Source organism: Telluria sp. LT1R51-2 (assembly GCF_059685775.1).
The window spans coordinates 285549-514394 of the sequence record NZ_JCASIM010000002.1; the positions used below are offsets into that span (position 1 = coordinate 285549).

General features: G+C 63.5%; 205 protein-coding genes, 5 tRNA genes, 2 pseudogenes and 1 riboswitch (2 of these 213 running past the window's edge). Of the genes and pseudogenes, 80 read left to right on the forward strand and 132 right to left on the reverse strand.

Going from position 1 to position 228846, the window contains the following annotated elements; translation table 11 throughout:
- A protein-coding gene (locus AC56LH_RS19445; protein ID WP_499648939.1) for a response regulator crosses the window boundary here: on the reverse strand, window positions 1–505 show its 5' portion. The gene continues 224 nt to the left of window position 1, outside the view; the window shows 505 of its 729 coding nt (coding positions 1–505); its start codon is at window positions 503–505; its stop codon lies beyond the left edge, outside the window.
- Between the two features lie 196 nt (window positions 506–701).
- Between AC56LH_RS19445 and AC56LH_RS19450 the strand changes: the two genes are divergently transcribed.
- Entirely contained in the window at window positions 702–1235 is a 534-nt protein-coding gene (locus tag AC56LH_RS19450) for a Spy/CpxP family protein refolding chaperone (protein WP_499648941.1), read from the forward strand.
- A 42-nt stretch (window positions 1236–1277) separates the two neighbouring features.
- Here the strand turns inward: AC56LH_RS19450 and dsbD are convergent, their stop codons facing one another.
- The 30 genes and pseudogenes from dsbD to AC56LH_RS19600 all read right to left on the reverse strand — a co-directional run bounded on the left by dsbD (window position 1278) and on the right by AC56LH_RS19600 (window position 17967).
- A complete protein-coding gene (dsbD, locus tag AC56LH_RS19455) occupies window positions 1278–3158 on the reverse strand; it encodes a protein-disulfide reductase DsbD (protein WP_499648943.1) in 1881 nt (626 codons plus the stop codon).
- A gap of 125 nt (window positions 3159–3283) precedes the next feature.
- Window positions 3284–3679, reverse strand: a complete 396-nt coding sequence (rplQ, locus tag AC56LH_RS19460; protein ID WP_183554222.1) for a 50S ribosomal protein L17 — start codon at window positions 3677–3679, stop codon at window positions 3284–3286.
- Window positions 3680–3815: 136 nt separating this feature from the next.
- Window positions 3816–4793, reverse strand: a complete 978-nt coding sequence (locus AC56LH_RS19465; protein WP_332530665.1) for a DNA-directed RNA polymerase subunit alpha — start codon at window positions 4791–4793, stop codon at window positions 3816–3818.
- 326 nt (window positions 4794–5119) lie between these two features.
- Window positions 5120–5743 carry a 30S ribosomal protein S4 gene (gene rpsD, locus AC56LH_RS19470; protein WP_183554224.1) on the reverse strand — a complete coding sequence of 208 codons (624 nt, stop codon included), beginning with the start codon at window positions 5741–5743 and terminating at the stop codon, window positions 5120–5122.
- 249 nt (window positions 5744–5992) lie between these two features.
- Entirely contained in the window at window positions 5993–6397 is a 405-nt protein-coding gene (gene rpsK / locus AC56LH_RS19475; protein ID WP_005663404.1) for a 30S ribosomal protein S11, read from the reverse strand.
- A gap of 14 nt (window positions 6398–6411) precedes the next feature.
- Window positions 6412–6777: a 30S ribosomal protein S13 gene (rpsM, locus tag AC56LH_RS19480; protein WP_183554226.1), complete on the reverse strand. Its 366-nt coding sequence runs from the start codon at window positions 6775–6777 to the stop codon at window positions 6412–6414.
- 16 nt (window positions 6778–6793) lie between these two features.
- Window positions 6794–6907: a 50S ribosomal protein L36 gene (gene rpmJ / locus AC56LH_RS19485; RefSeq protein WP_005663407.1), complete on the reverse strand. Its 114-nt coding sequence runs from the start codon at window positions 6905–6907 to the stop codon at window positions 6794–6796.
- A 39-nt stretch (window positions 6908–6946) separates the two neighbouring features.
- Window positions 6947–7155, reverse strand: a pseudogene (locus tag AC56LH_RS19490) (S1 domain-containing protein).
- 21 nt (window positions 7156–7176) lie between these two features.
- Window positions 7177–8511, reverse strand: coding sequence for a preprotein translocase subunit SecY (gene secY, locus AC56LH_RS19495; protein WP_183554228.1), 1335 nt, complete (start codon window positions 8509–8511; stop codon window positions 7177–7179).
- Between the two features lie 28 nt (window positions 8512–8539).
- Entirely contained in the window at window positions 8540–8971 is a 432-nt protein-coding gene (gene rplO / locus AC56LH_RS19500) for a 50S ribosomal protein L15 (protein WP_183554230.1), read from the reverse strand.
- 28 nt (window positions 8972–8999) lie between these two features.
- Window positions 9000–9179 carry a 50S ribosomal protein L30 gene (gene rpmD, locus AC56LH_RS19505; protein WP_123069947.1) on the reverse strand — a complete coding sequence of 60 codons (180 nt, stop codon included), beginning with the start codon at window positions 9177–9179 and terminating at the stop codon, window positions 9000–9002.
- 11 nt (window positions 9180–9190) lie between these two features.
- Complete coding sequence (gene rpsE / locus AC56LH_RS19510) at window positions 9191–9709, reverse strand: 30S ribosomal protein S5 (protein ID WP_183554232.1); 519 nt, start codon at window positions 9707–9709, stop codon at window positions 9191–9193.
- A gap of 12 nt (window positions 9710–9721) precedes the next feature.
- Window positions 9722–10084 (reverse strand): 50S ribosomal protein L18, encoded by a 363-nt coding sequence (gene rplR / locus AC56LH_RS19515; protein WP_183554234.1) that lies wholly within the window; start codon window positions 10082–10084, stop codon window positions 9722–9724.
- Between the two features lie 11 nt (window positions 10085–10095).
- Entirely contained in the window at window positions 10096–10629 is a 534-nt protein-coding gene (gene rplF, locus AC56LH_RS19520) for a 50S ribosomal protein L6 (protein WP_183554236.1), read from the reverse strand.
- A gap of 10 nt (window positions 10630–10639) precedes the next feature.
- Window positions 10640–11035, reverse strand: a complete 396-nt coding sequence (gene rpsH, locus AC56LH_RS19525) for a 30S ribosomal protein S8 (protein WP_183554237.1) — start codon at window positions 11033–11035, stop codon at window positions 10640–10642.
- 14 nt (window positions 11036–11049) lie between these two features.
- Window positions 11050–11355: a 30S ribosomal protein S14 gene (gene rpsN, locus AC56LH_RS19530; protein ID WP_183554238.1), complete on the reverse strand. Its 306-nt coding sequence runs from the start codon at window positions 11353–11355 to the stop codon at window positions 11050–11052.
- Between the two features lie 5 nt (window positions 11356–11360).
- Window positions 11361–11900, reverse strand: a complete 540-nt coding sequence (gene rplE / locus AC56LH_RS19535; RefSeq protein WP_123069942.1) for a 50S ribosomal protein L5 — start codon at window positions 11898–11900, stop codon at window positions 11361–11363.
- Window positions 11901–11906: 6 nt separating this feature from the next.
- On the reverse strand, window positions 11907–12221 hold the full coding sequence (gene rplX, locus AC56LH_RS19540) for a 50S ribosomal protein L24 (protein WP_171085179.1): 315 nt from the start codon (window positions 12219–12221) through the stop codon (window positions 11907–11909).
- 9 nt (window positions 12222–12230) lie between these two features.
- Entirely contained in the window at window positions 12231–12599 is a 369-nt protein-coding gene (rplN, locus tag AC56LH_RS19545; protein WP_183554239.1) for a 50S ribosomal protein L14, read from the reverse strand.
- Between the two features lie 233 nt (window positions 12600–12832).
- Window positions 12833–13105, reverse strand: a complete 273-nt coding sequence (rpsQ, locus tag AC56LH_RS19550) for a 30S ribosomal protein S17 (RefSeq protein WP_183554240.1) — start codon at window positions 13103–13105, stop codon at window positions 12833–12835.
- Window positions 13102–13293 (reverse strand): 50S ribosomal protein L29, encoded by a 192-nt coding sequence (gene rpmC / locus AC56LH_RS19555; RefSeq protein ID WP_183554257.1) that lies wholly within the window; start codon window positions 13291–13293, stop codon window positions 13102–13104. The genes rpsQ and rpmC overlap by 4 nt, the downstream gene beginning before the upstream one ends.
- 12 nt (window positions 13294–13305) lie before the next feature.
- A complete protein-coding gene (gene rplP, locus AC56LH_RS19560) occupies window positions 13306–13725 on the reverse strand; it encodes a 50S ribosomal protein L16 (protein WP_145653055.1) in 420 nt (139 codons plus the stop codon).
- A 2-nt stretch (window positions 13726–13727) separates the two neighbouring features.
- Window positions 13728–14567 carry a 30S ribosomal protein S3 gene (gene rpsC / locus AC56LH_RS19565; RefSeq protein ID WP_332530667.1) on the reverse strand — a complete coding sequence of 280 codons (840 nt, stop codon included), beginning with the start codon at window positions 14565–14567 and terminating at the stop codon, window positions 13728–13730.
- A gap of 11 nt (window positions 14568–14578) precedes the next feature.
- Window positions 14579–14911 carry a 50S ribosomal protein L22 gene (gene rplV / locus AC56LH_RS19570; protein WP_183555278.1) on the reverse strand — a complete coding sequence of 111 codons (333 nt, stop codon included), beginning with the start codon at window positions 14909–14911 and terminating at the stop codon, window positions 14579–14581.
- Entirely contained in the window at window positions 14908–15183 is a 276-nt protein-coding gene (gene rpsS, locus AC56LH_RS19575) for a 30S ribosomal protein S19 (RefSeq protein WP_119811777.1), read from the reverse strand. The genes rplV and rpsS overlap by 4 nt, the downstream gene beginning before the upstream one ends.
- Before the next feature lie 9 nt (window positions 15184–15192).
- Window positions 15193–16020, reverse strand: coding sequence for a 50S ribosomal protein L2 (rplB, locus tag AC56LH_RS19580; protein ID WP_183554262.1), 828 nt, complete (start codon window positions 16018–16020; stop codon window positions 15193–15195).
- On the reverse strand, window positions 16020–16337 hold the full coding sequence (rplW, locus tag AC56LH_RS19585) for a 50S ribosomal protein L23 (RefSeq protein ID WP_183554264.1): 318 nt from the start codon (window positions 16335–16337) through the stop codon (window positions 16020–16022). Before rplW ends, rplB begins: the two co-directional genes overlap by 1 nt.
- Window positions 16334–16954, reverse strand: a complete 621-nt coding sequence (rplD, locus tag AC56LH_RS19590) for a 50S ribosomal protein L4 (RefSeq protein WP_183554266.1) — start codon at window positions 16952–16954, stop codon at window positions 16334–16336. The genes rplW and rplD overlap by 4 nt, the downstream gene beginning before the upstream one ends.
- 3 nt (window positions 16955–16957) lie before the next feature.
- Window positions 16958–17614: a 50S ribosomal protein L3 gene (rplC, locus tag AC56LH_RS19595; RefSeq protein WP_183554268.1), complete on the reverse strand. Its 657-nt coding sequence runs from the start codon at window positions 17612–17614 to the stop codon at window positions 16958–16960.
- Between the two features lie 276 nt (window positions 17615–17890).
- Window positions 17891–17967, reverse strand: a tRNA-Val gene (locus AC56LH_RS19600).
- A gap of 302 nt (window positions 17968–18269) precedes the next feature.
- Here AC56LH_RS19600 and AC56LH_RS19605 point away from each other — a divergent pair.
- From AC56LH_RS19605 to AC56LH_RS19615, 3 genes are read left to right on the forward strand one after another with little or no spacing between them, the layout of a single operon-like run.
- Window positions 18270–18593 carry a hypothetical protein gene (locus tag AC56LH_RS19605; protein WP_499648945.1) on the forward strand — a complete coding sequence of 108 codons (324 nt, stop codon included), beginning with the start codon at window positions 18270–18272 and terminating at the stop codon, window positions 18591–18593.
- Window positions 18590–19705 (forward strand): mechanosensitive ion channel family protein, encoded by a 1116-nt coding sequence (locus AC56LH_RS19610; protein ID WP_499648947.1) that lies wholly within the window; start codon window positions 18590–18592, stop codon window positions 19703–19705. The genes AC56LH_RS19605 and AC56LH_RS19610 overlap by 4 nt, the downstream gene beginning before the upstream one ends.
- Before the next feature lie 28 nt (window positions 19706–19733).
- Window positions 19734–20624, forward strand: coding sequence for an AraC family transcriptional regulator (locus AC56LH_RS19615; protein WP_499648949.1), 891 nt, complete (start codon window positions 19734–19736; stop codon window positions 20622–20624).
- 10 nt (window positions 20625–20634) lie between these two features.
- On the opposite strand, the gene AC56LH_RS19620 is transcribed toward AC56LH_RS19615, so the two are convergent.
- Window positions 20635–21390: an SDR family NAD(P)-dependent oxidoreductase gene (locus AC56LH_RS19620; protein ID WP_499648950.1), complete on the reverse strand. Its 756-nt coding sequence runs from the start codon at window positions 21388–21390 to the stop codon at window positions 20635–20637.
- A gap of 159 nt (window positions 21391–21549) precedes the next feature.
- Here AC56LH_RS19620 and AC56LH_RS19625 point away from each other — a divergent pair, with 159 nt between their 5' ends.
- From AC56LH_RS19625 to AC56LH_RS19660, 8 genes are all read left to right on the forward strand, one after another.
- The gene (locus AC56LH_RS19625; RefSeq protein WP_499648952.1) at window positions 21550–22683 is read left to right on the forward strand and encodes an epoxide hydrolase family protein; all 1134 of its coding nucleotides are present in this window, start codon (window positions 21550–21552) and stop codon (window positions 22681–22683) included.
- A 166-nt stretch (window positions 22684–22849) separates the two neighbouring features.
- The gene (locus AC56LH_RS19630; RefSeq protein ID WP_183554281.1) at window positions 22850–23425 is read left to right on the forward strand and encodes a TerD family protein; all 576 of its coding nucleotides are present in this window, start codon (window positions 22850–22852) and stop codon (window positions 23423–23425) included.
- An 85-nt stretch (window positions 23426–23510) separates the two neighbouring features.
- The gene (locus AC56LH_RS19635) at window positions 23511–24530 is read left to right on the forward strand and encodes an ATP-grasp domain-containing protein (protein ID WP_183554283.1); all 1020 of its coding nucleotides are present in this window, start codon (window positions 23511–23513) and stop codon (window positions 24528–24530) included.
- On the forward strand, window positions 24527–25705 hold the full coding sequence (locus AC56LH_RS19640; RefSeq protein ID WP_499648954.1) for a phosphoribosyltransferase domain-containing protein: 1179 nt from the start codon (window positions 24527–24529) through the stop codon (window positions 25703–25705). The genes AC56LH_RS19635 and AC56LH_RS19640 overlap by 4 nt, the downstream gene beginning before the upstream one ends.
- Window positions 25683–26447, forward strand: a complete 765-nt coding sequence (locus tag AC56LH_RS19645; protein ID WP_499648956.1) for an HAD family hydrolase — start codon at window positions 25683–25685, stop codon at window positions 26445–26447. The genes AC56LH_RS19640 and AC56LH_RS19645 overlap by 23 nt, the downstream gene beginning before the upstream one ends.
- Window positions 26444–27535 carry a cysteine protease StiP family protein gene (locus AC56LH_RS19650; RefSeq protein ID WP_499648957.1) on the forward strand — a complete coding sequence of 364 codons (1092 nt, stop codon included), beginning with the start codon at window positions 26444–26446 and terminating at the stop codon, window positions 27533–27535. Before AC56LH_RS19645 ends, AC56LH_RS19650 begins: the two co-directional genes overlap by 4 nt.
- The gene (locus AC56LH_RS19655) at window positions 27528–28445 is read left to right on the forward strand and encodes an HpcH/HpaI aldolase/citrate lyase family protein (RefSeq protein ID WP_499648959.1); all 918 of its coding nucleotides are present in this window, start codon (window positions 27528–27530) and stop codon (window positions 28443–28445) included. The genes AC56LH_RS19650 and AC56LH_RS19655 overlap by 8 nt, the downstream gene beginning before the upstream one ends.
- Window positions 28442–29782, forward strand: coding sequence for a TerD family protein (locus tag AC56LH_RS19660; protein WP_499648961.1), 1341 nt, complete (start codon window positions 28442–28444; stop codon window positions 29780–29782). Before AC56LH_RS19655 ends, AC56LH_RS19660 begins: the two co-directional genes overlap by 4 nt.
- A 249-nt stretch (window positions 29783–30031) precedes the next feature.
- Here the strand turns inward: AC56LH_RS19660 and AC56LH_RS19665 are convergent, their stop codons facing one another.
- The 11 genes from AC56LH_RS19665 to AC56LH_RS19715 form a co-directional block, all read right to left on the reverse strand.
- Entirely contained in the window at window positions 30032–30646 is a 615-nt protein-coding gene (locus AC56LH_RS19665; RefSeq protein WP_499648963.1) for a hypothetical protein, read from the reverse strand.
- A 362-nt stretch (window positions 30647–31008) separates the two neighbouring features.
- The gene (rpsJ, locus tag AC56LH_RS19670) at window positions 31009–31323 is read right to left on the reverse strand and encodes a 30S ribosomal protein S10 (protein ID WP_183554295.1); all 315 of its coding nucleotides are present in this window, start codon (window positions 31321–31323) and stop codon (window positions 31009–31011) included.
- 189 nt (window positions 31324–31512) lie between these two features.
- Window positions 31513–32706, reverse strand: a complete 1194-nt coding sequence (tuf, locus tag AC56LH_RS19675) for an elongation factor Tu (protein WP_183554297.1) — start codon at window positions 32704–32706, stop codon at window positions 31513–31515.
- Between the two features lie 84 nt (window positions 32707–32790).
- A complete protein-coding gene (fusA, locus tag AC56LH_RS19680) occupies window positions 32791–34896 on the reverse strand; it encodes an elongation factor G (RefSeq protein ID WP_499648965.1) in 2106 nt (701 codons plus the stop codon).
- A 130-nt stretch (window positions 34897–35026) separates the two neighbouring features.
- Window positions 35027–35497, reverse strand: a complete 471-nt coding sequence (gene rpsG, locus AC56LH_RS19685) for a 30S ribosomal protein S7 (RefSeq protein WP_183554302.1) — start codon at window positions 35495–35497, stop codon at window positions 35027–35029.
- Between the two features lie 135 nt (window positions 35498–35632).
- On the reverse strand, window positions 35633–36016 hold the full coding sequence (gene rpsL, locus AC56LH_RS19690) for a 30S ribosomal protein S12 (protein WP_005663517.1): 384 nt from the start codon (window positions 36014–36016) through the stop codon (window positions 35633–35635).
- A gap of 271 nt (window positions 36017–36287) precedes the next feature.
- Window positions 36288–37175, reverse strand: coding sequence for a LysR family transcriptional regulator (locus AC56LH_RS19695; protein ID WP_499648967.1), 888 nt, complete (start codon window positions 37173–37175; stop codon window positions 36288–36290).
- Between the two features lie 51 nt (window positions 37176–37226).
- Window positions 37227–38201, reverse strand: coding sequence for an alpha/beta hydrolase (locus AC56LH_RS19700; protein WP_499648969.1), 975 nt, complete (start codon window positions 38199–38201; stop codon window positions 37227–37229).
- Between the two features lie 32 nt (window positions 38202–38233).
- A complete protein-coding gene (locus AC56LH_RS19705) occupies window positions 38234–38728 on the reverse strand; it encodes a hypothetical protein (RefSeq protein ID WP_499648971.1) in 495 nt (164 codons plus the stop codon).
- A gap of 62 nt (window positions 38729–38790) precedes the next feature.
- Window positions 38791–39825, reverse strand: coding sequence for an AraC family transcriptional regulator (locus tag AC56LH_RS19710; RefSeq protein WP_499648972.1), 1035 nt, complete (start codon window positions 39823–39825; stop codon window positions 38791–38793).
- Complete coding sequence (locus AC56LH_RS19715) at window positions 39822–40703, reverse strand: GGDEF domain-containing protein (protein WP_499648974.1); 882 nt, start codon at window positions 40701–40703, stop codon at window positions 39822–39824. Before AC56LH_RS19715 ends, AC56LH_RS19710 begins: the two co-directional genes overlap by 4 nt.
- A 292-nt stretch (window positions 40704–40995) precedes the next feature.
- Here AC56LH_RS19715 and AC56LH_RS19720 point away from each other — a divergent pair, with 292 nt between their 5' ends.
- Both AC56LH_RS19720 and AC56LH_RS19725 read left to right on the forward strand, forming a co-directional pair.
- Complete coding sequence (locus tag AC56LH_RS19720; protein WP_499648976.1) at window positions 40996–43494, forward strand: TonB-dependent receptor; 2499 nt, start codon at window positions 40996–40998, stop codon at window positions 43492–43494.
- A complete protein-coding gene (locus tag AC56LH_RS19725) occupies window positions 43494–45362 on the forward strand; it encodes a phytase (protein ID WP_499648978.1) in 1869 nt (622 codons plus the stop codon). Before AC56LH_RS19720 ends, AC56LH_RS19725 begins: the two co-directional genes overlap by 1 nt.
- Window positions 45363–45392: 30 nt before the next feature.
- On the opposite strand, the pseudogene AC56LH_RS19730 reads toward AC56LH_RS19725, so the two are convergent.
- Together AC56LH_RS19730 and AC56LH_RS19735 are read right to left on the reverse strand one after the other, a co-directional pair.
- A pseudogene (locus tag AC56LH_RS19730) lies at window positions 45393–45518 on the reverse strand (IS5/IS1182 family transposase); the annotation flags it as partial.
- 1021 nt (window positions 45519–46539) lie between these two features.
- Window positions 46540–46914 (reverse strand): hypothetical protein, encoded by a 375-nt coding sequence (locus AC56LH_RS19735; protein WP_499648980.1) that lies wholly within the window; start codon window positions 46912–46914, stop codon window positions 46540–46542.
- Window positions 46915–47024: 110 nt separating this feature from the next.
- Here AC56LH_RS19735 and AC56LH_RS19740 point away from each other — a divergent pair, with 110 nt between their 5' ends.
- Complete coding sequence (locus AC56LH_RS19740; RefSeq protein WP_499648982.1) at window positions 47025–49202, forward strand: phosphocholine-specific phospholipase C; 2178 nt, start codon at window positions 47025–47027, stop codon at window positions 49200–49202.
- An 18-nt stretch (window positions 49203–49220) separates the two neighbouring features.
- Complete coding sequence (locus tag AC56LH_RS19745; RefSeq protein ID WP_499648984.1) at window positions 49221–49901, forward strand: PEP-CTERM sorting domain-containing protein; 681 nt, start codon at window positions 49221–49223, stop codon at window positions 49899–49901.
- Between the two features lie 153 nt (window positions 49902–50054).
- On the opposite strand, the gene AC56LH_RS19750 is transcribed toward AC56LH_RS19745, so the two are convergent.
- Together AC56LH_RS19750 and AC56LH_RS19755 are read right to left on the reverse strand one after the other, a co-directional pair.
- The gene (locus AC56LH_RS19750; RefSeq protein ID WP_499648986.1) at window positions 50055–50447 is read right to left on the reverse strand and encodes a VOC family protein; all 393 of its coding nucleotides are present in this window, start codon (window positions 50445–50447) and stop codon (window positions 50055–50057) included.
- Between the two features lie 290 nt (window positions 50448–50737).
- Complete coding sequence (locus AC56LH_RS19755; protein WP_499648988.1) at window positions 50738–52321, reverse strand: MutS-related protein; 1584 nt, start codon at window positions 52319–52321, stop codon at window positions 50738–50740.
- 221 nt (window positions 52322–52542) lie between these two features.
- On the opposite strand from AC56LH_RS19755, the gene AC56LH_RS19760 reads away from it, so the two are divergent.
- The 8 genes from AC56LH_RS19760 (at window position 52543) to AC56LH_RS19795 (ending at window position 62603) form a co-directional block, all read left to right on the forward strand.
- Window positions 52543–54321, forward strand: a complete 1779-nt coding sequence (locus AC56LH_RS19760; protein ID WP_499648990.1) for a YbhB/YbcL family Raf kinase inhibitor-like protein — start codon at window positions 52543–52545, stop codon at window positions 54319–54321.
- A 145-nt stretch (window positions 54322–54466) separates the two neighbouring features.
- Window positions 54467–55735 (forward strand): efflux RND transporter periplasmic adaptor subunit, encoded by a 1269-nt coding sequence (locus tag AC56LH_RS19765; RefSeq protein ID WP_499648992.1) that lies wholly within the window; start codon window positions 54467–54469, stop codon window positions 55733–55735.
- 16 nt (window positions 55736–55751) lie between these two features.
- Window positions 55752–56465: an ABC transporter ATP-binding protein gene (locus AC56LH_RS19770; RefSeq protein ID WP_499648994.1), complete on the forward strand. Its 714-nt coding sequence runs from the start codon at window positions 55752–55754 to the stop codon at window positions 56463–56465.
- Window positions 56466–56474: 9 nt separating this feature from the next.
- The gene (locus tag AC56LH_RS19775) at window positions 56475–57782 is read left to right on the forward strand and encodes an ABC transporter permease (RefSeq protein ID WP_499648996.1); all 1308 of its coding nucleotides are present in this window, start codon (window positions 56475–56477) and stop codon (window positions 57780–57782) included.
- Window positions 57783–57813: 31 nt separating this feature from the next.
- Window positions 57814–59046 carry an ABC transporter permease gene (locus AC56LH_RS19780; protein WP_499648998.1) on the forward strand — a complete coding sequence of 411 codons (1233 nt, stop codon included), beginning with the start codon at window positions 57814–57816 and terminating at the stop codon, window positions 59044–59046.
- Between the two features lie 29 nt (window positions 59047–59075).
- Window positions 59076–60419 (forward strand): sigma-54-dependent transcriptional regulator, encoded by a 1344-nt coding sequence (locus AC56LH_RS19785; RefSeq protein ID WP_499649000.1) that lies wholly within the window; start codon window positions 59076–59078, stop codon window positions 60417–60419.
- Window positions 60416–61765 carry a sensor histidine kinase gene (locus tag AC56LH_RS19790; protein ID WP_499649002.1) on the forward strand — a complete coding sequence of 450 codons (1350 nt, stop codon included), beginning with the start codon at window positions 60416–60418 and terminating at the stop codon, window positions 61763–61765. The genes AC56LH_RS19785 and AC56LH_RS19790 overlap by 4 nt, the downstream gene beginning before the upstream one ends.
- A gap of 55 nt (window positions 61766–61820) precedes the next feature.
- Entirely contained in the window at window positions 61821–62603 is a 783-nt protein-coding gene (locus AC56LH_RS19795) for a spermine/spermidine synthase domain-containing protein (RefSeq protein ID WP_499649004.1), read from the forward strand.
- Here AC56LH_RS19795 and AC56LH_RS19800 read toward each other — a convergent pair.
- On the reverse strand, window positions 62572–63075 hold the full coding sequence (locus AC56LH_RS19800; protein WP_499583025.1) for a hypothetical protein: 504 nt from the start codon (window positions 63073–63075) through the stop codon (window positions 62572–62574). The two genes, AC56LH_RS19795 and AC56LH_RS19800, sit on opposite strands and share 32 nt — an antisense overlap.
- A 1-nt stretch (window position 63076) precedes the next feature.
- Complete coding sequence (locus tag AC56LH_RS19805) at window positions 63077–63274, reverse strand: hypothetical protein (RefSeq protein ID WP_482896984.1); 198 nt, start codon at window positions 63272–63274, stop codon at window positions 63077–63079.
- A 422-nt stretch (window positions 63275–63696) separates the two neighbouring features.
- On the opposite strand from AC56LH_RS19805, the gene AC56LH_RS19810 reads away from it, so the two are divergent.
- Window positions 63697–66120 carry a TonB-dependent receptor plug domain-containing protein gene (locus tag AC56LH_RS19810; RefSeq protein WP_499649006.1) on the forward strand — a complete coding sequence of 808 codons (2424 nt, stop codon included), beginning with the start codon at window positions 63697–63699 and terminating at the stop codon, window positions 66118–66120.
- 263 nt (window positions 66121–66383) lie between these two features.
- Here the strand turns inward: AC56LH_RS19810 and AC56LH_RS19815 are convergent, their stop codons facing one another.
- The 10 genes from AC56LH_RS19815 to AC56LH_RS19860 all read right to left on the reverse strand — a co-directional run bounded on the left by AC56LH_RS19815 (window position 66384) and on the right by AC56LH_RS19860 (window position 79560).
- Window positions 66384–67919 carry a hypothetical protein gene (locus AC56LH_RS19815; protein WP_499649008.1) on the reverse strand — a complete coding sequence of 512 codons (1536 nt, stop codon included), beginning with the start codon at window positions 67917–67919 and terminating at the stop codon, window positions 66384–66386.
- A complete protein-coding gene (locus tag AC56LH_RS19820) occupies window positions 67916–70003 on the reverse strand; it encodes a hypothetical protein (protein ID WP_499649009.1) in 2088 nt (695 codons plus the stop codon). Before AC56LH_RS19820 ends, AC56LH_RS19815 begins: the two co-directional genes overlap by 4 nt.
- Window positions 69987–70970 carry a BatA domain-containing protein gene (locus AC56LH_RS19825; RefSeq protein WP_499649011.1) on the reverse strand — a complete coding sequence of 328 codons (984 nt, stop codon included), beginning with the start codon at window positions 70968–70970 and terminating at the stop codon, window positions 69987–69989. Before AC56LH_RS19825 ends, AC56LH_RS19820 begins: the two co-directional genes overlap by 17 nt.
- 6 nt (window positions 70971–70976) lie before the next feature.
- Window positions 70977–71861 (reverse strand): DUF58 domain-containing protein, encoded by an 885-nt coding sequence (locus tag AC56LH_RS19830; protein WP_499571538.1) that lies wholly within the window; start codon window positions 71859–71861, stop codon window positions 70977–70979.
- Window positions 71862–71875: 14 nt separating this feature from the next.
- Complete coding sequence (locus tag AC56LH_RS19835; RefSeq protein ID WP_499649013.1) at window positions 71876–72880, reverse strand: AAA family ATPase; 1005 nt, start codon at window positions 72878–72880, stop codon at window positions 71876–71878.
- A 3-nt stretch (window positions 72881–72883) separates the two neighbouring features.
- Window positions 72884–73507: a DUF4159 domain-containing protein gene (locus AC56LH_RS19840; protein ID WP_183554362.1), complete on the reverse strand. Its 624-nt coding sequence runs from the start codon at window positions 73505–73507 to the stop codon at window positions 72884–72886.
- 15 nt (window positions 73508–73522) lie between these two features.
- Window positions 73523–74860 carry a TldD/PmbA family protein gene (locus AC56LH_RS19845; protein ID WP_499649015.1) on the reverse strand — a complete coding sequence of 446 codons (1338 nt, stop codon included), beginning with the start codon at window positions 74858–74860 and terminating at the stop codon, window positions 73523–73525.
- A 10-nt stretch (window positions 74861–74870) separates the two neighbouring features.
- A complete protein-coding gene (locus AC56LH_RS19850) occupies window positions 74871–76508 on the reverse strand; it encodes a TldD/PmbA family protein (protein ID WP_499649017.1) in 1638 nt (545 codons plus the stop codon).
- A gap of 70 nt (window positions 76509–76578) precedes the next feature.
- A complete protein-coding gene (locus tag AC56LH_RS19855; protein WP_499649019.1) occupies window positions 76579–77913 on the reverse strand; it encodes a TldD/PmbA family protein in 1335 nt (444 codons plus the stop codon).
- Window positions 77914–77925: 12 nt separating this feature from the next.
- Window positions 77926–79560: a TldD/PmbA family protein gene (locus AC56LH_RS19860; protein ID WP_183554370.1), complete on the reverse strand. Its 1635-nt coding sequence runs from the start codon at window positions 79558–79560 to the stop codon at window positions 77926–77928.
- A 351-nt stretch (window positions 79561–79911) separates the two neighbouring features.
- On the opposite strand from AC56LH_RS19860, the gene AC56LH_RS19865 reads away from it, so the two are divergent.
- Together AC56LH_RS19865 and AC56LH_RS19870 are read left to right on the forward strand one after the other, a co-directional pair.
- On the forward strand, window positions 79912–80697 hold the full coding sequence (locus AC56LH_RS19865; protein WP_499649021.1) for a class I SAM-dependent methyltransferase: 786 nt from the start codon (window positions 79912–79914) through the stop codon (window positions 80695–80697).
- A gap of 106 nt (window positions 80698–80803) precedes the next feature.
- Complete coding sequence (locus AC56LH_RS19870; protein WP_499649023.1) at window positions 80804–82384, forward strand: S1C family serine protease; 1581 nt, start codon at window positions 80804–80806, stop codon at window positions 82382–82384.
- 54 nt (window positions 82385–82438) lie between these two features.
- Here the strand turns inward: AC56LH_RS19870 and AC56LH_RS19875 are convergent, their stop codons facing one another.
- From AC56LH_RS19875 to AC56LH_RS19885, 3 genes are all read right to left on the reverse strand, one after another.
- Window positions 82439–84070, reverse strand: a complete 1632-nt coding sequence (locus AC56LH_RS19875) for a serine hydrolase (RefSeq protein WP_499649025.1) — start codon at window positions 84068–84070, stop codon at window positions 82439–82441.
- Entirely contained in the window at window positions 84067–85923 is a 1857-nt protein-coding gene (locus AC56LH_RS19880; RefSeq protein ID WP_499649027.1) for a M1 family metallopeptidase, read from the reverse strand. Before AC56LH_RS19880 ends, AC56LH_RS19875 begins: the two co-directional genes overlap by 4 nt.
- Before the next feature lie 103 nt (window positions 85924–86026).
- Entirely contained in the window at window positions 86027–87637 is a 1611-nt protein-coding gene (locus tag AC56LH_RS19885) for a CehA/McbA family metallohydrolase (protein ID WP_499649029.1), read from the reverse strand.
- A 261-nt stretch (window positions 87638–87898) separates the two neighbouring features.
- On the opposite strand from AC56LH_RS19885, the gene AC56LH_RS19890 reads away from it, so the two are divergent.
- The 5 genes from AC56LH_RS19890 (at window position 87899) to AC56LH_RS19910 (ending at window position 93585) form a co-directional block, all read left to right on the forward strand.
- Window positions 87899–88804 (forward strand): LysR family transcriptional regulator, encoded by a 906-nt coding sequence (locus tag AC56LH_RS19890; protein WP_499649031.1) that lies wholly within the window; start codon window positions 87899–87901, stop codon window positions 88802–88804.
- A 94-nt stretch (window positions 88805–88898) separates the two neighbouring features.
- Window positions 88899–89303, forward strand: coding sequence for a RidA family protein (locus tag AC56LH_RS19895; protein WP_499649033.1), 405 nt, complete (start codon window positions 88899–88901; stop codon window positions 89301–89303).
- A gap of 200 nt (window positions 89304–89503) precedes the next feature.
- The gene (locus AC56LH_RS19900; protein WP_499649035.1) at window positions 89504–91849 is read left to right on the forward strand and encodes a GH92 family glycosyl hydrolase; all 2346 of its coding nucleotides are present in this window, start codon (window positions 89504–89506) and stop codon (window positions 91847–91849) included.
- Window positions 91850–91861: 12 nt separating this feature from the next.
- On the forward strand, window positions 91862–92701 hold the full coding sequence (locus AC56LH_RS19905; RefSeq protein ID WP_499649036.1) for a LacI family DNA-binding transcriptional regulator: 840 nt from the start codon (window positions 91862–91864) through the stop codon (window positions 92699–92701).
- Window positions 92698–93585 carry a PfkB family carbohydrate kinase gene (locus AC56LH_RS19910; protein ID WP_499649038.1) on the forward strand — a complete coding sequence of 296 codons (888 nt, stop codon included), beginning with the start codon at window positions 92698–92700 and terminating at the stop codon, window positions 93583–93585. Before AC56LH_RS19905 ends, AC56LH_RS19910 begins: the two co-directional genes overlap by 4 nt.
- A gap of 18 nt (window positions 93586–93603) precedes the next feature.
- Here AC56LH_RS19910 and AC56LH_RS19915 read toward each other — a convergent pair whose 3' ends face one another.
- The 3 genes from AC56LH_RS19915 to AC56LH_RS19925 all read right to left on the reverse strand — a co-directional run bounded on the left by AC56LH_RS19915 (window position 93604) and on the right by AC56LH_RS19925 (window position 104978).
- On the reverse strand, window positions 93604–94758 hold the full coding sequence (locus AC56LH_RS19915) for a sensor histidine kinase (RefSeq protein ID WP_499649040.1): 1155 nt from the start codon (window positions 94756–94758) through the stop codon (window positions 93604–93606).
- A 230-nt stretch (window positions 94759–94988) separates the two neighbouring features.
- Window positions 94989–103241, reverse strand: a complete 8253-nt coding sequence (locus AC56LH_RS19920; protein WP_499649042.1) for a GH36-type glycosyl hydrolase domain-containing protein — start codon at window positions 103239–103241, stop codon at window positions 94989–94991.
- 180 nt (window positions 103242–103421) lie between these two features.
- Window positions 103422–104978, reverse strand: a complete 1557-nt coding sequence (locus tag AC56LH_RS19925) for an aminotransferase class V-fold PLP-dependent enzyme (RefSeq protein WP_499649044.1) — start codon at window positions 104976–104978, stop codon at window positions 103422–103424.
- 149 nt (window positions 104979–105127) lie between these two features.
- Here AC56LH_RS19925 and AC56LH_RS19930 point away from each other — a divergent pair, with 149 nt between their 5' ends.
- From AC56LH_RS19930 to AC56LH_RS19940, 3 genes are all read left to right on the forward strand, one after another.
- Complete coding sequence (locus AC56LH_RS19930; RefSeq protein WP_343028404.1) at window positions 105128–105613, forward strand: Lrp/AsnC family transcriptional regulator; 486 nt, start codon at window positions 105128–105130, stop codon at window positions 105611–105613.
- Between the two features lie 84 nt (window positions 105614–105697).
- Window positions 105698–106834, forward strand: coding sequence for a branched-chain amino acid ABC transporter substrate-binding protein (locus AC56LH_RS19935; protein ID WP_499649046.1), 1137 nt, complete (start codon window positions 105698–105700; stop codon window positions 106832–106834).
- A 24-nt stretch (window positions 106835–106858) separates the two neighbouring features.
- A complete protein-coding gene (locus AC56LH_RS19940) occupies window positions 106859–108670 on the forward strand; it encodes a DUF885 domain-containing protein (protein ID WP_499649048.1) in 1812 nt (603 codons plus the stop codon).
- Between the two features lie 51 nt (window positions 108671–108721).
- Here AC56LH_RS19940 and AC56LH_RS19945 read toward each other — a convergent pair whose 3' ends face one another.
- The 4 genes from AC56LH_RS19945 to AC56LH_RS19960 are packed head-to-tail and all read right to left on the reverse strand — an operon-like array spanning window position 108722 to window position 113601.
- Window positions 108722–110413 (reverse strand): M14 family zinc carboxypeptidase, encoded by a 1692-nt coding sequence (locus AC56LH_RS19945; protein ID WP_499649050.1) that lies wholly within the window; start codon window positions 110411–110413, stop codon window positions 108722–108724.
- A gap of 27 nt (window positions 110414–110440) precedes the next feature.
- Complete coding sequence (locus AC56LH_RS19950) at window positions 110441–111997, reverse strand: HAMP domain-containing sensor histidine kinase (RefSeq protein WP_482896958.1); 1557 nt, start codon at window positions 111995–111997, stop codon at window positions 110441–110443.
- Window positions 111994–112947 carry a hypothetical protein gene (locus tag AC56LH_RS19955; protein ID WP_499649052.1) on the reverse strand — a complete coding sequence of 318 codons (954 nt, stop codon included), beginning with the start codon at window positions 112945–112947 and terminating at the stop codon, window positions 111994–111996. Before AC56LH_RS19955 ends, AC56LH_RS19950 begins: the two co-directional genes overlap by 4 nt.
- 3 nt (window positions 112948–112950) lie before the next feature.
- A complete protein-coding gene (locus AC56LH_RS19960; RefSeq protein ID WP_367612158.1) occupies window positions 112951–113601 on the reverse strand; it encodes a response regulator in 651 nt (216 codons plus the stop codon).
- Between the two features lie 333 nt (window positions 113602–113934).
- Between AC56LH_RS19960 and AC56LH_RS19965 the strand changes: the two genes are divergently transcribed.
- From AC56LH_RS19965 to AC56LH_RS19980, 4 genes are all read left to right on the forward strand, one after another.
- Window positions 113935–114597, forward strand: coding sequence for an energy transducer TonB (locus AC56LH_RS19965; protein WP_499649054.1), 663 nt, complete (start codon window positions 113935–113937; stop codon window positions 114595–114597).
- Between the two features lie 83 nt (window positions 114598–114680).
- On the forward strand, window positions 114681–116933 hold the full coding sequence (locus tag AC56LH_RS19970) for a M28 family peptidase (protein WP_499649056.1): 2253 nt from the start codon (window positions 114681–114683) through the stop codon (window positions 116931–116933).
- 109 nt (window positions 116934–117042) lie between these two features.
- On the forward strand, window positions 117043–118674 hold the full coding sequence (locus AC56LH_RS19975) for a M28 family peptidase (RefSeq protein WP_499649058.1): 1632 nt from the start codon (window positions 117043–117045) through the stop codon (window positions 118672–118674).
- 103 nt (window positions 118675–118777) lie between these two features.
- A complete protein-coding gene (locus AC56LH_RS19980) occupies window positions 118778–119629 on the forward strand; it encodes an alpha/beta fold hydrolase (RefSeq protein ID WP_499649060.1) in 852 nt (283 codons plus the stop codon).
- A 145-nt stretch (window positions 119630–119774) separates the two neighbouring features.
- Here the strand turns inward: AC56LH_RS19980 and AC56LH_RS19985 are convergent, their stop codons facing one another.
- Window positions 119775–120380, reverse strand: a complete 606-nt coding sequence (locus AC56LH_RS19985) for a PEP-CTERM sorting domain-containing protein (RefSeq protein WP_499649062.1) — start codon at window positions 120378–120380, stop codon at window positions 119775–119777.
- A 331-nt stretch (window positions 120381–120711) separates the two neighbouring features.
- On the opposite strand from AC56LH_RS19985, the gene AC56LH_RS19990 reads away from it, so the two are divergent.
- The 3 genes from AC56LH_RS19990 to AC56LH_RS20000 all read left to right on the forward strand — a co-directional run bounded on the left by AC56LH_RS19990 (window position 120712) and on the right by AC56LH_RS20000 (window position 126167).
- A complete protein-coding gene (locus AC56LH_RS19990; RefSeq protein ID WP_499649064.1) occupies window positions 120712–121737 on the forward strand; it encodes an AI-2E family transporter in 1026 nt (341 codons plus the stop codon).
- Between the two features lie 208 nt (window positions 121738–121945).
- Window positions 121946–122530, forward strand: coding sequence for a hypothetical protein (locus AC56LH_RS19995; protein ID WP_499649066.1), 585 nt, complete (start codon window positions 121946–121948; stop codon window positions 122528–122530).
- 91 nt (window positions 122531–122621) lie between these two features.
- Complete coding sequence (locus AC56LH_RS20000; RefSeq protein WP_499649068.1) at window positions 122622–126167, forward strand: pectinesterase family protein; 3546 nt, start codon at window positions 122622–122624, stop codon at window positions 126165–126167.
- Window positions 126168–126250: 83 nt separating this feature from the next.
- On the opposite strand, the gene sodC is transcribed toward AC56LH_RS20000, so the two are convergent.
- From sodC to AC56LH_RS20110, 22 genes are all read right to left on the reverse strand, one after another.
- On the reverse strand, window positions 126251–126772 hold the full coding sequence (sodC, locus tag AC56LH_RS20005; RefSeq protein WP_499571485.1) for a superoxide dismutase [Cu-Zn] SodC: 522 nt from the start codon (window positions 126770–126772) through the stop codon (window positions 126251–126253).
- Window positions 126773–127202: 430 nt separating this feature from the next.
- Window positions 127203–127826 carry a Cap15 family cyclic dinucleotide receptor domain-containing protein gene (locus AC56LH_RS20010; RefSeq protein WP_499649070.1) on the reverse strand — a complete coding sequence of 208 codons (624 nt, stop codon included), beginning with the start codon at window positions 127824–127826 and terminating at the stop codon, window positions 127203–127205.
- A gap of 39 nt (window positions 127827–127865) precedes the next feature.
- Complete coding sequence (locus tag AC56LH_RS20015; protein WP_499649072.1) at window positions 127866–128765, reverse strand: hypothetical protein; 900 nt, start codon at window positions 128763–128765, stop codon at window positions 127866–127868.
- A gap of 2 nt (window positions 128766–128767) precedes the next feature.
- Window positions 128768–130444, reverse strand: a complete 1677-nt coding sequence (locus AC56LH_RS20020) for a hypothetical protein (protein WP_499649074.1) — start codon at window positions 130442–130444, stop codon at window positions 128768–128770.
- Between the two features lie 21 nt (window positions 130445–130465).
- Window positions 130466–131710, reverse strand: a complete 1245-nt coding sequence (locus AC56LH_RS20025) for an N-6 DNA methylase (RefSeq protein WP_499649076.1) — start codon at window positions 131708–131710, stop codon at window positions 130466–130468.
- Window positions 131711–131888: 178 nt separating this feature from the next.
- Entirely contained in the window at window positions 131889–136136 is a 4248-nt protein-coding gene (gene rpoC / locus AC56LH_RS20030; protein ID WP_183554430.1) for a DNA-directed RNA polymerase subunit beta', read from the reverse strand.
- Between the two features lie 226 nt (window positions 136137–136362).
- On the reverse strand, window positions 136363–140472 hold the full coding sequence (gene rpoB, locus AC56LH_RS20035) for a DNA-directed RNA polymerase subunit beta (RefSeq protein ID WP_183554432.1): 4110 nt from the start codon (window positions 140470–140472) through the stop codon (window positions 136363–136365).
- A 294-nt stretch (window positions 140473–140766) separates the two neighbouring features.
- Entirely contained in the window at window positions 140767–141141 is a 375-nt protein-coding gene (gene rplL / locus AC56LH_RS20040; protein ID WP_183554434.1) for a 50S ribosomal protein L7/L12, read from the reverse strand.
- Between the two features lie 60 nt (window positions 141142–141201).
- Window positions 141202–141738, reverse strand: coding sequence for a 50S ribosomal protein L10 (gene rplJ / locus AC56LH_RS20045; RefSeq protein WP_183554436.1), 537 nt, complete (start codon window positions 141736–141738; stop codon window positions 141202–141204).
- A 273-nt stretch (window positions 141739–142011) separates the two neighbouring features.
- Complete coding sequence (gene rplA / locus AC56LH_RS20050; RefSeq protein WP_183554438.1) at window positions 142012–142710, reverse strand: 50S ribosomal protein L1; 699 nt, start codon at window positions 142708–142710, stop codon at window positions 142012–142014.
- Entirely contained in the window at window positions 142710–143141 is a 432-nt protein-coding gene (rplK, locus tag AC56LH_RS20055; protein ID WP_258837103.1) for a 50S ribosomal protein L11, read from the reverse strand. The genes rplA and rplK overlap by 1 nt, the downstream gene beginning before the upstream one ends.
- A gap of 113 nt (window positions 143142–143254) precedes the next feature.
- Entirely contained in the window at window positions 143255–143941 is a 687-nt protein-coding gene (gene nusG, locus AC56LH_RS20060; protein ID WP_499456371.1) for a transcription termination/antitermination protein NusG, read from the reverse strand.
- Between the two features lie 2 nt (window positions 143942–143943).
- Window positions 143944–144330 carry a preprotein translocase subunit SecE gene (gene secE, locus AC56LH_RS20065; RefSeq protein ID WP_183554440.1) on the reverse strand — a complete coding sequence of 129 codons (387 nt, stop codon included), beginning with the start codon at window positions 144328–144330 and terminating at the stop codon, window positions 143944–143946.
- 36 nt (window positions 144331–144366) lie between these two features.
- Window positions 144367–144442 (reverse strand) — tRNA-Trp (locus AC56LH_RS20070).
- Between the two features lie 102 nt (window positions 144443–144544).
- Window positions 144545–145738, reverse strand: coding sequence for an elongation factor Tu (gene tuf / locus AC56LH_RS20075; protein ID WP_183554297.1), 1194 nt, complete (start codon window positions 145736–145738; stop codon window positions 144545–144547).
- Window positions 145739–145824: 86 nt separating this feature from the next.
- Window positions 145825–145899, reverse strand: a tRNA-Thr gene (locus tag AC56LH_RS20080).
- Window positions 145900–145938: 39 nt separating this feature from the next.
- Window positions 145939–146012: transfer RNA gene (locus AC56LH_RS20085), tRNA-Gly, on the reverse strand.
- Window positions 146013–146048: 36 nt separating this feature from the next.
- Window positions 146049–146133, reverse strand: a tRNA-Tyr gene (locus AC56LH_RS20090).
- A gap of 168 nt (window positions 146134–146301) precedes the next feature.
- On the reverse strand, window positions 146302–147843 hold the full coding sequence (locus tag AC56LH_RS20095; protein WP_499649079.1) for an HDOD domain-containing protein: 1542 nt from the start codon (window positions 147841–147843) through the stop codon (window positions 146302–146304).
- 2 nt (window positions 147844–147845) lie between these two features.
- On the reverse strand, window positions 147846–149498 hold the full coding sequence (locus AC56LH_RS20100; RefSeq protein ID WP_499649081.1) for a response regulator: 1653 nt from the start codon (window positions 149496–149498) through the stop codon (window positions 147846–147848).
- A gap of 146 nt (window positions 149499–149644) precedes the next feature.
- Window positions 149645–150592 carry a J domain-containing protein gene (locus tag AC56LH_RS20105; protein ID WP_499649083.1) on the reverse strand — a complete coding sequence of 316 codons (948 nt, stop codon included), beginning with the start codon at window positions 150590–150592 and terminating at the stop codon, window positions 149645–149647.
- Between the two features lie 133 nt (window positions 150593–150725).
- The gene (locus AC56LH_RS20110) at window positions 150726–151874 is read right to left on the reverse strand and encodes a class I SAM-dependent methyltransferase (RefSeq protein ID WP_499649085.1); all 1149 of its coding nucleotides are present in this window, start codon (window positions 151872–151874) and stop codon (window positions 150726–150728) included.
- Window positions 151875–151940: 66 nt separating this feature from the next.
- Here AC56LH_RS20110 and AC56LH_RS20115 point away from each other — a divergent pair, with 66 nt between their 5' ends.
- Genes AC56LH_RS20115 through ttcA form a run of 3 tightly spaced genes read left to right on the forward strand, consistent with a single transcriptional unit; the run spans window position 151941 to window position 154128 of the window.
- On the forward strand, window positions 151941–152777 hold the full coding sequence (locus tag AC56LH_RS20115; RefSeq protein ID WP_499649087.1) for an SDR family oxidoreductase: 837 nt from the start codon (window positions 151941–151943) through the stop codon (window positions 152775–152777).
- A gap of 2 nt (window positions 152778–152779) precedes the next feature.
- On the forward strand, window positions 152780–153178 hold the full coding sequence (locus AC56LH_RS20120) for a dihydroneopterin aldolase (RefSeq protein ID WP_258837096.1): 399 nt from the start codon (window positions 152780–152782) through the stop codon (window positions 153176–153178).
- The gene (gene ttcA, locus AC56LH_RS20125; protein WP_499649089.1) at window positions 153175–154128 is read left to right on the forward strand and encodes a tRNA 2-thiocytidine(32) synthetase TtcA; all 954 of its coding nucleotides are present in this window, start codon (window positions 153175–153177) and stop codon (window positions 154126–154128) included. The genes AC56LH_RS20120 and ttcA overlap by 4 nt, the downstream gene beginning before the upstream one ends.
- Window positions 154129–154218: 90 nt before the next feature.
- On the opposite strand, the gene AC56LH_RS20130 is transcribed toward ttcA, so the two are convergent.
- The 3 genes from AC56LH_RS20130 to AC56LH_RS20140 all read right to left on the reverse strand — a co-directional run bounded on the left by AC56LH_RS20130 (window position 154219) and on the right by AC56LH_RS20140 (window position 156508).
- The gene (locus tag AC56LH_RS20130; protein ID WP_499649091.1) at window positions 154219–155070 is read right to left on the reverse strand and encodes a transposase; all 852 of its coding nucleotides are present in this window, start codon (window positions 155068–155070) and stop codon (window positions 154219–154221) included.
- A 187-nt stretch (window positions 155071–155257) separates the two neighbouring features.
- On the reverse strand, window positions 155258–155689 hold the full coding sequence (locus tag AC56LH_RS20135; RefSeq protein ID WP_499649093.1) for a DoxX family protein: 432 nt from the start codon (window positions 155687–155689) through the stop codon (window positions 155258–155260).
- Window positions 155690–155725: 36 nt separating this feature from the next.
- The gene (locus tag AC56LH_RS20140; RefSeq protein WP_499649095.1) at window positions 155726–156508 is read right to left on the reverse strand and encodes a DODA-type extradiol aromatic ring-opening family dioxygenase; all 783 of its coding nucleotides are present in this window, start codon (window positions 156506–156508) and stop codon (window positions 155726–155728) included.
- A gap of 122 nt (window positions 156509–156630) precedes the next feature.
- Here AC56LH_RS20140 and AC56LH_RS20145 point away from each other — a divergent pair, with 122 nt between their 5' ends.
- Window positions 156631–157494 carry a LysR family transcriptional regulator gene (locus tag AC56LH_RS20145; RefSeq protein WP_499649097.1) on the forward strand — a complete coding sequence of 288 codons (864 nt, stop codon included), beginning with the start codon at window positions 156631–156633 and terminating at the stop codon, window positions 157492–157494.
- 19 nt (window positions 157495–157513) lie between these two features.
- On the opposite strand, the gene AC56LH_RS20150 is transcribed toward AC56LH_RS20145, so the two are convergent.
- On the reverse strand, window positions 157514–158620 hold the full coding sequence (locus AC56LH_RS20150; RefSeq protein WP_499649099.1) for an S-(hydroxymethyl)glutathione dehydrogenase/class III alcohol dehydrogenase: 1107 nt from the start codon (window positions 158618–158620) through the stop codon (window positions 157514–157516).
- Window positions 158621–158723: 103 nt separating this feature from the next.
- On the opposite strand from AC56LH_RS20150, the gene AC56LH_RS20155 reads away from it, so the two are divergent.
- The 7 genes from AC56LH_RS20155 (at window position 158724) to pqqE (ending at window position 164081) form a co-directional block, all read left to right on the forward strand.
- Complete coding sequence (locus AC56LH_RS20155; protein WP_499649101.1) at window positions 158724–159788, forward strand: GlxA family transcriptional regulator; 1065 nt, start codon at window positions 158724–158726, stop codon at window positions 159786–159788.
- Window positions 159789–159836: 48 nt separating this feature from the next.
- A complete protein-coding gene (locus tag AC56LH_RS20160; RefSeq protein ID WP_499649103.1) occupies window positions 159837–160361 on the forward strand; it encodes a SixA phosphatase family protein in 525 nt (174 codons plus the stop codon).
- A 476-nt stretch (window positions 160362–160837) separates the two neighbouring features.
- Complete coding sequence (gene pqqA / locus AC56LH_RS20165; protein WP_183555285.1) at window positions 160838–160912, forward strand: pyrroloquinoline quinone precursor peptide PqqA; 75 nt, start codon at window positions 160838–160840, stop codon at window positions 160910–160912.
- 91 nt (window positions 160913–161003) lie between these two features.
- Complete coding sequence (pqqB, locus tag AC56LH_RS20170; protein WP_499649807.1) at window positions 161004–161921, forward strand: pyrroloquinoline quinone biosynthesis protein PqqB; 918 nt, start codon at window positions 161004–161006, stop codon at window positions 161919–161921.
- On the forward strand, window positions 161918–162646 hold the full coding sequence (gene pqqC, locus AC56LH_RS20175; protein ID WP_499649105.1) for a pyrroloquinoline-quinone synthase PqqC: 729 nt from the start codon (window positions 161918–161920) through the stop codon (window positions 162644–162646). Before pqqB ends, pqqC begins: the two co-directional genes overlap by 4 nt.
- Entirely contained in the window at window positions 162643–162912 is a 270-nt protein-coding gene (pqqD, locus tag AC56LH_RS20180) for a pyrroloquinoline quinone biosynthesis peptide chaperone PqqD (protein WP_499649107.1), read from the forward strand. The genes pqqC and pqqD overlap by 4 nt, the downstream gene beginning before the upstream one ends.
- The gene (gene pqqE, locus AC56LH_RS20185) at window positions 162909–164081 is read left to right on the forward strand and encodes a pyrroloquinoline quinone biosynthesis protein PqqE (RefSeq protein ID WP_499649109.1); all 1173 of its coding nucleotides are present in this window, start codon (window positions 162909–162911) and stop codon (window positions 164079–164081) included. The genes pqqD and pqqE overlap by 4 nt, the downstream gene beginning before the upstream one ends.
- 25 nt (window positions 164082–164106) lie before the next feature.
- Here the strand turns inward: pqqE and AC56LH_RS20190 are convergent, their stop codons facing one another.
- From AC56LH_RS20190 to AC56LH_RS20200, 3 genes are all read right to left on the reverse strand, one after another.
- On the reverse strand, window positions 164107–165870 hold the full coding sequence (locus AC56LH_RS20190) for a M14 family metallopeptidase (RefSeq protein WP_499649111.1): 1764 nt from the start codon (window positions 165868–165870) through the stop codon (window positions 164107–164109).
- A gap of 128 nt (window positions 165871–165998) precedes the next feature.
- Window positions 165999–167606, reverse strand: coding sequence for a S41 family peptidase (locus AC56LH_RS20195; protein ID WP_499649113.1), 1608 nt, complete (start codon window positions 167604–167606; stop codon window positions 165999–166001).
- Window positions 167607–167756: 150 nt separating this feature from the next.
- The gene (locus AC56LH_RS20200) at window positions 167757–171326 is read right to left on the reverse strand and encodes an indolepyruvate ferredoxin oxidoreductase family protein (protein WP_499649115.1); all 3570 of its coding nucleotides are present in this window, start codon (window positions 171324–171326) and stop codon (window positions 167757–167759) included.
- Window positions 171327–171515: 189 nt separating this feature from the next.
- On the opposite strand from AC56LH_RS20200, the gene AC56LH_RS20205 reads away from it, so the two are divergent.
- The gene (locus tag AC56LH_RS20205) at window positions 171516–172025 is read left to right on the forward strand and encodes an Lrp/AsnC family transcriptional regulator (protein ID WP_499649117.1); all 510 of its coding nucleotides are present in this window, start codon (window positions 171516–171518) and stop codon (window positions 172023–172025) included.
- A gap of 1 nt (window position 172026) precedes the next feature.
- Here the strand turns inward: AC56LH_RS20205 and AC56LH_RS20210 are convergent, their stop codons facing one another.
- From AC56LH_RS20210 to AC56LH_RS20230, 5 genes are all read right to left on the reverse strand, one after another.
- Complete coding sequence (locus AC56LH_RS20210) at window positions 172027–172686, reverse strand: GNAT family N-acetyltransferase (protein ID WP_499649119.1); 660 nt, start codon at window positions 172684–172686, stop codon at window positions 172027–172029.
- A gap of 47 nt (window positions 172687–172733) precedes the next feature.
- On the reverse strand, window positions 172734–174299 hold the full coding sequence (locus AC56LH_RS20215; RefSeq protein WP_499649121.1) for a diguanylate cyclase: 1566 nt from the start codon (window positions 174297–174299) through the stop codon (window positions 172734–172736).
- Between the two features lie 191 nt (window positions 174300–174490).
- Window positions 174491–175588, reverse strand: a complete 1098-nt coding sequence (locus AC56LH_RS20220) for a tRNA nucleotidyltransferase/poly(A) polymerase-related protein (protein ID WP_499649122.1) — start codon at window positions 175586–175588, stop codon at window positions 174491–174493.
- Window positions 175589–175591: 3 nt separating this feature from the next.
- The gene (locus tag AC56LH_RS20225; RefSeq protein WP_499649123.1) at window positions 175592–176308 is read right to left on the reverse strand and encodes a glutathione S-transferase family protein; all 717 of its coding nucleotides are present in this window, start codon (window positions 176306–176308) and stop codon (window positions 175592–175594) included.
- 150 nt (window positions 176309–176458) lie between these two features.
- Complete coding sequence (locus tag AC56LH_RS20230; RefSeq protein WP_499649124.1) at window positions 176459–178483, reverse strand: lytic transglycosylase domain-containing protein; 2025 nt, start codon at window positions 178481–178483, stop codon at window positions 176459–176461.
- 32 nt (window positions 178484–178515) lie between these two features.
- On the opposite strand from AC56LH_RS20230, the gene AC56LH_RS20235 reads away from it, so the two are divergent.
- Window positions 178516–179121, forward strand: a complete 606-nt coding sequence (locus AC56LH_RS20235; RefSeq protein WP_499649126.1) for a 5-formyltetrahydrofolate cyclo-ligase — start codon at window positions 178516–178518, stop codon at window positions 179119–179121.
- Window positions 179122–179201: 80 nt separating this feature from the next.
- Here the strand turns inward: AC56LH_RS20235 and metF are convergent, their stop codons facing one another.
- The 6 genes from metF to metK form a co-directional block, all read right to left on the reverse strand.
- Window positions 179202–180032, reverse strand: a complete 831-nt coding sequence (gene metF / locus AC56LH_RS20240; protein ID WP_499649128.1) for a methylenetetrahydrofolate reductase [NAD(P)H] — start codon at window positions 180030–180032, stop codon at window positions 179202–179204.
- Window positions 180019–180375 (reverse strand): phage holin family protein, encoded by a 357-nt coding sequence (locus tag AC56LH_RS20245; protein WP_499649130.1) that lies wholly within the window; start codon window positions 180373–180375, stop codon window positions 180019–180021. The genes metF and AC56LH_RS20245 overlap by 14 nt, the downstream gene beginning before the upstream one ends.
- A 91-nt stretch (window positions 180376–180466) precedes the next feature.
- Complete coding sequence (ahcY, locus tag AC56LH_RS20250) at window positions 180467–181879, reverse strand: adenosylhomocysteinase (RefSeq protein WP_499649132.1); 1413 nt, start codon at window positions 181877–181879, stop codon at window positions 180467–180469.
- Between the two features lie 29 nt (window positions 181880–181908).
- A riboswitch (S-adenosyl-L-homocysteine riboswitch) is annotated at window positions 181909–181981 on the reverse strand.
- Between the two features lie 96 nt (window positions 181982–182077).
- Complete coding sequence (locus AC56LH_RS20255; RefSeq protein WP_499649134.1) at window positions 182078–182701, reverse strand: glutathione S-transferase family protein; 624 nt, start codon at window positions 182699–182701, stop codon at window positions 182078–182080.
- A gap of 30 nt (window positions 182702–182731) precedes the next feature.
- Window positions 182732–183529, reverse strand: a complete 798-nt coding sequence (locus AC56LH_RS20260) for a PhzF family phenazine biosynthesis protein (RefSeq protein ID WP_499649135.1) — start codon at window positions 183527–183529, stop codon at window positions 182732–182734.
- Window positions 183530–183624: 95 nt separating this feature from the next.
- Window positions 183625–184791, reverse strand: coding sequence for a methionine adenosyltransferase (gene metK / locus AC56LH_RS20265; RefSeq protein ID WP_482896914.1), 1167 nt, complete (start codon window positions 184789–184791; stop codon window positions 183625–183627).
- A gap of 184 nt (window positions 184792–184975) precedes the next feature.
- Here metK and AC56LH_RS20270 point away from each other — a divergent pair, with 184 nt between their 5' ends.
- Genes AC56LH_RS20270 through dapF form a run of 3 tightly spaced genes read left to right on the forward strand, consistent with a single transcriptional unit; the run spans window position 184976 to window position 187543 of the window.
- A complete protein-coding gene (locus AC56LH_RS20270; protein WP_499649138.1) occupies window positions 184976–185827 on the forward strand; it encodes a lysophospholipid acyltransferase family protein in 852 nt (283 codons plus the stop codon).
- Complete coding sequence (locus AC56LH_RS20275; RefSeq protein ID WP_343025586.1) at window positions 185824–186687, forward strand: LpxL/LpxP family acyltransferase; 864 nt, start codon at window positions 185824–185826, stop codon at window positions 186685–186687. The genes AC56LH_RS20270 and AC56LH_RS20275 overlap by 4 nt, the downstream gene beginning before the upstream one ends.
- Window positions 186688–186691: 4 nt before the next feature.
- A complete protein-coding gene (dapF, locus tag AC56LH_RS20280) occupies window positions 186692–187543 on the forward strand; it encodes a diaminopimelate epimerase (protein WP_499649140.1) in 852 nt (283 codons plus the stop codon).
- A 143-nt stretch (window positions 187544–187686) separates the two neighbouring features.
- On the opposite strand, the gene AC56LH_RS20285 is transcribed toward dapF, so the two are convergent.
- The gene (locus AC56LH_RS20285) at window positions 187687–189342 is read right to left on the reverse strand and encodes a tetratricopeptide repeat protein (RefSeq protein ID WP_499649143.1); all 1656 of its coding nucleotides are present in this window, start codon (window positions 189340–189342) and stop codon (window positions 187687–187689) included.
- A 469-nt stretch (window positions 189343–189811) separates the two neighbouring features.
- On the opposite strand from AC56LH_RS20285, the gene AC56LH_RS20290 reads away from it, so the two are divergent.
- The 4 genes from AC56LH_RS20290 to xerC all read left to right on the forward strand — a co-directional run bounded on the left by AC56LH_RS20290 (window position 189812) and on the right by xerC (window position 194087).
- Window positions 189812–190861 carry a porin gene (locus AC56LH_RS20290; RefSeq protein WP_499649146.1) on the forward strand — a complete coding sequence of 350 codons (1050 nt, stop codon included), beginning with the start codon at window positions 189812–189814 and terminating at the stop codon, window positions 190859–190861.
- Window positions 190862–191076: 215 nt separating this feature from the next.
- Window positions 191077–192357: a porin gene (locus AC56LH_RS20295; RefSeq protein WP_499649148.1), complete on the forward strand. Its 1281-nt coding sequence runs from the start codon at window positions 191077–191079 to the stop codon at window positions 192355–192357.
- Between the two features lie 108 nt (window positions 192358–192465).
- Window positions 192466–193131 (forward strand): DUF484 family protein, encoded by a 666-nt coding sequence (locus tag AC56LH_RS20300; protein ID WP_499649150.1) that lies wholly within the window; start codon window positions 192466–192468, stop codon window positions 193129–193131.
- Window positions 193132–193136: 5 nt separating this feature from the next.
- Complete coding sequence (gene xerC / locus AC56LH_RS20305) at window positions 193137–194087, forward strand: tyrosine recombinase XerC (RefSeq protein ID WP_499649152.1); 951 nt, start codon at window positions 193137–193139, stop codon at window positions 194085–194087.
- Window positions 194088–194123: 36 nt separating this feature from the next.
- On the opposite strand, the gene AC56LH_RS20310 is transcribed toward xerC, so the two are convergent.
- Window positions 194124–194846, reverse strand: a complete 723-nt coding sequence (locus AC56LH_RS20310) for an autoinducer binding domain-containing protein (RefSeq protein ID WP_499649154.1) — start codon at window positions 194844–194846, stop codon at window positions 194124–194126.
- Window positions 194847–194981: 135 nt separating this feature from the next.
- Here AC56LH_RS20310 and AC56LH_RS20315 point away from each other — a divergent pair, with 135 nt between their 5' ends.
- From AC56LH_RS20315 to AC56LH_RS20350, 8 genes are all read left to right on the forward strand, one after another.
- Window positions 194982–195860, forward strand: coding sequence for an alpha/beta fold hydrolase (locus AC56LH_RS20315; RefSeq protein ID WP_499649156.1), 879 nt, complete (start codon window positions 194982–194984; stop codon window positions 195858–195860).
- 144 nt (window positions 195861–196004) lie between these two features.
- On the forward strand, window positions 196005–197078 hold the full coding sequence (locus AC56LH_RS20320; RefSeq protein ID WP_499649809.1) for a CobW family GTP-binding protein: 1074 nt from the start codon (window positions 196005–196007) through the stop codon (window positions 197076–197078).
- A gap of 255 nt (window positions 197079–197333) precedes the next feature.
- Complete coding sequence (gene dksA / locus AC56LH_RS20325; protein ID WP_183554535.1) at window positions 197334–197783, forward strand: RNA polymerase-binding protein DksA; 450 nt, start codon at window positions 197334–197336, stop codon at window positions 197781–197783.
- Window positions 197784–198048: 265 nt separating this feature from the next.
- Entirely contained in the window at window positions 198049–199308 is a 1260-nt protein-coding gene (locus tag AC56LH_RS20330) for an STAS domain-containing protein (RefSeq protein ID WP_499649158.1), read from the forward strand.
- 389 nt (window positions 199309–199697) lie between these two features.
- The gene (gene hslV, locus AC56LH_RS20335; RefSeq protein WP_183554537.1) at window positions 199698–200234 is read left to right on the forward strand and encodes an ATP-dependent protease subunit HslV; all 537 of its coding nucleotides are present in this window, start codon (window positions 199698–199700) and stop codon (window positions 200232–200234) included.
- 13 nt (window positions 200235–200247) lie between these two features.
- Window positions 200248–201585 carry an ATP-dependent protease ATPase subunit HslU gene (hslU, locus tag AC56LH_RS20340; RefSeq protein WP_499649160.1) on the forward strand — a complete coding sequence of 446 codons (1338 nt, stop codon included), beginning with the start codon at window positions 200248–200250 and terminating at the stop codon, window positions 201583–201585.
- A gap of 20 nt (window positions 201586–201605) precedes the next feature.
- Window positions 201606–201809, forward strand: a complete 204-nt coding sequence (locus AC56LH_RS20345; RefSeq protein WP_499649162.1) for a hypothetical protein — start codon at window positions 201606–201608, stop codon at window positions 201807–201809.
- A gap of 148 nt (window positions 201810–201957) precedes the next feature.
- Window positions 201958–202689, forward strand: a complete 732-nt coding sequence (locus tag AC56LH_RS20350) for a helix-turn-helix domain-containing protein (RefSeq protein ID WP_499649164.1) — start codon at window positions 201958–201960, stop codon at window positions 202687–202689.
- 27 nt (window positions 202690–202716) lie between these two features.
- On the opposite strand, the gene AC56LH_RS20355 is transcribed toward AC56LH_RS20350, so the two are convergent.
- From AC56LH_RS20355 to gpmA, 16 genes are all read right to left on the reverse strand, one after another.
- The gene (locus AC56LH_RS20355; protein ID WP_499649166.1) at window positions 202717–203358 is read right to left on the reverse strand and encodes a hypothetical protein; all 642 of its coding nucleotides are present in this window, start codon (window positions 203356–203358) and stop codon (window positions 202717–202719) included.
- Window positions 203359–203400: 42 nt separating this feature from the next.
- On the reverse strand, window positions 203401–204621 hold the full coding sequence (gspF, locus tag AC56LH_RS20360; protein ID WP_499649168.1) for a type II secretion system inner membrane protein GspF: 1221 nt from the start codon (window positions 204619–204621) through the stop codon (window positions 203401–203403).
- Window positions 204622–204624: 3 nt separating this feature from the next.
- On the reverse strand, window positions 204625–206046 hold the full coding sequence (gene gspE / locus AC56LH_RS20365) for a type II secretion system ATPase GspE (protein WP_499500387.1): 1422 nt from the start codon (window positions 206044–206046) through the stop codon (window positions 204625–204627).
- Between the two features lie 4 nt (window positions 206047–206050).
- A complete protein-coding gene (gene gspD, locus AC56LH_RS20370) occupies window positions 206051–208462 on the reverse strand; it encodes a type II secretion system secretin GspD (RefSeq protein ID WP_499649170.1) in 2412 nt (803 codons plus the stop codon).
- Complete coding sequence (gspN, locus tag AC56LH_RS20375; protein WP_499649172.1) at window positions 208462–209235, reverse strand: type II secretion system protein N; 774 nt, start codon at window positions 209233–209235, stop codon at window positions 208462–208464. The genes gspD and gspN overlap by 1 nt, the downstream gene beginning before the upstream one ends.
- The gene (locus AC56LH_RS20380) at window positions 209232–209750 is read right to left on the reverse strand and encodes a type II secretion system protein M (RefSeq protein ID WP_499649174.1); all 519 of its coding nucleotides are present in this window, start codon (window positions 209748–209750) and stop codon (window positions 209232–209234) included. Before AC56LH_RS20380 ends, gspN begins: the two co-directional genes overlap by 4 nt.
- A complete protein-coding gene (gspL, locus tag AC56LH_RS20385) occupies window positions 209747–210964 on the reverse strand; it encodes a type II secretion system protein GspL (protein WP_499649176.1) in 1218 nt (405 codons plus the stop codon). Before gspL ends, AC56LH_RS20380 begins: the two co-directional genes overlap by 4 nt.
- 17 nt (window positions 210965–210981) lie before the next feature.
- Window positions 210982–211953 (reverse strand): type II secretion system minor pseudopilin GspK, encoded by a 972-nt coding sequence (gene gspK, locus AC56LH_RS20390; protein WP_499649177.1) that lies wholly within the window; start codon window positions 211951–211953, stop codon window positions 210982–210984.
- Window positions 211953–212615: a PulJ/GspJ family protein gene (locus tag AC56LH_RS20395; protein ID WP_499649179.1), complete on the reverse strand. Its 663-nt coding sequence runs from the start codon at window positions 212613–212615 to the stop codon at window positions 211953–211955. Before AC56LH_RS20395 ends, gspK begins: the two co-directional genes overlap by 1 nt.
- Window positions 212612–212998 (reverse strand): type II secretion system minor pseudopilin GspI, encoded by a 387-nt coding sequence (gene gspI / locus AC56LH_RS20400; protein ID WP_183554564.1) that lies wholly within the window; start codon window positions 212996–212998, stop codon window positions 212612–212614. Before gspI ends, AC56LH_RS20395 begins: the two co-directional genes overlap by 4 nt.
- Before the next feature lie 14 nt (window positions 212999–213012).
- Window positions 213013–213489, reverse strand: coding sequence for a type II secretion system minor pseudopilin GspH (gspH, locus tag AC56LH_RS20405; protein ID WP_370660596.1), 477 nt, complete (start codon window positions 213487–213489; stop codon window positions 213013–213015).
- A 9-nt stretch (window positions 213490–213498) separates the two neighbouring features.
- Window positions 213499–213954, reverse strand: coding sequence for a type II secretion system major pseudopilin GspG (gspG, locus tag AC56LH_RS20410; RefSeq protein WP_183554567.1), 456 nt, complete (start codon window positions 213952–213954; stop codon window positions 213499–213501).
- A gap of 140 nt (window positions 213955–214094) precedes the next feature.
- Window positions 214095–214871 carry a HesA/MoeB/ThiF family protein gene (locus AC56LH_RS20415; protein ID WP_499649181.1) on the reverse strand — a complete coding sequence of 259 codons (777 nt, stop codon included), beginning with the start codon at window positions 214869–214871 and terminating at the stop codon, window positions 214095–214097.
- Window positions 214872–214910: 39 nt separating this feature from the next.
- The gene (locus AC56LH_RS20420) at window positions 214911–216389 is read right to left on the reverse strand and encodes a S41 family peptidase (protein WP_499649183.1); all 1479 of its coding nucleotides are present in this window, start codon (window positions 216387–216389) and stop codon (window positions 214911–214913) included.
- Between the two features lie 18 nt (window positions 216390–216407).
- The gene (locus tag AC56LH_RS20425; protein WP_499649811.1) at window positions 216408–217898 is read right to left on the reverse strand and encodes a murein hydrolase activator EnvC family protein; all 1491 of its coding nucleotides are present in this window, start codon (window positions 217896–217898) and stop codon (window positions 216408–216410) included.
- Between the two features lie 19 nt (window positions 217899–217917).
- Window positions 217918–218664, reverse strand: coding sequence for a 2,3-diphosphoglycerate-dependent phosphoglycerate mutase (gpmA, locus tag AC56LH_RS20430; protein WP_499649185.1), 747 nt, complete (start codon window positions 218662–218664; stop codon window positions 217918–217920).
- A gap of 89 nt (window positions 218665–218753) precedes the next feature.
- Here gpmA and AC56LH_RS20435 point away from each other — a divergent pair, with 89 nt between their 5' ends.
- The 5 genes from AC56LH_RS20435 to AC56LH_RS20455 all read left to right on the forward strand — a co-directional run bounded on the left by AC56LH_RS20435 (window position 218754) and on the right by AC56LH_RS20455 (window position 221684).
- Window positions 218754–219155 (forward strand): rhodanese-like domain-containing protein, encoded by a 402-nt coding sequence (locus AC56LH_RS20435; protein WP_183554575.1) that lies wholly within the window; start codon window positions 218754–218756, stop codon window positions 219153–219155.
- A gap of 40 nt (window positions 219156–219195) precedes the next feature.
- Window positions 219196–219459, forward strand: a complete 264-nt coding sequence (gene grxC, locus AC56LH_RS20440; RefSeq protein ID WP_183554577.1) for a glutaredoxin 3 — start codon at window positions 219196–219198, stop codon at window positions 219457–219459.
- A gap of 170 nt (window positions 219460–219629) precedes the next feature.
- The gene (gene secB, locus AC56LH_RS20445) at window positions 219630–220088 is read left to right on the forward strand and encodes a protein-export chaperone SecB (RefSeq protein ID WP_183554579.1); all 459 of its coding nucleotides are present in this window, start codon (window positions 219630–219632) and stop codon (window positions 220086–220088) included.
- 88 nt (window positions 220089–220176) lie between these two features.
- On the forward strand, window positions 220177–220638 hold the full coding sequence (locus AC56LH_RS20450) for an SH3 domain-containing protein (RefSeq protein WP_499649187.1): 462 nt from the start codon (window positions 220177–220179) through the stop codon (window positions 220636–220638).
- A 17-nt stretch (window positions 220639–220655) separates the two neighbouring features.
- Window positions 220656–221684 carry an NAD(P)H-dependent glycerol-3-phosphate dehydrogenase gene (locus tag AC56LH_RS20455; RefSeq protein WP_499649189.1) on the forward strand — a complete coding sequence of 343 codons (1029 nt, stop codon included), beginning with the start codon at window positions 220656–220658 and terminating at the stop codon, window positions 221682–221684.
- Between the two features lie 117 nt (window positions 221685–221801).
- On the opposite strand, the gene AC56LH_RS20460 is transcribed toward AC56LH_RS20455, so the two are convergent.
- Genes AC56LH_RS20460 through mscL form a run of 4 tightly spaced genes read right to left on the reverse strand, consistent with a single transcriptional unit; the run spans window position 221802 to window position 224491 of the window.
- Entirely contained in the window at window positions 221802–222143 is a 342-nt protein-coding gene (locus AC56LH_RS20460; protein WP_499649191.1) for a cupin domain-containing protein, read from the reverse strand.
- A gap of 11 nt (window positions 222144–222154) precedes the next feature.
- The gene (locus tag AC56LH_RS20465) at window positions 222155–222841 is read right to left on the reverse strand and encodes a DUF2461 domain-containing protein (protein WP_183554585.1); all 687 of its coding nucleotides are present in this window, start codon (window positions 222839–222841) and stop codon (window positions 222155–222157) included.
- Window positions 222842–222869: 28 nt separating this feature from the next.
- Window positions 222870–224039, reverse strand: coding sequence for a Do family serine endopeptidase (locus AC56LH_RS20470; protein ID WP_499649193.1), 1170 nt, complete (start codon window positions 224037–224039; stop codon window positions 222870–222872).
- Window positions 224040–224077: 38 nt separating this feature from the next.
- Window positions 224078–224491 (reverse strand): large conductance mechanosensitive channel protein MscL, encoded by a 414-nt coding sequence (gene mscL, locus AC56LH_RS20475; RefSeq protein ID WP_183554587.1) that lies wholly within the window; start codon window positions 224489–224491, stop codon window positions 224078–224080.
- A gap of 224 nt (window positions 224492–224715) precedes the next feature.
- Between mscL and petA the strand changes: the two genes are divergently transcribed.
- The 5 genes from petA to AC56LH_RS20500 all read left to right on the forward strand — a co-directional run.
- Complete coding sequence (petA, locus tag AC56LH_RS20480) at window positions 224716–225330, forward strand: ubiquinol-cytochrome c reductase iron-sulfur subunit (protein ID WP_183554589.1); 615 nt, start codon at window positions 224716–224718, stop codon at window positions 225328–225330.
- Between the two features lie 2 nt (window positions 225331–225332).
- Window positions 225333–226745, forward strand: a complete 1413-nt coding sequence (locus AC56LH_RS20485) for a cytochrome b (RefSeq protein ID WP_499649195.1) — start codon at window positions 225333–225335, stop codon at window positions 226743–226745.
- A gap of 30 nt (window positions 226746–226775) precedes the next feature.
- Entirely contained in the window at window positions 226776–227540 is a 765-nt protein-coding gene (locus tag AC56LH_RS20490; RefSeq protein ID WP_499649197.1) for a cytochrome c1, read from the forward strand.
- 98 nt (window positions 227541–227638) lie between these two features.
- Complete coding sequence (locus AC56LH_RS20495; protein ID WP_183554595.1) at window positions 227639–228250, forward strand: glutathione S-transferase N-terminal domain-containing protein; 612 nt, start codon at window positions 227639–227641, stop codon at window positions 228248–228250.
- A gap of 132 nt (window positions 228251–228382) precedes the next feature.
- A protein-coding gene (locus AC56LH_RS20500; protein ID WP_332531908.1) for a ClpXP protease specificity-enhancing factor crosses the window boundary here: on the forward strand, window positions 228383–228846 show its 5' portion. 43 nt of this gene lie beyond the right edge of the window; the window shows 464 of its 507 coding nt (coding positions 1–464); its start codon is at window positions 228383–228385; the stop codon falls past the right edge of the window.

Consider the following 228846-nt stretch of genomic DNA (forward strand, 5'->3'; position numbering starts at 1 on the left):
GCAGGCGGAATTCGGCGCCCGAGAGCATGATGACGATGCCATCCGGGTTGAGCAGGTGGCGCGCGGTCAGGTCGAGCGTCCAGCCCGAGAAGCGCATCTGCTGCACGTTCTCGGATGGCGTGTTCGACGGCATCGCGTGCGAGCGGCGCAGCACGCTGCGGATGCGCGCCAGCAGCTCGCGCGGCTCGAATGGTTTCGGCAGGTAATCGTCGGCGCCCATTTCCAGGCCCAGGATGCGGTCAAGGGGTTCGTTGCGGGCGGTGAGCATGATGACGGGCAGGCTCGAGGTGGCGCGCAGCTTGCGGCACAGCGTCAGGCCATCGTCGCCGGGCATGTTCAGGTCGAGCACGATGAGGTCGGGACGTGTTTCGTCGAGCGTCTTCCACATCGCGGTGCCATCGGCGGCGCCGAGCGTCCGGTAGCTGTTGGACTCGAGGTAGTCGGCCAGCAGCATGCGGATGTCGCGGTCGTCGTCGACGATCAGAATCGTAGAGGGATTATCCATAACCGCAATTATCCGAATTTATGACAAGACCGGAGCAAGTATTTGTATCGCTGTGTATATGCCGACAGGCGCGAAACATATGGATACAAAGTGCCCGGCAGGGGAAATCCCATGGTTACAGTTTTGACCCAGGATAGGTCCTGTGCAGCGAGCGTTTCGGATGCACTTGACCAGACTCTCACACAAAGGACCTACCATGAACACCCTTCGCAAACACCTCGTGATCGCTATCACCGCTGCCGGCCTGTTCGGCGCCACCGTCGGCGCCCAGGCCCAGAGCGCTGCCCCGGCCGAGGGCCGCCAGGCATCGACGCTGACGGCTGAACAACGCCTGGCCAAGAAGGCCGAGTGGCAAGCCAAGGCGGGCGAGCGTCACGCCAGGATGGCGCAGAAGCGCGCCAAGCATCAGGCCAAACTGCAGGCATCGCTGAACCTGACGGCCCAGCAAAAACCAGCCTGGGATGCGTTCGTGGCCAGCCGCGCACCAGCGAAACACGGTGAGCGCGCCGGGCGTGGCGACCGCGCCGCCTGGGCCAGCCTGAGCGCGCCGCAGCGCATGGAAAAGCAGATCGCGATGCAGAAACAGCGCACCGCGCACATGGAGTCGCGCCTCACCGCCCTGAACAGCTTCTACGCGGTGCTCACGCCAGAGCAGCGCAAGACGTTCGATGCGCAGGCCCAGCAGCGCAAAGGCGGGCGTCATCAGCAGCAGCATCGCGCCAACGCATAATCGCTTGCCTCACCTGAAGCCGGCGGCCCACGCCGCCGGCGTTCATTGTCCCAGACGTTCCAGCGACGTCGAAAACTTTTCCGCGTTCTGGTAGCCGATCACCCGGCTATCCGCAATCTCCTTGCCCTGATCGTCAAACAGGATGATGCCCGGCGGCCCGAACAGGCCGAAGCGCTTGAGCATCGCCTTGTCGGCCGCATCGTTGGCGGTCACGTCAACCTGCAGCAGCGCGGTATTGGCCAGCTTGGCCTGCACCTTCGGATCGACGAACGTGAACTTTTCCATCTCCTTGCACGACACGCACCAGTCCGCATAGAAGTCGAGCATGACGGTCTTGCCGGCATTGGCGGCCAGGGCTGCGTCGAGCTGGCCCACCGTCTTGATGCGGGTGAACACCAGTCCGTGATGCTGCGGCGTGCCGCTCAGGTGCGCCAGGGGTGCGAATGCATCGCGCCCGCCGCTGGCCACGCCCACCAGTTGCATGCCGCCCATCAGCGCGAACGCGGCGCCAAAGGCCATCGACGCCCAGTGGCGCGTGTGGCGCAGCAGATAAAAGCCGTAGCCCAGCAGCAGCGCGGCCCACAGCAGCATCTGCGCGACCGGCGGGATGACGGGCGACACCAGCCAGATGGCCATCGCCAGCATCAGGACGCCAAACAGGCGCTTGACCGACTCCATCCACGCACCCACGCGCGGCAGCAGCGAGCCGGCCGACACGCCCACCAGCAGCAGCGGAATGCTCATGCCTACCGCCATCGAGAACAACGCCGCGCCGCCCAGGAACACATCGCGCGTCTGGCTGATGTAGACCAGTGCGCCGGCCAGCGGCGCCGCCACGCACGGACCGACGATCAGCGCGGAAATGGCGCCCATCGCGAACACGCCGGCCAGCTTGCCGGACTGCTGGCGGTTCGAGACATTGCTCAGACTGGTCTGCAATGCCGATGGCAGTTGTAACTGATAGAAACCGAACATCGACAGCGACATTGCCACGATCAGCAGCGCGAAGGTGCCGAGCACCCACGGGTTCTGCAATGCTGCGGCAAGGCCTTCGCCGGCCAGACCTGCGCCAACGCCCAGCAGCGTGTAGACGATTGCCATCCCCAGCGAGTACGTCACCGACAGCAGGAAGCCGCGCGCACGGCTGACATTCTTGCCTTCGCCCACGATGATCGACGACAGGATCGGCACCATCGGCAACACACATGGCGTGAACGCGAGGCCCAGGCCAAGCAGGATGAAGGCCGGGATGATAGCCAGCAGGTTGCCGCCGCCGAGGATGCCGGCGATGTTGGAAAGGTCGGATTGTGCGGGTGGTGCTGCCGGGGCTGGTGCTGCTGCCTGGGCTGGCGGGGTGGCGGTGGCTGCCGGCGCGGTCGGCGCGCTCTCGGCCAATGGCGTGGCCGACAACGGCGTTGACATGCCGCCCTGCGGCGTTGCGGTGCCGAGTGGCAGCGCCGGTGCCGCAGCGCCGCCCTCCCCTGCGCTCAGGGTGGCGGTGTGATCTTGCGGCGGATAGCACAGGCCGGCGTCAGCGCAGCCCTGGCCGGTGGCCGTCAACGCGAACGCGCCATCACCCTCGACCGGGATGCGGATCGTCAGTGTTCCCTTATAGGTTTCCACATCCTTCTCGAACGTCTGGTCGTACTTCACGGTGCCCGGCGGAATGGCCGGCGCACCCAGCTTGACGGCCGGGTTGCTCGACCTGAAGGCGAAGCGTTCGCGGTACATGTAGTACTTTGGCGCGATCGTGTACGTGACTTCGGCCGTCTGCGGATCGGCCATGCGCGCTTCGAATTTGAAGGCGATGGCGGGATCGAGAAATTCCTCGGCGGCACGTCCAGGCGCGGCGGCGAACAGCGTGAAGAAGGCAAACAGCGTCAGGCAGGCAGCAAGCCAGTGCCGTGCAGGGAATCGGAGCATGGAGGTCGAGTCAGTTGTAATGAGGCACGGGCATGGTACACCGGCTGTCCAGGGCGCGCAGAGGCAGCTCGATCGACAGGCGAAAAAAAACCAGGCCGAAGCCTGGTCTTTTCAACGACAGTCGATTACTCGGCGGTCGGTGCTTCTTCTTCCGAAGTCACTTCTGGACGATCCAGCAGTTCAACGTAAGCCATTGGTGCATTGTCGCCAACGCGGAAACCCATCTTCAGGATACGCAGGTAGCCGCCGTTGCGGTTTGCGTAGCGTGGACCCAGCTCAGCGAACAGCTTCAGGACCATTTCGCGGTCGCGCAGGCGAGCGAAGGCCAGGCGCTTGTTTGCCAGGGTGTCGGTCTTGCCCAGGGTCAGGATCGGTTCGATGACGCGACGCAGTTCCTTGGCTTTTGGGACGGTGGTCTTGATGGCTTCATGACGCAGCAGCGAAACAGTCATGTTGCGCAGCATTGCCAGACGGTGGGACGAGGTACGATTCAGCTTACGAAGGCCGTGACGGTGACGCATGGTAATTCCTTTCGGGTGTTTTCAATGCCAGTTCTTCGATCGTTCGTGCCCTTCTAAAAGAGCACGTCCGCGGACCGGTTCGGGTTAAATCCGCCTGGACAACGCGTCCGGGCGGGGTGCGACAAAAAAACGTGGATTACTTTTCCAGACCGGCAGGTGGCCAGTTCTCGAGCTTCATGCCCAGGGTCAAGCCACGTGAAGCAAGGACTTCCTTGATTTCGTTGAGCGACTTGCGGCCCAGGTTTGGCGTCTTGAGCAGTTCGTTTTCCGAACGCTGGATCAGGTCGCCGATGTAGTAGATGTTTTCTGCTTTCAGGCAGTTGGCCGAGCGGACGGTCAGTTCCAGGTCGTCGACTGGACGCAGCAGGATCGGATCGACCAGCGGTGCGCGCGATGGTGCTTCCGCGGCGGCTTCGGTGCCTTCCAGGGCAGCGAACACGTTCAGCTGATCAACCAGGACGCGGGCCGACTGGCGGATCGCTTCTTCTGGCGTGATGACGCCGTTCGTTTCGATGTTGATGATCAGCTTGTCCAGGTCGGTACGCTGTTCGACACGTGCCGATTCAACAGCGTACGACACGCGGCGCACTGGCGAGAACGAAGCGTCCAGGATGATGCGACCGATGGTCTTGTTGGTGTCTTCCGACAGGCGACGGACGTTACCTGGCACGTAGCCACGGCCTTTTTCGACCTTGATCTGCATGTCCAGCTTGCCGCCGGCAGTCAGGTGAGCGATCACGTGATCCGGGTTGACCAGCTCGACGTCGTGCGGCAGGTCGATGTCCGATGCCAGGACTGGGCCTTCGCCTTCCTTTTTCAGGGTCAGGTTGACCGAGTCACGGTTGTGGACTTTGAAGACCACGCCCTTCAGGTTCAGCAGCAGGTCGACGACGTCTTCCTGAACGCCATCGAGCGACGAGTATTCATGCACGACACCAGCGATCGTCACTTCGGTCGGCGCGTAGCCAACCATCGACGACAGCAGCACGCGACGCAGTGCGTTGCCGAGGGTGTGGCCATAGCCACGCTCGAACGGCTCCATCACGACTTTCGCGTGGCCGGCGCCCAGTGCTTCGACGTCGATGATACGTGGCTTCAACAAACTATTTTGCATGAACGTAGTCCTTTTCAATACCCTCGGCTCGTTACACCGATAAGGCTGATGGCTTGATGGAAAACGCCTGCCGGAGCAGGCGGTAAAACGAATTGGGTTACGACGGTGAGGAGGAAACTTTGATTCCAGAGAATTCGCTGTTCGATGCAAGTGCCGATCCGGGATCGCTGCGCTTGCACAACCACGCCGTCGTCGATCCTGCCACTGGCAGGTCCGACTTGCCTCGCAGGTGGGACTAGGTTTTGCGGCGCTGCATGCTCAACCTGAATCCCACCTGCGCGGGCACGACCGTCAGGCGCCGACATTGCCGGCGCCGTCGCGGTCGATTAACGCGAGTACAGTTCGACGATCAGCGCTTCGTTGACGTCAGCAGCGATTTCGTTACGCTCTGGGAACGAACGGAAGGTGCCTTCCAGCTTCTTGGCATCGACCGACACCCAGCTTGGGAAACCGATTTGCTCAGCCAGCGACAGAGCTTCAGCGATACGTACTTGCTTCTTGGCTTTTTCGCGCACAGCGACGACGTCGCCGGTCTTGACCTGGTACGAAGCAATGTTCACGACCTGGCCGTTGACGGTGAAGGCTTTGTGGCTGACCAGCTGACGTGCTTCAGCGCGGGTCGAACCGAAACCCATGCGGTACGTCACGTTGTCCAGACGCGCTTCCAGCAGCTTCAGCAGCGTTTCGCCGGTGTTACCCTTGCGACGCGACGCTTCAGCGAAGTAGCGGCGGAACTGGCGTTCCAGGATGCCGTACATGCGCTTGACTTTTTGCTTTTCGCGCAGTTGGTTGCCGTAGTCCGAGGTGCGGGCACCCGACTTGACACCGTGCTGGCCTGGCTTGATGTCCAGTTTGCACTTCGAGTCGAGCGAGCGACGTGCGCTCTTGAGGAACAGGTCAGTGCCTTCACGGCGCGACAGTTTTGCTTTTGGTCCGATATAACGTGCCACGTTAGATTCCTTTAATAATTGATCACGCCCCAGAGTGCAGAAGCACCCAGGCGCTAGTCCAGCTCTGGAAAGTCAGGCCGGACGTGGCTTGCATCACCCACCGCTAGAGCAGCAGGCGACAAGAGCCGGGCAGTATATCCCATTTACGGGCAACTGCACCGGCTTTTCTTGAAAACACAACGGGGCTATGCGCCCCGAGCATCGATTACCAAGTACATGGGCTGGCGGCAAGCCGCCCTCCCCTGCAACTTAGATACGGCGACGCTTTGGTGGACGGCAACCGTTGTGTGGAACTGGGGTGACGTCCTGGATCTCGGTGATCTTGATGCCGAGGTTGTTCAGTGCGCGCACAGCCGATTCACGGCCTGGGCCTGGGCCCTTGATACGCACTTCCAGGTTCTTCACGCCCGATTCCTGAGCGACCTTGCCAGCAGCTTCGGCAGCAACCTGCGCTGCGAACGGGGTCGATTTGCGCGAACCCTTGAAGCCGGCGCCGCCGGAAGTTGCCCACGACAGAGCATTGCCCTGACGATCGGTGATCGTGATGATCGTGTTGTTGAAGGACGCGTGCACGTGGGCGATGCCCTCGGCAACGTTCTTCTTGACTTTCTTGCGGACGCGCGCTGCTGCCGCGCTGCTTTGTTGCTTGGCCATAGTCGGTTCCTAGATTATTTCTTGAGCGATTGAGCTGCCTTACGCGGGCCCTTACGGGTACGCGCATTGGTGCGGGTACGCTGACCGCGGACCGGCAGGCCCTTACGGTGACGCATGCCGCGGTAGCAGCCCAAGTCCATCAGACGCTTGATGTTCATGGACAGTTCGCGGCGAAGATCGCCTTCCACGACAAACTTCGCGACTTCGTCACGCAGCTTCTCGAGTTCGTTATCGTCCAGGTCCTTGACTTTTTTGGTGGTCGCGATACCGGTTGCGTCGCAGATTTTCTGCGAACGCGGACGGCCAACACCGTAGATCGCCGTCAGGCCGATAACAGTGTGCTGATGATTTGGGATGTTAACCCCTGCAATACGTGCCATTCGTTATTCCTCGAAATTAACCTTGACGCTGCTTGTGACGCGGCTCGACGCAGATCACACGGACCACGCCCTTGCGCTTGATGATCTTGCAGTTGCGGCAGATCCGCTTGACTGAAGCGTTAACTTTCATTTTGCACTCTCTTCGGTTCGTTTACTTGATGATGTGTTTTTACTTGGTGCCGAATACGATGCGGGCCCGGGACCACGATAACGGGGTCAACTTCACCATTACCGGGTCACGCAGGCAGAAGCGAACACGCATTCTACCCGAGATCGACCCCAGGCTCACATTTCGTTTTCCAGCTTCACGCGGAACGTCGCGTTTGGGAGAGTCTTTCGACCCTCCCCTTGCATTCGGATGACATCGTCTTCTGCCATTCGCGCCATGCACCCGACTACTTATCGCGTCGGGACGCCACCCTTGAAGTTCGCCTTGCGCAGCAGTGAATCATATTGCTGCGACATGACGTAGTTCTGTACTTGTGCCATGAAGTCCATCGTCACCACAACGATGATCAGGAGCGACGTGCCACCGAAGTAGAAGGGAACCTTCCACTGAGCGGTCATGAACTCCGGCACCAGGCACACCAGGGTGATGTAGACAGCACCAGCCAGGGTCAGGCGCATCAGGATCTTGTCGATATAGCGAGCGGTCTGATCACCCGGACGGATGCCCGGTACAAACGCGCCACTTTTCTTCAAGTTGTCCGCCGTTTCCTTGCTGTTAAATACCAGCGCGGTATAGAAGAAGCAGAAGAACACGATCGCCACCGCATACAGCAACGCGTGGATTGGTTCGCCCGGCGCCATCGACGCCGCCAGATCCTTCAGGAACCCGATCACCGGGCCGCTGGAATCCTTGCCACGGGTGAACCAGTCGACAATCGTCGCCGGGAACAGAATGATCGACGACGCGAAGATCGGCGGGATCACGCCTGCCATGTTCAGCTTCAAGGGCAGGTGGCTGGTTTGGCCACCGTAGATCTTGTTGCCGACCTGGCGTTTCGCGTAATTAACCAGAATCTTGCGCTGTCCGCGTTCCACGAACACCACCGCATACGTCACCGCAGCGATCAGCAGAACGATCAGGATGGCCGAGAAGCTGCCGATCGAACCGTTTGACACCAGAGTGAACAAGCCACCCAGCGCCGACGGCAAACCTGCTGCGATACCGGCAAAGATGATGATCGAAATGCCATTGCCAAGACCACGCTCGGTGATCTGCTCGCCCAGCCACATCAGAAACATGGTGCCGGTCAGGAGGGTCACGATGGTGACGAAACGGAAGCCGAGACCAGGGTCAATGACCAGGCCAGGCTGCGCTTCGAGCGCGACTGCGATACCGAACGCCTGGAAGAGTGCCAGCGCAACCGTGAAGTAACGGGTGTACTGGGTAATCTTGCGGCGGCCGGACTCGCCCTCTTTCTTCAACGCCTCGAGTTGCGGCGAAACGATCGATGCAAGCTGCATGATGATCGAAGCCGAAATATAAGGCATGATGCCGAGCGCGAACACGGTAAAGCGGGACAAGGCGCCACCCGAGAACATGTTGAACATGCCCAGGATGCCGCCTTCGTTCTGCTTGAACAGCGCAGCGAGCTGCACCGGGTCAATCCCGGGGACCGGAATATGAGCACCGATGCGGTACACGACCAACGCGCCAAGCAAAAACCACAGCCGGGCCCATGGGAATCCGGAAGCGGCGCTTTTACCAAGTTGTGAATTAGTCGCCAATTTTTGCTCCGATCAGGCAGCGATCGCTTTACGCGACCGAGCCGCCAGCTGCTTCGATTGCCGCTTTAGCGCCGGCGCTCACTTTCAGGCCTTTGAGGTTCACCGCTTTGGTGATCTCGCCGGACAGGATGACGCGCACGTCACGTGCCAGAACCGACAGGACGCCAGCCGCTTTGAGCACCAGGATGTCGACTTCGCCGACGGCCAGGTTGTTCAGATCGGACAGACGCACTTCAGCCTTGAACGTTGCGTTCAGCGATTTGAAACCACGCTTTGGCAGACGACGCTGCAGAGGCATTTGACCGCCTTCGAAGCCAACTTTGTGGAAGCCGCCCGAACGCGACTTTTGACCCTTGTGACCACGGCCGGCAGTTTTGCCGATGCCGGAGCCGATACCGCGGCCGACGCGACGCTTGTAGTGCTTGGCGCCGTCAGCTGGTTGAATGGTATTGAGTTCCATTGATTTCTCCGTTCGCAAGCCCGAGGGCTTACGAAACCACTTTCACGAGGTACGATACTTTGTTGATCATGCCACGCACGGACGGGGTGTCTTGCAACTCGGAGACCGAGTTGACGCGACGCAGACCCAGACCGCGCACGGTGGCACGGTGATCCTGACGGGTACCGATCAGGCCCTTGACGAGCTGAACTTTAACGGTGTTAGCCATGTGATTTCCCCTTAACCCAGGATGTCTTCGACCGACTTGCCACGCTTGGCGGCGATGTCGGAAGCAGTGCTCATTTTCGACAGACCGTCGAGAGTTGCGCGCACCAGGTTGTATGGATTCGACGAGCCGGTCGATTTAGCGACCACGTCCGTCACGCCCATCACTTCGAAGATAGCGCGCATTGCGCCACCAGCGATCACGCCGGTACCAGGCTTAGCTGGCATCATCATGACGCGCGAGGCGCCGTGACGACCGGACACGGTGTGGTGCAGCGTACCGTTCTTGAGTGGCACCTTGATCAGGTTGCGGCGGGCTTCTTCCATCGCTTTTTGCACGCCGACTGGAACTTCCTTCGACTTGCCTTTGCCCATGCCGATGCGGCCATCGCCGTCACCGACAACGGTCAGCGCTGCAAAACCCATGATACGACCACCCTTGACCACTTTGGTCACGCGGTTGATCGCGATCATTTTCTCGCGCATGCCATCATCCGGCTTGTCGCTTGCCATTTTCGCTTGCATTTTTGCCATGACGATTCTTCCTTAGAACTTCAGACCGGCTTCACGCGCGGCTTCCGCCAGCGCCTTCACCCGACCGTGGTAACGGAAACCGGAGCGATCGAACGCGACTTCGGTGATTCCTGCTTTCAGTGCTTTTTCTGCGACGCGCTTGCCGACCAGAGCGGCTGCTGCAGCGTTGCCGCCGGCGCCAGTCTGACCTGCCAGCTCGGCACGCACTTCAGCTTCCAGAGTCGAAGCCGACACCAGTACTTTTGCGTCCGGGCTGATCAGGTTCGCATAGATATGCAGGTTGGTGCGGTGAACCGACAAACGGTTCACGCCCAGCTGCGAGATCTTGATGCGGGTCTGACGTCCACGACGCAGACGTGATTCTTTCTTGTCCATGTCAGCTCCGATTATTTCTTCTTGGTTTCTTTAAGCTTCACCACTTCGTCCGAATAACGGACACCCTTGCCTTTGTAAGGCTCAGGCGAGCGGTAAGCGCGAACTTCAGCGGCAACCTGGCCGACCTTTTGACGATCGATACCCTTGATCAGGATCTCGGTCGGGGTCGGAGTTGCTGCAGTAACGCCTTCCGGCATTGCGTGCAGCACCGGGTGCGAGAAGCCCAGGGACAGGTTCAGGGCGTTGCCCTGCACTGCTGCCTTGTAGCCCACGCCGACCAGGTTCAGCTTCTTCTCGAAGCCCTTGGTCACGCCGGTTACCATGTTGTTGACCAGAGCACGCAGGGTGCCGGACATGGCGTTCGATTCACGCGAATCATCGACTACGTCGAAGGTCAGCGTGCCATTGTTGTTTTCCACTTTGACCAGGCCGTTCAGGGCCTGGGTCAGGGAGCCCAGCGGGCCCTTGACGGTGATCGACGACGCGTTGATCGCGACTTCGGCACCGGCAGGGACGGCGATAGGCATCTTAGCTACTCGAGACATCGTCTACTCCTTAAGCCACGTAGCAAATCACTTCGCCACCGACACCGGTAGCGCGCGCTTTGCGATCAGTCATGACGCCTTGCGGAGTCGACACGATTGCCACGCCCAGGCCGTTCATGACGGTTGGGATCTCGTCTTTACCTTTGTAGATACGCAGGCCTGGACGGGACACGCGCTCAAGGCGCTCGATGACCGGACGGCCAGTGTAATACTTCAAACCGATTTTCAGTTCCGCTTTACCACCTTCGGAGGTGACAGCGAAATCCTCAATGTAACCCTCGTCCTTCAGGACGTTGGCAATGGCAACCTTGACTTTTGACGACGGCATTGCGACCGTGGTTTTCTGAACAACTTGTGCGTTGCGAATGCGGGTCAGCATATCGGCGATAGGATCGCTCATACTCATTGCATATTCTCCTATTACCAGCTTGCTTTGGTCATACCAGGAATTTCGCCCTTCATGGCGAATTCGCGGACTTTGGTACGTGCCAGACCGAATTTACGGAATGTGCCACGTGGACGGCCAGTGATGGCGCAGCGGTTACGCTGACGGGTCGGCGCCGAGTTGCGCGGCAGAGCCTGCAGCTTCAGACGCGCTTCGTAGCGTTCTTCTTCCGTCTTCGACTGGTCGTCGATGATCGCTTTAAGAGCGGCACGCTTCGGGGCGAATTTCTCCACCAGGTCTGCACGCTTCTTTTCGCGGTTAATCAGTGAAAGTTTTGCCATTGCTCTTAGTTCCTGAACGGGAATTTGAAGGCGGCGAGCAGCGCTTTGGCTTCTTCGTCGGTCTTAGCAGTCGTGGTGATCGAGATGTTCATGCCACGCAGTGCATCGATCTTGTCGTAGTCGATCTCTGGGAAGATGATCTGTTCCTTGACACCGATGTTGTAGTTGCCGCGACCATCGAACGATTTACCATTGACACCGCGGAAGTCACGCACGCGCGGCAGAGCCACGGTGATGAAGCGGTCCAGGAATTCGTACATGCGGGCGCCGCGCAGGGTCACCATCGTGCCGATCGGGTAGCCTTCGCGGATCTTGAAACCAGCGATTGCCTTGCGTGCCTTGGTGATCACTGGCTTCTGGCCGGCGATCTTCGTCAGGTCGCCAGTGGCGTGCTCGATGATCTTCTTGTCAGCGACTGCTTCCGACAGACCCATGTTCAGGGTGATCTTGGTCAGACGTGGCACTTCCATCACCGACTTGTAACCGAATTTCTCGGTCAGCTCGGCGACGACTTTTTCTTTGTAAATTGCTTGGAGACGGGCCATTTATTCTTACCCCTTCACTACTTCGCCGCTCGACTTGAAGACGCGGACTTTTTTGCCATCCTGGTCTTTGAAGCCAACGCGATCTGCCTTGCCGGTCGCTGCGTTGAACAGCGCGACATTCGACACGTGAATCGGCATTGTCTTGTCGACGATACCACCAGTAACACCGGTCATCGGGTTAGGCTTGGTCGCTTTTTTAGCGACGTTGACGCCTTCGACGATGACGTGTTCAGCGTCTACACGCTGTTGAACGACACCGCGCTTGCCCTTGTCTTTCCCGGCCAGAACGATGACTTCGTCGTTTTTACGAATCTTATCCATGTCGTATCCTTACAGAACTTCAGGTGCCAGCGACACGATCTTCATGAACTTTTCAGTGCGCAGCTCGCGCGTCACTGGTCCGAAGATACGGGTACCGATTGGCTCCAGCTTGGCGTTCAGCAGGACAGCGGCATTGCCGTCGAACTTGACCAGGGAACCATCCGGGCGACGCACACCTTTTGCGGTGCGCACAACCACGGCATTGTAAATTTCACCTTTTTTGACGCGACCACGTGGGGCTGCGACTTTAACGGTGACCTTGATGATGTCGCCAATGCTCGCGTAACGGCGCTTCGAGCCGCCCAACACCTTGATGCACAGAACTTCCTTTGCACCCGTGTTGTCGGCTACTTCGAGCCGGCTTTCGGTTTGAATCATAGTATTTTCTTTCCCAACTTAAGCCGAAGAAACCCCACAATTTGTGGGCCTGCGGTCAGTCTTGGTCCCGCCGTAACGCCCCTGCTGGAGCACCACGATTGGGTGATTGGACTTTCCAATAACGCTCTTCGTTACAGGCCGCACTTGCCGAGGGGGACAAACTGCGGCAACACATGAACGAAGCCCGCTAGTATCTCAGATACCAGCGGGCCACGCAAGACAATTTTTAAAGCTTAGAGGACTGGTGCTACCAACAGCACCTGGGTGACCGTCCAGGCTTTCGTCTTCGAGATCGGGCGACCTTCTGCGATCTCGACGGTGTCGCCAATTTTCGCTTCGTTCGCTTCGTCGTGCGCGTGATACTTGTTCGAGCGCACGATGATCTTGCCGTACAGCGGATGCTTGACGTGACGTTCGATCAGTACGGTTACCGTCTTGTCCATTTTGTCGGACACGACTTTACCGACCAGCGTACGCTTCAGCGCCGTTTTAGTGGTGTCGTTCATTTGGCTTCCTTCGTGTTCATCACAGTCTTCACACGCGCGATATCGCGACGTACTTTCTTGAGCTGCGAGGTATTCCCGAGCTGCTGGGTGGCGACTTGCATGCGCAGACCGAATTGGGCCTTGAGCAGCTCGTTCAGCTCCTTCTGCAGCGCGTCCTGGTCCTTGCCGCGGAGTTCCGATGCTTTCATATACAACTCCTGTTATTGACCGACCTGGCGAACCACGAACGTGGTTGCCAGTGGCAGTTTGGCAGCGGCCAGGCGGAATGCTTCGCGCGCCAGGGTTTCATCAACGCCGTCCATCTCATACAGGACTTTGCCTGGCTGGATTTCAGCGACGTAGTATTCCGGGTTACCTTTACCGTTACCCATACGAACTTCAGCTGGCTTGTTCGAAATCGGCTTGTCCGGGAAGATACGGATCCAGATACGACCGCCACGTTTGATGTGACGGGTCATGGCACGACGTGCCGCTTCGATCTGACGTGCAGTGATACGGCCGCGGGCAACTGCCTTCAGACCGAATTCACCGAACGAGACCGCGGTGCCGCGGGTGTGCGAAATGCCGGTGTTACGGCCTTTCTGCTCTTTACGATACTTCCTGCGCGATGGTTGCAGCATGCTTATTCTCCTGCTTTCTCAGCTGGGGCAGCAGCAGGTGCAGCGGCAGCCGGGGTCGCCAGCTTGACAGCTGGACGAGCGCGGACAACTGGCGCTGCGGCTGGACGTGCGCCGCCTGCTGGGCGTGGGCCGCGCGATGGCTTGCCATCGTCACGACGTGGGCCGCGTGGCTTCTTGTCGTCCGGCGGGGTGTCGATGACTGGTGCTTCGCCGGTGACCGAACGGTCGCCCTTGTAGACCCAGACCTTGACGCCGATGATGCCGTACGTGGTCGATGCTTCGCTGGTGCCGTAGTCGATATCGGCGCGCAGGGTGTGAAGTGGCACGCGACCTTCGCGGTACCATTCGGTACGTGCGATTTCGATGCCGTTCAGACGACCCGACGACATGATCTTGATGCCGACAGCGCCCAGACGCATTGCATTTTGCATCGCGCGCTTCATTGCACGACGGAACATGATGCGCTTCTCGAGCTGTTGCGAGATCGAATCGGCGATCAGCTGCGAATCGATCTCAGGCTTGCGGATCTCTTCGATATTGACGTGCACTGGCACGCCCATGATCTTCGCCAGCGACGACTTCAGCACTTCGATGTCTTCGCCTTTTTTACCGATCACGACACCAGGACGCGACGAGTAAATGGTGAAACGCGCGTTCTTGGCAGGACGCTCGATGACGATGCGACCGACCGAAGCGTTCTTCAGCTTCTTTTTCAGGAAAGCGCGTGCTTCCAGGTCTTCCAGCAGCATGGCTGCGAAGTTGCCGTTACCAGCATACCAACGCGACGACCAGTTACGGGTGACCGCCAGGCGGAAGCCGGTAGGGTGGATTTTCTGACCCATTCTGTGACTCCTTAGTTACCGACAGTCACGTAAATGTGACAGGATTGTTTAGAAATACGATCGCCGCGGCCTTTTGCACGTGCCGTGAAACGCTTCAGGATCGGGCCCTTTTCGACATAGATCTGAACGATTTTCAGTTCGTCGATGTCCGCGCCATCATTGTGTTCCGCGTTGGCGATCGCCGACTCGAGAACCTTCTTAATGATCGTCGCGCCCTTTTTTGGGCTGAATTGCAGAATGTTGAGTGCTGCATCAACTTTCTTGCCGCGGATCAGATCGGCCACCAGGCGGCCTTTTTGTTCCGACAGGCGCACGCCTTTGAGGATAGCTTTAGTTTCCATTATTTTTTCGCCTTCTTGTCAGCGGCGTGGCCCTTGAACGTACGGGTCAGCGCGAACTCGCCGAGCTTGTGGCCGACCATGTTCTCCGACACATACACAGGAACGTGCAGCTTGCCGTTGTGAACAGCGATCGTCAGACCGATGAAGTCTGGGGAGATCGTCGAGCGGCGCGACCAGGTTTTGACTGGCTTTTTGTCTTTGTTCGCTTGCGCGGCTTCGACTTTTTTCACCAGGTGGGCGTCAATAAACGGCCCTTTTTTCAATGAACGAGTCATTTTTTATCCTTATTTCTTGCCGCGGCGCGAAACGATCATCGACGAAGTACGCTTGTTCGAACGCGTCTTCTTACCCTTGGTCTGCTGGCCCCATGGGGACACTGGGTGACGACCGGCTGCAGTTTTACCTTCACCACCACCGTGCGGGTGATCGACAGGGTTCATGACCACACCGCGAACGGTTGGACGAACACCACGCCAGCGCATCGCGCCAGCTTTACCGATCTTGCGCAGGCTGTGTTCGGCATTGCCGACTTCGCCAATGGTAGCGCGGCACTCGATGTGCACGCGACGGACTTCACCCGAGCGCAGGCGGACCTGAGCGTAGGTGCCTTCACGTGCCATCAGCACGACGCCGGCGCCGGCGGTACGGGCCATCTGGGCACCCTTACCTGGCAGCATTTCGACGCAGTTCATGATGGTACCGACCGGGATGTTGCGGATCGGCAGGCAGTTACCTGCTTTGATCGGCGCTTCCGAGCCATTCATGATGCTATCGCCGACAGCCATGTTCTTGGTGGCGATGACATACTGACGCTCACCGTCCGCGTAGCACAGCAGTGCAATGTGCGCGGTACGGTTCGGGTCGTATTCGATACGCTCGACCTTGGCAGGGATGCCGTCCTTCTGGCGCTTGAAGTCGACCAGACGGTAATGCTGCTTGTGACCGCCGCCCATGTGACGGGTGGTGATGTGACCGTTGTTGTTACGGCCGGCAGTTTTCGATTTCTTTTCAACCAGGGCTGCGAACGGACGACCTTTGTACAGGCCTTCAGTCACAACTTTCACCATGCCGCGACGGCCTGGGGAGGTTGGCTTCATCTTAACGAGTGCCATTATTTAGCCTCCTCGACAAAATTGATTTCCTGGCCTGGCTTCAGGCACACGAAAGCACGCTTGGTGTGGTTGCGACGACCGTTGAAACGGCCCGAACGCTTCTGCTTGCCTTCACGGTTCAACGTCTGGACCGATTCGACCTCGACTTTGAACAGCAGTTCGACAGCAGCCTTGATTTCTGGCTTGGTCGCGTCAGGCATGACCTTGAACACGATCTGCTCGTTCTTTTCCGCGACGAAGGTAGCCTTCTCGGAAATGATCGGAGCCAGCAGCACCTTCATCAGGCGCTCTTCGCTAAATTTGATTGCGGCGCTCATGCGTACATCTCCTCGATCTTGGCCAGAGCAGCTTTCGTGACCAGGATTTTCTTGTAGAACACCAGCGACATCGGGTCAGCGTGCTTAGGCTCAACGACCAGAACGTGCGGCAGATTGCGCGATGCCAGCTCGAGGTTTTCATCGATGGTATCGGTGATCACCAGGACCGAGTCCAGACCCATGCCCAGCAGTTTCTGCGACAGCAGCTTGGTCTTTGGTGCTTCGATCGACAGGTTCTCGACGACACTCAGACGGCCTTCGCGGGCCAGTTGCGAGAAGATCGAGCAGATACCTGCGCGGAACATCTTCTTGTTAACTTTGTGCGTGAAGTTTTCTTCTGGGCTGTTCGGGAAGATACGACCACCGCCGCGCCACAGTGGCGACGACGACATACCAGCACGAGCGCGGCCGGTACCTTTTTGGCGCCATGGCTTCTTGGTCGTGTGGTGGACTTCTTCACGATCTTTCTGCTTGCGGTTACCGCCACGTGCGTTAGCAGCGTAGGCGACGACGACTTGGTGAATCAGGGCTTCGTTGTATTCACGACCGAACACTTCATCGGCGGCTGCAACATTGGCGCCGTCTTGACCTTGCTCATTCAGGAGCTTCAGTTCCATGGCTTACGCTCCTTTCTTGAGTTTGGTTTTAACAGCAGGCTTGACGACCACTTGGCCGTTCTTCGCGCCAGGTACGGCACCCTTGATCAGCAGCAGCTGACGTTCGGTGTCGATGCGAGCCACTTCCAGGTTCTGGGTGGTGACGGTGACGTCGCCCATGTGACCGGTCATGCGCTTGCCTGGGAACACGCGGCCTGGATCCTGGGCCATACCGATCGAGCCAGGAACATTGTGCGAACGCGAGTTACCGTGGGTAGCACGGCCAGATGCGAAGTTGTGACGCTTGATGGTACCGGCGTAGCCCTTACCGATCGAGGTGCCTTGCACGTCGATTTTCTGGCCCACTTCGAACAGCGAAGCATCGATGGTGTCACCGGCTTTGAGTTCGGCGGCTTTGGTGGAATCGATGCGGAATTCTTTCAGCATCGTACCGGCTTCGACGCCAGCTTTGGCGTAGTGACCGGCAGCGGCTTTCGTCACGCGCGAAGCACGACGTTGACCGTAGACGACCTGAACTGCGGTGTAGCCATCAGTTTCAGGGGTTTTGATTTGTGCGACACGGTTGTTCGACACATCCAGCACGGTGACAGGGATTGAATCACCCTCGTCCGTGAAGATACGCATCATGCCAACCTTGCGACCGAGAAGGCCCAAGCTCATTTTTTCTCCATTCCCACCTACGATTGGGCGGGGGTAGTTGAACTACTAAATAATACGGGCAATAAAAGACGCACCCGTACCGAAGCCGGCTAGTATAGCGCGCAAACGGCAACGGCGCAACAGGAAAAATCGGCATCGAAACCGGTCCTGTTGCGCTTTTCGCAGTATCTGGAGAATGAAGAATCCGTTCGAGCTGAACGGCACAGACAGGCACAGCATCGTGCGCCTTGTCTCTACAGGCATCAACCATTGCTGGGAGCCTGCGACTTGAATTTCTGGTGGGCGGTGCAGGATTCGAACCTGCGACCCCTTGGATGTCGACCAAGTATTCTAACCAACTGAACTAACCGCCCGGGGAGCCGAATTATACGAGGCATGCTGGAACTTTTGCAATAGCTTTTTTCGGTGATTCAACTTTTCGGCAGAACATCGACATTGTGCCGTGACAGCGCCGAAACGAATCGCCGGTTGTATCGGCTACCTCACAATGATATTGTGCAAATGTAGTTCGAGGACGGGCTTCGTCGTGCGCACCCCGCGCACATGCTTTCCGGCATCCATGCCGGCGCCGTCCGCCCTCCTCCGCCTTTCCCCTACCTGCGCCGTCAGTCCACCCTGGTCTGCTGGCGGACGCATTGCTGCAAGGATGTACAACATGACTGTCATTGATACACAACGCTGGCCCCGCCTGCTCGACCCTTCCCGCCTTGTCCTCGCTACCGATCTCGACGGCACGCTGCTGCCCGGCACCCATGAGGCGCGGCGCCGCATCCGCGAACTGTTCTCGGCCGGTCAATACCTGGACGTGCTCCACAAGAAGTTCCCGAAAGAGGCGTTCTGGCCGATCGTCTTCTCGTTCCCCGACAAGCTGCACGGCGCGCTGCGGGTCAATCCGTACGACGCCAACGCGATGAGGACCACACTATACGACGCGCTGACGGTGGGCGCCGATGAAGCGGCGTACCAGGGCCTGACATGAACTACATCATCCTTGCCAATCCCGTGGCCGACTGGCTGATCGCCCTGGCGGCCATGGTGGCCGTGACCATCGGCCTGGACGCCCTCAAGTCCATCATCGCGCGGCGCCTGGGCGCGGGGGCCACGCAGACCGAAACGGGCACGCCCGCGCTGCTGCACGACATCGCCGCCGCCACGCTGCGCTCAACGAAGCTGGTGGTGCTGGGCTTTGTCGGCCTGTATGTCGGCGCCAGCCTGCTGACCCTGCCCGCCAAAGCAGACCTGTTCATCGGCCGCTTCGCGATCACGGCGCTCTTGATCCAGGTCGCGCTGTGGGGCGATACGGGCCTGCGCACCTGGCTGCGCGTCACGCGCGCGCAGCGCAGCAGCGAAGACCCGGACCGCGTCACCTCGTCGGCCGCTGTCACTTTTTTGGTACGCGTCGCGCTGTGGGCGATTGTTGCGCTGATGGTGCTCGACAACCTGGGCGTGAACATCACCACGCTCGTGGCCAGCCTGGGTATCGGCGGTATCGCCATCGCGCTGGCCGTGCAGAGCATCCTGGGCGACCTGTTCGCGTCGCTCTCGATCGTGCTCGACAAACCGTTCGTCGTGGGCGACTTCATCATCGTCGACAAGATGCTCGGCACGGTCGAGAAGATCGGCCTGAAGACCACCCGCGTGCGCAGCCTGGGCGGCGAGCAGATCGTGTTTTCGAATAACGACCTGCTCAAGAGCCGCATCCAGAACCTGCGCCGGATGGCGTCGCGCCGTGTCGTGTTCGGGTTCGGCGTGTCGCACCGCACACCTGAACCCATCCTGCGCGCGCTGCCGGCACTGCTGGAAGAGATCGTGCGCGCCCAGCCGCAGGTACGCTTCGACCGCGCCCACCTGAGCGGCCTGGCCGCGCCGAGCTTCAACTACGAAGTCGTGTATTACGTCGACAACACCGACTACACGATCTACATGGATATCCAGCAGGAGATCTATCTGCGCATCGTGGCGCTGCTGCAGGCGCAGGACGTGGCGCTGGCCTTGCCAGTGCAGACCGTGCAGCTCACGCGTGAAGCGCGGCCGCACGACAGCGCCCAGGCAGGCAACGACGCCGATGCATCGCTCGGAAAGGCTGCCTGACGCGGCATCCTCGCGCTACACTTGGCGCATGCACACGCCACTTCTTGCCCGCGTCCTGCGCTACGCCGTCCTCCAGGCCGACCGCGACGGCATCGCGCCCACGCCGATCGCCGGCCTGGTCGCGATCCGCGTGAACGAGCGCAGCGCTTTGACCAGCCAGATCGCCCGCCCGCTGGCCTGCCTGGTCCTGCAAGGCAGCAAAGAGGTCAGCACGGGCGGACAAACGCTGACGTTCCATGCGGGCGACTCTCTCTTGATCATGGCCGACGTGCCCACCCTCAGCCAGATCACGCAGGCCAGCAGCGCGGCGCCCTATTGTTCACTGGTGCTCGACCTGAATCCCGCCGTGATTGCCGATCTGGCCACCGACATGGCGACGATCGAAGACACCACCGGCGCGCCGGTACGCAGCGCGCCGACCGATGCGCACCTGGCGGACACCGCCCTGCGCCTGATGGGACTGATCGAGCGGCCCGCCGCGCTGCCGGTGCTGCAGGCAGCGCTGGTGCGTGAATTCCATTACTGGCTGCTGGCCGGCCGCCATGGCGCGGCGGTGCGGCGCCTTGGCCTGCCCGACAGTCACGTGCGCCGCGTGGCGCGCGCCGTCGCGCTGCTGCGCACCGACTATGCACGCCGGCTCCCGGTAGAGCAGCTGGCCAGCCTGGCCGGCATGAGTCCTTCCTCGTTCCACCAGCATTTTCGCGCGGTGACCTCGCTCACGCCACTGCAGTTCCAGAAGCAGCTGCGCCTGATCGAGGCGCGCCGCCTGATGCTCGCCGACGGCGTCAACGCCAGCACGGCCGCCCATGCGGTCGGCTATGAAAGCGTGCAGCAATTCACGCGCGAGTACGGGCGCATGTTCGGGCTGCCGCCGGTGCGCGACGTGAGCGCCGCGCACGAGCGCCTGCACGCCGCCTGAGCTCAAGCCATCAAATCGCCTGCCCGCCCGAGACTTCGATGCGCTGGCCGTTGATCCAGCGATTGTCCTGCCCCAGCAGGCTCGCAATCATCGGCCCGATATCGTCCGGCACCCCCACCCGGCCCAGCGCCGTCATGCCGGCAAATACCCCGTTCAGGTCCGGCGTGTCGCGCACTGCGCCACCCAGGAAATCCGTTTCGATCGCACCAGGCGCCACGGTATTGACCGCGATGCCGCGCCCGCCCAGTTCCTTGGCAAGATAGAGGCTCAGGATCTCGACCGCGCCCTTGACGGCCGCATACGCACCAAAGCCCGGGAGCGCGAAACGGGTGAGGCCCGACGACAGGTTCACGATGCGCCCACCATCGGCCAACAGCGGCAGCAGCGCCTGCGTGAGGAAGAACACGCCCTTGAAGTGGACGTCGACCAGGTGGTCGAACTGCGCCTCGGTGGTGTCGGCAATGGGCGCCATGGCGCCGTGGCCGGCATTGTTGACGAGGTGGTCGAACTGTTCGCGCCCCCAGGTAGTGCTTAGCGCCGTGCGCAGGCTGGCGGCAAACGCGGGAAAGCTGGCGACGTCGCCCACGTCGAGCTGCAGCGCCAGCGCCTGGCGGCCCAATGCGCGGATTTCTTCGACCACTTTCTGGGCCTCGGCTTCGCGGCTCTGGTAGGTGACGATCACGTCGCCGCCGCGGCGGGCAATGTGCAGTGCGGTGTTGCGTCCGAGGCCGCGGCTGGCGCCGGTAATGAGAGCGATCGTGGTCATGATGGTGATTCCTTGTAGGTTGGAGAGAGCCACCAGTATGTGAGCCGCGCCGCCCGCGCCGTTGCCGGAAGCTGGCCGGTCTTTGCCTGATCCTTCAAATCGTGCGCCGTCTCCAGAGCACCTTACAATCGACACTACCTTCCCAGCATCCCGACCGCCATGCACATCGCACCGTTTCATATCGCCGTTCCCGAGGCAGATCTGGCCGATCTGCACGCGCGCCTGGCGCGTACCCGCCTCGCGCCAGCCATCGCCGGCCAGGGATCGAGCGAAGGCATCGATCCCGCTTTCCTGGCGCAGTTGCCGGCGCGCTGGCGCGACGGCTTCGACTGGCGCGCGGTCGAAGCGCGGCTGAATCGCCTGCCGCAGTACCGTGCACGCGTGCAGGACCACACTATCCACTTTGTCCACCAGCGCGGCGCCGGGCCCGATCCGATGCCGCTGGTGCTCACGCATGGCTGGCCCGGCTCGTTTCTCGAGATGGAAGCGATCATCCCGCTGCTGGCCGACCCGGGCGCGCACGGCGCCGATCCGCGCGACAGCTTTCACGTGGTAACGCCGTCGCTGCCCGGCTTCGGCTATTCGTCGCAACCCACGCACAAGGGCATCGGCGCGTTCGAAACCGCGGGCCTGTGGGCCGAACTGATGACAGGCCTGGGCTACCCGCGCTTCGGCGCGCAGGGCGGCGACATCGGCGCCGGCGTGAGCGCCTGGCTGGGCCAGCGCTTCCCGGAGCAGATCATCGGCATGCACCTGAACTACATCCCCGGTTCGTTCCGGCCACCGCTGGCCGATGGTGAACAGCTGACGGACGACGAACAGGACTTCCTGCGCCGCGCCGCCGACTTTCTGGACCGCGAAGGCGCCTACGCGCGTCTGCAGGGCACCAAGCCGCACACGCTGGCAGTGGGCCTGCACGATTCGCCGGCCGGCCTGGCCGCGTGGATCGCCGAAAAATTCCAGGCCTGGAGCGATGGCCCCATCGACCTCGACACACTGTTGGCCAATATCAGCCTGTACTGGTTCACGGGATCGATCGGGTCATCCTTTCGCATGTATGTCGAAGGCCGCGCCCGGCCCATGACGCTGAGGGCGCGCGTTGCGCCGCCGCTGGGCGTGGCCGTGTTCCCGTTCGAGCTGCCGATGCCGCCGCGCAGCTGGGTCGCGCGCAGCTTTGACGTGCGCCAGTGGAACACGATGCTGGCGGGCGGGCATTTCGCGGCGCTTGAACAGCCTGCGATGCTGGCCGAAGAGATCCGCGCGTTCTTTCGCCCACTGCGTGCGCGCGCATGACTTTTGTGAGCCCCAAGTACGTACATCCCCCTATGAAAAACGGTTGAAATCCGCGCGCCGTAGCCCCATGTACAATTGATCGGTTACCGCCTATATTGGCGGCACCATCCCGAGGTTCGCCAGTCCACCGGCGGCCAGTCAACCCTCAACGGAACAAGGAGTTCGTATGGCAATCAGTCTGCAAAAAGGCGGCAACGTCAACCTGAGCAAGGAAGCACCGGGCCTGACCAAGGTCATCATCGGCCTGGGCTGGGATCCCCGCTCGACCGACGGTTCCGCGTTCGATCTGGACGGCAGCGCCTTCCTGCTCAAGACCGACGCCAAAGTGCGCGGCGATACCGACTTCATTTTCTATAACAACCTGAAGTCGACCGACGGTTCCGTGGTCCACGCAGGCGACAACACCACCGGCCAGGGCGAGGGCGACGACGAAAAGATCGCCGTTGAACTGAACCGCGTGCCGGCCGACATCGACAAGATCTCGTTCTGCGTCACCATCCACGATGCCGAGGCGCGCCGCCAGAGCTTCGGCCAGGTCAGCAAGGCATACATCCGCTGCCTGAACGCTGCCGGCGAAACCGAGATCGCGCGCTATGACCTGTCCGAAGACAGCTCAACCGAAACCGCGATGATCTTTGGTGAACTGTACCGCCATGGCAGCGAATGGAAATTCCGCGCCGTCGGCCAGGGCTTCAAGGGCGGCCTGGGTCCTCTGGCCCGCTCGTTCGGCGTCAACGTCTGAGTCGTTCGTCTCGCCGTTCGCCATGTAATCCCCCGGGCCCGCGCTAGATGCGGGCCCTGTCTGCAACATCTTCAGGAAATAGCGCATGCGCGTTTGGTACAACAGGACTTTTTCGTCCGTCAATGCTGCGATCAAGCTGATTCGCGAGGCCGATACTGACGGCCGTTTCACCATCGTTCACAGCAACGCCAACCGCCATGCGCCCGCTGCGCGCCTGGCCCACGAATTTCATATCGAGCCGGTCGGCCTGAAGGGCGAGGCGTATATCGACTGGTGCCTGGCCTTCTGCCGCGAACAGAAAATCGACATCTTCGTGCCCGGTCGTGAAGCCACGCTGCTGGCGTCCGAACTGGGGCGCTTTGCCGAGATTGGCACGCGCGTGCTGTCGGCGGCGCCGCCGGCCGAACTCAAACGCATCCACGACAAGGCCGACTTCTACGCCGAAACCGTGCTGCCCGACGCGCCGGTGGCCGAGTTTCGCGTCTTTGAAAACATCGCCCAATTCGACGCTGCCTGGGCCGAACTGCGCCCGCGTCACGCCAAGCTGTGCGTCAAGCCGTCGCATTCGATCTACGGCCTGGGCTTTGCCATCGTCGATGAAGCGCGCAGCAGCGCCGCGCTGCTGCTGGCCGGCGCCGAGTACCACGTCGGCTACGACGACCTGCGCCGCGGCCTGGCCGAAATGGGCGAATTTCGCACCATGCTCCTGATGGAGTTCCTCGAAGGCCCCGAATACAGCGTCGACTGCGTCGGCGACAACGGCCGCCTGGTGACCGCCGTCGTGCGCCGCAAGCTGCCGCAGGCAGGCAGCGGTCAGCTGATCGACATGCGCCAGGACATCCTGGACGCCACCACGCGCCTGTGCGCCGACTACCGCCTGAACGGCGTGTTCAACGCCCAGTTCCGCGAAGGCGGCGGCCGTCCCCGCCTTCTGGAGATCAACCCGCGCATGTCGGGCGGCATCGCCATGGCGTGCCTGGCCGGCCCCAACCTGCCGTACATCGCGCTGCGCTGCTTTGCCGACGGCTTCGACAGCGTCACCGTGCCACCGGTAGCCAACGGCATGCGCGTGGCCGAAGTCAGCGTCGCCACGGAACTGGCATGACCATGGCTGCGCCTTCCTCCACCCTGCAGCGCATCGAACTGCCCACCGGCACGCTCGAACTGCGCATCGACAGCGGCGCGGCCGAGGTTGACGAACTGCTCGGCTTTGCCGCGCGCGCCAATGCCAAGCGCGGCTTCCTTTTCTTGAGCAAGGTGCTGGGCAAGCACTGGCCAGCGTCGCCCGGCGCGATGCTGGCCGTGCACGAGCGCCTGGCGGCCACGGTGCCGCGGGTTGATGGCCCGGTGCTCTTCATCGCGATGGCCGAAACCGCGATTGGCCTGGGCCAGGGTGTGTTCGAAGCCTGGCTGCGCGCGCATCCGGCGCAGCAGGCGCTGTTTTTGTACACCACGCGCTACCGCGTGGGCGCCGGGCCGCTGATCGAATTCGCCGAGGCGCACAGCCACGCGCCGCGCCAGTTCCTGCACGAGCCCACCGATCCGGCGCTGCACGCGCTGTTCATGGCGGCGCGCACGGTCGTGATGGTCGACGATGAAGCCAGCACCGGCAATACCTTCGTCAACCTGGCCGCCGCCTGCCAGCGCCTGAACCCCGGCATCGAGCGCGTGCACCTGGCGACGATCACCAATTTCATGGGCCCGGCCGCCCCCGGCGAACTCGATGCGCGCTTCGGCCTGCCGGCCACCATCGGTGCGCTGGTCGACGGCCAGTTCACGTTTGCGCAAGGCCCGCTGCCACCGGACCAGGGTGCCGCCCAGCGCTTCGAGCACGACGCCGACCGCGGCGCCAGCAGCACGTTCGGTCGCCTGGGGATCGACCACGCCGTGCAAGCGCCGACCGCCCTGGCCACGCGCCTGGCCGGCGAGTTCGCCCCCGGCAGCCGCGTGCTGGTGCTGGGCACCGGCGAATTCATGCACGCGTCCACGCTGCTGGGCGCGGCCCTGCAGGCGCGCGGCGTCGACGTGGTGGTGCAGTCGACGACCCGCTCGCCGATCCTGACCTGGGGCGCGGTGGGCCACGCCTTGACCTTCCCCGACAACTACGGCGAAGGCATCGCCAACTACCTGTACAACGTCGCACCCGGCCAGTACGACCATGTCCTGCTGTGCTTTGAAACTGCCCCCGGCCCCGCGCTGTTCGCGCTGGCCGAGACCCTGCGCGCGCGCCTGTTCCACTTCCAGTCCGAGGACCACGTTGAAGAAGTTCCTGTTCGCTGACCTGGACGACACGCTGTTCCAGACCTTTGGCAAGTGCGGCGCGCACCGGGATGCCCCCGATGCGCTGCAGCCTGCTGCGTACTACAAGGATGGCAGCATCTGTTCGTACACGACCCCGGCCCAGCGCTCGTTTCTCGCGCTGCTGCAGGACGGGATGACGATGATCCCGACCACGGCGCGCGACCTCGATGGCCTGCGCCGCGTGCACCTGCCATTCAACAGTTACGCCGTCATCAACTACGGCGGCGTCGTGCTCGAACCGGGCGGCGCGATCGACCGGCCTTTTCTGGAGGGCGTGCGCACGGCAATGCACACTGCCCTACCCGGCCTGCTGGAGCTCGCGGCCCACATCGACGCCCATGGCGAGCGCACCGGTTACGCCGGCCGCGCGCGCATGATCGAAGATATCGGCACGCCGTTCTTCCTGGTCGTGAAAGACCCGGACAAGCTGAGCGAACGCCTCGCGCCGCTCGAAGAACACGTGGTGCGGCCGTGGATCGCGGACGGCAACCGCGACTACGTCGTCCACCGCAACGGCAACAACCTGGCGATCCTGCCCAGGGCGCTGGACAAGGCCCATGCGGTCGCGCACATCACGGCGCGCCTGAAGGCCGAACACGGCGAGATCGTCACCTTCGGCATGGGCGACAGCCGCTCGGATGCACGCTTCATGGCCGCCTGTGACTACGCGATCATCCCGCGCGGCACGCAGCTGGCCGGCGTCACCGTGGGGGCGCTGTGATCTCGCATGTCCGCTTTCCGGGCAGCTATCGCGATGGCGACGTCGACTTTCTTCTGCGCCGCCTGCCGCAGCAGGACTTCGTCAATGTCGCCGAAAAGGAAGCGCTGATCCAGAGCGGCCAGCGCCACTACAGCCAGATGCTGTCGCCGGAATCCGCACCGTCCGGGCGCTACATGCGCCTGTTCGACGCCGCCTGCGCCGCCAACAACCTGCGCATGGCGCAGGATTGCCTGCGTCTGGCGGGCCTGATCGCGGGGCGCCGCGCGCAGCAGGTCACGATCGTTTCGCTGGCGCGTGCCGGCACGCCGGTGGGCGTGGTGGTGGCGCGCCTGCTGCGCGAGCGGTTCGGGCGCGACGCCGTGCATTACTGCGTGTCGATCGTGCGCGACCGTGGCATCGACGCGGCCGCCCTGCGCCACATCCTGGCCCAGGGCCACGCGCCCGAATCGATCGTGTTCGTCGACGGCTGGACCGGCAAGGGCGTCATCGCGCGCGAACTGGCCGGCTCGGTCGACGCACTCAATGCGCGTTACGGCGTGGCGATCGACGCGGGCCTGTACGTGCTGTCGGATCTGGCTGGCGCTGCCGCCTGCGCCGCCTCGTGCGACGATTACCTGATCCCGTCGAGCATCCTGAATGCGACGGTGTCTGGTCTTGTGAGCCGCACCGTCATGCCCGACGATCTGGGTGAAGACGAATTTCACGGCTGTGTGTTCTATGCGGACTTTGCCGACATCGACCGCTCCCAAAAGTTCGCCGATGACCTGACCGCGCTGGCCCTGGCGGCGGATGTCGCCGAGGCGCAGCCGATGGACGCGCAGGCGGCGCGCGCACGCTCGCAAGCCTATCTCGGCGCCGCGATGGGGCGCTATGGCGTGGCCGACGTCAACCTCGTCAAGCCGGGCATCGGCGAAGCCACGCGCGTGCTGCTGCGACGCGTGCCGCGCCTCCTGGTACTGCGCGAGGCGGATGCGCCGGATGTTGCGCACCTGGCCGCGCTGGCCGAAGAAAAACAGGTCCCGGTCGAGATCGACCCGGGCCTGCCCTACCACGCAGTATCCCTGATCAGGAGTGCATCCGATGGCTAAATCACTGGGCGCGTCGTTGTATGTGCCGGCCAATCACAAGGACCTGGCGGAGATCGCCAATGGCGACCTGATCCCGCACGCGCGGTCGCTGATCTTCTGCACCGAGGACGCCATCGCCGACCGGGAGCTGAGCTATTCGCTGTTCAACCTGTCGGTGGTGCTGGCCAATATGCGCGTGGACGTGGCGGCCGACCGCTTCGTCCGGGTACGCAATACCGAAGTGCTCGAGCGCGTGCTGGCCATGCCGGGCGCCGACAAGCTCACAGGTTTCGTGCTGCCCAAGATCACCCGCCACAACTTCGACAACTACTACCGCCTGCTGCGGCACACCGAGCACGTGTTGATGCCGACGCTGGAAACGGCCGAAGCCTTTGACGACCACGAGATGCAGGGCCTGCGCGCGGTGCTCGAAGCGCCCGGCGTACGCCATCGCATCCTGGCGCTGCGCATTGGCGGCAACGATCTGCTGGCGCTGCTGGGCCTGCGCCGACCGCGCGGCATGACGCTGTACCGCACGCCGCTCGGCCCCGTCATCTCGCGCCTGGTCACCACGTTCCGGCCCTACGGTTTCATGCTGACCGCGCCCGTGTTCGAATACCTCGACCTGCCCGAGCTGCTGGACCAGGAAGTCATCGAAGACCTGGCGCATGGCATGATCGGCAAGACCGCCATCCATCCGACCCAGATCGCGCCGATCGAGCAGCACTTCAAGGTGTCGCCGCAAGACCTGGCGGTGGCGCGCGCGATTCTCGACCAGTCGGCACCGGCCGTGTTTCGCATGAACGACGCCATGTGCGAAGTCGCCACCCATCGCGCCTGGGCCGAACGCACGGTCGAGCAATCGCGCCTGTTCGGTTTCCACGGCGCCGAACTGGATCACAAACCATTCCTGGAAGGGGAACCCTCATGAACATGACCACCTATTCGCGCGGCCAGAAAGGCAAGCTGGCCGATCTCGGCAGCGGCCACGTCTTCAACGTCGATGTCGAAATTGCCGCCAACGGCGCCTCGGTCGATGTCTCCTGCTTCGGCCTGGACGCCAACGACAAGCTGTCCGACGACCGCTACATGGTCTTCTACAACCAGCTGGCCAGCCCGGAAGGCGCGGTGCGCCTGAACCAGTCGCCGAGCCGCGCCAGCTTCGCCGTGAACCTCGACCAGCTGCCGGCATCGATCGCCAAGCTGGTATTCGTCGCCGCGATCGACGGCGCGGCCAGCATGCGCACGCTGGGTGCGAGTTCGCTCACGCTGGGCAGCGCGCTGCGCTTCCCGTGGTCCGGCGCCGACTTCGGCGACGAGAAAGCCGTGATCGTGGCCGAGCTGTACCGCCGCGATGGCCAGTGGCGCTTCGGCGCAGTCGGCCAGGGTTTCAGTGGCGGCCTGTCGGCGCTGCTCGCGCACTTTGGCGGTGCCGAGGCGGGGTCGTCATCGAAGTCTGTAACGCCAGCGCCTGCGCCAGTGTCCACGCCAGCGCCTGCCCCCGTTGCGACACCAGCCACGCCGCGCGTCTCGCTATCAAAAATCACGCTCGACAAACGCGGTGACAAGGTCTCGCTCGACAAGCGCGCGGGCGGCGGCTATGGCCGCATCCACGTCAACCTGAACTGGAACCAGGCCGCGATCGCGCCGCCACCGGCACCCTCCACGCCGCCACCGGCCGCAGCAGCGAGGGGCGGTGGCTTCCTCGACCGCCTGACCAGCATGGCGGGCGACCTCGCGCACAAGGCGGGCGAGATGGCCAACAAGGCGCAAGCATCGCGCAAGGGCCGCACCGGCATCGACCTCGATCTGGGCTGCATGTATGAGCTGATGGATGGCCGCCGCGGTCTTGTGCAAGCACTGGGCAACACGTTCGGCGACTACGAGCGCGATCCATTTATCAAGCTCGACGCCGACGACCGCACGGGCGCCGCCGCGAATGGCGAAAACCTGTTCATCAACGGCGAGCGCTTCGACCAGATCAAGCGCGCCGTGATCTTCTCGTTCATCTACGAAGGCGCGGCCAACTGGAGCGTGACCAATGGCGTGGTGACGATCACCGCACCAGGCCAGGCGCCGGTGGAAGTCAAACTCGACGGCGGCGACCGCCAGATCATGTGCGCCATCGCGCTGATCGAAAACCGCAGCGGCCAGCTGGTCATCACCAAACTGGCCGAATACTTCCAGCAGCAAGGCACCACCAGCGCCCACGAACTGATGGACCGCCACTTCGGCTTCGGCATGCGCTGGAAAACCGGCAGCAAATAAGCTGGCCGTAAAAAAGCCGGGGTCACAAAGCCGGGGTCAGGTCTGACATTCGGACACGACCTCAGCTTTAGCAAAGCCGGGGTCAGGTCTGACATTTGGACACGACCTCAGCTTTAGGCAATGTTGCACGAGTCGATGGGGCACGTCGGTCCGAGAACACGCATTTGATTACGTTGCCAATCAACGTGCGGTAGAGCTCGTGTCCGAATGTCAGACCTGACCCCGGCTGTGGCGCGCTGTTTGTGACAGCTACCATTTGCAGCCGGTCCCGGTGATCGTGTCGATGGCCAGCGGGACCAGTAGGATCAGGTTGAGCTTGTCGCCGCTGGAGTACTTTTTCTGACAGTCCGGGCTCTTCGCTTCGTTGATTGCGCGCGACAGTTTGTTGTCGTCGCGAGAGCGCATCTGTTCGGCGGTACGCACGCGTTCCAGTGCGGTTGGCACATGCTCTTTCTCCACCTGCCGGGCCAGGCCGCGCAGCGACTCCATGTCCAGTTTTGCGGTTGGCGCCGATGCCGGTGCCGGCGCCGTTACGCTCTCGGTCGGCGTGGCCGATGCAGCTTGCTCCGACGGTGTGATGATTGTCATCGGCTCAGGCGACGCTGGCATCGCACGCGGCTTGGGGATGCGGGGTGGCCGGACGGCCGGGACGACAATGGGTGGGGGCGCGCTGCGCGCCTGCGGCACCGGCACCGGCACCGGCGCCACGATGAACGCAAACGCGATGTAGTCGACCGGTGTGCTGGCATTGTCGGGGCGGGGACTGGCGTAGTGCAGCAAGGCGAGCACGAACAGCACATGCGCCAGCACGATCAACGCGACGGATCCGGCGCGGCTCCTTGCGCCCTGCTCTTGCATCAGCATGGCATGCTGACGGTTGGCGTCATCACATGATGCCCTTTCCCGCTGCGCCAGTGGTTCCCCTGCACCCATGCCTGCGCGTATGGCACCGAGATCGCCAGGCCGACGAGATCGCGCCAGGTCATGGCGCGTATAACGGGAATAACGTGCATCTGACGCATGGATGGACAATCAAACAAGTAAACCCGTCGATTACATCACGCCCTACCCGGGCCGACAATGCTAGATGGCTGCCAGAACGCAGTTCATGCACCAGGCATGATAGAGAGTCGCATCCAGAAATGACAAAAGCCAGGTTGCCCGCAGTGCGGTCAACCTGGCTTCTTGCAGCATCGGCGGCCAATGCCGCCAACACTTAAATGCGATTACTGCAGTTTGATTTCGACATCGACGCCAGCTGGCAGGTCGAGCTTCATCAGTGCGTCAACGGTCTTGTCGGTTGGGTCCACGATGTCCATCAGACGCTGGTGCGTACGGATTTCGAACTGGTCGCGCGAGGTCTTGTTCACGTGTGGCGAACGCAGCACGTCGAAACGCTGGATACGGGTTGGCAGTGGGACTGGGCCTTTGACGACGGCGCCGGTGCGCTTCGCGGTCTCGACGATTTCCAGGGCCGACTGGTCGATCAGCTTGTAGTCGAATGCTTTCAGGCGAATACGGATTTTCTGGTTAGCGGACATGCGATTTCCTTTAAAAGAACGTTCCGGCTTGGTGCCGGCAATGTGGTCGAGATACTTCGTTACTGCACAAGAGGCGGGAGTATAACATCGTTCCCACCCAAACAGATGGGGACAGACCGAAAAGTCTGTCCCCATCGTTGTGTCAATCAGACTCTCCCGAAAGAGAGCCGATACACCATCTTGCCCTGATTAGTTAGGCAGGATTTTTGCAACAACGCCGGCGCCGACGGTACGGCCGCCTTCGCGGATTGCGAAGCGCAGACCTTCTTCCATCGCGATCGGGTTGATCAGCTTGACGGTGATCGACACGTTGTCGCCTGGCATGACCATTTCTTTGTCTGCTGGCAGCTCGATCGAACCGGTCACGTCAGTCGTACGGAAGTAGAACTGTGGACGATAGTTGTTGAAGAACGGGGTGTGACGGCCGCCTTCGTCTTTCGACAGAACGTAGATCTCGCCGGTGAAGTGGTTGTGCGGCTTGATCGAACCTGGCTTTGCCAGGACCTGACCACGCTGGACATCTTCACGCTTGGTACCGCGCAGCAGCAGGCCGACGTTGTCGCCAGCTTGACCCTGGTCCAGCAGCTTGCGGAACATTTCCACGCCGGTGCAAGTGGTCTTGACGGTGTCGATGATGCCGACGATTTCGATTTCTTCGCCGACTTTGACAACGCCGCGCTCGACACGACCGGTCACAACGGTACCGCGACCCGAGATCGAGAACACGTCTTCCACTGGCATCAGGAACGCGCCATCAACAGCGCGCTCTGGCGTTGGGATGTAGGTGTCCAGTGCTTCGGCCAGACGGGTGATGCATTCTTCACCCATCTCGCCCGGCTTGCCTTCGAGGGCCATACGTGCCGAACCCTTGATGATTGGGACGTCGTCGCCTGGGAACTCGTACTTCGACAGAAGCTCACGCACTTCCATTTCGACCAGTTCCAGCAGTTCTGCGTCGTCGACCAGGTCGCACTTGTTCAGGAACACGATGATGTATGGAACGCCAACTTGACGGGCCAGCAGGATGTGCTCGCGGGTCTGTGGCATTGGGCCGTCAGCAGCCGAGCACACCAGGATCGCGCCGTCCATCTGCGCAGCACCGGTAATCATGTTCTTGATGTAGTCGGCGTGGCCTGGGCAGTCAACGTGTGCGTAGTGACGGTTTTCGGTCTCGTACTCAACGTGCGCGGTGTTGATGGTGATGCCGCGTGCTTTTTCTTCCGGTGCCGCATCGATCTGATCGTAGGCCTTGGCTTCACCGCCGAATTTCTTCGACAGGACGGTTGCGATAGCAGCCGTCAGGGTGGTTTTGCCGTGGTCAACGTGACCGATGGTGCCGACGTTGACGTGCGGCTTGGTCCGTTCGAATTTACCTTTTGCCATTTCCAGATTCCTTTAAAGAAACGATATGTTCTGTTTAAAGGGAGACAGGACGTCCCGTCTCCCTTGAATTGCTTGTATTGCTGATTACTTCGACTTGGCAGTGACGATAGCGTCAATCACGTGCTTAGGCGCTTCCGAATAGTGCTTGAATTCCATCGTGTAGGTCGCACGGCCCTGGGTCGCCGAACGCAGCGAGGTCGAGTAACCAAACATTTCCGACAGTGGCACTTCGGCTTTGATGATCTTGCCGCCGCCGCCTGGAATTTCGTCCATGCCCTGCACCATACCGCGACGCGACGACAGATCGCCCATCACGTTACCGGCGTAGTCTTCCGGCGTTTCGACTTCGACCGACATCATCGGCTCGAGGATGACAGGGTTGGCTTTACGGCAGCCGTCCTTGAATGCCATCGAACCGGCCATGCGGAACGCGTTTTCGTTCGAGTCGACGTCGTGGTACGAACCGAAGGTCAGGGTGACTTTGACGTCAACCACTGGGTAACCGGCCAGCACGCCCGAGGTCAGGGTTTCGCGCACACCTTTTTCGACTGCAGGGATGTATTCGCGTGGAACCACACCGCCCTTGATCGCGTCGATGAACTCGAAGCCTTTGCCCGGCTCTTGCGGCTCGATCGACAGGACTGCGTGACCGTACTGACCACGACCGCCCGACTGCTTGACGAACTTGCCTTCGACGTCGGTGACTGCCTTGCGGATCGTTTCGCGGTACGCAACCTGTGGCTTGCCGACGGTTGCTTCCACGTTGAATTCGCGCTTCATGCGGTCAACGATAATTTCCAGGTGCAGCTCGCCCATACCACCGATGATGGTCTGGCCCGATTCTTCATCGGTACGCACGCGGAACGATGGATCTTCCTGTGCCAGGCGGTTCAGTGCCAGGCCCATTTTTTCCTGGTCGGCCTTGGTTTTTGGCTCGACTGCCTGCTGAATCACCGGCTCAGGGAAGACCATCTTTTCCAGCGTGATGATCGACGATGGATCGCACAGGGTTTCGCCCGTGGTTGCATCTTTCAGGCCGACCGCAGCGGCGATGTCGCCGGCGTGGACTTCCTTGATTTCTTCGCGCTGGTTTGCATGCATCTGCAGAATACGACCAAGACGTTCTTTCTTGTTCTTGATCGGATTGTAGACGGTGTCGCCCGACTTGATCGTGCCCGAGTAGACGCGGAAGAAGATCAGCTGACCAACGAACGGGTCGGTCATGATCTTGAATGCCAGCGCCGAGAATTTCTCGTCGTCCTTGGCTTCACGCACCACTGGCTCGTCGTCTTCGTCCATACCCTTGACTGGCGGGATGTCGATTGGCGATGGCAGGTATTCGATCACGCCGTCGAGCATGGCTTGCACGCCCTTGTTCTTGAACGCGGTACCGCACATCATCGGGACGATTTCCGACGCGATGGTACGCTGGCGCAGAGCGGCCTTGATCTCTTCTTCCGAGAGGTCGCCTTCTTCCAGGTACTTGTTCATCAGCTCTTCGGTCGCTTCAGCAGCGGTCTCGACGAGCTTTTCACGCCATTCGTTGGCTTCGTCCTGCAGTTCTGCAGGGATGTCGCGGTAGTCGAACTTCATGCCCTGCGACGCGTCGTCCCAGTACACGGCCTTCATCTTGACCAGATCGACCACGCCCAGGAAGTTCTCTTCGGCGCCGATCGGGATCTGCAGCGGAATCGGGTTTGCCTTCAGGCGAGCACGCATCTGCTCATAGACCTTGAAGAAGTTCGCGCCGGTACGGTCCATCTTGTTGACGAAGGCCAGACGTGGAACTTTGTACTTGTTAGCCTGACGCCACACGGTTTCCGACTGTGGCTGCACGCCGCCGACTGCGCAGTAAACCATGCAGGCGCCGTCGAGCACGCGCATCGAGCGTTCGACTTCAATCGTGAAGTCAACGTGGCCCGGGGTGTCGATGATGTTGATGTGGTGCGGGGCGAAGTTGTTAGCCATACCGCTCCAGAAGCAGGTCGTCGCTGCCGAAGTAATGGTAATGCCGCGCTCTTGCTCTTGCTCCATCCAGTCCATCGTCGCTGCGCCATCGTGCACTTCGCCGATTTTGTGGTTGACGCCCGTGTAGAACAGGACGCGCTCGGTGGTGGTGGTTTTACCAGCATCGATGTGAGCCGAAATACCGATGTTGCGGTAGCGCTCGATGGGGGTCTTGCGTGCCATAATTTTTCCTAAATCTTTGAATGGACAAAACCGAGCATCATCTTGATGATCAAAATGAGCCCGGCCTGAACAACAGATACTACGGGGACGTTAGCACAAGGAAATAATCCCCCTACCTTCGCCCTTTTGCTTAGAAGCGGAAGTGCGAGAACGCCTTGTTCGCTTCTGCCATACGGTGCACTTCGTCACGACGCTTCATCGCGCCGCCGCGGCCTTCAGCCGCTTCCAGCAGTTCACCACCCAGACGTTGCGGCATGGATTTTTCGCTGCGCTTGTTTGCGGCTTCGCGCAACCAACGCATGGACAGCGCCATACGACGAACCGGACGAACTTCCACTGGCACCTGGTAGTTGGCGCCACCGACACGGCGGGACTTGACTTCCACCAGCGGCTTAGCGTTGTTGATCGCGGTCGTGAACACTTCCAGCGGGTCTTTGCCCGACTTGGATTGAATGTGTTCGAATGCACCGTAGATGATGTTTTCTGCAACCGACTTTTTGCCGGACAGCATCAGAACGTTGACGAATTTGGCGACATCCTGGTTACCGAATTTTGGATCCGGCAGGATTTCGCGCTTGGGTACTTCACGACGACGTGGCATTTCGATTCCTTCATGTCTTCAGTTGAGTGCACGCTGTGCACTCGCGAAAGGCCCTCTTGACCCTTCACTTACTCGGCCTTGCGGCCGGCTCAACTTATCTAATTAATGTGACGTGTCTGTGACACGACCATAGAATTACTTCTTGGCAGCCTTGGCACGCTTCGCGCCGTACTTCGAGCGAGCTTGCTTACGGTCTTTGACGCCCTGGGTATCCAGTGCACCGCGAACCATGTGGTAACGCACACCTGGCAAGTCTTTAACACGACCGCCGCGCAGCAGCACGACACTGTGTTCTTGCAGGTTGTGGCCTTCACCGCCGATGTACGAAATGACTTCGAAACCGTTGGTCAGACGCACTTTGGCGACTTTACGCAGCGCCGAGTTTGGCTTCTTAGGCGTGGTGGTGTACACACGGGTGCACACGCCGCGCTTTTGCGGGCAGTTTTCCAGTGCCGGCGACTTGCTCTTCACAACCGCAGCTTCACGCGGTTTGCGAATCAGTTGATTGATGGTTGGCATCGTTCCTAATCCAACAAAGTACTACTCATTAATGACCCGAACCTGCAACGTGCTGATCCGGGGACTGAAACCTAGTCCCGATGACAATGACAAAGACAGGCGACGAAAGCCACTCGGCAAATGGAGCGGCTGCGAATGCGTATACGATGTGCAGAATAAATCGAGAACCTGCGAGTATAGACGCATTGTGATGATGGGTCAACCAGTTTGCTGATTTTGCAGGCAGTCGTTCGCCGTCTTGACGCAGACCGTGGTCGATGTGGCATCACTGCTACAACTCGGCGTGGCGGGCGATCTCGACAAACGCATCCAGGTAGGTGGTGCCGGCGTCGACTTCGCGCGTACCCAGGAAAATCTGCTTGAACACACCCGCCTCCCCCAGCCGCACGGGCGCCACCGGCATGCGGCCCGCGTACTCCTCGACCAGCCAGCGCGGCAGCGCCGCCACGCCGCGGCCACTGGCCACCATCTGCAGCATGATGTCGGTGGTCTCGATCGCCTTGCGCTCGCGCGGCGCGCAGCCGGCCGGCACGAAGAACTGGTTGTAGATGTCGAGCCGCTCGATATCGACCGGGTACGTGATCAGCACTTCGTCCGACAAGTCGCGCGGCGCCGCATGCGCGCGCCCCGCCAGCGGATGGCCGCTGTGCACCACCAGCACCTGCTCGAAGTCGAACACCGGCACGAAGCGCAGCCCCGGCTTGAACAGCGGATCGGGCGTGACGAGCAAGTCGATCTCATAGCCGAGCAGCGCCTTCAAACCGCCGAACTGAAAACGCTGCCTGACGTCGACATCGACCTCGGGCCAGGCCGCCAGATAGGGCTCAACCACTTTCAGCAGCCACTGGTAGCAGGGATGGCACTCCATCCCGATGCGCAGCGACCCGCGCTCGCCACGCGCGTAGGCCAGCATCTGGCCTTCAGCGTGTTCGAGCTGCGGCAGCACCCGCTCGGCCAGCGCCAGCAGCGCGTGGCCGGCCTGGGTCAGGCGCAGCGAGCGGCCCTCGCGCGTCCACACCGGCGTGCCCAGCCCCACTTCGAGCTTCTTGACCGCGTGGCTCAGCGCCGACTGGGTCAGGCACAACACGTCGGCAGCCGCGGTCAGCGAACCGCGGCGATCGACCTCGCGGATGATGGACAGGTGAATGCGTTCGATCATGGGCAGGCGCAGAATGGATGGATAGGCGTGTTTATATGGTCGGGCAAGCCATCAAGGGGCGGCCGCGCCGCCCTGCTGCAGAAAGTCGACGATCGACTTCACCAGCAACGGCGACACCGGCAAGCTCGGATCGCCATAGCTGGCCACCTGCAGTTCCGGCACGGCGCGCACGTGCTTGAACACGTGGTTCATACCCGGAATGATCGCGAGCTTCGCTCCTTTACTGGCGCCGTGCAGCCGGTTGGCCTGCACCACGTCCACCTGGATATCGGTATTACCCTGCACGACCAGCACCGGCATCGTCAGCTCCGCGATGCGCTGCGCCGGCACATACTTGAACCACGAGATCAGATACGGCTGCACGCTGGGCCGGAACAGCGTCGCCAGCGCCGGCGGGACCGGATCGACGACCACGCCGCTTTCCAGCGACACCAGAATGCGTTCGCTTTCCTTCTCCAGCTCGGGCGGCAGCTTGCCTTCGAGCTGCTTGCGCATCAGCGTCGACGCGCCATCGGCAATGCCGGCAATCGACACGAACGCCGCCGCATTGGCTTGCTGCGCCGCGAGCATGCCGATCAGCGAGCCTTCGCTGTGCCCGATCACGGCCACCGACGCGAAGCGCGGATCGGCCTTGAGCCGGGCGATCCAGGCCGCTGCATCGTCGACGAACATCTCGAAGCGCAGCGCCGATTCGGCAGAACCGGCCGCATGGCTGCCACCGATGCCGCGCTTGTCGTAGCGGACCGTCGCGATGCCGGCATCGGCCAGCCCGGCGGCCAGCAGCTTGAGACTGTCGTTGCGACCCGGGATCAGCGAGCTGTTGCCGTCACGGTCGGTCGGCCCCGAACCGGCGATCAGCAAGGCCACGCGCGGCTTGTCGGCGCCTGCTGGCAGTTCGAGCGTGCCGGCCAGTTGCCCGGTCGGCGTGTCGAGCGTGATCGGTGTCTCGGCCGCATGCGCGTGGGCGGCGATCCCACCAGCAAGCAGCAGCAGGCTGCAAAGTCGAACGGCAAATGTGGCGGACATGGCATCTCTCATGAAAGGTTGACCCGGACGATTCAGGCCGCAACGGCGACAATACCCTGCTCACGGCAAAATTCGATGATGCGCTGCAGCGCGGCCTCGGCCTCGTGCTCTTCCAGGCCGATGCCGAAGTGGTAGCGATGGGTGGCGGTGTCGATCTCGATGCGGCCCTGGCCAAACCCCAGCGCATCCCATTTGCCTTCCGGCGTCCATGCCTCATGTTTGGGCAACAGGCGCACGGCGCGGATCTCATGGACCATGAGCGCCAGCGGCACCGACGATGGCAAGCTGCCTTCGCGCGCGATGTACAACGCATCCTGGAACACGAAATTGCGGTACAGCGCCCACGCCGCCAGCAGCATGATGACCAGCGCGCACACGGTCAGCAGCATGAAGCCGAACGACGGATCGTGGTGCCAGCCGTTGCCAAGGCCGGCCGCCACGACCCAGACGAAGATCACCGACATGAACGCCGGGAAGCCCCGTTTCTGGGTGGGACAAACGATATGCAGGGTGGGACTGGGGCGCATTCCTCTTCTTCGGCAGCGACAATAACCGCGCACGATACCATTTTTGCGGCAGTGCAGCGAATTCAGACGCCCTGCAGGCGTCCCGCGAACCAGCCCAGCTCCCCGGCCAGCGCAGCGCGGATCGGCCCCGGGGTGAGCCCCGTCCAGCGCTTGAACGAGCGCCGGAAGTTGGCCACATCATGAAAGCCCAGGTGCCGCGCTACCGCGTCATTGTCGGCCCCCCCGGCCTGGAACAGCCACAGCGCCACGTGCGTGCGCACCGCGTCGAGCTCCCCCTGAAAATGGGTGTGGTGACGCAGCAGCTGGCGCTTGAAGGTGGCCGGGCTGACGCCGAAGTCGCCCGCCGTGCGCTCGAGCGTGGGCGCCTCGCGCACGTGCGCCAGCAGGTAGTCATAAAGCGCCGCCAGCAAGCCGGGTGCCTCCCGCGGCTCCAGTTCGGCCGCCTGATGCGCCAGGCGCGCCGCCATCTCGCTGGCACGCGGCCATGGCCGGTCGAGCCAGCCGGATGGCAGCAGCATCGCGTCGAGCTGGCAGCCGAAACGCAGTTCGGCGCCAAGATGAACATGATGCTGCTCGATGTGGCGCGGCGCGCCCCGATTGAAGCAGAAACGCCACGGCAGGCGCTCGCCGCCCAGCCAGCGGCACAGCGCCACCACGGCCGTCATGTGCATCTCGACCAGCGCCGGCCGCAGGCTGGGCGCGCCATACGCATCGACCCAGTACAGCAGCGCCACATCGTCCCAGGTCTCGAAGCGCGGGCGCAGCAGCGGCGTCAGGCCCGCATGGAAGCGGCACAGCGTCTGCAGCAGCGTGCGCAGGTTCGGCGCCTGCGCCAGCGCGTGGCTGGCGGCGCCGTCGTGCCCTGGCAGCAGTTGCTGGCCCAGCATGAAGCTCGTGTCCGGGCTGTCCAGCAGGCGCAGGGTGTTCGCCAGCTGCTGCAGGTACTGGCCAGGGGTCGTTGCGCTGTCCGCGCCCGGATCGCATCCGCGCAACAGTTCGGCGTCAAGCGCATCGCGTGAGCGGCCGTATTCCAGCGCCAGCGCGCTGTGCCGGCGCGCCGCGGGCGAGGCTGCCGTGGCGGCCTGCCAGGCGATCACACGGGGTCCATCTGATGATCCATCTGGCGGTCCATCTGCCGACACAGCGCGCCAAGGAGCGCATCGGGCGCGCCGCGCGCCGGCGCGCAGCCATGGCGCAGCGTGATGTGTACCCGGCCACCTGCTGCGTGATGACGCATCGCCGACACCATGCGGCACAGATGGTCGGCCGCAGCGCGCGCCTCAGGCTCGGCCAGGCCCGGCATCAGCACGGCGAAACGGTCGCCCGCATAACGACACAGCAGGTCGTCGTTGCGCAGGTTCAGCAGCAGCATGTGGGCGACAGCCTGCAGCACGCGGTCGCCCTCGGGCTGGCCGTGCTCGCGGTTGATGCGGTGGAAGGCGTCGATATCGAACAGCACCAGCGAGCCAACGCCGTCCGTCCGTTTGCTCTCGATGTGCAGTTGCGCGCGCAGGTAGGCCGCGTCGGCCAGCTGGGTGATGCGGTCGAATGGCCGGTGATTGCGAAACAGCCTTTCGCGCTTGCGCATGTGGTCCGACAGCGTGGCCTGCTCGCGCCGCCAGTACACCATGCCCGCGGTCAGCACCAGCATCCCCAGTGGCAGCAGCGCCTCCAGCATGTTGTCCCATAGCGCAGCCTTCTCGACATCGAACACTTCATCCAGGCAGTCGGCCCACGACCCCAGCATGATGCAGGCCAGGCCACCGGCCAGCAGGCGCGTGACCACGCCGTCCGGCCGGCTGGTCAGGACGAGCCCGCACCACAGCGCTGCCAGCAGGGCCGTGCCGCCCTCGCTGGCGATGTCCACCAGATCCCATGCTGCAAGCGGGATGGCCGGACCGGCGCCGGTAAACAGGAACACGACGGCGCCGAGCAGGCCGGCGATCAACAGAGCTTGGCGGATCAGGGGAGACATGGGCGGCGTGGTCAGGGAAGATCGCGGGAACATAGCGCACCCAGATGACCGCCAGATGACAGGATGGCAAAACTGTGGCGTCACGGCACAGGGTCGAAACAGCTCACCTTGACCTGCCCTGCGCATCCCGGCGCGGCGCCTGTCCCATGGTGTCGCCAGAACCGGCAGGGTCAATTCGGCTCAAACACCCCATGCACCGCGCCAGATACCGGATGGCGACCGATCGTGGTCACCGATCGGTCACATTCAGGCACCAGAATCCGCCGCATCCCAACCGATTGGACTTTCCCCCATGCGCCACTTTGCCCTCCCTGCCCTGACCGCAGGCCTGCTGGCCGCTGCCGGTGTGCACGCCGCCGAACCGGCCAGCGTGATCGTCACCGGTCAGCGCGCCAGCCTGGCGCGCGCCATCGCCGCCCAGGAGCAGGCCGACAACATCGTCAGTGTCGTCAGCAGCGACGACATCGGCCACCTGCCGGACAAGAACGCGGCCGAGGCGCTGGCGCGCATGCCGGGCGTCTCGGTCCAGCGCGACCAGGGCGAAGGCCGCTATGTCGTGGTGCGCGGCCTGGATGCGGACTACAACAGCGTGACCATCAACGGCGCGCTGGTACCGTCCCCGGAAGCGACGCGCCGCGCAGTGGCGCTGGACGTGCTGCCGGCCGGGATGATCCGCTCGCTCGAAGTGACCAAATCGGCCACGCCGGACCAGGATGCCAATTCGCTTGGCGGCAGTGTCGAGGTCAAGACCTTGTCCGCGTTCGACCTGCCAGGCACATTGCTGAATGTCGGCGCGGCGGTCGGCCACAACACCAACACGAGCCAGAACAGCCCGAGCGCCAACCTGCTGTGGGCCCAGCGCTTCATGGACGGCAAACTGGGCGTGGCCGCTGGCATCTCGGGCGAAAAGCGCAAGTTCGGCTCGGACAACGTGGAAACGGGCGGCGACTGGAACGGCAAGCGCCTGGCCGGCTTCGAGCTGCGCGACTACCTGCCCACGCGTGAACGCCGCGCCGGCGCCATCAACCTCGACTACCGCCCGGACGCCGCGACGAGCTACGCGCTGCGCGGCTTCATCAGCCGCTTCTCGGACGAAGAATCGCGCGACCGCATGACGATCGGCGACTTCGAAGGCAATGAAGACGGTGTGCTCGAAGGTGAAACGGACACCGCCACCGTCGAGCGCCGCCTGCGCCAGCGCAAGTACACGCAAGAGATCCGCTCGCTCACCGGTTCGCTCGATCGCCGCATGGGCCAGTACTGGAAGCTGCACGCCGAAGCGGCGGCCAGCAGCGCCACCGACAAGACGCCGGACGCGATTGCCGATGCGCGCTTCACCAATCTCGAGAGCTTCGATGGCATCGGCTTTACCAATCCCCGCACGCCGCACGTGATTGCGCCCGCCGGCGTGGCCGACGCCGCCAACTACGAACTCGATTCATTCGCGCTCGAACGCGCCTCCGCCAAAGACACGACCCGCCAGCTGCGCCTGGACCTGCAGCGCGACTTCGACGCTGGCGACTGGAACGGCGCCGTCAAGTTCGGCGCCAAGGCCACGCGCCGCGACAAGAAGACCGATACCGAGGCCTGGGAATACGGCAGCGACGACCCGACCGACGACGATTACTTTGGTGCCGGCCCGACCTCGATGAGCGCATTCGTGAATGGCACGCGCCTGAACTACCCGTTCGCCAATCTGGGTTACGCCATTGATCCGGCGCTGGTGCGTGCACGCCTGGCTGGCCTGGCGCGCGACCCGGCCCGCGTGGCCGTCGATTCAGCGCTGGACGACTTCAAGCTGCAGGAAGACATCGACGCCGCCTACCTGCAAACGAGCCTGCGCCGCGGCGCCTGGTCGCTGCTGGCTGGCGTACGGGCCGAGCGCACGCGCTTTACGGCCGATGGCTCGCAAGTGGCCGACGACGTCATCACGCCGCGCTCCGCCAGCCGCTCTTACACGAACTGGCTGCCGGGCGTGCACCTGCGTTTCGATGTCGACCAGGCCACCAGCGTGCGCGCCGCGTGGAGCAACTCGGTCGTGCGCGCCAACTTCGCCCAGCTCGCGCCCGGCGTGAGCCTGGATGGCGACGACGAAGCGACGATCGGCAATCCTGACCTGGCGCCGCTGCGCTCGCACAACCTGGACCTGGGCATCGAGCGCGTGATCGGCGATGGCGTGGTCTCGGCCTATGTCTTCACCAAGGCCATTCGCGACTTCACCTACACCACGGATCTCGCCGGCAGTGGAGAATGGGCTGACTACGCGAGCGCGATCTCGTACAAGAATGGCGACAAGGCGCGCGTGCGCGGCATCGAACTGGCCTGGCAGCAGCCGCTGCGCATGCTGCCGGCGCCGTTCAATGGCCTGCTGGTCGGCATCAACGGCAGCATCACCAACTCGCGCGCCACGATCGACAGCGCCGATGGCGACGGTGGCCGCGCCGCGCGCACGATCCGCATGCCGGGCCAGTCGAACCGCGTCGGCAACGTGATGCTCGGCTACGAAGCCGGTCCGTTCAGCGCGCGCCTGGCAATGAACCACAAGTCGCCGTACCTGCTGGAGCTGGGCGAGGATACGCTGGACGCGACGCAAGACCGCTTCGTCGACACCCAGAAGCAGCTGGACCTGTCGATGTCGTGGAAACTCGACAAGCGCTGGCAGGTCACGTTCGACGCCAGCAACCTGAATAACGAACATTACTATGTGTACCTGGGCGACAAGTCGCGCAATGCACAGCACGAACAATACGGCCGCACCTACAAGATCGGCCTGAAAGCGAGCATCTTCTGATGAACAAGACCGTGTCTCCGATCCTGCAAGCCGTCCTGCTGGCCTGCTCGCTGGCCGCGCCGGCATGGGGCGCCGCACCAACGGTGCCTGCCACGCTGAACGACGCCGAAGAACTGGCCGCGCTGCCCGGCGGCGGCTGGCTGGCCCTGGACAAGCGCGCGCTGCGCCTGATCGGCGCGGACGGCCGCGAGCGCGCCAGCCTGCCATTGCGTGGCGAACGACTCGACCTGCGCCCGCTGGACGGCGGCGCGCTGGCCATCGTCATCGATGCCAACGCCGAACGCGCGCTGCCGGTGCAGATCGACGTCAAGGCCGGCACACTGCGCGCACTGCCCGTGCTGCCGGATACAGGCTTCGGCATCGAGGCGGCCTGCCTGTACCGCGATGCGCAGCAGCTCGACTACGTGTTCCTCGTTGCGAAAGATGGCCAGGCGCAGCAATGGCTGCTGGGTAGCGGCGGTAGCGGGGGTAGTGGCGCCAGCAACGAGCACCGCCTGGTGCGCCGTCTGGCGCTGCCGTCCGGTGTCGAGGTGTGCCGCGTTGACGATGCGCATGGGACGCTGTTCGCGGCCGAGGAAGGCATGGGCCTGTGGGCGTATGGCGCCGATGCCGAAGGCCCGCCGGCCCGCACGCCGGTGGCGCTGCAGGCGCCGCACGGTCGCTTGACGGGTGAACTGACGGCGCTGGCGGTGCTGCCGGGCGGCATGGCCGCGATCGACGACAAGGGCGCCCTGCTGACCTGGAAACGCAACGGCAAGCGCTGGCGCACGCTGCCGCCCCGCCAGCTAGGCGCGCAGCAACTGGTGGCGCTTGCACCGGCGTCCGACAAGCTGGCCGTGCGCACGAAGCAAGGCTGGCAAACCCCGGCGCTGAGCTGGAAAGCCGGCAGCGCGCCGCCCAAACGCCTGCCGATCGTACTGCCCCGCATGCAGACCGAACCCGTCGCGCAGCTGGGCGACGCGGCCGACGATCCGGCGATCTGGGTCCATCCGACCGATCCTGCCAAATCGCGCATCCTGGGCACCAACAAGAAACAGGGCATGCTGGTATATGACCTGCAGGGCCGCCAGACGCAACTGCTCGCTGCCGGTCGCCTGAACAACGTCGACCTGCGCCAGGACGTGCACTTCGGCAGCGAGCGCTTCGACCTGGCCGTGGCCACCCAGCGCGACGAGCAGGCGATGGTGCTGTTTGCGATCGATGCGAACGGCGAACTGCGCGAAGCGGCGCGCCTGCCCACCGGCCTGGGCGACATCTACGGCACCTGCCTGCTGCGCACGCCCGAAGGTGGGCTCGACGCGTTCGTCAACGACAAGGACGGCCGCTACGAGCATTACCAGATCACGCGCAGTGGCGGCCAGTTCGGCGCGAAGCTCGCGCGCACGTTCAAGCTCGCGTCGCAGCCGGAAGGTTGCGTGGCGGATGACCGCAGCGGCCTGCTGTTCGTGGGCGAAGAAGACCGCGGCCTGTGGGTGACGTCGGCGCGCGCCGACCAGCCGGCTACGCTGAAGATGATCATGCCGGTCGGCGAATGGCTGCACGACGATGTCGAAGGCATGGGCATCTACCACGGCGCAAAACGCAGCTATCTGATGGTGTCGAGCCAGGGCAACAACAGCTATGTGGTGTTCGATGCGGCAGCGCCGTTTGCCGTGCGCGGCGCGTTCCGGGTGGGGCTCGATGTGGTCAACGGCATCGATGGCGCGTCCGAGACCGATGGACTCGACGTGACATCGGCCAATCTGGGCGGCCCGTTCGCGCGTGGCATGCTGGTGGTGCACGACGGCTACAAGCGCATGCCGGACGGGGCGCAGAACTACAAGGCCGTGGCGTGGGACGATATCGCCAGGGCGTTGCAGCTGGACTAAGAGCACCTGACAAAACCGTTCGACATACCGCTAACAGATGACCGAGCAGGCAGGTGCAAGGAACGCCTGGAGGATGTCTGCTCGTCGCTTATCTCGTATGCGCAGTCTGCGACAGCGGTGTAGTCAACCCACGGTGCGCTCAACGACCCGCCGCCATCAGCCGAGCCGTTCGCACGCCTCTATGTCATAGCGCGATTCGACCTGCAATGCCCCGTTTACGTCAGCTTTGCAGCTTACCGAGCTGGAAAAGTTACACACTGTTTCGACCGGCAGCTTTCGGCCCAAGCTTTGTAAAAACGCGCGATCGGCGTGTTTTCGGGGGGCCCTTTTACCACTCGCGACGTCGAGAAAACGCCGTAGCAAGCGATCTAAGGGGTCGAGTTTCGTCAAGCCGACGCCTAAATTTTCGTTTTTAAACAGCCTGGACCCAACGCTGACCTTTATAAGGGGCAAAAGCGGTCCAACGTGAATCCTCTCTAGCGACCTCGCCCAGAAGCCAGTGGCTCGTTCCAGGCAAAGCGAATCGAATCGGGAGGAACGCTCGCCACTAAGCTGCGCTATTAAGAGATTATGGACGTCCTGGAGGAAGCGCTGGGAATCAGAGTCTTTTATCCGCCGCTTTTCCAGCACCGTTCTAACCTGATTCATTTGGGTCACAGATCCGAAAGCCGCGAAATTCCTTAACGCAGCCCTGAAGGTTGTGCTCGATGCCTAGTCGCTGCCAAGCGTTTGAACACCGTTCTGCGACAACCATTCATCAAGGTCGGCGACGTCCTCATGCATAAGCAGATACGGTTCCGCCAGTGTCCGTGTGTTGAAGACAAGGATCACTCCTTCTCCAGATATTTTCCAGCCTGCTAAGGGCCGTTGCCATGCACGCGTGGCTTCGTCCGGAGTAATACGGGTGCAAGTTACCGTGCCCGCCGCAAAATCGTATTTAACGTCGAAGGGGACAAGTTTGCGTAGCGGTTCAAGAGTCTGCGCCGCTCTTCGCTTTGCACCAAACCTGAGAATCCAGTGCGGGATTGCTGGTCGAACTGCATCTAAATAATTTCACGAATTACAAAGGACCGCTTCTCGCCGAATCCGGCCGGTTGAGGGAGCATAGCAGGTTGCCAGGTTGAAAAATCAGCAGTCGCTGTGACATGCCGGAACTAACCTGAAACGGACCTCGGTTTCAAACTGCTGCCCGTCTTATTGCACGGTCCCGCTGCCCGATCTTCCACTCGTCGTTCAGCTGCTCCAGGCAGTCTTTGAGCGGCGAACCAGGTGTCGCCCTGATCAGATGCATAAACGACGCGGCAAAATCATAGCAGTCATCACGGCCGAACAATTCGATCACTACCCCAACCTCATTGATTGTTATCGTTTTGCAATGGCTCGGTAAGCGCTTCGATCCCGTAGACCTGAGCGACTTCGGCTTCGTCTTCCTCAGTAATGTTGAGCGCTTGAGAGCGGCTCCGCACGCTGTACTGTGCTCTTCCTGCATTACTGCGGAAACAAGCAACGCACGAACTTTATCTTGGCTCGTCATCAACTGTTCATCTTTCATCCCTAAGCTGATCCTCGCAAGGCTGCAGTTTTCGTGTTTCCCTGACAACCGACCTGGATCAATCAAATGCAAATTTTCGATTCCGCGTTCGCATGCACAAAGGTGCACGCATGAGCCGTCGCGACTTCCTCCGCACACTGGGCAAGACCAGTGGCGCTAGCGCCGTCCTTGCGACCTTTCCGCCATCCATACAGAAAGCCCTGGCCCTCCCCGCCAATCAGCGCACCCGTAGCCTGCAGGACGTCGAGCATATCGTCGTGCTGACGCAGGAAAACCGCAGTTTCGATCACTACTTTGGTACTCTGGAAGGGGTGCGCGGATTCGGTGATCCCTTTCCGATCCCGGTAATGGACCGCCAGAACCTTTTCAATCGCAAGTCGGTCTTCGTGCAGCGCTCGGTAGGAGGCGCGCCGGTGCCGGGCCGGCCGAACTGGCCCCAGGGCCGCGCCATTGCGCCGTTCCGGCTCAACACAGTGCAGGACTTCCCGGTGATGCGCGTGGCCGGGACACCGCACGCCTGGCTGGATGCACAACTGGCGTGGGACAACGGACGAATGAACGACTGGTGCACGGTCAAGCAGAACCACGCGATGGGCTACTACGCCGAGGCCGATATCCCCTTCCAGTTCGCGCTCGCACGTGCCTTCACGATTTGCGACCACTACCACTGCGCGACGCAAACCGGCACCAACACGAACCGCCTGTTCCTGTTCAGCGGCCACAACGATCCCCTTGCGGTGGCAGGCGGCCCCTCGACCGACAACAGCCGCGACGACTTCAATCCGGATACGTCCACCGACTACCTGTGGACTACCTATCCGGAGCGCTTGCAAGCGGCTGGCATCAGCTGGCAGGTCTACCAAAACATGGCGGACAACTTCACCGATAACTCGCTGGCAGGATTTCGCTCCTTCCGCAACGCGTGGTATCGCAGGCCCGGCTATTCGCAAGCGCTGCGCGACCGAGGCACCAGCACACGCGACCTCGACCTGCTCAAAGCCGACGTGCTGGCCAACCGACTGCCGCAGGTCAGCTGGGTCGTGGCCACAGCCGAAGGCTCCGAACACCCGGGCCCCTCGAGCCCCGCTTCGGGCGCTGACTACATCGCGCGCGTGCTCGACGCCCTGACGGCCAATCCCGAGAGCTGGAGCAAGACGGTCCTGATTATCAACTTCGACGAGAACGACGGCTTCTTCGACCACATGCCGCCGCCGTCGGTCCCGGCCTACACGGATAACGGCGCCAACTCTGCACAGTCCCAGCTCGCCGGCGCGTCGACAGTCGATACGACCGGCGAATACCATCATGTGCTTAACGGCGCCGACGCACGCACGCACCACCGCCCCTACGGGCTCGGGCCACGCGTGCCGATGTACGTCATCTCGCCCTGGACCAAGGGCGGCTGGGTGAACTCGCAGGTCTTCGACCACACCTCGGTGTTGCGCTTCATCGAGGCGCGTTTCGGCGTGCGCGAACCGCTCATCAGCGCATGGCGTCGCGCGGTGAGCGGCAACCTGCTGTCCTGCTTCGACTTCGCCAACCCGAACGACAACGGCTTCGCGCAGCTGCTGCCAGAAACGGCGTCGCGGCGCGCAATGGCGATGGGCCTGCCGAACACCAAGGTGCCCACGACGCCGGCCACGCTGGCAGCGCCCGTCCAGGCGGCCGGTGTGCGGCCGGCACGCGCCCTGCCCTACGAGCTCCAGGTACAGGCCCAGGTGCCGGCCGGAGGCGGCCAGGTAGTGCTCAACTTCGAAAACCTCGGCGAAGCCGGAGCGGTGTTCCATGTGTACGACCGTCTCGCGCTAGACCAGATCCCGCGTCGCTATACCGTCGAACCCGGGAAACAGCTGCATGGCCGCTGGAACACCGCGGCCGCTTACGACCTGTGGATATTGGGACCGAACGGCTTCCACCGCCACATCGTCGGGGACGTGCGCGGCGCAGTCACCGCCGGATGGCCGGAAATGCGTATGCGCGCCGACCGCAGAGCTGGCGAACTGGTGATCGATCTGGTTAACAACGGCGCGCAGCCCTGCACCTTCCAGCTCACCGCCAACAAGTACTACGCAAACAAGCCAATGGAAATGCGAGTCGTCGCACGCTCGACGAGCACGATCCGGTTGCCGCTGGCATCGAGCTCGAACTGGTACGACTACAGCTTGCGCGTGAACGGCCTGCCAGGCTGGCTGCGCCGCTTTGCCGGCCATCTGGAAAACGGCTCGCCGTCAATCAGCGACCCGGCAATGCGCGGGGCCGCCCAACTCGACCAGTACCGCGTCGTTTGATCTTTACAAGGAGCTTTTATGAAGTCTCGATTTCTCGTTGCCGCGGTCTTGTTCGCCGTGGCTTGCAGCGGCCAGGCCGCAGCCATCTACCGTCAGAACCTCGTTGTCAATGGCGATGCCGAAGCGGGCATGAACGGCTGGACGGGCTACCCGGACTACAACATGGTCCAGTCGGTGAACTATGGCAGCAACTGGGTGCTGCCCAGTCAGCCTGGCCCGGCCGATCGCGGCAGCAACATGTTTGCCGGGCTGGGGCAGTATGCCGTCGGCTTCCAGACACTCGACTTGAGCTTGTCGACGACCACGAACATCTCGTATTCCCTGAGCGGCTGGCTTGGCGGTTGGGCCGACCAGGGCGATAACGCATTGTTCTACGTGCAGTTTCTTGATGACCTCGACAACGAGATAGGCAGCTCCGCGATCGGTCCCGTCACCCCGGCGGATCGCGGCAACCAGACCGGCCTGTACTATCGCGAGGCAGCGGGATTCATGCCTACCGGAACCCGCAAGCTGTCCTTCTGGCTATCAATGGAGCGCCTCGTCTCGGGCGACAACGATGGCTATGCGGATAATCTGTCATTCGTCCTGCTGGAGCCCGTCAACGAGGTGCCGGAACCGGCCATGGCGTCAATGTTCCTGCTTGGCGCCGGCATGCTGGGGTGGTCGCGCCGCCGCAGGAACCCGGCCAGCAAGGCGTAATCGGGGCCATGCAGATTCGTAATGCAGGGGCAGGCTGGAATCGACCCAAAGCGGACGCTGCGCGCTGCTCGACAGCGGGTACTGGTGTTGGAAAACTACCAAGGTAACTGGGCGCCGCACACGAAGCGTTTCAAGATGGGCCTGCTGTAACCGTTACGGCATCCGGTGCAGCGCGCAGAGCTTGTTGCCGTCCGGGTCGCGTACGTATGCAAGGCAGACGCCGCCGGCCGGCGTGTCGCGCACGCCTGGCGGCTGTTCGATCGATTGGCCGCCATGGGCGACTGCCACGTCGTGGAAAGCTTGCACCTGCTCCGGCGAGCTGCACTTGAAGCCGACAGTCGCGCCGTTGGCCACAGTCGCCGGTTCATCGTTGATTGGCTCGCTGACGCAGAAGCTGCTGCCGTCGTGGGTGTAGAACAGGCGCGTATGGCCCGATGCAGCCACGTTGCGGATGGGTTCGCTGGCGCCAAGGAGGCCAAGGACGGCATCGTAAAATTGTTTGGAGCGGTCGATGTCATTGGTGCCGACCATGATGTGATTGAGCATATTGCCTCCTGATTTATAACGGCGGTATGGTAGCGCGGTAGCGGCTTGGTTGCACGAATCGTGCCCGTTTGGCGGTGCAGCATGGTAGCGGGATAAGCTCACGGTATGACTGCCCAACAAAACCAAAGTACTGAACGACCTAAGTGCACCATGTCATCCTCGGTTTGGAATGCATGATTTGAGCGTGTCCCAAGGTCTGCTTTTGGCAAGCGGCCGATCGGTATGGCTCAGTGTACAAGCATGTTGCGGCCAGACGAAGTAGCAGGTCTTTGTCAGGCGTCCCAAGCCGGTCAGGCCTGCTGCGCCGTCGGCGCGCCGGTGGCCGGCTCCAGCAAGTGGCCGCTCAACCAGCGCGCCACTTCCGCCGCCCTGCCCTCGATCTGCGGACCAAAACCCTCCCTGGCCAGCAGCGCAATCCCGTTCGGATTGCGCAGCACGCCCTTCTGCAGCATCGGCCGGCCGCTGGTCGTATCGATGCAGATGGCGTCAAACCCCGCCTGCAGCAGCGGCGCAAGCACCAGATTGTGCGACGACACCAACACCAGGTCGTGCTTAGATAACTGCTCGAGCACCGCAGCGGCAGCTGACACCGACTCGAGATGGTTCGTGCCACGAAACACCTCGTCGATCAGGCACACGCCCGCCGGCTGGCCGGCTGCCTCGAGCAGTTCGCGGGCACGCCGCAACTCCGCCATGTACAGGCTCTCGCCGCCCAGCAGCGAATCCTCGTTCTGCATGCTGGCGCGCACCGGCACCGCCGGCAGGCGCGCCCGCGTGGCGTAGCAAAAGCCGAACGCGCGCGCCGCAAGCAGGTTCAGGCCCACCATGCGCAGGAAGGTACTCTTGCCCGACGCGTTCTGGCCCGAGACGAACGCGCCGCGCTCATGCAGCGACAATGACAGCGGCGCCGGCTGCGCCATCAACGGATGCACGCCATTCTCCAGCAGCAGCTCGCGCGCCCCGCCACGTTCGGCCCAGCACCAGCGGGGCATCGCGCTCAAATGCCACGCCAGTGCTACGTCGGCTTCCAGGTTGGCGCACGCCAGATAGCACTCACGCAGAAACGCGCGCTGCCCGAACACGATGCGCGCCGTCCTGAAGTAATGCGCGATATTCCCGGCAGCGAACCAGTCGGCATACTGCCTGCCGCCCGGGATCATGCGCAGCGCGAACGGCCGGTCGAGGCGCACATGCAGATGCGCGGCGGCCGCGCGCGCCGCCACGAACGGTTCGGTCAACGCCCCGCCGCCCTTGCCGAGCAGGCCCACGGTGGCAAGCAGCGCGCCCAACGAGCGAATGGTCTCGGTCCAGCCCTCGATCTCCTGGTGATAGCGGATCTGCAGCGCCATCAGCGGTGCGAGCGCAGCCAGCGTCAGCACCCAGCCGAACGGCAACGTCACCAGCGCCGCGACCGACACCAGCAGCAGCACCGGTAGCAGCCATAACCAGCGCGCCCACCACGGCGTTACGGGCGGCGTATCGCCGAACAGCAGCACGGCCACGTCGACATCCGCATGGCGCAGCATCCGCAGTTGCGCGTGCAGCGCGGCCAGGCGTGCCGGGTCCGCGATCAGGCCTTGCAGGCGCGTGCGCTGGGCGCTGCAGGTGGCATCGTCCATGCCCGCGCGCAGGCGTCGGTGCAGCACCTGGCGGCCGAAGATGCTGGCATCGGGCACCAGCTTGTCCTCGAACGATGGCAGCAGCAGATCGTCCCAGGTCTGGGCATCGATGCTGGCAGGGTTAGCGCCATCCTGCTCGTGCAGGCGCCCGATATCCTGGGGCGTAAAGAAGTGGTTCGGCGGCGGCGCGGTCGATGGCGCCAGTGTGGCGATGGCGGAACGCCAGAGATGCTGCAGGTGGTCGAACGACGACAAGGTCAGTCCTGAAAAGAGCCGGCGGCGCCGGTTGCCAGGCGCATGTGCAGACGATCTGGCGAACTTGCAAGAAGGAAAACGTTCCAGTAGCGAAATTATCTTTTTTGCATAATGAACGCTGCTACGGACAATGTTCGTTTCCCAACATACCGGGGCGGTAAACACTGGCACGATGCCTTCTTGACCATCTCTATAACAATGTCCAGGAAAGGCAGGCCCTCATGAAACGCGCTTCGCTCGCCGCCGCACTATGTCTCGTGTTCGGCTCCGCCACCGCCCAGCAGGGCGACGGCACCCAGTTCTCCACCAAGATCAACGTCTGGAAGCCCAACAAGGTCGAAGCGACGCCCGAGCGGATCCGTGCACTCAAGGCGCCGCCCGGCTTCACGGTCAGCGCGTTTGCAACCGGCCTGAAAAACGCCCGCATCATCGCCGTCGCGCCCAGCGGCGACATCTATGTGAGCCGCCGTGACCAGGGCGACGTGCTGCTGCTGCGCGACACCAACAACGACGGCCGCGCCGACGGTGAGCCAATCACGGTGGCCAACCGCGCCGGCGCGCATGGCCTCGCGATCCGCGACAACAAGCTGTATCTGGTGACGGTCAAGGAGCTGTTCGTGGCCGACATCCAGAAGGATGGCCGCCTGGGCGAACTCAAGATGCTGATCGGCGACCTGCCCGACTCGGGCCAGCACCCGAACCGCACGATGGCCTTCGGCCCGGACGGCATGCTTTACCTGAGCGTGGGCAGCACCTGCAACACCTGCAACGAGAGCAATCCCGAAAACGCCACGCTGCTGCGCATTTCGCCGGACGGCAAGCAGCGCACCATCTTTGCCAGCGGCCTGCGCAACCTGATCGGCTACGCCTGGCATCCGACGACGGGCGAGCTGTGGGGCTTCGACCATGGTATCGACTTCCTGGGCGACGACGTGCAGGCCGAAGAGATCAACAAGATCGAACTGGGTAAACAATATGGCTGGCCGCACGTGTATGGCGCCAATGAGATCTACCCGCAAAGCACGCCCGTGGGCGAGATCACCAAGGAGCAGTGGAAAGCGCGCAGCACGCCGATGGTGCTCGGCTACACCGCGCACGCAGCGCCGATGCAGTGGGTGTTCGGCGCTGGCAGCGCGTTCCCGGCCGAGTACCAGGGCGACGCCTTCGTGACGATGCGCGGCTCGTGGAACCGGGTGCCGGCATCGGGCTACGAGATCGCGCGCGTGCGCTACCAGAACGGTCAGCCGACCAAAGTCGAGCCGTTCGTCACGGGCTTCCTGACTGACGGCGGCAAGACCCACATCGCGCGCCCGGTCGGACTGGCGATGGCGAAGGACGGTTCGCTGCTGATGGCGGACGATGCCAATGGCGTGATCTACCGCGTCGCCTATACAGGTGGCAAGGCGATGGCGGCCACGCCGCCGAAGGCGCCAGCAGGCCCGCTCGAACAGCAAACCAGCAAGGGCACCAATGTGCCGCTGGCGCTCAAGCGTCCCGAGACCGAGGCCAAGGGGCAGATGACGGTAACGTCGCCGAGCTTTGCGGCCAACGGCATGATGAACGAGCGCTACACCGAGTACGCCGATGGCGTCTCGCCGGCGCTGTCGTGGAAAGGCGTAGCAGGTGCGAAGTCGTACGTGATCATCGCGGAAGACCCGGACGCCAAACCCGCCCTGCCCTTCGTGCACTGGGTGATGTGGAATATCCCGGCCAATGTCACCAGCGTGCCGGAAGGCGTGCAGGAGCAAGCCCGTCTGTCGGATCCGGACGGCGTACTGCAAGGCCTCACGACGCGCGGTTCGCCGGGCTACTACGGGCCGAAGCCGCCACCGGGTGAAGCCGCGCACCGCTACCACTTCCAGGTGATGGCGCTCGACACCATGCTGGACGTGCCGTTCGGCGCCGACCGCGATCAGGTGCTGGCTGCGATGAAGGGCCATGTACTGGCCAAGGGCGAAATCGTCGGCAAGTACGCGCAGAAGCAGAAGCCGCAGAAGTAAACCCTGACCTGCGGCCGTGTCCGCGGCCGCCCGGACGGACACCGCGGACAGCGGTGTCCGCGCCTGTCCGCCATACGAATCAATGACTTAACGCCTGGCACGGATCGTGCAATAACGACCATTACACCGTCGTTACTGGACCACCATGATCCCCGAGCCATCCCGGCAGGACACCACCCTGACGCCACCCCCGGCGCAACGATTCAAGCGCCACGCTTTGATGATCGGCGCGGCCGCTGCGCTGGTTGCCGTCAGCGCCACGCTGTACGCCGCCTGGAACAACAGCGAACATAGCGTCTCGGCCAGCCGCATCCGCATCGCTGAGGTGGCGCGCGGCACGCTGGTGCGCGACGCCGCCGTCAATGGCCGCGTCGTCGCCGCCGTCAGTCCCACGCTGTATGCCACCGCCCCGGCCACCGTCAACCTGAAGGTCGCCGCCGGCGACACGGTCAAGAAGGGCGACGTGCTGGCGCTGCTCGAATCGCCCGACCTGACCGATGCCCTCAAGCGCGAGGTGTCGACCTGGGAGCAGCTCAAGGCCGAAGTGGCGCGCCAGCAGATCCTGTCGCGCAAGCAGAAGCTGCTGGCGCAGCGCGAAGCCGACACCGCCGAGATCGACCGCCTGTCGGCCCAGCGCACGCTGGAGCGCTACGACAGCGTCGGCCAGATCGGCATCATCGCCAAGATCGACTATCAGAAGGCCAAGGATGCGGTCAATTCGGCCGGCATCCGCGCCCGCCACGCCAGGCAGGCCGCCGCGCTCGAAGGTGACGACGTCGAACTGGCGATCAAGACCAAGACCAATGAACTCGAACGCCAGCGCCTGTCGATGGCCAATGCCCAGCGCCGCGTCGACGAACTGACCGTGCGCGCGCCTGTCGATGGCTTCATCGGCACGCTCAATGTGCAGAACCGGATGGTGGTCGCCGCCAACGCGCCGTTGATGACGCTGGTGGACCTGTCGCGGCTGGAAGTCGAACTGGAAGTGCCCGAAACCTATGCCGGCGACATGGGCCTGGGCATGCGCGCCGAGATCACCCTGCCGTCGGGCCGCGCCATCGGCACGCTGTCGGCGCTGTCGCCCGAAGTGGTCAAGAACCAAGTGCTGGCGCGGGTGCGCTTCGATGGCGCGCAGCCGACCGGCCTGCGCCAGAGCCAGCGCGTCAGCGCGCGCCTGCTGATCGAGGAAAAACCGGATGTGCTGATGGTGCAGCGCGGCCCGTTCGTCGAAAACGAAGGCGGGCGCCATGCCTACGTACTGCACGACGGCGTGGCGGTGCGTACGCCAATCCGGATCGGCGCCACCAGTATCTCGGCCGTTGAAATCATCGACGGCCTGAAAGCCGGCGACAAGGTGGTGGTGTCGGGCACGGATGCCTTCGACAATGCCGCACGCGTCTCAATCAATCAATGAACCACGGAGCCAGACTATGCTGCGCATGACCAACCTGAGCAAGGTGTACCGCACCCACATGATCGAGACGCACGCGCTGCGCGGCTTCGCGATCCACGTCAACCAGGGAGAATTCGTCACCGTGACCGGCCCGTCCGGCTCGGGCAAGACGAGCTTCCTGAACATCGCCGGCCTGCTCGAAGAATTCACGTCGGGCGAATTCATTCTCGACGGCGTGAACGTCAAGGGCCTGGACGACGCAGCGCGCTCGCGCCTGCGCAACGAAAAGCTCGGCTTCATCTTCCAAGGCTTCAACCTGATTCCCGACCTGAACCTGTTCGACAACGTCGACGTACCACTGCGCTACCGCGGTTTCAATACGCGCGAGCGCAAGGAACGCATCGAGGATGCGCTGGGCAAGGTGGGCCTGGCCTCGCGCATGAAGCACTATCCGGCCGAACTCTCGGGCGGCCAGCAGCAGCGCGTGGCGATCGCGCGCGCACTGGCCGGCAGTCCGAAACTGCTGCTGGCCGATGAACCGACCGGCAATCTCGATACGCAGATGGCGCGCGGCGTCATGGAACTGCTCGAAGAAATCAATGCCGCCGGCACCACGATCCTGATGGTAACCCACGACCCGGAGCTGGCCGTGCGCACCCACCGCAACGTGCACATCATCGACGGCCAGGTGTCGGACCTCGTGCGGCGCGCCCCATCGCTGCACCAGGCCCATACCGACGTCACGGCATAAGGAGCGGCGATGTTCGGCTATTACCTGATGCTTGGCGTGCGCAGCCTGCGCCGCAATCCGTATCTCACCGTGCTGATGGTGCTGACGCTGGCGATCGGCGTGGCGGCCAGCGTGTCCACGCTGACCATCCTGCACGCGATGTCGGGCGACCCGATTCCATCCAGGAGCGAGCGCCTGTTCGTGCCGTTCATCGACAACGGTGGGCGCAGCGGTTACGTCCCTGGATCGGAGCCGATCGATATGCAGTCAACGTACCAGGACGCGATGAATTTGCTGCGCATCGCGCCAGCCGAACGTGGCGTCGCCATGTTCGCCACCGGCATGCCGGTCGAGCCGCCGCGTGCCGGCAGCGCCCCGTTCCAGGCGTATGGCCTGGCGCCGACACGTACATTCTTCGCGATGTTCGACGTGCCGTTTCGCTACGGCCAGCCGTGGAGTGCCGAGGACGAAGCGCGCGGGGCCAATGTGGTGATCCTGAACCGCACCGTGGCCGAAAAAATGTTCGGCGAGACCAACCCGGTTGGCCAGCGCCTGCGCATGGGCGGCGAACCGTTCACCGTGGTGGGCGTGCTGGGCGACTGGAACCCGATGCCGCGCTACTACAAGCTGATTGGCAGCGGCCCGGCCACCGGTGAAGAGTTCATGATCCCGATGGCCACCGCCGTGCGCAAGGAACTGCAGCCTTACGGCAGCGTCAATTGCAGCCAGGTCCGCGATCCAGGCTACGCCAGCCTGCTGGCCTCGGAGTGCACCTGGATCCAGCTCTGGTTCGAGACCCGCTCGGGTGCCGATCGCGCCGACCTGCAGGGCGCGCTCGAGAATTACGCCAGCGAGCAGCGCAAGCTGGGCCGCCTGCCGCGACCGGCGCCAGTCGAACTGTACGACGTCATGGGATGGATGGAAAAGCAGAAAGTGGTGGGCAACGACACCCGGTTGTCGGCCTGGCTTGCCTTCGGCTTTTTGGCCCTGTGCCTGGTCAACACGGTCGGCCTGCTGCTGGCAAAGTTCTCGGTACGCGCCGCCGAAGTGGGCGTGCGCCGCGCCCTGGGCGCGTCGAAGCGCGACATCTTCCGCCAGTTCCTGATCGAGACGGGCGTGGTAGGCGTGGCCGGCGGCGTACTGGGACTGGGGCTGGCCGTCGGCGCGCTGGCCCTGATCGGCATGCAGAGCAAGGACATGGCGGCCGTGGCGCGCATGGACTGGCAAATGCTGGCGCTGACCTTCGTGCTGTCGATTGCCGCTGCAGTGATCGCGGGCCTGCTGCCAACCTGGCGCGCGTGTCAGGTCACGCCCGCCATCCAGCTCAAATCGCAATGAACCCTTATCCAGTAACCACGAGAGACTGACCATGGAAATCCGCCCCATCCTGTCGGCGCTCATGCGCAACAAGACCGGCCCCATTCTGGTGGCCATGCAGGTCGCCCTGAGCCTGGCGATCCTGGCCAATGCCCTGCACATCGTCAATGACCGGCGCGCCGTGGCGGCGCGGCCATCGGGGTTGCAGGACGAAGCCGCGACCTTCTATTTTTCGCTGCGTCATCTGAACCAGGACACGCCGGAACAGATGCTCGCCTCGATCAAGCGCGAGCTCCAGGTGCTGCGCGCGGTGCCGGGCATGGTGGCGGTAGCGCAGGTATCGCAGATGCCGATGTCCAGCAGCGGCGGCACGTCCAGCATCGCGGCAGATCCGCGCCAGGCGCGCGAAAGCACCTACGCATCGACCTATTTCACGGGCGATTCGCTGGTCAGGGCCCTGGGCCTGCAACTGGTCGAAGGACGCGATTTTGCCAGCCAGGACATCCCCGAGGTAAACGAAACGACCAACGCCGAGGTGCCAACACAGATGATCGTGACGCGCGCCTTGGCCGGCAAGCTGTGGCCCGGCGCATCGGCGGTGGGCAAGACCCTGTACTTCGGCATCGGCGATGGCGCGCCCGGCGCCCGGGTGATCGGCGTGGTCGAGCGCCTGGGAAGCGCCCACGCCGAAGTGGGCGAGCGCGGCGAATTTTCGATGATCATGCCCGCACGTCACTATGGCAGTGGGGGTGCGATGTATGCGATGCGCAGCGAACCGGGGCAGCGCGACCGTGTGATGCAGGCCGCCGAGCAGGCGCTGCGCGCATCGTCGGCCACGCCGATGATCATGCGCATCAAGACAACCGAAGAAGACCGCAAGAACCGCTACCGCGCCGACCTTGCACTGTCGTGGATGCTGGTGACGGTCAGCGTGCTGCTGCTCCTGGTGACCTGCAGCGGCATCGTCGGCATGGCCAGCCTGTGGGTAACCCAGCGCCGCAAGCAGATCGGCGTGCGGCGTGCGCTTGGTGCTCGCCGGATCGACATCCTGCGCTACTTCATCGTCGAGAACGTGATGATCACGAGCGCCGGCGTGATCGGCGGCGTGCTGCTGGGCGTGGGTCTGAACCAGCTTTTGGTGACCAAGCTCGAGATGGCGCGCCTGCCGATGGCGTACCTGATCGGCGGCGCCCTGATGTTCTGGGTGATCGGCATCCTGGCGGCGTATGGCCCGGCCTGGCGCGCGGCCAGTACGTCGCCGGCGCTGGCCACCCGCAGCCTGTGAGCCGGTGCGCGGGTGCTATGCTGGCGACCATGCCCACAGTTCTCATCATTGACGACAACGCCGCCGTCGCCATGGCGCTCGACGTGCTGTTTTCGCTGCACGACATCGCCACGCTGCGCGCGCTTTCGCCCGCAGAAGGCCTGGACCTGCTGGCGCGCGAGCCAATCGACCTGGTGATCCAGGACATGAACTTCACGGCCGACACCACGTCAGGCGAAGAAGGCGTGGCGCTGTTTCGCGCGATCCGCGCGCGCCACCCCGACCTGCCGGTGATCCTGCTGACCGCGTGGACGCACCTGGACGCGGCGGTCGACCTGGTCAAGGCCGGCGCCGCCGACTACCTGCCCAAGCCGTGGAACGACGAGCGCCTGCTGGCCACCGTCAGCAACCTGATCGAGCTGGGGCAAGCCAGCCGAGAGCTGGGCAGCCGCCTGCAGCACGAACGCAAGGCGCGCCTGGCGCTCGAGCAGAACTTCGACCTGCGCGGCCTGGTCTGGCAAGACCCGGCCACCGAACGCGTGCTGCACCTGGCCTGCCAGGTCGCGCGCGCCGACGTGCCGGTGCTGATTACTGGCCCGAACGGCGCCGGCAAGGAACGTATCGCCGACATCATCAAGGCCAACTCGCAGGTGGCAGACGGTCCGTTCGTGGTGCTCAATTGCGGCGCCCTGCCGTCCGAGCTGATCGAGGCCGAGTTGTTCGGCGCCGACGCCGGCGCCTACACGGGCGCATCGAAAGCACGCGAAGGCAAGTTCGAAGCAGCCGATGGCGGCACGCTGTTCCTCGACGAAATCGGCAACCTGCCGCTGGCCGGCCAGATGAAATTGCTGCGGGTGCTGGAGACGGGGCGCTTCGAGCGCCTGGGCTCGAACCGCGAACGCCAGGTACACGTGCGGGTGATTAGCGCCACCAATGCCGACCTGGGCGCGATGATCCGCGCCGGCACCTTTCGCGAAGACCTGTTCTACCGCCTGAACGTGATCGAGCTGCGCCTGCCGTCACTGGGTGCACGCCCGGGTGACATCCTGCCGCTGGCCCGTTCGTTCCTGGCCGCCGGCAAGGCACTGCACCCGGCCAGCGAAGCGGCGCTGATGGCCTATCCGTGGCCCGGCAATGTGCGTGAACTGAAAAACGTGATGGCGCGCGCCAGCCTGCTGTCGCATGGCGATACCGTCATGGTGGCCGACCTGGGACTGCCGGCAGCGAGCACGCCGGCACCGGTATCAAGTCAGGAAGCGGAGCCGGACCGCGCCGCGCTCGTGGCGGCCCTGTCGCGTGCGGGCGGCGTGGTGGCGCAGGCGGCCGCCGAGCTTGGCCTGTCGCGCCAGGCGCTGTACCGCCGCATGGAGCGGCTGGGCATCGCGCGGCCATGACGGGCAGCGAGCACCAGCCCAGGTTTTCCCTGGTCACGCGGCTGTCGGCGCTGGTGGGCACCCTGCTTGCGCTGGCGGTCATCGCCGCGCTGCTGCTGGATCACCTGCTGCCCGCCCGGCCACTGCTGGTGCTGGCCATCTGCCTGCTTGGGCTGGTGCCGCTGGCCGTCATCACGCTGCGCGCGCAGCTGCAGCCCGTGCTGTCGCTGTTCCGGGCACTCGAGGGCACCGTCGACAGCTACCGCGACGGCGACTTTTCGTGCAGCCTGCACTGGCCGCACAACGATGAACTGCGTGACCTGATTGCCGCCCACAACAACCTGGGCAACGTGCTGCGCGAGCAGCGCCTGGGGCTGGTGCAGCGCGAGCTGCTGCTCGACTCGATGGTACAGAACACACCGGTGGCGATGCTGCTGGTGGCCGATTCGACGACGCCCGGCGGCGCCATCGTGTTCGCCAACATCGCCGCGCGCCAGTTGCTGGCGCAGGGGCGCAAGCTCGAAGGCCACAGCCTGCGGGCGGTGCTCGATGGCGCCTCGGCAGCCCTGCGCGACGCGCTGGCGCGCGGTGGCGACGGCCTGTTTACCGCTGGCGAAGGCGAGGCCGAAGAGGTCTATCACCTGGCGCGCAGCACCTTCACACTCAATGGCCGGCGCCACGAGTTGCTGCTGCTGCGCCACCTGACGGTCGAACTGCGGCGTCAGGAAGTCCAGACCTGGAAAAAAGTCATCCGCGTGATCAGCCACGAATTGAACAACTCGCTGGCGCCACTGGCGTCGCTCGCGCACTCCGGGGCCGAGCTGGTTCGGCGCGGCCAGCTTGAACGCTTGCCTCAGATCCTGGAAACGATCGGCGAGCGCACGCGCCACCTGGAGAGCTTCATCTCGGGCTACGCGCGCTTTGCCAAGCTGCCCACGCCCCGCCTGGAAGCCTGCAGCTGGCCTGCCCTGGTCACGCGCCTGGCCGGCCAGGTGCCCTTTACCGTCGCGGGAGAACTGCCGCTGGATGCAGCCTGGATCGACGCCGCGCAGCTCGAGCAGGCGCTGCTCAATCTCTTGAAGAACGCGCACGAGTCGGGTTCCAGGCCAGAGGCCGTGCAGTTGCAGATACGGCGCGTGCAGGACCAGGTGCGCATCGACGTCATGGACCGCGGCAGCGGCATGAGCGACGCGGTGCTGACGCACGCGCTGGTGCCGTTCTATTCGACCAAGCGCGCCGGCACCGGCCTTGGCCTTGCGCTCGCGCGCGAGATCGCCGAGGCGCACGGCGGGCGCATCCTGCTGGCCAATCGCGACGGCGGCGGCCTGGCCGTGACGCTGTTCCTGCCGGCGCTGGCGGCGACCTGAGAGCCTGCAGCGACGGCTCTGGTAACATCGGCTTTGCCCTCCACCGCTTCGTGCCATGTCCGCCAAGTCCCCTACCGTCATCGATCCGCGCTTCGCCCAGCCCGGCCACCCACCCGCCACTATCGACGAATTCGAGGGCGTGCGCTTTCTGCACCTTGGCACCTCGTGGGTACAGGGCGCGATGCGGCTGGCCAAGCCGGACACGATCGAGCTCGAATACGTGCAGATGATGATGATGTGGACGCTGTTCCAGAGCGCGCCGCGCCACGTCGTGCAGCTTGGCCTGGGCAGCGCCGCGCTGACCAAGTTCACGTATGCGCGGTTTCCCGATGCGCGCGTGACGGCCGTCGAACTCAATCCCAACGTAATCGCGATCTGCCGCGCCCTGTTCGGCCTGCCGGAAAACGATGCGCGCCTGGACGTGCGCGAGCAGGACGCGATGGACTTCGTGCTCGATCCGGCCAACCACGGCAAGGCCGACGTGCTGCAGGTGGACCTGTACGACCAGGACGCGCGCGGCCCGGTGCTCGATTCGCAAGCGTTTTACCAGGGCTGCCTGGATTGCCTGGCGCCGGGCGGCGTCATGACCGCCAATGTGTTCGGCGACTTCAGCAACTACGACAAGAATTTCCTGAACATGGAGCAGGTCTTCGACGCGGTTGTCTGGCTGCCCGAGGTGCACGATGCCAATGTGGTCGTGGTGGCGTTCCGGGACGCGCCACAGCTGGACTTTTCAGTGCTCTACGAGCGTGCCGGCGAGATCAAGCGGCGCCTGAACCTGCCGGCCAAGAACTGGGTGAACGGTCTCAAGGAATGGATGCGCGACCATCAAGGCTGATCTGGTGGCGCCCCGTGGCTGCGCGATACGCCGGATCGGCCGACGCGACGCCCAGTTCGGACGCGGGCACTGGCGCGCCGAGCACGGCAAACACGGTGCCGCATGACTCGCGCTCGAGCGCCAGCACGGGGAACACGCGTTCCAGGTTGGCGTACTTGGCCCAGGCGCCGGCCCCGCGCGACTGCGTCGGCGGAATCGACATCGCGGCGTAGCCACGCGCGCCCCCCTCCACCGCTTCGATGCTGCGCCCGCGCGCGGCCCGTGCATCGTCCAGCGGCACCGGGATGTCAGACGCGTCGAGACAGCGCACGCGCAGCTGCGCGCCCGGGAGTGGGTGGTCGTTGATCTTCTGGTTGGGCGCGTGCCAGAGCTGCATCAGCACGATGCCGGTTGCGCTGTGGGCGTCCCAGGCGCTCTCGAGGCTGCCGTAATGCTCGAGGCCATAGCGTTTGCAAAGCTGGGTGATATTCATGCTAATCGTTCCGTTGCCGTTGGCGCCGTTCCCGGACACGCCGGGCGGCGGGATCCTGCATGGCGCGCAGCAGGATCTCTCGTGAGACGTTGCAGCTTTCGAGGTAGACCAGCCCCGCGTTGACGCCGCGCGTCTCGGCCAGGAATAACGCATATTCGGTGGCAAGCGCGGTTCGCTCGTCGGTTCGTCGCTGGATCATGGTGTGCTGCCTGCGGTTGTCGGCGGATCCGGCCCGCGCGGCGCGCAGACAAGGTCGAGATCCAGTCGGCGGAATGCTCCCCGCCTGCCGTCATGCCTATCTGGCATCAGTTCGTGTCTATCCTAGCGTGTCTTATGGTGCGCACATTTGAAAAACTTGTTAAATAACGTAACAAATAAACAATACCTTTCAAACATTGTTTCCACAGAAAAAGTACTTAATACTCAAGGCACTACTCGCTACTCATAAAAGTATCGTCATATAGGCAAAGCTGTCTCTTTTGTACTACGCATTTGCTTTATAGCCACGTTCGTATTTACTTATTTCAAGTGTGTCGTCGTCGTCAACCCACCCCGTTGCTAAGATTAAATGAAGCTCTGATAACAGGGCGACATAAAATCCATACAAAGAGGGGACAGAGGATGAAGAAGAACACACTGCCACGACGCGCCCTGCTGGCGTCGGCCCTGTTGGCGGCGCTCGCACCAGCCGGCGCCCAGGAGGCCGACAGCAATATGTCGCAAGTCGTGGTGCTCGGCTCGCGCACCCAGGCCAAGACGGCGCTCGACACTGCCGTACCGGTGGGCCTGATCAGCACGAAAGACATCCAGTCGGCCGGCACGCTCGAACTGGGCAAGGTGCTGCAAGACCTCGACCCGTCGTTCAACTTCACGTCGACGTTTGTCAGCGACGGCACCGACATCATCCGTCCCGCCACGCTGCGCGGCCTCGGCCCCGACCAGCTGCTCGTGCTGATCAACGGCAAGCGCCGCCACCAGCAGGCGCTGGTCAACGTGCAGCAAACGATCGGCCGCGGCTCGGCCGGCACCGACATCAACGCGATCCCGCTGTCGGCGATCCAGTCGATCGAAGTGCTGCGCGACGGCGCCGCCGCCCAGTACGGGTCGGACGCCATCGCGGGCGTCATCAACATCATCCTCAAGAAGGGCGTGGGCAACGGCACCCTCAGCGCCAGCGCCGGCACGACCGATGAAGGCGATGGCGACACGTATTCCGCAAGCGCCAGCCGCGGCTTCGCGCTGGGCAGCGACGGCGGCTACCTGAACCTGTCGGTCGAAGCACGCAAACGCGACGAAACCAACCGCGCCGGCCTGGACACGGCGCGCGTCAATCCACCGCGCGTGACCCAGCGCCTGGGCGACAGCAACGCCAAGGATTACTACCTGTGGATGAATTCCGCGTTGCCGATGGGCGGGGGCGAGCTGTATGCGTTCGGCGGCGCCTCGAAACGCAAGGGCGATTCGGGCGGCTTCTTCCGCCCGAAAGAAGACGGGCGCAACGTCCCGGCGGTGTACCCGGAAGGCTTCCTGCCGAACATCGTCACCACCGTGCAGGATGCGTCGCTCGCCGTCGGCTATCGCCACGACCTGGGCCGCGACTGGTCGGTGGACGCGAGCGTGAACCACGGCCGCAGCCAGCTCCAGTTCCACGAACGGAACTCGATCAACGTCAGCTACTGGTACGAGAACGGCGAATCGCCGCGCGAAGCCGACACCGGCACGCTCAAGTTCGAGCAGACCACGTTCAACCTCGACTTCAAGGGCCCGGTGAACCTGATGGGCGGCGAGCTGTTCGTCGCTGCCGGCGTCGAATGGCGCCGCGACAATTACGAGATCGAGGCGGGCGACCCGGTCTCATACCAGTACGGCCGCACCAACAATCCTGCGATCATCATCCGCGACCAGACCGGCGGTATCGCTGCCTCCGGCATCCAGGGCTTCCCCGGCTACACGCCGTCGACGGCGGTCGACCAGGGCCGCCACAACACGTCCTTCTACGTCGACCTGGAACGCAAGTTCGGCCCGGATGTCTCGGTCGGCGCAGCAGTGCGGCACGAGCGCTATTCGGACTTCGGCAACACGACGATCGGCAAGCTCAATGCACGCTGGGACCCTAGCCACTCGCTGGGGGTGCGCGGCAGCGTATCGACAGGCTTCCGGGCACCGGGCGTGCAGCAGAAGTTCTACAGCTCGGTCTCGACCAACCTGAATTCGGCCGGCGTGCTGACCGAAACGCTGACGGCGCGCGAAGACAGCGCCGTCACGCGCGCCTTCGGCATCGCACCGCTGAAAGAAGAAACGTCCAAGAGCGCCAGCATCGGCGTAATCCTGCGGCCGACCACCACGTTCTCGCTGACCGCCGACGTGTACCGCACCAGGATCGACGACCGCATCGTGTTCTCGAGCACGATCTCGCCAGAGTCGGGCGCCTGCGCAACCCCTGCCGCCTGCCCGATCCGCGCGATCCTCGATCCGCTGCGCGTGGGCCAGGCGCAGTTCTTCACCAATGCGATCGACACCTCGACCACGGGCCTGGACCTGGTGGCGCAGCAGACCATCCGCGGCCAGGGCTCGACCCTGGTGCTGTCCGGCCAGCTGGGCTTCAACAAGACCGAGGTCAAGGCGCGCAATTCGCAATCGCCCGTGCTGACCGGCGCGCAGCTGTTCGACGATGCACAGGTGACGCTGATCGAACGCGGCCAGCCGCGCAAGCACCACGTGGTATCGGCCGACTACACGGCCGGCGCGTGGAACGTGACAGGCCGTGCGAACTACTTCGGCGAAGTACAGGGCCAGGGCTTCACGGCGCCATTCGTGCAGACGTGGGAAGCCAAATGGATCGTCGACCTGACGGGCCGCTACACGTTCAACAAGAGCCTGAGCCTGTCGGCGGGGATCAACAACCTGTTCAACACCTACCCAACCAAATGGGACCCGGTCCGCGCAGCCCCCTTCCCGCAACTGGGCTTCACCTACTGCTGGGAAACCTGCCCGTTCGGGATGAACGGTCGCACGGCGTATGTGAAAGCGGACTACACGTTCTGATGGGCTGATAGTTCAACAGCGGGGGTCAGGTCTGACATTCGGACACGACCTCTGCAGAACAGCGGGGGTCATGCAGAACAGCGGGGGTCAGGTCTGACATTCGGACACGGGCTCTTCAGTAGTGGCTCGATCCGAGTTCAGAAAAGTAAAGAAGGTGCGTCTTTGCGATCGATTTCAGGACGGTTTTTTGCATAGCCGTTCTGAGGATGCATCGCTACAGCTGGGGCCGTGTCCGAATGTCAGACCTGACCCCGGCTTTTGTTTTAGCGTCGCTCGCGCCACCACAGCAGCAGCATGGCTGCTGCGAAAGCGAGTGCGAATGGCCAGGATGGCGCGGGGCGTGTTGGTCCGTTCGCCAGCTGGATCTGCGAACGGGCGGCGTAGTGCGCCGTTGCGTCGCGCCTTTCGGCTGCCTGCCATTCGGGCCAGTCGTTCGTGGCATATACGTAGATTGCATGCGGGCCGGCGTTCTGGTCCTGCAGTTGCAACCAGCCCGCCTTTTGCGGCCATAGCGCTGCGCATGATGCATCGGCGCGGTCTGCGCGACGCTGCCAGTTGAGCGACTGCTTCAAGTCAGGAAGCGTTAGCTGGCCACTGACGCCGCGCGCGCAGAGTTCCAGGCGTTGACCTGCCAGCGGCATGTCGCTTGGCACCAGCCATTCGGTCTTGTGCCGCTCTTCGACGCCCACGCGGTCCAGCACGCCCTGCCACCACAGCGCCAGCGCGCGCGGCTCGGCGATTGCGTGGCGGTGCCATTCGGTCACGCCCAGCCAGGCGATGCGGCCCTGTTGCCAGTCGCGGGTCCAGACCATATTGTCAGTGCCGCGCCATGGACCGGCGTCGCGCGATGCGGGTAGCAGCGAGGCCACCGGCATCTCCAGTGGCGCATCAATCTTGGCGCCCAGTGGCTGTGCGCGCAGCGGCAGTTGCAGCGTGCGTGACCAGACGCCCGGATCGTTCGCGTTGCCGCCCAGAACCAGCAGCGGCATGCCCTTGGCCACGCGGTCCAGCAGCGCGGCGCGTTCGCCGGCCGCCATCCGCTCGAAGCGCGCGGCATCGATCACCATCAGGTTGGGCGATGCCATCTCGGTGCGCGGCGCTTCGGTGCGCGTGATTGCGCGGCCCAGCGTGACTTGCCAGTCGAGCAGCGCGCCGCCCGTGGTCAGCAGGTCATTCAGCGCGCGCAGGTCGAACGATGGCGCGCCAAAGCGGCCGACGACCTGCAGCGGCGCAGGTTCGTGCACGATGAATGGAATCGGTCCCTCGGCAATCACCTTGTCCTTGGCGTCAAGCAGCCGCGCCTTGAGCACGACGCGCTCGGCCACCGGTGGCATCCAGTCGACACGCAGGTTGCCGGTGCCACGCGCCTCTGCCAGCTGCTGGCCATTCTCGGCCAGCAGTTGCAGCCGTGCGTCTGTCTTGTCCTCGCGCTTGACCGTCAGCGTGAACTGGCGGCCCAGCGCTACCTGACCAGGGAACTCCAGCCGCAGCGCGCCGCCGCGTGGCGCGTCCCAAGCCAACGGTCGCGCCGGTAAATCATTCCATTCGGCGGCGCGCAGGCCGTCGCCCTTCAGCGTCAAGCTGCTGACACCCTCCAGCGACGCCGGTGGCGCGGCCGGATCGATGGCCAGCGTGCGGCCGCCCTCGCCCGGCATGCGCATATCCAGCGCGAACAGGCCCAGGCTCGCGGCGGCGACGATGACCAGCAGCGCATCGAGCCATTGGCGGCGGCGCAGATACAGCCCGGCGCTGACGATGCCTGCCACGAGGATGGCGGCGATGAGCCACTGCTGGTTCATGGCTTGGTCACTCCATCAGCCGACTCGCGCCAGCGGCGCGCGAACGCCGTGTCGACACTGGTCTTCGCCTGCAACAGCACCTGCCCCTGCCCCGCGCCGGAACGCAACCACGCGCGCAGGACCGGGCGGCACGCGATGCAGCCGTCGGCCACGTCCTGGATCGCGCGCTGCGCTGCCAGGCGCTGCTCGTCCTCGACCAGGCGCGTGCGCACCCAGTCGTTCGCGGTGCGCATCCACAGCGCCGGCAGCGCGGCCTCGCCCGACAGCGCCTGCACCAGCGTGCGCAGCTCTTCCGGCAGCGCCGCCGCCTGCTCCGCCTGCGTGCGGCGGTAGCTCGCGGCGCCATCCATCTCGCCCGTCATGCGCTTTTCTTCCTTGATCGGTGGCGGCGTGAAGGCGGTCTTGTGCAGGTAGATGCGCTCGGCCTGCTGCAGTTCCTTGATCGCTTCCAGGGCCTTGTGTTCGGGAGCCAGCGCGCTTTTTGGCGTGACCGCGCGCAGCGATTTTTCGGCGTCCCACATCGCGACCAGCGCGCGCCGCAGCACCTTCTTGGTGCCTTCGTCGTACATCGTCGCGTTCTCGGCTTCGTCGTGCGCGTGGCCATAGGTTGCGAGGATCTGCTGCGTGTCGTTGACGATGCCGCCCTTGCGCACGTTCTGCTCACCATGATCGTGATCATGGCCACCGGGCGCATGGTCGTGGCCCTCGTGACCCTCTTCTTCCACGGGCTTCTCCGCGGCGCGTGGTGCCTTGGCCGCTTCTTCGCCGAACAGCGTCGACTCTTCGCCCAGGAACTGGCCATAGCGGCGGCGCAACTGCGCCTGGTCGTCGCCGATCCGCTCGCTGCGGTCACGCACGTCGGCCGCTGCGAGCTTCGTGCTGCGCATGTCGGCGATCAGCTGTTCGGTGTCGATGATGATCTGGCGCTGGCTGCGCAGCGATGCCGGCTTCACCAGCGACGGCATCGCCGCGCTCTCTTCTTCGGCTTCCTGCTCCGGCGCCGGACGCCGCACCGTGTAGGTGGGCGATTGCACGGTCTGCGCGCGGCCCGCGTTGTCGGTCGCGCGGACGAAAAAATACAGCTCGTCGCCCGGCTCCATCGCCAGTTCGTCCAAAGCCCATGTCTTGGACCAGTTGCGCAGCCTGGGATTGTTTGATGCCGGCAGCGGCATCTCGCGGTCCGTAAAACGCACGTTCTCGCCACTGCCTTGCGCGAGCGTCATGTGCAGCGTCGCGCGGGTGATCCGGTAATCGTCCTTGACCTGGACCGTCATGGTGGTGCCGGTCGCGTTGTCGCGCAGGTCCTGGATCATCTGCGCCGGGGCGCTGATCGTGATCTCGGGCGGCGCATCGGGAATCACGCGCAGCGTGTGGCGCGCGCCGCGCCAGCGCCAGACGACCGATTCGGTGGCCGTCCAGCGCGCGCATTGTTCACCGGGTTCGAGTGTTTCACCGTTACCCAGCTCGATTTTATTGTTGCCGCCCGTGCCACCGGTCAGGCACCAGGTCACGACCGTCTGCTCGGGCACCTGCAGGTCGTGCGGCGCCGAGGTGGATGCCGCCACGCCAGTGTAGGCCGGCGGCGCGAGCTTGAGCGTCAGGCCGGCCAGCGTGGCGGCGGTCGCGCTGCTGACGGGGCTGGGCGGCGTGACCGCGCCTTCTTGCGACGGCCGCGTGGTCGCGTACCACACCATCCCGGCGAGCACCGCACTGACCAGCAGGATCGGCAGACCGCTCGACACATGCTGGCGCGCGATCTGGCGCAGCTGCTGACGCGAGACGGCGGCATCGAGCCGCGCGAACAGGCGCTGCTGCTGCAGGCGCGCGATTGGCGTGTCGGCCGCGTCGAGCAAGGCCGCACTGTCTTCCATCTCGGGCACGGCGCCATCGAGCCACGCCGGCCATTCGTACGCCACGCGGCGACGCAGCTTGACCCAGTCCAGCGCGCACCAGCCGGCCCAGGCCAGCAAACCCGGACCCGACGGAATGACCAGCCAGGGCAAGGCTCCGCCGATCCAGAGCGGCATGCGGCGCAGCTGGGCTGCGCGCCATACGCGTTTGGTGATCTCAACGCCTCCGTGCATGCGCGAGACTCCTTTCAAGGACGAACAAGCCAACCAGGATGGCCAGCAGGATGTCGCGCAGTGCGCCGCTCGGCGCCGGTGCGTTGGCGCCTTTCGAGGCGGCAAACGTTTGCGACGGCAAGGTGTAGGGACGCGGCCCGATGTGCAGCTGCTGCCAGGTGTCGAGCAGCGCACGCGCGGCGTCGACATCCTGCGGCGGCCATGCGGGGTGATGCCACAGGCGGCCACGCGCGCTGTCGGCGTACTGCAAACCGTTCAGCGTGCGCGCCTTGGCCAGCTCGGGGAACGCCGCAGGATGGGTCACCCACCACAGCGCCGCGCGCAGCGTGGCAGTCGGCGCCTCGGCGCGGTCCCAGATGATCAGGTCCGTCCTGGCGCCCGGCGCATCATCCACGACGATCTTCTCGACGCCATCCTGCGCCGCGAACAGGCGGCGCCAGGCCTGCGGGCGCTCGCTGGCGATGACCACATGCCGCTCGACGTTGGCTGGCGCAGTCGGCTGCGTGCGCACGGTCACCTCGCGGCCAAACACCGGCTTCGTGGCCGGCATCGGCACGTCGCCCAGCACCAGCAGGCGTGCGTCGCCCGTCCACTCGCGTTCGTGCGTGTGCAGCCAGCTCAATGCCTGCGCCGCTGGCAGCGTCACGCGCTCGGCCCCAGCCAGGCCGGCTTGCCCCACTTCGCGCTCGACCCAGACCTTATCAGCGCCCGCGGTCACGACCACCGTGTCGCCGCGCCACGGGTAGACGGGATCGGCCAGCCAGGCAATCAGGCAGGCCAGCAATAACATGCGGACCAGCAGCAGCAACGGATCGCTCCAGCGCCACACGCGCGTCTGTTTCGGCTCGGTGCGCGGCAGGAAACGCGCAGTGGCCATGAGCGCGGCCTGATTCTGCACGCGCTTGCGCCGGTGCCACCAGACCGGCAGCAGCAATACGGGAAGCGCAAACCACCAGAGTGCATTCATGGGCGATTACCTCGATGGCCGGCGCAGCCAGCGCCGCAGCACGTCGCCCGGCGCCTGCTCGATGGCGGCCAGCGTCAACGGCATGTCATTCCTGCGGCACTGGGCCGTTACCCGGTCGAAGTGTTCCATGCGGTTGCGGCGGTAGCCTTCCTTCAGGTCGGCGCCAAAGCGGAACACCCCTTCTTCATGCTCGGGATCGCGGTACGCCTGCGTGTCTGGAAAGCTGGCGTCGATTTCGGCCTGCGTCTGCAGGCACAGAACGCGTACGTCGTGGCGCATCTGGCGCAGCCGGGTCAAGGCCAGCGACAGCGGCGATGGCCAGTCGAGCAGGTCGCTCGCCGCATAGATGGCGCTGGGCGAGAGTGCAAAGTGCAGGCTGGCCTTGAGCGTCGCGGCGTCCGGCAACTGGCCGGCAGGCGTGGCGCGCTGTAGCTGCGCCAGCACGCGCTGCAGATGGCGCGGGCCGCGGTTGGCGGGCGTGAACGTCACCTTGCCGTCGCTCAGGATTACCAAACCGAACGCATCGCCCTGGCGCTGCGCAATGGCGGCCACGCAGGCCAGCAGCGTGCGCGCACAGGTCAGTTTGTCGATGCCCTCGACGCTGCGGCTCGGTTCGGCCATGGATGCACTGGCGTCGAGGATCAGCCAGACAGCGACGTGGCTGTCACGTTCTGCCTCACGCACAAAATAACGGTCGGCGCGCGCAGCCAGTTTCCAGTCGACGCGGCGCCACTCGTCACCCGGCACGTACGAGCGGTACTCGGAAAACTCGACGCCAGCGCCGCGCTCGCGGCCCGCGTGGATGCCGTGCCCGAGCCCGGCCAGCACGTGGCGGATCACGAGATCGAGTCTGGTCGTGTGCGCGATCAGCGCCGGGTTCACGGACGACATTCTGCGATCGCCAATTACGCTACCTTGATCTCGCGCTGCAGCGCCTGCAACACATCCGCGATGGCGATGCCGTCGGCTTCGGCCTCGAAGTTGCGCAGCACGCGGTGCGCCAGCACCGGCAGCAGCATCGCGCCGATGTCGTCGCGGGTCACAGCCAGTCTGCCCTGCATCAGTGCACGTGCTTTCGACGCCAGCACCAGCGCCTGGCCAGCGCGCGGCCCGGCGCCCCAACCGATGTGCTTTTTGACCGCATCGACTGTGGTCTCGCTCGGGCGCGTGGCGCGCACCAGACGCGTGGCATAGCGCACCAGATGGTCACCAATCTCGATGTCGCGTACCAGCTGCTGCAGGCGCAGCAGCGTGGCGACATCCATCACCGGCTCGGCGTCCTGCAAGCCGGCGTGCGTCGTGCGCGAGACCATCAGCACTTCTTCGTCTTCGGTCGGGTACACGACATCGATGCGCAACAAAAAGCGGTCCAGTTGCGCTTCCGGCAGCGGATAGGTGCCGGCCTGCTCGATCGGGTTCTGCGTGGCCAGAACAAAGAAGGGCCGTGGCAGCTTGTGCGTCTGGCCGGCGAAGGTGACCGACCGCTCCTGCATCGCCTCGAGCAGCGCCGACTGCGTTTTTGGGGGCGCGCGGTTGATCTCGTCGGCCAGCAGCACTTGCGTGAATACCGGGCCTGGCTGGAAGCGGAACGCGCGCTGGCGCGTGGCCTGGTCTTCTTCGAGGATTTCGGTGCCGACGATATCCGACGGCATCAGGTCGGGCGTGAACTGCACGCGCCGGAACTGCATGTCGGTCGCCTGCGCCAGCGATTTCACGAGCAGCGTCTTGCCCAGCCCCGGCACGCCCTCGACCAGCGCGTGGCCGCCGGCCAGCAGGCACGTGACGAGCAGGTTGACGACGTCTTCCTGGCCGATGATCACGCGCGCCATGCTGGCTTTGAGCTCGCCCACTTTCGCCGTCAGTGCAGCGATTTCCTGTTCGTCCCACGCTATCTGATTACTCTCAGCCACTGGTCATGCTCCCAACGCATATTGAATGATGTTCACTGCAAAGCGGGTGTTGTCGACCGCCAGAAAACGCTTGTTGCGAAAGTCGTAGTCCCATTCGCAGCCATAGTCCTTGTTCGAGTACAGCACGCGCACGCGCCCGCCAATCTCGATCGCCTTCAGGTACTCATGCACCAGATCGTCGCCCCAGCCATTGAGTTCCATGCCGGTCGTGGGTGGGCCGTCCTCGAACTTGAAGAAGCACGAGTACAACGGGTGCTTGTTCGGGATTTTCTTCAGCGCGTTCAGGCCGAAGATCTTGGCCATCTCGGCCTCGAACGACTTGGCAAACAGGCCGTCGATGTCGTGGTTGCAGTCGTCCACAAAGACAAAACCGCCGCCACGCACGTACTGTTCGAAGTTGCGCCGCTCCGCTGGCGTAAACTGCACCAGCTTGTGGCCGGCCAGGTAGCAGAACGGCGCCTGCAGCATCTTCGGGTCGGACAAGGCCACCATGCGTTCCGTCGTATCGACCCGCAACGTGGTGTACTCCACGAGGGAGTTGAGCACGTTGCTCGGCATGCGGACATCCACGTCCCAGTTGCCCGATTCGTACATCAGGCGTGTGAAGTAGAAGTCAAAACTGGCCATGGTTGCGCCCGACCGTCAGACCGCGTCAGACAGCGACGTGAAGTTGAAGTCGCGCACCTTCATCGGCGGCAGCACCATCTGGAACGGCACCTCGTCACCACCAATGATCTGCGGCTTGCCCAGTTCATCGATGTTATTCAGGATCGTGACCGGGCTCTCGTTGAAGCGGAAGTTCTTGAGCGGGTACTTGATCTTGCCATTTTCGACGTAGAACGTGCCGTCGCGGGTCAGGCCCGTGAGCAGCAGCGACTGCGGATCGACCATGCGGATATACCAGGTGCGCGTGACGACGATGCCCTTCTTGGTCCCCTCGATCAGCTCTTCCAGCGACTTGGTGCCGCCCGCCATGATCATGTTGCCGTGTTCCGCAGTGGCGCGCTTGCCGGTCTTTTGCGCCCAGTAGCGCGAATAATCCAGCGAGGCGATGCGGCCATCCTTGATCAACTGGGTGCGCTCGCGCGGCAGCAGCGATTCGTTGTCCCATGGCGCAACCGGTACGTCCTTGTCCCACGGGTCGGCCCAGACATTGACCTGGCTGTCGAACAGCTTGTCGCCCAGGCGGTTGCCCCCACCCTTCTTGGCCAGGAAGCTGCGGCCTTCGTCGGCCGAACGTGCCGAGAACGCGCTGAACATATTGCCCAGAATTTCCGACGTCGCCGCCGGCTCCAGGATCACCGTGTAGCGGCCTGGTTCGAGCGCGCGGACGTCGACCGAACGCAGCGCCTTTTCGATGGCGATTTCGGATGCTTCACGCGCATCGAAGCGCGCTGCATCGACGGCGGCGCGGGTGACCCAGCCCGAACCGCGGCCGTCTTCCGTGCGCGCGGTGAGGCTGAACGACAGATCGGTGAAGTCCTGGTGGCCGAACACGCCGTTCGAGTTGGCGATCGTCGAAAAGCGCGTGCTGTCGGTGAAGAAGCCCGCCGTGACGAGTTTCTTGGCGCGCGCCATCTCGATGCTGGTGGCAGCGACCGACGCCCTGAAATCCGGGTCGATCGCTGCGGTGGCCGGCACGAAGGTGCTGGTGGCGCGGTAGGCCTGCTTGGAAATCGCCGGCATGAACTCCGGATTTTCCGGCGACAGGCGCGCCAGTTCTTCGGCGCGGCGCACGGCTTTTTCCAGCGACTTGTCGTCGAATTCGTTGACGGTCGCGGTGCCGCTGCGTTTGCCGAAGGCCACGCGCACGACGAGCTGCATGTCTTCGGTCAGGCCGGCGGTCGAGACGCTGTTGCGCGCGAAGCGCACGTTGCCCACACGGCTGCCTTCGATCGACACGGTGCACTCGTCGGCTTTCGACATGGCGAGCACGCGGTCGGTGATGCGTTTTGCTTGGTCCTGATTGAGCGCTTTCATCTTGGTTTCCTCAGCCGATCTTGCGTGCGGTGTTGATGACATTGATGCCGTTGAAGCGCGTCGTGCTCGACCCGTGCGACACGGCGCTCACCTGGCTTGGCTGGCCCTTGCCATCGAAGAAGGACCCGCCCATGCGCCAATCGCGCTCGTCGCAGATCGCCGTGCAGGCATTCCAGAATTCCTGCGTGTTGGCCTGGTAGGCCACGTCTTCCAGCGGGTTCGTGATCTTGCCGTTCTTGATCTCGTAATACAGCGTGCCGCCAAACTGGAAGTTGTAGCGCTGCTGGTCGATCGAGTACGAACCGCGGCCCAGGATGTAGATGCCCTTCTTGACATCGGCCACCATCTCATCCGGGGTGAGCCGGCCCTTGCCCGGCTCGAGCGACACGTTCGGCATGCGCTGGAATTGCACCGTGCTCCAGCTGTCGGCATACGAGCAGCCGTGCGATTCCTTCTCGCCGATGATGTGGGCCTGGTCGCGCGTGGCCTGGTAGTTCACCAGCACGCCGTTGCGGATGATGTCCCACTTCTTGGCCGCGACGCCTTCGTCGTCGTAGCCGATCAGGCCCAGCGAGCCTGGCGTGGTGCGGTCTGCCACAAAATTGACCCGCTCTGCACCGTACTTGAATTTCTTGGTTTCCCACTTGTCGAGGCCTGCGAAGCTGGTGCCCGCGTAGTTGGCTTCGTAGCCGAGCACGCGGTCCAGTTCCGTCGGGTGGCCGACGTTTTCGTGGATCGTCAGGAACAGGTGCTCGGGGCTCAGCACCAGGTCGTACTTGCCCGGTTCGACCGACTTGGCCGACAGCTTTTCGCGTGCCTGCTTGCCGGCCATGCGGGCGTCTTCGATGATGTCGTACGCATTCTTGTACAGGCTCGTGACGCCGCCGGCAGCGCGCACCTTGTTCTCGGGGCGCGCGTCGAAGTATTCATAGCCCATCGAGGCCGGGGCGCCCAGGCCGCCGCGCGAGCGGAACTTGCCGCTCTTCTTGTCGACGGCGGTGGCATTGATCGGCGCCCACAGGCGGTGGATGTCCTGGTCGATGTACGAGCCGTCGGTCGAGGCAAAATACTTTTGCTGGTTGATCTGGAAGAGCGACGCGGTCATGAAGTTCGCGCCCGCATCCAGGCCAGCCTTGTTCGCGGCGATCAGCATGTCGGCCTTTTCCTTGACCGGAATCGTGCGCCAGTCCTTCTTGAGCGGCGTGGCCCATGCCACTTCACCGACGCCCTTGACGGGCGCCAGGCGCACCGGCTCGGTCTGCAGCCGGGCGTTGGCCTTGGCAATCGCCACGGCCTGGCGCGCGGCGCCGGCCACGCCGTCGGTCGTCATGTCGTTGGTCGAGGCGAAGCCGTAGGCGCCGCCGGCGATCACGCGCACGCCGACGCCGCTCGATTCGGTGTTGTTGATGCTCTCGACGTTCAGGTCACGCGTGATGACGAACTGGTTCAGGTAGCGCCCGATGCGCACGTCGCAGTACGACGCGCCGGCTTGCGTCGCCGCGTTCATCGCGGTGTCGGCCAGGGCTTTCTTGGCGCTTGCCGCCATTGGATTGAGCAGGTCTTCGGCCGCGATCGCGTTGCCAAAGACCGGAATGAACAGCGCGCCAGCGGTGCCGGCGCCGATATGCAGGAATTGTCGACGTTCCATGTGTGTTATCCGTTTGCGGTTGCGCGTCATTCCCGCGCTGACGGGAATGACGGTCTTGCAGCGATAGGACTTAAACCGCGTCCGACAGCGACGTGAAGTTGAAGTCGCGGATCTTCATCGACGGGATCAGCATCGAGTAGCGTGCTTCGTCGGCGCCAATGACCACCGGCTTGCCGATTTCCTCGATATTGTTCAGCATCGACACCGGGCTTTCGTTGAAGCGGAAGTTCTTGATCGGGTGCTTGATCTTGCCGTTTTCAACGTAGAACGTGCCGTCGCGCGTCAGGCCCGTGAGCAGCACCGATTGCGGATCGACCATGCGGATATACCAGGTGCGCGTGACCAGCACGCCCTTCTTGGTGTTCGCGATCAGTTCTTCGGTGGTCTTGTTGGTGCCGGCCATGATGATGTTGCCGGCCGCACCCACCGCGCGCTGGTTCTTTTGCTGCGCCCAGAAGCGCGAGTAGTCCAGCGCATTGATCTTGCCGTCCTTGACCAGCGCCACGCGCTCGCGCGGGAGCATGTCGTCGTCCCACGGCAGCACCGCGACATCCTTGTCCCACGGGTCGGACCAGATATTGACCTGCTGGTCGAACAGCTTGTCGCCCAGGCGGTTCTTGCCACCGGCTTTCGACAGGAAGCTGCGGCCCTCGTCGGCGCGGCGCGCATCGAAGCCACCCAGCATGAAGCTGAGCAGGTCGGACGTGGCGGCCGGTTCCATGATGACCGTGTAGCGGCCCGGTTCCAGCGCCTTGGCGTCGACCGAGCGCAGTGCTTTCTCGATCGCGATTTCGGCCGCTTCGCGCGGATCGAATTTGGCAACGTCGCGCGCCGAGCGCTTGACCCAGCCAGAACCGCGCCCGTCTTCGGTGCGCACGGTTAGCGTGAAGTCCAGCGACGTTGCCACCTGGTGGCCGAACAGGCCATTCGAGTTGGCGATCGTTTCAAAGCTGGTGCGGTCGGTGAAGAAGCCGGCCGACACCAGGCCGCGCTTGCGGCAGCCTTCGATTGCATAGGCCGCAGCCTGCGCGCGGTATTCCGGATCGATGTCGGCGGTTTTCTGCACGAACGTGTCCGATGGCTTGTACGCGGTCTTGGCGATGGCCGGGATGAATTCCGGGTTGTCCGGCGCCAGGCGCGCCAGGTCCTCGGCGCGGCGCACTGCGCGCTCGATCGACTTGTCGTCGAATTCGTTGATGGTCGCGGTGCCCTGCTTCTTGCCGAAGGCGACCTGCACCTGGATGCGGGCGTCGTCGGCCAGGCCGGCGGTCGAGACGGCGTTGCGCGCAAAGCGGATATTGCCGATGCGGTTGCCCTCGATGTTGACGATGCATTCATCGGCTTTGCTCAGCGAGAGCACGCGGTCGGTGATGCGTTTGGTTTGTTCCTGGGTCAAGATACTCATGTGCGCCCCTGCTTAGCCGATCTTGCGAGCGGTGTTGATCACATTGATGCCGTTAAAGCGCGTGGTCGACGAACCATGCGAGACGATGCTGATCTGCGGCGGCTGTCCTTTGCCGTCGAAGAACGAGCCGCCCATGCGCCAGTCGCGTTCATCGCAGATGGCGCTGCAGGCGCCCCAGAATTCCTGGGTGTTCGACTGGTACGCCACGTCTTCCAGCATCTGGCCGATCTTGCCGTCCTTGATTTCGTAGAACAGCTGGCCGCCAAACTGCGAGTTGTAGCGCTGCTGGTCGATCGAGAACGACCCGTCGCCGACGATGTAGATGCCCTTCTTGATCCCCTTGACCATTTCGTCCGGCGTCAGCTTGGTCTTGCCCGGTGCGAGCGAGACGTTGGGCATGCGCTGGAACTGGACCGTGTTCCAGCCGTCCGCATACGAGCAGCCATGCGATTCTTTTTCGCCGATGATGTGGGCCTGGTCGCGCGTGGCCTGGAAGTTGACCAGGATGCCGTCCTTGATGATGTCCCAGCGCTTGGATTTCACGCCCTCGTCGTCGAAACCGATGGCGCCCAGCGAGCCTGGCGTGGTCTTGTCGGCGAAGATGTTGACGATCGGCGAGCCGTACTTGAAGGTCTTCGATTGCAGCTTCTCGAGCGTGGCGAAGCTGGTGCCGGCGTAGTTGGCTTCGAAGCCCAGTACGCGATCGAGCTCCGTCGGGTGGCCGACGTTCTCGTGGATCGTCAGCCACAGGTGTTCGGGCGCCAGCATCAGGTCATACTTGCCCGGCTGGACCGACTTGGCGGTCAGCTTGCGCTTGGCGTCGCGGCCGGCGGCGCGGGCGTCTTCGATGATGTCATACGATTCGGTGTACAGCGTGGCGATGCCGCCCGCGGCCTTGATCTTGTGCTCGGGCCGCGCGTCGAAGTACTCGTACCCCTTGCCCACCGGGGAGCTCAGGCCCGCGCGCGAGCGGAACTTGCCGCTGGCCTTGTCGACCGCGGTGGCCGAGAACGGCGCCCACAGGCGATGCACGTCCTGGTCAATGTACGAGCCATCGGTCGAGGCAAAATACTTTTGCTGGTTCACCTGGAACAGCATCGACTGCATGAAGTTCGCGCCGCCTTCCATGCCGGCCTTGTTCGCGGCGATCAGCATGTCGGTCTTCTCGGCGATCGGCACGGTGCGCCAGTCTTTCTTGATCGGGGTGCTCCATGAAACGTCGCCCACGCCCTTGACTGGTGCGAGGCGCACCGGTTCGGTCTGCAGCTTGGCGTTCGCCTTGGCGATTGCCACGGCCTGGCGCGCCGCATTCGCGATGCCATCGGTCGACATGTCGGACGTCGCGGCAAAGCCGTAGGCGCCATTCACGATCACGCGCACGCCCACGCCGGCCGACTCGGTGTTGGCCACGTTTTCGACGTTCAGCTCGCGCGTGGTGATGAACTGGTTGAGGTAGCGACCGATGCGCACGTCGGCGTAGCTGGCGCCGGCCTTGGTGGCGGCGTTGAGCGCGACATCGGCCAGCGCCTTCTTGGCGGCCACTGGCATGCTGCTGGTGAGCTCTTCGGCAGCGATGGCGCGTCCGAAAGGCAGCAGCATCGAAGCGGCTGCCCCGCTGCTGAGATTAAGAAAGGTACGGCGTTCCATGAGATCTCCTGAATAACCTTCGTCCGGGCAGCGGTTCCGCGAACAGCTCGGGCCGCTCTTGTAATTACAGCTCTTATGCTTTGGTTTTATGACAGATGAAAACGTGACAAACCGCGCAACCTTAGCAGTAACTTAAGACTTTGAATAGGCAAATGTTGTGCCACCTCATTGCACAAATTTGTACGTATCTGGCGCAGCTTCTTTTCTCCCTGCATCCAGTCAATACGGGCGCCAACGCCCACCACACATGCATATGTGACGAATGCTTGACTGTGCGCCGTGCCTCCCGGATCATCAGCGCAGCGACGACGGCGCACCGCCCGTCGTCAACCATCATGGAGACCTCGCACGATGAAACGACTGATCCTGGCCGCAATGCTGGCAACCGGTATCGCCGGCGCCGCACACGCGGACGACGCCCTGAAATCCGCCATCGCCGGCGAGCACCGCGCCGCCGCCAACAAGGCCCGCGACGCGTTCCGCCACCCTTACGAAACCTTGACCTTCTTCGGCATCAAGCCGACCATGACGGTCATCGAACTCTCGCCGGGCGGCGGCTGGTACACCGAGATCCTGGCGCCCTACCTGCGCGACAACGGCAAGCTGATTGGCGCTGCCGGTGCACCTGAATCGCGCGGCGGCAAGGCCTATCGCGACAAGCTGGCTGCCGACGCCAAGGTCTACGACAAGGTGATGCCGGTGGTGTTCGAGCCGCCGACCCGCTTCGAGCTGGGCGCGCCGAACAGCGCCGACATGGTTGTCACCTTCCGCAACCTGCACAACTGGCTGGGCGCGGGCGACGAGGCCGTGGTCACAACGCTCAAAGAAGTCCACAAGGTCCTCAAACCGAACGGCGTGCTGGGCGTGGTCGAGCACCGCCTGCCGGTCAAGATGACGCAGGATGCGAAGGCATCGAGCGGCTACATGCACGAAGCGTATGTGATCCGCATGGCCGACCTGGCCGGCTTCAAGCTGGCCGCCAAATCCGAAGTGAACGCCAATCCGAAGGACAAGGCAGATCATGAAAAAGGCGTGTGGACACTGCCGCCGGTGCTGGCCAACAAGGACAAGGACCGCGAGAAGTACATGGAAATCGGCGAGAGCGATCGCATGACGCTCAAGTTCGTCAAAAAGTAAGCAGCCTGCATGACGTGGGAAGGCCGAGGCCTTCCCCGTATTTTCTTTTGCGGCGCACGTGTATATTCTTCCGGTTGATAGCCCTCCCGCGCAACCGAAGGAAACCATGAAGACTTTGCGATTCGCCGTTCTCGCGCTGGCCGTCTCCGGCGCGCTGCATGCCCAGGAAACCACGCCGCCAGAAGCCCAGCCGGCCGCCGCAACCGCCGTTCCCACCCCCGCTGTCCCTGCCGCCTCGCGCACGACCACACCCGCCCCCGCCCTGCCTGCCGTTGAAAACTCGGTCGTCAAGATTTTCGCCAACGTGCGCCGGCCCGACCCGTACAAGCCCTGGACCAAGTCGGCCCCTGCGGCCATCACGGGCTCCGGCGTCATCATCGAGGGCAAGCGCATCCTGACCAATGCCCACGTGGTGGGCTACGCCAGCCAGGTCGAGGTGCAGGCCAGCCAGTCGGGCGACAAGGTCTCGGCGAAGGTCATCGCGCTGGCGCGTGGTCTGGATCTGGCGGTGCTGGAGCTCGACGATCCCTCGTTCTTTGACAAGCGCCCGCCGGTGCCGCGCGCCGCCGTGCTGCCGGACGTGCGCCAGCAGGTGTTCGCCTACGGCTACCCGGTCGGCGGCAATTCGCTCTCGACCACCACCGGCATCATCTCGCGCGTGGAATTCGTCAACTACGGCGCCTTCAGCTCGGGCCTGCGCATCCAGATCGACGCCCCGATCAACCCGGGCAACAGCGGCGGGCCGGTGATTGCCGGCGAGCGCATGATCGGCCTGGCGTTCGCCAACGTGACCAATGCGCAGAGCATCGGCTACGTGATCCCCAACGAAGAAATCGAACTGTTCCTGCGCGACGTGGCCGACGGCACCTACGACGGCAAGCCGCTGCTGCACGACAGCGTGCAGACGCTGGAAAGCCCGGCGCTGCGCCAGTACCTCAAGCTCGATAAATCGGTCGAAGGCGCCGTGGTGCACCGGCCGTACCGCACCGACGCCGCCTGGCCGCTGAAAGAGTGGGACGTGATCACCCACATCGGCGAGCATGCGATCGACAATCAGGCGATGGTCAAGCTGGGTTCGAGCCTGCGCGTGCGCTTCCAGTACCGCATCCAGCAGGTGGCGAAAAACGGCAAGGTGCCGATGACCATCATCCGCGGTGGCAAACCGATGAAGGTCGAGGTGCCCGCCACCGGGGCGCGTCCGCTCCTGATCCCGGACCTGGATGGCGGCTATCCGTCGTACTTCATCTACGGCCCGGTGGCGTTCTCGCGCGCCACCAGCGAATTCATGGCCTTTGTCAGCGGCAGCGCGCCGGGGATGAATGCGTATGCGTTCAACGCCAGCCCGCTCGTGACGCAGCGCGGCGATTCACCGACACCCGAGCGCGAAGAACTGGTCGTGATCAGCGCGCCGTTCTTCCCGCACAAACTGGTGAGCGGCTACAGCAACCGCTTCGGCTCGGTCGTGGAATCGGTCAATGGCAAGCCGGTACGCAGCCTGGCGCATCTGGTGACACTGCTGCGCGACCTGAAAGACGAGCAGGTGGTGCTGAAGTTCGATCAGCGCTATGGCGAGACGATGATCCTGCCACGGCAGGCGACGCTCGATGCGACCGAAGAAATCCTGTCGGACAACGGGGTGCGCTCGCAGGGTTCGGACGACATGATGAAGGTGTGGCAGAAGCGCTAGCCCGCGCTGCCGCCACCATGACGACGCCCGCACCTGCATGCGGGCGTCGTCCGTTTACTTCGCTTTCTTCACGGGCGTAAACAGCAGATCCTGGAAGTCATAGCTGAAATCCGTCTCGGTCGATACGGGCTTCATGCGCAGCCGCTCGATCGTGCCGTCAGGCTCCAGCGAGAACGTCGCATACGCATCCGCGTTGAAGTTGCGCTCCTTCCAGCGCACGATGAAGGTGTCGTGCTGGAAGTGTTCCATCTCGCCCGTCAGATCCGGCGTGCGCGCGAACGACATCACCAGCTTGCTGCCGGCGCGTTTGATTGTCGCCTTGCCGTACCAGGCGTCTTCGTACTCGCCCTCGTAGCCGGCCAGCGCCAGCGACGGTTTCGACGCTTTCGCACGGCTGGTGCTTTCACCTTTCACGCGGGCCGCTTCCTTGGCGCTGGCCTCGTTCGCGATGTCGGCGATGCGGCCGATCCAGTCGGTCGGCGCAACGCCCAGGTAGCCGTCGAGCAGGCGGTATTGCAGCGCATTGAGCGACGGCCCGCTTTCGGCGTTGGTGAAAATCGCGATGCCGAGCTTTGCTTCGGGCACCAGCAGCACGCGCGAATAAAAGCCCTGCAGCGCGCCGCCGTGCATCGCCACCAGCTTGCCCTGGTAGTCGCGCAGCTGGAAGCCCAGGCCATAAGCCATGAAGTTGGGCCTGGTCGCCGCCAGCGACGGCTTGGGCTGGCTGACCGCCATCGGCGTTTGCGCCGTCCACATCTCGCGGGCCTGCTTGTCGGACCACAGGCGTGCTTCCTTGCCGCCCGCCCCCGTCGGCAGGCGGCCGTTATCGAGCAGCACGTTCATCCAGCGCGCGATGTCTTCGGCATTGGTGTTGATGCCCACCGCGCCGACGGCATTCGCCACCGGCATCGGCTTGACGACCGCCGCCTTGCCATTGATCTTGCTGTGCGGCGCCGAGACGTTCATACCGGCCGTGTGCGCGGCCAGGCTGGTGGTGGTGGCGGTCATGCCGACCGGATCGAGGATCCATTCGCGCATCGTCGTGCCCCAGTCCTTGCCGGACTTTTGCGCGATGATCTTGCCGGCCACGATGTAGAGCAGGTTGTCGTAGGCGTAGCTGCTGCGAAAGCTCGTCGCCGGCTTGATGTAGCGAAGGTTGTGGATGATTTCGTCGCTGGTGAAGGTGGTGGTCGGCCACCACATCAGGTCACCGGCGCCCAGACCCAGGCCGCTGCGGTGCGTGAGCAGGTCACGCACCGTCATCTCGGCCGTCACGTAGCTGTCGTACATGCGAAAGTCGGGCAGGTGCTTGATGACCGGGTCGTCCCAGTTCAACTTGCCCTGGTCGACCAGCATCGCCAGGCCGGCGGCAGTAAAGGCCTTGGAGTTCGACGCGATCTCGAACAGCGTCTTGCCGTCGACCGGCGTCGGGTCGCCCAGCTTGCGCACACCGAAGCCCTGCGTGACGACGACCTTGCCGTCCTTGACCACCGCAATGGCGATGCCCGGCACGTCGAAGGTCTTCAACACGCGCTGGACGTCGGCGTCCAGGTTGTAGGCGGGGACTGCTGCCGTGGTGACTGGCGCTGCCGCCGTTTGCGCGACGGCCAGGCCGGCGCCGCAGAACGCGACCAGCACCGCGCCGGCGATGTGTTTCAACAGTCCGCTGGAAGAACGCGTCATCATGGCTTGCCCATCGCTTTGTCGACGCTCGATTGCGTCTCGGGGTGGTAGCGCTCGCGCGCCTTCTTGTAGACGCCCTCGGCCCAGGTGCGGTCCTCGGCCTTTTCGCGCAGTGCGGCGTACAGCGGCACCACGAACTTCTGGCGGCCCACGCTCATCAGGAATGCTTCCATGTCCGGGCGCACGTCACGGTAGCCGGCGTGCACCGCCGCGCGGTAGAAGCGAAACGCCACTTCGTTGTTGGTCGACTTGGCCAGGCCATAGGCGCGGTCGAGTTCCGCCAGTTTGGCGGCGTCGGCCTTCTTGTCGATATCGTTCAAAAACTTCATCCACTCGACGGCGTTCCAGTCCTTGGCGTTCAACTGCGCGGTCGATACCGTGCCCTTCGTCCAGCCGTCGATCGCGGCATTCAGCTTGGCCAGGCGCTGTGACACGGCGCGCTGCCCGCTGGCCGGGATGCCAGGGCCGTGGATCCACTCGTCGAGTTCCGCGTCGCTCATGATCTTGGGGTTCTTCGCCAGCAGCTGCGCGCGCAGGTAGGCGATGAACTGCTCGTTGGTCACGCTCTGGAACGCGTGCTGGTCGAACCAGCCGCGCAGGAATTGATCGAACGCGGCGCGGCCGGCGCGCTGCTCGAGCGTGTGCAGGAACCAGGCACCCTTCGGATAGGCCAGCGAGGTGTCCGGGTAATCGGCAGCGTTGGTGTCAGCCTGGCGCGAAACCAGCGCCTGCTTTGCTGGCGGCAGCTCCTTGAGCATCTCGAGCGCTTCTTCCTGCTCGAGCTGCAGGTTCATCAGCGCGACTTCCTTGCCGTAGATTTCTTCCAGAATGCGGGTGGTGACGTAGGTGGTGAAACCTTCGTTGAGCCACCAGTGCTTCCAGGTTGCGTTGGTCACCAGGTTGCCCGACCAGCTGTGCGCCAGTTCGTGCGCGACCAGATCGACCAGGCTGCGGTCGCCCGCGATCATGGTTGGGGTCAAAAAGGTCAGGCGCGGGTTTTCCATGCCGCCGATCGGGAACGATGGCGGCAGCACCAGCATGTCGTAACGCCCCCAGCGATATGGCCCGTACAGCTTCTCGGCCGCAGCGACCATCTTCTCGGTGTCGGCCAGTTCGTACTCGGCCGCCTTGATGCGCTGCGGCTCGGCGTACACGCCGGTGCGCCCGCCCAGCGTGCGCGCTTCCAGCTCGCCGATGCCGATCGCCAGCAGGTACGATGGAATCGGCTGCGGCATCGTGAACTTCCAGCCGCCCTTGCCGGTTGCCTTCATGTCGTTATCGGCGCTCATCACCACGCGCAGGCCTTCCGGCGCCTCGATGCGCGCGGTGTAGGTAAAGCGCACGGCCGGCGTGTCCTGGATCGGCACCCACGAGCGGGCATTGATCGCCTGCGACTGGCTGAACATGAACGGGTACTTGCCCGACATGGTCTGCACCGGCTGCAGCCATTGCAGGGCGGTGGCCGTTGGCGCGGTGCGGTAATGGATGCGCACCTTCGTCTGCCGCGCCGGCAGCTTGATCTGCAGCGGCTGGCCCTTCTCTTCATCGAACTTGCCGAGCGTGTAGTCAGCCTTGCGCCAGGTGCCCTTCGCGTCCTGCGCTTCGATCTTCGAGATCGTCAGCTCGCGCGTGTCCAGGTCGAGCGTGGTCGCTTTCTTGTCGATCCAGTTCAGCGTCAGCTCGGCGTAGCCGCCCAGGCTTTTCTTTGCGAAGTCGGCCTTCAGGTCCAGGTGCAGGGCCGTGGTCTTGACCTGGTCGTATTTGGCGTAGCTGAGGGGATCGAGCGCGAACGCGTAAGCGCTCCACGCGCCCAGGAAGGCTGCGGTGGTGGCGCGCAGCAGGGTGCTTTTGTTCATGGTATCTCGCGAATAATGACAGCCCGGCCGGGCTGAAGGCGGAAGCAGAATAGCATGGGCGTCAGACCGGCGAAAGCGCCTGCTGAAACGCGGCGAGCCGCTGTCAATACGCCAATTCTGCCTGCATGACCCACACCGGCGCGGACCACAGCACGTTGCCGTCGTCCTGCGTGACCTTCGCATAATAGAAGTGCGCGCCCGGCGCCGGCGTGAACGTGATCCCGGCCTGCTGCGACAGGCGCGTGACCTCGCCGTTGCGGCCCGGGACGCCCTCCATGATCGCCACTGCCGCGACCTGCCGGTCAGCGAGGCTGGCAAAGTTCACCGTCAGGGTGAGCGGACCTCGGTTGGTGAACTGCTCGCCCATCACGTGGCCGTTGGCGGTCAACACCAGCTGGGACGCCTTGTCCATCGTGGCGAACACGCGGCGCGCCCTGAGCGCGTCGACCAGACTGGCGCGGTTCAGCGCCACGCCCGTGGGCAGCAGCACCCCGGTACGGTTGATGTACGACGCGCCCCAGTTGGCGCAGTGGTTGTCCTGGTTGGTGCTGAAGGCCAGCCGGTAGCCCGCTTCGAGCAAGCGGTTGCAGGCGCCTTCGAAATTGCTGCGGCGGGTTTCGGTCTCGGTCACGTTGTTCGAGAACGCGCTGGTGTTCATCGCTTCGCACAGCACCATCACCGCAGCCCCATCGTCGGTATAGGCAAGCGGCACGCCCCCCACCTGGAACTGGCCCGATGACGCCGGATGGTTGAACTGGCCCACCCAGCCGCGCTGGCGCATCAGCGTGTACAGCGCCGCGTAATCGCTGCGCGGCGTGGCCGTGTCGGCGAAGGGCGCACCGTTGGCGTTCGTCTCCCAGCCCAGCAACTCGTCGCTGTTGAAGATGTTGATATGGCCGCCCTTCTCGATGACGCCCCATTCGAGGCCATACAGCGCCAGAAAGCCCGGATGCTGCAGCGAGAACGTATCAGCGGCGGCCAGGCCAGCGTGGTACAGGGCACGGGCTGCGACTGGGTCGGCGTCGGGCGCGCTGCCTGCCGAGCCGTCAAACATATGGTTATGTTCTGACGCGACGAGGATGTCCAGGCCGCGTCCACTGGCATAGGCAAAAGCGTCGGCCGGACCATACCGCCCTGCCTGCGGCCGCTGCGCGCTGCGGCAGTTGGCGACGTCGGCGCCGCCGTCGCTGTGATTGGTCTGGCTGTGCAGGTTGCCCAGCCAGACGGTGTAGGGCAGCGCGCCAGGGGCCGGCGCTGCCCCCGGCATGAAGGCGCCGGGCAGCGGTGCAAAGGCGGGCGTGGTCAGTGCGGTCGGCATGCCGACCGCGATCTCCCATTCCTGGTCGATCGCATCCTCGTGCTGCACCAGCGCGTGCAGGTGCACGCGGTAGATACCGTCCGGCGCCGGCCGCTTGCCCAAGCGGCCCGACCAGGGCACCGCCACCGTGATCTCGTCACCGGTCAGCGTCACCTGGCCGCGCCACTGCAGCACGGTGCGCCCGCCCGGTGCGCGCAGCTCGACGCGCCAGTGGACGTTGGCCGGCTGCGCCAGGCCAGGATACGCAAAGGTCAACGTGAACGTGCGTGCGGCCAGCGCGCCAGGCTGGAATGGCGCATGCAGCGTGGCGTCGAATTCCTGGTGTTCGGTTGGACCGGCGCTGGCCGAGCTGCAGCACAACAACATGGCAAAAATGGGCAGATAAGCGGTTTTCATGATGCCAAGCTTGCAACTTCCCTACCCTGTCGCCTTGCGCCATGCGTGCTACGGTTGTCATCCTGATCATGTTCATTGATAAGTTTCAAAGTCGCACAGCCGGGGTCAGGTCTGACATTCAGACACGACCTCAGCCTTAACCACTTCTAATGTTGTATTGCCTGGTATTGAATGGCCCGGTGCCAGCTGGTTCCGGCTATCCAACTGTCGAGATCGTGTCCAAATGTCAGACCTGACCCCGGCTTTTGGTTATATTGCCGCATGGTCGACAAACTCGATATCTCCCATCTGCGCACGCTCGATGCGCTCGCGCGCTTTGCCACTATCTCGGCGGCGGCCGAACACCTGGACGTGTCGCAGCAGGCGGTCAGCCTGCAACTGAAGAAAATCCGCACCATCCTGGGCGACCCGCTGTTCGTGCGTACCGGCCAGGGCATGGCGGCCACGCCGTACGCCAGGCTGATCGCGCCGCATATCGCGCAGGTGCTGGCGAGCCTGCATGCGATTCCGCTGCCGTCGGCGGTGCGGCCGGAAGACGTCGAGCGCACGCTGGTGGTCTCCGGCACCGACTACACGCAGAAGGTGATCGTGGCCGACCTGGTGCGCGACCTGCGCCGCGCGGCGCCGAAGGTGAAGATCGCGGTGGTCGACCTCGAAGTAAGCGCCCTGACGCGCAAGCTGCATCAGGGCGAGATCGACGTGATCTTCACGGCCGAGGGCATCGCCGCCCCGGGCCTGGTGTCGATGCCGCTGTTTCTCGAGCAGTACCGCTGCGTGACGGGCGACCGCGCGCTGGCCGGTGCGGGAACGATGTCACTGGCCGCCCTGGTGACGCACGACTTCATCGTCACCAATCCCGGCGCGCCCGGTTTCACGGGATCGGCTGACGGCTGGTTCGCGCGCCAGGGTCTGCAGCGGCGCGTGGTGGCGTCGGCGCCGTCATTCTTCATGGCGCTCGAGTACCTGAAGGGATCGGCAATGGTGGCCTTCATGCCGGCGCGCCTGCTGCCATGCGACGGCATCCACGAGATCATGCTGCCCAAGTATCCACCCGGTTATGGCGTGGTCGCGGCGTTTCACCCGACTGCGCAGAACGATCCATTCATGATGTGGATGCTGGAGCGGGTCAGGGCGCGGCTGGCGGCAGCGGCCCAAGCCCCGGCTTAGCCCCGCTTGTATCGGCTACAAGCGGCGCCCGATTGCCGCGCGGGGCGGGCCTGTCTATGCTGGCCGATTACCTTCACCTGCACAGGAGCGCCCCATGACCATCGAACGCATCAACCCACCTGCCCTGTACGACGGCGCGCCGCACGGCCTGTCGCACGCCACGATCGACCACGACACCGGCCTGGTGTTCGTCTCCGGCCAGGTCGACTGGGACCGCGACTACCAGGTCAGGCACACCACGCTGGCCGCGCAGACCGAAGGCGCAGCGCGCAACCTGCTCACGGTGCTGGACGCTGCCGGTTCGTCGGTCGAACAGATCCTGCAACTGCGCGTCTACGTGCGCGGCGAAATTGGCGAGCACCTCGACACCGTGGCGCCGATCCTCGTGCAGCACCTGGGCTTGCCCCGCCCTGCTTTGACCGGCATCGGTGTCGCTTCGCTCGCATCACCCGCTACGCTGGTTGAAATCGGGGCCGTCGCGAAGATCGTTCGGCGCTGACCCATCAAGGTGTTTAGTAAACTGGCTAAACAGCCGAGTAAAATCCGGTAATGATTGCCGGGAAACCTGACTCCACCTATAAATGCACCTAGGCTCGAGCACGCGCGTTGATGACAACGTCCGCGTGCCCGATTGCCGCTGGCGCAGCGTATGAAGAACAGGCGACGGGCTATGCGCTCCCGCCACGTGTGGAGACACCAATGACAGCTCGTTTCAAGCCCCAATCCCTTTCCCGTCCTTTCGCGGCGATTGCGATCCTGTTGTTTAGTGCGGCGCCTTTGCAGGCGGCCGAACCGGGCTCCCCGGCGGCGGCGGTGAACGTCTTCATCGGCACCGGCGGCGACGGCCACACCTTCCCTGGCGCGAGCCGCCCGTTCGGGATGGTGCAGCTCAGCCCCGATACCCAGCACCGCCATTTCCGTCAGAGTTATCCGTGGGCCGCCGGCTACAACCACGACGACGGCTCGATCCTCGGCTTCTCGCACACGCACTTCTCGGGTAGCGGCCACTCGGACCTGGGCGACGTGCTCCTGATGCCGTACAGCGGCGAAACCAAACTGGAGCCGGGCTACCCCGAGCGACCATTCTCGGGCTACCGCTCGCGCTTCTCGCACGATCAGGAACAGGCCGAACCAGGCTACTACGCCGTGCGCCTGAAAGACCACAACGTCGATGTCGAACTGACCGCGAGCGAGCGTGTCGGCCTGCACCGCTACAAGTTCAAGGCCGGCGAGCCGGCCAAGGTGCTGCTCGACCTGCGCACCAGCATCTACAACCACGACGGCAAGAACCTGTGGTCGCGCCTGCGCATGCGCGACGCCAGCACCGTCACCGGCATGCGCGAAACGCGCGGCTGGGCGCCGGGCCGTCAGCTGTACTTCGCGATTCGGTTCTCGCGCCCGATCGACACGCGCCAGCTGCTCAATCGCGAAGAAGCGGTCGAGTACAAGGGCTTTGCCCAGCCGGGCAAGACGCCGGGCGACCGCGCACTGGTCGAAGGCAAGGCGCTGATGGGCGACTTCAGTTTCGGCGTGCCGAACGACGGCACCCTGCTGGTGAAGGTCGCGCTCTCGCCCGTCAGCGAAGACAATGCGATTGCCAACCTGGCCGAGATGCCGGGCTGGGATTTCGACGCCGAACGCCGCCGCGCCGGCAAGGCCTGGGACGAGGCGCTGGGCGCCGTCAAGGTCGACGCGCCGGCGCCGATGCGCACGCAGTTCTACACGGCGCTGTACCACACGATGCTGGCGCCGTCGCTGTTCATGGACCTCGACGGCAGCTACCGCGGCCCGGACAACGCGGTGCACAAGGCCAGGGACTTCCGCTTCCACTCGACGTTCTCGCTGTGGGATACCTACCGCGCGCTGCACCCGCTGCTCACGCTCGTCGCGCCCGAACAGCGCAACGCCGACTTCGTCAACTCGCTGATCGCCTCGCAGCAGCACAGCCCCTACGGCGTGCTGCCGGTGTGGCAGTTCCACGGCCTGGAAACCTGGACCATGATCGGCTACCACGCGGTGCCCGTGATCGCCGACGCCTACATGAAGGGCATCCGCGGCTTCGACGCCGACAAGGCCCTGGCCGCGATGACCGCCAGCGCCGAATACGGTCCGTACGGTGGGCTCGAACACTACATGAAGCTGGGCTACGTGCCGATCGACCTGGAAAAGGAAGCGGCCTCCAAGACTGTCGAATACGCGTACGACGACTGGACCATCGCGCGCATGGCCGAGAAGATGGGCAAGAAGGACGTCGCGGCGCGCTACTACCGGCGCGCCCAGAATTACCGCAACGTGTTCGACAAGGACACGGGCTTCATCCGCGCCCGCAAATCCAGCGGTGAATTCCGCACCCCGTTCGATCCGGCGCAGTCGAACTTCGGCAGCGATTACACCGAGGGCAGCGCATGGCAGTATTCGTGGTACATGCCACACGATAACGCGGGCCTGATCGGCTTCCTGGGCGGCGACGCACAGCTCGTGGCCAAAATGGACGAAGTCTTCGATGCCAAGGTCGACGAGAACCTGTACGCGCACATGGAAGACATCTCGGGCCTGATCGGTCACTACGCCCACGGCAACGAGCCGTCGCACCACGTGGCGTACCTGTACAACTACGCCGGCGCGCCGTGGCGTACGCAGGAACGCCTGGCCAACATCATGGCCACGCAGTACAGCGACAAGCCCGATGGCCTGTCGGGCAACGACGATCTGGGCCAGATGTCGGCCTGGTTCGCGTTCACCGCGCTGGGCTTCTATCCGGTCGCCCCGGGAAGCAACGAGTACGTGATCGGCCGCCCGTTCCTCGACAAGGCGACGCTGAACCTGCCCAACGGGAAGCGCTTCACCGTACGCGCCGAGAATCTGTCGGCCACCAATGGCTACGTCGGCCGAGTGACCCTGAACGGCAAACCGCTCGCGCGCACCTTCCTGCGCCATCAGGACATCACGGCCGGCGGCGAGCTGATATTCACGATGCAGGCCACGCCGAACAAGGACTGGGGCACGGCGAAAGACGCGCGCCCGTACACGCAGACCGCATACTGACCGACGCCGTCGATGCCGATTCGCGAGATTCGCCGCGTCGCCTTTATGCTGCACCGCCAGCACAACACGCAATCGGCCAGCCCGTTCTATCTGCCGGTGCTGCACGGCGCCGAGGATGCCTGCCGCAAGCGCGGCATCGCGCTCTCGTTCGTCGTGGTCGGCCCGGCCGAGCCGGTGCTGGATCTGGTGCGCCTGCACCAGCCGGACGCGTTGCTGTGCGCCGGCTTCTTTGAACCGGAACTGGTGGCTGCGCTGCGCGACACCGGCAAACCGCTGGTGCTGCTCGACATGCGCCTGCCCGGCTACCGCTCGGTCAATCCCGACCATGCGCTGGGCGGCTACCTGGCCACGCGCCACCTGCTCGCGCTAGGGCGCCGCCGCATCGCGACGCTCACCGGGCCGCTGTCGCACCACAGCATCCTCGAGCGCTATCGCGGCTTTCGCAGGGCCCTGTTCGAGGCGCACATGCTGGCCGATCCCGACCTCGAAATCCAGCTGCCCAGCATCGGCGACACGCAGGACAATCTGCACGGGGCGGTCGACACCCTGCTGGCGCGCGAACCGCGGCCCGATGCGCTGTTCTGCTACAACGACAGCGCCGCGCTGGCGGCGATGCGCCACTGCCTGGCGCGCGGCCTGCAGGTCCCGCACGACATCGCGATCGTCGGCTTTGACGACATCAGCGCCGCCGCCGCCGCGACCCCGCCCCTGTCGAGCGTCAGCATCGACAAGGATCTGCTGGGCCGGATGGGCGTGGACCTGTTGCTCGACAAATCTGCCACGTCCGGCGTCGAACAGACCCTCACGCTGCGGCTGGTGGTCCGCGCGAGCAGCAACGGCGATGCGCCATGACCGCGCCTGCGGCCATTGTCTGCGCGGGCGAGGCACTGGCCGACCGGCTGCGCCGGGACGGCGACACAAGGCGCAGCCATACTGGCGGCCCGACCTGGAACGTGGCGTGTGCCCTGGCGGGGCTGGGCGTGGCCAGTGGTTTCGCCGGCGCCATCAGCCGCTGCGTGGCTGGCGATGCGCTGTGGCGCGCCAGCGCGGCGGCGGGGCTGGACCTGCGCTATCTGCAGCGGGCCGACATGCCCCACGACGATGCGGCTGACCTGCTGTTCGAGCCGACCAGCATGCCGCCCGGTTGGCAGCAACAGGTGCAGTGGCTGCACGTCGGCAGCATCCGCCTGGCGCGCGGACCGCTCGACCTCACGCTGATCGGATTGGCCGAACAGGCGAAAGCGCACGGGCTGCGCATCAGCTATGACCCGCACTGGCATGCGCTGATGGGGCCAGCGTACGACGTGACGCTGCGACGCATGAGCGAGCTGGCCGACGTGATCAAGGTGGCTGACGACGACCTGCGCGCACTGTTTCGCAGCCACGACACGCTAGGCTCGCTGGGTCGCCTGCGCGCGCGCAATCCGGCCGCGCTGGTGCTGCTCACGCGCAGGGATGGCGGGGCATCGCTGTATCACGGCGTGCAGACGTGGCATGCGCAGGCGCCGGCGGTGGACGTGGTCAACGTGGTCGATGCGATGGGCGCGGTGAGCGCAGGTGAGGCGGGAATGGCCGGGCTGATTTATTCGCTGCAGCAGTGGCCCGATGCGGGCATGGACGCGCACCTGGCATTCGCGGTGGCGGCAGGGGGCGCCGCAGGCCGCATGGGCGGGACGCAGGCACCAGGCCTTGACGCTGTCCGGGCGCTGCTCGGCGCGGTGATGGTTACCCGCTGAGCGCGCCCTGCCGTGGCATCAGGCCGAGGCGGCGCACTGGGCGCCGTCACCGACAAAAGGACGGCAGTCGACGGGGACGTCGATCAGGAACGTCGTGCCCAGCTCGGGCGAACTGTCGACCGACACGCTGCCGCCATGGCTTTCGCCCACGGCCTTGACGAACGGCAGGCCAATGCCCCAGCCCGTGGCCGAGAACGGCCCCGTTTCGCGGCGCAGGTACTCGAAGATCCGGTTGTGCTGCTCTTCGGGAATCGCATTGCCTTCGTTGTGAACGGTCAGCATCAGGCGTCCGCGCGTCTGGTGCGCCATGATGGTGACGGTGCCGCCATCGCCATACTTGATCGCATTGTTGACCAGATTTTCCAGCGCACGCCAGAGCGACGCGCGGCACCAGTGGCCGGTGACCGGCTCGCCGGTCACGTCGACGACGACCTGCGTGCCGTGCTGGCCATGCGCATATTGCTCGCCCAGTTCGCGCGTCAGTCCCAGGATATCGAAGTGCGACAGGTGCAGCGGGATCTTCGCCGCGCCCTGGAACGTCAGGGCGTCGAGCAGTTCGGCCATCATCTCGTTGAGCCGGTCGGCGTTGGTGCCGATGCGGGCAGCGATGTTCTTTACCTGCGACCAGTCGGCCGTCATCGACATGAGCTGCGCGCCATGCGAAACCACCGACAACGGCGTGCGCATGTCGTGCGACAGGGCGGCCGCCATCTTGTGCCGCAGATCTTCGTGGATCTGCGTAAACGAGCGCACGGCCTCGCGCATGGCGGCATTGATCGACGCGTCGATGATGCGCCAGTGGTCGTCGTCCAGGGACACCCTGCCCTTGGCCACAACCGCAATCGACTCGCGCAGGATCTGGTATTCGTGGACCACCTGATCGGGGCCGAACGGGGTCATGCGGGCCCGCTCGGTCCCGTGGACACTGGCTGAATTGTTGCCGCTCACCGCCTGCGTGCGCGGGTGGTCCGGGCTCAGGGCTTCGGCGATATTGTCAAAAAATGCCGGCAGCGTGTTGGTCAACACGGGCCGCAGCAGATTCCGGGCGCCTTCGACGCGTGCACGCACTTCCCGTTCCCAGCGATCCATGACGGCGTCGCGGATGGCGATGAATTGCAACCCGGTAGGCGAAATACCGTGGCGGTCAACATTCTGGTCAGTGGCTAGTGTCATGCAGTCGTCAGTGTCAGGATCAGTGTCAGTGTCAGGGCCGGGCGCGGCAAGCGCGATCGATGGTCAATAAGAGAAGATCAGCGGCGATCAGGGACCGTTCCCGAATTATATAGCGCCCGCTGATGCGTGCCGCGCAGCCGGCCAGCACGCCCGGCGATTTCGGCGCAGGCTGTGGCTGGGCCGCCACGCCCGGCCTGACGTGGGCGGGGCGCCGCGAAACGCCCGCCACCCTACGCGCCGGCCGGCGTCCCCGCGATCCACAATTCCACCCGGTGATCGCGCCGGTCATCCTGCAGTTCGAACGTCCAGTCAGGACACGGCTGGCCATCGAGCAGCAAGCCTTCCATGCCGTCGCCCGCATGCACCGTGATCTCGTAGATCGCGCTGTGATAGCGGTAGCGCAGACTGAAACCGGCCCAGCCAGGCGCCAGGTGCGGCGTCAGGTGCAGGCGCGCACCGTTGCGCGCCACGCCCAGCAGCGCCTCGAGCGCCAGCAGCCAGGTGGCCCCGGCGGCGGCAGTATGCACGCCGCCGATGGCGCGGCCGATGTGCGGCGCCACCGTGCGCACGCCGCCAGTGAGGAAGTACGGCGGCGCAGCGCCGTCGGCCATCCGGTCCGGCGCCAGGGTCGGCGCCAGCGGATCGAGCATGCCGGCCAGCTGCCACGCGCGGCCGGCGTCGCCCAGCCGCGCAAACCCGGTCGCTGCGAGCGCCACCGCGCCATGATCCTGGCCGGGACTGGCCACCACGCGCTCACTCCAGTGCCCGTCGACCGCCGGATCGCACAGCAGCGTGACGCCGTGCGCCTCGTCGACCAGGCGCAGCGCTGCGGCGCGCAGCGCGGCTGCACCGTGTTCGGCGTCGGCCTGCACTGCCCAGCCCTGGGTCGACAACTCGACGCGGCAGGCGGCGTTGGCGATCGAACCGAGCGCATTGCGGCTGTCCAGCCACGTCCAGCGGTACCAGTCGCCGTCCCAGCCATGTTCTTCGCACTGCGCCCTGAGCGCCAGCGCGGCGCCACGGCAGGTGGTGGCAAAACCGAAGTCGCCGCGCCGGTCGGCCACCTCGGCGAAGCGCTGCAGCACGGTCGCCATGAAAAAGCCCGTGCGCACGCTTTCGACACGGCCCGTGACGTCATCGTGATGCAGGCGCGCCGCCGCCAGCGGCAGGCCGCGCTGGCCGAAACGCAGGCAGCCGCGCAGACCGTGCACGCAGTGCTGGTACAGGTCATCCCCGGCGACCAGCCGCGTTGCGTCGCCCGGATCGGCGCCGAATGGCAGTACGGCCAGCAGCGCATCGTCGGCGGTCACGGCCAGGTAGCGCGTCAGCGCGTACGGCAGCCACAGGAAGTCGTCGACCACGGGCGACGGCAGATTGGACTGCGCCGTGGCGAAGTCGCGCGCTGCCTGCAGCAACGCGTTGCGCAGCAGTTCGGGCCGGGCATGCACGCTGGCCAGCAGCGACTGCAGGCGCGTGGCGGGACAGCGCTCGCCCCACGCCGCGCTGATCGCCTGATACGGCAGCCAGGTATTCACACGCAGGTCGAATGATGCATCGGGTGAGCGCAATTCGACCGCACCCAGCGTGCCGTTCCACCAGGTGCGCAGGCGTTCCCACGCGGCGGCGCTGGCGCGCGCGCCGCCGTGCAGTTGCACCTCGCGGCTGGCGTCAAGCGTGCCGGGACCGGCCACGCCCAGCACGAACACCAGTTCGCGCTCTTCGCCCGGCGCCAGCGTGACTGGCACCTGCAAGGCCGCGCACGGTGCACGCCCTGCCCCACTGGCGCCGGACAGGCTGCTGCGCCCCAGCGCCGCCGGTTGCGCGATGCTGCCCTGACGGCCGATGAATTCGTCGCGGTCGCAGGTTGCGGCGACGTCTTCGGCATCGACATGGAAGAACCCCACCTGGTCGCGGAAGTCGTCACTGAACGCATTGCGCGCGAACAGCGCACCGCTGGCCAGGTCGATGCCGGTGACGATCTGCAGGCCGGGGGTGGCGTCGATCGCATCGAGCTGCCACGCGACGAAGCCCGTCACGCTCAGACGGCGCGGCGCATCGCTGTCGTTGCGCAGCCGGAGCACGCTGTATTTGATGGGCGCATCCGGCGCCACGAAGCAGCGCAGCGCCGAATGGATGCCGTGCGCGCCGTGTTCGAATACGGTGTAGCCAACGCCATGCCGGGTGACATACGGTTCCGCCGATGGCGCCGGCCACGGCGTGGGCGACCAGAATGCCCCGCTGTCCTCGTCGCGCAGGTAGAACGCTTCGCCATCCTGCGGTGCGACATCATCGCTGCCGGCGCTCAGGCGCGCAGCGCGCGTGCCACTCCAGGTGACCGCATGGCCGCGTTCCGAGAGCACCGATCCGAAGCCGGGATTGGCCAGCAGGTTGGCCCAGGGCGCCTGCGGCACCGGCACGGCGGCGCTGCTGCGCACCTCGTACTCGCGGCCATCCGGCGTGAAGCCGCCGATGCCATTGTCGAACAGGCGTTCTGGCTGCACGGTGGGCAATGCTTCCGTCATCCACGGCGTCGCCGCGCCAGCCACCAGTGGCGACGGCAAGGCGGCGCCTGGCCGTGCGGCGCGGCGCAACTGGTCTGCCAGATCGCCCCGACCAGACAGCAGCAGCACGCTTGCGCTCGAGCGTAACAGGATGCGGTCTTCCTGCGCGACGCTCTCCCGCAGGAACAGATGCACGCCGCCCGGCGCATCGAAGGTGTCGGGATCGACCAGTGCCATCGCCAGCGTCATCACGCCCTCGCGCACGGCGCGGCTGTCGCACAGCACCAGCAGGTCGACGGCAAAGCCGCGGTTGCGCCAGTAGGTATGCGCCTGCAGCACCTGGCGCGCCAGACCGGTATCGGGACCGTCCGCCAGCTGCAGCAGCAGCACCGGCTGCTCACCAGTGATGCCGCAGGCCAGCAGGTCGGCGCGGCCGCGCACATTGCGCGCGATGACGGCCGGGTCGGCGCGCAGGGCCGGTACCGGCTGCAGCAGGCAGCCGGCCAGGCGGTTGCACAGCTGCGCATCGGCTTCGCTCACGTCCATGCGGCGCAGGAAGGCCTGGGCCTGGGTCCAGGCAGCGTCGATCGCGCGGTCGACCGCGTGGCCGGCGCTGTAGCGGGCCGCCAGTTCACGTGCCATCGCCCGGCTGGCGGCAACGCCCAGCACCAGGTCGACGGTGATCTCCTGCTGCGGCGCCAGCGTGACGGTGCGGCGCAAGGCCAGCAGCGGTTCGTCCGGTTCGGACACGAGGCCGGGCAGCGCGCCGCCGGCGCCGATCGCCTGCGGTGCGCGCAGATCGTGGCCGCGACCGATGAAGCGTGCGCGGTCTGTCTCTACCGTGACGGCAGGCGCGATGTCGCGCACTGCCATGCGGTGCATGACGACCGGCGCGTCGGCCGCCGTGACGCACAGCAGGCTGTCGTTGACGGCGTCAAATTCGATCATCACATGGCTGCGGCCACCCGGCTCGAGCGCCGGTCCGGCCAGCGCTACGCTGCTAGTCAGTTCCAGCGTCAGCGGCTGCAGGCCCTGATTGACGATGCGGATGCGGCGCAGCTCGACGTCGTCGTCCGGCGCCACCACGATATCGGTGTGCACGGCCAATCCACTGTCCAGACAGCGCACGCTGGCCCGACCCTCGGAGAATACGGTTTCGCGCTCGCTCTCTGGCAGAAGGCCCGGCCAGACCTGGCCGGATGCAACGTCGCGTACATGGCAGGTCAAACCGGTTTCGCCAATGCCGGTGCGGGTGATCTGTTTGTCATCCCAGCGGCTGGCGCCAGTGCCATCGCTGGCCACGACCAGGTGATAGCGGCCGTTGGACAGCAACTGGACTTCGGGCAGCGCCGGGGGCTCGCTGCCGATCACGCGGGCATACGGGCGCGCGCTCACGCCCTGGCTGGCGGTGGCTGCGCCGGTGTAATGGCGTTCGGGGGCAGCGCCGGAGACCGGCACCGGTTCTTGCAGCAATGGCAGCGCGGCCCGGAATTCGGGGTCGCGGCAGAAGCGGCGCTGCATCGGCTCGCCCAGCAGATGGCGGGCCAGCGCCAGCAGCGTCATCGCCTGATGGTGCGCGGCATAGGCCCGCACGACGACCTGACGCTCGCCCTGGGGCAAGCGCGCCGGCGCGTAGTCGAGCGACTCGTACAAGCCAAGCTCGCCCAGCATGCCTTGCGCCACGAAGGCGCGCAGGTTGCTGCTGGCCAGGCCGGGCGTCACGCCCAGCGCCAGCGCGGCGGCATGCGGCGCCGCCACCAGGTCGTCATCGCGCTGGCGCTGCAGCGCCGCGGCGGGCAAGCCGAATTGGCCAGACCGGTAGCGCGCGGCAGCGTCCACGGCATTGCAGCGGGATGGCGAAAAGCCCCACAGCACGTCCTTGCCTTTGGCATGCGCGACCTGCGCGCGCACCAGCGCGCGGGCAGCGCTATCGAGCAGCGTGTCGCGCCAGTCCGGCATCCAGAGTTGCGGCGCCAGGAGGTCGGCCATGGCGCCACGGCGCGAGAGCAGCAGCGTATTCGCACCGGCCATGCGCAGCGGGCGGCCCAGCGACCACCAGTGCTGCTGCGGCAGCTGGTCCTGGGCTACAGCGGCAAAACTGGCCATGCGCGATGCGGCGGCCAGCAAGTCGCAGCTGTCGCGGTCCAGTCGTTTGTCGCGCACATCGTAGCCGGTTGCCAGCTGACCGGTGGCGGGATCGACCAGCGCGCCGAAGTCCATGCGCGCGGTATCGCGCGCAGCATCGGCCAGTGCGGCCAGCCGTTCGATGCGCTCCTGCGCACAAGCGCGGCCCGCATCCACCAAGACAGCCAGGCCAGCGCCACCCGTTGCCGGCGCGCCAAGCTGCGCCAGTTCGCGCAGTGTCGGGATGCGGGTCAGGCTGGCCTCGAGCACGTATTCCTGGACTGCACGCATCCACGGCGCCAGCGCATATAGGTCGTCCAGCTGCGCGGTGCAATTGGCAAGCAGACGCTCGACCCAGGCGACCAGTGCTGAATCCATGTCCTCAGGCAGACTGGCTGTCAGGCGTTCGGCATTGGCCAGCGCCAGGCGCAGGCAGTCGGCAAGGCCCGGCAGCGTATCGAGAGCGCGGCAGCGCTCGGGCGCCAGCGCGCCCTCCATCTCGTCCAGCGCGTTGACGAATGGGGCCGGCGCGTCGTGCGCGTGCTCGCGCACGACCAGCAATGTGGCGCGGATGCCGTCCGGCGCCGCGCCGGCGATCGGCTGGTCAAGCAGTTCGTCCATGCCGACGACAAAGGTGCGCAGCGCGAGCACCAGGCTGCCGCTGGCCGCGGTATCGACATGGTGTGGCTCGAGCGGCGCCAGCGTGGCGCCGTCATACCAGTGCAGCAGATGCCCGTTCCAGCGTTCGAGCAGCGCCAGCGAGGCGAACGTGCGCTCGCTGCGTTCCAGCAGGCCGCCCAGTGGCAGGAAGCCGAAGTCGCGTGCACTCAGTGTGGCCAGCAGGCCAAGGCCAATGCCATCGGGCGAGACACGCGCATCGACCGCCGGCTCGGGATGCTCAAGCACGGCGTGCGGCGCCAGCCCATGGCCATCGGCGCCATGACGTTCGAAGAAGCCCCAGGTGCGGCGCGCCAGCGCGCGCAGGAATCCGTCCTGCGCCGGCGCGAGGCGCACGCTGCGGCGGGTCACCTGGCTCGTCCACCAGGCCAGCACCGGCGACAGGAACCACACCAGCAGCAGCGGCGCCGTGGCGAACACGGCGTAGGGGTTGGCAAAGCTGACCAGCATCGCGGTGGCCATCGCCAGCAGCGGCGGGAACCACATGGCGCGGCCGTTGATTTCCAGCGAGCGGCCAGGCGCTGCCCCTGCTTGCGTATCGAGCAAGCCGCGCTGCGTCACATGCCGGCGCCACAGCCCACGCACCAGGGCATGGGCATCGACCAGTGCTGCATGCGGCAGGAAGGCTGCCCACAAGGCGCTGCGCGTGAGCGTCACGCGGGCGCCACGCGCCCAGCCGTCAAGGTGCTGGCGCCATGGTGCGTCGAGTGGCCGGTCTCCCAGCGCCACCAGCATGCCGACCAGCGCCGGCACGAACACGATCCCCAGCACCGCCGCGGTCCAGAACACGGGCGCGGCCAGCAGGCTCCAGCACAGGATCAGCAGTGCGAGCGACGCCGGCGCGACCAGGCTGGCGCGCAGCGCGTCGAACAGCGTCCAGCGTGCATGCGCGTGTTTGAGGCCATCGGGGCCACGGCCGAGGCGATGTGCCGATTGCCAGGCCGCGCGCACGGCGCGGTGCCGGCGCAGCATGTATTCACCATACGTGGGCGCGCGCAGCGCATTCACGCGCACGTCCGCCACGCGCCCGGCGCGCAGACGGTCCCGCTCGACTGGGCCGGGCAAGGCGCGGCCGTCGTCGTGCAGAACATCGCCGCAGGCACGGCGCCATGCGTCAACGTCGTGAATCGCGACCCAGCCGTGGCTTGCGGCCTGCGCAGCCCCGCCCATCCGGGCAAAGCGCGGCGCGCGATGGCCCGGTGGCGCAGGGCCACGGGCGGGCAGCAGCATGCCGTGCCCTTCGAGCACGCGGCCGCTGTCATCCTGTACCGGCTGGTGCAGCGGATGCGCCATCGCGGCTACCAGGCTGCGCGCGGCGTCGCGCGGCAGGCCGGCGTTGGCATCGAGTGCAATCACGTAGCGCATCGCAGTGCCAGCGCCGGTGTTGCCGGCAGCGAGCAGGAAGCGTTCGCGCGCGCCGCACAGCCAGGCGTTCAGGTCGGCGATCTGGCCGCGCTGGCGCTCCTGGCCGATCCAGGCTTGCTGGTCGATGCTCCAGGTGCGCGCCCGTACCAGCAGCATGAACGGTCCGGCGTCAGCATGGCCATAACGCGCATTCAATGCATCGATGGCGGCGCTGGCCTGCGCCAGCAAGGCGTCGTCCGCCGGCAGCGTTGCGCTGGCGGCATCGGGCAGGTCGAGCAGCAGGCAAAAGCGCAGGTTCGGGTCGCGGTTGCCGAGGTAACGCACTTCGAGTTCTGCGCGCAGCCGTTCGATCGCGGCAGCGTCGCCCGCTTGCGCGCAGACGGCAACGACGCTCCGGCATGCGTCAGGAATGCCGGCGCTGAAATCCATGCGCGGCGTGGTGACAGGCGGGATGCGCCAGCGTTCCATCATGCGCACCAGGGACAGCGCCAGCGCGCTCGCCCCCGGCAGCGCCAGCAGGCCAATCAGCGCCAGCAACCACGCGCTGGCATCGCCCTGACGCGCGTGGACGAGGATGGCGGCCGTCAACAGCAGCAGCAGGACCGCAGTCGCGCCGATGCGGGCAGCAACCGGCGCCCTGTTTGCCAGGGCCGGCAGGTAGTGGCCCACGTGACGGGTGCGCACGTCCAGGCCACCTTCGCCTGGTGCGCGATGCGTGCCGGCCAGCGTCAGCGCGTCGCGCGCGACGTCGGCTTCATCGACTTTGGCAGCCCGGGCGCGGCGCGCAATCGCGTGCCGGTAGCTGTCGCGGGTGGCGCCGTCCATGGCGGCGTAACTGCCATCCGGATCGGTGCGCAGCAGCGCGTCGACCGCGCCATGCGTCTCGGCGAACGCGCGCCAGTCGATCCCGCCAAGCAGACGCAGACTGGCCAGGGTGTTGCCGGCCGAGATGGCATCCTCGGCCTGTTCGCTGTGTTCGCGCTGCGTGTGCTGCGCGATGCTGGTGCCGGCATCGGCCAGGCGCGCGTCGAGCCAGTCCAGGACCTGGGTCACGGCGCCGCCGCGGCCGTGCAGGCGCCGCGCCAGTTCGGCGATGAAGCTGTCGCTGGCCTCGACGCTGCGCATCATGTCGGCCACCAGCAGGATCAGGTCACCGGGCCGCGTCTCTGCCGTGTCCAGCAGGCGCACGGCCCACCCTGCGGCCTGTTCATGCGCGGCGCAGGCACGCGCTGCGCGCGCAGCCAGGCGCCGCAGGTTGTCGATCAGGGCCAGGCGCAGGAGCGCCGGCAGCGCGTCCAGTTCGGCGATGCGCAGCAGTGCGCTTTCCTGGTAAGCGCCCACGAACAGCGCCAGTTCATCCGCGTCGATGCGGCCATCGCCATGCGCGACCACGTCGAGCACCAGGCGCCAGGCGCGCACGGCGCCATCCGGCGCCAGTGTCGGCAGGACCGCAGCGCCAGGCCGCAGGCCGTCACGCGCCAGGCGCACCTGGGCGTCGAGAAGGTGGTGCTGGTCGAGCAGGCGCGCGCCGGCAGGCGGCAGCGCAAAGCCAGTACGCGCGGCCTGGTCGAGCGCGTCGCACGAAGCGGCGATAGCGTCGGCGTTCGTCGCCAGCAGTGCGCGCAAGGCCTTGGCGCCGCCCTTGCCGGCCGTGGTGGGTTGCAGTACGTGGCGCGCCGCCAACTGGCGTGCGTGTTCCGCGCGCTGGAGCGCGCCGGGAGGTGCTGCGCGCCATGGCGCATCGTCGCCGGTTGCACGCGCCGCATCATGCGGCGTGCGCTGCCCGGCGGGCAGGTTGTGGTTCTTGACGTTCAACGGGGCCTCGGGACTGAGCGTGCGCAGCAGACCGCTGGAGCACAGTGGCGTCCGGGACGGATCAGGGCAGGAAACGCTGGGCGCGCACGGCTGATCCCATGCTAGGCAAAGACCCGCGTCATTACTGTGCGCTGACGAACACACCCCACCGATGGGCGGCAGGCATCCGCGCCCCGGCGATCAGATGGCGAGCGCGAACCCGCCTACCAGCGACCAGGCGCCGGGATGACCCAGAGCGCGCAAGGCCTGCGCCGCGCGGGCGCTGCGGACACCACTGCGGCAGACGAACAGCAGCGGCGCCGCCACGCCCAGCCACTGGGGCGCCTCGTCGGCAACGCACGCCAGCGGCACGTTGCGTACCGCGTGGCCGTGCAGCCGAACCGCGCCCCCACCCGTACCCGTGCCCGCGACGCTGTGTTCGCGCAAGTCGCGCACGTCGATCACGAGCGCTTCCGGATGCGCAGCGAGCCAGTTGCGGGCAGCATCGGCGGGCACCAGCATTGCGCTGTCGATGGCGCCATCCATCGCCGGCTCGGCGCCTGACATCGGCATCGGCATCGGCGCGGCCAGCGCGGCGCCGCAGCGCGCGATACGCTCGCAGGCCAGATCGAGCGACGCGTCGTCAAGCAGCGCGCCAAACGACAGGCGCACCGCCGCCGCGCTGCGCCAGGCCGGCACACCCATCGCATCGAGCACGTAGCTCGACCCGGCTTTCCCCGCAGAACACGCCGAGCCGGCACTGACGCGCATGCCGGCGGCATCGAACAGGTCAAGCAGCGTGGCGCTGGCGACATCCGGCACCGAAAAATTGATGGTCGTGGGAAGCGATAGCGCCATCGGCGCATTGAACACGATGCCGGGCAAGGCCGCTTCGAGCGCCGCTACCAGGCGCGCGCGGCATGCCAGCAGCGCGGCGCCGTCGCGGAAGGTGTCGCCCCGCTCCAGCGCCGAGAACACGGCACCCAGCGCTGCGATGCCGGCCATGTTTTCGGTGCCGGAACGCTGGCCGTCTTCCTGCCCGCCGCCGCACATCAGCGGCGTGTAGGGCGCACCGCGCCGCACGTACAGCATGCCGATACCTTTCGGCGCATACAGCTTGTGCCCCGAGAACGGCGCGTAGTCGATGCGGCTTGCGGCCAGGTCGAGCGGGAGCTTGCCCAGCGCCTGCACGCAATCGACCAGCCACAGGGCGTCGCTGCCAGTGTCACGCAAAACGGCTTCGATACCGTGCAGGTCGGACACCACGCCCGTTTCATTGTTCGCTGCCATCGTGCACACCAATGCCACGCGCGGTGCCAATGCGCGCAGCACGTCGAGCCGGTGGCGGCCATCGCCATCGACCGGCAGCATGCGCAGTTCCAGGCCTGTGCCGAGCAGGCGGTTCCAGTGCGCCAGGCTTTCAGGCACCGCCTTGTGTTCGGTCGCGCCGATCAGGACGATGTCGCCGCAGGCTTCACCGCGCGCGCGCCGCTCACGCACTGCGCACAGGGCCGAGAGCACGGCCGTCTGGATGCCTTCGGTGGCGCCGCTGTTGAACATCAACCGGCCATCCCCCGCGCCGACCACGCGGGCCGCACTGGCGCGCACGCTCTCGCGCAGTGCCCGGGCGCGCAGGCCCGTCGCATGGCTGCTGCTCGGGTTGCCGAAGCCGTCCTGCATGGCGGCCATGGCGGCGGCTGCCGCGGCCGGCAATACCGGTGAGGTCGCATTGGTATCGAGGTAGATTTCGGTCTGCATGAATAGGTGCCAAAAATATAAAAAAGGTGTCGCACAACATGTTATTGTCCAGTAATATGGTACGGGCTAAAGACGGTCAATACGTTCCAAACTTTCTGGTTTCCGATCAAACAGTAGGATAATTATTCTTATAATCAGCAATGCGGAATATGAATTCACTCGACAAGTTTGATTGCGCGATCCTTGCTGCCCTGCAGGCGGATGCCACCTTGTCCATTTCGGGGCTGAGCGAAAAGGTCGGGCTGTCCAGCACGCCTTGCTGGAAACGCGTCAAGCGCCTGGAAGAAGAAGGCTTCATCGAAAGCCGCGTTTCCATCGTCAATCGCGAAAAGGTCGGCTTGCCGGTCACCGTGTTTGTCAGCGTCAAGACGCCCGAGCACGATGAAAAATGGCTCGCGCGTTTTGCCGCCGCCGTGATCGCGCTGCCCGAAGTGCTGGAGTTCCATCGCATGAGCGGCGACGTCGATTACCTGCTCAAGGTCGTCACCACCGATATCGCCGGCTACGACCGCTTCTATAAAAAGCTGATCAAGACCGCGCGCCTGACCGGCGTCTCGTCGGCGTTCTCGATGGAGCAGATCAAGTCCACCACCGCCCTGCCCCTTGAACTGATCTCGCACGGCACGCCAACCTGAGTCTTTACAGGCGTTCTGCGCTTTCGCCGTGTACATGAATCGTGCGATGATGGCGCCCGTCCACATCAACGGGAGACTGAGTCAATGCCATCGAAAATCACCATGGCGCCGCTGGCGCTGGCCGCACTGATTGCCACCATCGGCGTGCACGCGCACGCTGCCGAGCAGGTCGTCAAGATCGGCGTCAGCGGTCCGCTGTCGGGCGCCAATGCGTTTGCCGGCAAGGACAATGAAAACGGCGTGCGCATGGCCATCGAAGAGCTCAACGCACAGAAGATCCAGGTCGGCGCCAACGTGCTGCGCTTCGTGCTGCAATCCGAAGACGACGCGGGCGACCCGAAACAGGGTGTGACCGTGGCCCAGAAATTCGCCGACGCCGGCGTCAAGTTCGTGCTGGGTCCTTACAACTCCGGCGTGGCGATTCCCGCCTCGCGCGTCTACAACGACAGCGGCATCCTGATGTCGACGGTCGGCACCAATCCCAAGATCACCGCCAGCGGCTACCCGACCGTGTTTCGCATCGTCGCGAGCGATACGCAGGTGGGCGCCTCGGTCGCCGGCTACGCAGCCAAGGAACTCAAGATCAAGAACATCGGTGTGATCGACGATCGCACGGCGTTCGGCCAGGGCATCGCGATGGAGTTCAAGCGCCAGGCGCAGCAGGCCGGCATCAAGGTCGCCGGCCACGAGTTCACCAACGAGAAGGCGAGCGACTTCGCCGCGATTCTGACCGCGCTGCGCGCCAAGAAAGTCGACGCCATCTTCTACGGCGGCTACGCGCCGCAGGCCGCGCCGATGGTGCGCCAGATGAAGCAGCTCGGCCTGAACGTGCCGCTGCTGGGCGGCGACACGCTGTGCAGCCCCGAGATGGCAAGACTCGGCGGCGCTGCAGTTGGCGAGAACGTGCGCTGCGCGCAGGCCGGCGCGATCGTCGCCAAGCAGCCGGGTGGCGCTGCCTTTTTGGCCGGCTACAAGAAGCGCTTCGGGCGCGAGCCGGACGTGTATGCGCCGTCGTTCTACGACCAGACCAAGTTCATCGCGCAGGCGATCCAGTCGGCCAAGACGGTCGATGCCAAGGCCGTTGGCGTCGCGATGCACACGATCAGCTACCAGGGTGTGGTGGGCACCTACGGCTATGACCCCAAGGGCAATCTGAAGAAAACGGCCGTCACAGTCTACACATTCAAGAACGGCGCCCTCACGCCGCTGGCCAGCTACTGATTCTTTACCAGGACCTCGAACACGATGAACCCATTCTTCAAAACCGGCGTGCTGGCCACGGCCGCCCTGCTTCTGTGCGCCAGTGCCGGCGCCGCGCCGGTCACGGCCACCGCACCAGCATCGGCATCGGCTGCCGACACCCAGGCCGGCAAGGCCATCAACAAACTGGTCGACGAATACTACGACGCCTACGCACGCTTCGAGCCGGTCTGGGCGACCGAGTCCGGCGACGGCCGCTTCGACGGCCAGCTTGGCCTGCCGATCGCCCCGAAAAACCGCGACGCCCAGTTCGTGCTGTACCGCGGCTACCTGAAGCGCCTGGGCGCGATCCCGCGCGAGCGTCTGAATCCGCGTGACCAGGCCAGCTATGACATCGTCAAGTTCGAGCTAGAGACCGCGCTGCGCCTGGGCGCCTTCCCCGAGCACCTGCTGCCGGTGGACCAGATGTTCAACATGCCGGTCTTCATGGCCAACTACGCCGGCGGCCAGGGCGCGCAGCCGCTCGCCACGCCGCAGGATTACCGCAATTACCTGAGCCGCCTTGACCAGATGGTTGCCTACATCGACCAGGCGATCGCCAATATGCGCGAAGGCGTCAAGCGCGGCGTCGTGCATCCGCGCGAGCCGATGATGTCGCTGCTGCCGCAACTGAAGGCACTGGTCGCGGCCACGCCCGAGGCCAGCATCTTCTACAGCCCGATCAAGGCGCTGCCGGCGGGCTTTTCGAGCGCCGACAAGACCAAGCTGACGGCGTCGTACCGCAAGACGGTGGGCGAGAAGCTCAATCCGGCACTGGCGCGCCTGGCCACGTATGTCGAAAAGGACTATATGCCAGCCACCCGCACGACGGCCGGCTGGGGCGCACTGCCGAACGGCGCCGACTGGTACAAGGCGCGCGTGGCAGCGATGACCACGACGAGCCTGACACCCGAGCAGATCCACGAGATCGGCCAGAAGGAAGTGGCGCGCATCCAGGGCGAGTACGGCAAGATCGGCCCGAAGATGGGGTACACCGGTCCTGCGGCCGGCCTGCCGCGCTGGGTGTCGGAGCAGCCGAAGTACAAGCCGTTCACGTCGGATGCGCAAGTGATCGCGGTGTTCGAGAAGATCGACGCCGACGTGCGCACCAAGCTGCCGAAGCTGTTCTCGCTGATGCCGAAGGCGCCGCTCGAAGTGCGCCTGGAACCGGAACTGACGCGCGAGACGGCGTCGGACCATTACTCGTCACCAGCCGCCGATGGTTCGCGCCCCGGCGTGTTCTGGTCGGTGGTGAACGATCCGACCAAGTACGGCAGCACCGGCATGGTCACGCTGTACCTGCATGAAGGCCAGCCGGGCCACCACTTCCACATCGCGCTGACCCAGGAGCTGGGCCTGCCGAACTTCCGCAAGTTTGGCGGCAACACGGCGTTCACCGAAGGCTGGGCGCTGTACGCCGAAACGCTGGGCAAGGAGATGGGCCTGTTCGACAAGCCGGAAGATTATTTCGGCCACCTGAACGACGAGATGCTGCGCGCCGCACGCCTGGTGGTCGACACCGGGATGCATACCAAGGGCTGGAGCCGCGATCAATCGATCACGTACTTCCGGGAGACGCTGGGCTACTCGGAACTGGAAGCACGCGCCCAGATCGAGCGCTATATGGTGATGCCGGGCCAGGCGCTGGCGTACAAGATCGGCGCCCTGAAGATCATGGAACTGCGTCAGCGCGCGCAGGCAGCACTGGGTGACAAGTTCAACCTGCCGGCATTCCACCGCGTGGTGCTCGATGAAGGCACGCTGCCGCTGGCAGTGCTGGAAGCGAAGGTCGATCGCTGGATTGCAGCGTCGAAGTAACACCGGTACGGTGGACGGCCAGGCCGTCCACCGTATTGTTCAACGCGCTGTTCAACGCTCGATCATAAACACCGGATACCGGCGCCATTCCGGCTCGCGGTAGCGCGCGCAGTTGGCGAAGATGAAGTCCAGCACCGCTTCCTGATTGGTCAGCAGCGCTGGATTCTCACTCTTCCACTGTTCAAACTTCGCCGCCAGCGCCGGCTCCTGCACCAGCAGCCGCTCGGCCTCGTCCTCGAACACATACTCCGAATACGCTTCCTTCTTTTCCAGCACGCTGTTGAAGAAGCCCCAGCGGAAGAAGCTGTCGTGCGCCAGCGGCTCGAGCGTCTCGACCGCGTAGCGCGCATTGTCCTGGTCCAGTGGCACCAGAATGTCCCCCGCACGCAGCTGCACGCTGGCGTGACGCCGTTCGAGCACCACGTCGTCATGGAACATGTGGCCTTCGTACGCGCTCGGGCGCGAGGTCACGCTGTCGATCTGGTAGTACGCGACCTGCTGCATGCGGTCGGCCTCGATGCGCTCCATGCGCACGCCATTCCATTCCAGGCGCTCGATCGCTTCGCGCCACTGCTGCGGCACCACGTACGCCTGCGGCGCCGGCACGCTCGCATCCACCGGGAAGCGGTTGTAGTAGGCGATATCGCGTTCCCAGACGCTGCTGCGGTCGTAGTACAGGCGCGCATAGTCGCCCAGCACGCTCTTTTTATACCTGGCTTCATACCCTTTGAAACGGAAGCTCGACGGATTGGCTTCGTCCATCTTCCAGCGCACCGGCCACTCGGCTTGCGTGCGGCCCGCATCCTTCGCCGCGCGGCGCAGCGCCTGGATGCGCGGGGCATTCTGCACGGTGAAGGCCAGTGCGACGTCGACCAATGCGCGCATCGATTCGTAGCGGTCCCGGAACGGCTTGAGCATGTGCGTTTCGGGCATGAAGCCGATCGTGTGGTGCAGCGCCGCGTAGCCGGTCGAGAAGCGCGCGGTTTCCAGGAATTCGGCGATGCCGTGGTCCGGGCTGTCCTGCACCGGGTTCACGTACGGGCAGGTCGGCCAGCCGCGCGCATCCATCCCGGCGTACATCGCGGGCAGCATCTCGGCGCGCAAAAATTCGCCCAGGCCACCACCGAGCTTGTCGGCCTGCGTGTGGATCAGCGTCATCGTGTAGCTGTAGTCGGCGCCGTTGGACGTGTGGGTATCGACCATCACGTCCGGGTCCCAGGCCGTGAACAATTCGTTGAACACGCGCGCCGTCAGCGTGTCGCACTTGACGAAGTCGCGGTTCAGGTCAAGGTGGCGGCTGTTGCCACGGAAGCCGAACTGCTCCGGCCCGTCCTGGTTCACGCGCGACGTGTCGGCGCGGTTGAAGGCGCCGTCGACGTTGTACAGCGGGACGAACAGGAACACGGTCGTGCCCAGCGCATGCAAACGTTCAGGCTCCAGGCAAAAGTCACGCACCAGCGCCATGCAGCCATCGACGCCTTCCGGCTCGCCCGGGTGGATGCCATTGTTGTTGAAGAAGACCGCGCGCCCGGCGGCCTTGATCGCGGCGCGGTCGAACACGCCGTCGCTGCTGACCACACCGGCGTGGATCGGCACACCGGCATCGGACACGCCCACCTGTTCGAAGCGCAGCACGGCCGGATACTGGCGCGCGAGGTCGTGATACCAGGCGATGCAGTCGGCCCAGGTAGTGGTCTGGTTCAGGTTGCCTTGTTCATAGGGCGTGAGGGGTGCAGTAGCCATGGTGTTCTTCTCTGGTAGAGGTAATGCTTACAGGATGACGCCGGGCGGTGTGGCAGGCGCAGTCGCGGCGGGCGCAGTGGACGCGGTCGGCGCCGGCGGCGCCAGCGTCAATGGCAGGGCGATAGCGACGTCGGTGCCTTCGCCGGGGCTCGAGCGCACCTCGATCGTGCCGTGCAGCGCGTAGGCGCGCTCGCGCATGCCGATGATGCCGATGCCTTCGGAGGCGCTGGCCGTGTCGAAGCCGGCGCCGTCATCGACCACGCGGATGCGCAGCATGCCCTTGCCTTCGTCGAGCAGCAGGCTGACGTGCGCCGAGCGCGCCGCGGCGTGTTTCATGACGTTCGACAGCGCCTCCTGCACGATGCGGTAGGCCGAAATGGCCAGCTCGTTGGACAGGCGCGCGAAGTCGCCTTCGCTGTGCAGGTCGAAGCGGCAGCCGGACGTGGTGTCGTAGTGGCGCACCATCTCTTCGACCGCGCCGTGCAGGCCGAGCATGTCGAGCACCTCGGGCCGCAGGCGGCGCACCAGGCGCCGGCCGTTGGCGTACAGGTCGAGCGCGAGCTTGGTGATGGCTTCGGACTTGCGCTTGATTTCCACCACCTCGGGACCGGCAGGCGCCTTGGCCGCCAGCAGGCCGATCGCCTGCGCCTCGAGGCGCGCCGCGATCAGCGACGCATTGAGTTCGTCGTGGATTTCGACCGCGATGCTCTTGCGCTCGTCCTCGATGATCTCATTCACCTTCTGGATCAGTTTGCGCTTGTCGGCGTCGGCGCGCAGCGCTTCGTTGCGCGAAGCGAGCAGGTCGCGCGTGCGCTCGGCCACCTTGTTTTCGAGGTCGCGCTTGGATTCGCCCAGCGCCAGCGACATCTCGCCGATCGACGACTGCAGCTCGCCGATCTCGCCGCCGGTGGTGACCGGCGGATGGACGCGGAAGTTACCGCCCCGGATCTGGCGCAGCGTGCCGATCGCCTCGCGCAGCGGCACGATCAGCGAGCGCGCCAGCACCCAGGCCAGGATGCCGCTGGCGGCCAGCGCCAGCGCCGCCATCGACAGTTCGATCTGGAAGCGGTCGGTCTGCTTGGCCATCATGTTCGCCGGCGACATCGTCACCCGCACCCAGCCCACCACTTCGGTGGTGAGCGTGGGCGGACGCGAATCGCTCGACGCCGACACGTGCGGCGTGCCGTTGTCCGAGAACAGGTTGATCCACACGACCTGCTTGCGGATCGGCGCTTCGTAGTAGTGGGACTGGGCGTCCAGCGCCGACTCGGACACCACGCGCACGGCCGCGCGCCCGCTGCCGTCGATGACGTCGACGCGGTAGATGCTGCGGTCGGACTGCACCAGGCCATTGATGGTCAGGCGCAGGTCGGACAGGTTGCCCGAGATGACGTTGTACTCGGACGTCTCGGACAACGCGCGTGCCAGGATGCGGCCACGCTCGGCCAGTTCTTCGGCCACCTGGGCGCGGTGCGCGTACCACGAGTACCAGACGAAGGATGTAAACAGCAGGATCACCGGCAGCATCGTGATGACGGCCATGCGCCGTCCGACACCCCAGCCGCGCCAGAAACGCAGGTTCATCGCGCCGCCGGCACCGGTGCCGGCCGGGCGAAGTTGCGCGCGGCGTCTGTCAGGCGCAGGTCGAGCGAACTGGCCACGCCTTCATTGATGATCGTGCGGAAGTAGCGCGGGAACTGCGGCGCCGGCAGTTCGCCGGTGCGCACAAAATCGGCCGTGATCTCGGCCACCTGGGCGTTGATTTCTTCGACTTCTGAATACGTGGTCGCCAGCGCACCCACCTTGACCATGTCGGCCGAGAAGCCGATCACGCCCTGCTTGCGGCGGTAGGTCGAGAGCAGGATGTTGCGCACGTTTTCGGCGTTGTAGATATCGCTGTCGGGCAGCGCCAGCAGTGTTTCTGCCCGCGTCATGCTGCCCAGCGTGTGATTCAGGTCGTCGCCCGGCGTGAACATCTGGATCTCGGCGGCGTCGTGCAGCACCGGGCGCAGGAAGGCGGTGTCGGGACCGAGCAGCACGCCCACGCGCACCGGACGACCGTACAGGAGTTCGGCCAGGCGCATCTGGTCGTTCGGCGCCGGCTCGGCGTACACCGCCGTGATGGCCGCGCGGCGTGGCTTGGGCAGGCGCGCCGTCAGGCCACGCCACACCTGGCTGGATGTATAGGCCGAAATGACGACGCAATCGCAGCGCCGCGACAGCGCATCGCGCAGGGCGGTCGGGCCGACCGCGATATACAGCATGCGGCGCTTCTGCGCGAGCTCGGTGCGAAACGCGGCAAAGGTCGGCACCAGGCGCTTGTACAGGTCGTCGACGATGCGGTGCGTGACCGCGCTGTCGTCACCGGTGATGATCTGGAAGCGGTAGCCCTGCACTTCTTCGCGTTCGCGCTCGGTTTGCTGGGCCTGGACGGCATGGGCGCCGGTGGCGGCCAGTGTCAATGTCAGCGCGATCAGCGGAGCCAGCGAACGCGCACGTGAAGCGTTCTGCATCCGGCGCAGGAGATTGGCCATCGCTTACGGCTCGATCAGGCCGTGCTTGACGGCCAGCAGCGTGATGCTGGCCTGACGGTGCACGCCCAGCTTCTCTTTGATCGACTGGCTGATATTGCTGATGGTCTTGGTCGACAGATCGAGCCGCTCGGCGATTTCGGCATTGGTCATGCCCTCGGCCATGAACTTGAAGATTTCCAGGCCGCGCTCGTCGAGCTGCGACTGCGGCGTGACTTCGCCGCGCACGGCCATGCTGGCCAGGCGCGACGCGATGTGCGGCAGGAAGTACAGCTTGCCCTCGTGCGCGTGACGCACGGCGGTGGCCAGGTCGGCCGGATCGCAATCCTTGGTGACGAAGGCGTGGGCGCCGAGGCGGTAGGTTTCCTTGATCAGACTATCCTGGTCAAACTGGCTGAGAAAAACGATCTTGGCCGCCGGGTCGGACTTCAGGATGGCCTGCGCCGCATCCATGCCCGTCAGCTCGGTGCCAAAGCGCATGTCGAGCACGGCGACGTCGGGCTGCTCGGCCGCGTACAGCGCGGTGGCTTCGCTCGGGGTCTTGGCCTGGCCCACCACCTGCATGCCAGCCGCTTCGAGCGACATGGCGAAACCGGTCATGACGATGGGGTGATCGTCGGCCAGCATGACGCGGATGGGTTTGTTCTGTTCTGCCAATTTGTTCTCCTGGCGCGGGGGCCTGTGGTGCACATGCGTTGCGCGTGCGGTGCCTGAGTGCGGCATGCACGACCGGGACAATGGGCCCCGGGATAGAGGGGAATTATTTCACACAACGGGCGGGGAAGCGATGGGTAAAAGGGCGGATAACGCATGCAATATGCGCTGAGGCGGCGCATTGGCTGGGCATGCCCGGAACATCATCGCACTCTAAACCACCCAAGAATAGAACTCAAATTACTTCACAATAGCTTTGCAAATTGCTAGGCTCTAGCATATATTGATTCCATCAGCGGTAGATATGCATCCTTCAACAATCACCGGGAGGTCGATATGCATGGTTCTTACATCCACGATGGCGCCAGCGGCAAAGCTGGCAAGTTTGTCCTCGTCGCCGGTCTGCACGTGCTCGTTGCGATGGGCGTCGTGCACGTCATGAATGCGAAGACGATCTCGCTGCCCGCCATTTTTGACGATCCCATGGTGTGGATGACTCCCGAGATACCGCAACCGTCGCCGCCACCCGAACCACCCAGGCCGCAAGTCCGGTCGGCGCCGCCCGACATCGTGGTGCCGAAGGTCGAGGTCGAGATTGCCGCGCCGCCGCCCCAAGCTGCGGTCCAGGCCAGCACCGAGCCAGCGCCAGAGCCGGCCCCGCCGCTGCAAACAGAAGCGCCACCGGCGCCAGCCACCCAGCCATCGACTAGCAATGGCCTGCTGCGCAGCGCCGTGCTGGCCGACGCCAGTGGCTGCGCCAAGCCTGCGTATCCGGTGCGCGCCGCGCGCAATGGCGACACCGGCACAGTGACGCTGGCGCTGCTGGTCGGCGCCGATGGACGCGTACAGGATGCGCGCGTCCAGTCGTCGAGTGGCTCGCGGGAGCTAGATCGCGCCGCCATCAACGCTTTGATCACATGCACATTCCGGCCCGCGATGCAGGGCGGCGTCGCCGAAGCCGGATGGGCGAAGCTCGCCTATGTCTGGACACTCGAGTAACCAGGACCGACCCTCTTTCGCCCGCCCCTCTTGATCCGGCGGGCTTTTTTTCGCCCTTATGACAGGTGCATGGAGAACAACCGATGGATGCCGTCCGCGCCGTAACACCAGCTTTCCATATCACGGGTTTCAGACATGCCCTTGCCGGCGCTGTCGCACTGGCCGCCCTCGTCGTTCTGGGCTGGCTGGCGCTGGCCCCGCCCGACGTACCGGCGCCCGTCGCATCGGTCGCGTCCCCTGCGTGGGCCGCGCGCGCGAACGAACATCAGCGGGCACTGGCAGCCAGCCCCCGTTCGATCGGCGGCAGCGACAATGCGCACGCGCGCGCCTATCTGGTGACGCAACTGCGCGCGATGGGACTGGCGCCTGTCGTGCAGCGCGCCACCGTACGCACCTCGGTCACGCGGCTGTTCGGCGGCATTCACCACACGATCGGGGTCGTGCATAACGTCGTCGTGACGATTCCGGGCAGCGCGCCCGATGCTGCGCGGCGCCCCGCCCTGCTGCTGGCAACGCACTACGACAGCGGCGCGGCGCCGCGTGATGCCCTGCTAGGTGCGGCCACCGTCAGCGCGCTGCTCGAAACCGCCCGCGCATTGCGCGCGGCCCCGCCGGCCAACGATATCGTGCTGCTGTTTGCCGACGGCGAGCGGGTTGGCATGCTGGGGTCCCGAGGATTTGTCGAACAGCACCCGCTGGCCCGCCGCATCGGCATGGCGCTCCGGTTCGATGGCGCCGTCGACGGCCCGCTACGCATGCTGGAGGCGAGCGGCGCGGGTGCACCGGCGCTGGCGGGCTCGATGCGGGCGGCGCCCGAGCTGCGCGGCGCATCCGCGAACGCGACGCTGGCATGGCTGCTGGGCGACGCGCCCCATATCGGCCCACTGACCCGGCTCGATGCGCCGGTGCTGCTATTCGGGGGCGGCGAGCCACGCGCGACCGACACCCCGCCGCGTCAGTTGGGCGACGCGATGCTGCGCCTGGCCCGCGCCTACGGTGCGGCGCCATTGGCACCGGGCCGCCAGGCAGCGCACGTCTACTTTGCATTGCAGATCATCGGGCCCGTCCACCATGCGGCGTGGCTGGTGTGGGTGCCGGCGATCCTGTCCTGCCTGATGCTGGCGCGCGCATGGCGCGGACAGTTCGGCCAGGACGGCGTGCTGGACGCAGCGCAGGGCGCGTTCGGCGTGTGCTTCCTGCTGCTCGTGGTACGCGTGGGCACCTGGAGCTGGGACAGCGAGCTGGCCGCCGCCGGCCTGGCCGGTGAGCACCGCCTGCCTTTGATCGTTGCCGTCGTCACGGCCTGCGTCTTCGCGGCCGGCTTGTACCTGCTGCGTCGCAGTGTGGGCACGGCCGCGACGGTGCTCGGCGCGCTGGCCTGGCCGACGCTGGTACTGCTCTTCGCCGCGGTGTTCCTGCCAACGCTCGCCCCGCTGCTGGCCTGGCCGCTGGTGGCAGCGCTCGGCGCCTTCACGCTGCTGCATACGCATTGGGGCGAACAGCAAGGCCCAAATATACGCCTGCTGGTGCTGCTGGCCGGCCTGGCGCCGGCCGCGAGCCTGCTCCCGCCGGCGCTGCGCGATGCCTGGATCCTGCTTGCACCGGGCCACATGCATGTCCCGCCGATGTTGATGGCGCTGCCCATGCTGTGCTTTGCCAGCCCGCTGCTGATGCTGCGCAGCAGAGCCGCCGTGACGGGCGCGCTGGCACTGGCGCTGGCCGCCTGCCTGGCACTGCCGGATGGCGCGGTGGCGCCACATGGGCCAGCGGTCGCCCCCGCGAACCTCGAGGGGCTGGTCTATTACAAGGACATGAACTCGTGGCGCGCCTACTGGCTGCTGCCGCAGCAGCCGCTCGCCGACTGGCGCCGCGATCTGTTCCCAGGCCGCGCCAGGCCGACCGTCTTCGTCGAAGTCTTTGGCCTGCGCAGCGCGCCCCAGTGGTACGCCGTCGCGCCGCGCGACGACGCGATCGCGTTCCCCGAGTGCTTCATCCTGCGCAACCACGTCGGGAATGTACGGCTGGCCAGATTCACGGTGCGCTCGGCCAATCGCGCCCCGCATATCGCCTTGGCCATGCACGGCACCAAGGCGCTGCGCTCGCGCGTCGACGGCGTGACGCTCAGTGATAAGGAAAGCGCATGGTCGCTGTCGCTGTACGGGATGCAGGACCGGATGCTGCAGCTGGAGATTGAAAGTGAGCCCAACGAGATCTTCGCCATCACGGTGCAGGAACACATGCCCGGCCTGCCACGGCATCTCTTGCCAGCGGACCGGCAAGGCGTAGCGCCGCAGCTGGGCACGACGATGTCGACCGATATCCTGCGGTTTTACTGACAAGTTGTCATAAAATGGCCGCGCGCGCCACGAGTGCGCCCTTCCCGATGAATGGCTTGATTAACCATGCAGCGTCAACTTCGCGGCATTCACTTCGTAGCAGGACTCCATGCACAAGATCGTCTCTTCCCTCATCCTCTCCGCTCTCGCCGGCAGCCTCGCGCTGGCCTTCCCGACCCATGCCCAGACCAGAGCCAAGGCCACCGTCCAGGAAGCGCCGCTGCGCGCGCACATGGCGTTCCTGTCGTCCGACGCACTTGAAGGCCGCGGCACTGGCCAGCGCGGCGGCGAGCTGACCGTCACGTATCTTGAAACGCAAGCTGCCGCCGTGGGCCTGAAACCCGGCAACGGCAAGAGCTTCCGCCAGCCGGTCAAAATCGCCGGCGTGCGCTCGCTGCCCGAGAAGAGCAATGTCGGCATCGTCGCCAACGGCAAGGCCGTGCCGCTGCAGTTCGGCGCGGACTGGGTCTGGGGCCCGGGCGATGGCAAGGCCGATCACACGCTCGACGCCGAGATGGTTTTCGTCGGCTACGGCATCGTGGCGCCGGAAGAAAAATGGGATGACTTCAAGGGCATGGACGTCAAGGGCAAGGTGATCGTGATGATGGTGAACGATCCGGCGCCGACCGCCGCCGAAGCAAACCGCTTCAACGGCGCGGGCCTGACCTACTACGGTCGCTGGACCTACAAGCTCGAAGAAGCGGCGCGCCAGGGCGCAGCCGGTGTCCTGCTGATCCACACCGATGCATCGGCCTCGTATGGCTGGAGCGTGGTGCAGAACAGCTGGGCCAACGCCGAGCGCTTCCAGCTCACCGAAGGTAAAGTGGGCAGCGGCCTGCAGGGCTGGATGACCGACGATACGGCGCGCAAGGTGTTCGCAGCCGCCGGCCAGGATCTGGACAAGCTGCGCGCCGCCGCTGAAGACAAGAACTTCAAGCCGGTTGCACTGAATGCCCGCGTCAAGGGCGAGGCGCGCGCGCAGGTGCGCACGCTCGAAGAATTCAACGTGGCCGGCGTCGTGCCGGGTACCGATCCGAAGCTGAAAGACGAAGTGGTGATCTACTCGGCGCACTGGGATCACATGGGCAAGCAAGGCACTGAGGGCGACACCATCTTCAACGGCGCCGTCGACAACGCATCGGGTACCGGCGCGCTGCTGGCAATGGCCGCCGAAGCAGTGAAGAACCCGGCCAAGCGCAGCCAGATGTTCCTGTGGGTCGGCGCCGAAGAGCAAGGCCTGCTGGGCAGCGCCGCCTACGTGGCCGCGCCCCTGTGGCCGATCGCCAGGACCGCCGCCAACCTGAACCTCGATAGCCTGAACTGGGTCGGCCTGGTCAAGGACGTCAGCGTGCCGGGCAGCGAGCGCACCGAACTGGGCGCGATGGCGGCCACGGTGGCCAAGTCGATGGGCCTGGTGATTGCACCAAGCAAGCCGGATCTGGGCGGCGGCTACTTCCGCAGCGACCACTTCAGCTTCGCCAAGGCCGGCGTACCCGCCTTCTCGGTCGGCGCCGGCAGCAGCTGGGTGAAAGACGTCGACGCGAACAACGCCAAGGCCAAGACCTACCGCGCCAAATACCACCAGGTGGGCGACGAATACGATCCGAGCTGGGATCTGTCGGGCATGGTGCAGCAGGCGCAGTTCACGCTGAACCTGGGCCGCGCGGTGGCCGATGCGCCGAAGATGCCGGCCTGGAAAGCGGGCGACCCGTTCGGCAAGGCACGCGAAACGGCGAAATAATTCGCTTGGGTAGCAGGACCTGAACGGGCTGGCGTGCATGACGAGTGCGCGCCAGCCCGTTTCTCGTTGTAGCATCACGCCATCGAGCGATGAAAGGCATGTAATGCAGGAGAACGAACTGACGCTGGGCGATGGCCGGGTGCTGCACTATTACGACTGGAAGCCGGAGTTCGAGGAAGCCGAGCTGACCGTATTCTGGCACCACGGCACGCCAAACATCGGCAAGCCGCCCGCCCCGCTGTTTGCTGCCGCACTCGAAATGGGCATCCGCTGGATCGGCTACGACCGGCCCGGCTACGGCGGCTCGAGCGCGAAGAGCGGCCGCGATGTCGCCTCGTGCGCCGAAGACGTCGCGCGCATCGCCGACCAGCTAGGGATCGAGCACTTCGCCGTGATGGGGCATTCGGGCGGCGGGCCGCACGCGCTGGCCTGCGCCGCGCTGCTGCCCAAGCGCGTCATCGCCGCCGTCAGCATCGCGGGCCTGGCGCCGTTCGATGCGGCACGCCTGGACTGGTTTAATGGGATGACGGCATCGGGCGCGGCAGCGCTGCGGGCCGCTGCGCAGGGGCATGCGGCCAAGGTGCAGCACGAAGGGCTCAATCAGGAATTCGATCGCGAGATGTTCACGCCCGAGGACTGGGCCGAGCTGTCGGGCACCTGGTCGTGGTTCGACAGCGTGGTCCGGCCGGCGCTCAGCGAAGGCCCGGGAGGCCTGATCGACGACGACCTGGCGTATGTCGCGCCATGGGGCTTCGATTGCGCGCGCATCGTGCAGCCGGTGCTGCTGGTGCATGGGGCGCAGGACCGCGTGGTGCCATGTGCGCATAGCGAGTGGCTGGCGCGCAGCTGCCGCTCGGCGCGGCTGTGGCAGCGGCCGGATGACGGACATATCTCGGTGTTGAACAGCGCAGCGTCGGCGCTGGCGTGGTTGCGGGAACAGGCCAGCGACGGATAAAACGGCGCTTGAAAACGCCGACGTCAGACGCTCGATACACCAGCTGTCACGTCAGCGTCGCAGATTTCACGATCGACAAGCGCTGACCAGTGCATGGTCTCGACAGCAGACGAGTGCTGCTATCGGGACCACCAGTGGAAAAGGATCAGATCGACTTGCGGCGGCGAGCAGCAGCCAGACCAGCCAGACCAAGACCCAACAGCATGCTGCTGGCTGGTTCGGGAACGTCAGCCTGGATCGGGGCGAAGTTGTAGTTCAGGATGGACAACGCTTGCGTCCAGTTACCTTCGCCAGTAGCGAAGCCATTGCTGAAGCTGATTGAACTGATACCACCAGTACCAAACTGCAGTGCAGTAATCAAATCGCGGGTCGCAAGTGCGCCAGTCTCAAGAAGCTGATTGTTGGCGTCGTATGTAAACCATGCATTGAGGCCGTTGTAACCTTCATTGTCGAAATTGAACGATAGTGCATCGACTGCAGAAGTAAATTTGATGTTGATGAACTGAGCGGTTGGGTATTGGCCATTAGTCGGGCTGTTCGACAGGCCACCAGCGATGGAAGTGGGGTCGGTATAGTAGGCAATGGTCGGCGCACCTGAAGCATTGCCGCCGCTGAGCGAAGCAGTGAAATCCTGGTACTGGTTCGTCACAGCCGTTCCAATCGCTAAGGTACGGAAATCGACAGTAGTGGCGTGTGCGCTCAGACTGGCAACGGCGAAGAAAAGGCTGGCGACAACTAATTTGATTTTCATTATGGGTTTCCGGTTTTGGATTAAATTGCAACAAAATTACTTATAGCAATCTTTATGCCAGTAGGAAATTAACAAGCAAATACAGACACTTACCAAAAATCAATTTTTGTAGGACTAGTCCTATGTAAAGTTTACCGACAGTTACTTTCTTGTATTCCACCACGGCATATGCGGTAAGTAATCCACTGCGAATCACCACACTCAACTATTTCTTTGAGCAACTTTGAAGAAGACTGTTATTGCCGTTGAGCTCTTGCCAAGTGGCACGTCCATTCATCCGCCCGACCTACGACAAGCCCAGCTGGCAAATGCGCTTCGCTAACAGGATTTCATGACCACTTATAAATTCAACCTTCCGCGCGACGCCGCGACCGCGATCTTCGTCGTTTGCCTGCTTCTAGCCCTGATGCTGCACGCGGTACCAGCGCTGCTGGCCGGCCTTCTGGCATTCGTGCTCACGCGCGGCCTGCTGAGCGTCCTGCGCACGCGTGACCTGTACAAAAAGCTGCGCTCGCATGAATTCATTGCCAGCTTCGTGGTCGGCCTGGGGTCGATCGCTGTGCTCGCCATCATCAGCGTTCTGGTGGTCCGGTTGCTCGAGGGCGAATCGTTGCGTGCGTTCTCGCTGAAGGTGGCCGAGACGATCACGCAGATCAAGCAGTTCCTGCCGCCGGCGCTGGCCGAGTACGTGCCGCAATCACTCTTCGAGATGCGCGAACTGGCGTCGGACACCCTGAAAGAGCATGTCAATGCGGTCGCGGGCATTGGCTCGGGCATCCTGCGCAGCCTGCTGTTGACCGTGATCGGCTGGATCACGGGGGTACTTGCCGCGGTGAGCATTACCGTCACACCGACCGACGAAACAAGACATTCCGTGTTCTACAGGACCTGGCACCGTCACTGGAGCATGCTGGCTACCGCTTTCAGGAACGTGGCCTGGGCCCAGACCAAGATTGCCGCCATCAACGCCACACTGACGGGGGTGTACCTGTTAGCCGTGATGCCGGCACTGGGCTGGAATCTGCCCTACGTCAAGACCCTCATCCTGGCGACGTTCCTCTTTGGTCTGCTGCCCGTCGTGGGCAATATCGTGTCGAACACCCTGATCTGCACGATCGCGCTGAGTGTCGCGTTTCCGGCCGCCGTTATTTCAGCAGTGTTCCTCCTCGTCATCCACAAGCTGGAATATTTCCTGAGCGCGCGGATTCAGGGTCATCGCATCGGCGCGAAAGTCTGGGAACTGCTCATCGTGCTGTTCGCGTTCGAAATCATGTTCGGCCCCGCTGGCATGGTTGCCGCGCCGGTGATCTACGCGTTCGTCAAAGCCGAGTTGAAGCGGATTCGCTGGTTGAACTGACGCTGGGCTACCTGGCGTCAACCATTAAAATTGTTGTAATAATCTCTTGTCTTGGTTTACCAACTTGCGAATTTGGTTGGGCCAATCTAGAATCGATGAACCGGTTAGGCGCGATGCATCGTCCGGTGGCCTGACGCATCAACCAGATCGGCACGGGCTCTGACATCGAGCCTTCTTCGCAGTTAAAAAAAACCAAGCCGGAGACATCTTGAAAACCAACTATCTACTGCAAGCCCTTGCGCTCGTCGCACTGGGCCAGGGGGCCGTGCACGCGGCGCCCGTGATGCTGCAAGACGCCAGCATCACCGCCACCTACAACGGCGCCGCCGACGGCATGCTCGGACTGGATCACGGCTTCGCGGCCGAACCGGGCTCCAATACCAGCAAGCTCGATCCTACCGACACCGGCGTGGAGTTCTTCACGTCGGATTTCCTGTTCGGGATCGACTTTTCCGCTGACGGCATGCTGACCGTGATCGCCAACTATGCCGTCGCGCCCGGCGATTACAGCATGCGTTTCGATCTTGGCGGCGCATTGCCAGTCACGGCGTTCACATTGACCGGCGCCAGCGGGGTCACTGGCATTCCAGGCCTGTCGATCATCGACAGTCACACGATCGCGCTCGACCTGAGCGGAGTCGACTGGAGCGAATTCGGTTCACTGAGCGCGCGCCTCGAAACCGGTACGGCGGTGGCGGTGCCTGAACCCGGCGCGCCCGCAATCCTGCTGGGCGGCCTGACTGCACTCGCGCTCGTGCAAAACGGACGCAACGGACGCAAACCACGCGCCTGACCTCGCGTCTCTCGCCATGCAACGACAGTCCGGCAGCGCTTCAAGCGCGGCGGCGGGCTCGCGGCCTCATTTCCTCCACCAGGAGAACCACATGCACTATCCACGTTTGCATGCAGCGCTGTGCGCTGCGCTACTTTTCGCCAGCAGCGGACACGCTGCGGCCGCCGTCGATCCGGCGCGCCAGAGCGCCCCCGCCGATGGCTGGGCCAGCCAGGCCGGCGGCACGATCGGCGGCGCGAATGCCGTCGAATCCCAGATCTACACGGTCACCAACCGCGCCCAGCTGCTGGCGGCGATCCAGAACGGCGGCGTCGACAACAAGATCATCAAGCTCGTTGGCGTGCTCGACATGAGCGAAGGCCAGCCCTACGCCAGCAACGCGGACCAGGCGGCGCGCGGCGCGGTGCGCCTGAAAAGCAATACGACGCTGATCGGCGGCGCCAATGCGGGCATCGTCAACGGCCACATTATCCTGTCGAACGTCTCGCAAATCATCATCCGCAACCTCAAGCTCGTCAATCCGTGCGACGTCGCGCCCGTCTGGGACCCGAACGACGGCTCGAGCGGCAACTGGAACAGCGCCTTCGACGCCATCGCCGTGACGGGTTCGAGCCATGTCTGGATCGACCACAACAGCTTTACCGACGTTCCGCGCACCGACAATTTCCTGCCTGTCGAGAATGGCAAGGTGAAGCAGTGCCATGACGGCGCGGTCGATATCACGAACGCGTCCGACTACGTCACCGTGTCGTACAACGTCTTCGGCGAGCACAACAAGAACAACCTGGTCGGCAGCGGCGACGGTGCAACGGCTGACGAGGGCAAGCTGCGCGTCACGTTCAGCAACAACGTGTTCCGCGACGTCACCAGCCGCGCACCGCGCGTGCGCTATGGCCAGGTGCACTTGTTCAACAACTACTATGCCGGTTCGACGTCGCACCCGGTCTATGCCACCAGCTATTACGTTGGCGTGGGCCACGCCGCCAAGATCCTGTCGAACAACAATGTGTTTGAAGTTGCTGGCGCCACCGCCTGCAGCGATGTCGTCGAGAATTTCGGCGGCACGGTTCCCGGCGCCTTCAAGGACACCGGTTCGCTGCTCAACGCTAAACCGCTCGGCGCCTGCGGCGTGCCGACGACCGTCACCTGGACTCCGCCGTACGCCTTCAGCGCGCGGCCGATCCCGCTGGTCAAGGCCAACGCGCTGGCGCAGGCTGGCGGCGGCAAGCTGGTAACGACCATCAGCGGCACCGGCAAGGTCGTCGTCGATACCGGCCCGACGCTGGCCTGCCCCGCGACCGGCTTCTACTTCTGCGACGACTTCCAGAACGGTGGCAGCGCCAAATGGGACCTGAAGCCATTGCCAGGCCCGAACGGCACCTTCAGCGTGGTGACGGAAGCTGCTGGCAGCGCCAACAAGGTGCTGCAATACACGGCAGCCACCACCGGCGGCGTGCTGGCCCTGATCAAGGACAGCGAGATGGGCGCCGTGCCGTCGGGCGACTACTTCGTCGAAGCCCGCATCCGGCCGATGACTAACGGCACCACCGGGAACAAGTTCCTGTTCCTGGTCACGCGCTACGTCGATGTCAACAACTGGTACGGCGCCGGCCTGAACGTGCAGAATGCCACCACCAGCACCCAGGTCGAAATCGTCAAGCTGCTCGCTGGCGCACTCAACCGGCAGCGCGCGGTGCGCAAACCGATCGCGATGGATGCGCAGTTCTATACAGTGCGGTTCGAGATGGTCGGCGCCACGCTGACGGTCTATCTCGACGGTGAAAACCTCGGCTCGGTGACCGACAGCAGCTTTGCCGCGCGCGGACGGGTCGGCCTGTACACGGCCAACAAGAGCTTCCAGATCGACGACGTGCGCATTGGCGATCCGCGCATGAAACCGGTGCAGCTGACGCTTGCCCCCGGCACGCCGACCTGGGCCGCTGAAGCAGGCGACGCCCCACTGCAGGTGCAGGTCAATGCGGTGGCGGCCGACGGCACGCCCGACAGCTTCACCGCCGCGTCGAGCAATCCTGCGGTGGCCACCGTCACGCTCGACGGCGCGGTGGCCACGATCACGCCGGTGGGCGCGGGCACGGCCGACATCCTGTTCCGCGCCGGTTCGGATGCGACCACGACGCGCTCGATCGCAGTGACGGTGTCGCCACAATTCGTCCAGCCGACCCAGGTGTACCAGCTCGACGGCGTCGCCGTGCCGGCCGCGATGGAAGGTGCCGCCTACGTCGACAGCACGCTCAAGCTGGTGTTCGACAAGCCGCCAGTCCTCGGCACGGGCGGCACGATCCGGGTCTTCCGTCAGGCGGACGATGCGCTGGTGGACGTGATCAGGCTGACCGGTGAAACCGACATGCTCGGTTATCCGGGCCAGGACCAGATCCGCAAGGTGAATACGACGCCGATCCAGATTGCCGGCAACGCGGTGACCATCAAGCTGCACAGCAACAAGCTGGATTACAACACGGGCTATTACGTGGCGATCGCCGACGGCGTCTTCACCGGCACCAGCCTTGGCGGTGTGCCGTTCCGGGGCATCGGCAAGGCTGGTGGATGGGCATTCACCACCCGCGCGGCTGCGCCAAGTGGCGCGAGCGTAACGGTGGATGACGATGGCGTGGCCGATTTCCGCACCGTGCAGGGGGCGCTCACTTATGCGATGCAGAACTTCGCCCGGGCCGAGCCGGTGACGATCCGGGTGATGAACGGCGCGTACGAGGAGCTGCTCTTTTTGCGTGGCAAGGACAATGTCAGCATCGTGGGCCAGAGCCGTGATGGTGTCGTCATCCGCTATACCAACCACAACACGCTCAATCCATTTACCGGTGCCAGCCAAGTGGCAAATGCTGCCGCAGCGGCGACCGGCGGACGCGCCGTGATGCTGGTCGAGACGTCGGACATGCTCGTGCTCGATACCCTCAGCATCGACAACACGACGCTGCGCGGCCCCACCACCGGTCAGGCCGAAACGCTGTACTTCAATAATGACGGTGGCCGCCTGATCGCGAAAAACAGCGCGTTCTACAGCGAGCAGGACACGCTCAATCTGAAAGGCTTCAACTGGTTCTACCGCAGCCTGGTATCGGGCAACGTCGACTTCATCTGGGGCGGCAGCCGCGCCGCGCTGTTCGAAGAAAGCGAGATCCGCACGATCGGCGACACCGCCAGCCCGACCAGCGGCGGTTACGTGCTGCAGGCACGCGTGATCAATCCGGCCGACAAGGGCTTTGTCTTCCTCAACAGCGCGCTGACGCGTGGCCCGGGCCGCGGCCCGCTCAAGAGCGAGGTGCCGGACGGCGCCACCTGGCTGGCGCGCAGCCCGGGCGGCACCGCGAGCTATGACAACATCGCGTTCATCAACACCCGGATGGACCGGCATGTGGCGCCCGCAGGTTGGGCCGGGCTGGGCGTGAACAGCCAGCCCGCACCCAATCCGGTGGTGCCCAATGCGGTGAGTGGCTGGCGCGAATATGGCAGCACCGATCTTGCCGGCGTGCCGCTGGACCTGTCGCGCCGCGTTGGTGGCTACCTGCTGCGCGCCGATGAGGTCGAAGCCGGTTTTGGGACCCGCGCCCAGGTATTCTCGGCGTTTGGGGCCGGAGAAGGCTGGAATCCGCAGCCGTAACGAAGAGTTGAAATGAGACAGGGCCCATCGCTTGTTGTCCAAGCGATGGGCCCTGTGTGTTTGCTGCTTGTTCTTTTAGCGGATTACTGGATCACGCCGCAAGCCATGCGGGCGCCGCCACCACCCAGCGGTGCTGGATGATCGGCGTGGTTGTCGCCACCGACGTGCACCATCAGGGCCTTGCCCTTGAGGTCTGCCATCTTCATGCGCGGTGCCAGCACTGGGTTGGTGGCCATGCCTTTGGCGTCCACGCTCAAGCCTGGCAGATCGCCCAGGTGGCCATCGCCCCATGGGGTGCTGTGTTTCTTGGTGTTGGCTGGGTCGAGGTGACCGCCGGCGGCGCCTGCAGGGACGGTCTTGCCATCGGCCTGGTTCGGTGCGCAGCTGCCGTTGGCGTGCACGTGGAAGCCGTGCAGGCCCGGGGTCAGGTCCTTGAGCTCGGGAGTGAACACGACGCCGTATTGGCTTTCGCTGATCTTCACGGTACCGATGCTGGCGCCTTCGCCTTTATCGGTGGCCATTTTCAGCGTGACCGACATGTCGGCAGCGCTGGCGGAGGCGCACACGGCGCCGAACAGGACAGCACTCATCCATTGTTTGTTCATGGTTCACTCCTTGGCAAAATTTCGGGATATTGAAAAGACAAGTGAGTGTAGACCATTCCATGCAGAGGGGGTGTTCGGCTGACTCACGCTTGGCGGAGTAAATGTAAGTATTCCTTGCCTTCTAAAATTGCTGTATCACCAAGAACCCGAGTCAATACGAGCCAAATCATAAAAATCGCCACTAAATATGACCATGGCATCTTTCACGTGCGAATTCGCTAGTATCGACACTTCTCAACATGAAAATGCAAACGCGATAACTCATCTAGTCGAAGGTATTTCGCCCCAATACCCACAAGTGAGAAGGATTTATGTATCGACTACGCGTAGCTGTTGCATTTTTTGAAAAAGAATCTATGCGGACGAGGTCTTAACCCGGAAGGAACATGAAAAAATCATTATTGGACGCTGTGAAGAATAGGAAAATGCTTTACTTGCGTTTTAACTTCATGACGCCAAATGTGTAATGACCATAACCATTAAAATAGCTACCTTCCGCAGAATTAAGATCTTCCGAAAAAACCAACTCTGCCGCCCCTCTATGAGCAATGAGCAAAGGCTCGTCGATGTTCGGGTCATTTTTATAATTGTACAATAAACGAAATCCGCCTGTTTGGTCGCTCACGAGCGCTGCTGCAATACTGGTAGAGCCTGCCCGCTTAGTTTTAAGAGTCACACGCAATTTGTCCCAACTTTGATTTATCTTGATCTCACCGTTCCAAACTTCCCCAGCATTGCCATCAGAAAATCGGCTTTGGCCGCTGCATTCCCATGTTCCAGCTATATTCGGCACTTTTAATAAGCTGGATAATTTGGGCCATTTCCATGCTGCAGATTCGAACCACCAGTAAAGTACGGTGTAGATAAATCCGGCGGTCAATGGCCAAAGTACCAGCCCAGGTATATATTCATTGAACCCATATTTTTTTGCAATCTCGACAAAAAATACAACTGCCGCGCCAATTAAGGCAGCAATTACAGAGGCAGCAATACTTAAATATCTGCCAACAGTAGCGCGATTTACTCCACCCAACACCGAATATTCATGATCCATTAATAATTCCCTTCAATTCTGCTTCGGCAGGAGCTTGCTTTAGATTTCTTCATCGCCCGCATCGACAGATTTCTTAAAGCTTTGCGGTGTTCGATTTTTTCTAATACGCCAGTCTGCTAATTGACTGTAAAATTGAACATAGAGATCTGGAGGTGAGGGCGTTTTAGAGTAACTAGTTCTATCTGAAAATAGATTATAATAACGGTCAAAAATCAATCTATCTCGACTATAATCTCCAGTCCAGTTTTCTGCAGGAACCCGTGACAAAATTTCGTTGAGCAGAAAGTTGTTCAGGACTTTTGCCATAGCAGTGGCGACAGCAACACTTATTTGCAAGGAAGCATAATTGAATCTCAAGGGCTTTTCAATCAATTCTTTATGGGCTTCCAGTCCTAGTGCAATTGCATTTTTTGCTCCTAGTTTTCCGAAGCGATGGACAGCGCAATGACGTAATTGGCATATTCGCATATAGGCCTGCATTGCCTGATCTAATTCATCCGGGATATTCCCACGCACCCCCAAGATATCACGTAGAGCATCAATGATTGCCCCGCGACCAACAAATGATACTCTTTCTAACAACGCTTCGGGCAGTAAGTCACTAGACATGTGAAGTGCCGCGCCATAAGCTATATCCTTCTGATGTACTCGCGCCTGTGACTCAGGGTCGATCATTATAATTTTTCGGAATATTGTTCTAATAAAACTCTCTACTGCAGCTACGGCCCCGAGTAATAGTAACTGGCCTTGATAAACGTTGAATTTATCTGGATGTGGAGACAATTTATTAATTTCACTCATTCTCCCCAAAAACTCGTCTAACGGCGACCCTAAAGGATCGCAATGATCGACATCAAATAATAATTCTGTCTGCAACTGGGGAATTGCAGCAGTGCGAGTAGAAATTAAAGCAGCACGAAACTTTTTTACGTTTGTCATAGTTATGATAAAAATTCATTAACCACCACAGTAACTTTTCTTATTATTTCAGTCGCCCTTACCGGGCCCACATAATAAGCCTGCTGTAGATTTTGAGCAGGATTCTGAGCTGCATAGACATGGCCAATATTACGTATTGTGGTATCTTTGTGAATACGTCGGATGAGTGCATTACTTATATCAGGCACCTGTTCAAGCGGAATTCCCATGCATTCTTCAAAGAGAGAAGAAGAAAGTAGCTCTTGTCCGCACTCATGGCAAAATCGCTGCGAGTCGTTGATACGACCGGCACCGCAAGACTGACAAGACGGCAGATCTAACTTCATCTGTGTCAATTCTTCTTTAGATAGAACAGTGCCCAAACTTTTACGAATAGGTTGTTTCGCTGCAGGTCGCGACATGTAGTTACTTACATCTTTAGGAGAACTGCCCCTACCCTTTCTAAACACACCGTGAAGATACAAAAAGGCAAAGTGTGGAATGAATCTATCGTATTTTCTATTCACTCCATGGGAGACTGCTTGCACTGGATAAAACATTCCGACCTCAATAAGAAAACGAAACATTCTTTCCGATAGTGGATTTCTGTCATCATCTTGCTTGACGCCGAAAACGATGTTTTTTACATCTTCGCTTGTCTGGCCGTCTCGAACAAAATTAACTGATCTATCAAAGAAAACTCGTCCGGTTTCAATAATAGATCCAAATTGCCTGAGCTTGATTTTAAGCGAATCATATTCTGCTCCGATCAAATCCGTTTGCCGCTCAATTACTTTATTTAACTTTTGCTGAGTGGAGCTACCTCCCGCTTCGATATATTCACGGATCAGGCGTAGATACGCACGCGGGATACCAAATGCCAAATATTTTAATAGCTCAAGAGTATCTGCATTTACTTTATCAATCCCATCGATACGTTTTAGAGCGATTTCACCCATAATTGCACTATATTGAGGGTCATCCACAGAAAGCCAAAGCTCAATTTCTCCTGCTTCATGAGAGGCATGGAAAGTTGGGCCATATTGCGTAGAGCCCGGATATACAGAGGCTTTTGGTGAAATCGTTTCTGTCTTAAGCAGCCGAAAAATCTCAAAGAATGCTACTAGGTATGGCTGAGCTAAGCTTAAGGCAGCGTCATCTAAGAAAATTACTGCTCGCTCCCGTCCTAGGGTACTACAAAGATAATCAACCGCAAATGTGACATGAGTTATCGTTATTTTCTTTCCGAAACGTTCGTATTCAATTTCACCGCCACCCCGCTCTAATAGTGAAACCAACTCAGCTAATTTTAGTCTATCGAAATATTCATGTGCTGTTGATAAAGTCGTTGATGACAAGGCGGCATCGTCGAGCATCTCAAAACATGACAATAAAAGTTTAGCAACCACCCAAGAGTGAAATCGTTTCAATGCATCTGGCGACTTCTGAAGCATTGGCTCTAAATTTAAATATTTACTAAAGTTCGCGTAGATCGCCAATGGTTGTGAGGGAGTTTTTATAGCATTAATGTAGGTGTATCTCATTAAGTGCGTTTTCCCAGTCCCTCTCGGTCCAATAAGCAGTTTCGCTCCTTTGCTTATCAGCTTTCTTCTGGCATCCTTAAAAATTGGTCCGTCTGCCAATGTTGCATCAATTACGTTAAGTGGTAATTGATCTGCCCGCTCTTCGAAGTCTGCCATAGCCTTTTCTTCCGATTTTTATTACTTATTTGATAGTGCGATAGGGAATTCGAGAAGCCCCGACTTTGATAACTGTTTCGCACTAACCCCGAATCCACGAGCACGTAACCATGCTGCGCCACTTTCGCTGCTCAACTGCGTTAAAATCGATCTGCGATATATAGGCGAAACACGTAGACGATACATGCAATCAGTTAGCACGGGGTAGCCCGCACTAATTCCTACGATTTTTTTTTCTAGATTTCGTCCAATACGGGCTAATACAATATCGCCCGGCTTAGCGTAAATTAAATTCATATTTTCGAGCTCCCTAGCTAGGTTTAAGTCGCCAAAATTAGAAAAATCGATCCATTGCCCCAATTTTTCACCATTGATATCTGTTGTGTGTAAAACCTTGAAATTCATAGTGCGAGCCGCGGAACTCGACAGTGAACCTCGTTTCAATGAATCTATTACTAAAGACATTGGGAATGAAACACCCTTGAAATGGCTATTTACTGCATGATACGAGCAGTCCAGTCTTTCAATCGCGGCCTTCGAGTCAACATCCAAGTCTTCAACTATTCCACACTTTGAATCAAAAATAGCTAGGTTTATAAAATTACTATTTGGCTTAGACTTCGATATTATTAATATATGCGCTAATGCGTCAGTCCCAACAAAGGAATTTCTTGGCAATTTTATTGATTTTAGAACTCGATATTGAGTAATCAATGCACTTCTAAATGATCGATATTTTTCTGCAGAGATCAATGAGTCAGGAAGGATAATTCCTAAAGTAGCCCCCTCTACCAACAATCTTAGATTTTGAGCTAGAAATAATAAAGCGGCATCTGCCGATGCTATCGTCGGCAGGCAATTACTAAACCCTGCATCTTCCAAAATGTTGGCGAACCCATCTCTCCATTGAGGCAGAATGAATGGCGGGTTACATATTGCGGCTTGAATCTCCCCGTGCTGGCTGGCCAGTAAAGTGGGTAAATTTATGCTAAGCGCATCACTGCATAGATGCTTATGATTGCGTGCGATAGAGTTAGCTGATAAATTTCGAGGGTTAAGCAAACTGCTATCCACATCGACTGTTATAAACTCGGCATTTGACCATCTAACGGCAGCCGCACGCGACAAGATTCCAGAGCCGCTACCCAGATCTAATACCCGCTGAGGCGCGATGTTCGGCATTTGATCTATTAATAGGCTACCTACATTTTGGCAAGTATAGTACCGACCAAGTTTATCTGTTTTCGCTCGAAGTGGAAGTGCCATGATTCGGATATATCAATTATTTTCTAATTTGTTGCTATTTTGCAAAAAATCTCAATGTCTTGATGTGATGGCTAATTCTATATCAGCTGTGAAAACATTAAAAAAAATCGAAAAATAAATAAAAAAGCGGCACCCAAGAGGGTGCCGCTCTACTCACATTAATTAACAGTCGAAACGATTACTCGCCGTCGTCGTGCTGCTCAGCCGAAGCCGAAGCAACTTGCTGGTCTTCCATCGCTTGCAGTTCGGCGGCCATATTGGCCTTCTCTTGCTGCAGCAGTGCCTGGCGCTCTTCCGCTTCCCACACTTCCTTCTCTTTGCGAGCGCGGTGGAATGCCAGACCCGTACCGCCCGGGATCAGGCGACCGACGATGACGTTCTCTTTCAGGCCGCGCAGACCGTCGCGCTTGCCCATGATCGCCGCCTCGGTCAGCACGCGGGTGGTTTCCTGGAACGATGCGGCCGAGATGAACGAATCGGTCGACAGCGATGCCTTGGTAATACCCAGCAGCACGTTTTCGTACGTTGCCGGCAGCTTGCCCACCGCATTCATGCGGTCGTTCTGATCCAGCAGCTCCGAACGCTCCACCTGCTCGCCGATGATGTAGTCGGTGTCGCCTGCTTCGACGATCTGAACACGACGCAGCATCTGGCGAACGATCACCTCGATGTGCTTGTCGTTGATCTTTACGCCTTGTAGACGGTACACGTCCTGCACTTCGTCGACGATGTAGCGGGCCAGCGATTCGATACCCAACAAGCGCAGGATGTCTTGCGGATCGGCCGGGCCGTCGACAATCATCTCGCCCTTGTTCACGACTTGACCATCGTGGACCAGCACTTGCTTGTCCTTGGTGATCAGGAACTCGTGCTTGTTGCCGTCCATGTCGGTGATCTCAAGGCGTTGCTTGCCCTTGGTCTCTTTACCGAACGCGACAGTACCCGTGACTTCCGCCAGCATGCCGGCGTCTTTTGGCGAACGTGCTTCGAACAGCTCGGCAACGCGTGGCAGACCACCGGTAATGTCTCGCGTTTTCTGCGATTCAGTCGGGATACGTGCCAGCACTTCACCGACGGACACTTGCTGACCGTCCTTGACCATGATCAGCGAGCCGACCTGGAAACCAATGGCCACGGCGTGTTCGGTGCCCGCGATCTTGACTTCCTGGTTCTCTTCGTTCAGCAGCTTGACCTGCGGACGCAGCACCTTGCCAGCCGAACCACGACGCTTCGGATCGATCGCGACCAGAGTCGACAGACCGGTCACATCGTCCACCTGGCGAGCGACGGTGACGCCCTCTTCCACGTTTTCGAAGCGGATGGTACCAGCGTACTCGGTGATGATCGGACGGGTCAGCGGATCCCACGTTGCCAGGGCGATACCAGCTTTGACAGCCTGGCCATCCTTGACGATCAGGGTCGCACCGTACGGCACCTTGTGACGCTCGCGCTCACGGCCATGATCGTCCGTGATCAGCACTTCGCCCGAACGGGTAATGACGATTTGCGCGCCCTTGCCGTTGGTGACGTAACGCATGGTTGCCGTGAAGCGAACCGTACCGTTCGACTTGGCTTCGACCGACGATGCCACTGCTGCACGCGATGCCGCACCACCGATGTGGAACGTACGCATGGTCAGCTGGGTACCCGGCTCACCAATCGACTGTGCTGCCACGACGCCGACTGCTTCACCGCTGTTGACCAGCATGCCGCGGCCCAGGTCGCGGCCATAGCACTTGGCGCACAGGCCGAAGCGCGTGTCGCAGTTCAGTGGCGTGCGGACCTTCACTTCGTCGATGCCGACGCGTTCGATCTCTTCGACCATGTCTTCGTCCAGCAGCGTGCCGGCTTCGAACAGGGTTTCCTGGGTTTCAGGATTGACGACATCGGTACCGGTGACACGGCCGAGGATACGGTCGCGCAGGGCTTCGATGACTTCACCACCTTCGACCAGCGCCTTCATGTGCGTGCCGTTGTTGGTGCCGCAATCGTCCTCGATCACCACCAAATCCTGCGTCACGTCGACCAGACGACGGGTCAGGTAACCCGAGTTTGCGGTCTTCAGCGCGGTATCGGCCAGACCTTTACGAGCGCCGTGGGTCGAAATGAAGTACTGAAGCACGTTCAGGCCTTCGCGGAAGTTCGCGGTAATCGGCGTTTCGATAATCGAACCGTCCGGTTTCGCCATCAGACCACGCATACCGGCCAGCTGACGAATCTGGGCTGCCGAACCACGGGCGCCCGAGTCGGCCATCATGTAAATCGCGTTGAACGATTCCTGGGTGCCTTCGGTGCCATCACGCTTGGTGACCGGCTCGATCTTCAGCTGGTCCATCATCGCCTTGCCGACTTCATCGGAGGTCTTGCCCCAGATGTCGACGACCTTGTTGTAGCGCTCGCCGGCGGTGACCAGACCCGAGCTGTACTGCTGCTCGATCTGTTTCACTTCGGCTTCAGCGGCAGCGATCATGCCCTTCTTGACGTCCGGGATCATCATGTCGTCGACGGCGATCGAGATACCGGCGCGCGTTGCCAGGCGGAAGCCCGACTGCATCAGCTTGTCGGCAAACACGACGGTCGCACGCAGACCGCACTTGCGGAACGACGTGTTGATCAGCTTCGAGATTTCTTTCTTCTTCAGCGAACGATTCAGCACCGAGAATGGCAAGCCTTTTGGCAGGATCTCGGACAGGATCGCACGGCCGACCGTGGTCTCGTAGCGGGTCAGGGTCTGGTCGAAGCCACCTTCGGCGTTGCGTGGGAATTCCACGATACGCACGGTGATGCGGGTCGCCAGTTCGACTTCCTTGTTGTCGTACGCGCGGATGACTTCCGACACGTCCGGGAACATCATGCCTTCGCCCTTGGCGTTGATTGCCTCGCGCGATGCGTAGTACAGACCCAGCACGATATCCTGGGACGGCACGATCGACGGTTCGCCGTTCGATGGGAACAGGATGTTGTTCGACGCCAGCATCAGCGTACGTGCTTCCATCTGTGCTTCGATCGACAGCGGGACGTGGACAGCCATCTGGTCACCGTCGAAGTCGGCGTTGAACGCCGCGCAGACGAGTGGGTGCAGCTGGATGGCCTTGCCTTCGATCAGGACCGGCTCGAACGCCTGGATACCCAGACGGTGCAGCGTCGGCGCACGGTTCAGCATGATCGGGTGTTCCTTGATGACTTCTTCAAGGATGTCCCACACGACCGGTTCTTGAACCTCGACGAGCTTCTTCGCAGCCTTGATGGTCGTAGCCAGACCCATCAGTTCAAGCTTGTTGAAGATGAAGGGCTTGAACAGCTCCAGGGCCATCAGTTTCGGCAGGCCGCACTGGTGCAGTTTCAGCTGTGGACCCACCACGATGACCGAACGGCCCGAGTAGTCGACGCGCTTGCCCAGCAAGTTCTGACGGAAACGACCGCCCTTACCCTTGATCATCTCGGCCAGCGACTTCAGCGGACGCTTGTTAGCGCCGGTCATCGCTTTACCGCGACGGCCGTTGTCCAGCAGCGAGTCGACTGCTTCCTGCAGCATGCGCTTTTCGTTACGCGTAATGATCTCTGGTGCGCGCAGTTCCATCAGGCGCTTCAAGCGGTTATTACGGTTGATGACGCGGCGATACAGGTCGTTCAGGTCGGACGTGGCGAAACGGCCACCGTCCAGCGGGACGAGCGGACGCAGTTCTGGCGGCAGGACCGGCAGAACTTCCATGATCATCCATTCAGGCTTGATGCCCGAACGCTGGAACGCTTCGAGCACTTTCAGGCGCTTGGCGTATTTCTTGATCTTGGCTTCGGACTTCGACTCTTTGAGTTCCACGCGCAGCGCGTCGGCATCGCGGTGGATGTCGATCGAGCGCAGCAGTTCACGGATACCTTCGGCGCCCATGAATGCGGTGAAGTCGTCGCCGTACTCTTCGTACTTGGCGGCGTAGTCGTCTTCCGACATGATCTGGCTCTTCTTGAGCGGGGTCATGCCTGGATCGGTGACGACGTATGCTTCGAAGTACAGCACGCGTTCGATGTCCCGCAGCGTCATGTCCAGGACCATGCCCAGACGCGATGGCAGCGACTTCAGGAACCAGATGTGCGCGACTGGCGAGGCCAGCTCGATGTGGCCCATGCGCTCACGGCGCACCTTGGCCAGCGTGACTTCAACGCCGCACTTCTCGCAGATCACGCCGCGGTGCTTCAGGCGCTTGTATTTGCCGCACAGGCATTCGTAGTCCTTGATAGGACCAAAGATCTTGGCGCAGAACAGGCCATCGCGCTCAGGCTTGAACGTGCGGTAGTTGATGGTTTCCGGCTTCTTGACTTCGCCGAACGACCACGAACGGATTTTTTCAGGCGACGCCAGGCCAATCTTGATGGCGTCGAAACTTTCGTTTTGCTGAACTTGCTTGAATAGATCGAGCAGTGCTTTCATGTATCACTCCAGGTGATTGAATTCTTTACTGACTTGCTTGCCGCCAGCTCCTCACTGATTTTCGCCAGTGCTTGCAAACCCCCGACCCTAGAAACCGTCATTCCCGCGCAGGCGGGAATCCAAGTGTGCCGGCTGATTCACCGGGCTTAGGCCCCGGACTGCTCCGGGGGCGACGACTTCGAAGGTCGAAGAGCCAGCCCGAAGGCTGGCGGCCTTGCTGGCCTGCTTAGTTGCGCTCGAGATCGATATCGATACCCAGCGAACGGATTTCCTTCACCAGCACGTTGAACGACTCTGGCATGCCGGCTTCGATCACGTGGTCGCCTTTGACCAGGTTCTCGTAGACCTTCGTACGGCCGTTCACGTCATCCGACTTCACAGTCAGCATCTCTTGCAGCACGTACGATGCGCCGTACGCTTCCAGTGCCCACACCTCCATCTCACCGAAGCGCTGGCCGCCGAACTGGGCTTTACCGCCCAGTGGCTGCTGCGTCACGAGCGAGTACGGACCAGTCGAACGCGCGTGCATCTTGTCGTCAACCAGGTGATGCAGCTTCAGCATGTGCATGAAGCCAACGGTGACCTTGCGCTCGAATGCTTCGCCGGTGCGACCGTCGAACATCGTGACCTGGTTCTTCGACGGAGTCATGCCGAGATTCGCAGCGATGTCATCCGGGAACGCCAGGTCCAGCATACGACGAATGTCTTCTTCGTGGGCGCCATCGAAGACCGGGGTCGCGAACGGCACGCCGTTCTTGAGGTTGCCCGCCAGGGTCAGGATCTCTTCATCGCTGAAGCTGTCCAGATCTTCCTTGCGGCCGGTTTCGTTGTAGATCTTGTCCAGGAACACGCGCAGGTCTTGTGCCTTCGCTTGCGCCTGCAGCATTTCGCCGATGCGCCAGCCCAGGCCCTTGGCTGCCCAACCGAGGTGGGTTTCCAGGATCTGACCGACGTTCATGCGCGATGGCACGCCCAGCGGGTTCAGCACGACGTCAGCAGGACGACCGTCCGCCATGAACGGCATGTCTTCCACTGGCACGATACGCGAGACCACACCCTTGTTACCGTGACGACCGGCCATCTTGTCGCCCGACTGCAGGCGGCGCTTGACGGCCAGGTAGACCTTGACCATCTTCTGCACGCCTGGCTGCAGCTCGTCGCCTTGCGTGAGCTTCTTGCGCTTCTCTTCGAAGGCCAGATCGAACTGGTGACGCTTCTCGTTGATCGATTCCTTGATCGCTTCGAGGGCGTTCGCGGTGTCGTCTTCTGCCGGACGGATGTCGAACCAGTGGAACTTGTCCAGGTCCGCCAGGTATTCGGCAGTGATCGCCGCGCCCTTGGCCATCTTCTTCGGACCGCCATTGACGATCTTGCCGATCAGCATGCGCTCCAGACGCTCGAAGGCATCGCCCTCGACAATACGCATCTGGTCGTTCAGGTCCAGGCGATAGCGCTTGAGTTCATCATCGATGATCTGCTGGGCGCGCTTGTCGCGCTGGATGCCTTCGCGGGTGAACACTTGGACGTCGATCACGGTGCCGACCATGCCCGAAGGCACGCGCAGCGAGGTGTCTTTCACGTCCGACGCTTTTTCGCCGAAGATCGCGCGCAACAGCTTTTCTTCCGGTGTCAGCTGGGTCTCGCCTTTTGGCGTGACCTTACCGACCAGCACGTCGCCAGCCTGCACTTCGGCGCCGATGTAGACGATGCCCGATTCATCCAGGCGCGCCAGCTGGTTTTCTGCCAGGTTCGAGATGTCGCGGGTGATTTCTTCCGCGCCCAGCTTGGTGTCACGTGCGACGACCGACAGCTCTTCGATGTGAATCGACGTGTAGCGGTCATCCTTGACGACGTTTTCCGAGATCAGGATCGAATCTTCGAAGTTCAGGCCGTTCCACGGCATGAACGCCACCAGCATGTTCTGACCCAGGGCCAGTTCGCCCAGGTCGGTCGATGCGCCGTCGGCGATCACGTCGCCACGGGCGACGCGGTCACCAACCTGCACGATCGGACGCTGGTTGATGTTGGTGTTCTGGTTCGAACGGGTGTACTTGATCAGGTTGTAGATGTCGACGCCGACTTCACCAGCCTGTGCTTCATCGTCGTTCACGCGAATGACGACGCGGCCCGCATCGATGTAGTCGACCATACCGCCACGCAGTGCCTGCACGGTGGTACCCGAGTCGACTGCCACGGTGCGTTCGATACCGGTACCAACAACGGCCTTCTCAGGACGCAGGCAAGGCACGGCCTGACGCTGCATGTTGGCGCCCATCAGTGCACGGTTCGCATCATCGTGTTCCAGGAACGGAATCAGCGAGGCAGCAACCGACACGATCTGGCCTGGTGCAACGTCCATGTACTGGACGCGCTCTGGCGAGACCAGGATCGTTTCGCCGGCTTCACGCGACGAGACCAGCTCGTCGATCAGTTGGCCGTTTTCATTGATCGCGGCGTTTGCCTGAGCAATGATGTAGCGGCCTTCTTCGATGGCCGACAGGTAATCGATCTGATCGGTGACCTTCGAACCGTCGACCTTGCGGTACGGGGTTTCCAGGAAGCCGTATTCATTCAGGCGGGCATACAGTGCCAGCGAGTTGATCAGACCGATGTTCGGGCCTTCAGGCGTTTCGATCGGGCACACGCGGCCGTAGTGGGTCGGATGCACGTCGCGCACCTCGAAGCCAGCACGTTCGCGGGTCAGACCGCCAGGGCCCAGGGCCGAGACGCGACGCTTGTGCGTCACTTCCGACAACGGGTTGGTCTGGTCCATGAACTGGGACAGCTGCGACGAACCGAAGAACTCGCGGATCGCGGCCGAAATCGGCTTGCTGTTGATCAGGTCATGCGGCATCAGGTTGTCCGCTTCGGCCTGGCCGAGACGTTCCTTGACTGCACGTTCCACGCGGACCAGGCCAGCACGGAACTGGTTCTCGGCCAGCTCGCCGACGCAACGGACGCGACGGTTACCCAGGTGATCGATGTCATCGACTTCGCCGCGGCCATTGCGCAGCTCGACGAGGATCTTGATCACGGCCAGGATGTCTTCGTTCGACATGGTCATGTCGCCGGTCAGTTCATCACGGCCGATACGGCGGTTGAACTTCATGCGGCCGACAGCCGACAGGTCGTAGCGTTCCGGCATGTAGAACAGGCCGTTGAACAGCGCTTCGACCGATTCTTCGGTTGGCGGTTCGCCAGGACGCATCATGCGGTAGATCGCCACGCGCGCCGCGGTGCGGTCAGCGGTGTCGTCGGTGCGCAGGGTTTGCGAGATGTAGCCGCCCTGGTCCAGATCGTTGGTGTACAGCGTCTGGATTTCGGTCACGTCTGCATCGCGCAGCTTGCCCAGCAGTTCTTCGGTCAGCTCGTCGTTGGCGACAGCGATGACTTCACCGGTGTCCTGGTCGACGATGTTCTTGGCCAGCACGCGGCCCAGCAGGTAGTCTTCAGGGACCGAGATGGTCTTGATGCCGGCAGCTTCGATGTCACGGACGTGCTTCGCGTTGATACGCTTGTCCTTGGTGACAATGGTCTTGCCCGACTTCGGATCGACGATGTCAAAACGCGCGACTTCGCCGCGCAGACGCTCGGGGACGAACTCGAGTTCGCCGCCGTCGTTGCGCACGACGAAGTTGTCGAAGACGAAGAAGTTAGCCAGGATCTGTTCCGGCGTCATGCCGATGGCCTTGAGCAGGATCGTCACTGGCATCTTGCGGCGACGGTCGACGCGGAAGAACAGGATGTCTTTCGGGTCGAACTCGAAGTCGAGCCACGAGCCGCGGTAAGGAATGATCCGTGCCGAGAACAGGAGCTTGCCCGACGAGTGCGTCTTGCCGCGGTCGTGCTCAAAGAACACGCCCGGCGAACGGTGCAGCTGGGACACGATCACGCGCTCGGTGCCGTTGATCACGAACGAACCGTTCGTGGTCATCAGTGGCAGCTCGCCCATGTAGACTTCTTGTTCCTTCATTTCCTTGACGACCGGCTTGGTCGGCGATTCCTTGTCCAGGATCACCAGACGCACCTTGGCGCGCAGCGGCGACGCGAAGGTCAGGCCACGCTGCTGGCACTCTTTCACGTCAAACGCAGGGTCACCCAGCACATACGACAGGAACTCGAGGCGCGCAAAACCATTGTGCGACACGATAGGGAAGATCGAAGAAAAAGCCGACTGCAGACCCTCGGCCTTGCGTCCCGATGGGACAGCATCAGCCTGGAGGAAGTTCTCGTAGGATTCCAGCTGGGTAGCCAGCAGGTAGGGAACGTTGTGAACGTTGGCGCGTTTCGCGAACGACTTGCGAATACGCTTCTTCTCAGTAAATGAGTAGTGCATGGACACTCCGTGAGTGACAGAAAGGATGAAGAATTCAGGATTTGCCAGTGGCACGCGCCACCACCACACACAATTCCTGAAGTCTTTACTCTTTCGCGCCAGATGAAAAGGACAAGCAAACTGCTGTGTTACGATATTTCTGAGCCGGTGTTGCCGACTCTATTCTGTCATTCCTTGGCGACGTCTGTCGCAGGGACGACAAAAGAGCCAAAGCCGCAATTCCCGCCTTCCGGCAAGTTTTGCAAGCTTTGACTCCCGCATCAGGTGCTGCGAACAGCACCCTTTGCCTATGTATTACTTCAGTTCAGCCTTGGCGCCTGCATCTTCCAGCTTCTTCTTGGCGGCTTCAGCTTCTGCTTTTGGCAGGGCTTCTTTGACCGTCTTAGGAGCGCCGTCGACGACGTCTTTGGCTTCTTTCAGGCCCAGACCGGTGATTTCACGGACTGCCTTGATGACGCCGACTTTGTTCGCGCCGATTTCGGTCAGAACAACGTTGAACTCGGTCTGCTCTTCAGCAGCAGCGGCGCCAGCGCCACCACCGGCTGCAGGAGCTGCCATTGCAGCTGCCGACACGCCGAACTTCTCTTCGAATGCCTTGACCAGTTCGTTCAGGTCCATGACGGACATTTCGCTCACTGCGTTCAGGATATCGTCTTTGCTAATTGCCATTTGAAACTCCAGTTTTGATTTGTATGTAGTTCAGGTTGGTACTTGAAAAAAAAGGGAAGCTTACGCTTCTGCAGGAGCTTCTTCTGCGGCCGGAGCTGCTTCGGAAGAACCTTCGCCTTTTTTCGCTGCCAGGGCAGCCAGACCACGTGCAAAGCCCGACACCGGAGCCAACATAACGCCCAACAGCTGCGAGATGAGAACTTCACGGGATGGGATGCTTGCCAACGAGGTAACGCCAGCTACGTCGAGCTGCTTACCTGCGTAGTTACCGGCTTTGATGACCAGCTTGTCGTTGGTTTTAGCGAAGTCATTGATGACTTTAGCTGCTGCAACGGCATCGTCCGAGATCGAATAGATCAGCGGACCGGTCATGGAATCAGCCAGCGAGGCAAACTGCGTGCCCTCGACAGAGCGACGAGCCAGCGTGTTCTTCAGAACACGCAGGTACACGCCCTGGGCACGTGCGGATGCACGGAGCTTGGTCAAGTGACTAACCTGGATGCCACGGTACTCGGCGACGACGATGGTTTGCGCAGATGCTACTTTTGCGGAAACTTCTTCGACGACGGCCTTTTTGTCATTCAGATTAAGACCCACGGTCAATCTCCTTAAATGATGAGAACGAGATGTTCACATCGGTTCGAACACACGGCGTCCGAAGTTAAGAAGCCTTAAACTGAGCGGATGAATTCACGCAGCTGGACTACAAAACTTGTTCGGGTACACCATCTGCGTTGGGTTGTCTTTTAACCGCATGCCCAACCTCTGCACTTGGCCCAACGGTCTTTGATTGTCTGCCGCAGCGATCAGTTACTGCGACAGCCCAAAGAATCGCCCCGCACCAATGGCGCGAGGACTTGAATTTGCTGATTAAGCAGCAGCGATCGAAGCGTGATCGATGCGCACGCCAGCACCCATCGTCGACGACAGGGCGACCTTGCGAAGGTACACACCTTTCGACGTGGTTGGCTTGGCTTTGTTCAGGGCGTCGATCAGCGCAACCAGGTTGCTCTTCAGATCTTCGTCGGTGAACGATGCACGGCCGATCGTTGCGTGAACGATACCTGCCTTGTCGGTACGGTACTGGACCTGACCGGCTTTGGCGTTCTTGACGGCGGTTGCGACGTCTGGGGTCACGGTGCCGACTTTCGGGTTAGGCATCAGGCCGCGTGGGCCCAGGATCTGACCCAGGGTACCGACGATACGCATGGTGTCTGGCGACGCGATGACGATATCGAAAGGCATGTCGCCGGCTTTGACGCGCTCGGCCAGGTCTTCCATACCGACGATGTCGGCGCCGGCTGCACGTGCAGCTTCAGCCTTCTCGCCCGTTGCGAACACAGCAACGCGCACGGTCTTGCCGGTGCCTGCTGGCAGCACGACCGAACCGCGAACCACCTGGTCCGACTTCTTTGGGTCCACGCCCAGTTGCACCGAGACGTCGATCGACTCGTTGAACTTGGCAGTGGCGAATTCTTTAACCAGCGACAGACCGTTGTCGAAGGCGTAGACTTTATTGCGGTCTACTTTAGCTTTGATAGCTTTGACGCGTTTGGACAGCTTAGCCATTACAGACCCTCCACCGTGATGCCCATCGAACGTGCCGAGCCAGCGATGATACGCACTGCTGCGTCCATGTCGGCGGCGGTCAGGTCCGGCTGCTTGATTTTTGCGATTTCTTCAGCTTGAGCGCGGGTCAGCGATGCAACCTTGTCGGTATGCGGCTTGGCCGAACCCTTGGTGATGCCAGCGGCTTTCTTGATCAGGTACGTTGCCGGGGCAGTCTTCATCACGAAGGTGAACGACTTGTCGGCGAATGCAGTGATCACAACCGGGATTGGCATGCCTGGCTCGACACCCTGGGTCTGGGCGTTGAACGCCTTGCAGAATTCCATGATGTTCAAACCGCGCTGACCCAGTGCTGGACCGATCGGTGGGGATGGGTTTGCTTTACCAGCTGGAACTTGCAGCTTGATAAAGCCAATGATTTTCTTTGCCATGAAAGGCTCCTATCTTTGACTTGAGTAGTAGCGCCCCACCGCGACTACTCGTCTCCGGCGGGGCTCCTCTTACCGGATTCCGCCTGACAACTGCGACGCTCCGATGGTAGCGTTTAGACTTTCTCGACTTGCCCGAACTCCAGTTCGACTGGAGTCGCGCGGCCGAAGATGGTAACAGAAACTCGCACCTTCGACTTTTCGTAATTGACTTCTTCGACGTTGCCGTTGAAATCGGTGAACGGGCCTTCCTTGATCCGGACCTGTTCGCCCACTTCGTACAGCGTCTTTGGCCGAGGCTTCTCGACACCTTCCTGGACCTGCTGCATGATCTTGTCGATCTCGCGCGCCGGGATTGGGGTCGGCTTGTTCGACTTGCCGCCGATGAACCCGGTGACCTTGCTGGTGTTTTTCACCAGGTGCCAGGTTTCGTCGGTCATTTCCATCTCGACCAGCACGTAACCCGGGAAGAAGCGGCGCTCGGTAACGGCTTTGGTGCCGTTGCGCATCTCGACAACTTCCTCGGTTGGCACCAGGATCTGGCCAAACTGTTCTTGCATGCCGCCGCGTTCAATCCGCTCGGTCAGGGCGCGCATCACGCTCTTTTCCATACCCGAGTAGACGTGAACAACGTACCAGCGCTTGTTGCTGACCGGGACACTCACGGGTGCAGCTGCTTCTGGTGCTGCTTCCTGCTCTGGAACGCCTTCTTCCGGAGCGCCGGCCGCCGGAGCGCCGGTCGCCGGGACGCCGGCCGCCGGAATTTCTTCCGGCGCGGTATCTTCTTGTACGTTTTCGCTCATGTTTATTTCCAACCCAGGACAAAGTCGTACAACAGGAGCTCGAGAATCTTGTCGGTGCCCCACAGGAAAATCGCCATCACAACCACAAAGGCAAACACGATGCCGGTGATTTGCAAGGCTTCGCGGCGGGTCGGCCAAACGACCTTCTTGGTCTCGCGCACCGATTCCTTGGCAAAGCTCAGGAAATCACGGCCGGTGGTGGAAGTCCACAAAAGCAGGACAGCAAAAACTAAACCAGCCAAAAGGGCGCCTGCGGCGACCAAGGCTGGTTTGTTCTGGCCTGTCAGGTAAAAGAACCCGACGACGCCTGCAATCGCTGCAACCACCGCCAGCGCGACCTTGAACTTGTCATTCGAGGTGCTGACAGTTTGCACGGATTGATTAGACATTCTTCTTTACTTTCGGTGCCTGGCACCAGAATTCGGTGGCAGGGGCGGAGGGAATCGAACCCGCGACCTTCGGTTTTGGAGACCGACGCTCTGCCAATTGAGCTACACCCCTACGAAAACTTCCAGCTGAATCCAGCATTATACAGCAAGCGCGCGCTTACTGACAATGCTGTTCGAGGGAAACGGAAATGACTTCCATTCCCCTCTGCTCTGCTTAGTTAGGCAGAATCTTTGCGACCACGCCGGCGCCGACAGTACGGCCGCCTTCACGGATTGCGAAACGCAGACCTTCTTCCATCGCGATCGGGTTGATCAGCTTGACAGTGATCGACACGTTGTCGCCTGGCATGACCATTTCTTTGTCTGCTGGCAGCTCGATCGAACCGGTCACGTCAGTCGTACGGAAGTAGAACTGTGGACGATAGTTGTTGAAGAACGGGGTGTGACGGCCGCCTTCGTCTTTCGACAGAACGTAGATCTCGCCGGTGAAGTGGTTGTGCGGCTTGATCGAACCTGGCTTTGCCAGGACCTGACCACGCTGGACATCTTCACGCTTGGTACCGCGCAGCAGCAGGCCGACGTTGTCGCCAGCTTGACCCTGGTCCAGCAGCTTGCGGAACATTTCCACGCCGGTGCAAGTGGTCTTGACGGTGTCGATGATGCCGACGATTTCGATTTCTTCGCCGACTTTGACAACGCCGCGCTCGACACGACCGGTCACAACGGTACCGCGACCCGAGATCGAGAACACGTCTTCCACTGGCATCAGGAACGCACCGTCAACAGCGCGCTCTGGCGTTGGGATGTAGGTGTCGAGGGCTTCAGCCAGACGGGTGATGCATTCTTCACCCATTTCGCCCGGCTTGCCTTCGAGGGCCATACGTGCCGAACCCTTGATGATTGGGACGTCGTCGCCTGGGAACTCGTACTTCGACAGAAGCTCACGAACTTCCATTTCGACCAGTTCCAGCAGCTCTGCGTCGTCGACCAGGTCGCACTTGTTCAGGAACACGATGATGTATGGAACGCCAACTTGACGGGCCAGCAGGATGTGCTCGCGGGTCTGTGGCATTGGGCCGTCAGCGGCCGAGCACACCAGGATCGCGCCGTCCATCTGCGCAGCACCGGTAATCATGTTCTTGATGTAGTCGGCGTGGCCTGGGCAGTCAACGTGAGCGTAGTGACGGTTTTCGGTCTCGTACTCGACGTGCGCGGTGTTGATGGTGATGCCGCGTGCTTTTTCTTCTGGTGCCGCGTCGATCTGGTCGTAGGCCTTGGCTTCGCCGCCGAATTTCTTCGACAGGACGGTCGCGATTGCAGCCGTCAGCGTGGTTTTGCCGTGGTCAACGTGACCGATGGTGCCGACGTTTACGTGCGGCTTGGTCCGTTCGAATTTACCTTTTGCCATTTCAGACTCCTAAGATCTAACGATATTTTTGAGAATTACCAGGCACACCTGACGGACGAGTGCAACGCGACTGCCGTACAAAATTCTGGTGCCCTTGACGTGGATTGAACACGTGGCCTCTCCCTTACCAAGGGAGTGCTCTACCACTGAGCTACAAGGGCTGATTTGGTGCGATGTTCAACTTGCACACCGCAAAACACTGGAGCGGGTGAAGGGAATCGAACCCTCGTCGTAAGCTTGGAAGGCTTCTGCTCTACCATTGAGCTACACCCGCGAGGTACAACTTCAATTCGACTTCACGATCTTCTTTTGGTGGTGGGGGCTGGATTCGAACCAGCGTACTCAGAGAGGGCAGATTTACAGTCTGCTGCCTTTAACCACTCGGCCACCCCACCGCGAAGAACCGCAGAGTATGAAGCAAGCTCAACGTACTGTCAATCAGGTTTGGGTAGAAGGTTTTTCCACTTCGCCTGACAGCGTTGCTTCGGGGCGTGATTGTAACGGTCGGACTCTAAAGCCGCAAGGGTCATTTTGCGCGAGACTAAAAAAACTTGGTTTGTTCGTCAAGTTGGCGCCAGCGCAGCCAGCACCTGCGCCTTGAGCGCCTTGATCAGCGCCGTCTCGTCCGGCGGCACGCCCTCGGGCGCCGTAAAGATGCGGTCGGCGTAGAACAGCCCCAGCTGCGCCTTGCCCACCACCAGCGGCAGCACGATGAAGCTCTCGGCGTCCGGCAGCAGCGTCTTGTACCAGGCCGGCAGCAGATCGCGGATCTTCGGGCTGAAGGCATCCGGAATCATCATGTCGGCATTGTTTTCCAGCGCCAGGTGGAACAGGTCGCGCGTGAATGCGCACGGGAACGTGAAGCCGGCCTGCAGCTCGGCCTTGCCCTCCCCCAGCGAGGCGCGCGCACGGAAGGTGCCGGTCCGGCCGTCGCGCAGGCAAATGGTGGCGAAACGAAAGCCCAGCGCGCTGTACAGCGTTTCGAGCACCGCCATGATGACGTCGTTGGCGCTCGTGGTAGAGCCGCCCAGCACCGAGACATCCTGCACACCGGCCAGCAGCAGGTCGCGCGCATTTTTCGGCTTGCCACTGGGGTAGAACTCGCCTTCATCGGCTTCACCCGCGTCCAGCATTGCCAGCGCCAGCACGTTCGGCAGGCTGCTGCCGGCTTTCGGGTCGGTCTTGGGCGCGCGCTCCATGTTCATGCTCTGCAGCATGCCGTTCATGCTTTCCTGGACGGTATCGAACAACGCTGCCAGCCCGGGCATGTCGAGCCCGAGCGCCACGCCGTAGCGCGCCAGCAGCGCCTCGGCCTCGGGCGCACTGGCCGGATCGTCGTGATGGCCCATCAGGCGCGCCACGTCCTGGCTGAACGCGGCCACCTGGCGCATCCACTCGGCGCGCTCTGGCGCGACCGCGAGCATACCTGGCATGGGCGGGGGCGAGGCCTGCGCCTCGATGATCAGCTCGGGCAATTGCCATTCGCGCAGTACGGCCTCGGACAGGGTCTCGAAGGTGCAGCCCAGGATCAGGCGTGAAGCTTGCGCGTGGGTGTGCTTGCCGGTAGCGACCAGGGCGGCGATCTCGCGGTAGCGCTCCGGCTCGTGGCTGGCCAGCAGCATTGGCCCCAGGTTCTTGAACAGCGCGCAGATCCCTGCTTCTTCTGCGCCCGGATGGGGGCTGCGGTGCGCCATTTCCTGGCCCACCAGGCTGGCGCACAGCGCCGCCTGGAGTTCGACCCGCACGCCGTGCTCGGCAACGTCGAGCGCGTCGACCAGCAGCATCGCCAGCGCGGCGGCGCGCACATTGTCGAAGCCGAGCAGGGAAATGGCGCGCGAAATCGTCGTCACTGGCGCGCCCAGCTGGGTGCGATACGCCACCGTGTTCGACAGGCGCAGGATGCGCTGGGTCAGCGCCACGTCGGCCATCACGTAATACGCGAGATCGGCCGAGCCCTCGTCGACGCTGTAACCCATCCCGATCACGCGCGTCATGGTGCCGCCAAGACTGAACATGCGCTCGGTGCCGCTCAGCTTGCGCATCAGCGCATCGCGCACCCGGCCGGACGTGGGGTGGCTCTGGGCGCCGGGTGGAAGATCGGCCATCGTCAGCCTGCCTTGGGCGGCGGCATGCGCAGCCCCTGGCGCACGCCCTGATCGTGCTGCTTGAGCACTTGCTGGAACAGCGCTGCCAGCGCCGGCAGCTTGGGATTGAGCGGGTCGAGCTTGCGCACATTGCCGATCAGGGTCGGGACCTGGCCACCGAGCCGCTCGTCCCAGCCGCCTGCTTCGAGGCAGCGCAGCACCGCCAGCGTGGCATTGAACGCCACCGACGGGTTGTTCGGCAGCTTGTGCGCCGCCTCGAGCATCAGCGTCACCGCGCCCCGGTAATCCCCGCTCTTGGCGCGCGCGGCGCCACTGGCAACCAGGTCGACGACGTGCTGGCGGCTTTCCTTGACCATCGAGCGGGCCAGCTCGCCCTTGCCCGCGCTGTCCATCACACCTACTGCGCGCGCCATCACCGCTTCGTCGCCGGCATTGCGCATCACGTCGCGCACGACCGAGCAGGCGCCCTCTTCCATGTCATGCTCGAGGCAGGTGCGGGCCAGTTCGAGCTTGATGTCGACCGACACGCCCGGCGCATCCTGGCAGGCAGCCACCGCCGTGTTCAACGCTTCGCCCAGCCGTACCTCGTTGCCGGTGTACTCGTGCACCAGGGCGGATGCCACCGCGCTGCACAGCACCGTCGTGGCACGCCCGCCCATGGTGCGGTCGAGGTCGCGTACCACGGCCGCCGCGCCCACCGGATCGCCCTTGCCCACCAGCGTGCGCACCAGCTTGACGTGGTCTTCGGGATCGCGGAACTCGGAATACTTGGCCTTGCCCACCACCTGACGCAGCGATTTTTCGGCAGTGTCGATGTCGCCCGCATCGAAGGCAATGTCGGCCAGCGTGCGCAGGCGCCGCACCGCGTGGGGCGAGACGGCCACCGCGTCGGCCAGCACGGCCTGCGCTTTGTCGAGCTCGCCGGCAGCAGCATGAGTACGCGCCAGCCAGTCGAAGGCGTCGACGAAATTGCGGTTGGTATCGACCAGCTCTTCGAGGATGTCCCTGGCTTCGGCCAGGCGCTTGCGCACGAACAGCGTCTTGGCCAGCCCCAGCCGGGCCCAGGCAATCGCCTTGATGTCGACCAGATGCCGATAGATGGGCTCGGCCAGCTCGGCCTGTCCCAGGAACATGTGCAGCTCGGCGCGCAGGCGCAGGAAGTCGATGGCATAGCGCGTGTGCAGGCGCTGACCCTCGATGCAGGCGGTGAGTGCCTCCATCTGGTCGCCGGCCTCCATCAGCGTGTACACGGGCAGGAAGGCATTGCGCTTGTCGAGCGCGCGCCCGATGCGCTCGAGCAGGCGGTCGGCGGTGAACGGCTTGAGGACGTAGTCGGTCGGGGCCAGCTCGGCCGCGCTGACCACTTTGCTGTGATTGCCTTCTGCGGTGACCATGAAAAACATCGTGGCCAGGCGCATCAGCTTGTGGTGACGCAGGTCTTCGAGTAACTGCTGGCCATCCTGGCCGCCTTCCAGGTCGTACTCGCACAGGATGAGGTCAAACTGGCGCAGACCCAGGTGCTTGATCGCCTGGTTGGACGTGCTGGCGTGTTCGATCCGGGTCAGGCCGCACAGCGTGAGCATGCTGTGAATGCTGGCGCGCATTCCTGCGTGGGGCTCGATGATCAGGGCCGTCAGGCCTTCCAGTTCGTTCATTGTGGTCCGTATTGGCCTGCGTTGGGCGTGAGGCGGCTGCATGGGCGCGCAGTATCGACCCAGTATATTACGGCGCAGAACGAATTAAATGAAATCAGCATGGTGCGCAGTTCCGCCAGCAGGCACGGCGCATAAAAAACGACAACTTACTGGGCGGGTGGGCGGCTGGCGCACTCGGCCGTCGTGGCGCCGGTGCCGACGTTCTGGTACAGCACCTCGTACTTGCCTGCCGCCAGTTTGTCGATCGTGAACGTCGCGCGCGGCTGCACGAAGGCGTGGCGCACGTTCGCGCCGCGCTCCAGGTCGTACAGCTTGACGAACACCGGCGAGGCGTTCGCGCTATTGTCGATCGTCACCTGCATCCCCGTACCTTCGTTACCGACCGGGTAGCCCGGCAGATAGGCAGACTCAGCCGGCCAGGGCTCGCCGCCTGGCGCCGTCAGCGTTTGCAGGTCGGTGCTGCAATCGGGTACGCGCGCGGGCACCACCAGTTGGGCGATGCCGAGCGTGCGGATGACAGGCGCACCGCGGCCGGCCCAGATATCGGGCGCAGACGCGGGCTCGGCGGCGGCAGTCGCCGCCGTTGTCGCTGCGGACGCTGCTGCGGGCGGCGTGCTGGCCAGCACGCTCACGGGTTTCTGCACGCCGCTCCAGGCCAGCGCGCCGGGCATCATGCCGGGTTGCTGCAAGAGCAGGACGGCAGCGGCGGCGCCCGCCACGAAACAGGTGGTCAGGCCCAGCCACCAGCGCGGATCGCGCATCAGGCGTGCGCGGCGCGGCCTGTGCGCCGGCGTGGCGTCATTCGCGTCACCGCCCTTGCGCAGCTGGCCGTCCTTGGCGTTCGAGCTTTCCAGCCACTCGACTTCCCATTCTTCGGACGCGATCCACTCGTCATGCTCCTTGCGGCGCACCGGGTCGGCCAGGACGTTGTAGGCCGAATTGACGACCGCCATGATGCGGGCGGCTTTTTCGTCGCCCGGGTTCTTGTCGGGATGGTATTTCTGGCTCAGCGCCTTGTACGAAGCACGAATGACTTCCTGGGGCGCGTGACGCGACACCTTCAGGTTGTCATAGTGTGTGTGAATCTTGGCCATGGTGTGTCAAATCTGCCCGCTGATGCCTGCCATTGATGCTACGTCCTCGGCCGAGGCGGATGGCCGGACCCTGGCGCTGGAATGTCGTACAGCTTAGACGCAATTGTGTCCGTTGTGCAAGATATCACAATTGTCACAGGCGATGACTGCGGTCGGCCTGAACGAGTGCATCGGGCAATGTTACAGCCAGCCCCACCACCAGCACCTTGAATAATTCGCCCATTTCCGCTGGTGAAACAAGCTTTTGCACAGCGCGCGACTGTGGCAGGAAGCGCAGTGCATCCTCGGGGTTGTTTTCAAGCAACAATTCACCGATCCCGGCGCCGATCAGGAACGCGGCCTGGCTCATGTAGGCCAGCACCGGCAGGCCGGCATCCTGGGCCGCCAGCGCCATCGCCGTGAAATCGACGTGGGCTGTGATGTCCTGCAGGCCCGGCAGATAGAACGGATCGGGATGCGCGTGGTGGCGATAGTGGCACATCAACGTGCCGCCGATGCGCTGGTCAAGGTAATACTCGTGCGCCGGGAACCCATAGTCGAACAGGATTGCCGCGCCGCGGCCGCCCGCGAACATCGCCGCCAGCGAACCCATGAAGCCGGCACCGACCGGGTGCAGCTCGGTGACATAGCCTTCGATCATTTGTTCGTGCTCGGGCACCTGGCGCACCAGTTGCTCGTGCAGGGCGGCATCGAGCGGCGCCTGGACAAAGGCGAATGCGCCGTCCTCGATCGTGACCATCTGGCGGCGCCAGCCGTCCCGCGTGCGGATCACCAGCTCGACCGGCATCGCATCGAGCACTTCGTTGGCCAGCACCACGCCGCTGAAGTGCGCGGGCATCGCGTCCTGCCAGCGCACCTGCGGCAGATCGGCCAGGTTGGCCTGCTGGCGCGCGCGCAGCTCGCCCGACAATTCGATGATCGTGTATGAGTTGACGGTGACACCCTGGCGCGCCAGCGCAGCGAGCACGTCGCGCGCCAGGCGGCCGGTGCCGGCGCCGAACTCGATGATGTCGGGCGCGCTTTGGGCGATAATAGCGGCTGCCACGCGCGCCACCGTTGCCCCGAACAGCGGCGTCATCTCGGGCGCGGTGATGAAATCGCCCTCGGCGCCGAGCTTGGCGGCGCCACCGCTGTAATACCCGAGGCGCGGCGCGTACAGCGCCAGTTCCATGAACCGCGAAAACGCGATCTGCCCACCGGATTGTTCGATCTCGTCAGCAATGCGCTGTTGCAGGGCGTGGGACGCAGCCAGGGCGTCGTGGTCGGGGGTGGGCAGGGACATGCCGGCATTGTAGCCAGATTCGCTTTTATCAACAATTTACTGCCTGATGTTCAGGCTCGATCACCCATGATGACCGACACAGTTCCAACCGCCCTGCCCCGGGTCGCGCTGGTGACCGGCGCCGGGCGCCGCCTCGGACGCGCCATTGCGCTGGGCCTGGCGAAAGCCGGCTGGGATCTCGCGCTGCATTACCGCCATTCCGAGCAGGATGCGATCGCCACCCGCGACGCCATCCTGGCGCTGGGCCGGCGCGCCGTGCTGCTGCAGTGCGACCTGGCCGACGATGCGGCCGTGCGCCTGCTGGCGGGCCGCGCCATCGACGCGCTCGGCACGTTGACGTGCATCGTGAACAACGCGTCGTTGTTCGAATACGACAGCGCCACCGACTTTTCGCCGGCGTTATTGAACGCGCATATGGCCGCGAATGTCACAGCGCCAGTGCTGCTGGCGCAGGCGCTGCATGCGGCCACACCGCAGGGCGAGCAAGCCGTCGTCATCAACCTGCTCGACCAGAAACTGTACAATCTCAACCCGGATTTTCTGTCGTACACCTTGTCCAAGGCAGCGCTGCACGCAGCGACCACGATGCTGGCGCAAGCGCTGGCGCCGACCGTGCGCGTGGTGGGCGTGGCGCCCGGCATCACGCTGGTCTCGGGCGAGCAGAGCGAGGACGGTTTTACGCAGGCGCACCGCGCCACGCCGCTGGGGCGCTCGTCGACGCCACAGGATATTGCCGACGCGGTCGTGTACGCCGCCAGCGCCCGCGCGCTGACCGGCACGACCCTGCTGGTCGATGGCGGCCAGCACCTGACGCCATCGACGCGCGACGTCATGTTCCTGACCGAACCGCGCAGCGACGCCCCCAACAACCGCAGCACCGAATCATCTATCCAAAAGGCTTAACCATGTTGTCCGCCCTGTCCCACCCGAGCTTGCGCAATTGCCGCCGGCTGTTCCTGCGCAATTACGAAGTGATGATCAATATCGGCGTGCACGATTTCGAAAAGAAGGGCGAGCAACGTGTGCTGATCAATGTTGAGCTGTACATTCCGCTCGAGATGTCGACGCCGAAGGCCGACCAATTGGCCGAAGTGGTCGACTACGACTTCATGCGCGAGACGGTGGCCCAACGCATTTCCAAGGGCCATATCCACCTGCAAGAAACACTGTGCGACGACATGGTCGAGGCCATGCTGGCCCATCCGCGCGTGCGCGCGGCAGGCGTGTCGACGATGAAACCCGACGTGTATGCCGACTGCGAAGGCGTTGGTGTCGAAGTATTCCGTATCAAGGACGAAGCATGAACGAAACCGTTATCGAGCGCCTGACCGAGGCGGACTTCCCGCTGGGCGAGGCCGCCCCTGTGATCGACGCCAGGAAGCAGGAAAAGATCGCCCACGAAAACCACAAGCTGCACAAGCGCCTGTGCCGCCAGGTCGGCCAGGCCATTGGCGACTTCAACATGATCGAAGACGGCGACAAGGTGATGGTGTGCCTGTCGGGCGGCAAGGACAGCTACGCGCTGCTGGACATCCTCCTGACCCTGCGCGAGCGCGCGCCGATCCACTTCGACATCGTCGCGGTCAACCTCGACCAGAAGCAACCGAACTTCCCGGCCGACATCCTGCCGGCCTATCTGGACAAGCTCGGCGTGGATTACCACATCGAAAACCAGGACACCTACAGCATCGTCAAGCGCCTGATCCCGGAAGGCAAGACCACCTGCTCGCTGTGTTCAAGGCTGCGGCGCGGCATCCTGTACCGCGTCGCCGATGAGCTGCGCTGCAACAAGATCGCACTGGGCCACCACCGCGACGACATCCTCGAAACCTTCTTCCTGAACATGTTCTTCGGCGGGAAGCTGAAAGGCATGCCGGCCAAGCTGGTGTCGGACGATGGCAAGCACATGGTGATCCGCCCGATGGCGTATGTAAAAGAGGCTGATACCGAGCGCTATGCCGAGGTAAAAGGCTTCCCGATCATCCCGTGCGACCTGTGCGGCTCGCAAGAGAACCTGCAGCGCAAGCAGATCAAGAACATGCTGCGCGAGTGGGAGAAAAAACATCCGGGCCGCGTGGAAAGCATTTTCTCGTCACTGTCGACCGTGGTGCCATCGCATCTGATGGACCGTAACCTGTTCGGCTTCACGGACCTGAAAACGGATGGCGTGGCCAATCCGCTGGGAGATATCGCGTTCGATGAAGAGCCGTGCTCGACGCCGGTGATGGGGACGATTTCGTTGACGCAGCTGTAATTGTCAAAAGCCGGGGTCAGGTCTGACATTCGGACACGGCCTCAGCGTCAAAGCCGGGGTCAGGTCTGACATTTGGACACGGCCTCAACATTAAGCGTAAGGTTTCGCTTTCTCGAAAGCAGCAACCGCCCGGCTGACCGTTTTGGTCGAGACGCCAAAGGCGATCGCAATCTGCGGCATGGTATAGGCAGTTGATCGGTAGGCGCGCGCCATCGCCTCACCCCTGGCGGGATAGGTGTTCTGATAGTCAAGCAAGGGAAGCGCTACTGCGCGCCGCGTCGCCCGCTTGGTTTCCATGAGCGCTTCAGATCGCTGCATCTGCTGATGCGCCGATATGAAAACGTCGTCCCCAAGCAGGATTTGATGGCGGGTGGCATCCAGCGGATTTGCCTGCCCGACACCCGCCAGTACAAACGTCTGATATGCCTCAATGGCACTGGCGCGTGTGTCACCGAACCGCGCCAGGAGCTCATCGCGTGCCAGCCATTCTGGCGGCGTTTCATCGCCGACAACATAGCGATAGCTGCTCCATCGCCATTGATCCAGCGCTTCGACGACATGTGCACGTAGTGGATTCAACACAATGTACCGGGACACTTCCAGAAGATAACTTTCCTTCTGCACCAGGATTGCTTTGTAGCGCCCTTGGAACAAGTGCCCGACGAGCTGATGCCGTCGATTGACATGCTGCGAATACACCCCGTTGAGCTGACGTATGCATTGCGGAAGATTTGCTTCGGCCGTTTCGATCAGCAGATGGTAGTGATTGGTCATCTGGCAAAAGCTATGGATAACGCAGTGGTGGCGTTCACACACCTTCGCAAGAACCTCCAGCCAAATCCGGCGATCGGCTTCATCGCGATAGATCGTGTTACGCCGGTTACCGCGCGACGTCACGTGGTACAGCGCACCGGGAAAGTCGAGTCTGAGTGGTCGTGTCATCCGGCCACGCTACCGGATGCGGGATTACTGGCGCTGAGATTGCTCAGCCTTCAAGGAGGCCAGAGAGGCCATTCAGCGAAGGCTGAGATCGTGTCCGAATGTCAGACCTGACCCCGGCTTTGATCTAACTAATGCCGAGGTCGTGTCCGAATGTCAGACCTGACCCCGGCTTTGGAAGCAGCTTGCCTCAGTTGAGGCGGCCGTTGGCGCCACCGATGCTGTAACGCCCCGCGCCCAGCAGTGCGACCGTTACTGCAGCAAAGAAGAACATCCCCTGCAATTCCAGTGCCCAGCCGCCGGTTTCGTTGAGCGTGAAGAACTGGCTCGTGTGCACCAGCAGCACGGCGACGATCATGTTGATGGCCACGATCAGTGCGGCAGGACGGGTGAACAGGCCGACCAGGATCAGCAGCGGTGCGACGACTTCGCCGATGTACACCCCGTACCCGAACACGGCGGGCAAGCCGGCTTTGGCCAGCATGTCGGCCACGAAGCCGATGCCGCCGCTCAGTTTGGCAACGCCGTGGAACAGCAGCATTGCGGCCAGGGCGACGCGCAGCACCAGCTTGCCGGCGTCGTTGTTGTTGTTGGTATTCAGTTGCGTGGTCGTGGTGTGCATGATCGTTCTTTCGTAAAATGAAAACAAGGTAGATGATTAATTGAACGCGTAGGCATCCATGGCAAGCACGCCATGTTCTACACTCGTGTGCAGCACGGACGCCCTGGCATCGGGGCCGGCCGCGCCCATTGCCACGAACAGTGGCAGCAGATGTTCTTCGGTCGGATGGTTTTTTGCAGCCATTGGTGCCAGCTGGCGGTAGTCCAGCAAGGCGGCGCGGTCATTCGCCATCAGTCGCTCGCGCATCCAGGCGCCAAAGTCGCTGACCCAGGCTGGCGGCGGTGCATCGGCGCTGTGCCCGCGGATTTCATACAGGTTGTGCGTCAGCGATCCCGAGCCGATCACCAGCACGCCCTCCTGGCGCAAGGCCTGCAGCGCCAGGCCCAGTTGCTGATGCAGCGCGGGGGCGGCGCCATGCACGATCGAGATCTGCATGACCGGCACATCGGCGGCCGGATACATCAGGCTGAGCGGAACCCACGCGCCATGATCCAGGCCCCGTGTCGCGCTGCGCCCGACCGGGATGCCGGCGGCGTCGAACAGCGCCGCAGCACGTTCGGCGGCGGCAGGCGCGCCCGGTGCCGGATAGCGCATGTCGAACAGCGCTTGCGGGAAGCCGCCAAAGTCGTGAATCGTTTCCGGCTGGGTGGCCAGCGATACGGCCGGGCCGCCAGCGGTTTCCCAGTGCGCCGAGACGACGGCAATCGCGCTCGGCCGTGGCAATGTCTGGCCCAGGCCCTGCAGGAAGCGGCGTGCCGGGCTGTCCTGCAGGGCAAGCATCGGCGAGCCGTGTGAGACAAAGATCGTGGGCAAATTCATGGTGCACCTCGTTAAGTGATGCGTTCATGGTACCTATATCCCCGTCGTTGATAAAGCGAGGGAACGTGGTTAGACTATTTCCTTTTGATTGACAATCTCACCCAATGGACTTGCTCGGCTCGATGAAAACCTACGTTGCCGTGGTCGACAGCGGCAGCTTCGCCGCTGCGGCGCTCCGGCTGGACGTGTCACGCGCGATGGTCTCCAAGCAGGTGCAAAAGCTCGAAGAGCACCTGGGCACGCGGCTATTGAACCGCACCACCCGGCGCCTGAGCTTGACCGAAACCGGCCGCGCCTTTCACGAGCGCAGCGTGCAGATTCTGGGGGATGTGAACGAGGCCGAACAGATTGCCGGCCAGATGACGACGCTGCCACGCGGCGTGCTGCGCGTGACGATTCCGCTGTCCTACGCCCAGCACCGCCTGGGCAGCATCATCGGTGCGTACACCCAGGCCTACCCGCAGGTACAGCTCGATATTGCGCTGTCGGACCGCAAGGTCGACCTGGTCGAGGAAGGCTTCGATGTGGCGATCCGGATCGGCGCCCTGCCCCAGTCGGATCTGATCGCGCGCAAGCTGGGCGTCGCACGCAGCATCGTGTGCGCGTCGCCCGGCTACCTGGCTGCGCACGGCACACCGCAGACGCCGCACGACCTGAGTCGGCATACGTGTCTGAGCTACTCATTGAGCGGGGGCGGCGCCGACTGGCGCCTGGAATCCGCAGGCGAACATCTCACCGTGCCGGTACATGGCCCGATGAAGGCCGACAATGGCGACATGATTCGCCTGGCGGCGGTCGCCGGCGCCGGCATCGTGTTCCAGCCGCACTTTATCGTGGGCGAGGATCTGGCTGCAGGGCGGCTGGTGCAGGTGCTGCCCGGCTGGGAGTCAGCCGAGCTGGGCATTCATGCGCTCTATCCAAGCCGCAAGCACTTGTCGGCCAAGGTGCGCACCTTCGTCGACTTCGTCGTGGCCGCGCTGGCCTGAACCGCTGCGGCCAGCGGCATCAGTACAGCACCACCGAGCGGATCGATTCGCCGCTCTTCATCAGGTCGAATCCTTCGTTGATGCGTTCGAGCGGCAGGCGGTGCGTGATCAGGTCGTCGATATTGAGTTTGCCCTCCATATACCAGTCAACGATCTTCGGTACATCGGTACGGCCACGCGCACCGCCAAAGGCCGAACCGCGCCACTCGCGGCCCGTCACCAGCTGGAATGGGCGGGTGGCGATTTCTTCGCCAGCGGCTGCCACGCCGATGATGAACGATTTGCCCCAGCCCTTATGCGTGCATTCGAGCGCCTGGCGCATCGTGTTGACGTTGCCGACACACTCGAAACTGTAGTCGGCGCCGCCATCCGTGATCTGCACGATCGCGTCGACGACATTCTCGACGTCGTTCGGATTGACGAAATGGGTCATGCCGAACTTGCGCGCCATGTCCTGGCGCGCCGGGTTGATGTCGACGCCGATGATCTTGTCGGCGCCCACCATTTTCGCGGCCTGAATGACGTTCAGGCCGATGCCGCCCAGACCGAACACGACCACGTTGGCGCCCGCTTCGACCTTGGCCGAAAACAGCACCGCGCCCACGCCGGTCGTCACGCCACAACCGATGTAGCAGACCTTGTCGAACGGGGCATCTTCACGGATTTTTGCCAGTGCGATTTCCGGCACCACGATGTAGTTCGAGAACGTCGACGTGCCCATGTAGTGAAACAGCGGCTTGCCATCAAGCGAAAAACGGCTGGTCGCGTCCGGCATCAGGCCGCGGCCCTGCGTGCTGCGGATCGCCTGGCACAGGTTGGTCTTTTGCGACAGGCAGAATTTGCACTGGCGGCATTCCGGCGTGTAGAGCGGGATGACGTGGTCGTCCTTTTTCAAGCTCGTCACGCCAGGCCCCACATCGACCACGATGCCCGCGCCTTCATGGCCCAGGATCGCAGGGAACAACCCTTCCGGATCGGCGCCGGACAGCGTGTAGTAATCGGTATGACAAATCCCGGTCGCTTTTAGTTCAATCAGTACTTCGCCCTCGCGCGGGCCTTCCAGGTCGACTTCTTCGATGGTCAATGGCGCGCCGGCGCGCCAGGCAATGGCTGCTTTGGTTTTCATGGTGATGGTCTCTGGCTCAGTAAAAATGGAATCCCGCCATTCTGCGGGCGTAGCCATCGCCACCAGCGCCGCCCGGCCGGAAATGGCAGGATTTGGTGCAATAATGACCGGATCTTCGCTACTGACCGCCCTGCCGATGCCTTCTGCGCCACCTCTGGACACCATCACCGTCGACATCGTCGTCTACCCCGGCTTCAAAGCGATGGAAGCGATCGGCCCCATGTCGGTGTTCGAATACGCCAATCTGCACCTGGCGCGGCAAGGCAGGGCGGTCGGCTACGATGTGCGCGTGGCGTCTTTCAAGACCGGCCCGATCCGCTCGGACACCCTGATGTCGCTCGAGGCCACCAAGGTGGTCAACACGCTCGCCCTGCCCCACACCGCGATGGTGGTCGGTGCGCGCCACATCCAGGCTGCGCTGGTCGAAAGCGCCGCCCTGATCGACTGGATCCGCGACGCCGCCCCGCGCCTGACGCGCTTGAGCGCCCTGTGCTCGGGCGCCTTCTTCCTGGCCGCCGCCGGCGTGCTCGACGGCAAACGCGCCACCACGCACTGGGGCGTGGCCGATCGCCTGCAAGCCGATTTCCCGGCCATCGACATCGATGCCGACGCCATCTTCATCCGCTCCGGCAATGTCTGGACCTCGGCCGGCGTCACGGCCGGCATGGACCTGGCCCTCGCGCTGGTCGAACAGGATTTTGGACGCGCGCTGGCGCTCGACGTGGCCACCGAGATGGTTGTGTATCTGAAGCGCCCGGGCGGCCAGTCGCAGTTCAGCGCGCACCTGCTCAGCGAGCGCACGGCGAAACCGACGATCCGCGAGCTGCAGGCCTGGATTCTGGAGAACCTGCACGAGCGTTTGTCGGTCGCCCAGCTGGCGCAGAAAGCGATGATGAGCGAGCGCCATGTCGCCCGCGTGTTCCAGCAAGAAGTAGGCATGAGCACCCAGGAATTCATCGAAACCTGCCGCTTCGAACGCGCCACGCAGTTGCTGGCCGACGTGGCGCTACCGCTGAAGACGGTCGCGGCGCGTGCGTGCTTCAGCGACGAGGCGCAGATGCGCCGGGTGTTCCTGAAAAAGCTGGGGATTGCGCCGAAAGTGTATCGCGAACGCTTCGCCACGACCGGTGTCGCGGCAGATCGCGCTGCCAACGCGCACGACAACTGACTGCCCCGTGCTACGCTACTTTTAACCACCACATGCTGAAAGACTGCGATGCAATTTTCCCTGACACGACCCTTGCAACTGTTGGGACAAATGGCACTGGCCGCCGCCCTGCTCGCGCCCTGCGCCGCCATGGCTGAGCCCGACATGATCTACCTCGTGCGCCACGGCGAAAAAGCCGCCGACAGCAATGACCCGTCGCTCACACCGCAAGGCCGGCAACGCGCGCAGAATATCGCAACGATGCTGCACCGCGCCGGCATCCAGGCCATCTTCAGCAGCGCCACCGCACGCACGCTCGAGACCGCGAAACCGCTGTCTGCGTCACTCGGCCTGCCCGTGCAGCAATATGAGGCAGGCAGGCCAGAGGCGCTGGTCGCCAAGGTCAAGGCGCTGCAAGGGCCGGTGCTGGTGGTAGGCCACTCCAATACCCTGCCGGAACTGGTGCGGCTGTTCGGCGGTGCGCCAGGGACCGAGATTGGGGACAACGAATTTGACCGGGTATATCAGCTGGTCAATGGTGCGGATGGCAAAGTGACGACCGTGTTGTTGACGTCGTTGCCAGCCACGCCGTAGAGGCTGCGTCCTTCATTGCCGTGCGTGGCGGCAATTACATGCTCCAACGGCGTTTGCGGGCGGGGCCCATGGTGTTCGCAGCGAACGCAGCTACTGTAGCCGTTCTTTCTTCTGCTGTTTCACGACGAAAAGCGCCATGGCTGCAGAGGCCAGAAGCAATACAACACTGGCTGCGTCGACGTCCACGCGTACCCGGACATCTACTTTAACGTCTTTCATCTTCACCTCACAAAGTTGTTGTTGTGATCACAGGGCTGACGAAATCATAACCCAGCCCGGGCAAACCCTGCGTTCGTGCGAGGCACTGACGCAGCCAACCCATTCTGACGCGCTTGCTGCCTGCGTCGTACATACCCCCGCACGGCAGCGCCCGCCATCGTGCAGAATCGACAAGATTGCGTCACAATCAGATGTCGTCGCGTAGCCGACGACCTTCACTCGCAACATACCATCATGCATTCACTAGGAGGCTTACCATGCGCTGGGAAACACCTGAAGCAATTGATTTCCGTTGGGGTTTTGAAATCACCATGTACGTGCTGAACCGTTGATGTTTAATTCCGGCAGGTACCGATGAATGATCCTGTCATCGGTACCTGCCACTCCGGTTATCAGCGATAACCATGTGAAAGGTTGGATACGCTGTTGAAAATCCGCATTCTTGGTTCGGCAGCGGGAGGTGGTTTTCCGCAGTGGAATTGTAATTGTCTGAACTGTGATGGCATCCGCAATGGCACCATCCAGGCTGTAAGCCGCACCCAATCCTCGATCGCCGTGAGCGACGATGGCATTGACTGGGTCCTGGTCAATGCATCCCCCGACATCCTGGTGCAGATCCGCGCCACACCTGCCCTGCAACCTGCCCGCGCCGTGCGCGACACCGGTATTGCGGCCGTGCTGCTGATGGATGCCCAGATCGACCACGTCACCGGCTTGCTGATGCTGCGCGAGCGCGGCACGCCCCTGCGCCTGTATGCGACCGCCGAGGTGTTGGCCGACCTGTCGCAAGCGCTGCCTTTGACGCGCGTGCTTGGCCACTATTGCGGCGTCGAGCCGCACACGCTGGCCATCGACGGCCAGCCGTTCCCCATTGCGCCGCTGCGTAATACGACGTTCCTGCCGGTTCCGCTGTCGAGCAAGGCTCCGCCTTATTCGTCGCACCGCAATGATCCGCACCCGGGCGACAATATCGGCCTGATGCTGCACGACAGCGCCAGCGGCGCGCGCGTGTTCTACGCGCCCGGGCTGGGCCAGATGACCGATGCGGTGGAAGCGGCGATGCGCCAGGCCGACGTGCTGCTGGTCGATGGCACCTGCTGGAGCGACGACGAAATGATCACGCTCGGCCTGTCGAAAAAGACGGCCCACATGATGGGCCATCTGCCGCAGTCCGGCCCGGGCGGCATGATCGAGGTGCTGGCGCGCATGCCGGCGCGCCGCAAGATCCTCATTCACATCAACAACAGCAATCCGATCCTGCGCGAAGACTCGCCCGAACGTGCCGAACTGGCCACGCACGGCATCGAAGTCGCGTTCGACGGCATGGACATTGCCCTATGACGCCCTCCCCCGATAGCAGCGCCCAGTTGGCGCCCTGGTCGCGCGCCGAATTCGAACAACAGTTGCGGGCGATGGGCAAGAGCTACCATATCCATCATCCGTTCAACCTGCGCATGAATGCCGGGCAATGCTCTCCCGAACAGCTGCGCGGCTGGATCGCCAATCGCTTCTACTACCAGTTCATCATCCCGAAAAAGGATGCCGCGATCCTGTCCAATTGCGACGATCGCGCGACGCGCCGTTTGTGGATTGCGCGCATTCTGGACCATGACGGCTACGACGATTACCAGGGCGACGCCCAGGGCGGCATGGAAGCCTGGACCCAGCTGGGCGAGGCGGCCGGGATTCCCCGCGCCGAACTGTGGTCGCTGCAGCACGTGGTGCCAGCGGTGCGTTTTGCCTGCGACGCGTATGTCGACTTTGCGCGCCGTTCGCCATGGCAAGAGGCTGTGTGCTCGTCGCTGACCGAGATGTTCGCGCCGCAGATCCACAAGGACCGGCTGGCCGGCTGGCCAACCCAGTATCCATGGGTGGAACCGGCCGGCCTGCATTATTTCCGCAGCCGCATTCCGCTGGCCCAGCGCGATGTCGACCATGGCCTGGCCGTGACGCTCGACTATTTCACGACCAGGGCGCAGCAGGGGCGCGCACTCGAGATCCTCAAGTTCAAACTGGACATCCTGTGGGCCATGCTGGACGCCATCGAAAAAGCTTATCCAACATGAACGATCCGTTAATTCCCGCCATGCCGGCACTGAACCGGCGCTTTCGCCTGCAATGGGAAGACGCCCAGCAGGCCTACGTGCTGCTGTACCCGGAAGGCATGGTCAAATTGAATGGCAGCGCCGGCGAAATCCTGAAATGCTGCAACGGCAAGACCACGGTCGACCAGATCGTGCACGACCTGGAAACCAAATTCCAGGCTACCGGCCTGCGCACCGATATCGAGGGTTTGCTGGCCCACGCCCACCAGCACAAGTGGATCGAATGATGCTGCCCACTGATATTGCCGGCAGCGGCGCACCTGTTGTCTCGCCGCCCTTCTGGCTGCTGGCCGAACTGACCTACCAGTGCCCGCTGCACTGCGCGTTTTGCTATAACCCGCTCAATTACGATGCGGTGCGCAATGAATTGACGACGGGCGAATGGGTGAGGGTGATGCGCGAGGCGCGCGCATTGGGCGCCGTGCAGCTGGGTTTTTCCGGGGGCGAACCGCTGATGCGCGACGACCTCGAAGAGCTGGTTGCCGAAGCGCGCCGCCTGGGCTTTTACAGCAACCTGATCACGTCGGGTGTTGGCCTGAATGAAACCCGCATCGCGGCGCTCAAGAACGCCGGGCTGGATCATATCCAGTTGTCGTTCCAGGATTCGACCCGTGAGCTCAACGATTTCCTGAGCAGCACCAAGACGTTCGATCTCAAGCTCAAAGTCGCCAAGCTGATCAAGCAATACGATTACCCGATGGTGATGAATTGCGTGCTGCATCGTTATAACCTGCCGCATGTCGGCAAGATCATCGAGATGGCGCTGGCGCTGGGCGCCGAATACCTGGAGCTGGCCAATACCCAGTATTACGGCTGGGCGATGAAGAATCGCAACCAGCTGATGCCCACGCTCGAACAGGTGCGCGATGCCGAACGCGTGGTCGCTGAATACCGCGAGCGCATTGGCGACGCCTGCAAGCTGCTGTTCGTGGTGCCCGATTACTTCGAGGACCGCCCCAAGGCCTGCATGAATGGCTGGGGCGCGGTGTTTCTCGGTGTGGCGCCGGACGGCGTGGCGCTGCCCTGCCACAATGCGCGCGACCTGCCGGGCCTGAATCTGCCGAACGTACGCGACGTGGGCCTGGCCGACATCTGGCGCACCAGCACCGCGTTCAACGCGTACCGTGGCAATGACTGGATGCAGGAGCCATGCCGCAGTTGCGACGAAAAGGGACGCGATCTGGGTGGCTGCCGCTGCCAGGCATTCATGCTGGCCGGTGACGCGGCAGCAACCGACCCGGTGTGCAGCAAGTCGCCCAAGCGCGGCGAAGTCGACAAGGTGATCCGCTTTGCCAGCCAGCGCCCGGCAGCGCTGGACAACGCCCATGTAATCGAGCAGCCGATCGTGTTTCGCACGAATGCGAATTCACGCACTCTCCTGCAGACCGACACCTGAGGCGGGTCGGTCCGCAGGGACCAGGTTACAGCGCCGTATCCGTGCGCAGCACCGGATACAGATTCAAGCGCTCGTCATACGATGAATGGCGCTTGGCGAAGAATGCCAGGCGCGCCTGCGGATCCTTGGCAAACGCCGGGTCCGATGCCAGGCGCTGCGCAAATTCGGCCGCCACTTTCGGGTCGGCCGCCATCTGCTCGCGCGCCACGTCCTCGGCCACGTAGTCTTCCATGTATTCCTTGCGCTCGAAGGCCGTGTTGAACGTGCCCCAGGCCAGCAGCGAATCGGGCGCCTGCGGCTCGAACATCGCCACCACCAGCCGCGCCTTTGGCTGTGCAATCGGCACGAACAGCGAACCGGCCGTCACCGCGCGCGGTTCCGCCGTCCACTTGCCCGTGACCGTCAGGCGCTGGTGCCCTTCGACCGAGGCCGCGTCCAGCGTCGCCTTGTCGGCGCGGAAGGTCTCGACGTTGGCGCGGGCCACGCCCTGGTCCAGCTTGCGGAACACGACGCCATGCTGGCGCAGCTTTTCTCCCACGATGGCCGCCTGCGCTGCTGGCACGATGTAGCCGGCGCCCGGGGCCGTCACTTCCACGTCGGCGACGACCTCGTCGCGCAGCGGCACGCGCCACACTTGCGGCCTGGTTTCGTCGTAGCGCGTCATCAGCCCGCCCGAAATTTCCGACGGCTTGCGCGTGTATTCGTAGCCATTGAAATTGACCATCTCGGTTTTGTCGGTGGTGCGGTAGTTCAGCGCCACCTTCTTGTTGCCCAATTTTGCCGCGCGCGCGTCGGCCGCGTAGGCCGCCTTTTGCCAGTCCGCACCGTGCTTTGCGACCTGATTCAGCAACGACACCACGGTGTTGCGGGTGATGCGTACGCGCACCGGGTACTCTTTCCACGAGTGCGTTTCCACCAGCATCGCCATGCGGTTACGCAGCTGAAAGTAGCCGGTCGAAAAACGCGGGTCCGACACGCTGTCCTCGAAGCCCGACATCGGATCGTCCTGCTTCACGAACGACATGTAGTACGACTGCGGCGTCGAACCTTCCTTCGCGATGTCCTTGATGACATTGGTGCGCAAGGCGAGGCCAGCCTTGCGGAATTCCGGGTCGCCCGAATACACCGGCTCGACCTGGATCGAGATATCGTGCTGGAACTTGGCGCCGTTGGTCGCGTGCAGGTCGACATAGGTCAGCGGATCCCACGCGTTCACCAGGCCCAGCATCGCCTGCATTTCCGGCGCGTCGGCCTTCAGGTAATCGCGGTTCAGGTTCAGGTTCTGGGCGGTGGTGCGCCAGCCCATTTCCACCGGGCCGCGCTGGTTCGGGCGGTTCCATTTGCCGAAGCGCTCGTGCCCGTCGACGTTAAACACCGGCACGAACAGCAGCACCTGCTTGTCGAGCGCGCCCTTGCCCGCGCGGCCTTCGAGGATTTCGCGCAGCGCCAGGAAACCCGCGTCCTTGCCATCGATCTCGCCGGCGTGGATGCCGCCCTGGATCAGCGTGACGGGTAAACCCGCCTTTTTGGCAGCCGCGGGCGTGAACACGCCGTTGTTGTTGGCCACCAGCACCTTCATCGGACGGCCTTCCGGCGTGATGCCGAAGTCGATGCACTGGACCTGCTTTGGATACGCCTGTGCAAAGGCGGCGCACAGCGCGATTGTTTCATCGTAGCGGCCGGTGGCCTGGAAGCCCGAGCGTTCCGAGATCGTCGTCAGGTCGGGAGTAGCGGCGTGCGCCAGAGGAAATGCAGACAGCAGGGCCAGCAGTAACGCAGAACGGATCATCAAGAAGCTCCGGCAAGTGACAGGGAAGCCGACGATTATAGACGTGTTCTTGACAAAAAGTTCAGTCCTGGAAACACAAAGGGCGGCGCGCCAATTGGCCACGCCGCCCGTCAATACAGCCGTTCTGCTTAGCGCGGCGGTGCGCCGGGCGTCGGCCTGATCGCAATTTCTTTCACTTGCGGCCGCACGATTTCCATCGGCACGATGCGGGCACGGCTCGTCGTCGACACCGGGCATGCCTGCGTGGCGCGGTAGGTCAGCGCGGCGGCCAGCAAGCCCTCGCTCGGGTCGCCCACCGGCCGTGTCAGGTCATCACTGACCTGGCAGGTCGGCGCGAAGCCATCGTTAAAGTCACCGAAGCCCTTGTTGTTGACGCCCTTGAACTCGATCGAGAAATAGGTCGTGCCACAGTTCGGCACCGGCGTGAAGCCGTACGGCTTGCCGCAGGTGGTGCCGCCGATCTGGATGACCTCGACGTCGGCGCCGCGCAAGCCATTGATCACCGATTCGCTGGCCGAGCAGGTGCCGGCCGTGCTCAGCACCGTCACGCGTTTCAGACCCAGCGTCGGCAGCGGCAAGCCGGCAGGCACCGGATTGCTCGAAGCGAAGCCCCACGCGGTCGAGCGGAATGGCAGCGGCGCTTCGCGCGGCAACTTGTCGTTGTACTGCGACTGCTCGAACACCTTGCCATCCGTCGACGCCGGTCCCGAAACCATATAGGCCAGCTGGCTGGCCAGGTACAGCAAGCCGCCGCCGTTGTAGCGGATGTCGAGCACCAGGTCGGTCACGCCGGCCTGGCGGAATACGATGAAGGAATCGATCAGCTGTTTTTCGGAAACCGCGTTGAACGTATCGAAGGTCAGGTAGCCGACCTTGCCGGTCGCCGTCTCGAAAATCTTGACGTTCTTGACCGGGGCGATGCGCACGTCGGCGCCCGTCATCGTCACCTCGATCGGCACGCCACCGCGCTGCAGCGTGAAGCGGTGCGCACTGCCGGCCGTTTCGGGGAACAGGGCCAGGTTGATGCGCGCGATCGATGCCGCGTCGCTCGCGTTGACGAAATCGACGCCATCGATCTTCGTCAGCAGGTCGCCGCGCAGCAGGCCTGCGGCGGCGCCCGGCGAACCCGGCTCCACCGCCGTGATCAACCAGGTCCGCGGCGCCGCGCCGCCCGCGTTGCGCGACCACGTGATGCCATAGCCCAGGTCGATGCTCTGGGTCTGCATTGCTTCCCATTCGGCGGTCGGATACGTGAAGTGGTAACGGTCCTTGGGTTGCCCGGTGGCGGTCACGGCCGGCGTCTTGAGCACGTCGAAGTAGGTAATGGCGCTCTTGAAGTCGGCCATCTTGTACGTGTTCGGAACTTCGTTGTACCAGAGGTAGTACTGGTTAGTCCAAGCGCGCAGGAATTTCAATTCATCCAGCAACGTGCCCTGCACATCGGGGAAGGCCTTGCCGCTGGCATCGACACCCTTGCGCGGCGCGGCGCACTTGTTCCAGTAGCTGCCATAGGCGTCGCCGAGCAGGTTGGGATTGAGGTCTTCCGGCGTGGCGCTGGTGCCGGTCGGGGTTGGCGTGACCGGCGTCGTTGGCGTGTCCGCCACCGGTGGACGCGTGCCCACACCGGGCGAACCGCCACCGCCGCCGCATCCGGCAAGAACGAACAGCGCGGCGAGCGCGCTGGAAATCAGACGGACGGGAACTGCTGTGGACGGGAGGGGGAATGTCGGGCTCATGCGGACGATTATAGACGGCGGATTTCATGCACAACACCACCAAATGTCACAATTGAGGCCCAGCAACAACGAATAAGGCCAAGCAGAAGGCATTGCGAAAGAACCGCTGGCGCACAGCGTGCGCCAGCGTGATCAAAACACCATCCGCCGTCAGGCCGCGCGCGGTGCGGCGCCCACGGGCGCATGGAATGCCGCCAGCAGCGCCGCTTCTTTTTCCTTCGCCGCTTTCAGGTGCCGTTCCTTCACGTGACCGTAGCCACGGATGTCTTCCGGAATGCTGGCCACTGCCACGGCCTGCGCCAGATTGGCATCCGTGAGCTTGGGCAGCAGCGCCGCCACCGTCGCGCGGTATTCGCCGATCAGGGCGCGCTCGACGCGGCGCTCGGCGGTGTAGCCGAACACGTCGAACGCGGTGCCACGCAGGCCCTTGAGTTTCGCCAGCACGCCGAACGCGCGCATCATCCACGGACCGAACTCCTGCTTGATGGCGCGGCCTTCCTTGTCATGCCTGGCCAGCAGCGGCGGCGCAAGGTGGAACTTGAGCGTGATATCGCCTTCGAACATATTGGCGATTTTTTCACGGAACGCCGGATCGGTGTGCAGCCGCGCGACTTCGTACTCGTCCTTGTACGCCATCAGTTTGTACAGGTACTTGGCCACGGCTTCCGACAAGCGGGTGCCCTTGCCCAGGCGCGCTTCCTGCGCCCTGACCTGCTCGACGAAGGCCGTGTACTGGCCCGCATACGCCGCGTCCTGGTACGCCGTGAGCAGCTCGACCCGGCGCTTGACGACATCGTCGAGCGTCTGCATGCGCTTGAACTCGATCACCTTGGCCGGCATCGCCGACTTGCTGACGGCGGCCAGGTCGTGCCCGGCGCTGCGGCCCCAGTTGAAGGCCGCCTTGTTGAATGCGACCGACACGCCATTGAGCTCGATGGCTTTCATCAGCGAGGCTTCGCGCAGCGGCACGCGGCCCTTCTGGAATGCGTAGCCGAGCATGAACATATTGGTGGCGATCGCGTCGCCCAGCAGCGCCGTGGCGATGCTGCCGGCGTCGAGGAATTCGACATTGGCCTTGCCGCAGGCTTGCTCGATTGCGCCGCGCGAACCTTCGGCCGGGAATTGCCAGTCCGGGTTCTTCACGAACGCGGCGGTGGTGGCGGTGCTCGAATTGACGGCGGCCCAGGTACGGCCTTCGCCCATGCGCGACAGGGCATCGCGGCTGGCCGTGACGATCTGGTCGCAGCCGATCACGAGGTCAGCGCTGCCGGTGCCCACGCGGGTCGAATGCAGGTCGGCCTGGTGCTCGGCCAGGCGCACGTGCGACATGACCGGGCCACCCTTCTGGGCCAGACCGCTCTGGTCGAGCACGATGGCGCCCTTGCCTTCGACGTGCGCCGCCACCGCCAGGATCTGGCCGACCGTGACGACACCGGTGCCGCCCACGCCGGCCACGAGAATACCGAATGGCGTGGCAACCGACGGAATGACAGGTTCCGGCAGCACCGGTGGTGCGGCGTCGGACGCTGCGGCTTTCTTCGGTTTTTTCAGGCCGCAGCCTTCGACGGTGACGAAGCTCGGGCAGAAGCCCGACACGCACGAATAATCCTTGTTGCACGAGGACTGATTGATCTGGCGCTTGCGGCCCAGTTCGGTTTCCAGCGGCTCGACCGACAGGCAGTTGGACTGGACCGAGCAATCGCCGCAGCCTTCGCAGACGGCCTCATTGATCACGGCGCGCTTGGCCGGGTCGGGGAATTCGCCTTTCTTCCGGCGCCGACGTTTCTCAGAAGCGCAGGTCTGGTCATAGATCACGGCCGACACGCCAGGCATCTCGCGCAGTTCGCGCTGCACGTCCATCAGTTCGGACCGATGGCGCACCGTGGTGCCAGGCGCCCAGGCGTAGTCGCTCGGGTATTTGTCCGGCTCGTCGGTGACGACGATGATGGGCGTCACGCCTTCAGCTGCGATCTGGCGGCTGATCATGCCCGGGTCGAGCGGACCGTCGACGTTCTGGCCGCCCGTCATCGCGACTGCATCGTTGTAGAGAATCTTGTAGGTGATGTTGACCTTGGCCGCCACCGCGGCGCGGATCGCCAGGATCCCGGAGTGGAAATACGTCCCATCCCCCAGATTCACGAACACGTGCTTCTCGTCGGTGAACGGCGACTGGCCGATCCAGGTCGTGCCTTCGGCGCCCATGTGCGTGAAGGTCGACGTTTCACGGTCCATCCACAGCACCATGTAGTGGCAGCCGATGCCGGCCATCGCGCGCGAGCCTTCAGGGACCTTGGTCGAGCTGTTGTGCGGGCAGCCCGAGCAGAAATACGGGATGCGGTCGGTCTCCGGGTTCGGCTTGGCCGGGATATTGCGCAGCACCAGCTCTTTCGCTTCAAGGAAGGCGATGCGCTGGGCGACGCGCTCGGCGACCGGGTGGCCGGCGCAGTAGTGCCCGATGCGCGAGGCAATGGCGCGCGCGATCTGCGCCGGATTCAGCTCATACGTGGCCGGCAGCAGCCAGTCGCCGTGACCCATGCGGTTCTTGTTGCTCCACTCGCCCGTGTCGTCGAACTTGCCGACCACGCGCGGCCGCTCGCCGTCAGGCAGGTTGTACAGCTCTTCCTTGAGCGCGTATTCCATGACCTGGCGCTTTTCTTCGACCACCAGGATTTCATCGAGGCCCCGTGCGAACTCGTGCACGCCTTCGGCCTCGAGCGGCCAGGTCATGCCAACCTTGTACAGGCGCAGGCCAATGTCCTGCGCGGCCTGCTCGTCGATGCCGAGGTCGGCCAGTGCCTGGCGCGTGTCCAGATAGCTCTTGCCGGCAGTGATGATGCCGATCTTCGGCTGCGGGCTGTCCCAGATGATGCGGTTGAGCTTATTGGCGCGCGCATAGGCCAGCGCGGCATACCACTTGTGGTTGCTCATCCGCACTTCCTGGTCCAGCACGGCGTCCGGCCAGCGGATGTTCAGGCCGCCCTCGGGCAGCTGGAAGTCGGTCGGGATCACGGTCTGCACACGGTCCGGATCGAGGTCGACGACGGCGCCCGATTCGATAATGTCGGTCACGCATTTCATCGATACCCACAGGCCCGTGTAGCGGCTCATGGCCCAGGCGTGCAGGCCGAAGTCAATGTATTCCTGCACCGACGACGGGTACAGCACCGGGATACCGCAGTGGGTCAGGATATGGTCGGACTGGTGCGCAGTGGACGACGATTTGGCCGCGTGGTCGTCGCCGGCCAGCACCAGCACGCCGCCAAATTGCGACGAGCCGGCGTTATTGCCGTGCTTGAACACGTCGCCGCAGCGGTCGACGCCCGGGCCCTTGCCGTACCACATCGAGAACACGCCGTCGTACTTCGCGTCCTTGTACAGATTGGTTTGCTGGGTACCCCAGACAGCGGTCGCCGCCAGGTCTTCGTTCATGCCGGGATGGAACTTGACGTGGTGCGCGTCGAGGTGCGCCTTGGCCTTCATCGCGGTCTGGTCGACCGAGGTGACGGGCGAGCCGCGGTAGCCGGTGATGTAGCCGGCCGTGTTCAGGCCGGCCTTGACGTCGCGCTCGCGCTGCAGCATCGGCAAGCGGATCAGCGCCTGCGTGCCGGTCATGAAGGCGCGGCCGCGCTCGAGCGTCCATTTGTCGTCGAGCGTGATGTCTTGTGCGGGTGTGGATGCGGGCGGCGACGCCAGGTGGGCGCGGTCCAGGGGTGCGTTCATTGTGTCTCCAAGAAACTGGTGGCGGTTGCCGGAAGCGGTGCATTTCCTGCATCTCGCTTCTTGGCGGGAGTGGTCTCCCGTCTTGCGCCAGTATAGACCTGCCCCCCCAGCATTAAATTCCAAACAATTCCCCCTCCTTCTTGAATTGCGCAATAAAATTGCCATACAAAAGACCGACGTGGGGAAGGTATGTTAAAGATTGAGCTGGATAAAACAGATCGTAAAATTCTGGAGATTTTGCAGAATGACGGCCGCTTGTCGAACCAGGATGTGGCCGAGCGCGTGAACCTGTCGCCGTCGCCCTGCCTGCGCCGCATCAAGCGGTTAGAGGAAGCGGGCGTGATCCGCCAGTACGTGGCACTGCTCGACTCGGACAAGATCGGGCTGGGCCTGCTGGCGTACGTCAACGTGCGGCTGGAAAAGCACAGCGAAGTGGCCAGCACCACGCGCCAGCCGGGCTTGCCGGCGACGTCGCCGCGCAACGATTTCGCGGTGTCGGTGGGCAGCTGGCCCGAAGTCGTCGCCTGCTATGCGATGACGGGCGACATGGACTTTTTGCTGCGCGTGCATGTGGGCGACATGGACCACTTTTCGCGCTTCATGATGGGCACGCTGCTCAAGCATCCGGCCGTGCTGGACGTGAAGTCGAGCTTTGCGCTGCAGCGGATCAAGGAAACGACGGCGATGCCGCTGGTGTGAATTACTGCCGCGGCTTGCGTGGCGTGAAAAACTTCACTGCCGCCCGCGTATTGGCCTTGACCGTGTAATCGATCGCCGCGAACTGTTCCTCCAGCGCCTCGGCCATCACGCTGCCCGGGCTGGGCGGTGGCAATTCGAGGTGGGCGTCAGCCTCGCCGTATTCGCGCGTGACGACCATCCCGGCTTTTTTTGCGATATGCATCATGGTCTTGTTGGATGTCAGGCACTGCATGTAGAGCGTGTCGACGTCCGAATTGCGGCAGTGGATCGCCGCGCGCTGGAACAGGCGCGTGCCCACGCCCTGCCCGCGCGCCGAGCTTGACACCGACACGCCGAACTCGGCCACCTGCGCCTTGGCGGTGCTGGTGCGCCCTTCGGTCGGCGCGAACGCCAGGTGCCCCATGCCCACCAGCTGGAACACATTACTCACGACGCCAAAGACGATATCGCGCTCGAAATCGAGCTTGCTGACATACGCGGTGATGCCGTCGTCGGACATCATGCTGCCAAAGCGCAGCAGACGGTCGTCCTTGTCGAGCGCGAGCAGATGGCGCAGCACGCGGCGGCGGTCGCGCTCGTGCAATTCCTTGACCAGGACCGGCGGCTGCCCCTTCTTGCCGCGCAAGCCCTGTAACCAGCGGCGTAATGGATTGTCCAGCATGTTCCCACCTTCCCGTGCGCGACAACAGTCGATGTCGCCCGTAAATCTTAGCCGATCCGGTCGGCGTCTGCCTTGCTTGTGCCTGTGTCCGTACCAGTGCTGCCGGCGGCGTCCTCCTTCGGACGCTCGCGCCGGGCCTGCTCCAGCGCCGGTTCCACCGGATCGTCTTCATCCCGCCACTGCGCCTGCTGGCTGACCACAAAGCGACCCTTGCCGGCCTGCTTGGCAGCGTACATGGCCTGGTCGGCCTCGGCCAGCAGGGCGTCCTGCCCGCGCGCTGCGCCCATCTGGCCGCGCGCGCTGGCGATGCCGATACTGGCCGAGATCCTGACCGCATGACCGTCGGCCTCGGTGATCGATTCGATTTCCGCCAGCACCAGGCGCGCCACGCGCAGCGCGCCGTCGCGCGACGTCACGTCTTCGAGCAGGATAACGAATTCATCGCCGCCCAGGCGCGCCAGCGCATCTTCGGCGCGCAGCCTGGCCTGCACGCGGCGTGCGACGGTCTTGAGCACCAGGTCGCCGGTCGCATGGCCCCAGGTATCGTTGACCGCCTTGAAGCCGTCCAGATCGATGAACATCAGCACCACGACGCTGTCGCGGCGGTCGGCGCGGGCCAGTGCCCGTTCGAGCAGGCGGGTCAGTTGCCGGTAGTTGATCAGGCCAGTCAGGCTGTCGTGCTGCGCCAGGCGCTCGAGCTGGACCGACTGCGCCTGCAGTTCGGCGGTGCGCTCGGCCACGCGCTGCTCGAGCGTTTCGTTGGCCGATTGCAGGCGGCGGTTGACGACGCCGATGATCCGGTAACTGCGGCGCAGGCGCACGCCGGCATACGCCAGCAACACCAGCAACAGGCCGGAATACGCCGCCAAATAGCCACGAAAACGCTGACGCTCGAGCAGGACGGTGGTGAACGAACGCTCGAATTCCTGCTCAAGCCGATCGAGCACGACATCGCTGCCGACGGCGGCGATCTGCGCCTCGAGCTGGTTTTCCAGCGGGCGCTTCTCGAGGATCACGCGGCTGCTCAGGATTACGGCGTCCATCTTCTCGATGACGGCCGGCGAAAAGGCGATTTGCTGGGCGGCGACATTGCCCAGGATTTCTTCGATACGGGTCGCCAGCAACGGCGATGGCGCGATGTTGTAGCGTAGGATGTCGGTCAGCAGCGCATTGAGGGTCGTATCGAGCCGCACGACGAACTGTGCCGGCGCCAGCGCGCCTTCGATGCCGGAAATTTCGGTCTTGAGGTCGGCCACGGCCGGCGGCATGTGCAGCAGCGCTACGCGCAGGCGCGGATTGTGGCGCGCGAACTCGGCCACCAGCATTTCCTTGTTGCGCAGCGCCACCCGCAGCTGGGCGCAGGCCTCGATGGCGGCGCGGCTGCCGGTGAGCGGCGCGGCTTCTTCCAGGCGCGCCATCAGGATGCGCATGCGCGGCAGTTGCGAACTCAGGTCGGGCCGGAGCGCGGCGCGGCCAGTGTGGGCGCGCAACAGGTTGGCATCCCATTCGGCGTCGAGCTTTTCGAATTCGCGCAGGTTGAGCAGGACGTTGCTGCGCACTTCGGGGTCGATCACCTCGGTACGGGTGTACAGAAAGACCAGCAACGCGCTCATCAATACGACAGCCAGGGTCGCCAATAACAGGCGGCGGCGCCGTACCCAACTCCCGATCCGCCGTCCCAGCATCCTGAACATCGTTTTTCTCCAACGCAACAATTGACCAAATCGAAGAATAGCAAAACGTTGGGCCACACTGTACGCGGGGTGTAACTACATGTAACTGTGACGCTCTACAGAGCGGTTTTTCACACTTTATTACAAATGGCGGCCACGGCTTCCAGGCGCGCCAGATGCACGGCCTGGGCGATCCGGTCGCGCTGGTCGCAGCGTGCCGCCACGGTGCCGGCATCCACGCCGCGCGCAGCAGCCAGTGCTTGCAGCAGCCAGTCGCCGGCCGGGTCGTGGGCGGGATCTGCTGCGTGGCAACGCGTGGCCAGCAGCATCTGGACAAAGCGCGCGTGCTTGCGAAAGGCGTCGCTGCGCTCGAACAGCGTGACGAGCGCGTCGGCATCGAGTGTGCGCGCCTGCGCGAGCACGCCATGCTCGCGCGCCGTCATCAGGGCCAGGTCGCGGCATTCGTTGGGCACCTTCAGCCGTTTGGAGACTGCCTCGACGGCGGCCATACCAACATCGCGCATCAGGGCGGCAAAACGGATCTCGAGCGGGTGATCCAGCTGCGCGGCAGTGTCGATGACGCGCAGCGTGTGCGGCTGCGTATCGAGTTCGGGCAACAGGCGCGCCAGCGCGCCGCACTCGTCCAGCACGAGCAGCATGCGCGACGGCTGGCGCTCCATCAGGCCGCGCGCCAGCTCCTGCCAGACGCGCTCGGGCACGAGGGCGTCGACCTCCCCCGCCTCGACCATCTGGCGCATCAACACATTGGTGTCGCCTGCCACCCGGAATTCGGGCAGGCGCGCGGCAAAGCGCGCGACGCGCAGGATGCGCACCGGGTCTTCGGCAAAAGCGTCGGACACGTGGCGGAACAGGCGCGCTGCTAGGTCGGCGCGGCCGCCCAGCGGGTCGACGATCACGCCGTCCTCGCCCCGCGCCATCGCATTGATGGTCAGGTCGCGCCGTACCAGGTCCTGCTCGAGCGTGACGTCGGGCGCCGCATGGAACACGAAGCCGTGGTAGCCGGGCGCGGTCTTGCGCTCGGTGCGCGCCAGCGCGTATTCCTCCTGCGTTTTCGGGTGCAGAAAGACGGGGAAATCCTTGCCCACGGCGCGAAAGCCCGCCTCGATCATCTGTTCGGGCGTGGCGCCGACGACCACGTGATCGTGGTCCTTGACCGGCAACCCGAGCAGCGCATCACGCACAGCGCCGCCGACAACATAACTGCGCATCGTTTACTCCGGCAAATCGGCGTCGTGCAACGGCGTCGGGTGGTTTTCCAGCATCGCCTCGCTCACCCAGCGCGCCACGGCAGGATGGGCCAGCACGCGCTCGCAATACGCCTGCAGCGCCGGTGCCAGCATCACGCCATAGGTCTGGAAACGCAGCACGATCGGCGCATAGAACGCGTCGGCAATCGAGAACGCGCCGAACAGGAACTGGTGATGGCCAAAGCGCGACAGGCAGTCTTCCCAGATTTCGCAGACGCGGCCGATGTCGGCCTGGGCGCCGTGCGTGCGGCCGCGGCCCGGCAGGCGGGCCTGGATATTCATCGGCATCGCGCTGCGCAGTTCACCGAAACCGGCGTGCATCTCGGCCACGATCGAGCGCGCCAGCGCGCGCGCCGCCACGTCCTGCGGCCACATATGCTTGTCGGGAAATTGCTCGGCCAGGTATTCGGTGATCGCCAGGCTGTCCCACACCGTCATCTCGCCGGCCAGCAGCACCGGGACGCGGCCTGCATGCGAGTAACGTGCAATCTCGTTGGACGTATCGGGCTGGTCGAGCAGGACCTTGATTTCAGTGAACGGAATCCCGAACGCCATGGCCGCGACCCAGGGGCGCATCGACCATGACGACAGGTTCTTGTTGCCGATGATGAGCGTCAAGCCGGGGCTGCGGGTCTGGTCCAGGGTGTGCGTGAGAATCGGGTCGCGTTCGATGGTCTGCATGGGGTCTCGTCGGGTACGTGGCGAAGGGCGTCCCGGGCGGCGCTTGGAAGCCCGGGACGGCTGCGGTAATCGACATCAGCTTGCGGCCCAATGCCGCGGCTGTCAAGGCGCTTGCCCGACAGCACGGTGAAGCGCGGCAGGATCAGCCTGTCAGTCCAGCACGGACGTGGATGGCCGCGGCGTGATCGTGCCCAGGCGTGCCTTGAGCGACTGCGGCTTGCCCTCGAAGATCGACGCATAATTGGTGGCGTTGGCCATCACGTTGCGCACGTAGCCGCGCGTTTCGGTGAACGGGATGGTTTCGACGAAGATCGCCCCTTCCATTGGCGCATCGAGCCGGCTGCGCCAGGTGCGCGAGCGGCTCGGGCCGGCATTGTAGGCGGCCGTGGCCAGCACTTGCGAGCCTTCAAAATTGTTCAGCACCATCGTCATGTAGTTGGCGCCCAGCGTGATGTTCACGTGCAGGTCGTTAAGCATGCTGGTGACGAAGTTGTTCAGGCCAATCTTGGCCGCCACCCACTTGCCGGTGGCAGGCATCACCTGCATCAGGCCCGATGCGCCCACGCCCGAGCGCGCATCGCGGATGAAGCGCGATTCTTGCCGGATCAGACCATACACCCAGGCCTTGTCGAGACTCAGCCCCTGGGCGGTGGGCCGCAGCACGTCGAGGTGCGGCGCCGGGAAGCGCTGGTCGTAGCTCAGTTCGGTGCGCGTGCGCAGCGACGTCTCGACCATGCGGTCGAGCAGCTCATTGCGGCGCGCCAGCTCGGCAGCGGCCAGCAACTGGCGTTCGGACAGGTTGCGCAACCCCCAGCTCCATTCGCGGTTCGCTTCGGTGCGCAGGCGCAGATCGTAGAACTTCAGTGCTCTTTGCAAACTCTGGTTGCTGCTGGCCTGGGCCAGTTCAGCGGCCGTGATCGGCGCGATCGGGGGCGGCGCCACCACCTGATTGCCCAGTTCTTCCTGGGCCAGCTGCGTATAAAAGGTGGTCTGGCCGGCGATGCTTTGCCACTGCGCGCGCGCCTCGGCCGGGCGGCCTTCGCTCTGGTGCGCGCGCCCGAGCCAGTAGACCCAGGTCGAGTCCGCACGCAAGGCCGGCGGCATGCTCTCAATGGTGGTGCGCACGGTTTTCCAGTCGCCGCGGCGCAGCGCCATGCGCGTCTTCCACTGCATCTGGAAGTCGCTCAAGGGCGCGCCATTCGCCCGTTCCCAATACGCGTGCGCCTCGGGCGCCAGCACGATCGAGGCGGCCAGTGCCACATTGGCCCAGCCGATCGCGCGTTCTTCGGCCGTCAATTGGGCGCTGTTCTTTTCCAGGCCAGCCACGGCCAGGCGCAGCGTGGTGCGCGCCATGCGGCCCACGGCGACCAGGTACAGCTCGCGCTCGGCACGGCTGTTGCCGATCCCGCGCGCCATCGCCACGGCAGGCAGGTCGACCGCCTGGGTGGCCCGGGTTTCGGGTAAACCAAGCAAGACGGCAGCGCGGCGCGCCGGGCCGCTGGCATTGTCCAGGCCCGCCAGGCGCAGTTGCGTCAGCAGGTCAGCTTCGGTGAACTGGCCATTGGCCACCAGTTGTGCGATCAGGGCGCCGCAGGCGTCGCCATAGCCGGCCGGGGTTTTCAGGAGTGCGCGCGCTTCGTCGGCGACGCGCTCGCCGCGCTCGGCTTTGGCCAGCAGCGCGTAGCAGCGGATCGGCAGGCTGCCGGACTGGGCCAGCGTGCCTGCTTCGCGTTCGAAGGTATTCCATTCGCGCCGCTTGCCCAGCTCCATCAGCCATTCGGCGCGCAGCTGTTCGGCCACCGCCGTGCCTTCGTGGCGCCGCAGCACTTGCAGCACCTCGTCCTGGATGGCATCGCGCAGGCGCGGTTTCAGACGATAATAGTCAACGTAGGACGCCAGCAGATAATTGGTCACCGGCAGACGCGACGCAATGGCGTTGGCGCGTGCTTCGTCGTTCTGGCGCGCCGCTTCGCGCAGCAACATGAAGTTGTCGTCGTCGGCGCGGCTGGCGGCGCCCGCCACGGTGGGCGCACCCGCCGGAACGGGGGACAGTGCTACCTCGGGCGCGGGTGCTTCCGGGTCTTCCTGGGCCGCTGCGCCTGGCGCGAACGCCAGACTCAGAACAAGGGCAATAGCAGCCGGCAACACGCCGACAGACAATTTCGATTGAAACATCCACCACTCTCACAATACGCTGCATTGAAACCATGACCGGCGAACCAAGAATACCACGCGCTTCTGTGCCGCCACCAGACACAAGTGCTCTACAGCAACCACATCAAGACAAGGCGTTGTTGCGCCACACACTCAAGGCGCGCCGGCGTGCGCTCGATCCGGCAGACAAGGCCGCGTGGGACGCGCGCATCGGGGCGCGGGTGCTGGCATGGTGGCAGGCCAATCCCCACGCCTCGCTGGCTGTCTACTGGCCGCTCGCGGGCGAGCCGGACTTGGGCGCAGCGTACGCGGAAATGGCGGCGGCAGGCGTACGACTGGCACTGCCCGTGGTCGTGGCGCGCCATGCGGCGCTGGAATTTGCCGAGTGGCTGCCTGGCGAGCCGACCGTGGCCGACCGGATGGGTGTCGCGGTGCCGGCCGAGTTGCGCATGGTGGCGCGGCCGCCGGCATTGCTGGTGCCGTGTCTGGGGTTCAATGCTTTGGGGTATCGCGTGGGGTATGGCGGCGGATTCTATGACCGGACGCTTGCGCCCGAGCCGCGCCCGAGCACGGTGGGCATCGCGTATGCGTGCCAGTTGGTCGAGTTTGTCGGCGACGCGCACGATGTGCCGCTTGATCGGGTGATTACCGAGGCGTGATGTAACCGGGCATATTGAGCGTGGATCGAACGCGTGGACGGCAAGCCGTCCACGCGTTCAAATCACACTGGCACAACCGCTCAAGGCCTGAGCCGCTGCCAGATCGCCGTCGTCGGCACTGCCTGGTTCATGCTGTAGAAATGCAGCCCCGGCGCGCCGCCGGCCAGCAGCTTTTCGCACAGGCTCGTGACGACATCCAGGCCAAACGCCTTGATCGACGCGCTGTCGTCGCCGAAGCTGGCCAGCTTGAGACGCACCCAGCGCGGGATCTCGGCGCCGCACATGTCGGAAAACCGCAGCAACTGCGTGTAGTTCGTGATCGGCATGATGCCGGCCACGATCGGCACCGTCACGCCCAGCTTGCGCACATTGTCGACAAACGAAAAATACGCGTCGGCATTGTAGAAGTACTGGGTGATGGCGGCGTCGGCCCCGGCGCTCACCTTGCGCGCAAACGCCTGCAGGTCGTCCTGCGGCGAACGTGCCTGCGGGTGCATTTCGGGATAGGCCGCCACTTCGATGCGGAACCAGTCGCCGGTTTCCTGGCGAATGAATTCGACCAGGTCGCTGGCATAGCGCAATTCGCCGGCGCCGCCGTAACCGCTTGGCAAGTCGCCACGCAGCGCCACGATGCGCCGGATGCCGCTGTCCTGATATTGCTTGAGGACGGCGCGGATCGACGCCCGCGTGGCGCCGACGCACGACAGGTGCGGCGCAGCGTCGTGGCCGGCGGCCTGGATTTCCTGCACCGTCTGCAGCGTACCCTGCTGGGTACTGCCGCCGGCGCCGAACGTCACCGAGAAATACTTGGGCTGCAACTCGGCCAGCTTGGCCCGCGTGATGCGCAGTTTCTCGGCACCTTCCGGCGTCTTGGGCGGGAAGAACTCGATACTGAAATCAGGAGTTTCCATCTTTGTCGGAGAGAAGCAAGGAAGAAAGCGCCCACGAAATGATGCTGTACAGGATGGCTGCCAGGAAGGCCGACCAGAAACCGGCGACTTCAAAACCACCCACCACGTTCGCCACCAGCCAGAACAGCACGGCATTGATGACCAAGATGAACAGGCCCATCGAGAGCACGGTCACTGGCAGTGTCAGCAGCACCAGCACGGGCCGGATCAGCGTATTGACCAGGCCGAGCACCAACGCCGCGATCAGCGCGGTGCCCAGGCTCGAGACTTCGACGGAGTGCATCAGGTAAGGCAGGGCCATCAGGGCCGCGGCATTGATCAGCCAGGTGATTAACAGGCGCATCGGTACAGACTTTCGTGGATTTGGATAAACGAAACGCCCCGAAAGGCGTTTCACAGAACAACGGAACAGCAACTACACAGTCAGGGACTGATCAATAGCGGTAGTGTTCCGGCTTGTACGGACCTTCTTGGCTCACCGTGATGTACTTGGCTTGCTCGTCGGTCAGTGTGGTCAGCTGGGCGTTCAGTTTACGCAGTTGCAGGCGCGCGACTTTTTCGTCCAGCTTCTTCGGCAGCGTGTACACGCCCACCGGATACTGCTCGGTGTTCATGAACAGTTCGATCTGGGCAATCGTCTGGTTTGCAAACGACGAGCTCATCACGTACGACGGATGACCCGTACCGCAACCGAGGTTCACCAGGCGGCCTTCGGCCAGCAGGATGATGCGCTTGCCATCAGGGAAGATGACGTGATCGACCTGCGGCTTGATGTTGTCCCACTCATATTTCTTGAGTGCGGCAACTTCGATTTCGTTGTCGAAGTGACCGATATTGCAGACGATGGCCTGGTCCTTCATCTTGAGCATGTGCTGCTCGGTGATGACGTGGTAGTTGCCGGTGCAAGTCACGAAGATATCGCCGTGTTCGCACGCGTAATCCATCGTCACGACGCGGTAGCCTTCCATCGCCGCCTGCAGTGCGCAGATAGGATCGATTTCGGTGACCCACACCTGCGCCGACAGTGCGCGCATGGCCTGGGCGGAGCCCTTGCCGACGTCACCGTAACCGGCAATGACGGCCACTTTACCGGCGATCATGACGTCGGTCGCGCGCTTGATGCCGTCGACCAGCGATTCGCGGCAACCATACAGGTTGTCGAACTTCGACTTGGTGACCGAGTCATTGACGTTGATGGCCGGGAAAGCCAGCTTGCCTTCCTGGTGCATCTGGTACAGGCGGTGCACGCCGGTCGTGGTTTCTTCGGTCACGCCCTTGATTTCTGGCAGACGCTTCGAGTACCACTTCGGATCACGTGCCAGACGGCCCTTGATCGCGTTGAACAGGCAGATTTCTTCCTCCGAACCCGGCTTGTCGAGCACCGAGATGTCGGTTTCAGCGCGCACGCCCAGGTGCAGCAGCAGGGTTGCATCGCCGCCATCATCGAGGATCATGTTGGCGTGGCTGTCGCCTGGCCACTCGAAGATGCGGTGGGTGTATTCCCAGTATTCGTCCAGGGTTTCGCCCTTGACGGCGAACACCGGCGTGCCGACCGAGGCGATGGCCGCGGCAGCATGGTCTTGCGTCGAGTAGATGTTGCACGATGCCCAGCGCACGGTGGCGCCCAGTGCTTCCAGCGTGCGGATCAGCACGGCGGTCTGGATCGTCATGTGCAGCGAGCCGGCAATGCGCGCGCCCTTGAGCGGTTGCGTGGCAGCGTATTCTTCCTGGATTGCCATGAGACCCGGCATCTCGGTTTCAGCGATGCGGATTTCTTTCTCGCCCCAGGCGGCCAGGGAAATGTCGGCGACCAGATAGTCGGCAGTGTCTTTGAGTACGGCGTTCATCACGCCCTCCTTTCAATGATTAGAAAAAAGTAACGTGAGCGCAGTTGCTGATATCCGAGCCTGGCTGAAAGGAGTCTTTCAGTCGCAACGCTCCTCGGAACGAAGTAGTTTAGCACGCTTGATCCGCAATGGATATGCTTGCCTGGACCGGCATCGGGACAGGGCGTGACCCGACAGCAACGCCCAGCGGTTCGACGTTCACGCCTCGCCGTTGACGCCGAACGTCCGGAATCCTGAACGTTCATTCAGGCGTTCCATGTAAGCGAGCACGGCCGGATAATCCGGCCGCTCCATCGGCGTGAGCAGCCAGCGGTTGACCGACAGGCCGATCACGACGTCCGCCAGCGAGAATTGCGCGCCGGTCACATAGGCGCCGGTGGTGGTCAGCTGGTGCTCGAGGATGCCGATATGGCGGTGCCAGCTAGCGATACTGGCTGCGATCTGATCCGGATCGCGGTGCGCCGGGCTGCCCCGCACCAGTCCCATGAACGCATAGCGCCAGGCATTGTTCAGTTCGGTGGCTTGCCAGTCCATCCATTGCTCGACCAGCGCGCGGGCGCGCGGTGTGGGCGGCAGCAGGTGCTGTTCGGCGCTGTTGGCGCACAGGTAGCGGCAAATCGCGTTCGATTCCCACAGCACGAAGTCGCCATCGACAATGACCGGCACCGTCGCGTTGGGGTTAAGCGCAAGGAAGGCTCCCTGCTGGGGCGACTGAAAGCCTGCGCCCCAGTCTTCGCGCTTGAACGGAATGTCCAGTTCGCTGCAGGTCCACAAGACCTTGCGCACGTTGAGCGAGGCAGCTTTTCCGAGAATTTTCAGCATGGGGTCTCCTGTGAATTGAAAGCGGGTAATTCAAACGGTGATGCGGCCTTCGAGATACAACACGCATCCACCTTCGAGCTCGACCCGGCCGTCGACCAGCCGGCACGCCAGTTCGCCGCCGCGGCGCGATGCCTGGAAGGCGCGCAGTGTCGTCTTGCCCAGCCGTTCGCCCCAGTATGGCGCAAGCGCGCAATGGACGCTGCCCGTGACGGGGTCTTCCGGCACGCCCTTGGCCGGGGCAAAGTAGCGGCTGACGCAATCGTAGTCGCCATCGCCCTGCGCCGTCACGGCAAGACCAGGCCGCGGCAGGCGCCCGATGGCATTGAAGTCCGGCGCCAGTTCGCGCACGGCGCGTGCGTCTGCCAGCACAGCCGTATAGGCGAATCCATCGTCGAGTACTTCGAGCAATTCGTGCGGATGGCAACCCAGGGCCGCTGCCAGACCGGGCGGCGCCACCACCAGTTCTGGTTTGTGGGCAGGAAAATCCAGCACGTAGCCGGTTGCTGAACGCCGCACCGGCAACGGACCACTTGCCGTGTCGAACACGACCTCGGTACGACCGGGCTCGAGCCGTTCCATGACAACCGCCGCGCTCGCCAGCGTGGCATGGCCACACAGCGGCACCTCGACCAGCGGCGTGAACCAGCGCAGCCGGTACTGCCCGTCATGCGGCACCAGGAACGCTGTCTCGGCCAGGTTGTTTTCGGCAGCGATTGCATGCAGCAGCGCGTCGTCGGGAAACGCGTCCAGCACGACGACGGCGGCCGGATTGCCGCCAAACAGCCGTTCTGTGAAGGCATCGACTTGATAGATGGGCAGTACCTGCATGGCGTCCTTCTAGTGCAATGGGCAAGAAAAAACCCCAAAAACTGCAGGGCAATTTTTGGGGTTCGCTGTGCGGTCGCGGTGTGCGCGTCAGGAACTCAGGCGATGCCGGCCGCTGCGCGCAGTTCGGCTGCCTTGTCGGTGCGTTCCCACGTGAATTCTGGCTCTTCGCGGCCGAAGTGGCCGTAGGCGGCGGTCTTGGTGTAGATCGGACGCAGCAGGTCGAGCATCTGGACGATGCCTTTCGGGCGCAGGTCGAAGTGCGCGTTAACGAGCGCTGCGATCTTGTCGTCCGGGATCACGCCGGTGCCTTCGGTGTACACGGTGATATTGATCGGACGCGCCACGCCAATCGCGTAGCTGACCTGCACCTGGCACTGACGCGCCAGGCCGGCAGCGACGATGTTCTTCGCCACATAGCGGGCGGCGTAGGCAGCCGAACGGTCGACCTTGGTAGGATCCTTGCCCGAGAATGCGCCGCCGCCGTGCGGGGCTGCGCCGCCGTAGGTGTCGACGATGATCTTGCGGCCGGTCAGGCCGCAATCGCCCTGCGGGCCGCCGATGACGAAACGACCGGTCGGGTTGACCAGGAAACGCGTTTCCTTGAGCCACTCGCGCGGCAGCGTGGTCTTGATGATTTCTTCGATGACGGCTTCTTCGATCTGCGCGTGCGTGACGTCAGGATGATGCTGGGTCGAGAGCACGACGGTGTCGACGGCAACCGGACGGCCATCGACGTAGCGCAGCGTGACTTGTGACTTGGCATCCGGACGCAGCCATGGCAGGCGGCCATCCTTGCGCAGCTGCGACTGGCGCTCGACCAGGCGGTGTGCGTAGTAAATGGCAGCTGGCATCAGCTCTGGCGTTTCATCGCAGGCGTAGCCGAACATCAGGCCCTGGTCACCGGCGCCCTGATCGAGGTCGATGCCCTTGCCTTCGTCGACACCCTGGGCGATGTCCGGCGACTGCTTGTCATAGCAGACCATGACAGCGCAACCTTTATAGTCAATACCGAAGTCGGTGTTGTCGTAACCGATGCGCTTGATGGTGTCACGTGCGACCTTGATATAGTCGACGTTGGCGTGGGTGGTGATTTCACCGGCGAGAACGACGAGGCCGGTATTGCACAGCGTTTCTGCAGCGACGCGGGCGGTTGGATCCTCGGTCAGGATCGCATCGAGAATGGCGTCGGAAATCTGGTCAGCCACCTTGTCTGGGTGGCCTTCGGAAACGGATTCAGAGGTAAAGAGGTAGTCGTTCGACATGGAGGCTCCTGTTACGGGTCATAATTCTGCCGCAGCAAACTGAGCCTGCGACGCTTTAGCGACATTTATATTCCGCTTCGCAAGTTGTCTGTTAACTCGGCGGATCCTGCATAAAGTGGTATTTTACGCTTCCTTGGAATTTTGGTGTGGAAACGCGCGTGGCGTCCGCACCCCAACAAACGACATGCTAGTTGTACTTTTCCGAACACTATCGGTGTTTCCCTTGCCACTCCTGCACGCCCTCGGCGCGGCGATGGGTTGGCTGGTCTATGGCCTGTCGCCATCGTACCGCAAGCGCCTGCGCGCCAACCTGGCCCAGGCCGGCTATGACGCCCACTGGCGCGCGGCCGTCGCCGAGGCCGGCAAGGCCGCCATCGAGCTCGCGTTCGTCTGGTGCGCCAACCCGCAGCGCGTTGCCAGGCATGCCACGGTGGAGAATTGGGACCTGGTCCAGGCGCGGCTCGACGCCGGTCGCGGGATTGTCTTTCTTACGCCACACCTGGGCTGCTTTGAAATGACGGCGCAGCAAATCGCGCTGCGCACGGCGTTGACGGTCATGTATCGCCCACCGCGCAAGAGCGCGTTGAAGCCGCTGGTCGAAGGCGCCCGTGCGCGCCACAACCTGCACCTGGCGCCGGCCAATCTGTCGGGCGTGCGCATCCTGGCCAAGACCCTCAAGGGTGGCCAGCCGATCGGCTTGCTGCCAGACCAGGTGCCACAAGAAGGCGAAGGTGTCTGGGCGCCGTTTTTCGGCCGCAGCGCCTACACGATGACGCTGCCGGCCAAGCTGGCCCAGCTCGGCAAAGCCGACATTCTGCTGGTGTATGCCGAGCGCCGTCCGCATGGCGCCGGCTACATCGTGCGCTTCGTCGAATTCGATGGGGACCTGTCCGGCTCCGGTGCCGAGCAGGCAGCCGCCATCAACCGCGCGATGGAGCAACTGATCGCCCGTGCGCCGGCCCAGTATTTCTGGAGCTATAACCGCTACAAGCAGCCGGACGGCGTGGCGGGTCCGGACAGCGAGGCCGGACCATGAAGATCTTGCTGGGATTTATGTGGTTGCTGCATTTCCTGCCATTGCCCATTCTGGGGCGCTTCGGCGAAGCGGTCGGCAGCCTGATGTTCGTGATTCTGGGCAAGCGCCGCAAGATCGCGCTGACCAATCTGCGCCTGTGCCTGCCCGAGCTCGATGAGCGCGCACGCCGCACGATCGCCAAACAGCATTTCCGCGCCTACGCCCGCAGCATCTTCGAGCGTTCGATCCTGTGGTGGGCGCCGGAAGAACGCGTGCGCAGCCTGATCCAGATCGAACCATCGGTGCCGCTGGCCGCCATGCAGGACGGCCCGACGATCCTGCTGTGTCCGCACTTCGTGTGCCTGGACGTGGCGGGCATCGGCGCCCGTGTGATTCCCGTGTGCAGCATGTACGTGCCGCAAAAAAACGCCGACTTCGACCGCCTGCTGCGCCATGGCCGCGAACGCTACGGCCCGGTACGCCTGGTCACGCGCAAGGAAGGTATCAAGCCGATCCTGCGCGCGCTGCGCGACGGCCTGCCCTACTTCATGCTGCCCGACATGGATTTTGGTGAAAAGGATGCCGAGTTCGTGCCGTTCTTCGGCGTGCCGGCCGCGACGCTCACCGCGCTGGGCCGCATTGCCGGCACGACCGGCGCCAAGGTCATTCCCGTGATTGCCACCTACCTGCCAAACTACCAGGGCTGGCGCGTGCGCTTTTATCCGGCCTGGGAAAACTACCCGGGCGACGATATGGTCGAAGCGACCCGCCGCATGAACGCTTTTATTGAAGAGCGCGTGCGCGAGGCGCCGGAACAATATTTCTGGACTCACAAACGTTTTAAAACCCGGCCGCCGGGTGAACCTTCGCTGTACGATTGAAGCCATGAAACTGAAATTCACCAAGATGCACGGCGCCGGCAACGACTTCATCGTCGTCGATGCAATCAACCAGCAGGTCGACCTGAGCATCGATCAATGGCGCCGCCTGGCCGACCGCCGCTTCGGCATCGGCGCCGACCAGATCCTGGTCGTGGAACGCCCGCTAGATGCCGGTGTGGACTTTCGCTATCGCATCTTCAATAACGATGGCGGCGAGGTCGAGCAGTGCGGCAACGGCTCGCGCGCCTTCGTGCGCTTTGTCGTCGACAAGGGGCTGACCCAGGCGCGCAGCATCCGCGTCCAGACCATGTCGGGCATCATCAGCCCGCGCCTGGAAGACGATGGCAGCGTCACGGTGGACATGGGCGCCCCGCGCCTCGTGCCGGCCGACGTGCCGTTCGACGAGACTGGCCTGGCCGGCATGGCCCAGGGCGACGACACCCTGTGGCCGCTGCCGGTCGGCGATGAGACTGTCTTCGTGTCGGTTGTGTCGATGGGCAATCCGCATGCGGTGCAGGTGGTTGACGACGTCGATGCAGCGCCGGTGGAAGAGACGGGCCCGCTGATCGAGCGCCATGTGCGCTTTCCCAAGCGCGTCAATGCCGGCTACCTGCAAGTGATCGACCGGCACCATATCCGCCTGCGCGTGTTCGAGCGTGGTGCCGGCGAGACGCTGGCCTGCGGCACCGGCGCCTGCGCTGCGGTCGTGGCCGGCATCCGGCGCGGCCTGCTCGATTCGCCGGTGCGCGTCTCGGCCCGTGGCGGTGAACTCAGCATCGCCTGGGCCGGCCCGGACCAGCCGGTGTATCTGAGCGGCCCGGCCGTGTCCGTGTTCGAAGGCGAAGTCGAGATCTGAGCCTGATGCCGCCCGGCCGCAGCGTGGATGCGGCCGGCGAGGCGGGTTTCCCGGCCACGCGTTCAACGATTCCCGATGCGCCACAAAATCGGTTTATGTTGAACACGTGAGCGGGAAACCCGCTCACCCTGGCGGCATGCGCATCAGTCCACCAATTCCACCTTGGCCCCGGCCCCATTGTCGCTGTCAGGCTGCACAAGATTGAGCAGCGTGCGCAGCCGATACAGGCGCTGGCGGTAGTTGCCTTCGGGCCCGGCCGGGCCGCAATCGACTGCGTCGAACAAACGCACGATGCGGTCGAGCGCCTGGCGCTCGGGCCCCGACGCCACCATGACCAGCCGCCGTTTGCTGCGCCCGTAACTGGCGCGGATATCGATGACCAGGCAATGGCCCTGGTCGGCGGCGACCACATCGAGCAGCAAGGCTTCGGGACGCGACAGGTTGAACACCTGCGCCAGTTCGAGGCGCGCCGCCAGTAGCGGGTGCGCCGCCAGCGCCCCGGTGTGCAGCGCCAGCAAGGCGCCCGTCTCCGTGTACGGCGTGGTGTGAAGGCGCGGCGCGATCTTGTGCAGCAGGCCGGGCGCGTCTGGCGCACCTTGCTCTGCCGCCTTCTGCAGCCAGTACACGGCCCGCACATCGTTGTTTTCGTTCTCGCGGCGCGCGCGCCAGGCGTTGTGGCCGCATTCGACTTGGGCAGCGCGATAACCCATCCCGGCTGCACGCTCGAGGTAGCACTGGGCATCAGCCACATTGCGTTGTGAGAATTCTGGCTTGATATAGATGCGCGACAGCGCGTACCATGCCTCGGCCAGCCCCTGCTCGCCCGCCAGCATCAGCCAACGGATCGCGCGCTTGAAATTGGCAACGTGCGCGGCATGCCCATCACCACTGTCAAAGCGCTGGCCATCCACCCGCATGCGCGCAGAGCGCAGACCCAGCGCCAGTTGCGCGTAAGGGTCGTGTTCGGCGGCGGCCAGTTCCCAGAGGACGGCCAGCTCGCCGGGATCGCAGGGCCCTGGCGCAGCGCGGTCTAGCGCTGCACTATCGACGCTATCGACGCCATCGACGCCATCGAGCCCATTGAGCCCAATGAGCGCCGGATCCAACAGGCGCGCACAACGCGACAGCAGCGCGATTTCGTCCGGCGCGAACCGGCGCAGTTCGCCGGGCTCGGCGCACTCGCTGGATTCATCCACCAGTGCCCGCGCCTGCGGCAACCCCAGGCGCAGATAGTCGGCCCAGCGCCGCGCGAACCACAGGGCGTCAAGCCCCGTATGCTGGACCCTGGACGCGGGTCTCGACGCCGACCGGCCGCCTTGCACAACGCCCTGGATCGCCGGCGCACGCGCCGCCATGGCTGGCGCCGCCACCGCCCTGGCGACCTGCTTGTGCTGCTGGGTCAGCAACATCTGGGCGTGCGAAAAACCGGCCCGCGCCGCGTCTTCCAGCGCGCGCACGGCTTTCGGTGACTGCTGCGCCACCGGCGCCAGCGGATCGAGTACCAGTTGTGCAAACACGAGGCCGGCATGCACGCTGCCGTCGTCATAAGCGCGTTCGTACCACTGCGACACGCCAGCGGCATCGCGCTGCGCCAATTCAAGCGGAATATGATTGCCGATCAATTGCCAAGCCGGCGGACAATCTTGTCGCGCCGCGCGCTCCAGCCAGTGCAGCGCGGTGGGAAGACTTTGCGGCAGGCCGCTGCTGCCGAACAGGTACAGCTTGCCCAGCGCGAGCTGGGCTGCCGCCTGACCGGCGCGGGCATTGCGGATGATCGCCAGTTCTTCGCGGTTAGCCATCGTTGGATTACGTAAAAGACGTGGAAAGTGTGCCTGCGACACACAGCGGCAACGTGGAAGTTGCAAATATACAAGCGTTCGGCGTCACGCGGCGCTGCTGTGAGAACGAGGCCAGAGTCTACGCCGTGGCAAATGGCGATTCGGTTGGATTCCCGCGCCGATTGAGAGGTCGCAAAACAGCCTGAAACCGATGAAACTATTGCGGATAATCGCAAGTCAAGTCGTCATGCCGCCCTCGGCAACGCCGTAGTGCCCCGTCGACAGGCATCGTATTGCGCCGTTTTATGGCACTCGTTTCAAAAATACAACAGCACGGTTCGATTTATTGGCAAGGAGCGCGGCAGCGACCCGATAATTGACGGATTAGCTAGTCTTGACGTTTGAAAGATTGAGGTGCACGTATCACGCGTTCAGCCAGGGTCTCAACGCTCCAGATGTACGTGTTTACTTTATTGACAGGATTACCCCGATGAAGACCTCTCTCCTGGCTGTCGCACTGCTTGGCGCATGCGCCGGTGCGGCCCATGCGCAGACGTCAGTACAGGTCTACGGCAACCTCGATGCCGGCATCGTCAAACGCAGCAGCCAGAACGTCAGCATCGGCAAGCGCTCGGCCAACACCCTCGGCTTCAAGGGCACCGAAGACCTGGGCAATGGCCTCAAGGCCCTGTTCCAACTTGAAACACGCTATGAGCCGGATACCGGCAGTACCGAGATCGGGCCCGATGGCAATGGGCGCCGGCTGTTCCAGGGCCAGAGCCGCGTCGGCCTGCAGGGCGACTTCGGCATGCTGCGCATCGGCCGCGGCCTGACCCCGTTCCACGAAACCATCGGTGCCTTCGAGCCGTTCCACGCGATCGAGACCGCGGGCGGCTTCTACACCGACCTGAGCGTGGCCGGCTACAGCTCGCAGCCCCTCGACCCGGTCGGCTCCTCCGCCAACCGCTGGTCGAATGCGGTCTGGTACAACTCGCCGGTCGTGAACGGTTTCCAGCTCAATACGGCCATCGCCACCAAAGAAAACAATGGCGCCGTGGCCATCATCGGCCGTGGCAGTGCAGCGGCGCCGCAGTATGCGGCCGGCACTGAGGCCTCGACCAATCCATTCTCCATCTCCGGCACCTACAACAACGGCCCGGCCGCGCTGATGGCCGCCTACGAGCGCAACGCCGTCGAATCGAAGGTCTGGTCGATCGGCGCCTCGGTCAATCCAACGCCCGAGTTCAAGTTGATGGGCACGTTCACCCGGCTCGACGAGGACAATACGCGCCTGTTCAATACCGATACCAGTTCGTGGGTCGTGGGCGCGAATTACACGGTCGGTCCCGGTAAATTCCTCGCTGGCTATGGTCAGAAGGACACCGATGGCCTGGAAAAGGTCAAGCAACTGTCGCTGGGCTACGAATACAGCCTGTCCAAACGCACTTACCTGTATTTCGACGTATCGCGCAAAAAGGGCGTCCCGACCGCCCCGGGCACGATCAACCAGTACGACATCGGCATCCATCACACGTTCTGACACGGCAACGACTGCGGCGCGCGCCGCGACTTCCAGCAGGGCGGGCATCGGCAACGGTGTCCGCCCTTGTCGTATGCGACGCTCTGTAGCCTTTTCACAACGACAACGCACCACCAGACCTTTTCCGGATGAGCGTTCTGTACAGTGCAGCAAGGCAATGGCATATTTGCGTGGCGGGCCCATGCCACGCGACAAGAAAATAATAGGGAGACACCATGAAAAAATGCCTTATCGCCGCCCTGCTCGGCGCGACCTTCGCAAGCACCGCCCTGGCCCAGACCAACGTCCAGATCTACGGCATCGCCGACGCCGGCGTGATGTGGCAAAAAGGTGGCCCGACCAAGATCTACAGTGGCGGCGCCGACGGCTCACGCCTTGGCCTGCGCGGCTCCGAAGACCTGGGCAATGGCTATAAGGCGATTTTCAATCTTGAAGCACGGGTGGAACTCGACACCGGTTCGCAGCAGCCGACGCTGATGAACGACAATCCTGGCCGCTACCTGCTGCGCGGCATGGAGCGCATCCCGGTCGCCATTCGCGACCGCCTGCAAGCGGCCATCCAGCCGCCGGGCGGCCCTGCCGTCAACCAGGAAAAAGCGCTGTTCGACCGCACCTCGATGGTCGGCCTGATCACCCCGGTCGGCGCCGTGCTGCTGGGCCGCATGTACACGCCGGGCTACGAAGTGTTCAATATGGCCGATGCCTTCGAATCGGGCACGGCCGGCACCTGGGGCCATGTCACCGGCGGCACCGCCGGCTTTACCGCACTGGGCGCGGACATCCGCTCGCAGGAAGCCATCCAGTATCGCATCGCGTTGCCGAATGGCCTGGGCGGTTCGGTGATGTATGGCGCGCGCAATTCCGGTTACCTCGGCCGCTACAACAAGTTCCGCGCCGGCGCGGTGACGTACAAAGCCAACGGTTTCGACGTCGGCGTCGGTTACAACCACGGCTACGACCAGCAAAATCGGCCAAGCCTGCGTACGCTGACCGTCGGCGGCTCTTACGCGCTAGGCGAGAGCTGGAAATTCTTTGCCGGCTTCCACAGCCAGCGCAACGAGAATTCGGCGCTGATTCCGGACTACCTGAATGGCTGGGACACGGCCGTGGGCCCGGCGCTGACCGCGCAAGGCATTCCTGCGGGCGCGCAGCAGCAACTGCGCGGTATCTTCGCCAGCGCGATTTCAGCCAATACCCAGCAGGACGCCAACAGCTATCAGGTCGGCCTCCACTACAAGATCGGCAATGGCCGCGTCGTCGCATCGTACGCGCACCAGAATGACCGCACCGCGTCCAACAGCGATGCCAATCTGTACGCGCTGGGCTACAACTACTACCTGTCCAAGCGTACCGACCTGTACACGGCGCTGGCGTTCATCAAGAACGAGAACGAAGCCCAGTATTCGCCAGGTACCTCGGGCAATCCGGGCGGCTTTACCGAAGCGCCGGGCGCAGATGGCCGCGCCTTGCAGCTGGGTGTTCGTCACCGGTTCTGACCGCGCCCGCGTTCACGCAAAGACGCCTGCGGGCGTCTTTTTTGTTCTCCGGTGCAACGCCCAGCGTCGGTTAAAATGACCCGATCCATCCCAACACCCTATTTCCCCATGAGCACTGCACCACTGGACGCCAGCACCGTTGCGCAATACCTGACCGATCACCCGGAGTTCTTCCAGGAGCAAGCCGGCCTGCTGGGTGAAGTGAAACTGTCTAGTCCGCTGACCGGCCGCACTGTGTCGCTCCAGGAACGCCAGATGGAAGTGATGCGCGACAAGTACCGCGCGCTCGAACTGCGCCTGGCCGACCTGTCGCGCCGCGCCGAAGAAAACGCCGGCATTGCCAACCGCTTCCACGCATGGACCCAGTCCCTGCTGGTCTCGAAAGGCGGCGCCGCGATGGCGCGCGACCTGACCGACGGCTTGCGCACCCACTTCACCGTGCCGCAAGTGACGCTGCGCCTGTGGCATGTGGCGCCGTCACATGCCGACGCCTGGTTCGCCAGCAATGTCTCGGACGATGCACGCATCTTTGCCAACAGCCTGCGCGCGCCGTATTGCGGCCCGAACAATGATTTCGAAGCGGTGCGCTGGCTGGACGACGCCGAATCGATCCGTTCGACGGTGATGCTGCCGCTTGGTCCGCCGGGCCAGAGCTTTGGCCTCCTGGTGCTGGGTTCGCCCGATCCGGCGCGCTTCACCACCGCGATGGCGACCGATTTCCTGGTCCACATCGCCGCCACTGCCACCACCGCGCTGGCGCCGCTGCGCGCTTGACCGGCATGGACGCGCGCGATCCGTCATCCGATTGGGCCGCGCGCTACCTCGGCGAACTGGCGACTCAGCGCCAGTTGTCGCCGCACACGATCGCCGCCTACCGGCGTGATCTGGCCGAGCTCGCCGAGCTGGCCGGCGACACCGACTGGGCCCGGCTGGTGCACGCCGACATCCGCCGCTTTGCCGGCAAGCTGCATGCGGGCGGCCAGTCCGCGCGCTCCATTGCGCGCAAGCTGTCCGGGTGGCGCGGCTTCTATGAATGGCTGTCGCACCAGATGACCCTTGCCGCCAATCCTGTCGACGGCGTGCGCGCCCCGAAGCGCGCGCAAAGCCTGCCGAAAGCGCTCGCCGTCGATGATGCCGTGCAATTGATGGAAGCAAACCAGCGCGGCCACCTCGAGCCGTTCGAGCTGTGCAATCACGCGATGTTCGAACTGCTCTATTCGAGCGGACTGCGCGTGTCGGAACTGGCAGGTCTGGACGTGGCCTGGCAGGATGCGCGCGGTGGCCAGCCGGGCTCGCTAGGCTGGCTCGACCTGCAAGCAGGCGAAGTGGTGGTGACCGGCAAAGGCAACAAGATGCGCCGGGTGCCGGTGGGCGGGCCGGCGCGCGAGGCGCTGGCGCGCTGGCTCGCGGTGCGCCCTGCCGCGCGCGACGGGGGCGCCGCGCTGTTTTTGTCGGCGCGCGACACCCGCATCACGCCGCGCGTCGTGCAAACTCGCCTGAAGCAGCACGCGCTGCGCGCCGGTACGCCGGTGCACGTGCACCCGCACGTGCTGCGCCATTCGTTCGCGTCGCACCTGCTGCAATCGTCGGGCGACCTGCGCGCGGTGCAGGAATTGCTGGGCCACGCCAGCATCACGTCCACGCAAATCTATACGGCACTGGACTTTCAGCACTTATCAAAAGTGTATGACGCGGCGCACCCGCGGGCGAAAGCCAAGCCGGAGTCCTGAGCCCGCGTCTTGAACCGGCCTTTTAAAACAGGCCTCTTAAAGCAGGCCGAACAACGCGGCCTTGACCACGGCGGCGGTCTTGTTGGCCGCACCCAGCTTGAGCAGGGCATTGGCAACGTGAAAATTGACGGTCCGTTCGGACAGGCTGAGGATGGTGCCGGCCTCGCTCGAGGTCTTGCCGTCGGCCATCCAGCGCAAGACTTCGGCTTCCCGCGCGCTGAGCGCCAGCACCTGCGTACCCGGGGTTGGCCGCTGCAACCGGGCCAATTCCTGGTGCGCCGCATGCGCCAGCCATGACATATTGGCTTCGCTCTGGTCCAGCTCGGCCTCGGACAACGCATCGTGCGAGCGCGCCAGTGTCAGCATGCCGACGCAACCGTCCGGCGTGCGCGATGCCTGGGCCCAGCCCACCTGCAAACCATGGCCACGCGCGTCTTCCCAAAGAGGGCGCGCCTGCGCAAATACCGGCTCGCTCCACAACAGCGGCAACAGCGATCCAGCCCCATGCCGGACCGTGGGATCCTGCCCCAGATAACCCTGATCGGCATAGCGCGCCTGCCACGCATCCGGGTAATTGTTCAGCATCACGGTCGACGGTTTCGACAGCGGCATCGGCTTGCGCATGCCGTAGGCGCAATAGTCGAAACCCAGTTCGCGCGCGGCGCCGGCGACGACCGCAAACAGGCCATCCGCATCCACCGCCTGGCCCATTGCGTCCAGATGACGGGCACGCCATTGCGCCATCGATTCGTTTGCCACCGCTTCCCCCATCACCCCGCTGCCCGACTGACATATTTGACAGTACCGGTGTCTTGCCGTGTTTCTTAGACTATTGCTTCACATCCAATTGTCGCCGCATGCAGACAGGATGACAACGCATTTGATGGAGTCACCATGGTCTACCTGTCCCGCACCGTCGGCGCCGTCCTGCTGGCACTGAGCACGTTTGCCGGCGCGCAAACGCCTGCTGCCATGCCGAAGGACCCACCGGAACTACTGGACGTCGGCACTTACCGGGTGCAGCTGGTCAGCAAGGGCACCGGGCCCTATACCGTCATCTTCGAATCCGGCTTCGGGCGCGACCTGAATGTGTGGCGCGACGTGGCGCCGGAGGTGGCCCGGTCGAACAAGGTGATCACGTACTCGCGCGCCGGCCATGGCCGCTCGGAGGCGCGCCCCGGGACGCCGACCGTGGCCAGCCGTACCGATGAACTGGAACAAGTGATCGCCGCGGCAGGGGTGCGCCCGCCCTTCGTGCTGGTCGGCCATTCTTACGGCGGCTTCCTGATACGCAGCTACGCCGCGCGCCATCCGGCCGAGATCGCCGGCATGGTGTTTGTCGACCCCAGCGATGAGCACCAGAACACCGAACTGCGCAAGCTTGACGCCGCCGCGGTCGACAACGACGCCCGCCTGCTGGTGCAATACATGCCGCCCAAGTTCCAGCCCGAACTGGCCCAGGTGCAGGCCATTCTCGACAGCGGCACGCTGCCCCTGGCCGGGCCCTTGCCGGATGTGCCGGTCGTGGTGCTCACGTCCGTACAGCGCCGCGAGCAGCCCCAGCTCTTTCTGGAAACCCCGGCAGCCGTCGACGTCTGGCGCGACCTGCATGCACGTTTCTTTCGCAGCTTCAGGCGCGGCAGCCACGTGGTAACGCCCGATAGCGGCCACAACATCCACCAGGAACAACCGCAGCTCGTGGTCGCCGCGATTGCCCAGGTCATTGCCGCTGCCGACACCGCACGCGCGGACAACGCGGCGGGCAAGAAGTAGACACCCTGCCAATCCGGCCAGAAGTTCCTCCATGGTTTGCACACGATCTGCACGCGACACGTCAGATGGTGAGGTTGCAAGAATTGCGGCATAATCCCCCGGTTCTTTCGTCCAACCCTGATGTCAACCATGAGTAGCAAACCAATGGACCTGATCCCCAGCACCATCCTCACCGGCTTTCTCGGCGCGGGCAAGACCACCCTGCTCAACCGCATCCTGCAGGAAGACCACGGCATGCGCATCGCCGTCATCGAGAACGAATTCGGTGAAGAAAACATCGACAACGAAATCCTGGTGCAGGACTCTGGCGAGCAGATCATCGAAATGAACAACGGCTGCATCTGCTGCACCGTGCGTGGCGACCTGATCGAGGCACTCAACAGCCTGGCAAAGAAACGCGCCGCTGGCGAAATCAGTTTCGACCGTGTCGTCATCGAAACGACGGGGCTGGCCAATCCGGGCCCGGTGGCCCAGACCTTCTTCGTCGATGAAGAAGTTGGCGCCCACTACCTGCTCGACGCCGTCGTGACGGTGGTCGATGCCCGCCACGCAATGGAACAATTGACCGCGCACGAAGAAGCCCAGCGCCAGGTGGGCTTTGCCGACAAGATCCTGCTGTCCAAGACCGACCTGGTCGATGCCGCCGCCGTCGATGCGCTCAAGGCGCGCCTGCAGCGCATCAATCCGCGCGCACCGATCGCCACCAGCGACTTCGGCCGCGCCCCGATCGCCGATGTGCTCGACCTGCGCGGCTTCAACCTGAACGACAAGCTGGACATCGATCCCGATTTCCTGCGTGTCGACGGCGAAGACGGGCACGATCACGACCACGACCATGAGCACAAGCATGGCGCCGATTGCGGCCACGACCATGTGCACGATGCGTCGTGCAGCCACGATCATCATCACAGCCACCACAGCGACGACATCGCCGCGTTCGTGTTCAAGAGCGAGCGCGCATTCGACCCGGAACGCCTGGAACAATTCCTCGGCAGCCTGGTGCAGGTCTTCGGCCCGCAAATGCTGCGCTACAAGGGTGTATTGCGGATGGATGGCGTCGATCGCAAGGTTGTGTTCCAGGGCGTGCACCAGATCATGGGAAGCGACGTGGGACCGAAATGGGCGGAGAATGAAACGCCTGCCACCAAGATGGTCTTTATTGGTAAAAATTTACCAAAAGACGTATTTATCCGCGGACTGGAACAGTGTTTGGTATAAACTGCATCAGTTTGACTGGCCTGGCAGGCTTGTTCGGCGCCGTGCGTCGACACTGTGCCAGGCCGGGCCGCACGGACCGCCACGACGCGCTTCAAACAGCCAGTGGTGAACCGCCCTTGCCGCCCATGCGGCGCGGACGGAGATAGGATGGCGTACCGTCGTCATCAAGGCAGCCTGCCCGGCATGCACCCTTTCGTGCGGTGTTACTGATGGGCAAGCTGATAAAATGCAAACCTCTGTCGTATCGAAGGCATCATGACTAAAACAACGAAACCGAATACCGCCCAGTCCGACGAACGCCTCCTGACGGAAGACGAGATTCGCGCGATGAGCGAGGGCGACTACATGAATGCGGCCCAGCTGGCATTCTTCAAGAACCGCCTGCAGGAACTCGAGCGCGAACTGCTCAAGAACGCCGGCGAAACTACGGAACACCTGCGCGAGACCGTGCTGGTTCCCGATCCGGCCGACCGCGCAACCATCGAAGAAGAACATGCGCTCGAACTGCGTACCCGTGACCGCGAGCGCAAGCTGCTCAAGAAAGTCCAGCAATCGATCCAGTCGATCGACGGCGGCGAATACGGCTGGTGCGAAGAAACCGGCGAACCGATCGGCATCCCGCGCCTGATCGCCCGCCCGACCGCCACGCTGTCGCTGGAAGCCCAGCAGCGTCGCGAACTCAAGCAGAAGCTGTACGGCGACTGATTGACGAGCGTGCTGAACAGCGCTTCAGCACCGACCAAAAAGCATGCGACCCGTCGCATGCTTTTTTTGTTTGTGCACGTCATGTCTTGATGTTTGTACGACGGATGACAGGCGCTGTCCTGCGCGCGAGCGCACGCTACAATGGCTTAAACCATACGACTATTTCCTTTCGGATACACTGATGCCCGGCCACGTGTGCGCAGCATACGTGGCAAAAGTCCGTGCTAAGGTCATGATGGACACGTTATAAAAGACAACGGTGAGCATGGGGCTTTTTTCCTTCCTGAAGAAAAAGAACGATGCGGTGGCCGCGTCCGGCTGGCCGCCACCGGAGTCACGCCTGCGCAGCGAACCGTCACGCCTGGCGTCTGATGCCGAGCGCGAGCGCCAGCGTGAAATCGCCCGCGCCACTGCCGCCAAGATCGACGAAATCGAACTCGAATTCGCGTCCGACATGTTCGACGACGAGCCCGCCTGGGACAGTGGCCGCCGCCCTGCAAACGGCGTCACGGTGGCCGCCGCACCCGATCCCGACGACCTCCCCGACCAGGCGGCTGCGCCCGCCAGCGCCCCGGCGGTCGACGAAAGCGCCATCCTGTACGCCAACGGCCAGAGCGCCGCTGCCGAGCAATTGCTGCGCGAATCGCTCGCAACGCTGGGCCGCCACGAACGCCTGGCATGGTGGATGCTGTTCGACCTGTATCAGGCCAACGGCCGCGAAGAAGCGTTCGAGAGCATCGCGATCGATTACGCCAGCCACTTCGAAACCTCGCCGCCCACCTGGAAGCCGCTCGCCCCCGTCTCGGTCGCCAGCCAGCCGGCGCAGGGGCTGACCGCCACCGAAACCTTCGACACGCTGCTCGATGCCACCGTCGCACCCCGCCTGCGGCGCGTGCTCGACGCGCAGGCGCCGAACGTGCGGCTCGATTTCGGCAAGGTGCGCAGCATCGATGCGGACGGCGCCGACTGCCTGCTGCCCGCCCTGCAGACGCTGCGCGCGAGCGACCGCGGCCTGGTGCTGGCCGGCGCCGACACCCTGATCACGACGCTGCGCCCGATGCTCGTCATCGGCAAGCGCGGCGCCAGCCCGGCGCCATGGCTGCTGCTGCTCGAACTGCTGCTGCTGACCAACCGCGAAAAAGATTTCGAAGAAGCGGCGATGGATTACTGCGTCACCTACGAAGTCTCGCCGCCTTCGTTCGAAGCACCCCGGCACGTCTCGACCGCGGCACCGGCCCCGAGCCACGGCGACCGTTTCATGTTGCCAGCCGTGATCAGCAGCCTGGACCCGGCATTACTGGGTGCCATCGAGGCCTACGCCGCAGAACGCAACACGCTCGTGCTCGACTGCTCACGGCTGGCGCGCATCGACTACGCCGGCGCCGGCAGCCTGCTGGCGCGGCTCGATGCGCAGGCCGCAGCCGGCCGCACGGTCGAGCTGCGCGAACTGAGCCACCTGGTGGCTGCCCTACTGCGGCTGCTAGGCGCCGGCGATAGCGTACAGCTCTATCCGCACCGCTACTGACGCGACAGCACGCTAAAAAGCCGGGGTCAGGTCTGACATTCGGACACGAGCTCTACCGAAAAGCCGGGGTCAGGTCTGACATTCGGACACGAGTTCAACAGTTGGATAGGCGAAACCAGCTGACACTGGGCCATACAAATATTGGACAAGACACTGTTGGAAGTGGCTAGGGCTGAGGTCGTGTCTGAATGTCAGACCTGACCCCGGCTGTGACCCCGGCTGTGACCCCAGCTGTTGTGACCCCAGCTGTTGTGGCTAGGGCTGAGGTCGTGTCCGAATGTCAGACCTGACCCCGGCTGTGGAAGCGCAGCCGGATTTCCCGTTCGGATAATCTTGCAATCCTGCGCACGGTCCCCACCTGCTGGTAGCCAGACAATCACGAGGTAAAAATGGAACAATTTCACGGTACAACCATCGTCAGCGTACGCCGCGGCAATCAGGTCGCGCTTGGCGGCGATGGACAGGTCACGCTCGGCAACGTCGTCATGAAGGGATCGGCACGGAAGGTGCGCAAGCTGTATCAGGGCAAGGTCCTATGCGGTTTCGCCGGCGGCACGGCCGACGCCTTCACGCTGCTCGATCGCTTCGAGGGCAAACTTGAAAAGCACCAGGGCAACCTGCTGCGCGCCTCGGTCGAGCTGGCCAAGGACTGGCGCACCGACCGCGTGCTGCGCCGCCTGGAAGCCATGCTGCTCGTGGCCGACCGCGAGTCCACCCTGATCATCACGGGCAATGGCGACGTGCTCGAGCCGGAAGACGGCATCGGTGCGATCGGCTCCGGCGGCATCTATGCGCAGTCGGCCGCCAAGGCCCTGTACGAGAACACCGACATGGCGCCTGCCGAAGTGGTCAAGAAGGCGCTGACCATCGCGGGCGAACTGTGCATCTACACGAACATGTCCCACATCATCGAGACCCTGGACTGATATGAACAGCTTCATGAACATGACCCCACCCGAAATCGTCTCCGAGCTGGACAAGCACGTCGTCGGCCAGGGCAAGGCCAAGAAGGCCGTCGCGATCGCGCTGCGTAACCGCTGGCGCCGCCAGCAGGTCGAGGAACCGCTGCGCTACGAAATCACGCCGAAGAACATCCTGATGATCGGCCCAACGGGCGTCGGCAAGACCGAGATCGCGCGCCGCCTGGCCAAGCTGGCCGATGCGCCATTCATCAAGATCGAGGCGACCAAGTTCACCGAGGTCGGCTATGTCGGGCGCGACGTCGACACCATCATCCGCGACCTGATCGATATCGGCATCAAGCAGACGCGCGCCAGCGAAGCAAAGAAAGTGCGCCAGCGCGCCGAAGACGCGGCCGAAGACCGCATCATCGACATCCTGGTGCCGCCGGCGCGCGACTTCGGTTTCAATACCGCCAATACGCCGGACAGCAAGGAAGGCGACGCCACGCGCCAGACCTTCCGCAAGCGCCTGCGCGAAGGCGCGCTCGACGATCGTGAAATCGAGATCGAGGTGTCCGATGCTGCGCCGCAGATGGACATCATGGCGCCGCCAGGCATGGAAGAAATGACCGAGCAGATCAAGTCGATGTTCGCCGGCGCCAACAATGCCCGCAAGAAGCCGCGCAAGCTCAAGATTCAGGAAGCCATGAAGATCCTGATCGACGAAGAGGCCGGCAAGCTCCTCAACGAAGACGAGCTCAAACAAAAGGCCATCACCAACGTCGAGCAGAACGGCATCGTGTTCCTGGATGAGATCGACAAGATCGCCACGCGTTCCGAGCACGGCGGCGCCGATGTCTCGCGCGCCGGCGTGCAGCGCGACCTGCTGCCACTGGTCGAGGGCACCACGGTCAACACCAAGTACGGGATGATCAAGACCGACCACATTCTGTTCATCGCATCGGGCGCATTCCACCTGGCCAAGCCATCGGACCTGATTCCCGAGCTGCAGGGTCGCTTCCCGATCCGCGTCGAACTCGAATCGCTGTCGATCGAGGACTTCAAGAGCATCCTGACCTCCACCCACGCGAGCCTGACCAAGCAATACCAGGCGCTGCTGGCCACCGAAGGCGTGCAGGTCGAGTTCCTGGACGAAGGCATCCATCGCCTGGCCGAGATCGCGTTCTCGGTCAACGAGCGCACCGAGAACATCGGCGCGCGCCGCCTGTACACGGTGATGGAAAAGCTGCTCGAGGAAATCTCGTTTAGCGCTGGCTCTGAAAAAGATCAGGTGGTGCGCATCGATGCCGCTTTTGTCAACGACCGGCTCGACGCGCTGGCGGTCAACGAAGACCTGTCGCGCTACGTGCTGTAATTTTTTTGCGGGAGGCCGGCATGGCAAACAAGGCACTGGCGACGCGGCAAAAAATGCGGTTGCGGATCGAACCGTCACAGCAGGCGGGCAAGCCGCGTAATCCCATTGCTGCGCTGGCCAAGGCACGCGCCGCCGGCCCCCATGCCAAGCCGCTCTCGAGCGAGCGCACTGCGGCCAAGCAGGCGCTCAAGAAGGTCAAGCTGGTGGCCAGTGACGACGACTGATCTGGCATCAGGCACGCTGTGCTGACACTCTTTGCGGACACCTCGGTGTCCGTTTTTTTGGCCAGCGGTGCATCATTGACTGTACGCGCCTTGTCCACACGGTGATTCGACGTTACAGTCAGCCGTTGTCATCTTCCCTGGATTGTCCATGAGTTCTCCCGATCTGATCCTCGACGCCCTGCGCATGCGCTTGCGCGCCGCCGGCATCACGTATAAAACGCTGTCCGAGCGCATTGGCGTGAGCGAATCAAGCGTCAAGCGCATGTTCGGGCAAAAGGATATGGCGCTGTCGCGCCTGGCGGAGATTTGCCAGGCCACCGGCATTGGCCTGGAAGACCTGCTGCGCGGAGCGATCGAGGCGCGCCCCCAGCTCGATGCGCTGAGCCTGACGCAGGAACGCTCCATCGTTGCCAACCCGCGCCTGCTGTTGATGGCGATCTGTTGCCTGGGTCACTGGAGCATCGAGCAGATCATCGAGACTTACGACCTGACCGAGGCCGAGTGCATCACGCTGCTCGCCGAGCTCGACCGGCTGGGCCTGATTGAACTGAAACCGCTGAACCGCTATCTGCTGCGGGTATCGAATGCATTCCGCTGGCTGCCGGATGGCCCGGTGCAGCATTTCTTCCGCGAGAACGTGGTCAGCGATTACTTCTCGGGCCACTTCGATGGTGCCGGCGAGGCTCTGCTGTGCCTGCCGGCGCGGCTGTCACCGGCCAGTGCGCTCGAACTGTCGCTGAAGATCGATCAATTGGCGGCAGAACTGGCGCGCCTGCACCGCAACGACCGGCGTCTGCCGGCCGACGAGCGCAAGGGGCATACGCTGCTGCTGGGTTTCAGGTCGTGGGAACTGGCGGCGTTTACGGCATTGCGGCGCTGAGCGGCCACGCTGCCCACACGCCAACGCTTACATCACCGGCCGCTCGCCATTCATTGGCTGCGCGTTCTGTGGCATCTGCGGCTGCCCCTGCTGACCCGGATTGTCCTGCTCCGGCGGCGGATCTCTTGGCTGGCCCTGTATCCCTTGCGGATTGCCATTCGGTGGTGCGCTCTGCATCATCGGTGGCGCGCTGACCACGCCCGGCGCCATTTGCGGTTCCATCACCGGCTGCGGTGACATTGCGCGCGGCACCGGCTGGCTGATCGCACTCGACTGGCCGGCATCGGGCGCGAGTTCGACGCGCTTCATGACGCCGCTGTCGGACAACATCACATAGCGCCGATGCACTTCGGCCACCACGACGCCCGGCGCGATCTCGCGGCCGATGCGCACTGCTTTGGGCGGCGACCCGTCGGCCACCAGGATCACGGCGCTGTTGGCGCCGGCCGAGACCACACCAGTCAATTGGAAACTGGAAATCGCGACCGTCGGCTGTCCGCCGAACAGCGTCGCTGCAGCCTCGGGACTCGGCGCGGGCTGTGTCGCCAGCGGCGCTGCCGCCAGCGGGCGTTGCTCGGGCTTGTACAGTTGCAGCACCCAATAGGCGCTGGACGCCGCCAGCACGAGCAGGGCCAGCAGGCTCAAAAGAAGGGGCAAACGCTTGTTCATGGTGTCTTTCGCATCTGGGTCATTGGCATCGCTGCGCGATTCTTATTGCACCAGCTGGTTGATTTCGATGATCGGCATCAGGACGGCCAGCACGATCAGCAGCACGACCAGGCCCATCGCCAGGATCAGCACCGGCTCGAGCAGGCCGGCAATGGTCAGCGTGCGGCGCTCCAGATCGGCCTGCTGCGAATTGGCAGCCCGCTCGAGCATGGCCGGCAGTTCGCCGGTGATTTCGCCGGCGCGGATCATGTGCACGAGCATCGGTGGAAACAGCTTTTGCGCCGACAGCGCGCGCGCCAGGCTCACGCCTTCGCGCACGCTGGCCGTGGCCTGCTCGACCAGTTCGGCCATCGCCACGTTCGACAGCGTCTCGCGGCTGGTATCGAGCGCGCGCAGGATCGGCACGCCCGAGCCGGTGGTGATCGCCAGCGTGCTGGCAAAGCGCGCGGTGTTCAGGCTGCGTTCGAACTTGCCGTAGATGGGCGCGGTCAGCAGCCACGTGTGCCAGCGGCGCTTGAGCACGGGATTGCGCAGCGCGCGCCGCCACAGCCAGAACGCGCCGGCAATCAGGATGCCGACAACGATGCCATACGCGCGCACGAAGTCGGACACGGCCAGCATGACGACGGTAAGAAATGGCAGCTTTTGCTTGGTGTTGGCAAACACCGAGACGATCTGCGGCACCACATAGGTGAGCAGGAAAATCACGATCGCGAACGCGACCACGGTGACGATCGCCGGATACGTGAACGCCAGGCGCACCTTTTGCACGAGGGCATTGCGGCGCTCGATGTAGTCGGCCAGGCGCGAGAGCACGCGCGACAGTTGACCGATCTGCTCGCCCGAGCCGACCAGCGCCCGGTAAATCTCGGCGAAGTCGCGCGGGTGGTGCGTCAGGGCGGTGGAAAAAGCCGAGCCGCCGATGACTTCGGCGCGGATCGACGCGACCAGGTCGCGCACGTACGGGCGCTCAGCCTGTTCGAGCAGGGCGGTAAAGGCTTGCTCGAGCGGCAGGCCGGCTTCCAGCAGACTGGCCAGCTGGCGCGTGAACAGCGCCAGTTCGTTTTGCGACAGGCGCTCGCCGATGCCGCGCGAGCGGGCCACGCCAGCGGCGTCGAGCTGGGCTGCGATGGCTTCGACGCTCAGTGGCGTCAGGCCCTGCGCGCGCAGATCGGCGCGCGCGGCGCGCGGGCTGTCGGCGTTGACCACGCCCTTGCGCGTGGCGCCCGCGTTGTCGACCGCCTCGTAACGAAATGCCGGCATCGGTTAGTCCTTGGTCACGCGCACGATTTCGGCCCGTGTGGTGGTGCCGTCGAGCAGCCAGCGTTCGCCGTCCTCGCGCATGGTCTTCATGCCCACGCCCAGCGCCGCGACGCGGATGTCGGCTTCGGACGCGCGGTTGTGGATCTGGGCGCGGATCTGGTCGGTGGTCTCGAGCAGTTCGTAGACGCCGACGCGGCCGTGGTAACCGGTGTGACCGCAGCGCTCGCAACCGACTGCGTGCCATGTACTGCCGTCGAAGGTCTTGCACTGCGAGCAGAGTTTGCGCACCAGGCGTTGGGCCATCACGCCCAGCAGCGACGAGGACAGCAGGAACGGTTCGATGCCCATGTCGAGCAGACGCGTCACGGCCGAAGCCGCATCGTTGGTGTGCAGCGTGGCCAGCACCAGGTGACCCGTCAGCGATGCCTGAACCGCGATCTGCGCCGTTTCCAGGTCGCGGATCTCGCCGATCATGATGATGTCAGGATCTTGCCGCAGGATGGCGCGCAGCGCTTTTGCGAACGTCATGTCGATGCGGGCATTGACCTGGGTCTGGCCGACGCCGTTCAGGTCGTACTCGATCGGGTCTTCGACCGTCATGATGTTGGCCGTCGCGGCATTCAGGCGCGACAACGCCGCGTACAGCGTCGTGGTCTTCCCCGAACCGGTCGGGCCCGTGACCAGCACGATGCCGTGCGGCTGGTTGATCAGGCGGTCGAACTGCGGCAGCAGGTCGCTCGCCATGCCCAGGTGCGACAGGTCGAGGCGCCCTGCCTCTTTGTCGAGCAGACGCAGCACGGCGCGCTCGCCGTGACCGGTCGGCAGGGTCGAAACGCGCACGTCGACCGGTTTGCCACCCACGCGCAGCGTGATGCGGCCATCCTGCGGCAGGCGTTTTTCGGCGATGTCGAGCTGCGACATGATCTTGATACGCGAGATCAGCGACGCATGGATGGCCTTTTTTGGCCGCACGATATCGCGCAGTGCGCCGTCGATGCGAAAGCGCACGACCGACGTCTGCTCGAACGGCTCGATGTGGATATCGGACGCGCCTTCGCGCAGCGATTGCGTCAGCAGCGCATTGATCATGCGGATCACGGGCGCGTCGTCGGACGATTCGAGCAAGTCTTCGATCGCAGGAACGTCCTGCAGCAACTTGGTCAGATCGAGGTCGGCATCGAACTCGTCGACCACCTGCGAGGCGTCGTTGCCGCCGCCGGCATAGGCGCCGGCGATGACGGTGTCGAGCTCGTCCTTGTCCATCCGGCGCAGCTGGATGCGGCCGAAGCGGCGCGACACCTCGGCGATGGCGGCCGGCGCGGTCGCGCTGGAGACCAGCACTTCGACGCTCTGGCCCGGCTCACCAGTGCCGCGCGCCAGGACGACGTGGTCACGGGCGAACGCGTAGGGCAAGAGATTGGTCATCTGATTACTCCCGGTTCGGTGGCGTCACCGGGCGAAATTGCGAGGCGGGCACGGGGGTGCCAGATGCTGTGCCAGATGCTGCGCCCGGTGCAGTTTCCGCCGCATTGCTCGCCGGGTTCGCCGAGCTTGACCGCGAGGCGCCCGGACGATTGGCCGCGCCATCGTTCGACGCGCCCGGCGCGGCGTTGGCCGGTGGCGGCGCCTGGACCGGCACCGTGGCCATGCTGCCACCTGCCGGCGGCTGACCGCCGACCAGCGGCGGCAACAGCGGCGCGCCCAGGTCGCGCAGCAGCGGCGACGTTTCTGGCCGGCCGGCAGCACCGGCAGCGCGCATGAACTCGTAGCGGTCCATCGCGATCGAGTTCGACGCATCCTTGCTGCGCACCACGACCGGACGCAGGAACACCATCAGGTTGGTCTTGTTGCGCGAGCGTGTGCGGTACTTGAACAGGTTGCCCAGCACCGGGATGTCGCCCAGGCCGCGCACTTTTTCTTCGCCGTCGCCCTCGGTGTCTTCGATCAGGCCGCCCAGCACGATGATCTGGCCGTCGTCGGCCAGGACATTGCTTTCGATGGCGCGCACATTGGTGGTCAGGCCCGACGCCAGGTTGCGGGTAGACGCATCGACGCTCGAATTCTCGTGGTAGATGGCCATCTTGATGGTGCCGCCTTCCGAGATCTGCGGACGCACCTTGAGCAGCAGGCCGACGTCTTGCCGCTCGACGGTCTGGAACGGGTTGCCGCTGTTGTTGCCCGACGTGGTGTACGAGCCGGTAATGATCGGCACGTTCTGGCCGACCTTGATGGTGGCCAGTTCGTTGTCGAGCGTGATCAGGTTTGGCGTCGACAGGATGTTGGCGTTGCCATCGTTTTCCAGTGCGCGGGCCACGGCGCCAAGGCCGAGCTCGCCGCCGATCTGGCGGAACAGGCCGAAGGTCAGGCCCGTCGGGATGTTTGGCGTGGTTGTGGCGCCCGTCCCCTGACTGGCAGCCAGCGCGAGGTTGACGATGCTGTTGCTCGAGCTGCCGCCGGTGTAGTTCTGCACGCCGCCGAAGCGGTATTTGCTGTCGGAGTCGCCCGTGGCGCCGACCCACTGCACGCCGAATTCGGACGCCTTGTTGGACGTGACTTCGACCACCAGCGCTTCGATATACACCTGGGCGCGGCGCACGTCGAGCTGGTCGATGACCGAGCGCAGGTTGCGGTAGACGGCGTCCGGTGCGGTGATGATCAGGCTGTTGGTCGACGCATCGGCCTGGATGAAGCCGGAGCCCTGGCCGCCGCCCGCGCCGCCCGCATTGGCGGTGAGCTGGCTTTGCTGGCCGAAGGTGTTGCCGGTGCCGCCCATGCCGGTGCTGCTCTGCTGGCCTTGCTGGCCGCCCAGGCCGCCGGCACCGCTACCGCCCTGCCCGCTGCCGGTGGCCGACGTGATCGAGCTCCCCGACGTGCCCTGCTGCTGTACCGGAACGGCCGAGGCATCTTGCGAGACGACCGCGCGCAACGTCTGCGCGACGCGGCTGGCATCGGCGTTTTTGAGGTAGACGACGTGGATATTGCCGCGGGTGGAGCTTTCCTGGTCAAGCCGCGCGATCAGACTCTTGGCCAGGTTGGCGCGGGCCTGCGACGGCGCGCGCACGATGACCGCATTGGTGCGCGGATCGGCCAGCACCGTGACACGGCCCGAGTCGCCGCCGGCAGCCGGTTCCATCAGGCGCGTAACGAGTTGCGCGATATCGCTGGCGATGGCGTTGCGGATCGGGATCACGTCCAGCTCGGCCGCCACCGGCGCGTCGAGCGCGGCGATGATGCGTGCCAGGCGGCGCAGGTTGTCGGCGTAATCGGTCACGACCAGGGTGTTGTTGCCCGGGTTGGCCATGATCGAGTTGTTCGGCGAAATCAGCGGCCGCAGCACGGCAGTGAGGTTGGCCGCAGATTCGTACGACAGGTAGAACACCTGCGTGGCGATCTGGTCGCCGGTGGCCTTGCTCGAGCGCACGCCGCCCACTTGGGTGGGTGACGATTGCAGCTTGGCTTCGGCCTCGGGCACCACCTTGGCATACCCATCGCCGCTGGTGACCACCGCGAAGCCCTGCAGGCGCAGAGTCGACGTGAGCAGGCCAAAGGCTTCGCTCTTGCTGAGCGACTTTTCGGACACGAGCGTCAGCGTGCCCTTCACGCGCGGGTCGATGATGAAGGTCATGCCGGTGTAGTGGCCGATCGCCTTGATCACCGATTCGATGTCGGCATTCACGAAGCTGAGCGCTGCGGCGTTCGCAGTCTCTTGCGCGGAGGCCGACAATGGCAGGGCCAGGGTCGTGACGACGGAGGCGGCGCAGCACAGCATGGCGCCGGCGGCAAGACGGCGCAGGGCCGGAAGTTCGAGGTGCGCGAAGGTGGTGTGGTCTGTTTTCTTCATTATCTGAACTCGAGTGCGATTACGTTTTTGCCGTTCACCATCCGGCGCTGTCCCAGCAGATTCAACATGGTTCCCAGAGTGTCTTCATAGCCATCGGCGGCCGCTGCCTGGCCTGAAAAGCGCAGGCGGCCGTTCTGCAATGTTCCTGCGCCCGACAGCAGCAGGGCGCCGCGCACGGTACGCAGCGTCAGATCGGCCTGCGGTCCGCGCCAGTCCATGATCATTTCGTAGCTGCCCAGCGGCTTGATGGGCGACATGCGCGAACCCATGTCGCTCATCGACAGCGTGGTACGACCCTGCAGCGTCACGATGTTTTGCTGGCGCAGCAGGTCCAGCGTATTCCAGGAAAGCCGGATGCGGCCGGTGGGCGCGAGCGTGTTGAGCGGCGCGCCCAGGCCCGCCAGCCCCTCGGCTGGCAGCAGGAGTTCGCCGGCATTGACCTGCCACTGCGACCAGCTGCCCTGCACGCGCACCGGATTGGCCAGCGCCTGCGCATTTTCGAGCGTCATGTTTACGTTGCCCAGCACCACCAGTGGCGACAGGGTCCAGGCAAAACGGCCTGGCAGCAATGGCGTAACCGCACCGCCCTGGCCCGGCGCCCCGCCAATAAAGGCCGAGCCGCGCCAAAGCGTACCCTGCGCATCCCCCAGCGTCAATCGACCGCCGGTCTGGCGTTCGACCAGCGGGCCGAGCCAGGCCGCCGGCAGGGATGCCAGCACCGTTGCCACCACGGCCAGCGCCACCAGCAAGCCCCACGTCAGCGCCCGCCTCATGCAGCCGGCTCGGTGCTTTGACGCAGCGTGAGCGTGGCATCGACCTGGCCAAGGGCATCCTTGGCGCTAAATTGCGCGTCCTGCACCAGCAGGCGGCTGTCGCGGCGTTGCGCGTCGAGCCAGGCCATCAGATTGGCGAACGAGACACCATTGAGTTGCACCTTGGTGTATTCGCCGCTGACCGACAGCGACGCCGGATTCAGGCCGCTGGCCGTCATGCTGGCGGCCAGCGCCTCGCGCGTGACGGGTGCGACCGCCGGCGCCGGCTGCGCTGCGACGGCCCGCGCTTCGGCCGCCAGCGCATCGAGCTGCGCGGCTTGCTGGCGCAGCTCGGGCAGCGCGCGGCGCAATTGTTCGCGGCCGGTCAGCGCCGGCTCGAGCAGCACCAGGTACAGCAGCGTCAGTGCCACCACGCCGCCGCCGACGAGCAGGAACTTGCGTTCTTGCGCGCTGCGCGCGCTCCAGTAGCCGCCCACGCGTTCGCGCAGGCCGCTCAGTTTGCCGATGGCGCTCATGGCTTGGTTCCTGTGCTACGGATCAGCCAGGTGGTCGCATCGGGCGACTCCAGGCTGAGGTTACGTGACGACAGGGACGCGCGGAGTTGGTCGGCCATGCCGGGGTTGGTGGACTCTGGTTTGACGCGCACGGTGAGGGTCCGTTCGCGGTAATCGATTGATGCAATCGCAGGCGGCACGCCCAGTGTGCGTATCGCTTCGCCGAAGGCGGCGGCCATCCAGTTGAACTCGTTGCCTGCGACCTGGCCGCTGCCGGCCTTGGCACGGTCGATGTTCTGGCGCATTTGCGCGACCGGATCGATGGCCGGCTGGTTCGGGTAGACCGAGCGGAACGTTTGGCTCATCTGCAGGCGCACGGCGTCGGCTTCACGTTTCAGGCCCAGCCATTCGACATTCAGGCCGATCAGGTTGATCGCCACGGCCGCCAGCGCCAGGCGGATCGGCCAGCGCCAGCGGCGCCAGTCGCGCTGCGCGACGCCGGCCGTGCCCAGGCCCGGCACCAGGTCGAGCACGGGACCGGTGCTGCCTTTGGCGCCAGCGATCCAGTGCGCCCAGTCGTCGCTTTCCAGCGTGATGCCGGGACCGGCTTCGGCCACCAGCGCATTGTATTCACCCAGCTGTTCACGGTCGACATACAGCACCAGCGGCGCATCGCCCGACAGCGCGCGCGCCGTTTGCAAGGCCATCACCGGGCTGCCGTCGAGCGCCAGGCCCAGGCCGTCATATTGGCTCTGGCGCAGGATCAGTTCACCGTTGCCGACGGCAGCGCTGACACTGCCCGGATGCAGCGGCAGGCACAATTGCTCGGGGATTGCCGCGATCTGGCGCGCACCGAGTGCGAGCAGTGCCCGCACGAGTGGCTCGAGCCAGGCCTGCTGCACCACGGCGACCGGACGGCGGCCATCAGGCTGCACGGGACCGGCCACGAGCACGCAATCGAGCGGGTCGCCCAGGATGTGTTCTTCGACGAGCGCCGGCAGCGCCGCGCGCAGGCGGGCGCCGGCCAGCGGCGGGGCCTGCACGGACAGCAGCGTGACGTCGCTGGCGGCCAGCACCAGCACCACGCGCCGGCTGGCGGCAACGGCGTCGCCCAGATTGCGCAGCACGCCCTCGCCCTGCTGGCCGATAGCGCCGTTGTCGCCGACCAGCGCAAAGCGGCACAGGGCGCCTTCGCCCTGGCTGCGTGCCGGATGCCGGATATAAAGAGTACTCAAACTGTCTCGCTTTCTTCTCAGTTCTGGCGGGTCCAGATTACGTTCACACTACCGGGGTTGATCAGGTTGCTGCCGCCGACTTGCACCAGCGACTCGGCGTCCAGCGCGGCGCGGTCGAGCCGGATCCGGCTCTGCACCAGGAAATACGTGCTTTTGGTGGTAATCCGCGGCTCGATCTCTTGTTGCGCGCCCTTCCATGTCAATTTGAAGTTTGGCACGTCAATCCAGGGCGCCCGCTGACGCTGGGCGATCAGCGAGTTGGCTTCGGACAGCGAGCTTCCTGGCAACACGGCAGCCAGCACTTCGGGTGATGCGGTGTTCACGTTCACGTTCGTATCCGACGACGGCAGCACGATCACGAACGGGCGCAGGCGCTCGATTGCTTCGGGCTTGACACCTGGCACCATCAATAAATCGTCGACCCGCTCCAGCCGCATCGGCGCCCCGGTGCGCCGCGGCCGGACGACCGTGGTCGGGTCGGTACCTTCCGGCACGGCGGCCAGCTGCTGCCCCGCGGCGACGAACTCGGCGATTGGCACGGCCAGCCGCGCTTCAAGCCGCAGATTGGTCAGCAAGCTGCGCATGACATTGACCTGGTCTTTGTCTGGATTGCCGCCCTTGGCCAGATTGTTCAGATTGTAACGCGCCGTGGCGTCCAGAACCTGCCCCGACAGCGACGCATCGAAGTTTTCGCCCTGGATTCGCTCACGCTCGATGTACTGGTCGAGCCGGGTTTCTGCCAGCGGCGTGGCCCAGACCTGGTCGAGTGACGTGTATTGGCCGTAATTGACGCGCAAAATGACGCTGGCCCAGTCGAGCGCGCCGCGCTGGATCCACTTGGTCTGCGACTGCAGACGCTGGTTTTCCATCGAGCGCACCTGCACCTGCTGCTGCCAGAACAGGCTGGCGACAATCGAAATGGCCAGTGTGGTCAGCAGCATGGCGGTCACGACGGCAACGCCCCGCTGGCGCGTGAGTTGTGGATGCATCAGGTGCCTCCCAGCAGGAATGCCTTGACCATCGGCTGGGCCAGGCCCTGCACGGTCAGCGCCACCTGCACGCCGGTCGGATCTTGCGCGTTTTTGGCAGGCGACTCGACAATGATGGGATCTTGCGCCCCGCCGCCCACGGCCGTGGGTGCATTGCGCCAGGCGTTGTTCTGCCAGCCCTGCACCTGCATGCCGACCACACCGACCTGCAGCACGACGGACGGCGAATTCTCGGCCGCTGCATCGGACGTAATCGCCTGCCACAGCTGCTCGATCTGGATCAGGTCGCGCGTGCCGGGCGACTCGCGCCGCACCAATTTTCCTTCGACGACGCGGTAGCTCACCACTTGCAGGCGCGATGGTTCATTCTCGACAAAGACCTTGCGCACGAGGACCAGGCGGTCGGTATCCCACAGCAGCGCGGGCCGGCCGGCCATGATGTCGTTGCCGGCCGCGTGCTCGCAATCGTTTTCCATCTGGGCAAAGGCCAGCTGCATGCCGCGTGTGGTTTCCATGTCGGCGGTGAGCGCCACGCGCGCGCGGACAATGCCGTCCAGGCCGCGCCAGCCCAGCACGGCCACCATGGCGAGGATGGCGATCGCCACCAGGAGCTCGACCAGGGTAAAGCCTGCAGGGCGCCTGCTGCTTGGGATCCGCGTCATACCGGGGATGGCCTCAGAACCAGTTGGATCAGTTTGACAATCCGGCGACCGGGCTTGTCGACGTCAAACACCGAGACTTCGATCCTGCGCAATAGCGGATTCGGGCTGGTCAGGACTTCTTCTTCGCACATCAGGTTCAGGCCGCCTTGCGGGCACGGAAAGCTGCGCTTGCCCACTTCGGGGAACTCGCGCCCCAGGCGGATCTGCACGAGCCGGTTCTCGGCCGACCAGGTCGCCATCATCGACGCGCGCAAGCCCTGGCTGTTGGACGTCAGGCTGCCGACCGCGCGCAGGCCGGCGGCCAGCGCGGTGCCGACGATGACGAGCGCCACCAGCACTTCGAGCAGCGTGAAACCGGCGGCAGGTCGGGAAACGGGGCGCATGGTGGCGGGAGACGTCATTCGACAGTGAAGTGGCCGACGCCGTCGGCGCGGATCGCGACCGTGTTGCCGCCCTTGGCCATCGTCAGCACGAACGGCCGGTCGACCGGCTCGCGCCCGAACGTGATGCGCAGCATGTCGGGGTTGCCGGTGCCGGTCGGTTCCAGAATCAATTGGAGTGGTGAATTCTTGAATTCCCGCTCGCGTAGCAGGTCGTCGCGGGTGACCGGCTCCCAGCCGGCGTCGCCGCGCACCATGAAGCGGTAGCGGTCGCCATTGGCTTCGAAAGCGACCAGGCGGTTACGCACGATCGCTTCATCGCGCGCCAGTTGCAGCAGCAGCGCCAGGCGCTGCGCTTCTTTATCGAGATCCTGGCGCGGACTCGGGATGGCGTTGAGCGTGGCCATGCCCAGCGTGAGGCCGATGATGACCATCACGACCAGCAGCTCCACCAGGGTGAAGCCGCGTGTGCGCGCTGTGCGCATGGCCGGCATGGAGATAACTTAGTCCCAGGAACCGACGTCAGTGTCTTCGCCAGTACCGCCCGGCTGCCCGTCGGCGCCGTACGAGAACACGTCGACTTCGCCCTTGACGCCTGGCGACAGGTATTGGTAAGCGTTACCCCATGGGTCTTTCGGCAGCTTCTCGATGTAACCGCCCTCTTTCCAGCCATTGGCCGACGGGCCCGAGGTCGGCTTGGTGGTCAGTGCGACCAGGCCCTGCTCGGTGGTCGGGTAGCGCTGGTTATCGAGCTTGTAGAGCTTGAGCGCCTGCATCATCGTGGCGATGTCGACCTTGGCAGCCGTGACGCGCGATTCGCCGGTGCGGCCCAGCAGCTTGGGCACGACCAGCGCGCCAAGAATGCCGATGATGACCACGACAACCATGATCTCGACCAGGGTAAAACCGCGTGCACGACCTGTGCTGCGCGTGTTGCGCTGAGTACGTTGAAAATTCATAAGCTCTGTGTGATGACAAGGGAATCGATGGAACCGGCACAGTATAAGCCCGAAATATGACAAGCGTACCTGCGAAAAGTATGCAATTGTATGTCACGTTCATCTACACACCTCGTTTCACCGCCCCCGTTAAGACACCACTAATCAACAGTGTTGCCGCTCTCACCATGGCGCACCGCACATACGGGACACGCCGGGTTGCGCGCCACGCCGATGGCGGTCCATTCCATGTACTTGCCGTCGAGCATCAAGAGACGACCCACCAGCGGTTCGCCGATGGCAATGATGAGTTTCATCGCCTCGGCAGCCTGGACTGCGCCGACGACCCCGACCAGCGGCGCGAACACGCCCATGGTGCTGCACGCCACATCCTCGAAGCCAGTGTCTTCGGGGAACAGGCAGGCGTAGCACGGCGCGGCCGGCTGGCGCGCGTCGAACACGGCCAGCTGGCCGTCGAAGCGGATCACGGCGCCCGACACGAGCGGCGTGCCGGCCGCCACGCAAGCGCGGTTGACGGCGTGGCGGGTGGCGAAGTTGTCGCTGCAATCGAGTACGACCGTGGCAGCGCGCGCCAGTTCCAGCAGCCGCTCGGGACCGGCGCGTTCGCGCAGGGCGGTGACCTCGATCTCGGGATTGATGGCCAGCAGTGCGGCGCGGCCGGACTCGACTTTCGGCTCACCGATGCGCCCGGTCGTGTGCATGACCTGGCGCTGCAGGTTGGTCAGGTCGACGGTGTCGTCATCGACCAGCGTGATGTGGCCGATGCCGCCGGAGGCCAGGTACAGCGCCGCGGGCGAACCCAGGCCACCGGCGCCGATGATGACGACGTGCGCGTCCAGCAGGCGTTGCTGGCCTTCGATGCCGATGTCGTCGAGCAGGATGTGGCGCGAGTAGCGCAGGAGTTGGTTGTCGTTCATGGGGAAAGCGTGGTGGGGGACGTTATCCCCCACCAGACGTTACTTTTTGGCTGGCGCATGCAGCTCGGGCGGTTTGTTCTCCGCGCCCGGCAATGGCGCCGGCGCCGGTTTTTCTTCGACTGGTTCGCCCTTGGCCAGCATCACCTTCACACCCTTGAAGTGATTGATGGCCTGGGCCAGCTGGAAATCGTCCTTGCTGCCGAACTCGAGCGGCTTGCGGTCTTTCAGCAGCGCCAGCGCGCGTTGTTGCTGGGCCAGGCTTGCCGCCTGGTCCTTGCCAGCGGCCGCAGGCTGCTCGCCCTCGGCCACCAGATGCCGCTGCAGATCCGATTCGCGCACGCGCAGCGCATTGAGCAGGTCGCCGTCCGCCGTTTCGTCCACCCGCAGATCGGGCTGCACGCCGGTGGCCTGGATCGGTCGCCCTTTCGGCGTGTAATAGCGCGCTGTGGTCAGCTTGATCGCCGTGTCGGGCGACAACTGGCGCAGCGTCTGCACCGAGCCCTTGCCGAACGTGCGGCTGCCCATCACGATCGCGCGCTGGTAATCCTGCAGCGCACCGGCGACGATTTCCGAGGCCGATGCCGAGCCGCCATTGACCAGCACCACCATCGGCACAGTCTTGAGCCCGGCCGGCAACCCGGCCAGCGGATCGCCGCGCTGCGCATAGAATTCGCGCCGGCCATAGAACGACTGGTTCGAATCGGGCAATTGCCCTTTGGTGCTGACGATGACCTGATCGGCCTTGGGCAGGAACGCCGCCGTGACGCCGATGGCGCCCGGCAGCAGGCCACCCGGGTCGTTGCGCAGGTCGAGCACGAGGCCCTTGATATCGGGTTGTTCGGCGTACAGTTCTTTGGTTTTTTTGGCCAGCTCGTCGAGGGTGTTTTCCTGGAACTGGCTGATGCGCAGCCACGCATAGCCGGGTTCGATCACCTTGGCCTTGACGCTGACGACCGTGATTTCGCGGCGGTCCAGCGGCACGACCCACGGCTTGTCGTCGCCAGGCCGCGCAATCGTCAAGGTAACCTTGCTGCCGACCTTGCCGCGCATGCGCTTGATGGCGTCGTCGGACGACATATTGCGCACCGGGACATTGTCGATCCGGGTGATCAGGTCGCCCGACTTGATGCCGGCCCTGAACGCGGGCGTGTCCTCGATCGGCGAGACGACCTTGATATAGCCGTCTTCATTCGAGATTTCAACGCCCACGCCCACGAACTTGCCCTGCACCGATTCGCGCATGTCGCGAAACGCTTTCTGGTCGAGGTACACGGAGTGCGGGTCAAGCGACGCCACCATGCCGCCGATGGCTTCGGTGAGCAATTTCCTGTCTTCGACTGGCTCAACGTAGTCGGTCTTGATCAGGCCATACACGTCGGCCAGCTGGCGCAGCTCGTCCAGTGGCAGCGACGTGGCCGTGCCGGTTTTTTGTGCATAGGCGGACAACTGAAACGAGGCCGCCACACCCAATACCATGCCCACGCCGACCAGCCCGAACCCCTTTGCTTTCATGCCCATGTGTACCCTGTGGTGACCTTAGAACCGGACCCAGCCTGCCGGGTCGAACGCCTTGCCGTTACGCCTGAGCTCAAAGTATAGCCCCGATTCTTCGTTGCCACCGGTGTTGCCGGCACTGGCCACCGCTTCGCCTGCGCGCACGGTATCCCCGGGGCGTTTGAGTAGCGCCTGGTTGTAGCCATAGATCGACAGGTACTCGCCGCCATGGTCGATGATGATCAGGTTGCCAAAGCCGCGCATCCAGTCGGCGTGCACGACGCGGCCCGGGGCCACGGCGCGCACTTCGGTACCTTCGGGCGCCTTGAAGAAGGTGCCTTTCCAGTTCGGACCGTCGCCGCGGCGGGTGCCGAAGCGGGCCACGACGCTGCCATTGATGGGGCTGTTCATGCGGCCCTTGAGCGCCGTGAACGAGCCGGACGGCGCCGCCGGACTCAGCGCAACCTCGGGCGCCGGCGCCGGTTCGGGCCGGGTTGGCGCTGGCCGCGGCTGTTCAGCCACGACCGGGGCTTCCTTGACCGGCGCGGGGAGCGGCGCCGGCATCGGTTCGGGTTTGACGCCCGGTTTGGCGTTCGCATTCTGGCGCGCGATGCGTTCACGCTCACGTTCGCGCTCGGCGCGCCGATCGGCCGCCGCCTTGGCGCGCGCCTGCGCGAGCAGACGGGCTTTTTCATCGGCCTCGGCCTTGGCTTTGGCCTTGGCGGCAGCCGCTGCTGCAGCCGCCACCTGACGCTTGCGCTCGGCTTCGGCCTGTTCACGGATCAGGCGCGCCAGCCGGTCGACGAGGCCGGACATGCGCTCTTCGTCGCCCTTCAGGCGGTCGGCCTGCTTGCGCTGGTCGGCCAGCTTGCTCGACAGCGTGCCCAGCAGCGCCGCACGGCGTGCCTTTTCCTTCTCGAGCATGGCTTTCTGGTCGAGTTGTTCCTGGGCGATTTCTTCCAGCTCTTGCTGGGCATTTTCAACCTTGTCGCGGTTGACTTCGACCTGCGCCAGGTTGTTGCGCACCGAGCCCAGCAGGCGCGCCTGGGCCTGCGACACGTACGCCATCAGTTGCAGGTCGCGGCTGATGCGGTTCGGATTGTCGCCCGACAGCAGCAGCTTGATGCGGTCTTCGTTGCCAGCCACATAGTGCTCGCGCAGCAGCCTGGCCAGCTGCTGTTGCTGGGCGCCGATGGTCTGCGCCAGCTGGGCTTGCTGATTTGCCAGCGCTTGCAGCCGGGTTGCCGTCGTATCCTGTTCCTCGGCCAGATCGCGCAGCGCGCGGTTGGCGTCGGAAATGGCAGCCTCGGACTCGGCCAGCGTGTCGGCCGCGTCTTCCTTGGCGCTTTCAGTCTGGTTGATGTCGCGCTTGATGGCTGCCAGCTGTTGCTGGATGCCGGCGCGCTGCTTCTCGGCCACCGCTTTCTGGCGGCTGCGCTCGGTCTGGCGCTGCGCCCACGCGTCCGACGCGAACGCGCCGGACAGCGCGACCGCCAGCAGTGTGCACAACAGCTTGCTGCCGGCGTCCTTCATGGTTGGCAAACGCAAAAGATTACTTCGCCTTCCCTTGGTTTGCGACAGCGGCCATGGCAGCGGCAATCGCCGCCTGGTCACCCAGGTAGTAGTGCTTGATCGGCTTGAGGTCGGCGTCGAGTTCATACACGAGCGGCTGGCCGTTCGGGATGTTCAGGCCCACGATGTCGGCGTCGCTGATGTTGTCGAGCATCTTGATGATGGCGCGCAGGCTGTTGCCGTGGGCCGAAATCAGGATGTTCTTGCCGGCGCGGATCGCCGGGGCGATTTCGTCGTTCCAGGCCGGCATCACGCGTGCCACGGTGTCTTTCAGGCATTCGGTCAGCGGAATCTGGCTCTCGTCCAGGCTGGCGTAGCGCGGGTCGCCGAACGACGTGCGCGCATCGTCTTTCTCGAGCGCCGGCGGCGGCGTGTCGTAGCTGCGACGCCAGACCAGCACCTGCTCGTCGCCGAACTTGGCGGCGGTCTCGCCCTTGTCGAGACCCTGCAGCGCGCCGTAGTGGCGCTCGTTCAGGCGCCAGTCGTTCTTGACCGGCAGGTACATCGCATCCATCTCGTCCAGTGCCAGCCACAGCGTGCGGATCGCGCGCTTGAGCACCGAGGTATACGTGAGATCGAAGGTGAAACCGGCTTCCTTGAGCGCGCGGCCAGCGGCCTTTGCTTCGGCCACACCCTTGGCAGTCAGGTCGACGTCGACCCAGCCGGTGAAGCGGTTTTCCAGGTTCCAGGTGGATTCGCCGTGGCGCATGAATACGATTTTGTACATGAAAGCTCTTTTCGCAAAATTTCTGGTTGATGTCCGGTCCAGCATCTATTTTATAATGCCCCGATTCAGTTCAACCAATCGGAACCCTTGTGAAATTCATTATCGATAACATTTTCCTCGTAGCGATCGCCGTTCTCGCTGGCGGCGCGCTGTTGTGGCCAGCCCTGGCGCCGCGCGGAAAACGCGCATCGCCACTGCAGCTGACGCAGATGATCAACCGCGGAAAGACCACGATCGTCGACGTGCGCAGCAGCGAAGAATTCGCCGCCGGTCACCTGCGCGACGCGAAACACATCCCGCTGGCAGACTTGGGTGCTCGCATTGGCGAACTGGACAAGTCGAAAAACCGGACTGTCGTCATGGTCTGCCAGACTGGCGCACGCAGCGACAAGGCGGCGCGCCAGTTGCAGGCAGCCGGTTTCGAGGACGTCCACAGCCTGGAAGGCGGCCTGGCGGCCTGGAAGGCTGCAGGCTTGCCGCTCACCAAATAAACCGCCCATCGAATCGATCGGGCACACGAAAGGATTCATCATGGCAGCTCACGTCGTTTTGTACCACACCGCATCTTGCCCTTACTGCGTCCGCGCCGAGCGCCTGCTCGAAGCCAAGGGTGTCACCGAGATCGAAGGCATCCGTGTCGACCTGGATCCCGAGCAGCGCCAGGTCATGATGCAGCGCACCGGTCGCCGCACGGTTCCACAGATCTATATTGGCGATACCCACGTCGGCGGCTTCGACGAACTGTATGCGCTGGACCAGGCAGGCCGCCTGGACCCGCTGCTCAAGGGCGAGTAAGCTGTAGGCGCACTGCGTAGCGCGGCCGTCGGCGGCAAGACTGCTATTGCAAGCAAGTTGATTTTGCTACAATTGCCGTCGTGTTCGATCCGACGGCCCGTTCACGACGTCGCGCTCGACCAGGCAACCGGAGTGGCCCGCCACTTCCCACTATTATTAGAAAGCGTTCCATGTCCGACGAAACTCTGCAACCAGTATTCCAAATCCAACGCGTCTACCTGAAAGACATGTCGCTGGAGCAACCGAACTCGCCATCGATCTTCCTGGAGCAAGAAGCGCCAGCGATCGAAGTGTCGCTCGACGTGGGTGCTGAAAGCATCGCCGAAGGCATCTACGAGTCGACCGTGACGATCACCGTCACCGCCAAGGTCAAGGACAAGGTTGCGTTCCTGGTCGAAGGCAAGCAGGCTGGCATCTTCGAAGCCCGTAACATCCCGGCTGACCAGATGGATCCACTGCTGGGCATCGGCTGCCCGAACATCATCTACCCATACCTGCGCGCGAACATTGCTGACGTGATCAGCCGTGCTGGCTTCCCGCCAGTGCATCTGGCCGAGATCAACTTCGAAGCCTTCTACCAGCAGCGCGCCCAGGCCATGGCCGAAGCCGCAGCAGCGCCGTCGAACTAAGCAGCAGTCGTACCCGACGAACGCGGCATCACGCCGCGTTCGTGCCAACTGTCCGGCGTCCCGGTTTCACCCACCATCCAGGCCCGCCATGTTCTCCGCACGCCGTCTTGCCGGCTTCCCGTTGATTGCCTCATGCGCCGCATTGCTGGTCGCCCCGAGCGCGTTCGCATTCGATTTCAAAACCGTTGGCACTACCCCCGCGATCCTGTACGCGACACCATCGGCCAAAGGCAACAAACTCTATATCGCGCCACCCGGCATGCCGCTGCAGATCCTGCTCACCTATGGCGACTGGGTCAAGGTACGCGACATGAACGGCGACACGGCCTGGACCCAGGCCAGGGGCCTCAATGCGCAGCGCAATGTGCTGGTCAGCACACCTGGCGCACGCGTGCATGCCAATCCCGATGAACGCTCGGCCGTCCTGATGACGGCCGACAAAGGTGTCGTGCTGGTACTGCGCGATCCGGCTGCCGTCGTCTGGGCGCGCGTGGTCCACCGCGACGGCATCGATGGCTACATCAAGGTCTCGGATGTCTGGGGCCTGTAATCCTCTGCAGGAGTTCCATGCAACAGAATAAGCTCACCAAAATTACTGTCCTGGGCGCCGGCGCCTGGGGCACTGCCGTGGCCATCGCCCTGGCGGCGCGCCACGACGTGCTGCTGTGGGGCCGCAATACCCAGCAGATGCAAGAGATCGAGGCCGCGCGCGACAACCGCGCCTACCTGCCGGGCCATCCGCTGCCGGCATCGCTGCGTGTGAGCGCCGACTTCGACGCGGCGCTGGCCCACGTCGCCACGAGCGCGCCGGACGAGACGCCACTCTTGATTCTGGCCTGCCCGGTGGCCGGCCTGCGCCCCCTGCTCGAACAATTGCGCGGCCGCTCGATTCCGAACGTCGTCTGGCTGTGCAAAGGTTTTGAGGCTGGCACCTCCCTGCTGCCACACCAGGTGGTCGCGCAGGTGCTGGGTGACGCCGTGCCGGGCGCAGCGCTGTCCGGCCCGTCGTTCGCCCAGGAAGTGGCACGCGGCCTGCCATGCGCGCTGACCGTGGCGTCGAGCTCGCGCGCCTTGCGCGACCGCGTCGTCGCGCTCGCGCATGGCGACAAGCTGCGCGTGTATTCTTGCGACGATCTGGTCGGCGTGGAAGTCGGCGGCGCCGTCAAGAACGTGATGGCCATTGCCACCGGCACATCGGACGGTCTGGGCCTGGGGTTGAATGCCCGCGCCGCGCTGATCACACGCGGCCTGGCCGAAATCACGCGCCTGGGCCTGGCGCTGGGCGCGCAGCCGGGCACGTTCATGGGCCTGAGTGGCATGGGCGACCTGATCCTGACGTGTACGGGCGATCTGTCGCGCAACCGGCGCGTGGGCCTGGCGCTGGCCGAAGGCAAGGCGCTGGCGACCATCGTGTCCGAGCTGGGGCATGTAGCTGAGGGCGTGCCGTGTGCCAAGGCAGTGCGCGAGCTGGCGCACAAGCTGGGCGTGGACATGCCGATCACCGAGGCGGTGGCGGGCGTGCTGTTCGATGGGGTCGATGCGGCGCGGACGGCGGCGGGCTTGCTGGCGCGCGATCCGCGGATTGAAGTGGCGTAAACGTGGCGTGGCGTGGCGTGGCGTGGCGCGCCGGATGATCTCGCCGCCAACCATCACCGCGTGGACGGCGTGGCCGGCTCGGCGCCCCCATCCACCCTACGCATCAGGCAATTTGTTTCAGGCAGCTTGCTGCGGCCCGATCAGAATGGTCATCAAGGCCACCGCGTCCTTCACGGCGCGCACCGTGTGCGGCACACCGCCATTCAGATACACCATCTCGTTCGGCAGCAGCGACGTCGTCGTACCGTGCGCATCGACGGCAATTTCGCCTTCCAGGCACAGCACCGTCACTTCGCCATCGACCCGGTGTTCGGGAATCGGGCGTTCCACCGGCAGTACCAGCCGGATCAGTTCCATATGCTCGGTCTTGACCAGGGCCACCGAGGTGAAATGGGCGATATCGTTATCGCCGCGTTGCAATGCGATTTTCTCGCCGGATGTAGCGTGATGCAAGGCCATGTCGCCCTCCTCTATTCGTCGTGTTGTTCTGGAACGCTGCGCAGCCAGGTGACCAGCGCAAATGCGTCCTTGAATCCCTGCGCCAGCTGCGGCACCAGTTTTTCCGGCGCGTTCAGCGCCAGATCGACTTCGGTCCACACGAAGAAGCTTTTCAGCTTCAGGTACTCGACATGCGGATGATCCGCATCGAAACCCTTTGGTGGACGCTGCAACTTGTCCTCGTCCAGAAGGTCACCATAGGTGGCGCGGAGATGCTTATTCTTCAACATTTTGCCAAAACCCGTCGCATCGTTGACCACGTGCTCGCGAATGGCCTTCAGGCGCGGCGGTGGCGGCAGGTATTCGCCGACGCCAAAACCGAGCTTGCCGTTGGCATCGATCTGAAAATAATAGGTCGAGCCACCGCCTGCACTGGGCCGGCGCTTGTCGTTCGGCGTGATGCCGGCCGAAAAACGCGTCTTGTACGGCGTCTTGTTCTTTGAAAAGCGGATGTCGCGGTTGATGCGGAACATCGCCTTCTTCGGGTTGCAGGCCGCAACCTGCTTGTCGAAGGCCGTGATGGCCCGGATCAGTTCGGTGACAACCTCCTGGAATTCTTCGCGCAGGATATCGTAGCGCGGCTTGTTCATGATGAACCAGGGGCGGTTATTGCTCTCGGTCAGTTCGTTCAGGTATTGCGTCAGGTCGCGCAGGTGCATGTGGGTCCGAAAATAAAATTCAAGAAGTTCAGGGCGTCTGGCGTGGACGCCGCCCGATCTTGACGACGATCGCTGTTTCGCGCCCCTGGCGCACGATCGTCATCGGAACGGATGCGCCCGGCTCGAGCTGGGCCACCAGCTTGAGCATCTCGCTCGTATCAGCCACTTTTTTACCAGCAACTGCCACCAGGATGTCGCCCGGCTGAATCCCGGCGCGCTCGGCCGGTCCGCCGCGCACCACGCCGGCAATCATGGCGCCGCTGCGTTTGGCCAAGCCAAAGCTGTCAGCCATCTCGGGCGTGATGTCCTGCGACTCGATACCGATCCAGCCGCGCACCACCTGCCCGTTCTTGACGATGGCGTCCAGTACGCTTTTGGCGGTGGATACGGGAATGGCAAACCCGATGCCCACCGAGCCGCCGGTCTGCGAATAGATCGCCGAATTGATGCCCAGCAGGTGGCCATTGGTATCGACCAGCGCCCCGCCCGAGTTGCCGAAGTTGATCGCGGCATCGGTCTGGATGAAATTCTCGACGTGGTTGATGTGCAGGTTGTTGCGGCCCAGTGCCGAGATGATGCCCATCGTGACGGTCTGGCCGACGCCGAACGGGTTGCCGATGGCCAGCACGACGTCGCCCACGCGCGCCTGCTCCGGGTCGCCCAGCACCATCACCGGCAGGTTGCGCTCCTTGATGCGGATCACGGCCAGGTCAGTCTCCGGATCGGTGCCGACCAGCGTTGCCGCTGCCTTGCGGCCATCGGCCAGGCCTACCTCGATCGCATCGGCACCATCGATCACATGGAAATTGGTGACGATGTACCCGTCGCTGCTGACGATGACCCCCGAGCCGAGGCTGGCCAGTTGCTCGGCCTGCGGCGCGCGGTCGCCGCCGAAGAAGCGGCGAAACAGCGGGTCTTTTAGCAGCGGATGCGCTTCGCGCGACGCCTTGCTCGTGTAGATATTGACTACCGACGACATCGCCTTGGCGGCAGCGTCGCGGTAGCTGCCGGTGGCAGCGCGGGGCGGCGCCTGCAGCATCGGCACCGGTTTGCCGGGCGCGCCCACCTGCACCTGCTTCGGTGCCGGCGTCCATTCAAGCCAGGCCGGCCGCAACGCGGCCACGACAAACCAGATGGCCAGCGCCACCGTGACCGTTTGCGCAAACAGCAGCCATGAACGTACCCAGAAGCGCCGCAACGGATGCGGGGGCCTTATGTCGCGGACGATGTCATCTTTCACTTTTTGAGGGCGTCCCGGATCTCGCGCAGCAGCAGTACGTCTTCGGGCGTGGCGGCCGGTGTCGGTGCTTCGACGGGGCCGCGCAGGCGGTTCATCAGGCGCACCATCTGGAAGATGACAAATGCAAGAAGGATAAAGTTCAGCATGATCGTCAAGAAATTACCGTACGCCAGCACGGCACCCGCCTTTTGCGCCTCGGCAAGTGGTAGGTTATAGCCCTGGCCATTGAGGGGGATGTAATAATTGGCGAAATCAAGACCACCGAACATGGCGCCGATCGGCGGCATGATGACATCCTTGACCAGCGAATCGACGATGCGGCCAAAGGCCCCACCGATGATCACGCCGACGGCCAGGTCCATCACATTGCCGCGCATCGCAAACTTCTTGAATTCGTCCATCATTGCCATGATTAACCCCTCTCATTGTTGTTGAAATAAGTAATCGCATGATAACCGATGCCTCTCGGCGGCGGCGTCCAGCGGGGCGCCAGGATGGTGCAAAAGACCATTTTCGCAAGGCGTGTAGGCGAGACAATATTTTTTCTATAGGTGTTGCCGTTCACATATAATTTTGCAAGCTGGAAGCTCGGACTTAATTCTTATAATTCGTATATTCACGGAGTGGGGTTGGTATGAGTACTCAAAAGCAGGTCGATCCTGGTCGACGGGGCTTGCTGGTCGCGACATGCGCCGCAGGCGGCGTCGTCGGCGTGGCCACGGCGGGAGCCCTGGTCAGCACCTTCCAGCCATCCGAGCGCGCCAAGGCAGCAGGCGCGCCGGTTGAAGTCGATATCGGCGACGTCGCCCCTGGCGAAATGAAAGTCGTCGAATGGCGCGGCAAGCCGGTCTGGATCCTGCGCCGTACCCCCGCCATGATGGCCACGCTCGACAAAGACCAAGCCGAACTGGCCGACCCCGCCTCCGAAAAAATATTCCAGCTCGACATGCCGGAATACTGCAAGAATCCCCACCGCTCACGCGTCGAACACAAGGAAGTCCTGGTCACCGTGGGCATCTGCTCGCACCTTGGCTGTTCGCCCTCGTCGCGCCTGGCTGCCGGCCCGCAGCCGAACCTGCCCGACAACTGGCCCGGCGGCTTCCTGTGCCCGTGCCATGGCTCGACCTTCGATTTGTCCGCACGCGTGTTCAAGAACAAGCCGGCGCCGACGAATATGGACGTTCCCCCGTACATGTATCTCTCCGATAGCAGGATCGTGATCGGCAAAGACGAGAAAGGCGAGGCATAACCATGGGCGCGTTCAAGGAGACAAAGCTGCCCGCCGATGCACCGGCGGCCCAGAAGGCACTGGCCTGGGTCGACGACCGCTTTCCGGCCACCAAGCTGTGGAACGATCAGTGGGGCAAGTACCACGCGCCCAAGAATTTCAACGTCTGGTATCTGTTCGGCTCGCTCTCGGCCCTGGTCCTGGTGCTGCAGATCGTCACCGGCATTTTCCTCACGATGCACTACAAGCCCGACGCCGCGCTGGCCTTCGGCTCGGTGGAGTACATCATGCGCGAAGTGCCGTGGGGCTGGCTGGTGCGCTACATGCACTCGACCGGTGCCTCGGCCTTCTTCATCGTCGTCTACCTGCACATGGCACGCGGCCTCATGTACGGCTCGTACCGCAAGCCGCGCGAGCTGGTCTGGCTGTTCGGCTTCGGCATCTTTTTATGCCTGATGGCCGAGGCGTTCTTCGGCTACCTGCTGCCGTGGGGCCAGATGTCGTACTGGGGCGCCCAGGTGATCGTCAACCTGTTCGGCGCGATTCCCGTCATCGGCAGCGACCTGTCGCTGTGGATCCGCGGCGATTACGTGGTGTCGGACGCCACGCTGAACCGCTTCTTCGCGTTCCACGTGATCGCCCTGCCCCTGGTCATCATCGGCCTGGTAGTGGCCCACCTGACGGCGCTGCACGAAGTGGGTTCGAACAATCCGGACGGCATCGAAGTCAAGGACCACATCGGCCCGGACGGCTACCCGCTCGACACGATCCCGTCGCACCCGTACTACACCACCAAGGATCTGTTCGGCGTAAGCGTGTTCCTGCTGCTGTTCTCGGCGGTCGTGTTCTTCGCGCCCGAGATGGGCGGCTACTTCCTCGAGTACAACAACTTCCTGCCGGCCGACTCGATGAAGACCCCGTCGCACATCGCGCCGACCTGGTACTTCACGCCGTTCTATTCGGTGCTGCGCGCCACCACGGCCGACTTCATGTACGTGCTGATGGCAGCGGTCGCGGCCTACGTGGTGTTCATCTGGTTCAAGTCGCGCCTGGCCTTCGTGACCAAGGCGATCATTGCCGTGATCGGGCTGCTGGTGGTCATCGGCATGCTGCCGCAGGTGCTCGACGCCAAGTTCTGGGGCGTGGTGCTGTTCGGCTCGTCAGTGATGATCATCGCCGGCATGCCATGGCTGGACCACTCGCCGGCCCGCTCGCTGCGCTACCGTCCGGACTGGCACAAGTGGGTGTATGCGGTGTTTGCCGTGGTGTTCGTGACGCTGGGCTACCTGGGCACGCAATTGCCGACGGCCGCGTTCACGCTGATCTCGCAAGTGTGCACGCTGGCGTACTTCGGGTTCTTCCTCCTGATGCCGTGGTGGAGCACGATGGGCACCTTCAAGCCGGTGCCGACCCGTGTCACCTTCACCCCGCACTGACGCCTTCGGACCCGCGCACAAGGACATCCCATGACATTGCTTGTGAAAAAACTGATCGCCATCCTGGCCCTGGCGCCTGGCCTGGCATTCGCCGCCGAAGGCAGCTTCCCGCTCGACCGCGCCCCGGACCGCGCCGACCTGGCGTCGCTGCAGAACGGTGCCAAACTGTTCGTCAACCACTGCCTGAATTGCCACTCGGCAGCGTCGATGCGCTACAACCGCCTGCGCGACCTGGGCCTGACAGACGACCAGATCCGGCAAAATTTGTTGTTTTCTGCCGACAAGGTCGGCGACATGATGACCACGGCCATGCGCCCGAACGATGCCAAGGCGTGGTTCGGCGCCGTGCCGCCGGATTTGTCGGTGATCGCGCGCGCCAAGGCGTCGCCGGGCGGCTCGGGCGCCGACTACCTGTACACCTATCTGCGCACGTTCTACCAGGACGACACGCGCCCGACCGGCTGGAACAATATGGTGGTGCCGAATGTGGCGATGCCGCACGCGATGTGGCTGCAGCAGGGGATCCGCACGGCAAAGTTCACGGAGCAGCCCGATCCGCATGAAGCCGGCAAGATGGTCCACACCTTCGCCGGCTTCGAGCAAGTGAGCCCCGGCACCATGACCCAGCAGGAGTTCAACACCGCCACCGCCGACCTGGTCGCCTACATGGTCTGGATGGCCGAGCCGGCGCAGGCAACACGCAAGCGATTGGGGGCATTCGTGCTCTTGTTCCTGACGATTTTCGCCTTTTTGGCCTGGCGATTGAATGAATCGTACTGGAAAGAAGTGAAGTAATTCGCTTTCGTTGTCCGGTTGGCTATAATACGGGCAATCATTTCTCTGGGGTGAGTGCTCGGCGCTGCACCCCTTTGTTTCTTAAGGAACTATAAACCATGATGGTTCTCTACTCCGGCACCACGTGCCCGTTCTCCCAACGCTGCCGCCTCGTCCTGTTCGAAAAGGGCATGGACTTCGAAGTGCGCGACGTCGACCTGTTCAACAAGCCGGAAGATATTTCGACGATGAACCCGTACGGCCAGGTGCCTATCCTGGTCGAGCGCGAACTGATCCTGTACGAATCGAACATCATCAACGAGTACATCGACGAGCGCTTCCCGCATCCGCAGCTGATGCCGGCCGACCCGCTGATGCGCGCCCGTGCCCGCCTGATGCTGTTCAACTTCGAAAAAGAGCTGTTCGTCCACGTGCACACGCTGGAAAGCGAGCGCAACAAGTCGAACGACAAGATCCACGACAAGGCCCGCACCGAAATCCGCGACCGTCTGACCACGCTGGCACCGCTGTTCCTGAAGAACAAGTACATGCTGGGCGACGAGTTCTCGATGCTCGACGTGGCCATCGCGCCACTGCTCTGGCGCCTGGACCACTACGGCATCGAACTGTCGAAGACGGCTGCACCACTGATGAAGTATGCCGAGCGCATCTTCTCGCGCCCTGCCTACATCGAGGCGCTGACCCCGTCCGAGAAAGTGATGCGTCGTTGATGGACCTGGGGCGGGCTTGTTGCCGCCCCTGTCCTCAGCCGCACCGTACGCGCCGGAATCGGACGTTCTTCGGGCGAATCCGATAGACTGGCGCGAACGCCCGTTTTGCCTGTATTGCTAGCCCATACCACCATGTCAGAGATCTCCACCAAACCCTACCTGCTGCGCGCCATCTACGAATGGTGCACCGACAGTGGCTTTACGCCTTACCTCGCAGTCAAGGTCGATGGATCGACGACGGTGCCGATGGAATACGTCCGCAAGGGCGAGATCATCCTGAACATCAGCTTCGGCGCCACCTCGGCACTGAAGATGGATAACGACGCAGTCCACTTCCGTGCACGCTTCAATGGCGTGTCGCGCGAGATCTACATCCCTGTGCACAATGTGCTGGCGATTTATGCCAATGAGAATGGCCAGGGGATGGCGTTTGAAGTGGGTGCATTGCCTGCTGCGTCGTCGGATGGATCGGCGCCAGAAGTGGGTACGGCGCCTGCGGGGCCATCGCTGTCGGCGGTGCCGTCCAAGGGCGTGGATTCGCCGGTGGTGCCGGATACGGAAGTGTCTGCCCCGCCATCGGGTGGCGATGACGAGCC

What these genes read in the sequence shown, in the direction of transcription:
- AC56LH_RS19450 (WP_499648941.1), top strand. Translation starts at nt 702, where the DNA reads ATGAACACCCTTCGCAAACACCTCGTGATCGCTATCACCGCTGCCGGC.
- dsbD (WP_499648943.1), bottom strand. Translation starts at nt 3,158, where the DNA reads ATGCTCCGATTCCCTGCACGGCACTGGCTTGCTGCCTGCCTGACGCTG.
- rplQ (WP_183554222.1), bottom strand. Translation starts at nt 3,679, where the DNA reads ATGCGTCACCGTCACGGCCTTCGTAAGCTGAATCGTACCTCGTCCCAC.
- AC56LH_RS19465 (WP_332530665.1), bottom strand. Translation starts at nt 4,793, where the DNA reads ATGCAAAATAGTTTGTTGAAGCCACGTATCATCGACGTCGAAGCACTG.
- rpsK (WP_005663404.1), bottom strand. Translation starts at nt 6,397, where the DNA reads ATGGCCAAGCAACAAAGCAGCGCGGCAGCAGCGCGCGTCCGCAAGAAA.
- rpsM (WP_183554226.1), bottom strand. Translation starts at nt 6,777, where the DNA reads ATGGCACGTATTGCAGGGGTTAACATCCCAAATCATCAGCACACTGTT.
- rpmJ (WP_005663407.1), bottom strand. Translation starts at nt 6,907, where the DNA reads ATGAAAGTTAACGCTTCAGTCAAGCGGATCTGCCGCAACTGCAAGATC.
- rplO (WP_183554230.1), bottom strand. Translation starts at nt 8,971, where the DNA reads ATGGAACTCAATACCATTCAACCAGCTGACGGCGCCAAGCACTACAAG.
- rpmD (WP_123069947.1), bottom strand. Translation starts at nt 9,179, where the DNA reads ATGGCTAACACCGTTAAAGTTCAGCTCGTCAAGGGCCTGATCGGTACC.
- rpsE (WP_183554232.1), bottom strand. Translation starts at nt 9,709, where the DNA reads ATGGCAAAAATGCAAGCGAAAATGGCAAGCGACAAGCCGGATGATGGC.
- rplR (WP_183554234.1), bottom strand. Translation starts at nt 10,084, where the DNA reads ATGGACAAGAAAGAATCACGTCTGCGTCGTGGACGTCAGACCCGCATC.
- rplF (WP_183554236.1), bottom strand. Translation starts at nt 10,629, where the DNA reads ATGTCTCGAGTAGCTAAGATGCCTATCGCCGTCCCTGCCGGTGCCGAA.
- rpsH (WP_183554237.1), bottom strand. Translation starts at nt 11,035, where the DNA reads ATGAGTATGAGCGATCCTATCGCCGATATGCTGACCCGCATTCGCAAC.
- rpsN (WP_183554238.1), bottom strand. Translation starts at nt 11,355, where the DNA reads ATGGCAAAACTTTCACTGATTAACCGCGAAAAGAAGCGTGCAGACCTG.
- rplE (WP_123069942.1), bottom strand. Translation starts at nt 11,900, where the DNA reads ATGGCCCGTCTCCAAGCAATTTACAAAGAAAAAGTCGTCGCCGAGCTG.
- rplX (WP_171085179.1), bottom strand. Translation starts at nt 12,221, where the DNA reads ATGGATAAGATTCGTAAAAACGACGAAGTCATCGTTCTGGCCGGGAAA.
- rplN (WP_183554239.1), bottom strand. Translation starts at nt 12,599, where the DNA reads ATGATTCAAACCGAAAGCCGGCTCGAAGTAGCCGACAACACGGGTGCA.
- rpsQ (WP_183554240.1), bottom strand. Translation starts at nt 13,105, where the DNA reads ATGAACGACACCACTAAAACGGCGCTGAAGCGTACGCTGGTCGGTAAA.
- rpmC (WP_183554257.1), bottom strand. Translation starts at nt 13,293, where the DNA reads ATGAAAGCATCGGAACTCCGCGGCAAGGACCAGGACGCGCTGCAGAAG.
- rplP (WP_145653055.1), bottom strand. Translation starts at nt 13,725, where the DNA reads ATGCTGCAACCATCGCGCAGGAAGTATCGTAAAGAGCAGAAAGGCCGT.
- rpsC (WP_332530667.1), bottom strand. Translation starts at nt 14,567, where the DNA reads ATGGGTCAGAAAATCCACCCTACCGGCTTCCGCCTGGCGGTCACCCGT.
- rpsS (WP_119811777.1), bottom strand. Translation starts at nt 15,183, where the DNA reads ATGACTCGTTCATTGAAAAAAGGGCCGTTTATTGACGCCCACCTGGTG.
- rplB (WP_183554262.1), bottom strand. Translation starts at nt 16,020, where the DNA reads ATGGCACTCGTTAAGATGAAGCCAACCTCCCCAGGCCGTCGCGGCATG.
- rplW (WP_183554264.1), bottom strand. Translation starts at nt 16,337, where the DNA reads ATGAGCGCCGCAATCAAATTTAGCGAAGAGCGCCTGATGAAGGTGCTG.
- rplD (WP_183554266.1), bottom strand. Translation starts at nt 16,954, where the DNA reads ATGGAACTGAAGCTCCTGAATGAGCAAGGTCAAGACGGCGCCAATGTT.
- rplC (WP_183554268.1), bottom strand. Translation starts at nt 17,614, where the DNA reads ATGAGCTTGGGCCTTCTCGGTCGCAAGGTTGGCATGATGCGTATCTTC.
- AC56LH_RS19605 (WP_499648945.1), top strand. Translation starts at nt 18,270, where the DNA reads ATGACTGTCATTGATACACAACGCTGGCCCCGCCTGCTCGACCCTTCC.
- AC56LH_RS19610 (WP_499648947.1), top strand. Translation starts at nt 18,590, where the DNA reads ATGAACTACATCATCCTTGCCAATCCCGTGGCCGACTGGCTGATCGCC.
- AC56LH_RS19615 (WP_499648949.1), top strand. Translation starts at nt 19,734, where the DNA reads ATGCACACGCCACTTCTTGCCCGCGTCCTGCGCTACGCCGTCCTCCAG.
- AC56LH_RS19620 (WP_499648950.1), bottom strand. Translation starts at nt 21,390, where the DNA reads ATGACCACGATCGCTCTCATTACCGGCGCCAGCCGCGGCCTCGGACGC.
- AC56LH_RS19625 (WP_499648952.1), top strand. Translation starts at nt 21,550, where the DNA reads ATGCACATCGCACCGTTTCATATCGCCGTTCCCGAGGCAGATCTGGCC.
- AC56LH_RS19630 (WP_183554281.1), top strand. Translation starts at nt 22,850, where the DNA reads ATGGCAATCAGTCTGCAAAAAGGCGGCAACGTCAACCTGAGCAAGGAA.
- AC56LH_RS19635 (WP_183554283.1), top strand. Translation starts at nt 23,511, where the DNA reads ATGCGCGTTTGGTACAACAGGACTTTTTCGTCCGTCAATGCTGCGATC.
- AC56LH_RS19640 (WP_499648954.1), top strand. Translation starts at nt 24,527, where the DNA reads ATGACCATGGCTGCGCCTTCCTCCACCCTGCAGCGCATCGAACTGCCC.
- AC56LH_RS19655 (WP_499648959.1), top strand. Translation starts at nt 27,528, where the DNA reads ATGGCTAAATCACTGGGCGCGTCGTTGTATGTGCCGGCCAATCACAAG.
- AC56LH_RS19660 (WP_499648961.1), top strand. Translation starts at nt 28,442, where the DNA reads ATGAACATGACCACCTATTCGCGCGGCCAGAAAGGCAAGCTGGCCGAT.
- AC56LH_RS19665 (WP_499648963.1), bottom strand. Translation starts at nt 30,646, where the DNA reads ATGCTGATGCAAGAGCAGGGCGCAAGGAGCCGCGCCGGATCCGTCGCG.
- rpsJ (WP_183554295.1), bottom strand. Translation starts at nt 31,323, where the DNA reads ATGTCCGCTAACCAGAAAATCCGTATTCGCCTGAAAGCATTCGACTAC.
- tuf (WP_183554297.1), bottom strand. Translation starts at nt 32,706, where the DNA reads ATGGCAAAAGGTAAATTCGAACGGACCAAGCCGCACGTCAACGTCGGC.
- fusA (WP_499648965.1), bottom strand. Translation starts at nt 34,896, where the DNA reads ATGGCACGCAAGACCCCCATCGAGCGCTACCGCAACATCGGTATTTCG.
- rpsG (WP_183554302.1), bottom strand. Translation starts at nt 35,497, where the DNA reads ATGCCACGTCGTCGTGAAGTACCCAAGCGCGAAATCCTGCCGGATCCA.
- rpsL (WP_005663517.1), bottom strand. Translation starts at nt 36,016, where the DNA reads ATGCCAACCATCAATCAACTGATTCGCAAACCGCGTGAAGCTGCGGTT.
- AC56LH_RS19695 (WP_499648967.1), bottom strand. Translation starts at nt 37,175, where the DNA reads ATGATCGAACGCATTCACCTGTCCATCATCCGCGAGGTCGATCGCCGC.
- AC56LH_RS19700 (WP_499648969.1), bottom strand. Translation starts at nt 38,201, where the DNA reads ATGTCCGCCACATTTGCCGTTCGACTTTGCAGCCTGCTGCTGCTTGCT.
- AC56LH_RS19705 (WP_499648971.1), bottom strand. Translation starts at nt 38,728, where the DNA reads ATGCGCCCCAGTCCCACCCTGCATATCGTTTGTCCCACCCAGAAACGG.
- AC56LH_RS19715 (WP_499648974.1), bottom strand. Translation starts at nt 40,703, where the DNA reads ATGTCTCCCCTGATCCGCCAAGCTCTGTTGATCGCCGGCCTGCTCGGC.
- AC56LH_RS19720 (WP_499648976.1), top strand. Translation starts at nt 40,996, where the DNA reads ATGCGCCACTTTGCCCTCCCTGCCCTGACCGCAGGCCTGCTGGCCGCT.
- AC56LH_RS19725 (WP_499648978.1), top strand. Translation starts at nt 43,494, where the DNA reads ATGAACAAGACCGTGTCTCCGATCCTGCAAGCCGTCCTGCTGGCCTGC.
- AC56LH_RS19735 (WP_499648980.1), bottom strand. Translation starts at nt 46,914, where the DNA reads ATGAAAGATGAACAGTTGATGACGAGCCAAGATAAAGTTCGTGCGTTG.
- AC56LH_RS19740 (WP_499648982.1), top strand. Translation starts at nt 47,025, where the DNA reads ATGAGCCGTCGCGACTTCCTCCGCACACTGGGCAAGACCAGTGGCGCT.
- AC56LH_RS19745 (WP_499648984.1), top strand. Translation starts at nt 49,221, where the DNA reads ATGAAGTCTCGATTTCTCGTTGCCGCGGTCTTGTTCGCCGTGGCTTGC.
- AC56LH_RS19750 (WP_499648986.1), bottom strand. Translation starts at nt 50,447, where the DNA reads ATGCTCAATCACATCATGGTCGGCACCAATGACATCGACCGCTCCAAA.
- AC56LH_RS19760 (WP_499648990.1), top strand. Translation starts at nt 52,543, where the DNA reads ATGAAACGCGCTTCGCTCGCCGCCGCACTATGTCTCGTGTTCGGCTCC.
- AC56LH_RS19765 (WP_499648992.1), top strand. Translation starts at nt 54,467, where the DNA reads ATGATCCCCGAGCCATCCCGGCAGGACACCACCCTGACGCCACCCCCG.
- AC56LH_RS19770 (WP_499648994.1), top strand. Translation starts at nt 55,752, where the DNA reads ATGCTGCGCATGACCAACCTGAGCAAGGTGTACCGCACCCACATGATC.
- AC56LH_RS19775 (WP_499648996.1), top strand. Translation starts at nt 56,475, where the DNA reads ATGTTCGGCTATTACCTGATGCTTGGCGTGCGCAGCCTGCGCCGCAAT.
- AC56LH_RS19780 (WP_499648998.1), top strand. Translation starts at nt 57,814, where the DNA reads ATGGAAATCCGCCCCATCCTGTCGGCGCTCATGCGCAACAAGACCGGC.
- AC56LH_RS19785 (WP_499649000.1), top strand. Translation starts at nt 59,076, where the DNA reads ATGCCCACAGTTCTCATCATTGACGACAACGCCGCCGTCGCCATGGCG.
- AC56LH_RS19790 (WP_499649002.1), top strand. Translation starts at nt 60,416, where the DNA reads ATGACGGGCAGCGAGCACCAGCCCAGGTTTTCCCTGGTCACGCGGCTG.
- AC56LH_RS19795 (WP_499649004.1), top strand. Translation starts at nt 61,821, where the DNA reads ATGTCCGCCAAGTCCCCTACCGTCATCGATCCGCGCTTCGCCCAGCCC.
- AC56LH_RS19800 (WP_499583025.1), bottom strand. Translation starts at nt 63,075, where the DNA reads ATGAATATCACCCAGCTTTGCAAACGCTATGGCCTCGAGCATTACGGC.
- AC56LH_RS19805 (WP_482896984.1), bottom strand. Translation starts at nt 63,274, where the DNA reads ATGATCCAGCGACGAACCGACGAGCGAACCGCGCTTGCCACCGAATAT.
- AC56LH_RS19810 (WP_499649006.1), top strand. Translation starts at nt 63,697, where the DNA reads ATGAAGAAGAACACACTGCCACGACGCGCCCTGCTGGCGTCGGCCCTG.
- AC56LH_RS19815 (WP_499649008.1), bottom strand. Translation starts at nt 67,919, where the DNA reads ATGAACCAGCAGTGGCTCATCGCCGCCATCCTCGTGGCAGGCATCGTC.
- AC56LH_RS19820 (WP_499649009.1), bottom strand. Translation starts at nt 70,003, where the DNA reads ATGCACGGAGGCGTTGAGATCACCAAACGCGTATGGCGCGCAGCCCAG.
- AC56LH_RS19825 (WP_499649011.1), bottom strand. Translation starts at nt 70,970, where the DNA reads ATGAATGCACTCTGGTGGTTTGCGCTTCCCGTATTGCTGCTGCCGGTC.
- AC56LH_RS19830 (WP_499571538.1), bottom strand. Translation starts at nt 71,861, where the DNA reads ATGTCGTCCGTGAACCCGGCGCTGATCGCGCACACGACCAGACTCGAT.
- AC56LH_RS19840 (WP_183554362.1), bottom strand. Translation starts at nt 73,507, where the DNA reads ATGGCCAGTTTTGACTTCTACTTCACACGCCTGATGTACGAATCGGGC.
- AC56LH_RS19845 (WP_499649015.1), bottom strand. Translation starts at nt 74,860, where the DNA reads ATGAAAGCGCTCAATCAGGACCAAGCAAAACGCATCACCGACCGCGTG.
- AC56LH_RS19850 (WP_499649017.1), bottom strand. Translation starts at nt 76,508, where the DNA reads ATGGAACGTCGACAATTCCTGCATATCGGCGCCGGCACCGCTGGCGCG.
- AC56LH_RS19855 (WP_499649019.1), bottom strand. Translation starts at nt 77,913, where the DNA reads ATGAGTATCTTGACCCAGGAACAAACCAAACGCATCACCGACCGCGTG.
- AC56LH_RS19860 (WP_183554370.1), bottom strand. Translation starts at nt 79,560, where the DNA reads ATGGAACGCCGTACCTTTCTTAATCTCAGCAGCGGGGCAGCCGCTTCG.
- AC56LH_RS19865 (WP_499649021.1), top strand. Translation starts at nt 79,912, where the DNA reads ATGAAACGACTGATCCTGGCCGCAATGCTGGCAACCGGTATCGCCGGC.
- AC56LH_RS19870 (WP_499649023.1), top strand. Translation starts at nt 80,804, where the DNA reads ATGAAGACTTTGCGATTCGCCGTTCTCGCGCTGGCCGTCTCCGGCGCG.
- AC56LH_RS19875 (WP_499649025.1), bottom strand. Translation starts at nt 84,070, where the DNA reads ATGATGACGCGTTCTTCCAGCGGACTGTTGAAACACATCGCCGGCGCG.
- AC56LH_RS19880 (WP_499649027.1), bottom strand. Translation starts at nt 85,923, where the DNA reads ATGAACAAAAGCACCCTGCTGCGCGCCACCACCGCAGCCTTCCTGGGC.
- AC56LH_RS19885 (WP_499649029.1), bottom strand. Translation starts at nt 87,637, where the DNA reads ATGAAAACCGCTTATCTGCCCATTTTTGCCATGTTGTTGTGCTGCAGC.
- AC56LH_RS19890 (WP_499649031.1), top strand. Translation starts at nt 87,899, where the DNA reads ATGGTCGACAAACTCGATATCTCCCATCTGCGCACGCTCGATGCGCTC.
- AC56LH_RS19895 (WP_499649033.1), top strand. Translation starts at nt 88,899, where the DNA reads ATGACCATCGAACGCATCAACCCACCTGCCCTGTACGACGGCGCGCCG.
- AC56LH_RS19900 (WP_499649035.1), top strand. Translation starts at nt 89,504, where the DNA reads ATGACAGCTCGTTTCAAGCCCCAATCCCTTTCCCGTCCTTTCGCGGCG.
- AC56LH_RS19905 (WP_499649036.1), top strand. Translation starts at nt 91,862, where the DNA reads ATGCCGATTCGCGAGATTCGCCGCGTCGCCTTTATGCTGCACCGCCAG.
- AC56LH_RS19910 (WP_499649038.1), top strand. Translation starts at nt 92,698, where the DNA reads ATGACCGCGCCTGCGGCCATTGTCTGCGCGGGCGAGGCACTGGCCGAC.
- AC56LH_RS19915 (WP_499649040.1), bottom strand. Translation starts at nt 94,758, where the DNA reads ATGACACTAGCCACTGACCAGAATGTTGACCGCCACGGTATTTCGCCT.
- AC56LH_RS19925 (WP_499649044.1), bottom strand. Translation starts at nt 104,978, where the DNA reads ATGCAGACCGAAATCTACCTCGATACCAATGCGACCTCACCGGTATTG.
- AC56LH_RS19930 (WP_343028404.1), top strand. Translation starts at nt 105,128, where the DNA reads ATGAATTCACTCGACAAGTTTGATTGCGCGATCCTTGCTGCCCTGCAG.
- AC56LH_RS19935 (WP_499649046.1), top strand. Translation starts at nt 105,698, where the DNA reads ATGCCATCGAAAATCACCATGGCGCCGCTGGCGCTGGCCGCACTGATT.
- AC56LH_RS19940 (WP_499649048.1), top strand. Translation starts at nt 106,859, where the DNA reads ATGAACCCATTCTTCAAAACCGGCGTGCTGGCCACGGCCGCCCTGCTT.
- AC56LH_RS19945 (WP_499649050.1), bottom strand. Translation starts at nt 110,413, where the DNA reads ATGGCTACTGCACCCCTCACGCCCTATGAACAAGGCAACCTGAACCAG.
- AC56LH_RS19950 (WP_482896958.1), bottom strand. Translation starts at nt 111,997, where the DNA reads ATGAACCTGCGTTTCTGGCGCGGCTGGGGTGTCGGACGGCGCATGGCC.
- AC56LH_RS19955 (WP_499649052.1), bottom strand. Translation starts at nt 112,947, where the DNA reads ATGGCCAATCTCCTGCGCCGGATGCAGAACGCTTCACGTGCGCGTTCG.
- AC56LH_RS19965 (WP_499649054.1), top strand. Translation starts at nt 113,935, where the DNA reads ATGCATGGTTCTTACATCCACGATGGCGCCAGCGGCAAAGCTGGCAAG.
- AC56LH_RS19970 (WP_499649056.1), top strand. Translation starts at nt 114,681, where the DNA reads ATGGATGCCGTCCGCGCCGTAACACCAGCTTTCCATATCACGGGTTTC.
- AC56LH_RS19975 (WP_499649058.1), top strand. Translation starts at nt 117,043, where the DNA reads ATGCACAAGATCGTCTCTTCCCTCATCCTCTCCGCTCTCGCCGGCAGC.
- AC56LH_RS19980 (WP_499649060.1), top strand. Translation starts at nt 118,778, where the DNA reads ATGCAGGAGAACGAACTGACGCTGGGCGATGGCCGGGTGCTGCACTAT.
- AC56LH_RS19985 (WP_499649062.1), bottom strand. Translation starts at nt 120,380, where the DNA reads ATGAAAATCAAATTAGTTGTCGCCAGCCTTTTCTTCGCCGTTGCCAGT.
- AC56LH_RS19990 (WP_499649064.1), top strand. Translation starts at nt 120,712, where the DNA reads ATGACCACTTATAAATTCAACCTTCCGCGCGACGCCGCGACCGCGATC.
- AC56LH_RS20000 (WP_499649068.1), top strand. Translation starts at nt 122,622, where the DNA reads ATGCACTATCCACGTTTGCATGCAGCGCTGTGCGCTGCGCTACTTTTC.
- sodC (WP_499571485.1), bottom strand. Translation starts at nt 126,772, where the DNA reads ATGAACAAACAATGGATGAGTGCTGTCCTGTTCGGCGCCGTGTGCGCC.
- AC56LH_RS20010 (WP_499649070.1), bottom strand. Translation starts at nt 127,826, where the DNA reads ATGGATCATGAATATTCGGTGTTGGGTGGAGTAAATCGCGCTACTGTT.
- AC56LH_RS20015 (WP_499649072.1), bottom strand. Translation starts at nt 128,765, where the DNA reads ATGACAAACGTAAAAAAGTTTCGTGCTGCTTTAATTTCTACTCGCACT.
- AC56LH_RS20020 (WP_499649074.1), bottom strand. Translation starts at nt 130,444, where the DNA reads ATGGCAGACTTCGAAGAGCGGGCAGATCAATTACCACTTAACGTAATT.
- AC56LH_RS20025 (WP_499649076.1), bottom strand. Translation starts at nt 131,710, where the DNA reads ATGGCACTTCCACTTCGAGCGAAAACAGATAAACTTGGTCGGTACTAT.
- rpoC (WP_183554430.1), bottom strand. Translation starts at nt 136,136, where the DNA reads ATGAAAGCACTGCTCGATCTATTCAAGCAAGTTCAGCAAAACGAAAGT.
- rpoB (WP_183554432.1), bottom strand. Translation starts at nt 140,472, where the DNA reads ATGCACTACTCATTTACTGAGAAGAAGCGTATTCGCAAGTCGTTCGCG.
- rplL (WP_183554434.1), bottom strand. Translation starts at nt 141,141, where the DNA reads ATGGCAATTAGCAAAGACGATATCCTGAACGCAGTGAGCGAAATGTCC.
- rplA (WP_183554438.1), bottom strand. Translation starts at nt 142,710, where the DNA reads ATGGCTAAGCTGTCCAAACGCGTCAAAGCTATCAAAGCTAAAGTAGAC.
- rplK (WP_258837103.1), bottom strand. Translation starts at nt 143,141, where the DNA reads ATGGCAAAGAAAATCATTGGCTTTATCAAGCTGCAAGTTCCAGCTGGT.
- nusG (WP_499456371.1), bottom strand. Translation starts at nt 143,941, where the DNA reads ATGAGCGAAAACGTACAAGAAGATACCGCGCCGGAAGAAATTCCGGCG.
- secE (WP_183554440.1), bottom strand. Translation starts at nt 144,330, where the DNA reads ATGTCTAATCAATCCGTGCAAACTGTCAGCACCTCGAATGACAAGTTC.
- tuf (WP_183554297.1), bottom strand. Translation starts at nt 145,738, where the DNA reads ATGGCAAAAGGTAAATTCGAACGGACCAAGCCGCACGTAAACGTCGGC.
- AC56LH_RS20095 (WP_499649079.1), bottom strand. Translation starts at nt 147,843, where the DNA reads ATGGCCGATCTTCCACCCGGCGCCCAGAGCCACCCCACGTCCGGCCGG.
- AC56LH_RS20100 (WP_499649081.1), bottom strand. Translation starts at nt 149,498, where the DNA reads ATGAACGAACTGGAAGGCCTGACGGCCCTGATCATCGAGCCCCACGCA.
- AC56LH_RS20105 (WP_499649083.1), bottom strand. Translation starts at nt 150,592, where the DNA reads ATGGCCAAGATTCACACACACTATGACAACCTGAAGGTGTCGCGTCAC.
- AC56LH_RS20110 (WP_499649085.1), bottom strand. Translation starts at nt 151,874, where the DNA reads ATGTCCCTGCCCACCCCCGACCACGACGCCCTGGCTGCGTCCCACGCC.
- AC56LH_RS20115 (WP_499649087.1), top strand. Translation starts at nt 151,941, where the DNA reads ATGATGACCGACACAGTTCCAACCGCCCTGCCCCGGGTCGCGCTGGTG.
- AC56LH_RS20120 (WP_258837096.1), top strand. Translation starts at nt 152,780, where the DNA reads ATGTTGTCCGCCCTGTCCCACCCGAGCTTGCGCAATTGCCGCCGGCTG.
- ttcA (WP_499649089.1), top strand. Translation starts at nt 153,175, where the DNA reads ATGAACGAAACCGTTATCGAGCGCCTGACCGAGGCGGACTTCCCGCTG.
- AC56LH_RS20130 (WP_499649091.1), bottom strand. Translation starts at nt 155,070, where the DNA reads ATGACACGACCACTCAGACTCGACTTTCCCGGTGCGCTGTACCACGTG.
- AC56LH_RS20135 (WP_499649093.1), bottom strand. Translation starts at nt 155,689, where the DNA reads ATGCACACCACGACCACGCAACTGAATACCAACAACAACAACGACGCC.
- AC56LH_RS20140 (WP_499649095.1), bottom strand. Translation starts at nt 156,508, where the DNA reads ATGAATTTGCCCACGATCTTTGTCTCACACGGCTCGCCGATGCTTGCC.
- AC56LH_RS20145 (WP_499649097.1), top strand. Translation starts at nt 156,631, where the DNA reads ATGAAAACCTACGTTGCCGTGGTCGACAGCGGCAGCTTCGCCGCTGCG.
- AC56LH_RS20150 (WP_499649099.1), bottom strand. Translation starts at nt 158,620, where the DNA reads ATGAAAACCAAAGCAGCCATTGCCTGGCGCGCCGGCGCGCCATTGACC.
- AC56LH_RS20155 (WP_499649101.1), top strand. Translation starts at nt 158,724, where the DNA reads ATGACCGGATCTTCGCTACTGACCGCCCTGCCGATGCCTTCTGCGCCA.
- AC56LH_RS20160 (WP_499649103.1), top strand. Translation starts at nt 159,837, where the DNA reads ATGCAATTTTCCCTGACACGACCCTTGCAACTGTTGGGACAAATGGCA.
- pqqC (WP_499649105.1), top strand. Translation starts at nt 161,918, where the DNA reads ATGACGCCCTCCCCCGATAGCAGCGCCCAGTTGGCGCCCTGGTCGCGC.
- pqqD (WP_499649107.1), top strand. Translation starts at nt 162,643, where the DNA reads ATGAACGATCCGTTAATTCCCGCCATGCCGGCACTGAACCGGCGCTTT.
- pqqE (WP_499649109.1), top strand. Translation starts at nt 162,909, where the DNA reads ATGATGCTGCCCACTGATATTGCCGGCAGCGGCGCACCTGTTGTCTCG.
- AC56LH_RS20190 (WP_499649111.1), bottom strand. Translation starts at nt 165,870, where the DNA reads ATGATCCGTTCTGCGTTACTGCTGGCCCTGCTGTCTGCATTTCCTCTG.
- AC56LH_RS20195 (WP_499649113.1), bottom strand. Translation starts at nt 167,606, where the DNA reads ATGAGCCCGACATTCCCCCTCCCGTCCACAGCAGTTCCCGTCCGTCTG.
- AC56LH_RS20200 (WP_499649115.1), bottom strand. Translation starts at nt 171,326, where the DNA reads ATGAACGCACCCCTGGACCGCGCCCACCTGGCGTCGCCGCCCGCATCC.
- AC56LH_RS20205 (WP_499649117.1), top strand. Translation starts at nt 171,516, where the DNA reads ATGTTAAAGATTGAGCTGGATAAAACAGATCGTAAAATTCTGGAGATT.
- AC56LH_RS20210 (WP_499649119.1), bottom strand. Translation starts at nt 172,686, where the DNA reads ATGCTGGACAATCCATTACGCCGCTGGTTACAGGGCTTGCGCGGCAAG.
- AC56LH_RS20215 (WP_499649121.1), bottom strand. Translation starts at nt 174,299, where the DNA reads ATGAGCGCGTTGCTGGTCTTTCTGTACACCCGTACCGAGGTGATCGAC.
- AC56LH_RS20220 (WP_499649122.1), bottom strand. Translation starts at nt 175,588, where the DNA reads ATGCGCAGTTATGTTGTCGGCGGCGCTGTGCGTGATGCGCTGCTCGGG.
- AC56LH_RS20225 (WP_499649123.1), bottom strand. Translation starts at nt 176,308, where the DNA reads ATGCAGACCATCGAACGCGACCCGATTCTCACGCACACCCTGGACCAG.
- AC56LH_RS20230 (WP_499649124.1), bottom strand. Translation starts at nt 178,483, where the DNA reads ATGTTTCAATCGAAATTGTCTGTCGGCGTGTTGCCGGCTGCTATTGCC.
- AC56LH_RS20235 (WP_499649126.1), top strand. Translation starts at nt 178,516, where the DNA reads ATGACCGGCGAACCAAGAATACCACGCGCTTCTGTGCCGCCACCAGAC.
- metF (WP_499649128.1), bottom strand. Translation starts at nt 180,032, where the DNA reads ATGGAAACTCCTGATTTCAGTATCGAGTTCTTCCCGCCCAAGACGCCG.
- AC56LH_RS20245 (WP_499649130.1), bottom strand. Translation starts at nt 180,375, where the DNA reads ATGCGCCTGTTAATCACCTGGCTGATCAATGCCGCGGCCCTGATGGCC.
- ahcY (WP_499649132.1), bottom strand. Translation starts at nt 181,879, where the DNA reads ATGAACGCCGTACTCAAAGACACTGCCGACTATCTGGTCGCCGACATT.
- AC56LH_RS20255 (WP_499649134.1), bottom strand. Translation starts at nt 182,701, where the DNA reads ATGCTGAAAATTCTCGGAAAAGCTGCCTCGCTCAACGTGCGCAAGGTC.
- AC56LH_RS20260 (WP_499649135.1), bottom strand. Translation starts at nt 183,529, where the DNA reads ATGCAGGTACTGCCCATCTATCAAGTCGATGCCTTCACAGAACGGCTG.
- metK (WP_482896914.1), bottom strand. Translation starts at nt 184,791, where the DNA reads ATGTCGAACGACTACCTCTTTACCTCTGAATCCGTTTCCGAAGGCCAC.
- AC56LH_RS20270 (WP_499649138.1), top strand. Translation starts at nt 184,976, where the DNA reads ATGCTAGTTGTACTTTTCCGAACACTATCGGTGTTTCCCTTGCCACTC.
- AC56LH_RS20275 (WP_343025586.1), top strand. Translation starts at nt 185,824, where the DNA reads ATGAAGATCTTGCTGGGATTTATGTGGTTGCTGCATTTCCTGCCATTG.
- dapF (WP_499649140.1), top strand. Translation starts at nt 186,692, where the DNA reads ATGAAACTGAAATTCACCAAGATGCACGGCGCCGGCAACGACTTCATC.
- AC56LH_RS20285 (WP_499649143.1), bottom strand. Translation starts at nt 189,342, where the DNA reads ATGGCTAACCGCGAAGAACTGGCGATCATCCGCAATGCCCGCGCCGGT.
- AC56LH_RS20290 (WP_499649146.1), top strand. Translation starts at nt 189,812, where the DNA reads ATGAAGACCTCTCTCCTGGCTGTCGCACTGCTTGGCGCATGCGCCGGT.
- AC56LH_RS20295 (WP_499649148.1), top strand. Translation starts at nt 191,077, where the DNA reads ATGAAAAAATGCCTTATCGCCGCCCTGCTCGGCGCGACCTTCGCAAGC.
- AC56LH_RS20300 (WP_499649150.1), top strand. Translation starts at nt 192,466, where the DNA reads ATGAGCACTGCACCACTGGACGCCAGCACCGTTGCGCAATACCTGACC.
- xerC (WP_499649152.1), top strand. Translation starts at nt 193,137, where the DNA reads ATGGACGCGCGCGATCCGTCATCCGATTGGGCCGCGCGCTACCTCGGC.
- AC56LH_RS20315 (WP_499649156.1), top strand. Translation starts at nt 194,982, where the DNA reads ATGGTCTACCTGTCCCGCACCGTCGGCGCCGTCCTGCTGGCACTGAGC.
- AC56LH_RS20320 (WP_499649809.1), top strand. Translation starts at nt 196,005, where the DNA reads ATGGACCTGATCCCCAGCACCATCCTCACCGGCTTTCTCGGCGCGGGC.
- dksA (WP_183554535.1), top strand. Translation starts at nt 197,334, where the DNA reads ATGACTAAAACAACGAAACCGAATACCGCCCAGTCCGACGAACGCCTC.
- AC56LH_RS20330 (WP_499649158.1), top strand. Translation starts at nt 198,049, where the DNA reads ATGGGGCTTTTTTCCTTCCTGAAGAAAAAGAACGATGCGGTGGCCGCG.
- hslV (WP_183554537.1), top strand. Translation starts at nt 199,698, where the DNA reads ATGGAACAATTTCACGGTACAACCATCGTCAGCGTACGCCGCGGCAAT.
- hslU (WP_499649160.1), top strand. Translation starts at nt 200,248, where the DNA reads ATGAACATGACCCCACCCGAAATCGTCTCCGAGCTGGACAAGCACGTC.
- AC56LH_RS20345 (WP_499649162.1), top strand. Translation starts at nt 201,606, where the DNA reads ATGGCAAACAAGGCACTGGCGACGCGGCAAAAAATGCGGTTGCGGATC.
- AC56LH_RS20350 (WP_499649164.1), top strand. Translation starts at nt 201,958, where the DNA reads ATGAGTTCTCCCGATCTGATCCTCGACGCCCTGCGCATGCGCTTGCGC.
- AC56LH_RS20355 (WP_499649166.1), bottom strand. Translation starts at nt 203,358, where the DNA reads ATGAACAAGCGTTTGCCCCTTCTTTTGAGCCTGCTGGCCCTGCTCGTG.
- gspF (WP_499649168.1), bottom strand. Translation starts at nt 204,621, where the DNA reads ATGCCGGCATTTCGTTACGAGGCGGTCGACAACGCGGGCGCCACGCGC.
- gspE (WP_499500387.1), bottom strand. Translation starts at nt 206,046, where the DNA reads ATGACCAATCTCTTGCCCTACGCGTTCGCCCGTGACCACGTCGTCCTG.
- gspD (WP_499649170.1), bottom strand. Translation starts at nt 208,462, where the DNA reads ATGAAGAAAACAGACCACACCACCTTCGCGCACCTCGAACTTCCGGCC.
- gspN (WP_499649172.1), bottom strand. Translation starts at nt 209,235, where the DNA reads ATGAGGCGGGCGCTGACGTGGGGCTTGCTGGTGGCGCTGGCCGTGGTG.
- AC56LH_RS20380 (WP_499649174.1), bottom strand. Translation starts at nt 209,750, where the DNA reads ATGAGCGCCATCGGCAAACTGAGCGGCCTGCGCGAACGCGTGGGCGGC.
- gspK (WP_499649177.1), bottom strand. Translation starts at nt 211,953, where the DNA reads ATGCATCCACAACTCACGCGCCAGCGGGGCGTTGCCGTCGTGACCGCC.
- AC56LH_RS20395 (WP_499649179.1), bottom strand. Translation starts at nt 212,615, where the DNA reads ATGACGCGGATCCCAAGCAGCAGGCGCCCTGCAGGCTTTACCCTGGTC.
- gspI (WP_183554564.1), bottom strand. Translation starts at nt 212,998, where the DNA reads ATGCGCCCCGTTTCCCGACCTGCCGCCGGTTTCACGCTGCTCGAAGTG.
- gspH (WP_370660596.1), bottom strand. Translation starts at nt 213,489, where the DNA reads ATGCCGGCCATGCGCACAGCGCGCACACGCGGCTTCACCCTGGTGGAG.
- gspG (WP_183554567.1), bottom strand. Translation starts at nt 213,954, where the DNA reads ATGAATTTTCAACGTACTCAGCGCAACACGCGCAGCACAGGTCGTGCA.
- AC56LH_RS20415 (WP_499649181.1), bottom strand. Translation starts at nt 214,871, where the DNA reads ATGAACGACAACCAACTCCTGCGCTACTCGCGCCACATCCTGCTCGAC.
- AC56LH_RS20420 (WP_499649183.1), bottom strand. Translation starts at nt 216,389, where the DNA reads ATGGGCATGAAAGCAAAGGGGTTCGGGCTGGTCGGCGTGGGCATGGTA.
- AC56LH_RS20425 (WP_499649811.1), bottom strand. Translation starts at nt 217,898, where the DNA reads ATGAAGGACGCCGGCAGCAAGCTGTTGTGCACACTGCTGGCGGTCGCG.
- gpmA (WP_499649185.1), bottom strand. Translation starts at nt 218,664, where the DNA reads ATGTACAAAATCGTATTCATGCGCCACGGCGAATCCACCTGGAACCTG.
- grxC (WP_183554577.1), top strand. Translation starts at nt 219,196, where the DNA reads ATGGCAGCTCACGTCGTTTTGTACCACACCGCATCTTGCCCTTACTGC.
- secB (WP_183554579.1), top strand. Translation starts at nt 219,630, where the DNA reads ATGTCCGACGAAACTCTGCAACCAGTATTCCAAATCCAACGCGTCTAC.
- AC56LH_RS20450 (WP_499649187.1), top strand. Translation starts at nt 220,177, where the DNA reads ATGTTCTCCGCACGCCGTCTTGCCGGCTTCCCGTTGATTGCCTCATGC.
- AC56LH_RS20455 (WP_499649189.1), top strand. Translation starts at nt 220,656, where the DNA reads ATGCAACAGAATAAGCTCACCAAAATTACTGTCCTGGGCGCCGGCGCC.
- AC56LH_RS20460 (WP_499649191.1), bottom strand. Translation starts at nt 222,143, where the DNA reads ATGGCCTTGCATCACGCTACATCCGGCGAGAAAATCGCATTGCAACGC.
- AC56LH_RS20465 (WP_183554585.1), bottom strand. Translation starts at nt 222,841, where the DNA reads ATGCACCTGCGCGACCTGACGCAATACCTGAACGAACTGACCGAGAGC.
- mscL (WP_183554587.1), bottom strand. Translation starts at nt 224,491, where the DNA reads ATGGCAATGATGGACGAATTCAAGAAGTTTGCGATGCGCGGCAATGTG.
- petA (WP_183554589.1), top strand. Translation starts at nt 224,716, where the DNA reads ATGAGTACTCAAAAGCAGGTCGATCCTGGTCGACGGGGCTTGCTGGTC.
- AC56LH_RS20485 (WP_499649195.1), top strand. Translation starts at nt 225,333, where the DNA reads ATGGGCGCGTTCAAGGAGACAAAGCTGCCCGCCGATGCACCGGCGGCC.
- AC56LH_RS20490 (WP_499649197.1), top strand. Translation starts at nt 226,776, where the DNA reads ATGACATTGCTTGTGAAAAAACTGATCGCCATCCTGGCCCTGGCGCCT.
- AC56LH_RS20495 (WP_183554595.1), top strand. Translation starts at nt 227,639, where the DNA reads ATGATGGTTCTCTACTCCGGCACCACGTGCCCGTTCTCCCAACGCTGC.